The organism is Actinomadura rugatobispora (genome assembly GCF_042656285.1).
Lineage (GTDB): Bacteria > Actinomycetota > Actinomycetes > Streptosporangiales > Streptosporangiaceae > Spirillospora > Spirillospora rugatobispora.
Genome location: NZ_JBHSON010000008.1, coordinates 1 through 196,286, shown reverse-complemented (window position 1 = coordinate 196,286; position 196,286 = coordinate 1). Strand labels below are relative to the sequence as shown.

At 74.5% G+C, this 196,286-nt stretch carries 173 protein-coding genes and 3 riboswitches; of the genes, 102 read left to right on the top strand and 71 right to left on the bottom strand.

The features are described 5' to 3' along the window. From ACFPZN_RS08160 to ACFPZN_RS08135, 6 genes are all read left to right on the top strand, one after another. On the top strand, nt 1–1,071 hold a 1,071-nt coding region (locus ACFPZN_RS08160), incomplete at its 5' end, for a lyase family protein (protein WP_378281196.1). Continuing rightward, nucleotides 1,068–1,835 carry a 3-oxoadipate enol-lactonase gene (gene pcaD, locus ACFPZN_RS08155; protein ID WP_378281195.1) on the top strand — a complete coding sequence of 256 codons (768 nt, stop codon included), beginning with the start codon at nt 1,068–1,070 and terminating at the stop codon, nt 1,833–1,835. The genes ACFPZN_RS08160 and pcaD, both read left to right, overlap by 4 nt. Then, nucleotides 1,832–2,269 (top strand): 4-carboxymuconolactone decarboxylase, encoded by a 438-nt coding sequence (gene pcaC, locus ACFPZN_RS08150; RefSeq protein WP_378281194.1) that lies wholly within the window; start codon nt 1,832–1,834, stop codon nt 2,267–2,269. Before pcaD ends, pcaC begins: the two co-directional genes overlap by 4 nt. A 38-nt stretch (nt 2,270–2,307) precedes the next feature. Beyond that, a complete protein-coding gene (locus ACFPZN_RS08145) occupies nt 2,308–3,156 on the top strand; it encodes an IclR family transcriptional regulator (protein WP_378281193.1) in 849 nt (282 codons plus the stop codon). A 100-nt stretch (nt 3,157–3,256) separates the two neighbouring features. After that, entirely contained in the window at nt 3,257–4,417 is a 1,161-nt protein-coding gene (locus ACFPZN_RS08140) for a 4-hydroxybenzoate 3-monooxygenase (RefSeq protein ID WP_378281192.1), read from the top strand. 120 nt (nt 4,418–4,537) lie between these two features. Then, the gene (locus ACFPZN_RS08135; RefSeq protein ID WP_378281191.1) at nt 4,538–5,710 is read left to right on the top strand and encodes a serine/threonine-protein kinase; all 1,173 of its coding nucleotides are present in this window, start codon (nt 4,538–4,540) and stop codon (nt 5,708–5,710) included. Between the two features lie 52 nt (nt 5,711–5,762). Here ACFPZN_RS08135 and ACFPZN_RS08130 read toward each other — a convergent pair whose 3' ends face one another. Beyond that, the gene (locus tag ACFPZN_RS08130; protein WP_378281190.1) at nt 5,763–6,986 is read right to left on the bottom strand and encodes a PP2C family protein-serine/threonine phosphatase; all 1,224 of its coding nucleotides are present in this window, start codon (nt 6,984–6,986) and stop codon (nt 5,763–5,765) included. 203 nt (nt 6,987–7,189) lie between these two features. Between ACFPZN_RS08130 and ACFPZN_RS08125 the strand changes: the two genes are divergently transcribed. Next, nucleotides 7,190–8,221 carry an LCP family protein gene (locus ACFPZN_RS08125; protein WP_378281189.1) on the top strand — a complete coding sequence of 344 codons (1,032 nt, stop codon included), beginning with the start codon at nt 7,190–7,192 and terminating at the stop codon, nt 8,219–8,221. Nucleotides 8,222–8,365: 144 nt separating this feature from the next. Beyond that, nucleotides 8,366–9,055 (top strand): QsdR family transcriptional regulator, encoded by a 690-nt coding sequence (locus ACFPZN_RS08120; protein WP_378281188.1) that lies wholly within the window; start codon nt 8,366–8,368, stop codon nt 9,053–9,055. On the opposite strand, the gene ACFPZN_RS08115 is transcribed toward ACFPZN_RS08120, so the two are convergent. Beyond that, nucleotides 9,046–9,573: a PadR family transcriptional regulator gene (locus tag ACFPZN_RS08115; protein WP_378281187.1), complete on the bottom strand. Its 528-nt coding sequence runs from the start codon at nt 9,571–9,573 to the stop codon at nt 9,046–9,048. The genes ACFPZN_RS08120 and ACFPZN_RS08115 overlap by 10 nt on opposite strands. A 119-nt stretch (nt 9,574–9,692) precedes the next feature. Here ACFPZN_RS08115 and ACFPZN_RS08110 point away from each other — a divergent pair, with 119 nt between their 5' ends. Next, a complete protein-coding gene (locus ACFPZN_RS08110) occupies nt 9,693–11,102 on the top strand; it encodes an ABC1 kinase family protein (RefSeq protein WP_378281186.1) in 1,410 nt (469 codons plus the stop codon). A 46-nt stretch (nt 11,103–11,148) separates the two neighbouring features. Here the strand turns inward: ACFPZN_RS08110 and ACFPZN_RS08105 are convergent, their stop codons facing one another. From ACFPZN_RS08105 to ACFPZN_RS08070, 8 genes are all read right to left on the bottom strand, one after another. Beyond that, nucleotides 11,149–11,997 (bottom strand): siderophore-interacting protein, encoded by an 849-nt coding sequence (locus ACFPZN_RS08105; RefSeq protein ID WP_378281185.1) that lies wholly within the window; start codon nt 11,995–11,997, stop codon nt 11,149–11,151. Nucleotides 11,998–12,113: 116 nt separating this feature from the next. Then, nucleotides 12,114–13,238 (bottom strand): 5-methyltetrahydropteroyltriglutamate--homocysteine S-methyltransferase, encoded by a 1,125-nt coding sequence (locus ACFPZN_RS08100; protein ID WP_378281184.1) that lies wholly within the window; start codon nt 13,236–13,238, stop codon nt 12,114–12,116. A gap of 17 nt (nt 13,239–13,255) precedes the next feature. Then, nucleotides 13,256–14,266, bottom strand: coding sequence for a branched-chain amino acid ABC transporter permease (locus ACFPZN_RS08095; protein WP_378281183.1), 1,011 nt, complete (start codon nt 14,264–14,266; stop codon nt 13,256–13,258). 73 nt (nt 14,267–14,339) lie between these two features. Continuing rightward, the gene (locus ACFPZN_RS08090; protein ID WP_378281182.1) at nt 14,340–15,200 is read right to left on the bottom strand and encodes a branched-chain amino acid ABC transporter permease; all 861 of its coding nucleotides are present in this window, start codon (nt 15,198–15,200) and stop codon (nt 14,340–14,342) included. Further along, nucleotides 15,197–15,865 carry an ABC transporter ATP-binding protein gene (locus ACFPZN_RS08085; protein ID WP_378281181.1) on the bottom strand — a complete coding sequence of 223 codons (669 nt, stop codon included), beginning with the start codon at nt 15,863–15,865 and terminating at the stop codon, nt 15,197–15,199. Before ACFPZN_RS08085 ends, ACFPZN_RS08090 begins: the two co-directional genes overlap by 4 nt. Continuing rightward, complete coding sequence (locus tag ACFPZN_RS08080; RefSeq protein WP_378281180.1) at nt 15,862–16,623, bottom strand: ABC transporter ATP-binding protein; 762 nt, start codon at nt 16,621–16,623, stop codon at nt 15,862–15,864. The genes ACFPZN_RS08085 and ACFPZN_RS08080 overlap by 4 nt, the downstream gene beginning before the upstream one ends. A gap of 4 nt (nt 16,624–16,627) precedes the next feature. Continuing rightward, complete coding sequence (locus ACFPZN_RS08075; RefSeq protein ID WP_378281179.1) at nt 16,628–17,839, bottom strand: ABC transporter substrate-binding protein; 1,212 nt, start codon at nt 17,837–17,839, stop codon at nt 16,628–16,630. A 225-nt stretch (nt 17,840–18,064) separates the two neighbouring features. Further along, nucleotides 18,065–19,600 carry an acyl-CoA synthetase gene (locus ACFPZN_RS08070; RefSeq protein WP_378281178.1) on the bottom strand — a complete coding sequence of 512 codons (1,536 nt, stop codon included), beginning with the start codon at nt 19,598–19,600 and terminating at the stop codon, nt 18,065–18,067. A gap of 122 nt (nt 19,601–19,722) precedes the next feature. Here ACFPZN_RS08070 and ACFPZN_RS08065 point away from each other — a divergent pair, with 122 nt between their 5' ends. Then, the gene (locus tag ACFPZN_RS08065) at nt 19,723–20,592 is read left to right on the top strand and encodes a PaaX family transcriptional regulator (protein ID WP_378281177.1); all 870 of its coding nucleotides are present in this window, start codon (nt 19,723–19,725) and stop codon (nt 20,590–20,592) included. A 12-nt stretch (nt 20,593–20,604) separates the two neighbouring features. On the opposite strand, the gene ACFPZN_RS08060 is transcribed toward ACFPZN_RS08065, so the two are convergent. Then, entirely contained in the window at nt 20,605–22,122 is a 1,518-nt protein-coding gene (locus ACFPZN_RS08060; protein ID WP_378281176.1) for a carboxylesterase/lipase family protein, read from the bottom strand. A 46-nt stretch (nt 22,123–22,168) separates the two neighbouring features. Then, complete coding sequence (locus ACFPZN_RS08055) at nt 22,169–23,290, bottom strand: serine hydrolase domain-containing protein (protein WP_378281175.1); 1,122 nt, start codon at nt 23,288–23,290, stop codon at nt 22,169–22,171. A 229-nt stretch (nt 23,291–23,519) separates the two neighbouring features. Here ACFPZN_RS08055 and ACFPZN_RS08050 point away from each other — a divergent pair, with 229 nt between their 5' ends. Both ACFPZN_RS08050 and ACFPZN_RS08045 read left to right on the top strand, forming a co-directional pair. Further along, the gene (locus tag ACFPZN_RS08050) at nt 23,520–24,293 is read left to right on the top strand and encodes a cyclase family protein (protein WP_378281174.1); all 774 of its coding nucleotides are present in this window, start codon (nt 23,520–23,522) and stop codon (nt 24,291–24,293) included. After that, nucleotides 24,290–26,038: a thiamine pyrophosphate-binding protein gene (locus ACFPZN_RS08045; RefSeq protein WP_378281173.1), complete on the top strand. Its 1,749-nt coding sequence runs from the start codon at nt 24,290–24,292 to the stop codon at nt 26,036–26,038. The genes ACFPZN_RS08050 and ACFPZN_RS08045 overlap by 4 nt, the downstream gene beginning before the upstream one ends. Nucleotides 26,039–26,060: 22 nt before the next feature. Here the strand turns inward: ACFPZN_RS08045 and ACFPZN_RS08040 are convergent, their stop codons facing one another. Beyond that, nucleotides 26,061–27,266 (bottom strand): MFS transporter, encoded by a 1,206-nt coding sequence (locus ACFPZN_RS08040; protein ID WP_378281172.1) that lies wholly within the window; start codon nt 27,264–27,266, stop codon nt 26,061–26,063. Between the two features lie 257 nt (nt 27,267–27,523). On the opposite strand from ACFPZN_RS08040, the gene ACFPZN_RS08035 reads away from it, so the two are divergent. After that, a complete protein-coding gene (locus tag ACFPZN_RS08035) occupies nt 27,524–28,354 on the top strand; it encodes an MIP/aquaporin family protein (RefSeq protein WP_378281171.1) in 831 nt (276 codons plus the stop codon). 21 nt (nt 28,355–28,375) lie between these two features. Further along, a complete protein-coding gene (gene glpK / locus ACFPZN_RS08030) occupies nt 28,376–29,884 on the top strand; it encodes a glycerol kinase GlpK (RefSeq protein WP_378281200.1) in 1,509 nt (502 codons plus the stop codon). On the opposite strand, the gene ACFPZN_RS08025 is transcribed toward glpK, so the two are convergent. Beyond that, nucleotides 29,881–30,885 carry a Gfo/Idh/MocA family protein gene (locus ACFPZN_RS08025; protein WP_378281170.1) on the bottom strand — a complete coding sequence of 335 codons (1,005 nt, stop codon included), beginning with the start codon at nt 30,883–30,885 and terminating at the stop codon, nt 29,881–29,883. The genes glpK and ACFPZN_RS08025 overlap by 4 nt on opposite strands. 161 nt (nt 30,886–31,046) lie before the next feature. Here ACFPZN_RS08025 and ACFPZN_RS08020 point away from each other — a divergent pair, with 161 nt between their 5' ends. Next, nucleotides 31,047–31,889: a trypsin-like serine peptidase gene (locus ACFPZN_RS08020; RefSeq protein ID WP_378281169.1), complete on the top strand. Its 843-nt coding sequence runs from the start codon at nt 31,047–31,049 to the stop codon at nt 31,887–31,889. Nucleotides 31,890–31,955: 66 nt separating this feature from the next. Here ACFPZN_RS08020 and ACFPZN_RS08015 read toward each other — a convergent pair whose 3' ends face one another. Then, complete coding sequence (locus ACFPZN_RS08015; protein WP_378281168.1) at nt 31,956–33,374, bottom strand: MFS transporter; 1,419 nt, start codon at nt 33,372–33,374, stop codon at nt 31,956–31,958. A 182-nt stretch (nt 33,375–33,556) separates the two neighbouring features. Between ACFPZN_RS08015 and ACFPZN_RS08010 the strand changes: the two genes are divergently transcribed. After that, nucleotides 33,557–35,413 (top strand): transketolase, encoded by a 1,857-nt coding sequence (locus tag ACFPZN_RS08010; protein ID WP_378281167.1) that lies wholly within the window; start codon nt 33,557–33,559, stop codon nt 35,411–35,413. Nucleotides 35,414–35,426: 13 nt separating this feature from the next. Here ACFPZN_RS08010 and ACFPZN_RS08005 read toward each other — a convergent pair whose 3' ends face one another. Both ACFPZN_RS08005 and ACFPZN_RS08000 read right to left on the bottom strand, forming a co-directional pair. Continuing rightward, the gene (locus tag ACFPZN_RS08005) at nt 35,427–35,684 is read right to left on the bottom strand and encodes a DUF6343 family protein (RefSeq protein WP_378281166.1); all 258 of its coding nucleotides are present in this window, start codon (nt 35,682–35,684) and stop codon (nt 35,427–35,429) included. A gap of 2 nt (nt 35,685–35,686) precedes the next feature. Beyond that, nucleotides 35,687–36,130 carry a YbhB/YbcL family Raf kinase inhibitor-like protein gene (locus ACFPZN_RS08000; RefSeq protein WP_378281165.1) on the bottom strand — a complete coding sequence of 148 codons (444 nt, stop codon included), beginning with the start codon at nt 36,128–36,130 and terminating at the stop codon, nt 35,687–35,689. 299 nt (nt 36,131–36,429) lie between these two features. Between ACFPZN_RS08000 and ACFPZN_RS07995 the strand changes: the two genes are divergently transcribed. Together ACFPZN_RS07995 and paaZ are read left to right on the top strand one after the other, a co-directional pair. Beyond that, the gene (locus ACFPZN_RS07995) at nt 36,430–39,783 is read left to right on the top strand and encodes a hypothetical protein (RefSeq protein ID WP_378281164.1); all 3,354 of its coding nucleotides are present in this window, start codon (nt 36,430–36,432) and stop codon (nt 39,781–39,783) included. Nucleotides 39,784–39,943: 160 nt separating this feature from the next. Further along, complete coding sequence (gene paaZ, locus ACFPZN_RS07990; protein ID WP_378281163.1) at nt 39,944–41,980, top strand: phenylacetic acid degradation bifunctional protein PaaZ; 2,037 nt, start codon at nt 39,944–39,946, stop codon at nt 41,978–41,980. A gap of 65 nt (nt 41,981–42,045) precedes the next feature. On the opposite strand, the gene ACFPZN_RS07985 is transcribed toward paaZ, so the two are convergent. From ACFPZN_RS07985 to ACFPZN_RS07955, 7 genes are read right to left on the bottom strand one after another with little or no spacing between them, the layout of a single operon-like run. After that, entirely contained in the window at nt 42,046–42,969 is a 924-nt protein-coding gene (locus ACFPZN_RS07985; RefSeq protein WP_378281162.1) for an ABC transporter substrate-binding protein, read from the bottom strand. Continuing rightward, nucleotides 42,969–44,144 (bottom strand): LLM class flavin-dependent oxidoreductase, encoded by a 1,176-nt coding sequence (locus ACFPZN_RS07980; RefSeq protein ID WP_378281161.1) that lies wholly within the window; start codon nt 44,142–44,144, stop codon nt 42,969–42,971. Before ACFPZN_RS07980 ends, ACFPZN_RS07985 begins: the two co-directional genes overlap by 1 nt. Beyond that, nucleotides 44,134–45,111: an LLM class flavin-dependent oxidoreductase gene (locus ACFPZN_RS07975; RefSeq protein ID WP_378281160.1), complete on the bottom strand. Its 978-nt coding sequence runs from the start codon at nt 45,109–45,111 to the stop codon at nt 44,134–44,136. The genes ACFPZN_RS07980 and ACFPZN_RS07975 overlap by 11 nt, the downstream gene beginning before the upstream one ends. Then, nucleotides 45,108–46,148, bottom strand: coding sequence for an ABC transporter substrate-binding protein (locus tag ACFPZN_RS07970; RefSeq protein WP_378281159.1), 1,041 nt, complete (start codon nt 46,146–46,148; stop codon nt 45,108–45,110). Before ACFPZN_RS07970 ends, ACFPZN_RS07975 begins: the two co-directional genes overlap by 4 nt. Before the next feature lie 46 nt (nt 46,149–46,194). Beyond that, nucleotides 46,195–46,932: an ABC transporter ATP-binding protein gene (locus ACFPZN_RS07965; RefSeq protein ID WP_378281158.1), complete on the bottom strand. Its 738-nt coding sequence runs from the start codon at nt 46,930–46,932 to the stop codon at nt 46,195–46,197. Next, entirely contained in the window at nt 46,929–47,807 is an 879-nt protein-coding gene (locus ACFPZN_RS07960) for an ABC transporter permease (protein ID WP_378281157.1), read from the bottom strand. The genes ACFPZN_RS07965 and ACFPZN_RS07960 overlap by 4 nt, the downstream gene beginning before the upstream one ends. Then, nucleotides 47,804–48,925, bottom strand: a complete 1,122-nt coding sequence (locus ACFPZN_RS07955) for an NrtA/SsuA/CpmA family ABC transporter substrate-binding protein (RefSeq protein WP_378281156.1) — start codon at nt 48,923–48,925, stop codon at nt 47,804–47,806. The genes ACFPZN_RS07960 and ACFPZN_RS07955 overlap by 4 nt, the downstream gene beginning before the upstream one ends. A gap of 230 nt (nt 48,926–49,155) precedes the next feature. Here ACFPZN_RS07955 and ACFPZN_RS07950 point away from each other — a divergent pair, with 230 nt between their 5' ends. The 7 genes from ACFPZN_RS07950 (at nt 49,156) to ACFPZN_RS07920 (ending at nt 56,348) form a co-directional block, all read left to right on the top strand. Further along, nucleotides 49,156–49,824, top strand: a complete 669-nt coding sequence (locus ACFPZN_RS07950; RefSeq protein WP_378281155.1) for a helix-turn-helix domain-containing protein — start codon at nt 49,156–49,158, stop codon at nt 49,822–49,824. Nucleotides 49,825–49,926: 102 nt separating this feature from the next. Further along, a complete protein-coding gene (locus tag ACFPZN_RS07945; protein ID WP_378281154.1) occupies nt 49,927–51,144 on the top strand; it encodes an NAD(P)/FAD-dependent oxidoreductase in 1,218 nt (405 codons plus the stop codon). Further along, nucleotides 51,141–51,458: a (2Fe-2S)-binding protein gene (locus ACFPZN_RS07940; protein WP_378281153.1), complete on the top strand. Its 318-nt coding sequence runs from the start codon at nt 51,141–51,143 to the stop codon at nt 51,456–51,458. Before ACFPZN_RS07945 ends, ACFPZN_RS07940 begins: the two co-directional genes overlap by 4 nt. Next, nucleotides 51,455–52,936 carry an FAD/NAD(P)-dependent oxidoreductase gene (locus ACFPZN_RS07935; RefSeq protein WP_378281152.1) on the top strand — a complete coding sequence of 494 codons (1,482 nt, stop codon included), beginning with the start codon at nt 51,455–51,457 and terminating at the stop codon, nt 52,934–52,936. The genes ACFPZN_RS07940 and ACFPZN_RS07935 overlap by 4 nt, the downstream gene beginning before the upstream one ends. Further along, nucleotides 52,933–53,862, top strand: a complete 930-nt coding sequence (locus ACFPZN_RS07930) for a dihydrodipicolinate synthase family protein (protein WP_378281151.1) — start codon at nt 52,933–52,935, stop codon at nt 53,860–53,862. The genes ACFPZN_RS07935 and ACFPZN_RS07930 overlap by 4 nt, the downstream gene beginning before the upstream one ends. Continuing rightward, nucleotides 53,862–54,863, top strand: a complete 1,002-nt coding sequence (locus ACFPZN_RS07925) for a proline racemase family protein (protein WP_378281150.1) — start codon at nt 53,862–53,864, stop codon at nt 54,861–54,863. The genes ACFPZN_RS07930 and ACFPZN_RS07925 overlap by 1 nt, the downstream gene beginning before the upstream one ends. A 63-nt stretch (nt 54,864–54,926) precedes the next feature. Further along, nucleotides 54,927–56,348: an aldehyde dehydrogenase (NADP(+)) gene (locus tag ACFPZN_RS07920; RefSeq protein ID WP_378281149.1), complete on the top strand. Its 1,422-nt coding sequence runs from the start codon at nt 54,927–54,929 to the stop codon at nt 56,346–56,348. 42 nt (nt 56,349–56,390) lie between these two features. Here ACFPZN_RS07920 and ACFPZN_RS07915 read toward each other — a convergent pair whose 3' ends face one another. Next, entirely contained in the window at nt 56,391–57,221 is an 831-nt protein-coding gene (locus ACFPZN_RS07915; protein ID WP_378281148.1) for a helix-turn-helix transcriptional regulator, read from the bottom strand. 132 nt (nt 57,222–57,353) lie between these two features. Here ACFPZN_RS07915 and ACFPZN_RS07910 point away from each other — a divergent pair, with 132 nt between their 5' ends. From ACFPZN_RS07910 to ACFPZN_RS07890, 5 genes are all read left to right on the top strand, one after another. Continuing rightward, nucleotides 57,354–58,340 carry an aldo/keto reductase gene (locus ACFPZN_RS07910; protein WP_378281147.1) on the top strand — a complete coding sequence of 329 codons (987 nt, stop codon included), beginning with the start codon at nt 57,354–57,356 and terminating at the stop codon, nt 58,338–58,340. Nucleotides 58,341–58,410: 70 nt separating this feature from the next. Continuing rightward, on the top strand, nt 58,411–58,698 hold the full coding sequence (locus ACFPZN_RS07905; RefSeq protein WP_378281146.1) for a hypothetical protein: 288 nt from the start codon (nt 58,411–58,413) through the stop codon (nt 58,696–58,698). Continuing rightward, nucleotides 58,695–59,297: a hypothetical protein gene (locus tag ACFPZN_RS07900; RefSeq protein WP_378281145.1), complete on the top strand. Its 603-nt coding sequence runs from the start codon at nt 58,695–58,697 to the stop codon at nt 59,295–59,297. Before ACFPZN_RS07905 ends, ACFPZN_RS07900 begins: the two co-directional genes overlap by 4 nt. 99 nt (nt 59,298–59,396) lie before the next feature. Continuing rightward, nucleotides 59,397–60,518, top strand: coding sequence for a DUF6777 domain-containing protein (locus ACFPZN_RS07895; RefSeq protein WP_378281144.1), 1,122 nt, complete (start codon nt 59,397–59,399; stop codon nt 60,516–60,518). 108 nt (nt 60,519–60,626) lie between these two features. Further along, complete coding sequence (locus ACFPZN_RS07890) at nt 60,627–61,301, top strand: formylglycine-generating enzyme family protein (RefSeq protein WP_378281143.1); 675 nt, start codon at nt 60,627–60,629, stop codon at nt 61,299–61,301. A gap of 24 nt (nt 61,302–61,325) precedes the next feature. Here ACFPZN_RS07890 and ACFPZN_RS07885 read toward each other — a convergent pair whose 3' ends face one another. Beyond that, nucleotides 61,326–62,702, bottom strand: coding sequence for an NADP-dependent succinic semialdehyde dehydrogenase (locus tag ACFPZN_RS07885; protein WP_378281142.1), 1,377 nt, complete (start codon nt 62,700–62,702; stop codon nt 61,326–61,328). A 260-nt stretch (nt 62,703–62,962) separates the two neighbouring features. Between ACFPZN_RS07885 and pgi the strand changes: the two genes are divergently transcribed. Next, nucleotides 62,963–64,606, top strand: coding sequence for a glucose-6-phosphate isomerase (pgi, locus tag ACFPZN_RS07880; protein ID WP_378281141.1), 1,644 nt, complete (start codon nt 62,963–62,965; stop codon nt 64,604–64,606). Nucleotides 64,607–64,784: 178 nt separating this feature from the next. On the opposite strand, the gene ACFPZN_RS07875 is transcribed toward pgi, so the two are convergent. Then, nucleotides 64,785–65,042: an EF-hand domain-containing protein gene (locus ACFPZN_RS07875; protein WP_378281140.1), complete on the bottom strand. Its 258-nt coding sequence runs from the start codon at nt 65,040–65,042 to the stop codon at nt 64,785–64,787. Between the two features lie 414 nt (nt 65,043–65,456). On the opposite strand from ACFPZN_RS07875, the gene ACFPZN_RS07870 reads away from it, so the two are divergent. Next, on the top strand, nt 65,457–66,851 hold the full coding sequence (locus ACFPZN_RS07870; RefSeq protein ID WP_378281139.1) for a hypothetical protein: 1,395 nt from the start codon (nt 65,457–65,459) through the stop codon (nt 66,849–66,851). 16 nt (nt 66,852–66,867) lie between these two features. Here ACFPZN_RS07870 and ACFPZN_RS07865 read toward each other — a convergent pair whose 3' ends face one another. Next, nucleotides 66,868–67,803, bottom strand: coding sequence for an AraC family transcriptional regulator (locus ACFPZN_RS07865; RefSeq protein WP_378281138.1), 936 nt, complete (start codon nt 67,801–67,803; stop codon nt 66,868–66,870). Nucleotides 67,804–67,906: 103 nt separating this feature from the next. Here ACFPZN_RS07865 and ACFPZN_RS07860 point away from each other — a divergent pair, with 103 nt between their 5' ends. Both ACFPZN_RS07860 and ACFPZN_RS07855 read left to right on the top strand, forming a co-directional pair. Continuing rightward, nucleotides 67,907–68,749, top strand: coding sequence for a Rossmann-fold NAD(P)-binding domain-containing protein (locus ACFPZN_RS07860; RefSeq protein ID WP_378281137.1), 843 nt, complete (start codon nt 67,907–67,909; stop codon nt 68,747–68,749). Nucleotides 68,750–68,797: 48 nt separating this feature from the next. Further along, on the top strand, nt 68,798–69,301 hold the full coding sequence (locus tag ACFPZN_RS07855) for an anthrone oxygenase family protein (RefSeq protein WP_378281136.1): 504 nt from the start codon (nt 68,798–68,800) through the stop codon (nt 69,299–69,301). Nucleotides 69,302–69,318: 17 nt separating this feature from the next. Here the strand turns inward: ACFPZN_RS07855 and ACFPZN_RS07850 are convergent, their stop codons facing one another. From ACFPZN_RS07850 to thiC, 6 genes are all read right to left on the bottom strand, one after another. Further along, nucleotides 69,319–70,713, bottom strand: coding sequence for an urease accessory protein UreH domain-containing protein (locus tag ACFPZN_RS07850; protein ID WP_378281135.1), 1,395 nt, complete (start codon nt 70,711–70,713; stop codon nt 69,319–69,321). Next, nucleotides 70,710–72,059, bottom strand: coding sequence for a tetratricopeptide repeat protein (locus ACFPZN_RS07845; protein WP_378281134.1), 1,350 nt, complete (start codon nt 72,057–72,059; stop codon nt 70,710–70,712). The genes ACFPZN_RS07850 and ACFPZN_RS07845 overlap by 4 nt, the downstream gene beginning before the upstream one ends. Nucleotides 72,060–72,144: 85 nt before the next feature. Beyond that, nucleotides 72,145–73,656 (bottom strand): DUF4331 family protein, encoded by a 1,512-nt coding sequence (locus tag ACFPZN_RS07840; RefSeq protein ID WP_378281133.1) that lies wholly within the window; start codon nt 73,654–73,656, stop codon nt 72,145–72,147. Between the two features lie 137 nt (nt 73,657–73,793). Further along, the gene (locus ACFPZN_RS07835; RefSeq protein ID WP_378281132.1) at nt 73,794–74,798 is read right to left on the bottom strand and encodes a maleylpyruvate isomerase family mycothiol-dependent enzyme; all 1,005 of its coding nucleotides are present in this window, start codon (nt 74,796–74,798) and stop codon (nt 73,794–73,796) included. 91 nt (nt 74,799–74,889) lie between these two features. After that, nucleotides 74,890–75,459: an RNA polymerase sigma factor gene (locus ACFPZN_RS07830; protein WP_378281131.1), complete on the bottom strand. Its 570-nt coding sequence runs from the start codon at nt 75,457–75,459 to the stop codon at nt 74,890–74,892. A gap of 148 nt (nt 75,460–75,607) precedes the next feature. Then, on the bottom strand, nt 75,608–77,335 hold the full coding sequence (thiC, locus tag ACFPZN_RS07825; protein ID WP_378281130.1) for a phosphomethylpyrimidine synthase ThiC: 1,728 nt from the start codon (nt 77,333–77,335) through the stop codon (nt 75,608–75,610). Continuing rightward, nucleotides 77,330–77,441: riboswitch (TPP riboswitch) on the bottom strand. It overlaps the preceding gene by 6 nt. Nucleotides 77,442–77,523: 82 nt before the next feature. Here thiC and ACFPZN_RS07820 point away from each other — a divergent pair. From ACFPZN_RS07820 to ACFPZN_RS07810, 3 genes are all read left to right on the top strand, one after another. Further along, on the top strand, nt 77,524–78,774 hold the full coding sequence (locus ACFPZN_RS07820) for a sensor histidine kinase (RefSeq protein WP_378281129.1): 1,251 nt from the start codon (nt 77,524–77,526) through the stop codon (nt 78,772–78,774). A gap of 181 nt (nt 78,775–78,955) precedes the next feature. Further along, entirely contained in the window at nt 78,956–79,633 is a 678-nt protein-coding gene (locus ACFPZN_RS07815; protein ID WP_378281199.1) for a CDP-alcohol phosphatidyltransferase family protein, read from the top strand. Next, entirely contained in the window at nt 79,630–82,128 is a 2,499-nt protein-coding gene (locus tag ACFPZN_RS07810) for a sugar phosphate nucleotidyltransferase (RefSeq protein WP_378281128.1), read from the top strand. The genes ACFPZN_RS07815 and ACFPZN_RS07810 overlap by 4 nt, the downstream gene beginning before the upstream one ends. Before the next feature lie 2 nt (nt 82,129–82,130). Here ACFPZN_RS07810 and ACFPZN_RS07805 read toward each other — a convergent pair whose 3' ends face one another. Then, on the bottom strand, nt 82,131–83,468 hold the full coding sequence (locus ACFPZN_RS07805; protein ID WP_378281127.1) for an aminotransferase-like domain-containing protein: 1,338 nt from the start codon (nt 83,466–83,468) through the stop codon (nt 82,131–82,133). Between the two features lie 108 nt (nt 83,469–83,576). On the opposite strand from ACFPZN_RS07805, the gene ACFPZN_RS07800 reads away from it, so the two are divergent. Next, on the top strand, nt 83,577–84,230 hold the full coding sequence (locus ACFPZN_RS07800) for a LysE family translocator (protein ID WP_378281126.1): 654 nt from the start codon (nt 83,577–83,579) through the stop codon (nt 84,228–84,230). 370 nt (nt 84,231–84,600) lie between these two features. Here ACFPZN_RS07800 and ACFPZN_RS07795 read toward each other — a convergent pair whose 3' ends face one another. After that, nucleotides 84,601–86,130 (bottom strand): MMPL family transporter, encoded by a 1,530-nt coding sequence (locus tag ACFPZN_RS07795; RefSeq protein WP_378281125.1) that lies wholly within the window; start codon nt 86,128–86,130, stop codon nt 84,601–84,603. A gap of 155 nt (nt 86,131–86,285) precedes the next feature. Here ACFPZN_RS07795 and ACFPZN_RS07790 point away from each other — a divergent pair, with 155 nt between their 5' ends. From ACFPZN_RS07790 to ACFPZN_RS07750, 9 genes are all read left to right on the top strand, one after another. Beyond that, nucleotides 86,286–86,483, top strand: a complete 198-nt coding sequence (locus tag ACFPZN_RS07790; RefSeq protein WP_378281124.1) for a response regulator — start codon at nt 86,286–86,288, stop codon at nt 86,481–86,483. A gap of 14 nt (nt 86,484–86,497) precedes the next feature. Continuing rightward, nucleotides 86,498–87,853, top strand: coding sequence for an ATP-binding response regulator (locus ACFPZN_RS07785; RefSeq protein ID WP_378281198.1), 1,356 nt, complete (start codon nt 86,498–86,500; stop codon nt 87,851–87,853). Nucleotides 87,854–87,892: 39 nt separating this feature from the next. After that, nucleotides 87,893–88,846, top strand: coding sequence for a DUF881 domain-containing protein (locus ACFPZN_RS07780; RefSeq protein ID WP_378281123.1), 954 nt, complete (start codon nt 87,893–87,895; stop codon nt 88,844–88,846). A 38-nt stretch (nt 88,847–88,884) separates the two neighbouring features. Further along, nucleotides 88,885–89,217 (top strand): small basic family protein, encoded by a 333-nt coding sequence (locus tag ACFPZN_RS07775; protein WP_378281122.1) that lies wholly within the window; start codon nt 88,885–88,887, stop codon nt 89,215–89,217. Next, complete coding sequence (locus ACFPZN_RS07770) at nt 89,214–89,936, top strand: DUF881 domain-containing protein (protein ID WP_378281121.1); 723 nt, start codon at nt 89,214–89,216, stop codon at nt 89,934–89,936. Before ACFPZN_RS07775 ends, ACFPZN_RS07770 begins: the two co-directional genes overlap by 4 nt. A 367-nt stretch (nt 89,937–90,303) precedes the next feature. Next, entirely contained in the window at nt 90,304–90,843 is a 540-nt protein-coding gene (locus tag ACFPZN_RS07765) for an FHA domain-containing protein (protein ID WP_378281120.1), read from the top strand. A gap of 50 nt (nt 90,844–90,893) precedes the next feature. Next, a complete protein-coding gene (ftsR, locus tag ACFPZN_RS07760) occupies nt 90,894–91,673 on the top strand; it encodes a transcriptional regulator FtsR (protein ID WP_378281119.1) in 780 nt (259 codons plus the stop codon). A 138-nt stretch (nt 91,674–91,811) separates the two neighbouring features. Beyond that, nucleotides 91,812–92,282, top strand: a complete 471-nt coding sequence (locus tag ACFPZN_RS07755; RefSeq protein WP_378281118.1) for a bifunctional nuclease family protein — start codon at nt 91,812–91,814, stop codon at nt 92,280–92,282. 567 nt (nt 92,283–92,849) lie between these two features. Next, nucleotides 92,850–93,449, top strand: a complete 600-nt coding sequence (locus ACFPZN_RS07750) for a MerR family transcriptional regulator (protein WP_378281117.1) — start codon at nt 92,850–92,852, stop codon at nt 93,447–93,449. Here ACFPZN_RS07750 and ACFPZN_RS07745 read toward each other — a convergent pair whose 3' ends face one another. Beyond that, on the bottom strand, nt 93,450–95,942 hold the full coding sequence (locus ACFPZN_RS07745) for a lysylphosphatidylglycerol synthase domain-containing protein (protein WP_378281116.1): 2,493 nt from the start codon (nt 95,940–95,942) through the stop codon (nt 93,450–93,452). A 384-nt stretch (nt 95,943–96,326) separates the two neighbouring features. Then, nucleotides 96,327–96,422, top strand: a riboswitch (glycine riboswitch). Beyond that, nucleotides 96,423–96,534, top strand: a riboswitch (glycine riboswitch). It begins immediately after the preceding riboswitch. Between the two features lie 67 nt (nt 96,535–96,601). On the opposite strand from ACFPZN_RS07745, the gene gcvP reads away from it, so the two are divergent. Next, nucleotides 96,602–99,484: an aminomethyl-transferring glycine dehydrogenase gene (gene gcvP / locus ACFPZN_RS07740; protein ID WP_378281115.1), complete on the top strand. Its 2,883-nt coding sequence runs from the start codon at nt 96,602–96,604 to the stop codon at nt 99,482–99,484. 308 nt (nt 99,485–99,792) lie between these two features. After that, on the top strand, nt 99,793–100,986 hold the full coding sequence (locus tag ACFPZN_RS07735) for a tetratricopeptide repeat protein (protein ID WP_378281114.1): 1,194 nt from the start codon (nt 99,793–99,795) through the stop codon (nt 100,984–100,986). 21 nt (nt 100,987–101,007) lie between these two features. Here ACFPZN_RS07735 and ACFPZN_RS07730 read toward each other — a convergent pair whose 3' ends face one another. After that, on the bottom strand, nt 101,008–101,433 hold the full coding sequence (locus ACFPZN_RS07730; RefSeq protein ID WP_378281113.1) for a PPOX class F420-dependent oxidoreductase: 426 nt from the start codon (nt 101,431–101,433) through the stop codon (nt 101,008–101,010). A gap of 81 nt (nt 101,434–101,514) precedes the next feature. Between ACFPZN_RS07730 and ACFPZN_RS07725 the strand changes: the two genes are divergently transcribed. Further along, nucleotides 101,515–102,135, top strand: coding sequence for an alpha/beta hydrolase family protein (locus ACFPZN_RS07725; RefSeq protein ID WP_378281112.1), 621 nt, complete (start codon nt 101,515–101,517; stop codon nt 102,133–102,135). Between the two features lie 172 nt (nt 102,136–102,307). Here the strand turns inward: ACFPZN_RS07725 and ACFPZN_RS07720 are convergent, their stop codons facing one another. Further along, on the bottom strand, nt 102,308–102,511 hold the full coding sequence (locus ACFPZN_RS07720; RefSeq protein ID WP_378281111.1) for a DUF5999 family protein: 204 nt from the start codon (nt 102,509–102,511) through the stop codon (nt 102,308–102,310). A gap of 306 nt (nt 102,512–102,817) precedes the next feature. Here ACFPZN_RS07720 and ACFPZN_RS07715 point away from each other — a divergent pair, with 306 nt between their 5' ends. The 3 genes from ACFPZN_RS07715 to ACFPZN_RS07705 are packed head-to-tail and all read left to right on the top strand — an operon-like array spanning nt 102,818 to nt 105,767. Then, nucleotides 102,818–103,546, top strand: a complete 729-nt coding sequence (locus ACFPZN_RS07715; protein ID WP_378281110.1) for a (Fe-S)-binding protein — start codon at nt 102,818–102,820, stop codon at nt 103,544–103,546. Next, on the top strand, nt 103,543–105,129 hold the full coding sequence (locus ACFPZN_RS07710) for a lactate utilization protein B (RefSeq protein ID WP_378281109.1): 1,587 nt from the start codon (nt 103,543–103,545) through the stop codon (nt 105,127–105,129). The genes ACFPZN_RS07715 and ACFPZN_RS07710 overlap by 4 nt, the downstream gene beginning before the upstream one ends. After that, complete coding sequence (locus ACFPZN_RS07705; protein ID WP_378281108.1) at nt 105,126–105,767, top strand: LutC/YkgG family protein; 642 nt, start codon at nt 105,126–105,128, stop codon at nt 105,765–105,767. Before ACFPZN_RS07710 ends, ACFPZN_RS07705 begins: the two co-directional genes overlap by 4 nt. 14 nt (nt 105,768–105,781) lie before the next feature. Here the strand turns inward: ACFPZN_RS07705 and ACFPZN_RS07700 are convergent, their stop codons facing one another. Next, a complete protein-coding gene (locus tag ACFPZN_RS07700; RefSeq protein WP_378281107.1) occupies nt 105,782–106,399 on the bottom strand; it encodes a TetR/AcrR family transcriptional regulator in 618 nt (205 codons plus the stop codon). Nucleotides 106,400–106,564: 165 nt separating this feature from the next. On the opposite strand from ACFPZN_RS07700, the gene ACFPZN_RS07695 reads away from it, so the two are divergent. Beyond that, nucleotides 106,565–106,981, top strand: a complete 417-nt coding sequence (locus ACFPZN_RS07695) for a plectin (RefSeq protein WP_378281106.1) — start codon at nt 106,565–106,567, stop codon at nt 106,979–106,981. A gap of 210 nt (nt 106,982–107,191) precedes the next feature. Next, on the top strand, nt 107,192–107,809 hold the full coding sequence (locus tag ACFPZN_RS07690) for a maleylpyruvate isomerase N-terminal domain-containing protein (RefSeq protein ID WP_378281105.1): 618 nt from the start codon (nt 107,192–107,194) through the stop codon (nt 107,807–107,809). Between the two features lie 96 nt (nt 107,810–107,905). Here the strand turns inward: ACFPZN_RS07690 and ACFPZN_RS07685 are convergent, their stop codons facing one another. From ACFPZN_RS07685 to ACFPZN_RS07675, 3 genes are all read right to left on the bottom strand, one after another. Then, the gene (locus ACFPZN_RS07685) at nt 107,906–109,288 is read right to left on the bottom strand and encodes a nitrate/nitrite transporter (protein WP_378281104.1); all 1,383 of its coding nucleotides are present in this window, start codon (nt 109,286–109,288) and stop codon (nt 107,906–107,908) included. Between the two features lie 178 nt (nt 109,289–109,466). Continuing rightward, the gene (locus ACFPZN_RS07680) at nt 109,467–109,709 is read right to left on the bottom strand and encodes a hypothetical protein (protein WP_378281103.1); all 243 of its coding nucleotides are present in this window, start codon (nt 109,707–109,709) and stop codon (nt 109,467–109,469) included. Nucleotides 109,710–109,760: 51 nt separating this feature from the next. Beyond that, complete coding sequence (locus tag ACFPZN_RS07675; protein WP_378281102.1) at nt 109,761–110,264, bottom strand: NUDIX domain-containing protein; 504 nt, start codon at nt 110,262–110,264, stop codon at nt 109,761–109,763. Nucleotides 110,265–110,578: 314 nt separating this feature from the next. On the opposite strand from ACFPZN_RS07675, the gene ACFPZN_RS07670 reads away from it, so the two are divergent. The 9 genes from ACFPZN_RS07670 (at nt 110,579) to ACFPZN_RS07630 (ending at nt 122,332) form a co-directional block, all read left to right on the top strand. Further along, on the top strand, nt 110,579–112,813 hold the full coding sequence (locus ACFPZN_RS07670) for a molybdopterin oxidoreductase family protein (protein ID WP_378281101.1): 2,235 nt from the start codon (nt 110,579–110,581) through the stop codon (nt 112,811–112,813). Beyond that, nucleotides 112,810–114,321 carry an FAD-dependent oxidoreductase gene (locus ACFPZN_RS07665; RefSeq protein ID WP_378281100.1) on the top strand — a complete coding sequence of 504 codons (1,512 nt, stop codon included), beginning with the start codon at nt 112,810–112,812 and terminating at the stop codon, nt 114,319–114,321. Before ACFPZN_RS07670 ends, ACFPZN_RS07665 begins: the two co-directional genes overlap by 4 nt. A gap of 222 nt (nt 114,322–114,543) precedes the next feature. Further along, nucleotides 114,544–117,096 carry a nitrite reductase large subunit NirB gene (nirB, locus tag ACFPZN_RS07660; RefSeq protein ID WP_378281099.1) on the top strand — a complete coding sequence of 851 codons (2,553 nt, stop codon included), beginning with the start codon at nt 114,544–114,546 and terminating at the stop codon, nt 117,094–117,096. After that, complete coding sequence (gene nirD, locus ACFPZN_RS07655; protein WP_378281098.1) at nt 117,093–117,548, top strand: nitrite reductase small subunit NirD; 456 nt, start codon at nt 117,093–117,095, stop codon at nt 117,546–117,548. Before nirB ends, nirD begins: the two co-directional genes overlap by 4 nt. Next, the gene (locus tag ACFPZN_RS07650) at nt 117,532–118,722 is read left to right on the top strand and encodes a uroporphyrinogen-III synthase (protein ID WP_378281097.1); all 1,191 of its coding nucleotides are present in this window, start codon (nt 117,532–117,534) and stop codon (nt 118,720–118,722) included. The genes nirD and ACFPZN_RS07650 overlap by 17 nt, the downstream gene beginning before the upstream one ends. Continuing rightward, nucleotides 118,715–119,452, top strand: a complete 738-nt coding sequence (locus ACFPZN_RS07645) for a sirohydrochlorin chelatase (RefSeq protein ID WP_378281096.1) — start codon at nt 118,715–118,717, stop codon at nt 119,450–119,452. Before ACFPZN_RS07650 ends, ACFPZN_RS07645 begins: the two co-directional genes overlap by 8 nt. 123 nt (nt 119,453–119,575) lie before the next feature. Further along, complete coding sequence (locus ACFPZN_RS07640) at nt 119,576–120,358, top strand: VOC family protein (RefSeq protein ID WP_378281095.1); 783 nt, start codon at nt 119,576–119,578, stop codon at nt 120,356–120,358. Nucleotides 120,359–120,425: 67 nt separating this feature from the next. Continuing rightward, nucleotides 120,426–121,406, top strand: a complete 981-nt coding sequence (locus ACFPZN_RS07635; RefSeq protein ID WP_378281094.1) for an ATP-binding cassette domain-containing protein — start codon at nt 120,426–120,428, stop codon at nt 121,404–121,406. Between the two features lie 11 nt (nt 121,407–121,417). Further along, the gene (locus ACFPZN_RS07630) at nt 121,418–122,332 is read left to right on the top strand and encodes an ABC transporter permease (protein ID WP_378281093.1); all 915 of its coding nucleotides are present in this window, start codon (nt 121,418–121,420) and stop codon (nt 122,330–122,332) included. 45 nt (nt 122,333–122,377) lie between these two features. Here the strand turns inward: ACFPZN_RS07630 and ACFPZN_RS07625 are convergent, their stop codons facing one another. The 3 genes from ACFPZN_RS07625 to ACFPZN_RS07615 form a co-directional block, all read right to left on the bottom strand. Next, complete coding sequence (locus ACFPZN_RS07625) at nt 122,378–123,739, bottom strand: RNA polymerase sigma factor (protein ID WP_378281092.1); 1,362 nt, start codon at nt 123,737–123,739, stop codon at nt 122,378–122,380. Between the two features lie 179 nt (nt 123,740–123,918). After that, nucleotides 123,919–124,917, bottom strand: coding sequence for a cation diffusion facilitator family transporter (locus tag ACFPZN_RS07620; RefSeq protein ID WP_378281091.1), 999 nt, complete (start codon nt 124,915–124,917; stop codon nt 123,919–123,921). A 76-nt stretch (nt 124,918–124,993) separates the two neighbouring features. After that, nucleotides 124,994–126,154 (bottom strand): AMP-binding protein, encoded by a 1,161-nt coding sequence (locus ACFPZN_RS07615; protein ID WP_378281090.1) that lies wholly within the window; start codon nt 126,152–126,154, stop codon nt 124,994–124,996. Nucleotides 126,155–126,261: 107 nt separating this feature from the next. On the opposite strand from ACFPZN_RS07615, the gene ACFPZN_RS07610 reads away from it, so the two are divergent. The 3 genes from ACFPZN_RS07610 to menD all read left to right on the top strand — a co-directional run bounded on the left by ACFPZN_RS07610 (nt 126,262) and on the right by menD (nt 129,834). Further along, complete coding sequence (locus ACFPZN_RS07610) at nt 126,262–127,161, top strand: 1,4-dihydroxy-2-naphthoyl-CoA synthase (RefSeq protein WP_378281089.1); 900 nt, start codon at nt 126,262–126,264, stop codon at nt 127,159–127,161. A 67-nt stretch (nt 127,162–127,228) separates the two neighbouring features. Then, the gene (locus tag ACFPZN_RS07605; RefSeq protein ID WP_378281197.1) at nt 127,229–128,167 is read left to right on the top strand and encodes an o-succinylbenzoate synthase; all 939 of its coding nucleotides are present in this window, start codon (nt 127,229–127,231) and stop codon (nt 128,165–128,167) included. Then, complete coding sequence (gene menD, locus ACFPZN_RS07600; RefSeq protein WP_378281088.1) at nt 128,164–129,834, top strand: 2-succinyl-5-enolpyruvyl-6-hydroxy-3-cyclohexene-1-carboxylic-acid synthase; 1,671 nt, start codon at nt 128,164–128,166, stop codon at nt 129,832–129,834. Before ACFPZN_RS07605 ends, menD begins: the two co-directional genes overlap by 4 nt. A 14-nt stretch (nt 129,835–129,848) precedes the next feature. Here menD and ACFPZN_RS07595 read toward each other — a convergent pair whose 3' ends face one another. Next, a complete protein-coding gene (locus ACFPZN_RS07595) occupies nt 129,849–130,769 on the bottom strand; it encodes an LLM class flavin-dependent oxidoreductase (RefSeq protein WP_378281087.1) in 921 nt (306 codons plus the stop codon). Nucleotides 130,770–130,889: 120 nt separating this feature from the next. Between ACFPZN_RS07595 and ACFPZN_RS07590 the strand changes: the two genes are divergently transcribed. After that, complete coding sequence (locus ACFPZN_RS07590) at nt 130,890–131,423, top strand: MarR family winged helix-turn-helix transcriptional regulator (RefSeq protein WP_378281086.1); 534 nt, start codon at nt 130,890–130,892, stop codon at nt 131,421–131,423. Here the strand turns inward: ACFPZN_RS07590 and ACFPZN_RS07585 are convergent. Next, entirely contained in the window at nt 131,398–132,492 is a 1,095-nt protein-coding gene (locus ACFPZN_RS07585; protein WP_378281085.1) for an NAD(P)/FAD-dependent oxidoreductase, read from the bottom strand. The two genes, ACFPZN_RS07590 and ACFPZN_RS07585, sit on opposite strands and share 26 nt — an antisense overlap. Before the next feature lie 556 nt (nt 132,493–133,048). Between ACFPZN_RS07585 and ACFPZN_RS07580 the strand changes: the two genes are divergently transcribed. Then, on the top strand, nt 133,049–133,957 hold the full coding sequence (locus ACFPZN_RS07580) for a nitroreductase/quinone reductase family protein (RefSeq protein ID WP_378281084.1): 909 nt from the start codon (nt 133,049–133,051) through the stop codon (nt 133,955–133,957). 61 nt (nt 133,958–134,018) lie between these two features. On the opposite strand, the gene ACFPZN_RS07575 is transcribed toward ACFPZN_RS07580, so the two are convergent. From ACFPZN_RS07575 to ACFPZN_RS07560, 4 genes are all read right to left on the bottom strand, one after another. Further along, entirely contained in the window at nt 134,019–135,092 is a 1,074-nt protein-coding gene (locus ACFPZN_RS07575; RefSeq protein WP_378281083.1) for a DUF917 domain-containing protein, read from the bottom strand. Next, a complete protein-coding gene (locus ACFPZN_RS07570; RefSeq protein ID WP_378281082.1) occupies nt 135,085–136,683 on the bottom strand; it encodes a hydantoinase/oxoprolinase N-terminal domain-containing protein in 1,599 nt (532 codons plus the stop codon). The genes ACFPZN_RS07575 and ACFPZN_RS07570 overlap by 8 nt, the downstream gene beginning before the upstream one ends. Before the next feature lie 29 nt (nt 136,684–136,712). After that, nucleotides 136,713–138,080 (bottom strand): purine-cytosine permease family protein, encoded by a 1,368-nt coding sequence (locus ACFPZN_RS07565; RefSeq protein WP_378281081.1) that lies wholly within the window; start codon nt 138,078–138,080, stop codon nt 136,713–136,715. A gap of 479 nt (nt 138,081–138,559) precedes the next feature. Further along, a complete protein-coding gene (locus ACFPZN_RS07560) occupies nt 138,560–139,393 on the bottom strand; it encodes a tyrosine-protein phosphatase (protein WP_378281080.1) in 834 nt (277 codons plus the stop codon). A 263-nt stretch (nt 139,394–139,656) separates the two neighbouring features. Between ACFPZN_RS07560 and ACFPZN_RS07555 the strand changes: the two genes are divergently transcribed. Together ACFPZN_RS07555 and ACFPZN_RS07550 are read left to right on the top strand one after the other, a co-directional pair. Continuing rightward, the gene (locus tag ACFPZN_RS07555) at nt 139,657–140,688 is read left to right on the top strand and encodes a fatty acid desaturase family protein (protein ID WP_378281079.1); all 1,032 of its coding nucleotides are present in this window, start codon (nt 139,657–139,659) and stop codon (nt 140,686–140,688) included. Nucleotides 140,689–140,708: 20 nt separating this feature from the next. After that, nucleotides 140,709–141,518, top strand: coding sequence for an Fpg/Nei family DNA glycosylase (locus tag ACFPZN_RS07550; RefSeq protein WP_378281078.1), 810 nt, complete (start codon nt 140,709–140,711; stop codon nt 141,516–141,518). A 145-nt stretch (nt 141,519–141,663) separates the two neighbouring features. Here the strand turns inward: ACFPZN_RS07550 and ACFPZN_RS07545 are convergent, their stop codons facing one another. The 7 genes from ACFPZN_RS07545 to ACFPZN_RS07515 form a co-directional block, all read right to left on the bottom strand. Beyond that, a complete protein-coding gene (locus tag ACFPZN_RS07545) occupies nt 141,664–142,950 on the bottom strand; it encodes a cation:proton antiporter (protein ID WP_378281077.1) in 1,287 nt (428 codons plus the stop codon). An 88-nt stretch (nt 142,951–143,038) separates the two neighbouring features. Beyond that, nucleotides 143,039–143,521: a cation:proton antiporter regulatory subunit gene (locus ACFPZN_RS07540; protein WP_378281076.1), complete on the bottom strand. Its 483-nt coding sequence runs from the start codon at nt 143,519–143,521 to the stop codon at nt 143,039–143,041. A gap of 226 nt (nt 143,522–143,747) precedes the next feature. Further along, the gene (locus ACFPZN_RS07535; RefSeq protein ID WP_378281075.1) at nt 143,748–144,983 is read right to left on the bottom strand and encodes an isochorismate synthase; all 1,236 of its coding nucleotides are present in this window, start codon (nt 144,981–144,983) and stop codon (nt 143,748–143,750) included. A 154-nt stretch (nt 144,984–145,137) separates the two neighbouring features. Then, complete coding sequence (locus tag ACFPZN_RS07530; protein WP_378281074.1) at nt 145,138–145,737, bottom strand: biotin transporter BioY; 600 nt, start codon at nt 145,735–145,737, stop codon at nt 145,138–145,140. Nucleotides 145,738–145,864: 127 nt separating this feature from the next. After that, nucleotides 145,865–146,578 (bottom strand): spermidine synthase family protein, encoded by a 714-nt coding sequence (locus ACFPZN_RS07525; protein WP_378281073.1) that lies wholly within the window; start codon nt 146,576–146,578, stop codon nt 145,865–145,867. 63 nt (nt 146,579–146,641) lie between these two features. After that, a complete protein-coding gene (locus tag ACFPZN_RS07520; RefSeq protein ID WP_378281072.1) occupies nt 146,642–146,944 on the bottom strand; it encodes a hypothetical protein in 303 nt (100 codons plus the stop codon). 35 nt (nt 146,945–146,979) lie between these two features. Next, complete coding sequence (locus tag ACFPZN_RS07515) at nt 146,980–147,654, bottom strand: TetR/AcrR family transcriptional regulator (RefSeq protein WP_378281071.1); 675 nt, start codon at nt 147,652–147,654, stop codon at nt 146,980–146,982. Nucleotides 147,655–147,797: 143 nt separating this feature from the next. On the opposite strand from ACFPZN_RS07515, the gene ACFPZN_RS07510 reads away from it, so the two are divergent. From ACFPZN_RS07510 to ACFPZN_RS07495, 4 genes are all read left to right on the top strand, one after another. Continuing rightward, a complete protein-coding gene (locus tag ACFPZN_RS07510; RefSeq protein WP_378281070.1) occupies nt 147,798–148,853 on the top strand; it encodes a S1C family serine protease in 1,056 nt (351 codons plus the stop codon). A gap of 210 nt (nt 148,854–149,063) precedes the next feature. Further along, on the top strand, nt 149,064–149,528 hold the full coding sequence (locus ACFPZN_RS07505) for a hypothetical protein (RefSeq protein ID WP_378281069.1): 465 nt from the start codon (nt 149,064–149,066) through the stop codon (nt 149,526–149,528). 621 nt (nt 149,529–150,149) lie between these two features. Then, complete coding sequence (locus tag ACFPZN_RS07500) at nt 150,150–150,857, top strand: carbonic anhydrase (RefSeq protein WP_378281068.1); 708 nt, start codon at nt 150,150–150,152, stop codon at nt 150,855–150,857. 35 nt (nt 150,858–150,892) lie between these two features. After that, the gene (locus tag ACFPZN_RS07495) at nt 150,893–152,362 is read left to right on the top strand and encodes a SulP family inorganic anion transporter (protein ID WP_378281067.1); all 1,470 of its coding nucleotides are present in this window, start codon (nt 150,893–150,895) and stop codon (nt 152,360–152,362) included. A gap of 298 nt (nt 152,363–152,660) precedes the next feature. Here ACFPZN_RS07495 and ACFPZN_RS07490 read toward each other — a convergent pair whose 3' ends face one another. After that, on the bottom strand, nt 152,661–153,281 hold the full coding sequence (locus ACFPZN_RS07490; protein ID WP_378281066.1) for a TetR/AcrR family transcriptional regulator: 621 nt from the start codon (nt 153,279–153,281) through the stop codon (nt 152,661–152,663). Nucleotides 153,282–153,446: 165 nt separating this feature from the next. On the opposite strand from ACFPZN_RS07490, the gene ACFPZN_RS07485 reads away from it, so the two are divergent. Continuing rightward, the gene (locus ACFPZN_RS07485) at nt 153,447–155,741 is read left to right on the top strand and encodes an MMPL family transporter (RefSeq protein ID WP_378281065.1); all 2,295 of its coding nucleotides are present in this window, start codon (nt 153,447–153,449) and stop codon (nt 155,739–155,741) included. An 861-nt stretch (nt 155,742–156,602) separates the two neighbouring features. Here the strand turns inward: ACFPZN_RS07485 and ACFPZN_RS07480 are convergent. Next, complete coding sequence (locus ACFPZN_RS07480) at nt 156,603–157,211, bottom strand: TetR/AcrR family transcriptional regulator (protein ID WP_378281064.1); 609 nt, start codon at nt 157,209–157,211, stop codon at nt 156,603–156,605. A 72-nt stretch (nt 157,212–157,283) separates the two neighbouring features. Between ACFPZN_RS07480 and ACFPZN_RS07475 the strand changes: the two genes are divergently transcribed. Together ACFPZN_RS07475 and ACFPZN_RS07470 are read left to right on the top strand one after the other, a co-directional pair. Then, entirely contained in the window at nt 157,284–158,240 is a 957-nt protein-coding gene (locus tag ACFPZN_RS07475; protein WP_378281063.1) for an SDR family NAD(P)-dependent oxidoreductase, read from the top strand. Between the two features lie 310 nt (nt 158,241–158,550). Further along, nucleotides 158,551–158,841, top strand: coding sequence for a tyrosine-type recombinase/integrase (locus tag ACFPZN_RS07470; RefSeq protein ID WP_378281062.1), 291 nt, complete (start codon nt 158,551–158,553; stop codon nt 158,839–158,841). Nucleotides 158,842–158,951: 110 nt separating this feature from the next. On the opposite strand, the gene ACFPZN_RS07465 is transcribed toward ACFPZN_RS07470, so the two are convergent. Then, nucleotides 158,952–159,836 (bottom strand): helix-turn-helix transcriptional regulator, encoded by an 885-nt coding sequence (locus ACFPZN_RS07465; RefSeq protein ID WP_378281061.1) that lies wholly within the window; start codon nt 159,834–159,836, stop codon nt 158,952–158,954. A 161-nt stretch (nt 159,837–159,997) separates the two neighbouring features. Here ACFPZN_RS07465 and ACFPZN_RS07460 point away from each other — a divergent pair, with 161 nt between their 5' ends. The 6 genes from ACFPZN_RS07460 (at nt 159,998) to ACFPZN_RS07435 (ending at nt 164,338) form a co-directional block, all read left to right on the top strand. Then, nucleotides 159,998–161,407, top strand: a complete 1,410-nt coding sequence (locus tag ACFPZN_RS07460) for an MFS transporter (RefSeq protein WP_378281060.1) — start codon at nt 159,998–160,000, stop codon at nt 161,405–161,407. A 42-nt stretch (nt 161,408–161,449) separates the two neighbouring features. Beyond that, the gene (locus tag ACFPZN_RS07455) at nt 161,450–161,773 is read left to right on the top strand and encodes a carboxymuconolactone decarboxylase family protein (RefSeq protein WP_378281059.1); all 324 of its coding nucleotides are present in this window, start codon (nt 161,450–161,452) and stop codon (nt 161,771–161,773) included. Nucleotides 161,774–161,846: 73 nt separating this feature from the next. Further along, on the top strand, nt 161,847–162,077 hold the full coding sequence (locus ACFPZN_RS07450; protein ID WP_378281058.1) for a cupin domain-containing protein: 231 nt from the start codon (nt 161,847–161,849) through the stop codon (nt 162,075–162,077). 112 nt (nt 162,078–162,189) lie between these two features. Then, nucleotides 162,190–162,570, top strand: a complete 381-nt coding sequence (locus tag ACFPZN_RS07445) for a zinc-binding dehydrogenase (RefSeq protein ID WP_378281057.1) — start codon at nt 162,190–162,192, stop codon at nt 162,568–162,570. A 103-nt stretch (nt 162,571–162,673) separates the two neighbouring features. Continuing rightward, the gene (locus ACFPZN_RS07440; RefSeq protein WP_378281056.1) at nt 162,674–163,441 is read left to right on the top strand and encodes a glucose 1-dehydrogenase; all 768 of its coding nucleotides are present in this window, start codon (nt 162,674–162,676) and stop codon (nt 163,439–163,441) included. 387 nt (nt 163,442–163,828) lie between these two features. Next, the gene (locus ACFPZN_RS07435) at nt 163,829–164,338 is read left to right on the top strand and encodes a hypothetical protein (RefSeq protein WP_378281055.1); all 510 of its coding nucleotides are present in this window, start codon (nt 163,829–163,831) and stop codon (nt 164,336–164,338) included. A 1,024-nt stretch (nt 164,339–165,362) separates the two neighbouring features. Here ACFPZN_RS07435 and ACFPZN_RS07430 read toward each other — a convergent pair. Further along, the gene (locus ACFPZN_RS07430; protein WP_378281054.1) at nt 165,363–167,300 is read right to left on the bottom strand and encodes an intein-containing Rv2578c family radical SAM protein; all 1,938 of its coding nucleotides are present in this window, start codon (nt 167,298–167,300) and stop codon (nt 165,363–165,365) included. A gap of 201 nt (nt 167,301–167,501) precedes the next feature. On the opposite strand from ACFPZN_RS07430, the gene ACFPZN_RS07425 reads away from it, so the two are divergent. The 3 genes from ACFPZN_RS07425 to ACFPZN_RS07415 all read left to right on the top strand — a co-directional run bounded on the left by ACFPZN_RS07425 (nt 167,502) and on the right by ACFPZN_RS07415 (nt 170,459). After that, a complete protein-coding gene (locus ACFPZN_RS07425; protein WP_378281053.1) occupies nt 167,502–169,097 on the top strand; it encodes a glycoside hydrolase family 10-like protein in 1,596 nt (531 codons plus the stop codon). Between the two features lie 56 nt (nt 169,098–169,153). Continuing rightward, nucleotides 169,154–169,363: a DUF3040 domain-containing protein gene (locus ACFPZN_RS07420; RefSeq protein ID WP_378281052.1), complete on the top strand. Its 210-nt coding sequence runs from the start codon at nt 169,154–169,156 to the stop codon at nt 169,361–169,363. A 583-nt stretch (nt 169,364–169,946) separates the two neighbouring features. Continuing rightward, a complete protein-coding gene (locus tag ACFPZN_RS07415; RefSeq protein WP_378281051.1) occupies nt 169,947–170,459 on the top strand; it encodes an ATP-binding protein in 513 nt (170 codons plus the stop codon). A gap of 230 nt (nt 170,460–170,689) precedes the next feature. On the opposite strand, the gene ACFPZN_RS07410 is transcribed toward ACFPZN_RS07415, so the two are convergent. Both ACFPZN_RS07410 and ACFPZN_RS07405 read right to left on the bottom strand, forming a co-directional pair. Beyond that, a complete protein-coding gene (locus ACFPZN_RS07410) occupies nt 170,690–171,814 on the bottom strand; it encodes a helix-turn-helix transcriptional regulator (protein ID WP_378281050.1) in 1,125 nt (374 codons plus the stop codon). Nucleotides 171,815–172,049: 235 nt separating this feature from the next. Further along, on the bottom strand, nt 172,050–174,965 hold the full coding sequence (locus tag ACFPZN_RS07405) for a hypothetical protein (RefSeq protein WP_378281049.1): 2,916 nt from the start codon (nt 174,963–174,965) through the stop codon (nt 172,050–172,052). A gap of 268 nt (nt 174,966–175,233) precedes the next feature. Between ACFPZN_RS07405 and ACFPZN_RS07400 the strand changes: the two genes are divergently transcribed. Then, complete coding sequence (locus ACFPZN_RS07400) at nt 175,234–176,214, top strand: EamA family transporter (protein ID WP_378281048.1); 981 nt, start codon at nt 175,234–175,236, stop codon at nt 176,212–176,214. Nucleotides 176,215–176,324: 110 nt separating this feature from the next. On the opposite strand, the gene ACFPZN_RS07395 is transcribed toward ACFPZN_RS07400, so the two are convergent. Further along, on the bottom strand, nt 176,325–177,083 hold the full coding sequence (locus ACFPZN_RS07395; RefSeq protein WP_378281047.1) for an ABC transporter permease: 759 nt from the start codon (nt 177,081–177,083) through the stop codon (nt 176,325–176,327). A 56-nt stretch (nt 177,084–177,139) separates the two neighbouring features. After that, complete coding sequence (locus ACFPZN_RS07390) at nt 177,140–178,105, bottom strand: ATP-binding cassette domain-containing protein (RefSeq protein ID WP_378281046.1); 966 nt, start codon at nt 178,103–178,105, stop codon at nt 177,140–177,142. 91 nt (nt 178,106–178,196) lie between these two features. On the opposite strand from ACFPZN_RS07390, the gene ACFPZN_RS07385 reads away from it, so the two are divergent. The 7 genes from ACFPZN_RS07385 (at nt 178,197) to ACFPZN_RS07355 (ending at nt 187,068) form a co-directional block, all read left to right on the top strand. Further along, on the top strand, nt 178,197–178,895 hold the full coding sequence (locus ACFPZN_RS07385) for a TetR/AcrR family transcriptional regulator (RefSeq protein ID WP_378281045.1): 699 nt from the start codon (nt 178,197–178,199) through the stop codon (nt 178,893–178,895). Between the two features lie 56 nt (nt 178,896–178,951). Next, nucleotides 178,952–180,334, top strand: coding sequence for a vWA domain-containing protein (locus ACFPZN_RS07380; RefSeq protein ID WP_378281044.1), 1,383 nt, complete (start codon nt 178,952–178,954; stop codon nt 180,332–180,334). A gap of 80 nt (nt 180,335–180,414) precedes the next feature. Continuing rightward, nucleotides 180,415–181,410, top strand: coding sequence for an ARPP-1 family domain-containing protein (locus ACFPZN_RS07375; RefSeq protein ID WP_378281043.1), 996 nt, complete (start codon nt 180,415–180,417; stop codon nt 181,408–181,410). A 382-nt stretch (nt 181,411–181,792) separates the two neighbouring features. Continuing rightward, on the top strand, nt 181,793–182,743 hold the full coding sequence (locus tag ACFPZN_RS07370; RefSeq protein ID WP_378281042.1) for an acyl-CoA desaturase: 951 nt from the start codon (nt 181,793–181,795) through the stop codon (nt 182,741–182,743). Nucleotides 182,744–182,768: 25 nt separating this feature from the next. Next, entirely contained in the window at nt 182,769–184,325 is a 1,557-nt protein-coding gene (locus ACFPZN_RS07365) for an AMP-binding protein (RefSeq protein WP_378281041.1), read from the top strand. A gap of 116 nt (nt 184,326–184,441) precedes the next feature. Next, on the top strand, nt 184,442–185,662 hold the full coding sequence (locus ACFPZN_RS07360) for an LLM class flavin-dependent oxidoreductase (RefSeq protein WP_378281040.1): 1,221 nt from the start codon (nt 184,442–184,444) through the stop codon (nt 185,660–185,662). Nucleotides 185,663–185,778: 116 nt separating this feature from the next. Then, complete coding sequence (locus ACFPZN_RS07355) at nt 185,779–187,068, top strand: cytochrome P450 (RefSeq protein ID WP_378281039.1); 1,290 nt, start codon at nt 185,779–185,781, stop codon at nt 187,066–187,068. A 146-nt stretch (nt 187,069–187,214) separates the two neighbouring features. Here ACFPZN_RS07355 and ACFPZN_RS07350 read toward each other — a convergent pair whose 3' ends face one another. Next, a complete protein-coding gene (locus tag ACFPZN_RS07350; RefSeq protein ID WP_378281038.1) occupies nt 187,215–187,952 on the bottom strand; it encodes an alpha/beta fold hydrolase in 738 nt (245 codons plus the stop codon). A gap of 82 nt (nt 187,953–188,034) precedes the next feature. On the opposite strand from ACFPZN_RS07350, the gene ACFPZN_RS07345 reads away from it, so the two are divergent. Genes ACFPZN_RS07345 through ACFPZN_RS07335 form a run of 3 tightly spaced genes read left to right on the top strand, consistent with a single transcriptional unit; the run spans nt 188,035 to nt 190,253 of the window. Beyond that, a complete protein-coding gene (locus ACFPZN_RS07345; RefSeq protein ID WP_378281037.1) occupies nt 188,035–188,982 on the top strand; it encodes a helix-turn-helix transcriptional regulator in 948 nt (315 codons plus the stop codon). Between the two features lie 31 nt (nt 188,983–189,013). Next, nucleotides 189,014–189,517: an AAA family ATPase gene (locus ACFPZN_RS07340; RefSeq protein WP_378281036.1), complete on the top strand. Its 504-nt coding sequence runs from the start codon at nt 189,014–189,016 to the stop codon at nt 189,515–189,517. Continuing rightward, nucleotides 189,498–190,253, top strand: coding sequence for a tRNA(His) guanylyltransferase Thg1 family protein (locus ACFPZN_RS07335; RefSeq protein WP_378281035.1), 756 nt, complete (start codon nt 189,498–189,500; stop codon nt 190,251–190,253). Before ACFPZN_RS07340 ends, ACFPZN_RS07335 begins: the two co-directional genes overlap by 20 nt. 238 nt (nt 190,254–190,491) lie before the next feature. Here the strand turns inward: ACFPZN_RS07335 and ACFPZN_RS07330 are convergent, their stop codons facing one another. From ACFPZN_RS07330 to ACFPZN_RS07320, 3 genes are all read right to left on the bottom strand, one after another. Next, the gene (locus ACFPZN_RS07330; RefSeq protein ID WP_378281034.1) at nt 190,492–191,616 is read right to left on the bottom strand and encodes an amidase; all 1,125 of its coding nucleotides are present in this window, start codon (nt 191,614–191,616) and stop codon (nt 190,492–190,494) included. Nucleotides 191,617–191,825: 209 nt separating this feature from the next. Next, nucleotides 191,826–192,950 (bottom strand): AAA family ATPase, encoded by a 1,125-nt coding sequence (locus ACFPZN_RS07325; protein WP_378281033.1) that lies wholly within the window; start codon nt 192,948–192,950, stop codon nt 191,826–191,828. Then, on the bottom strand, nt 192,937–193,722 hold the full coding sequence (locus tag ACFPZN_RS07320) for an RNA ligase family protein (protein ID WP_378281032.1): 786 nt from the start codon (nt 193,720–193,722) through the stop codon (nt 192,937–192,939). Before ACFPZN_RS07320 ends, ACFPZN_RS07325 begins: the two co-directional genes overlap by 14 nt. 54 nt (nt 193,723–193,776) lie before the next feature. Here ACFPZN_RS07320 and ACFPZN_RS07315 point away from each other — a divergent pair, with 54 nt between their 5' ends. The 4 genes from ACFPZN_RS07315 to ACFPZN_RS07300 are packed head-to-tail and all read left to right on the top strand — an operon-like array spanning nt 193,777 to nt 196,124. Then, nucleotides 193,777–193,971, top strand: a complete 195-nt coding sequence (locus ACFPZN_RS07315) for a hypothetical protein (RefSeq protein WP_378281031.1) — start codon at nt 193,777–193,779, stop codon at nt 193,969–193,971. Beyond that, the gene (locus ACFPZN_RS07310) at nt 193,968–194,705 is read left to right on the top strand and encodes a MerR family transcriptional regulator (protein WP_378281030.1); all 738 of its coding nucleotides are present in this window, start codon (nt 193,968–193,970) and stop codon (nt 194,703–194,705) included. The genes ACFPZN_RS07315 and ACFPZN_RS07310 overlap by 4 nt, the downstream gene beginning before the upstream one ends. Nucleotides 194,706–194,737: 32 nt before the next feature. Continuing rightward, nucleotides 194,738–195,376 carry an ArsR/SmtB family transcription factor gene (locus ACFPZN_RS07305; protein ID WP_378281029.1) on the top strand — a complete coding sequence of 213 codons (639 nt, stop codon included), beginning with the start codon at nt 194,738–194,740 and terminating at the stop codon, nt 195,374–195,376. A 1-nt stretch (nt 195,377) separates the two neighbouring features. Continuing rightward, entirely contained in the window at nt 195,378–196,124 is a 747-nt protein-coding gene (locus ACFPZN_RS07300; RefSeq protein ID WP_378281028.1) for an SRPBCC family protein, read from the top strand. Nucleotides 196,125–196,286 lie beyond the last annotated feature (162 nt).

Genomic DNA, 196,286 nt, shown 5'->3' with positions numbered 1-196,286 from the left:
GTCGTGCCCGCCGAGGCGGCCGCGGCCATCACCGCGGCGGCGGGCGCCGACCGGTTCGACCTGGCCCGGCTGGCCCGCCGCGCGCGGGGCGCGGGCAATCCGGTGGTGCCGCTGGTCGCCGACCTGCGGCGGCTGGCGGGCGCCGCGGGCGAGCACGTCCACCGCGGGGCGACCAGCCAGGACATCGTCGACACCGCCGCCATGATCGTCGCGACCCGTACCAGGCGCGCCGTCCTGGCCCCGCTCGGGCGGGCACTGGGCGCGCTGGCCGGGATCGCGCACCGGTACCGCGACACCCCGATCGCGGGCCGCACGCTCGGCCGCCAGGCCCTCCCCACGACCTTCGGGGCGAAGGCGGGGGGCTGGCTGCTGGGCGTGCTGGAGGCCCGGGACCGGCTGGCCGCGCTGCCGCTGCCGGCGCAGCTGGGCGGCGCCGCCGGCACTCTCGGCGCGTACGGGGAGCGGGCCCTCGACCTGCCGGCGGTGTTCGCCGACGAGGCCGGGCTGGACCGTCCGGCCGCGCCCTGGCACACCCGGCGCACGCCGGTCGCCGAGCTGGGTTCGGCGCTGGCGCTGACCGCCGGGGCGCTCGGCAAGTTCGCCACCGACGTCGTGCTGCTCGCGCAGAGCGAGGTCGACGAGGTGGCCGAGCCCGCCGCGCCCGGACGGGGCGGCTCGTCGGCGATGCCGCACAAACGCAACCCGGCGATGGCCGCGCTGATCCGGTCGGCGGCGCTGCAGGTCCCCGCCTACGCGCAGGTCCTGATGGCGTCCCTGGCCGCCCCGCACGAGCGGCCCGCCGGGGAGTGGCACGCCGAGTGGCAGCCGCTGCGCGAGTGCCTGCGGCTGACCGGCGGCGCGGCGGAGACGGCGGCGGAGCTGGCCGAGGGCCTGGAGGTGCGGCCGGAGCGGATGGCCGCCAACCTGCGCGGTCTGCTGGAGATCCTGGAAGAGCAGGGTTCCGACGCCGGTACGGGCGCGGCCCCGAGGCTGGTGGACGTCGCGCTGGCCGCCTACCGGGCGAGCGCCGCGGGCCGTCCGGGAGGGCGCCCCCCGAACGGAGGAGCATGATCCTGCACCATCGTCTCGACGGCCCCGGCGACGCGCCCGTCGTGATCCTGGGCCCGTCCCTGGGCACCTCCATGGAGCTGTGGGCCCCGGTGCTGCCCGCGCTGACCGGGCGGTGGCGGGTGCTGCGGTTCGACCTGCCCGGCCACGGCGGATCGCCGGCCCCCGGCGGCGGGTTCAGCGTCGAGAACCTCGCCGCAGCGCTCGTGGACGTGCTCGACGACCTCGGGGTCCGGCAGGCCGCCTACGCCGGGGTGTCGCTGGGCGGCGCGGTCGGCACGGCCCTGGCGCTGACCGCCCCCGAACGCGTCGGCAGCCTCGTTCTGGTCTGCACCTCGCCGCGCTTCGGCCCGGCGGAGGCGTGGCGGGAGCGGGCCGCCCTGGTCCGCCGCGAAGGTGTGGGGCCGGTCGCCGACACGGCGGCGGCGCGCTGGTTCGCGCCCGGATTCAGCGGGCCAGAGCCGTACGTGGCGATGCTGCGCGCCACCGACCCCGGGGGCTACGCGGCCTGCTGCGACGCGCTGGCGCTGTTCGACGCCACCGCGCGGCTGCCCGAGATCTCCGCGCCGACCTTGGTGATCGCGGGCGCGGAGGACGTCCCCACCCCGCCCGCGGGGCACGCCGACCGGCTGGCCTCCGGCATCCCCGGGGCCGATCTGACCGTCGTCGACGGCGCCGGGCACCTGGCCGTGGTCGAACGGCCCGGCCCGGTCGCCGAGGCGATCACCACGCACCTGGACCGCACCTGGAAGGGAATCCCGCGATGAGCCCCGCGACCGATCCGGCGACCGACCCCGCGACGAACTCCGCGACGCCGGACGAGCGGCGGCGCGCCGCCGGCCTCCAGGTGCGCCGGGAGGTGCTCGGCGACGCCCACGTCGACCGCGCGCAGGCCCGCACCACCGAGTTCACCGCCGACTTCCAGGACATGATCACCCGGTACGCGTGGGGCGAGATCTGGACCCGCCCCGGGCTGGACCGCAGGACCCGCAGCTGCGTCACCCTCACCGCCCTGGTCGCCCGCGGCCACCTCGACGAGCTGGCGATGCACGTGCGCGCCGCGCTCCGCAACGGCCTCACCCGCGACGAGATCAAGGAGGTCCTGCTGCAGACGGCCGTCTATTGTGGAGTTCCCGCGGCCAATTCGGCCTTCGCCGTCGCGCAGCGGGTACTGGACGAGGAAGAGGACGCGGGGGAGTAGCCGGGGCCGACGGAGGCCGGGAGAGGATGTCGGATCGCGTGCCAGACCGTGCGCGGGAGCGCGCAGCGGAGCCGGCGCGCCCGCCCAGCGTGGCGCGCAAGGTGATGGCGATCCTGGACGCGTTCGCCCTCGGCGGCGTCCGCCTCAACCTCAGCGAGATCTGCCGGCGGGCCGGGCTGCCGCTGGCGACCGGCCACCGGCTGGTCGGCGAGCTGGTCGCCGGGGGCTTCCTGGAGCGGGTGCCCGACGGCACGTACCGCATCGGCACCCGGCTGTGGCGGATCGGCAGCCAGGCGCCCGCCGTCACCGGGCTGCGCGAGCTGGCCCTGCCGCACATGGAGGACCTGTACGAGGCCACGCACGACAACGTCCAGCTGGCCGTGCTGCGCGACGGCCGCGCGCTGTTCGTGGAGCGGCTGCGCGGCACCCGCTCGGTGCCGGTGGTCACGCAGGTCGGGGCCACGCTGCCGCTGCACACCACCGGCGTGGGCAAGGTGCTGCTGGCGTACGCGCCGGAGGAGGTCCGGGAGGAGATCCTGGCCGCCGGGCTGCCCCGCCACTCCGCCCGCACCATCACCGATCCCGACGAGCTGCGCCGCTGCCTGGAGCACGTGCGCCGCAACGGGTTCGCGCTGACCCGGGACGAGATGACGCTGGGCGCCGCGTCGGCGGCCGCGCCGGTCCGCGACGCGCGGGGGGCGGTGGTGGCGGCGCTGTCGCTGGTCGCCCGGACCCGCAGCGCCGACATGCGGCGGCTGCTGCCGCCGCTGACCACCGCGGCCCGCGCGCTGTCCCGCGACGTCGCCGTGCACTGGCGCGGGGGCGCGGCCGACGAGCCCGGGTTCTGGCCCGAAGAGTCTTCCGCTGAGCGGAAAATCAGCCGCTGATCCTGCGGCGACGCCCGCGAGGATCGCACTGGACGCCGCGCGCGGGACTGCACCCGAGGGCACGGCACGGCACGGCGCAGGACGAGGGCGAGGAGGCACCATGCGCACCCAGGTCGCGATCGTGGGCGGGGGACCCGCGGGACTGCTGCTCTCGCACCTCCTGCACCGGCAGGGCATCGCCTCGGTCGTCCTGGAGAGCCGCGACCGGGAGTACGTGGAGCAGCGCCAGCGCGCCGGGATGCTGGAGCAGGGCACCACCGACGTGCTGCGCGACAGCGGCGTGGGGGAGCGGCTCGACCGGGAGGGCCTGGTCCACCACGGGCTGGAGCTGCGGTTCGGCGGCGCCGCCCACCGGATCCCGCTCACCGAGCTGACCGGCCGCACGGTGACCGTCTACGCCCAGACAGAGATCGTCAAGGACCTGGTCGCGCGGCGGCTGGCCGACGGCGGCGACATCCGGTTCGAGGCGCGGGCCGTCGAGATCGACCCGGCCGCCGCGAGCGTCACCTACCGGCAGGGCGGCCGCACCTTCACCCTCGACTGCGACTACGTCGCCGGCTGCGACGGCTTCCACGGGGTGAGCCGCCCGGCCGTGCCCGGGCTGCGGACCTTCACCCGCGAGTACCCGTTCGCCTGGCTGGGCGTGCTGGCCGACGTGCCGCCGTCCACCGACGAGCTGATCTACGCCAACCACGACCGGGGCTTCGCCCTGCACAGCCTGCGCTCGCCCAAGGTCAGCCGGCTCTACCTCCAGGTCGCGCCGGACGAGGACCTGGCCGCCTGGCCGGACGAGCGGATCTGGAGCGAGCTGGCCGCCCGGTTCGCCACCGACGACGGCTGGGAGCTGCGCCGGGGCCCGATCACCGACCGGGCCGTCACCCCGATGCGCAGCTTCGTGGCCGAGCCGATGCGGCACGGCGGGCTGTTCCTGGCCGGGGACGCGGCGCACATCGTCCCGCCGACCGGCGCCAAGGGGCTCAATCTCGCGGTGTCGGACGTGACGATGCTGGCCCGGGCGTTCGCCGAGCGCTACGCCTCCGGATCCGAGACGCTGCTGGACGGCTACTCCGCGGCCTGCCTGCGCCGGGTGTGGCGGGCCGAGCACTTCTCGTACTGGATGACCACGCTGCTGCACACCGACCCGGCCGCCGACGACTTCGCCCGCCGGCTGCAGCGCTCGCACCTGGACTACGTGGCCTCCTCCGCGGCCGCCGCGACGTCGCTGGCGGAGAATTACGTGGGCCTTCCACTGGCTCCGTGACCTCGGGTTGACCCGATTCCCCTAATGTCGTGATCACAGGCCGTGCGCCCCCGCCGGGCACGCGCGGCCCTGCGCGCCGTGCCGCATGGGGGCACGCGATCACCATGGAGCGGGAGCGGGATGAGCGAGGACGGGGCGCCGCTCGGCAGCCGGTACCGCCTGGACGAGCCGATCGGCGAGGGCGGCATGGGCGTGGTGTGGCGCGGCCACGACCACGCGAGCGGGGCGGTGTACGCGATCAAGCTGCTGCGGCCGGAACTGGCCGGGGACCCGGCGGCGCTGACCCGGTTCGTCCGCGAGCGCAACGCGCTGATCCGGCTGCGCCATCCGGGGATCGTCGCGGTGCACGACATGATCGTCGAGGGCGACCGGCTGGCGCTGGTGATGGACCTGGTGCGCGGCGAGGATCTGCGCGCCTACCGGCTGCGCCGCGGCGGCACGCTGCCCCCGGCCGAGTCCGCCTGGCTGATGGCTCAGATCTGCGCGGCCCTGGCGGCGGTGCACGCCGGCGACATGGTGCACCGCGACCTCAAGCCCGCCAACGTGCTGCTGGACCACGCCCGGCCGTCCTGGCCGGTGCGGCTGGCCGACTTCGGCATCGCCCGGGTCTTCGACGACGCCACCGTGACCTCGGCGGGGCGGATCACCGGGACGCCCGCCTACCTGGCGCCCGAGCTGCTGGAGGGCAGCACGCCGGGCCCGCCCGCCGACGTGTACGCGGCCGGGATCACGCTGTACGAGCTGGTCGCGGGCCGGGTCCCGTTCCGCGGCGAGCACTTCGGCGCGGTGATGCACGCCCATCTGACGGCCAGTCCCGAGCCGGTCGCGGGCGTCCCGTCGGCCCTGTGGTCGGTGATCGAGAGCTGCCTGGCCAAGGATCCCGGCGGGCGCCCGGACGCCGAGACCCTCGGCCACCGGCTGCTCGACTTCACCGAGATCGCCCGTACCGGGCGGCTCCGGCTCTCCTTGCCCGACGGGGCGGGGAGCGGGGCGGGCGGGTCCTCGGTGTCGCCCTCGTCCCACCCCTCGCTGTCCCATCCCTCGCTGTCCCCGCCGTCCCGGGCCGCGGGCACGGGTCCGGGCACCGGTACGGGCACGGGCGGGGGCACGGGCGAGGGCACGGGTGAGGGGGCCGCGGGGACCGCCGGGCAGGGTACCGAGGACGGGCTCGGCGGGGCGAAGGACACCGTGGGGGCGTCCCGGCCGTCCCGGCGGAGGTGGATCGTGGTGACGGCCTCGGTCGCCGTCGCGCTGGCGGTGCTGGGCGCCGTCGCCGTCCTGGCGTTCGCCTAGCCGAGTGAGCCGGGCGGCCGGCGCCGGCCGGTGATGCGCTGAGACGGCGCGCTCACCCTTCGCCGCACGTGTCCCGGCGGAGCAGCAGCAGGGCGACGTCGTCCTGGGCCGGCCGGCGGCCGATGAGCGCCGCCATCACCGCCGCGCTGACCGCTTCGGGCGGACCGGCGAACACCGCCTCGCACAGGCGGTCGATGCCGTCGTTGATCGCACTGCCGCGCCGCTCCACCAGGCCGTCGGTGTAGAGGCACAGCAGGGAACCCGGTGGAAGCTCGACGGTCGTGGGCGGGAGCCGGTCCTCGACCCCCAGCCCGATCAGTACATCGGGTTTGATGTCGACACAGCGCGCCGGGAGACCAGGGGACGCCAGAACCGGAGGCAGGTGCCCGGCCGAGGCGACCTTGGCCCGCCGCAGGCTGGGATCGCACACCACGTACAGCACGGTCGCGGTGGCGTCGGGCTCGAAGTGCTGCATCTTGCGATCGAGCTTGCCCAGCACCTCGGAGGGATCGCCGCTCTCCAGCGCGTAGGCGCGCAGTGCGCTGCGCATCCGGCCCATCACCACCGCGGCGGGGAAGCCGTGCCCGGCCACATCGCCCATGACGATGCCGATCTCGCCGGAGGGCAGGGTGAACACGTCGTACCAGTCCCCGCCGACGCTGGCGTCGCCGGGACGGTAGCGCGCGGCCAGTTCGACGCCGGGGATGGCCGGGAGCGTGGCCGGCACCAGGCTGCGCTGCAGTTCCAGCGCCCCGGCGCGCTCGGCCTGGCTCATCAGGGACCGCACCGCCAGCGCCGCGCGTGCCGCGGCCGCCTGGAGGAACTCGACCTCCTCGGCGGTGAACCGGCGTGCGTCGAGCGTTCCCACGTGCATGACGCCCATCAGCGTGCCGCCGGCGACGAGCGGTACGCCGAGCAGCGAGCGCAGGCCGCGCCGGACCAGGAGGGGGTTGAACACGTTGGCGGTGGCGACGTCCTCGATGTAGACCGGGCGCCTTTCGGCCGCCACGCGTCCCGCGAAGCCTTGGCCGACGGGGACGTGTACGGCCTGCGGGACCTCTTCCTCGATGCCCCGTGCCGCGGTCGCCACCAGTTCGCGGGCCTGCCGGTCGAGGAGCAGGACGACGGCCGTGTCCACCTGCAGGATCCGGCGCACGCGCTCGAGCAGCGTGTCCAGGAGCTCATCGACGTTCATGTGGGCGAACGCCTCGTCGGTGATCGCCCGAAGGTTCTCCAGCGTGCGGGCGGCATCCGCCAAGCCACTCGCATGATCCACTTGACCACACTATGTGTTGTTTCGGGCGGCCCGCAACTGGGTGTCAGGGAAGAGTAAAGTCGACGGCCGTCATCGAGCGGGCCCGCAAGCGCCGGCCGTCGCCGCGGCGAGAGATCGGAACCGTCGCGAATCAAAGGTCGTTGTCAGGGAAAGAGGCACCAAAACTAGGCAAACCGCACAGGCAGTGCCGGAGGTGACGGGTCATGGGCCGGCCCGCGTTCCGCGGCGGGGGGTGGCGCCGCGGGGGCAGGGGCCTCCGGCTGCTGGCCGGGTTCGTGATCGCGGGCATGCTGCTGGGCGCGGCCGCGGTGGCCCTGACCGGCTGGCGGACCGGCACCTACGACCGCGACATCCAGCGGCTGCGCAACGCGCTGCCGCCCGACTCGCGGCAGCGCCCGCCCCCCGACCCCGGGCAGAACTGGCTGCTCATCGGCTCGGACCTGCGCGGCGTCCCGGCCGAGCGTAAGTGGCGGCCGGGCGGTGGCGCCCGGGCCGACACCATCATGCTGCTGCACATGCCCGAGACCGGCGGCCGGGCCTATGTGATCTCCATTCCCCGGGACCTGTGGACGGGGGTCCCCGGCCGCGACCGGTCCAAGATCAATGAAGCGTTCGCGCACGGCGGCTCCCGGCTGCTGGCCGAGACCGTGGAGTCCCTCGCCGGGGTGCGGATCGACCACGTCGCCGCCGTCGACTTCACCGGCTTCAAGACCATGACCGACGCGCTCGGCGGGGTGGAGATCCACCTCGACGCGCCGATCCACGACCCCAGCAACGGGTGGTCCTGGCCCGCGGGCCGCAACGAGCTGGACGGGGACGAGGCGCTGCGCTTCGTGCGCGAGCGCAAGGGCCTGTCCGGCAGCGACCTGGACCGGGTCCGGCGCCAGCACGCCTTCCTCATGGCGCTGGCCGAGAAGGCGGCCGGCTCCGGCACCCTCACCAGCCCGTTCAAGCTGGACGCGTTCCTGAGCGCGGCCAGCCGGTCGCTGGCGCTGGACTCGGGGACCGAGTTCGGCACGCTGCGGTCCCTGGCGGTGCGGCTGGCGCGGATCGGCCCCGAGCGGGTCTCCTTCGTGACCCTGCCCACCGGCGGCAGCGGCTGGATCGGCGACCAGAACGTCCTGCTGCCCGACGAGGAGGCGGCCGACGGCCTCTTCGACGCCCTCCGCGAGGGGCGGCTGGACGGTCACATCGACCGGCACGACCTGGAGACCGACATCGACCGGGTCAACTGAGCCCGGATCGACCGGGCCCGGATCCCTGACCGGGGCGCTGACCGCGTACTCCTCGGTCAACGCGGCGCGCACGCGGGGCGACCTTCGTGTTTCCCCTCCGCCGCTCCGCACCTTCCGGTGGCCGGACTGTGCCATGCTGTGCGGGTGAACCGGGTTCGACGCACCCCGATCGGGGGCGTCCGGAGTGCCGAGGACGGCCGGGCGGCGGGGCCGGAGGCGGCGGCCGCCGCGGCGACGGCGCACTACCTCAACGGCGACCCGATCGACATGTCGGCGCTGGCCGCCGAGCTCGGCGTCGGCCGTGCCACCCTCTACCGGTGGGTCGGCAGCCGCGAGCGGCTGCTCGGCACGATCCTGGCGGAGATGACCGAGCGCACCTACCAGGTCGCGCTGCGCGGGGTGGGCGGCAGCGGACCCGAGCGGCTGCTGACCATGCTCGACCGGTTCATGCGGGCGGTGGTGGACGCCGCGCCGCTCAAGGCGTTCACCGAGCGCGAGCCGCGGCTGTTCGTGCGGCTGGCCACCACGCCCGGGCCGATCGAGGAGCGCGCCATCGCGCTGCTCAGCCGCGAGCTGCAGCGCGAGATCGACCGGGGCGCCCTGCACGTGGCGCTGCCCACCCGCACGCTGGCCCAGGCGATCGTCCGGATCTCCGACTCCTTCATGTACGCGCACCACCTGGGCGGCAGCCGCCCGGAGATCGACACGGCGCTGGAGGTCATCGAGCTGCTGCTGCGCCCCTCCGGCGGCGCCCCCGCGGTCGCCCACGCGGTCGCCCACGCGGTCGCCCCCGAGGCCGACGGGACCGTGCCGGGCCGCGGCGTTCACCGCTGACGTTGCTCGATCTCCCGGATCGCCCACTCCAGCCATTCGCGGCGCATCTCGGTGCTGCGCTGGCCGTACTCGAGGGCGAGGCGGCCGTAGATCGACAGGTTGTCGTCGTCCCATGGCACGGTCCGCGCGAGCCCGGCCAGCTCGTCCTGCCATCCGGCCACCTGCTCGGCCTGGCCGCGCAGGTACGCCACGGCCTCCTCCGGCTTCACCTGGCCGAGGAAGAAGACGCGCAGCAGGGGCTCGTCGCGGCGGGCGTTGCGCGGCTCGGTCTCCAGCAGCCAATGGCGCAGCGCGGCGCGGCCGGCCTCGGTGATCCCGTACGCCTTGCGCCCCCGCGGCCCCTCCTCCAGCACCTCGATGAGGCCGTCGGCGGTCAGCTTGCCCAGCTCGCCGTAGATCTGGCTCTGGGTGCCCACCCAGACGTTGGCGAGGGAGATCTCGAACGTCTTCAGGAGGTCGTAGCCGCTGGCGCCGTCCAGTTCGGCCAGCAGTCCCAGTACGGCGTAGCGGAGGCTCATGTTCCGAAGTATATCCATCGACGTTGACATGTCGCGTTAGGAATGTCGGCCGCCGTATGCCGGGACGCCGCGCCAGGACGCACTTACCGTCGGCGTTGAAGACTGGTACTACTGAATGAGTGAGCGACATCCCCCGCCGCGCGGTGACGCGCAGCGCCAAGCTGGCCTCGCTGCCCCTGGGCTTCGCCGGCCGGACGGCGCTCGGACTGGGCAAACGCACCCTTGGCCGACCCGCCGAGACGGTCGCCTTGGAGGTCCAGCGGCGCACCGCCGACCAGCTCTTCCGGGTGCTCGGCGAGCTCAAGGGCGGCGCCATGAAGGTCGGCCAGCTGCTGTCGATCTTCGAGGCCGGGCTGCCCGAGGAGGTGGCCGGGCCGTTCCGCTCGAGTCTGACCAAATTGCAGGAGGCCGCGCCGCCGATGCCGGCGGCCACCGTGCACCGGGTCATGGCCGAGGGGCTGGGCGAGGACTGGCGCGACCGGTTCGCCGAGTTCGACGACCGGCCCGCCGCGGCCGCCTCGATCGGCCAGGTGCACCGGGCCGTCTGGCGCGACGGCCGCGCCGTCGCCGTCAAGGTCCAGTACCCGGGCGCCGGCAAGGCCCTGATGAGCGACTTCAACCAGATCTCCCGGCTCAGCCGGCTCATCACCCCGCTGTTCCCCGGCGTCGAGGTCAAGCCGGTCGTGGCCGACCTCAAGCGGCGGCTGGAGAAGGAGCTCGACTACGACGACGAGGCCCGCGCCCAGTCGGCCTTCCACGACGCCTACGACGGCGACCCCGACATCCTCGTCCCCGCCGTGGTGGCGCAGTCCGGGCACGTGCTGGTCACCGAGTGGCTGGACGGCACCCCGCTGGCCAAGGTCATCGCCGACGGGCCCCAGGAGCTGCGCGACCGGGCGGGGCTGCTGCTGTTCCGCTTCCTGCTGTCGGGCCCGGCCCGCTGCGAGATGATCCACATCGACCCGCACCCGGGCAACTTCCGGATGCTGGACGACGGGCGCCTCGGCGTCATGGACTTCGGCGGCGCCGCCCGCGTCCCGGCCGAGCTGCAGTGGTCGATCGGGCGGCTGCTGCGGATCGGCACGCTCGGCACGCCCGAGGAGATGGTCGAGGCCATGCGCGAGGAGGGCTTCCTCGCCCGCGAGGGCGACATCGACCCCGAGCAGCTGGCCGCGCTGGTGTCGGCGCACGCCTTCCCGTTCGCCACCGAGCGGTTCCGCTACACCCGCGAGTGGATGCGCCAGGAGACCGCACGCGGCTTCGGCATCGCCACCGACATGCGGCCCGGCGGCCTGGCGCGGCACCTGCGCCTCCCGCCGCAGTACATGGCCGTCACCCGCGCGCTGACCAGCTGCGGCGGCGTGCTGTGCCAGCTGGAGGCGGAGGGAGACTTCCGCGCCGAGGCCGAGCGCTGGCTGCCCGGCTTCGCCGCGGGCGACGCCCCCGACGGCGCCGAGGACGCCGAAGGCGGCGGCCTCACCGGCCCTCCCGGGGTGCCCGGGCTGGCCGAGGGCGAGGCCACCGCCTAGCGCGTCCTGCCAGCGTACGGGCGCCGACCGCGGGGCCGGCGCCGCGTCAGGAGGCGAGGGCCTTGGCCTCTTCCTCCTCGACCCGGCGGTTCCAGTCGCGCTTGGACGACTGCCAGCCGTCCTCGTCCCGGCCGGACCGCCAGTAACCGGAGATCGACAGCCGGTCCATCGGCAGGCCCCGCTCGACCCGCAGGTGGCGGCGGAGCCGCTTCACGAAGCCGGCCTCGCCGTGTACGAAGGCGTGCACGTCTCCCGCGGGGAACTGCAGGGCCTCCACCGCCGCCACGAGGGCGTCGCCGACCGGGCCCCCGTCGCGGTGCAGCCAGACGATCTGGGCGTCCCCGGGAGTGGTCAGCTCCTGCTGCTCCTCCGGGCCCGTGACCTCGAGGAACACCCGGGTGGGAGCGCCCTCGGGAACGCGTTCGAGCGAGGCGCTGATCGCCGGCAGCGCGCTCTCGTCGCCCACCAGCAGGTGCCAGCCGGCCTCGGTGCTGGGCGCGTACGCCCCTCCCGGCCCCTGGAACCGCAGCACGTCGCCGGGCTTCGCGGCCGCCGCCCAGGGTCCGGCGAGACCCTCGTCGCCGTGGTACACGAAGTCGATGGTCAGCTCCACTGCCTCCGGGTCCCAGGCGCGCACGGTGTAGGTGCGGGTGCCGGGCCACTGCTCGCGGGGCAGTTCCGCGCGGATCGTCTCCATGTCGAACGGCTCGGGATAGGTCACCCCCGGCTGCGGGAAGAGCAGCTTGACGTAGTGGTCGGTGTATTCGCCCGCGCCGAAGCCCGCCAGGCTCTCACCGCCGAGCACCACCCGGATCATGTGCGGGGTCAGCCGTTCGGTGCGCAGCACCGTGCCGGTGTTCAGTGGACGACGCTTGCGTGCCGGCTCGTTCGCCATAGGTCCCTCCGATCGCGCTTATTAGGTAAGCCTAACCTCTCTGTTCGGGTGAAGGGAGAGACCGGCGCGCGCTTCCGGGCGGAGGGACCCTTTTCAGGACGCCCGGCTCGGGCCGGTCAGCCCCAGACCTCCTCGGCGGTCTCCACGATCAGCGCCAGCTTGGCCATCTGCTGGTCGCGGGTGAGCTCGTTGCCCTCGACGGTGGAGGAGAAGCCGCACTGCGGCGACAGGCACAGCCGCTCGATCGGCACGTACCGGCTCGCCTCCTCGATGCGCCGCTTGAGGTCGTCCTTGCTCTCCAGCACGCTGCTCTTGGTCGTGACCAGCCCGAGCACGACCGTCTTCCCCTCCGGCACGTACCGCAGCGGCTCGAACCCGCCGGAGCGCTCGTCGTCGTACTCCAGGAAGAACCCGTCCACCTGCAGCTCGCCGAACAGCGCCTCGGCGACGAAGTCGTAGCCGCCCTCGGCCGTCCACGCCGACCGGAAGTTGCCCCGGCACATGTGGGTGGTGACCCGCATCCCCTCCGGCCGCCCGGCCAGCGCGCCGTTGAGCTGCTTGATGTAGCGCAGGTGCAGGTGGTCGGCGTCGTCCCCGCGCGCCTTGATCATCGCGCGCTGCTCGGGGTCGTTGAGGTAGGCCAGGCTGGTGTCGTCGAACTGCAGGTAGCGGCAGCCCAGCTCGCCGAGCCGGCGGACCTGCTCGGCGTACGCGGCGGCCAGGTCCGCCCAGAACTCGTCCACGTCGGGGTACACGGCGGGGTCGATCGAGGCCGGCCCGCCCCGGTAGTGGACCATGTTCGGGGACGGGATCGTCAGCTTCGGCGTGACGCCCGTGCCCTCGGTCAGGTCCCGCAGGTGGGCGAAGTCCGCGGCGAAGATCGTCTCGTTGAGCGCGATCCGGTCGTGCACCCGCAGCGCCGCGGTGGTGAACTCGATGTCGCCGTTGCGCCGGTGGAACTTCACCTTGATCTGCTCGTCGGCGGGGCTGATCCCGCCCAGCCGGTAGATGAAGTCCATGTGCCAGGAGGTCCGCCGGAACTCGCCGTCGGTCGCCGAGCGCAGCCCCGCCGCGCGCTGGGCGGCCACCACCGAGCGGATCGCCTCGTCCTCGGCGCGGCGCAGCTCCTCGTCCTTGATCCTTCCGGCCGCGTGGTCGGCGCGGGCTCCCAGCAGCTCCGCCGGCCGCAGCAGGCTGCCCACGTGGTCCGCCCGGAACGGCGGCTCGTCTCGAAGGGCCATGGCTCTCCCTCTCGTGCTCATGCGGCTCCCGATGCCCGGGAGGACAGACGGGCCCGCACGGCCGGCACCAGGCCGCCGGGCATGAACAGCACGGCGGCGATGAGCAGCACCGAGTACACCGCGTACGACAGCACGCTCGGCGCGTAGCCGGGCATGCCCTCCATCGTGCCGACGTTGTTGAGCAGCTGGATCAGCAGCGTGATCGCGGCGGCGCCGGCCAGCGCGCCCCAGACCGTGCCCAGGCCGCCGACCACCGCCATCACCACGTACTCGACGGACAGCAGGACCGGGAACGAGCCGGGCGCGATGTAGCCGACGTAGTAGGCGTAGATGCCCCCGGCCAGCCCGGCGAACGCGGCCGACAGCGCGAACACCGCCAGCTTCGCGCGGCCCACCGCCACGCCCGCCGACTCGGCCGCCACCTCGCTGGTCGCCAGCGCCCGCAGGCCCCGTCCCTGCCGGGACTCGATGACGTTGCGGGCCACCAGCACGACCACGGCCACCGCCGCCCAGGTGATGAACGCGTAACCGCGGTCGTCCTCCAGCTCCAACGGGCCCGCGCCCAGCCGCGGGATGCCCTGCAGCCCGATGCTGCCGCCGAGGAAGTCCAGCTCGCCCGCCAGCGACAGCAGGATCAGCTGCGTGGCCAGCGTCGCGAACGCCAGATGGTGGCCGCGCAGCCGCAGCAGCGGGATCCCGATGACCACCGCGAACGCGGCCGCCACCAGCGGCGCCGCCGCCAGCCCGAGCAGCCGCGGCAGGCCGTGCACGCTCATCAGCCCGGCGGTGTACCCGCCGATCGCGTAGAAGGCGGCCTGGCCGAGCGACACCTGCCCGGCGTACCCCATGAGGAGGGAGACCCCGACGGTGACCATCGCGGCCAGGCCGAGCAGGATGAACACCGACAGCTGCCCCTCGCCCAGCGTGGCCGACAGCACCATGGTCAGCGCGAACAGCGCCGCCAGATGCGGCAGCCGGACCCCGGCCGCCTCGCCCCGCCCGCGCAGCCGGGCCAGCAGCCCGATCATGCGTTTTCCTCGTGGGGGGACGACCCCCCACACCCCCCGGCAAGAGCTGCGCTCATGCCCTCGCTTCGCTCGGTCATGCCGCCTCCTCCTGCAGAGCGGGGGTGCGGACGGCCTGCCAGATCATCAGGGCGAGCATCAGGCCCAGCGCCACCTCGATCTGGTACGACGCCTTCCCGTACCCGGCCACCATCGCCTCCGCCACGCCCAGCACCAGCCCGCCGGCCAGCGCCGCGCCGGGGCGCAGCAGCCCGCCGAAGATGGCCGCGGCGAAGCCGTTGACGATCAGCGTCACGTCCGAGTCGAACGAGATCGGCTGCAGCGGCGTCACCAGCACCCCGGCGATCCCGCCCAGCGCGCCGCCGAGCCCGAAGGCCAGCAGCCCCATCCGCCGCACGTCGATCCCGACCACCCGGGCCGCGTACGGGTTGGACGCGCAGGCGGTCAGGCCCTTGCCCGCGTACGTGCGGCCGAAGAACAGCGCCAGCGCCGTGAACGTCACCGCCGTGACCGCGATGACCAGCAGGTACTGCTTCTGCACGGTCGCGCCCGCGAGGGTGAACGACCCGCCCAGCCCGGGGAACGAGCGCGGCTGGTCGCCCCAGATCATCACCTCCACCGCGTAGGCGAGGATGCCGATGCCGAGCGTGATGATCAGCGAGGACAGCGGGGAGGTGCCGGGCCGGCCGATCGCCAGCAGCCCGACCAGCAGCCCGGCGCCGACCGCGACGCCGACCGCCGCGACCTCGGCGACCCCGTGCGGCAGCCCCGCCGCCAGGAACGAGGCCGCGCTCAGCCCCGCGACGACGGCGAACATCGCCTGGGCGAAGTTGACCACCCGGGTCACCCGGTGGACGGCCACCAGGCCGCTGCCGATCAGCGCGAACCCGCAGCCGACCGCCAGCCCGTTGATCAGGTAGCTGAGGAAGTCGCTCACTTGGTCTCCTGGATGGGGCCGCCCAGGTAGGCGCCCTCGACCTCGGGGCTCCCGGCCAGCTCGTCCGACGGGCCCTCGGCGACGATCCGGCCGGCCTCCAGGACGTAGGCGCGCGAGCACAGGTCGAAGGCCAGCCGGGCGTTCTGCTCGATCAGCAGCACGGCGGTGCCGCGCTCGGCGTTCAGCTCGGCCAGGTGGCGGGCCAGGTCGGCGATGACCAGCGGCGCCAGGCCCAGCGACAGCTCGTCCACCGCGATCACCTCGGGACGGGCCATCAGCGCCCGGCCGACCGCGACCATCTGCTGCTCGCCGCCCGAGAGGGTGCCGCCGCGGCGGTCCCGCAGTCGCCGGAGGCCGGGCAGCAGCTCGTACACCGGCGCGGTGTCGCGGTCCCTGACCCGCCAGGCGCCCAGCCGCAGGTTGTCCTCCACGGTCAGGTCCGGGAACAGCTGCCGCCCCTCGGGCACGTGCGCGAACCGTCCGGTCACCCGGACCGTTCCCGAGGCGGGCGCCACGATCCCCGACAGCGTGTCGACCAGCGTGGACTTCCCGGCGCCGTTCGGGCCGACCAGGGCGACCATCTCGCCGTCGCCGACGGTGAGCGACACCCGGTCCAGCGCGGTCGCCGACCCGTACCGGACGGTCAGCTCCTCGACCTCGATCACGTGCCGACCTCTTCGCCCAGGTACGCCGCGATGACCCGCGGATCGGACCGGATCTCCTCGGGGGTGCCGTCGGCGATGACCCGGCCCAGGTCCAGCACCGTGATCCGGTCGGCCAGCCGGGTCACCATCCCCACGTCGTGCTCCACCAGCATGATCGTCAGCCCGTCGCGGCGCAGCTCGGCGATGAGGCCGGCCAGCGCCTCCCGCTCGGCGGCGCGCAGCCCGGAGGCGGGCTCGTCCAGGAGCAGCAGCGCGAGGCCGGCGCACAGCGCGCGGGCCAGCTGCATCGAGCGCTGCTGGCCCAGCGGCAGCGACTCGGCCGGGCGGCCCGCCCAGTCGGACAGGCCGACCCGCGCGAGCGCCGCGTCCGCCCTGGCGCGGATCAGCCGCTCCTCGCGGTGGTGCCGGGGCAGCCGGAGCGCGGCCGTCCAGAACCCGGCGCGGGTGCCGGCGTGCGCGCCGACCATCACGTTCTCCCGCACCGACATGCCGCGGAACACGCGGGCGGCCTGGAAGACGATCGCGACGCCCAGCGCCGCCCGGGAGTGCGCGGGCAGCCGTCCCAGCGGCCGGCCGCGCAGCGCGATCGTCCCCTCGTCGGGCCGCAGATGCCCGGCGATCAGGTTGAACAGGGTGGACTTGCCGGCGCCGTTGGGGCCGATGATGCCGCGCAGCTCGCCCTCGCCGACGGCCAGGTCGACGTCCCGCACCGCGTAGACCCCGCCGAAGTGCCGGGACACCCCTTCGATCCGGAGCACCCCCTCACCCGCCGGCGACGGTCTTGGCCAGCTGCTCCCTGGCCCAGTCGGTGGGGATGAACTGGCCGTTCTTGACGGTGTTGACCGAGATGTACTCCGGGCCCAGGCCCGAGTGGTCGGTCGCGGAGTAGCGGAACCGGCCGTTGGGCGTGATCAGGTCCATGGTCTCCAGCGCCTTCTGGACCTTCTCGCCGTCGGTGCCGCCCGCCTTCCTGAGCGCCTCGAACAGCAGCAGCGCGGCGCTGTAGCCGTCCTGCGCGAACTGCGGCGGCGCGTAGCCGTGCTTCTGCCTGAACGGCCCGGCGAGCTGGTCGATGATCTGCTTCTGCGGGCCCGCCGGGAGGTGGTCGCCGACCACGCCGATGGCGCTCTGCACGGTGATGCCCTCGGCCGCCGCGCCCACCGGCTTCAGCCAGAGCGTGCTGGCCTGGGACGCGGTCAGCATGAGCGGGATCCTGACGCCGGAGGCGACGTACTGCTTGGTGACCGTGACGCCGGGCGCGCCGGTGCCCCAGAACAGGAACGCCTGGGCGCCGGAGTCCTTGATCCGGGTGAAGATCGGGCTGAAGTCGCCGGTGGTGGTCTCGTACGACTCGTCCTTGACCACCTGGACGCCGTACTTGGCGGCCAGCCGCAGGGTGGACCTGTGCCCGGCGACCGCGTAGCCGCTCTTGCTGTCGTGCGCCACCGCGATCTTGGTGATCTTCTCGTGCTGGAAGTACTGCAGGTAGCGCTCGGCGTACATGGCCGACAGCGCCGGGGTCACGAACACGTAGGACTTGATCGGCTCGACCTGCTCGGTGGCCGGGGCCAGCGACAGGTAGGGGATCTTGTCGCGCTGCGCGATCGGCTCGGCGGCCAGCGCGGAGTTGGAGAACACCGGGCCGATCACCGCGTCCACGTCCCGCTTGATCGCGTTGAGCGCCAGGACGGCCTGGTCGGGCTGGGTCTTGTCGTCCCGGAACACGATCTCGATCTTCCGGCCGTGGATGCCGCCCTTGGCGTTGACCTGCTCGACGGCCAGCTCGACCGCCTTCTTGTCCTCGCTGCCCAGCGGGGCGTAGTTGCCGGTGAGCGAGGTGATCAGCCCGATCTTGATCGGGCCGGAGCCGCCGCCGGAGGAGTCCCCGCAGGCGGCGGTGAGCGGGAGGAGGAGGGCCAGCGCGGTCAGCGCGGCCAGGCGGCGGGAGGAGCGGCGGGGGGAGGGACGTCGCACGGCTACCTCCAGGGAGGTGGGGCGGCTCACCGGGCGCCTCTCGAATCTAGGCACCCTCCCTACCCCGGTCAAGAATCTGCCCACGGTGCTCTGCACCTTCTCTCGGTCGGTTCGGACGTGGTGTCGGGGGTGGTTCCGAACTGCGCGGGGGCTTGCTGGTGGGGCTCGCTCTCGAGATGTCTCGCTCTTCAGATGTGCCGTGCTCGGGGCCGGGGCCGGGGCCGGCTAGGGGCTGCCGAAGTCGGCGCGCAGCGGCTGCTTGAGCAGCTTGCCCGCGCCGTTGCGCGGCAGGGCGCCGGTGAACACCACCGACTTGGGGATCTTGTACGGGGCCAGCCGGCCGGCGAGCGCGGCCAGCACGTCCTCGGCGGTCAGCCCGGAGCCGTCCCGGGCCACCACGACGGCGCGGCCGACCTCGCCCCACTTGTCGTCGGGCACCCCGATGACCGCGCACTCCAGCACGTCGGGATGGGCGAGGACGGCGTGCTCCACCTCGGCCGGGTAGATGTTCTCCCCGCCCGAGATGATCATGTCCTTGATCCGGTCGACGATGTAGGCGTAGCCGTCCTCGTCGACCCGGGCGGCGTCGCCGCTGCGGAACCAGCCGTCGGTGAACGCCGCGGCGCTCTCCTCCGGCAGCCCCCAGTAGCCGCGGAAGACGTGCGGCCCGCGCACCACGACCTCGCCGGTCTCGCCGGGCGCGGCGGGGCGCAGCCCCGGCTCGCCGGCCGCCACCACGCGCACGTCGCTGAAGAAGTGCTGCACGCCCGCCGACCCGGCCTTGCTCTCGGCGTGCTCGGCGTCCAGGAACAGCACGCCGGGCGCGGCCTCGGTCATGCCGTATCCCTGCAGGAACGTCAGCCCGCGCTCGCCGTAGGCGGCGATGAGCGTGGGCGGCACCGGGGCGCCGCCGCAGGTGAGGATGCGCAGCGAGGACAGGTCGGCGCCGTCCCAGCGCGGCGAGCGGGCGACCGCCTGGAACATCGCGGGCACCCCGAACATGAATGTGACCCGGTGCTCCTCGATCAGGTCGAAGGTGGCGCCGGGGTCGAACCGGGGCACCAGCACGCACCGGCCGCCCTTGAGCAGCACCGGCAGGGTGAGCATGTTCAGGCCCGCGGTGTGGAACAGCGGCGCCGACACCAGGGCCACCTCGTCGGCGGTGAGGTCGTGGTCGATCAGCACGTTGACCGCGTTCCAGGTGAGGTTGCCGTGCGTGAGCATGGCGCCCTTGGCCCGCCCGGTGGTGCCGGAGGTGTACATGATCATGCACAGGTCGTCCGGGCCGACCGCCTCGTCGACGCGGTCGGCGGCGGCCCCGGCCAGCAGCGCCTCGTAGTCGTGCGCGCCGCCGCCCGCCTCGGCGCCCTCGAGCGCGATGTGGGCGCGGACGTGCGCCGCGCCGCGGACCTCCTCGACCAGCGAAGCGTGCGACGGCCCGTACACGAGCACGGAGGTGCCCGAGTCGGCGAGCTGGTAGGCGATCTCCGGTGCGGCCAGGCGGGTGTTGAGCGGGACGAACACCGCGCCCAGCGTCCCGGCGGCGAACAGCGTCTCCAGGAAGGAGGGGTGGTTGGCGCCGAGGTAGGCGACCCGGTCGCCGCGCCGGACCCCCAGGGAGCGCAGGCCGTGCGCCAGCCGGGTCGAGCGCTCGTCGAGCTCGGCGTAGGTCAGGGTCCGGCCGTCGTGGACGAGGGCGGCGCGGCGGGGGGTCTTCCGGGCCCGGCGGGCGGGCCAGGAACCGAGTCCCTCGTTGTGCATCGATGCTCCCTGGATCATCGGATCAGGAGTCGGGGCGGGCTGGAGTAGTGCGAAGATAGGCGGATCCATTGCGGCAGTCAACAATCTGCCGAACATCGTTGCCGGGCCCTTACCCTGACCGCATGGGAGCCGAATCCTTGGACCGTACCGACCCGACCCCGCGGCCCCAGTCGCTGATGCTGACCTTCCTGGGAAACTACGTCGTGCGGCGCGACATCGCGGTGTTCTCCGGCAGTTTCATCGAGGTGTTCGGCCGGCTCGGGGTCGGGGAGCACGCCATCCGCTCCACCCTCACGCGGATGGCCGGCCGCGGGCTGCTGGCGCGGCACCGGCGGGGCCGGCGGATGCACTTCGGGCTCACCGGGCGCTCGGAGCGGATCCTGCTGGACGGCGAGGCCCGGGTGTGGCGGCGCGGCGCCGTCAACGCAGACTGGGACGGCCGCTGGACCGTGCTGTCGTTCACCATGCCGGAGTCGTGGCAGCGGCAGCGGCACGACCTGCGCTCCCGGCTGGTGTGGGCGGGGTTCGGGCCGCTGGGCAACGGCATCTGGATCGCCCCCTCGCGGGTCGACGTAAGCGAGGTGGTCGCGCCCGGCGGGCGCGACAGCGGCTTCGCCGAGCGGGTCAAGGTCTTCCACGGCACGGCCGAGGAGCCGACCGACGTGGGCCGGATGATCCGGGACGCGTTCGACCTCGACGGGCTGGCCGCCGGGTACCGGGCTTTCCTGGAGCGCTGGGACCGTCCCGAGCCGCTGCCGGCCGCCCCCGACGACCTGGCCCGCTTCCTCTGGATGATGACCGAGTGGCTGGGCCTGGTGCGGGTGGACCCGCGGCTGCCCGTCCAGCACCTGCCGCCCGAGTGGCCCGCGGTGCGCGCCCAGGAGGTGCTGCACGAGCTGCGCGCGCGGTACGAGAGCGGGGCCCGCGCCATCGCCGACGAGCTCATCGAGTTCGTCCCGGTGCCCTGCCCCGGGCTCGCGTCCCCGGCGTGACGGGGGCCACGCTCAGTCGAGCGGGTCGAAGCGGTGGGCGGCCCAGAGGCGGCGGGAGAACGACTCCGCGCCGGTGACGTCGTGCGGCGCCACGTCGAGCACGTGCGTGGTCGCGGTCTCCGGGTCGGGGCCGTGCGTCGGCCAGCCGGGGTCCCCGGTGGCGGCGAACGCGGTCCACGCCCGGCGGATCCGCTCCGACAGCGCCGCGGCCTCCTCCGGCGGGGGCGATCCGATGGCCAGCGCGGCGATCCCGGCGTCGAGGTTGCCGAAGGTGAGCGGGACGTCCAGCCCGTGGCAGGCGCCCAGGGCACCGTCCATGGCGGGGGAGGGCCAGGTCAGCTCGTAGGCGAACGCGGTGCCTCCGGCCTCGGCCTGCGCGGTCGCCAGGTGGGCGCTGGGCATGCGGAACAGCCAGTCCGAGCAGATCAGCGCGTACAGGTCGTCGGCGCCCGCGCCGGGGTGGGCGGAGCGGTAGGCCGCGGCGGCGCCGGCGGGCGCGATCGCCTCCGCCGTCACCGCCAGGCGCTCGCCGGTGATCTTCCCGAACAGCCCGCCCATGACCATGAACAGCCGGTACTCGTCGCGGTTGAAGCCGGCGATCAGGTCGATGTCGCGCGCGGCGCCCGCGGCGACGGCCCGCCACGGCGTCTCCGGCAGCGTCTCGCCGTCGACCACGGGGGAGAACGCGACGGCGGTGGACGCGACCGGCCCCCAGGTGTCGAAGTCGTCGCGCATGGTGGCCGAGAACGCGTCGGCCGCGCCCAGCAGGTCCTCGGGCGGCGTCCCCTCGAGGTCGTCCAGCGTCGCGGCCCTGCCCAACTCGCCGGCGATCCCGGCGCCGAGCCGCGCGGCGAGGCCGGCGGAGAAGAACGTGCCCGGCACGCTCTGCGCGACGGCCCGCCGGAACAGCCCGCGGGCGGACGGCATCGCCAGCAGCGAGGCGATCGAGCCCGCGCCCGCCGACTCGCCGAACACCGTCACCGCGTCCGGGTCGCCGCCGAACGCGGCGATGTTGTCGCGCACCCAGCGCAGGGCGGCGACCTGGTCGAGCAGCCCCCGGTTGGCGGGCGCCCCGGCCAGTGTCCCGAACCCCTCGAAGCCGACGCGGTAGTTGAAGGTCACCACGACGACGCCCGCGCCGGCCAGCAGGGCGCCGTCGTAGTCGGCCTGGCCCGAGAACCCGGCCATGTACGCGCCGCCGTGCAGCCACACCATCACCGGCAGGCCCGAGCCGCCCGGGTCCGGGGTCCACACGTTGACGGTGAGGCAGTCCAGGCCCTCGTCCGCCGTCCAGGACGGCATGCCGAAGACGGCGCCGGACTGCGGGGGACGGGGGCCGAACGCGACGGCGTCGCGGACGCCGTCCCAGGGCTCGGGCGGCAGGGGCGCGCGCAACCGGCCCGCGCCGAACGGGGGCGCGGCGAACGGGACGCCCTTGAACACCGCCGCCGTCCCGTCGATCCCTCCGCGCACGGTGCCGGACGCGGTCTTCACGACGGGGGCGGGGGTGCCGTCCAGGGTTCGGGTCACGGTCTCGGCCTCCTCGCGGGAGCCCCGGGCGGGGCGGAACTCCGTCTCAGGACGTGCGGGTCCTGGCCACTTCCGCGGCCACCGCGCGGAACGCGGTCTCGGTCTCATCCTGGCCGAGGATCGTCGCCAGCGTCGACTTCACGATGACCACCTTGTGTTCGGGCGAGACGTAGATGTGCTGCCCGGCCAGGCCGGTGGCCATGAAGTCGCCGTCCTCGCCGAGCCACCAGTGCAGGCCGTAGCCCTCGTTGAACGGCGCCGAGGGCCTGGTCGACTCCTTCACCCACGCCTCGGGCACGACCTGGCGCCCGTTGGCCCGGCCGCCGCGCAGGTACAGCAGGCCGAAGCGGGCGAAGTCGCGGTCGGTGGCGTAGTAGCAGCAGTAGCCCATGCTGTTGCCGTTGGAGTCGTTGCCGAGGTGGACGCTCGACGCCATGCCGCCGGGCCGCCACAGCTTCCGCTCGACGTAGCGGTGGTAGGGGACGCCGGTGGCGCGGCCGACCAGCCAGGCCAGCACGAAGGAGTTCATGGACGTGTACTCGAACCGGCTGCCCGGCTCCCACCCCCGTTTGCGCTGCCTGGCCATGGCCGGGAGCGGGGAGCCGAGGCTGGCGGCGACGTGCACGGGCGGCACGTCGAGGGCCTCCTCCCAGGCGATGCCCGACGACATGCGCAGCAGATCGCGGATCGACACGCCGTCGTAGCCGGAACCGGCCAGGTCCGGGAGGTACTCGGTGACCGCGTCGTCGATGGAGCCGATGGCGCCCTCGTCCAGCGCGATGCCGACCGCGGCGGAGGTGAAGGACTTGGCCATCGACCAGGACTGGAAGCGGGTGTCGCGGGTGGCGAACGAGTAGCGCTCGAAGACCACGTCCTGGCCGTCGGCGGCGTCCAGGACGACGAACCCCTGGGTGCCGGTCGTGGCCAGATACTGGTCGAGGGTGCGCCGCCGCCCGTCGTGGGTGTAGGTGACGTCGAGCCTGCGGGGCGCGTCGCGCAGCACGACCGGGTCACCGGAGGGCCGGAGCACGTCGAAGCCGCGGGTCGCCTCCCTGGCGGCGGCGGGCGGCGGGGCCGGGCGCGGATCGGCCTGGACGGCGGGTGCGGTGCCGATGACCAGGACCGCCGCCGCGGCGGCGGCACCGGCGGCAAGGGTTCTGCTGCGCAACGCGGACCTCCCTGGGTGGGATCATCGAGCCGATGATCATCATGATGATGATCAAGGGATGCCCAGATCGTCCACGTCCGACGCCGGAGAGTAAATGTGCGTGTGCAACGAACCGCGGGGCCGGCCCTGTGGCCGGGCACACCGTTCGCCGGTACGTTCGGGACACCGCAGCCCCGCACCTCAGCCCGCACCTCAGCCCGCACCGCCGCGCACCCGTGGAGGAACACCGATGCCCGTGCTCGCCGAACTGATCGCCGCCCTCGCCGACGGATCGGTGGAGGTGGTCGACCTCACCGCGCCGCTGTCGGAGTCGACGCCGATCCTGCGGCTCCCCGAGCCGTTCGCCAACACCGTCCCGTTCGCGCTCGAGGAGATCAGCCGGTACGACGACCGCGGCCCCGCCTGGTACTGGAACGACATCCGCACCGGCGAGCACGTCGGCACCCACTTCGACGCGCCCGTCCACTGGGTCACCGGCCGCGACGGCGAGGACGTCTCCCAGGTCCGTCCGGGACGCCTGGTCGCCCCCGCCGTGGTGCTGGACGCCTCGGCGCACGCGGCCGCCGACGACGACTTCCTGCTCCAGATCGACCACGTGCGGGAGTGGGAGAAGCGGCACGGCCCGCTGCCCGAGGGCGGCTGGCTGCTCTACCGCACCGGATGGGACGCCCGCGCCGGGGACCAGGACACCTTCCTCAACGCCGACGAGAACGGCCCGCACACGCCGGGGATCTCCGCCGAGTGCGCCCGCTGGCTGGCGGAGGAGACGCCGATCCTCGGGCTGGGGGTGGAGACCGTCGGCACCGACGCGGGCGCCGCGCACGGCTTCGAGCCGCCCTTCCCCTGCCACTCCTACTTCCTGGGCGCGGGCAAGTACGGCCTCACCCAGCTGCGCAACGTGGACGCGCTGCCGGTGCGCGGCGCGGTCCTGGTCGCCACCCCGCTGCCGATCGTCGGCGGCTCCGGCAGTCCCGCCCGCGTGCTGGCCCTGGTCGAACGGTGAGCGCGGGACCGCCGGACGTCGCCGCGGCGGTGGGCGACGCGCTCGTACGGCTCGGCGCCGGAACCGTCTTCGGCGTGGTCGGCAGCGGCAACTTCCACGTCACCAACGCCCTGGTCGCGGGCGGCGCGCGGTTCGTCGCGGCCCGGCACGAGGGCGGCGCGGCCACGATGGCCGACGCGTTCGCGCGGGTCTCCGGCGGGCTGGGCGTGCTGTCGGTGCACCAGGGCCCGGGGCTGACCAACGCGCTCACCGGGATCACCGAGGCCGCCAAGAGCCGCACCCCGCTGCTGGTGCTGACCGGCGAGGCGGCGGCGGGCGCGGTGCGCTCCAACTTCCGGATCGACCAGGCGGCGCTGGCCGCGGCGGGCGGCGCGGTGCCCGAGCGGGTGCACTCGCCGCGCACCGCGCTGGCCGACGTCGCCCGCGCCTGCCGCACCGCCGTGGCCGAGCGCCGCACCGTCGTCCTGGGGCTGCCGCTGGACGTGCAGGCCGCCGAGTACAGCGGCGCGGAGGGGCTGGGCCGTCCCGTGGCCCGTCCCGCGCTCCGGCCGCCGGCACGCTCCACGCCCGGCGCCGGGACGCCGTTGCGCGATGTCTTCGCGCGGCCCGCGCTGGTGGCGTTCCTGGCGGTGGCGCCGCCGGCCGGGGTCGCGCGGCTGGCCGACGCGCTGGCGGCCGCCCGGCGGCCGGTGTTCATCGCCGGGCGCGGCGCCCGGCTGTCGGGCGCCCGCGAGCCGCTGCGCGCCCTGGCCGCGCGCTGCGGCGCGCTGCTGGCCACCTCGGCGGTCGCCCGCGGGCTGTTCCTGGGCGACCCGTACGACCTGGACGTCAGCGGCGGGTTCGCCACCCCGGCCGCCGCCGAGCTGATCGCCGGGGCGGATCTGCTGGTCGGCTGGGGCGCGTCGCTGAACATGTGGACGCTGCGCCACGGCGGCCTGGTCGGGAAGGGCGCCGCGGTCGTCCAGGTCGACCTGGACCCGCAGGCCCTCGGCGCGCATCATCCGGTCGACCTCAGCCTGATCGGGGACGCGGCGGAGACCGCCCGCGCCGCCGAGGCCGAGCTCGCCGCCCGCGACCACTCCTCGCCCGGGTACCGCTCGGCCGGGCTGGAGGAACGGCTGTCGCGCGAGCGGCGCTGGCGGGACCACCCGTACGACGACGACTCCGACGGCTCCCGGATCGACCCGCGCACGCTGTCGATCGCCCTGGACGACCTGCTGCCCGCCGAGCGCACCGTAGCCGTCGACTCCGGCAACTTCATGGGCTACCCGGCGATGTTCCTGGACGTCCCGGACGCCGACGGGCTGGTGTTCACCCAGGCGTTCCAGTCGGTCGGGCTGGGCCTGGCCACCGCGATCGGCGCCGCCGTGGCCCGTCCCGACCGCCTCACCGTGGCCGCGCTCGGCGACGGCGGCGCGCTGATGTCGGTCGCCGAGCTGGAGACCGCGGTGCGGCTGGGCCTGGGCCTGCTGGTGGTGGTGTACGACGACGAGGCCTACGGCGCGGAGGTGCACCACTTCGGCCCGGACGGCCATCCGCTGGACACCGTCACCTTCCCGCCCGCCGATCTGGCCGCGATCGGGCAGGGCTTCGGCTGCCGGGCCGTCACGGTGCGCAAGCGCGAGGACCTGGGCGCGGTGGCCGACTGGCTGGCGGGGCCGCGGGACCGGCCGATGGTGGTGGACGCCAAGGTGACCGCGAACGCCCCGTCCTGGTGGCTCGAGGAGGCGTTCCGGGGCCACTAGGGGCGTTCGGGGCGGGCGGCGGTCACCGGCGCAGGGCGATGGCCGCGTGGAGCACCCCGGCCAGCGCGGCGCAGGCGAGGAGCAGCAGGCCGATCACGTACGACCCGGTGATCGCGTGCGCGGCGCCCAGCAGCAGCGCCGGGACGAACGCGGCCGGCACGCCCACCGCCCAGGCCAGGCCCGTCACCGCGCCCGTCCGGGACGGCTCCGTGCACCGGGCGACCAGCGCGAACACACCCCCGGCCGCCACCCCCAGCGCGAACGCCAGCAGTGTGAACGACACCGCCTCGGCGATCCCGGCCGCCGGCCCCGCCGTGATCACCAGCGTCAGCGCGGCGGCGAGCCCGAGCGCGTCGACCAGCAGCCGGCGGGGCCCGATCCGGTCCGCCAGGAACCCGCCCGCCGGCCACGCCACGACCGCCCCGAGGGCGAACGCGGCCGCCTGCGCGGCGGCGGCGCCGGGATCGGTGCCGTACACCTCGCGCAGGTAGGTCGGCAGGTAGAGCGGCATGGCCAGGAAGCCGCCGAAGGCCAGCGCGTACGGCGGCCACGCCCGCCGGACGACCGGCAGCCGCCGGGCGGCCCGCACCCGCGGCCCCACCAGGTCCTCGGAGGTCTGCCAGCCGGGCGCGTCCCGGGTGAACAGCAGCATCGCGGCGGCGGTCAGCCCCACCACCGCGGCGGTCGCCAGGTAGGTGGCGGTGCGGCCCGCGGCGTCCGCCAGCCACGGGACGAGCAGCGCCGACAGTGCTATGCCGGCCGAGGCCGCCGCCCCGACCACCCCGGCCACCAGGCCCCGCCGGGCGGGTTCGTACCAGGCGTTGCAGAACGGGACGCCGACCGCGAAGGCGGTCCCGGCCACGCCCAGCGCGAGCGCGCCCGCGACCATGAACGTGAACGAGGTGTCCATGAACGCCAGGTACAGCACCGGGAAGAAGGCCAGGAAGCCGACCACGGCGAGCATCACCTGGCCGCCGTACCGGTCGGTGAGCGCGCCGACCGGGACGCCGCCGAGCGCGCCGGCGACCAGCGGCACCGCCGACAGCAGCGAGACCTCGGCGGTCGACAGCCCGAGATCGGCGGCGTAGCCGGGCGCCAGCGGGCCGATCATCGTCCACGCCCAGCAGTCGACCAGCACCGCCCAGGCCGCCAGCGCGAGGTAGGCGTGCCGGCCGCGCGGCGAGGTGTCCGCCGCGGTGGCCCCGGCTATGGCGTCCATGGCCGCCATCCGGCCCCCTAAAAGATCGTCACGGTCCGCTATGAACGCTTGCCCGCTGGGCATGGTCTCGGTCGTGAGCGCGCCGCCGCGGGGGCCGGGGCCGCCACGCTGCACCCGTACCCGCATCGGCGGGCTCCGACGCCTCCCGGCCGGTCCAGGGGCATCGGCCGGGTCCCGCCGGCGATCGCCGACCGGCCGGCACTGACCGGCTCCTCGCGGTCGCGCTCAGACATAGGTCTCACGTCACACCGCCCCGAGGAGGAGACATGGCGGAACGACTGGGATTCCCTCCGCTGGCCCGCGAGATGGCCGCGGAGTTCGCCGGCACGATGATCCTCATCCTGTTCGGCGTCGGAGTGGTGGCGCAGGTGGTGGCGGGCGGCCTCGGCAACCACGACAGCATCGCCTGGGCCTGGGGCATCGGCGTCACGATGGGCGTGTACGTCGCCGCCCGGCTCAGCGGCGGCCACATCAACCCGGCGGTGACCCTCGCGCTGGCGGTGTTCAGGCGGCTGCCGTGGATCAAGGTGGCCCCCTACATCCTGGCGCAGTTCGCGGGGGCGTTCGTCGCCGCGCTGATCGTCCGGTGGAACTACACCGAGGTGCTGGCCGCGTTCGACCCGGGCCACACGGTCAAGACCCAGTTCGTGTTCAGCACCCTGCCCGGCAACGGCACCCTGCCGGTGGACCTGTGGGGCGGCTTCCGCGACCAGGTGATCGGCACCGCGATCCTGCTGTTCGTCGTGATGGCCCTCACCGACCTGCGCAACAACCCGCCGCTGGCCAACCTCACCCCGGTCGTGATCGGCCTGCTGGTGGTGGGGATCGGGATGGCGTGGGGGACCAACGCCGGATACGCGATCAACCCGGCCCGCGACCTCGGCCCGCGGCTGGCGCAGTACCTCACCGGATACAGCGGCGCGTGGCGCGACCAGCACGGTGATCTCTACTTCTGGGTGCCGATCGTCGGTCCCCTGATCGGCGGCGTGATCGGCGCGGGCCTGTACCTGCTCCTCGTCGGCCGCAACCTGCCGCCCGAGGATGAGGCGGTCCCCGAGGACGAGCTCAAGCCGGAGTACGACCCGGAGAACTCCTGACCCGTCCATGCAACCGCGCCGATCCCGGCGCCCGACCCGGCAGAAAGGACCAGCACCCGGTTCATGATCTTCGATCACGGCGGCAACGAGATCGCCCGCCACCAGCTCGAGCACGAGCAGATCCTGCCCCGGGCCGGCTGGGTGGAGCACAACCCCACCGAGATCTGGGAACGCACCCGCGCCGTCATCGAGACCACCCGCAACACCGCGAACCTGCGCCACACCGACCTGGCGGCGCTGGGCGTCACCAACCAGCGCGAGACCACGGTCGTGTGGAACCGGCGCACCGGGCGCCCGTACTACAACGCCATCGTCTGGCAGGACACCCGCACCGACCGGATCGCGGCCGCACTGGAACGCGACGGGCGCGGCGACACCATCCGGCACCGGGCCGGGCTGCCGCCCGCCACCTACTTCTCCGGCGGCAAGATCCAGTGGATCCTGGAGAACGTCGAGGGCGTGCGCGAGGACGCCGAGCGCGGTGAGGCGGTCTTCGGCAACATCGACACCTGGGTGCTGTGGAACCTCACCGGCGGCATCGACGGCGGGGTGCACGTCACCGACGTCACCAACGCCAGCCGCACCATGCTGATGGACCTGGAGACCCTCGACTGGGACGACCAGCTGCTGTCGTTCTTCGGCGTGCCGCGCGCCATGCTCCCGGAGATCAGGCCGTCGTCGGCGCCCGACCCGTACGGGGCGACCCGGGCGTCCGGGCCGCTGCGCGGCGAGGTGCCGCTGTCCGGCGACCTCGGCGACCAGCAGGCCGCCACCGTGGGCCAGGTCTGCTTCGCGCCAGGCGAGGCCAAGAACACCTACGGGACGGGCAACTTCCTGCTCCTCAACACCGGCGGCGAGCTGGTGCGCTCCAAGGCCGGGATGCTCACCACGGTCTGCTACCAGCTGGGCCACGAGGCCCCGGTGTACGCGCTGGAGGGCTCGATCGCGGTGACCGGGTCGGCGGTGCAGTGGCTGCGCGACCAGCTCGGGATCATCTCCGGCGCCGCGCAGAGCGAGTCGCTGGCCCGGCAGGTCGACGACAACGGCGGCGTGTACTTCGTGCCCGCGTTCTCGGGGCTGTTCGCCCCGTACTGGCGCAGCGACGCGCGCGGCGCCATCGTCGGCCTGTCCCGCTTCAACAACAACGCCCATCTCGCGCGGGCCACCCTCGAGGCCATCTGCTACCAGTCCCGCGACGTGGTCGAGGCGATGCGGGCGGACTCGGGCGTCTCCCTGGACGTGCTGAAGGTCGACGGCGGGGTCACCGCCAACGAGCTGTGCATGCAGCTGCAGGCCGACGTCCTGGGCGTGCCGGTGTCGCGTCCGGTCGTCGCCGAGACCACCGCGCTGGGCGCCGCGTACGCCGCGGGCCTGGCCGTCGGGTTCTGGCGCACGACCGACGAGCTGCGGCAGAACTGGAACGAGGACCGCCGCTGGGAGCCCGAGTGGGACGAGGAGCAGCGGGAGAAGGGGTACGCGGGCTGGCGCAAGGCCGTCGAGCGCACCTTCGGCTGGGTCGAGGTCGACTAGCCGCGCGCCGATCCGTCGCGGCCGGGGGCCTGGCGGCGGAAGGAGGCGGCGATCTCGTCGACGACGCGGAGCACGGCCACCGACTCGTCCAGGGGCAGCAGCGGCGACTCGGTCAGGCCGAGCCGCAGGCACCGCGCGACCTCCTCGGCCTGGTAGGTGTAGCCGTTGCCCGCCAGGTCCACCGTGAAGACCTCGGTCTCCCCGCCCGCGCGGGTCAGCGTCAGGGACTCGGGCCGGTAGAACGGTGAGGCCAGCTCGATGCGGCCCCTGGTCCCGACGACGGTGGCGGTGTGCGGCGACTCGCCCATGAGCCCGCAGTGCAGCAGCGCCACCGCGCCCGAGCCGTACCCGAGCAGGATCCCGGTGTTGGCGTCCACGCCCGTCGGTGCCGGTGACGCGGTGGCCTGCACGCTGTCGGGCGGGCCCAGCAGCGGCCAGGTCACCGACAGGACGTAGCAGCCCAGGTCCAGCAGCGCGCCCCCGGCCAGGTCCGCCGACCACAGCCGGTGCTCGGGATCGAACGGCGGCGCCGTGGCGAAGTCGGCGTACACGGCCGAGACGTCCCCGATCGCGCCCTCGCCGACCAGCGCGTGCAGCCGCCGGGTCAGCGGGCTGAAGCGCGTCCACATCGCCTCCATGGCGAACACGCCGCGGTCGCGGGCGATCGCGGCGAGCCGCTCTGCGTCGGCCGCCGATGTGGTGAGCGGCTTCTCCACCAGCACCGCCCGGCCCGCCTCCAGGCACAGCCGGGCGGGCTCGAAGTGCACGGGGTGGGGCGTGGCGACGTAGACGACGTCCACCTCGCCGTCGGCCGCCAGGTCGGCGTACGAGCCGTGGGCCCGGCCGATGCCGTGGCGGGCGGCGAAGGTCGCGGCGGTCGCGGCGGAGCGGGACCCGACGGCGGCGACCTCGTGCCCGTCGAGGCGGAGCAGGTCGGCGGTGAAGACCTCCGCGATCCCGCCCGTGCCCAGGATTCCCCAGCGAATCGGTTCGTCGGCCATGCGGTACATCGTACGGGTTTGGATGATCTTCGGATTCCCGCCGCGGCAAGGGATTCGCGGCTTCACGGCCATTGGCCTTGCCCGCCGCCGGACCGCCGGACATCATCGATCGGCATGCCCGGCGGCCGTGACCGTGCGCCGCCCTCGCAGAGAGGACACCCATGATCAGACCCTTGGCCGGAGCGGCCCTCGCCCTGGCGGCGGGCGGCGCCGCGCTGACCGCCGTGGGCGGCCCCGCACAGGCGGCCGCGCCCGCCGGGAAGGTCGACTTCGCCGGGACCGTGGCGCTCGACAACTGCTCCGGCTCCCTGGTGCGCGGGCCGCGCACCGCCGACCGCGACAAGGCGCTGGTCCTGACCAACGGGCACTGCCTGGAGACCGGCATGCCGGGCGCCGGCGAGGTGATCGTCGACCGGCCGTCCACCAGGACGTTCACGCTGCTCGACCCGTCCGGGCGCAGGCAGCTGGGCACGCTCCGCGCCACCCGGATCGAGTACGCGACCATGACCGACACCGACGTGACGGTGTACCGGCTGAGCAGCACCTACGCCGACATCCGCCGCAAGTACGGGATCTCCGCCCTCCGCCTCTCCCCGGCCCGCCCCAAGGCCGGGACCCAGATCCGGGTGGTCTCCGGCTACTGGAAGAAGATCTACTCCTGCAAGATCGACGGTTTCGTGCACCGGATGCGCGAGGCGGACTGGACCTGGAAGGACTCCATCCGCTACACGCCCGAGTGCGAGACGATCGGCGGCACCTCCGGGTCGCCGATCGTGGACGCCCGCTCCCGCCAGGTCGTCGGCGTCAACAACACCGGCAACGAGAGCGGCGAGCGCTGCACCCTGAACAACCCGTGCGAGGTCGGCAGGGACGGCAGGGTCACCGTCCGCAAGGGCACCAACTACGGGCAGCAGACCTACCTGCTGGCCCGCTGCCTGGGCGCGCGCAGCGACGTCGTCCTGGACGCCAGGTGCGCCCTGCCCCGCCCCGCCGCCACGCGATAGCCGGCGTTTCACAGCCCTGCCCGGCCCCGCGCCATGGGGCCGGGCGGGCGGCCGGCCCGGCGGCCCCTAACGTGTACGGCGCGCCAGTGCCAGGGCCGGCACGGCGGCGATCAGGGCGCTCGCGGCCAGCGCCCACCCGGTGGCGTACTCGGCGTGCCGGGTGGAGCCTCCGTCGCGGGCCAGCGTGAGGAACAGCGTCCCGATGGTGGCGATCCCGACGACCTGGCCCAGCTGCATCATCGTCAGCAGCAGCCCGCTGGCGTCGGCCGCCGCGTCCGCCGGCACGTGCCGCAGCGCCGCGGTCATCACGATCGGCAGGACGCCCAGGCCGAGCCCGATCACGCCGGTGAGGACCTCGTAGGGCACGCCGCCGCCCGCCAGCGGCCCGAGGACGGCGTAGCCCGCGGCGGCCAGCAGGAACCCGGCGGCGATCGTCCAGCCGTGCCACCGTTCCGGGAGCCGCGACCAGGTCAGCCCCACCAGGGCGAAGGTGGCGACGCACGGCACGAAGGCCAGCCCCGACTGCAGCGGCGTCAGCTCCAGGTCGCCCTGCAGGTGCAGGGTCGTGGTGAACAGGAACGACCCCCACGAGCCCGGCCCGAACACCAGGACGGCCAGGGCGAGGGGCAGGCCGGGGGCGCGCAGCACCCGGCCGGAGATGAGGGGGCGGCCGCCGCGGGCCGCGACGCCGCGTTCGACGGCGACGAAGGCGGGCAGGAGCACCGCGGCGGCGGCCAGCGAGACCCAGCCCCACGCAGGCCAGCCCAGGTCGTGGCCGAGGATCAGCGGGACGGCGAACAGCAGCACCGCCGGGGTGAGCACCAGCAGGCCGGGCAGGTCGAGGCCGCCGTCGCGGCTGCCCTCGTCCCGGGGCAGCACGCGCGGCCCGGCGGCCAGCAGCAGCGCGCCGATCGGCACGTTCACCAGGAAGACGGTGCGCCATCCGGCGCCGAACAGGTCGGCGCTCACCAGCAGGCCCCCGGCGATCTGCCCGGCGACGACGCCTCCGGAGGTCACCGCGGCGTACAGGCCCAGCGCCCGCCCCCGCGCGGCGCCGGTGAAGGTGCGCTGCAGCAGGCTCATCACCTGCGGCGACATCAGGGCGGCGCCCGCGCCCTGCAGGAACCGGAAGGCGACCAGCCACCAGGTCCCGGGGGCCAGCCCGCAGGCCAGTGAGGCGAGCGTGAAGACGGCCAGGCCGGCGTGGAAGGCGCGGCGGTGGCCGTGCAGGCGGCCCAGCCGCGCGCCGGTGATCAGCAGCACCGCGAACGCGATGACGTAGCCCGCGACCACCAGCTGCAGCCCGGAGCCGGAGGCGCCCAGGTCGGCGCGCAGCGTCGGCAGGGCGACGTTGACGATGTTGACGTCCAGGATCGCCATGAAGTGCCCCAGCAGGAGCAGCGCGAGCACCCGGCCGCCGTGCGGCCCGCTCGACCGCTCCGCCGGGGGCGCGCTCCCTGGGGGGACGGTGGTTGCCTCTGTCATGACCATCAGCGTGCCTGGAATCGGGTACCGGTAGAAGAGCGCGCCGATACCGGTACTGACGCCACTGGCTGCACGCCCATCCGGAGGCGGCCGTCCCCGCCACGCGCACTGACCCCGCACCGGACCACGGCCGGGGGCCCGCGGCCCGCATTGCCGTGCCCATGCCGGGTAAGGGGCCCGGCATGGACCAACACGAGCTGCGCGAACTCGGGCAGAGGCTGCGCGTGGACGCGGTCCGCGCGTCCGGCGCCGCCGGGTCGGGCCACCCGACCTCCTCCATGTCGGCGGCGGACCTGATGGCGGTGCTGCTGGCCCACCATCTGCGCTGCGACTTCGAGGCGCCCTCCAATCCCTGCAACGACCACCTGATCTTCTCCAAGGGGCACGCGTCCCCGCTGCTGTACGCCCTGTACGCCGCGGCCGGGGCGATCTCCGACGAGGAGCTGCTGACGTTCCGCTCCCTCGGCAGCCGGCTGGAGGGGCATCCCACCCCCCGCCTGCCGTGGGTGGACGTGGCCACCGGCTCGCTGGGCCAGGGGCTGCCCGTCGGGGTCGGGATGGCCCTGGCGGGCAAGCGCCTGGACCGGCTGCCGTACCGCGTGTACGTGCTGTGCGGCGACAGCGAGATGGCCGAGGGGTCGATCTGGGAGGCCGCGGAGCACGCCGGGTACGAGGGCCTGGACAACCTCACGGCCATCCTCGACGTCAACCGCCTGGGGCAGCGCGGGCCCACCCGGCACGGCTGGGACACCGGCGCCTACGCCCGCAGGCTGGGCGCGTTCGGCTGGCACACGATCGAGATCGACGGCCATGACGTGGCCGCGATCGACGCCGCCTACCGCGAGGCCCGCGCCACCACCGGCCGCCCGACGGCGATCATCGCCCGTACCGAGAAGGGGCACGGCGTCGCCGCGGTCGCCGACAAGGAGGGCGCGCACGGCAAGCCGCTGCCCGACACCGAGGAGGCGGTCGCCGAGCTGGGCGGCCGCCGCGACCTGACGGTGGCGACCCGGCATCCGGAGGCCGAGCACTGCGCCCGGCCGCTGGACCACGGCCCGGTCACCCTGCCCCGGTACGAGGTCGGCGACGAGGTCGCCACCCGCGACGCCTTCGGGGCGGCGCTGGCCGCGGTCGGCTCCGGGTACGGCGAGGTCGTCGCGCTGGACGGCGAGGTCGGTGACTCCACCCGGTCGGGGATCTTCGCCAAGGAGCATCCGGAGCGGTTCTTCGAGGTCTACATCGCCGAGCAGCAGCTGGTCGCGGCGGCGGTGGGGATGCAGGCCCGCGGCTGGGTGCCGTTCGCCGCGACGTTCGCGGCGTTCCTGACCCGCGCGTACGACTTCGTGCGGATGGCCGCCGTCAGCCGCGCCGACGTCAACCTGGTCGGCTCCCACGCCGGGGTGGCGATCGGCAAGGACGGGCCGTCCCAGATGGGCCTGGAGGACCTGGCGGCGTTCCGCGCCGTGCACGGCAGCGCCGTCCTGTACCCGTGCGACGCCAACCAGACCGCCCGGCTGGTGGACGCGATGGCCGCCGCGAGCCGGTCCGACCGGCGGATCAGGTACCTGCGGACGAGCCGCGGCGAGACCCCGGTGATCTACGGGCCGGACGAGGAGTTCGCCATCGGCGGCAGCCGGGTGCTGCGCGCGAGCGACCGCGACGAGGTGACGCTGGTCGGCGCCGGGATCACGGTGCACGAGGCGCTGGAGGCCGCCGACCGGCTGGCCGCCGCCGGGATCGCGGCCCGCGTCGTCGACCTGTACTCGGTGAAGCCGGTGGACGCGGTGACGCTGCGCGAGGCGGCGGACGCGACCGGGCGGCTGGTGACCGTGGAGGACCACTGGCCGGAGGGCGGCCTGGCCGACGCCGTGGCCGAGGCCTTCGGCGACGGCCGCCCGGTGCCGCGGATGGCCCGGCTCGCCGTGCGGAACATGCCCGCCTCGGCGACCCCGGAGGAGCAGCTGGAGGCGGCGGGGATCGACGCGGACGCGATCGTGGCCGCCGCGCGCGACCTGATCGACCTGGCCGCGCACGCCTGAGGGCCGGTGCGGCTCAGTCGCGGGCGCGGCGGGCGATCACCACTATGTCGATCAGGGCGACCAGCGCGATGACCGCGCAGATCGCCGCGGCCGTCCAGGCGCCGGGGCCGCCGCCGTGCGAGCCGGCCACCGCGAAGAGGACCGCGGCGACCGCGCCCGCGAGGAGCGCGACCGTCGACAGGACCGCGCGCAGCCGCAGCGGGCTGCGGGCCGTCAGCGGCTCGTCCCCGGCCGGCTGCCGGTGGTGCCCGGGCGCGCCGGGCCCGTCCATGGTCACCTCCCGAACGTGCCGACGAGGGTGCCCGAGGCCACGACCTTCTCCTGCTCGGCGACCCGGAGGTCCTCGGCGGAGAACCCCTCGGGCAGCCCGGACGGCTCGGACAGCCCGTACAGGTGGAAGATGTAGTGGTGCGCCTGGTCGCCCCGGGGCGGGTGCGGGCCGCCGTATCCGCGCGTCCCGTAGTCGTTGCGCCCGGAGACGGCCCCGGCGGGCGGCTCGCCCGGCTCCAGCTCGGTGGTGTCGGGCGGTATCCCCGCCAGCAGCCAGTGGACGAACGTGCCGCTCGGCGCGTCGGGATCCTCGCAGACCAGCGCGATCTCCACGACGTCCTCGGGCGCCTGCGACCACTGCAACGGGGGCGAGACGTCGCCTCCGGCGTGCGAGTAGTCGGCCGGGATCCGCGCGTTGTCGTCGAACGCGGGGCTGTGCAGTGTCATCTCGTTCATATCCTTCCCGTGCCCGGTCGGGCGGGCGGCGATGCAGGTCACCGGGCGGGAACGCGGGCCGGGCGCCCGGGTGGGGCCCGGCACGCTCCTCCTCGTCGACCGCCTGTCCGCCAATGCGGTTGCCGGAACCGGGGCCGATGCGCCATCATCGTCACCATGATCAAGAGGAAGGGCGGTCTCCGCCCGGGCCGTTGAGCCCCAGCCGGCCGGTCGGTGAACCGGCTGAACACCCCGCCGGAGCCGCCGATGAGCTGCTGACCGGCGTCGAACCCCTCCCGTACCCGGGGCGCATGCGCGCGCTGGCCCTGCACGCCCGGCGCCTGGCCGGGACACCCGAACTGCCCGCACTTCTGGCCGAGCTGTCCGCGCGCGGCCCGTACGAACGCCGCACCGCGCTGCACATGGCCATGGCCGCGCGCGACCTCGGCCACATCGCCGCCGTCCTGGCCGGGCCCGACCTGGACCTGCGCCGCGCCGCGCTGCGCGCCGTCCGGACCCTCCCCGTACCGGACGAGGCAGCCGAGGCCGTGCTGCGCGACGCCCCGACCGAGCTGCGCCGGGCGTTCTACCGGACGCTCCTGCACGCGCGGCGCGGCGCGCTGGCCGACCGGCTGCTCCCGCAGGTCCGGGAACGCTGGGGCGACCGCGAGGCCGCCGCCCTGCTGCCCGCGTGCAGCGGGCCCGTGGTGGCCGAAGCCCTCTCCGGGCTCGAGCACGCCGTGGTCGCCTGGCGGGCCCTGGGCAGGCGGCATCCGGGCCCGGTCCTGGACACCGCCGAGGCCGAGACCCGCGGGATCACCTACGCGTGGTACTGGTGGCGTACCCGCGGAGCGGGCATCGAGGCCGCGGCCGAACATGCGCCCGAGCGCGTGCTGTCCCTGCTGGAGCACATGGAGCGGCGCACCCGGACCTCCCTGCTCCCGGCCCTGTCGCCGGCGGCGGCCACGGCGCTGTCCAAGGCCGACCCCGCCCGCACGGCGCGACTGCTGCTGCGCGGGTCGTGGCGGCGCTACCCGGGCGTGCGGCCCGGCCTGCTCACCCACCTGCGCGCCGTCCCCGCCGAGGAGATCGTCAGGCGGGCCCCGGCCACGTCGTACCGGCTCGGGACCTTCCTGGAGGCGCTCCCGCCCGGAGTGCGCGAGCCCGCCTTCGACGCCGCCGTCGAGCGCGGCGACGACGTCCTGACCGGGCTGCGGGCGCTGCCGTTCCTGCCGCTGCTGCCCCCGGCGCGCGCGGCGGCCGAGGCCCGCCGGATGCTCGACTGGCACGGCTCGGCGTGGCACTCCTCCCGCTCGCATTCCGACGACCCGGACCTGCCGCTGAAGCTCCAGGCGTTCCTGCCGTACGAGGAGGCCGCCGGGCCGCTGGGCGAGGCCGCGTTCTCCGGGGACGCGCACCGGCGGAGCCTGGCCAGGACGCTCCTGCTGGAGTGCGCCGCCCGCACCGGGGACGGGGATGTACTCGTGGAGGTCGTCGCCAAACTCGCGCTGCGCAGCGTGAACGAGCAGGACCCGGTGCGGGGATCGCTGCTGGAGGCGCTGGCCGCGCTGCGCCCCCGCCACCTCGACGACGCCCTCGCCGAACCCCTCGGCCGGCTCGCCACCGCCGCCATTGAGTCCCGCGACTCCTCGCCCCGCACCCGGCGGGCCCTGCGCGCGCTGGCCGCCCGCGTCCTCCGGCACGCCGGGGGACCCGCGCTGAACGAGTGGGCCATGGACGTCTATGTGAGGCTCGTCGCCCACCATGCCGCGGACGGCCTCGCCGGCCCGCCCGAGACCGCCCCCGAGCCCCGCAGCCGGCGCCGCGTGCCGCGGCGCCGGCCCGTCGCCGACGATCACCGGCTGGACCGCGTGCTGCGCCGCGGCCGAGAGCACGACCTGCTGGACCGGCTGCGCCCGCACCTGCGGGCCGCGCGCGAGCGGGGCGACTTCTCCCTGGCCGTGGCGCTGGCCGCCGCCCTCCACCGCCGTGCCCACGGCCTGGAGGAGCTCCAGGACGAGCTGCGCGCGGCCGTCCGGCGGGCCCCTGACGCGCTCGCCCGCACCGCCGCGCACCTCTGGCTCGACGACCCCGCGACCCGCGAGGAACGCGCCGCCGAACTGCTGGGCGCGGGCGGGGACGCGATCGTGCACCCCCGGGCGTGGCAGGTGGCGGCGCGCCGCCGCACCGATCTGCTCGTCCCGTCCCTGGACGGCGGCCCGCCCGCCGACTGGGCACCAGAGGTCGCCGCGAGCGACGCGGGACGCTGGACCCCCGCCCAGCGCGACCGTGTCCGCGCCCTGCTCCTCGGCCGCGCCGCCGAGGAGTCGCTGCCGGTCGCCGCCCGGCTGGCGGCGGTCGGCTCCCTCGGCCGCCTGCCCGGGACGTTCGAGGACCTGGCGGCCTGGGCCGGGGAGAAGGAGAACGTCCTGGCCGAGGCCGCGCTGGAGGCCCTCGCGCACGGCGGAGAACCGGTCCGCGCCCTGGAGGCGCTGCTCACCGGGGGCCGCGGCCTGGCCTCCCCGGTGGCCGTCGCGGCGATGGGACGCTGCTGCGCGCGGGTCCCGCCCGGCCCGCTCGGCGACCTCCTGAACGCGGCGCTGACCGGCCCCGGCAGCAAGATCACCGTTCGGAAGCAGGCCGCGCGCCAGCTCGAGCGCCACCGGCCCCCGGGCGCCGCCGGCCTCCTGCTCGCCGCCTGGCGGGATCCCGGCCTGCACAGGGACGTGCGCGTCGCGGTCGCCGTCGCGCTCCGCCACATGCCCGAGGCGCCCGGGGCCCTGGACGCGCTCGACGACGCGGCCGGGCCGTACGCGGGCGAGATCATGCACCGGACCCTCTTCCAGGCCCAGCCGTGGGAGTACGCCCTCGAGCACCGGCCCCGCTACGCCGCCCTCGTCCGGCGCCTGCTGCAGGCCGCCGACGGACCGGGCGTGCGGTTCCGCGCCGCCCGCGCGTTCGGCGCCTGGGTGCACTGGTACGAGGGCGGACCCGGCGAGATCATCGCCGCGGTCGGCGACCCGGGCGACCCGGCCGGGCGGCGCGACCTCCCGGTGTTCCTGTCGCTCTTGGACACGGGCACGATCCGGGACGAGGTCGTGGACGTCCTCGACCGCCTCCTCGCCGCCGGCACGGACACCGAGGCGCGGTCCCGAGTGACGCGCATCGCCCAGGCCCTGTCCGGTGATCGGGTGCCGGAGCCCCTGGCCCGCCGCGCCGCCGACCGGATGGCGCGGCATCCGCTGTACCTGGCGGCGTCGGCTCGGCTGACCGTGTCCCGCCTGCCGGTGGCCGGGGGACGCGGCGGCACGGTCCCCGAACGGCTGGGCGAGGAGCTGGAGGCCGGGCTGCTGACGCTGGCCGGGCGGCTCCGCGACCGGCCCCTGGTCGCAGCGCGGCTGTGCGACCAGCAGCTGCGGCACCGCCTGCGCGGCTACAGCACGTCCAGGGTGCCGCCGCCGCTGCTGCTGCCGATCGTGCGGCGGCTGCTGGAGGAGGACCACGCCGCCGCCGGGCTGATGGCCATCGCGCTGGCCGCCATCGGCGGACCCGACGCCGGTTGGACGGACGACTGGCGCGCGGTGCTGGAGCGTCTGCGCGGGTCCGGGAACGTCGACATCGCCGCCGGGGCCTGGGAGATCGAGGCCGGCGTCCCGACCGGTTGATCCGCACGAAGAACCGGGCCGGGCGCTGTCACCTCTGCGAGGCGTGAAACGCCCGGATCGGTGAAAGGTTAAGAGGCGGGGAGGTCCTGCGGCCGCGCGCCGCACGGCCCGCGACGGAACGGGACGGAACGAACGAGCCGGTGTGGACGAGGAGGTCCCAGTGGTCGTGTTGCGAAGCTATGTGGCGGGTTCCTGGCGGGATCCGGACGGGGAGGGGACGCCGCTGCCGGACGCGGTGACCGGTGAGGAGGTGGCGCGGTTCTCCGCCGCGGGCATCGACCGCGCGGCCGCGCTGGAGCACGGCCGCCGGACCGGCGGACCCGCGCTGCGCGAGCTGACCTTCCACCAGCGGGCCTCGCTGCTGAAGGCGCTGGGCTCGTATCTGCGCGAGCACCGCGACGAGCTGTACGCGCTGTCGGCCCGCGCGGGCGCCACGCGCGCCGACGCGCGGTTCGACGTCGACGGCGGCATCGGCGTCCTGCTCGCCTACGCGAGCAAGGCCAAGCGGGAGCTGCCCAACGAGACCGTCCTGGTCGAGGGCGAGGTGGAGCCGCTGGCCAAGGGCGGCGGTTTCGTGGGCCAGCACCTGTGCACGCCGCTGCGCGGGGTCGCGATCCAGATCAACGCGTTCAACTTCCCGGTCTGGGGGCCGCTGGAGAAGCTGGCGCCCGCGTTCGTGGCGGGGATGCCGAGCCTGATCAAGCCCGCGGGCCAGACCGCCTACCTCACCGCCCGGCTGGTGGAGCTGATCGTGGAGTCCGGGCTGCTGCCGGAGGGGACCGTCCAGCTGCTGTGCGGGGAGGCGGGCGACCTGCTCGACCATGTGACCGAGCAGGACCTGGTCGCCTTCACCGGGTCGGCGGGCACCGCGCAGCGGCTGCGCACCCATCCCGCGCTGGTCGGGCGGTCGGTGCGCTTCAACGCCGAGGCCGACTCGCTGAACTGCTCGATCCTGGGCCCGGACGCCGTGCCCGGCACCGGGGAGTTCGGCCTGTACGTCGACCAGCTGGTCACCGAGATGACGATGAAGACGGGGCAGAAGTGCACCGCCATCCGCCGCGCCCTCGTCCCCGGCGAGCTGATGGACGAGGTGGCCGGGGCCGTGCGGGAGCGCCTGGCGGGGATCACGGTCGGCGACCCGGCCGACCCCGCCGTGACCATGGGCCCGCTGGTCGGGCTCGACCAGCGCGAGGAGGTGCGGCGCTCGCTCAAGGCGCTGCTGGACGCGGGACGCCTCGTCTTCGGCGATCCGGAGACCGTTCCGGTCGTGGGCGCCGACGCCGAACGGGGTGCGTTCCTGTCGCCGATCCTGCTGCGCGCCGACGACCCCTGGCGGGCCGAGCCGCACGAGGTGGAGGCCTTCGGCCCGGTCAGCACGCTGCTGCCCTACCGGGACGCCGCCGAGGTGGTGGAGCTGGCCGCGCGGGGCCGCGGCAGCCTGGCGGGCTCGGTCGTCACGGCCGACCCGGACTTCGCCCGCGAGGTCGTGCTGGGCACCGCGCCCTGGCACGGGCGGCTGCTCGTGCTCAACGGCGAGGACGCCGGAGAGTCCACGGGCCACGGTTCGGCGCTGCCCGCCCTCGTGCACGGCGGGCCGGGGCGCGCGGGCGGCGGCGAGGAGCTGGGCGGCATCCGCGGCGTCGTGCACCACATGCAGCGCACCGCCGTGCAGTCCGGGCCGGCCATGATGACCGCGCTGACGGGCCGCTGGGTGCCGGGCACCGACCGCACGGTCACCGACGCGCACCCGTTCCGCAAGCACCTGGAGGACCTGCGCGTCGGCGACACCGCCGTCGGCGGCCCCCGCACGGTCACCCTCGACGACGTGGAGCACTTCGCCGAGTTCACCGGGGACACCTTCTACGCCCACATGGACGACGAGTCGGCCAGGGCCAACCCGTTCTTCGGCGGGCGCGTCGCGCACGGCTACCTGGTGGTGTCGTTCGCGGCCGGCCTGTTCGTCGATCCGGAGCCGGGCCCCGTCCTGGCCAACTACGGCCTGGAGAACCTGCGCTTCCTCACGCCCGTCTACCCGGGGGACGAGCTGACGGTCACGCTCACCGCCAAGCAGATCTCCCCGCGGGAGGGCGCCGGGCACGGCGAGGTGCGGTGGGACACCGACGTGACCAACCAGGACGGCGCCTCGGTCGCCAAGTACGACGTCCTCACCCTGGTGGCCAAGCGCCCCTCCGCATAGGGGCGCCCGGCCCGCCGGGGAACCCCGCCGGCGCGCCCCGCGCGGCGCGCCGGCGGGGCGGCGGGTCAGCTCGCGGCGCGCTCGGCCGGTTCGAGCAGGTCGGACAGGCCGGTCAGCACCGCGTCGGCGACGGTGATCTTCCGGTCGACCAGCCCGGCGGCGTGGAAGAGGTCGGCGGCGCGCTGCTGCTCGGCCACGAACTCCGGCTCGAGCGGCCGCAGCCCGAACGGGCGGCGGCGCAGCGCGTTCTCCCAGGTCGCCACGTCGCCGCCGTCGTCGGCCGCGAACAGCTCGGCCGCCTCACGCGGGTTCTCCCGGATCCAGGCGTCCGACTCCTGGAGCGCGGCGACGATGGCGGCGAGCTCCTCCCGGTGCCCCTCGGCGAAGTCGCGCCGGGTGAACCACAGCGAGCGGTGGCTGAACAGCCCGTCGGTGTCCACCAGCGTGCGGATCGAGGCCTGCTCCTCGACCCGGGTCAGGGCCGGGTACGAGCCGACCCAGGCGTCCACCCCGCGGTCCAGGAACAGCTGCGCCGCGTCGGAGTAGGCGTCGACGGGCTCGATGTCGTTCCAGGTCAGCCCCGCGTCGTCGAGCGCGAACAGCAGCAGCGTGGTCTGCCACGAGCCGTGCCCGAGGGCGACCCGCTTCCCCTTCAGGTCGGCGGGGGAGGCGATGCCGGAGTCCTCGTGGGCGACCAGCCGGCCGTTCTCGTGCCGCGGGCCCGAGACGGCGACGTACACGATGTCGTGCCCCTTGGCCTGGGCGGTGACCGGCGGCGTGGAGCCGGTGCCGATGAAGTCGTACCCGCCGTCGAACAGGTGGTCGCCGTGCAGCGTGGGCAGGCCCTCGGTGGGCGCCGGGCGCCCACCCGCCGGGAGGGAGCGCAGGTCCACCCACTCCACCTCGGGCAGGGCGCGCTCCAGGATGCCGCGGTGGCGCAGCACCCACAGGGAGTTGTTGTTCGGGAAATAGCCGACCTTGGGGCTCATCAGAGGGTTCCTCTCGTTGCGGAAATCGGTGCGGGCGGGGTGGCGGCGGCGGTGGCGCCGCGCAGGAGGGGCAGGACGTTCTCGCCGACGCGGTAGGACTCCTCCAGGTGCGGGACACCGGCGAGGATGAACGCGTCCACGCCGAGGGCGACCAGCTCGTCCAGGCGGGCCGCGACCTGCTCGTAGGAGCCGACCAGGCCGAAGGCGGGGCCGCCGCGCAGCAGGTGGAAACCGCCCCACACGTTCGGGGACGCCTCCAGCTCGCGGAAGTCCCGCACCGGCCAGTCGATGAACGACGCGCTGCGCAGCCAGCCCACCGAGTCGCCCGAGGCCTCGGGGCCGCGCAGCGCGGCCGGGTCGACGTGCCGCCAGCCGCGGCGGATCTCGTCCCAGGCCTCCGCCTCGGTCTCGCGCGCCAGCACGTCGATCCGCACCGCGAACCGCGGCGCCCGCCCGATGGCGGCGCTCTCCGCGCGGACCTGGTCGAATTTGGCGGCCAGCGCGGGGAACGGCTCCAGCCACGACAGGTAGTAGTCGGCGTGCCGCCCGGCCGCCTGGATCGCGGCGGGCGAGGACCCCGAGAAGTAGATCTCCGGGAAGGGCTGCCCAGCCAGCGGCTCGGGCAGGCCGGCGCCCTCGACGCGGTAGAAGCGCCCCTCGTAGTCGAACGGGCCGCCGCCCCAGACGCCCTTCAGCACGTCCAGGAACTCCGAGGTGCGGGCGTAGCGGTCGTCGTGGTCGACCTTGTCGCCCCACCACAGCTGGGCCGGCCCGCCCCCGCCGGAGATGACGTTGTAGACGACCCGGCCGCCGGTGGCGCGCTGCAGGCTCGCCGACATCCGCGCCGCCTGCACCGGGTGCAGGAACCCGGGCTGGTAGGCGATCATGAACCGGTAGGTGGTGGTCTCCCGGGCCAGGCTCGCGGCGGCCGCCCACGGGTCGTCGGTGAACGGGAACGAGGGCAGCAGCCCGCCCACGAACCCGGCCAGTTCCGAGGAGCGCGCCACGTCCGCCATGTGGTCCAGATGGGTGTAGCCGTCGGGCCGCCCGTCCCGTACGCCCGGCGCGACCCGGCCGGGCGCGTCCGGCGCCCAGCCGCCGCGGCTGGCGATGCGGCGGCGCAGCGACGGCTGGTCGCCGTGGGTGCCGATGCGCCAGTAGATGTCAATCGGCATGCTCGATCTCCTTGCTCTCCGCGACCCCGGTGAGCAGGGGCAGCAGCTGCTCGCCGAGCCGGTAGGTCTCCTCGATCGAGGGCCTGGCCTCCAGGAAGAAGGCGGTGACGCCGCGGTCGGCGTAGGCCCGGATGGCCTCGGCCGTGCCGCCGAACGACCCGACCAGCCCGGCCGGCGGCGATCCGGCGGCGGTGCGGCGGCCGGCCTCGGCCCGCGCCTCCTCCTCGTCCTCGCGGGCCAGCACCGGCAGCCGCAGCCCGTACGCGACGGTGCGGCCGCGTGCGGCGGCCCGCCCGCCGAGGTCGGCGACCAGCGCGTCGAGGTCGTCGCCGAGGTCGAAGACGTGCAGGTCGGCGTGCCGGGCCGACAGGTCCAGGGCCTCCTCGGAGGTGCCCGACAGGTGCACGCGGGGGAAGGCGCTGCCCGCCAGCGGTCCGGCGAATCCGCCCGCGAGCACCTGGAAGAACCGGCCCTCGTAGGTGTAGTCCTCCTCGTGCCACACCCCCTTGGCCACGGTCAGGAACTCGTCGGCGCGCGCGTAGCGGTCCGGGCCGCGCAGGAAGTCGCCCTGCGCGCGCGCCGTGGCCGGGTCGAGGTCCACCTCGATCCGCCAGTCGAGCCTGTCCCCGGAGAAGCGCTGCACGGACGCCGACAGCTTCGCCGCGTACACCGGGGTGGCGATGCCCGGATGGAACCCGGCGACCGCGCGCAGCCACCGGTTCTGCCGCAGCACGCCCGCCGTCACGACCAGCGACTCCTCGCCCGCCGGGTCGAAGGGGGCCAGCACGCCGTGGAAGGTCGCGATCTCGGCGGCGCGGGCGATCTGCGCGAGATGGTCGAACGGGCCGTACCGTCCCGGCCGCAGGTCGGTGGCGACCGCGGACGCGGGCACCGGGGCCGGTCCCCGCCCGCCGCGCGCACCGTCCCCGCGGGTGGGGAGGGTGATGTAGAACCTCGGCTCGGTCATGCCGCCTCCCCCTCCCCCTTCTCCTTCTTCTCGTTCGCCTCGCGGGCGAGGCGGAGCGGCTCGGGCGCGACCCAGGCGTCCAGGTCGACGTCGGCGTCCAGGAAGCCGTGCACCAGCAGGAAGTCCTTCTGGATCCGCAGCAGGCCGAGCCGCTCCTCCGTCAGCGCGGGGTGCAGGGAGCGGTGGAAGCCGCCCCGGTACGCGGTCGCGACGCCCTCGGCGCCGGACCGGGTCTCCCGCGCGAGGATCTCCCGGACGCCGCCGAGGTCCTCCGCGGCCCAGTCGGCGGCCCGCAGCGACTCCCGCAGGAACGTCACGACCAGGTCGGGACGCTCCTCCAGCAGCCGCTCGTGGACGGTGATCGGCCGCGGCGTGCCGTTGTTCACGCGGGTGCGCGGATCGGGGTGGGCGTCCAGGTCGACGGCGACGGCCAGACCCAGCTCGCGGGCCTGGTCGGCGGCCCGCGCGCCCTTGACGTAGACCGCGTCCACCTCGCCGCGCGCCAGCTCCCGCAGGCCGGGCCAGGAGATCGTCCGGTCGCCCGCGTCGCGCCCGACCGAGGGCGACAGGTCGGCCTCGACCTCGACGAACGTCACGTCGTCCAGGACCAGGCCGCCCTGCGCGAGGGCGCCCTTGACGCCGTGCAGGGCCATCGCCCGGGGGAAGCTCTTGGCGCGGCTCTCCGCCCAGGCGGGCAGGGCGACCCGGGCGCCGCGCAGGTCCGCGGCCCGTTCGATGCCCGAGCCCGGCCTGACCAGGATCGACTGCCACTCCTCGATCCAGGTCAGGCCGATCAGCCGGGTCGGCGCCCCCGCCGACCGGGCGGCCAGCGCGGGCACGTTGCCGCCCTCGCGGAACAGCCCGGTCAGGCCGTGGTCGAAGTGGTGGCGGGCCAGTTCGGGCCCCGCGTCCTGCAGGACGCCGACCTCCACGCCGAGCCCGGCGAACGCCTCCGTCAGCCGGCCCCGGCCGTGCGCCAGGCCGCTGGCCGTGGGGACAGGGCAGCGGGTGAACCAGATCTTGTCTACCGCGGGCACATGACCTCCTCAGATCGTGGGACGGAAAGGAAGGGAAGGAAGGGGTTCAGGGCGCGGCCGGGGCGGCGACGCCGAGGTGGGACAGGAACGAGCGGCGATGCTCGACCTGGGCGGGGTCGTCGCGGTCGCGCGGCTGCGGCAGGTCGATGACGCGGTCGGCGGCGAACGCGCCGTCGCGCAGCACCGCGACCCGGTCGGCCAGCCGCAGCGCCTCGTCGACGTCGTGGGTGACCAGCACCACCGCGGGGCGGTGCCGCGCGCACAGCTCGGCCACCAGGTCCTGCATGCGCAGCCGGGTCAGGGCGTCCAGGGCGGCGAACGGCTCGTCCAGCAGCAGCACCTGCGGGTCGCGGACCAGCGCCCGCGCCAGCGCGACCCGCTGGGCCTCGCCGCCCGACAGCGTCGCCGGCCAGGCCCGCTCGTACCCCGCCAGCCCCACCTCGCGCAGCGCCCGCCGGCCCGCCTGGCGCGACGAGCGCGGCAGGCCCAGCGTCACGTTGGCCAGCACCCGCCGGGCCTGCACGAGCCGCGGCTCCTGGTACACGGTGGTGCGGCGCGGGGCGGTCAGCACCGTGCCTGAGTCGGAACGTTCCAGCCCGGCCAGCACGCGCAGCAGCGTCGTCTTGCCGGTGCCGCTGGGGCCCAGCAGCGCGAAGAACTCGCCGCGGCGGATGTCCAGGTCGACGCCGTCCAGGACGGTCCTGTCGCCGAACGCCTTGCGCAGCCCGCGCACCCGCACGGCCAGGTCCCCGTCCCGGACGGGCCCGGCGGTCGTGCCGCTCATCGGGCCGCCACCTGCCCGCGCCAGGGCATCGCCAGCCGTTCCAGGCCGCGGATCGCCAGGTCGATGACCAGCCCGAGCAGCGCGTAGATCAGGATGCACAGGACCATGTAGTCGTTGCGGTAGTACTGCTGCGCCAGCGTCACCAGGTAGCCGATCCCCTCGGTGGCGCCGATCTGCTCGGCGGCGATCAGCCCGGTGAGCGAGACCGACAGCCCGATCCGCAGCGCCATCAGGATGCTGGGCAGCGCGGACGGGACGACCACCGCCGCGGCCAGCCGGAGCCCGCGCAGCCCGAACCCGCGGGCCGCCTCGACCACCTTGCGGTCCACGCTCCGCACGCCGAGGTAGGTGTAGGCGTACACGGGGGCGAGCGTCGCCACCGCGATCAGCACGATCTTGAACGTCTCGCCGACCCCGAACCAGGAGATGAACAGCGGGACCAGGGCCAGGAACGGCACCGCCCGCTTCATCTGCAGGGTCGGGTCGATCAGCTCCTCGCCGAGCGCGGACAGCCCCGCCGCCACCCCCAGCACCAGGCCCAGCCCGGCCCCGGCCAGCACGCCGAGCGCCGCGCGGCGCGCCGAGGCCACGAGGAAGTCGGCCAGCTGCCCGGTGGACACCAGTTCCCCGAACGCCCCGGCCACCGCGCCGGGCCCGGCGAGCACGTCGGCGGGGATGCGCCCGGACGACGACCCGTACCACCACGCGGCCAGGAGCAGCAGCGGCACGCTCGCGCGCACGGCCAGCGACAGCGCCGGGTGGCGCCGCCGAGTGCCGAGCCGCGGCGGGGTCTCCAGCCCCGCCTCCGGCCGGGCGTCCGCCCTGGCCGCGCGCTTCCCGGCGGCGGAGACCGCCTCGATCCGGTCGACGGTCATGACGCCGTTCCCGGGGAGCCCGAGGCGGGGGAGCGGGCGGGGACGGCCCGCAGATCGAAGATCACCTGGTCGGGGCGGACCTCGGTGGAGATCACCCCGTACTTGCGGAACAGGTCGCCGACCGCCTTCACGTAGGGGCCGTCGGCGCTGCCGGCGTAGCGCGGGACGTTGCCGTGCCGCGCCTTCTCGATGTCCTCGGCCAGCCGTGCCCCGGTGACCGCGGTCGGGCCCTTCTTGAGGAAGACGTTCTGGAACTTCTCCGGCTCGCGCTTCTCCTGCTCGCCCAGCTCGCGCAGCACGTCGAGGAAGGTCTGCACGACCTTGGGGTGCTGCTCGAGCAGTTCGGTGCGGGCCGCCCAGATGTTGAGGTCCTTGTCGGGCAGGCTTCGGCCGTTCACCAGGACGCGGGCGCCCTTGGCGACGACCTCGGGGTAGGCGCGGACGATCGCCCACCAGGCGTCGACCTTGCCGGTGGCGAACGCCGAGGCGCCCTGGTCGGGGTTCAGGTAGACCCGCTGGACCTTGTCGACGGGGATCCCTGCCTGTTCGAGGGCGAGCAGCAGCAGGTACTCCCCGCGCCCGCCCTTGTTGACCGCGACCTTCTTGCCGACCAGGTCGCGGATGTTCTTCAGCGGGCTGTCGGGCGGCACGACCAGGCCGTCCTCGCGGGGCGCGGACGCGTGGGTGACCGGGTCGGTGAAGGCGAAGATCTTGATGTCGCGGCTGTTGGACAGGTAGCCGAGCGCGGGGGAGACGGCCCCTTCCAGGACGTTCACCGAACGGGACCGCACGGCGTCGATCGTCGCGGTGAACGAGGCGTAGGTGCCGCCCCACTGCACCTTGGCGCCCACGGCCTCGAGCCGCTTCTCCAAGATGCCCTCGCGCTTGGCGTAGGCGAGCACGCCCTCGTTGCCGGGGTCCTTGAGCTTGAGCACGGGCCCGCCGCCGGAGCCCGAACCGCCGGCCGTCGCGGATCCGCCGCAGGCGGAGGCGAGCGGGCCCAGCAGGAGGACGGCCGCGGCGGCGCAGGCGGCGAGGCGCGACCGGCGGGCGCGCGGCCCGCGGGAACGTGCCGGGAGAAGGCGTGCGGGCACGCCGGTGGACAGGGTGGTGGGCATGGTGGGCCTCTCGTCGGTATTTCCTATATTTCAGGTAGGTTTAGCATAAGTCAAGGTGGGACGGGGTACGGGGTCGCCGGTCTCCGGTCCGGACCGTGTGGACGGGGACGTGACGGGGGAGCGCGGCGGCGCGCGGACAGGGCTTGTATCCTCGTTCGGTAAAGCGAACAACAGCGAACATTCTCGAGCGAGCCGTAGGGTGAACCCGTCGGTGAGAGCGCGGAGGGCGCATGACTGAGGTCGGCGGCGGAGAGGGCGGCGGCACAGAGGCGGGCGCGGAGATCGCGACCGGCGCACCGGTCCCGTCCGTGCGCGACATGCTGGCCGCCAACCTGCGGCGCGCGCGGACCGAGCTGGGCCTGTCGCTGTCCGAGCTGTCCCGCCGCTCCAAGATCGGCAAGGCGACGCTGTCCCAGCTGGAGGCGGGTGCGGGCAACCCCACCATCGAGACGGTGTTCAGCCTGTCGCGCGCGCTGGAGGTGCCCATCTCCGACCTGCTGGACCACCGCCGCCCCGCCGGGCTGACCGTGGTGCGGGCGGCCGAGGTGGAGGTGCTGCGCGGTGAGGGCGTCGACCTGCGCCCGCTGCGCGGCATCGAGGCCGGCGACGGGATCGTCGACGTGTACGACCAGCGGGTCAGGGCCGGCTCCCGGCAGGACTCGCTGGGCCATGTCGGGATCGAGCACACGATCGTGCAGGCCGGGCGGCTGGGCGTTCGGGTGGACGACCGGGAGGTCGAGCTCGGCCCCGGCGACTACGTCGGCTTCGACGCCCGGCTGCCGCACGGCTACACCGCTCTGGAGGGGGCGGTCCGCTCGGTCCTGCTCCTGCAGTACCGTGCTGACCAGCGGCTTCACTCCTCGACCAGGCATCCTGCCTGCCTGACCGCCACGTCCTGAACGCCCGCCGCGGGGTGCCGGACCGGTCGCGTTGACAGGGCGCGGGACGTGCGCCTACCCTCGGCATCGTTCGCTTTAACGAACGATTTCGGGAGGCTTTCCGTGCGCGCGACGCGGGTCGTGGTGCTGGGCGCCGGGATCGTCGGCGCGGCCTGCGCCCGCGAGCTGGCGCTGGCCGGATGCGCCGTCACCGTCCTCGAGCGGGGCGGCCCGGCGGCGGCGACCACCGCGCACGGCGAGGGCAACGTCCTGGTCTCCGACAAGGGGCCGGGCCCGGAGCTGGAGCTGGCCCGGCTGTCGCGCCGCCTGTGGCCCGAGGTGCTCGCCGAGACGTCCGACCTGTCCGGCGCATCCGGCGCGCCCGAGGCGGCGCGGGCGGCCGAGTGGGACCCCAAGGGCGGCATCGTCGTCGCCACCACCGAGGACGGCGCCCGCGAGCTGGAGCGCTTCGCCGCCTCCCAGCGCGAGGCGGGCGTGCGGGCCGAGCCCCTGGACGCCGCCGCGCTGGCCGAGGCCGAGCCGCACCTGACCCGCGACGTCACCGCCGCCGTCGCCTACCCCGAGGACGCCCAGGTCCAGCCCACCGGCGCGGCGACCGTGCTGCTGGCGGACGCGCTGCGCGCCGGGGCCGTCCTCCGCACCGGCTGCGAGGTCCTGTCCGCCGTCGCGCGCGGCGGCCGGATCACCGGCGTGCGCACCTCGCTGGGCCTGGTCGAGGGCGAGGCGTTCGTCGACGCGGCGGGCCCGTGGGCCGGGGAGCTGTCGGCCCGCCTCGGCGCCCCCGTCGCGGTGCGGCCCCGGCGCGGCGAGGTGCTGGTCACCGCGCCGATGCCGCCGACGGTGTTCCACAAGGTCTACGACGCCGACTACGTGGGCGCGGTCGGCAGCGGCGCCGGCGACCTGCAGGCCTCGGCGGTGGTGGAGTCCGCCCGCGCCGGGACGATCCTGCTCGGCTCTTCCCGCCGCCGCGTCGGCTTCGACGACCGGCTGCGCCCCGAGGTCCTGTCGGTGGTCGCGCGCAAGGCGCTGCGGCTGTTCCCCGGGCTGTCGGGCGTGCCGGTCATGCGCGCCTACGGCGGCTTCCGCCCGTACGTCGACGACCACCTGCCCGTGATCGGCGCCGATCCGCGGCTGCCCGGCCTGTGGCACGCCACCGGTCACGAGGGCGCCGGGATCGGCCTGTCGGTGGGCACCGGGCGGCTGCTGGCCGACCTGTTTCTCGGCCGCGCCCCGGCGATGGATCCCGGGCCGTTCCGCGTCGACCGTCCCGCCGTCCTGGCCGCGAGCGGGCCCCGCGTGCCCGAAGGAGAGATCGGATGAGCCCCCGGCTGGTACGCGCCGAAGACGACGCCGTGGGACGCGGCGACACCCCCCTTCGCGTCACGGTCGACGGCCGTCCCGTGGACGGCGTGGAGGGCCAGACCATCGCCGGGGTCCTCCTGGCGGCGGGCCGCCGCTCCTGGCGGGAGGGGCCGTCGGGCACGCCGCGCGGGGTGTTCTGCGGCATCGGCGTGTGCTTCGACTGCCTGGTCACCGTGAACGGGCGGCGCGACGTGCGCGCCTGCCGCCGCCGCGCCCGCGACGGCGACGAGATCACCACCCAGACCCGCGCCGAACCGGGGGAGGGTCGATGACCAGGCACGTCGCCGTGATCGGGGCGGGGCCCGCCGGTCTGGCCGCAGCCGCCGCGGCCCTGCGCGCGGGTGCGCGGGTCACGCTGGTCGACGCGGCCGAGCAGCCCGGCGGCCAGTACCACCGGATGCTGCCGGACGCGTTCGGGGCCCGCCGCCCCGAACGGCTCCACCACGGCTGGCGCGAGTTCGACCGGCTGCGCCGCCACGTGCTCGGCCATCCGCGCTGCGCGTGGTGGGCGGAGACCGCGGTATGGGCGCTGGAACGGTCCGAGCCCGGCGCCGCCGAGGCGCCGCGCGTGCACGCCCTGCGCGGCCCGGCCGACGGCGACGGGCGCGAACGGCTCGTCCTGGCCCCCGACGCCCTGGTCCTGGGCCCCGGCGCGCACGACAGGGTGCTGCCGTTCCCCGGCTGGGAGCTGCCCGGCGTGTTCACCGCCGGAGCCGCCCAGGCCCTGGCCAAGGGCGAGCGGATCGCCGTCGGCGACCGGGTCGTGATCTCCGGTTCCGGGCCCTTCCTGCTGCCCGTGGCCGCCTCGCTGCTGGAGACCGGATCGCGCGTCCTGCAGGTGCTGGAGGCCAGCCCGGCGCCGACCGTCCTGCGCGGCTGGGCGCGGCGCCCCTGGGAGCTGGCCTCCCAGGGCGGGAAGGCGGCCGAGCTCGCCGAGTACACCGGCCTGCTCGCCCGGCACCGCGTCCCGTACCGGACGGGCCGCGCCGTCGTCGAGGCCAGGGGCGACGGCCGCGTCGAGGAGGTGGTCACCGCACGGCTGCGCGCCGACTGGTCGGTGGTCCCCGGCACCGAGCGGACCGTCCCGGCCGACGCCCTCTGCGTCTCCCACGGCTTCTCGCCCCAGCTCGAGCTGCCCGTCGCCGCGGGCTGCGCGCTGACCGAGGGCCCGGCCGCCGGCCGGTTCGTCCGGGTCGACGACGACCAGCTCACCAGCGTCCCCCGGGTGTACGCGGCGGGCGAGATCACCGGCATCGCCGGGGCACCGGCCGCCCGCGCCGAGGGCCTGCTGGCCGGATGGCTCGCCGCCGGCGGCACGCCCGCCGCTCCCGAGAGCCACCGCGCCCGCCGCCGCCGCGACCAGGGCCGCGCCTTCGCCGCACGCCTCGCCGCCGCCCACCCGATCGGCGACGCCTGGCCCGGTTGGCTGCGCGCCGACACGGTCGTGTGCCGGTGCGAGGAGACCTCCTACGGCGCCCTCCGCGACGCGGCGGGACAGCCCGCCGGAAGCGCGGCCCGCACGGTCAAGCTCGGCACCCGGGCCGGTCTCGGCCCCTGCCAGGCGCGGGTGTGCGGGCCCACCGTCGCCGAGCTTCTGGCCCGCCTGGGCGCCGGCGCCACCGGCGGCCCCGCCGCCGGGCTGGCCGCCGCGGACCCCCACCACCGGCCCGTCGCCCCGCCGATCCGGCTCGGCGAGCTTGCGGCCCCCGCCACCGTCCCCGACGAGCAACAGGAAGAGAGCGCAGAATGAGCGGCGACAAGAAGGCCGGCGGCCTCGGCGGCGTCATCGTGGCCACCGCCCTGCCCTACCGCGAGGACGCCTCCGCCCCCGCCGGGCTCGCGGTCGACTACGACCGGTACGCCGAGCACTGCCGCTGGCTCGTCGACAACGGCTGCCGCGGCGTCGGCCCCAACGGCTCCCTCGGCGAGTACTCCTCCCTCACCGACGAGGAGCGCCGCCGGGTCGCCCGCACCGCGGTCGAGACCGTCGGAGCCGACGGCGTCGTGGTCGTCGGCGTGCACGGCCCCGGCTCCCACCAGGCCAAGCACTGGGCGGAGCTGGCCGCCGAGGACGGCGCGGACGGCGTGCTGTGCCTGCCGCCCACCATGTACCGGGCCAACCCCGGCGAGGTCATCGCCCACTACGAGGCGGTCGCCTCGGCCGGGCTGCCGGTCATGGTCTACAACAACCCGATCGACACCAAGGTCGACCTCACCCCCGGCCTGCTCGCCGAGATCGCGCAGATCGACGGCATCGTCGCGGTGAAGGAGTTCTCCGGCGACGTGCGGCGCGTCCTGGAGATCCGCGAGAAGGCCCCCGGCCTGGAGGTGGTGGCCGGCGCCGACGACGTGACCCTGGAGGCGCTGCTGATGGGCGCCACCGGCTGGTTCGCCGGATTCCCCAACGTCTTCCCGGCCGAGTCCGCCGAACTGTACGACCTGGCCGTCAAGGGCAGGCTGGAGGAGGCCAGGGCGCTGTACGAGCCGCTGGTGGCCGCGTTCCGCTGGGACTCGCGCACCGAGTTCGTCCAGGCCATCAAGCTCGGCATGGACCAGGTCGGCCGGTACGGCGGCCCCTGCCGCCCGCCCCGCGGCCCGCTCACCGCCGCCCACCGCGAGGGCGTCACCGCCGACATGGCCCGCGCGATCGAGGCCCTCCAGCGGCGGGCCGCCTGATGCGCTCGGCCCGTGCGATCAGCGCGGTCGACTCCCACACCGAGGGGATGCCGACCCGCGTGGTCACCGGCGGGGTGGCGGCGATCCCCGGCGCCACCGCGGCCGAGCGGCGGCGGTACGCGATGGAGCACCTGGACGGCCTGCGCCGCTTCCTGGTGGACGAGCCGCGCGGCCACGGCGCGATGAGCGGCGCGATCCTGCAGCCCCCGCTGCGCCCCGACGCCGACTGGGGCGTGCTCTACATCGAGGTCAGCGGGTTCCTGCCGATGTGCGGCCACGGCACGATCGGGGTCGCGACCGTCCTGGTGGAGACCGGGCTGGTCGAGGTCACCGAGCCGGAGACGCTCGTCCGGCTGGACACCCCCGCCGGCCTGGTGGAGGCCCGCGTGGCGGTGCGCGACGGGGTGGCCGAGAACGTCACCCTGCGCAACGTCCCCTCGTTCGCCGTCGAGCAGGACGCGGTGGTCGCCGTGCCCGGCCTCGGCGAGGTGCGCTACGACATGGCCTACGGCGGCAACTTCTACGCCGTCACCGAGCTGGAGCGGCTCGGGCTGCCGTTCGACCGGGCCCGCAAGGACGACATCCTGCGGGCGGGCCTGGACATCATGGCCGCGATCAACGAGCGGAACCGGCCGCGCCACCCCGAGGACCCGGGGATCGGCGGCTGCAAGCACGTGCAGTTCCTGGCGCCCGGATCGGACGCCCGGCACTCCCGCAACGCCATGGCGATCCACCCGGGCTGGTTCGACCGCTCGCCCTGCGGCACCGGCACGTCCGCGCGGATGGCGCAGCTGCACGCCCGCGGCGAGCTGCCGCTGCACACCGAGTTCGTGAACGAGTCGTTCATCGGCACCCGCTTCACCGGGCGGCTGGTCGGCACCACGACGGTCGGCGGGCTGCCCGCGGTGGTGCCCGAGTTCACCGGGCGCGCCTGGATCACGGGCACGGCGAACTACCTGCTCGACCCCGCCGACCCCTTCCCCGAGGGCTTCGTCCTGTGAGCTGGGTATCGTGGCACTGGTGATCATCAAGGCGGCGACCACGTTCGACGAAGGGAGCAATCCATGAGCGAGGCGGACGCGGCGGTGTCCGCCCTCGCCACGGCGGCGGAGGACTGGGCGGCGGCCCCGCCGCGGGACAGGGCCCGGGCGCTGAACGCGGTCGCGGACGCCCTGGAGGCGGCCCGCGCCGAACTGGTGGCGCTCGCCGACTCCGAGTCCCGCCTCGGGGAGACCCGGCTGAACGGCGAGCTGACCCGCACCACCTTCCAGCTGCGGCTGTTCGCCCGGCAGGTCGAGGAGGCCGGCTTCTACGACGCCCGCATCGACCGCCCCGACCCCGGCTGGCCCACCGGGCCGCGGCCCGACCTGCGGCGCTACCGCGCCGCGGTGGGGCCGGTGCTGGTGTTCGCGGCCAGCAACTTCCCGTTCGCCTTCAGTGTCGCGGGCGGTGACACGGCCTCGGCGCTGGCGGCCGGCTGCCCGGTCGTGCTGAAGGCCCACCCGGGCCACCCGCGGCTGTCGCGCCGCACCGGCGAGATCGTCGCCGGCGCGCTCAAGGACGCCGGCGCCCCGGACGGCACGTTCGGCCTCATCGAGGGCGAGCAGCAGGGCGTGGACGCGCTGCGCCACCCGGGGATCGCCGCCGCGGCCTTCACCGGTTCCGAGCGCGGCGGGCTGGCCCTGGCCAGGATCGCGGCGGAGCGCCCGACGCCGATCCCCTTCTACGGCGAGCTGGGCAGCACCAACCCGGTCGTGGTCACGGCCGGGGCCGCCAAGAGCCGCGGCGAGGAGATCGCCCAGGGCTACGTCGGATCGGTGACGCAGGGCGCGGGCCAGTTCTGCACGAACCCGGGGCTGCTGTTCGCGCCCGCCGGCGGCGGCATCGTCGACCGCGTCGCCGGGCTGCTGAAGGACGTCGCGGCGGCGCCGATGCTGAACGACCGGATCGAGTCGGGGTTCCTGGACGCCGCCGGGCGCCTGGCGGAGCGTCCCGGGGTCGACCGCGTGGTCTGGCCGGACGACACCGCCTCCGCCGCGCCCCGGCTGCTGACCATGGACCTGGCCGCGTTCGCCGCCGACGCCGAGGCCGCCGGGCAGGAGTGCTTCGGCCCGCTCGGCCTGGTGGTGACCTACGAGAGCCTGCGCGACGTGGCCGAGGTGATCGCCAAGCTCCCCGGCCAGCTCACCGCGTCCCTGCACGCCGAGCCGGAGGAGTCCGCCGAACTGGGCGCCCTGGCCGGGGTGCTGGCCGACCGCAGCGGCCGGGTCCTGTGGAACCAGTGGCCCACCGGGGTGTCGGTCACGCACGCGATGCAGCACGGCGGCCCGTTCCCGGCGACCACCACGCCGTCCACCACCTCGGTCGGCACGGCCGCGATCGAGCGGTTCCTGCGCCCCGTCACCTACCAGAACTGGCCGCAGGACCTGCTGCCCCCGCCGCTGCGCGACGACAACCCCTGGGACGTCCCGCAGCGGATCCACTGAACCGGCGCGGCGGGCGTCCCCGAGGAGGAGGGCGCCCTCCGCTCACCGGGCAGCCGGCACCTCGGCGAGCTTCTCCAGGGCGGTCTGGGACGCGCTGCCCTCCAGCGCCGTCAGCGTCACGAACTGGTGCTCCAGCGTGTTGGGGAGGACCATCCCGACGTAGTCCAGGGACAGCCGCCCCACGCGCGGGTGCCGGTACTCCTTGCGGCCCAGGCCCGGCCCCTTGACGTCCTGCCGCCGCCACCAGTCGCGGAACTGCGCGCTGCCCTCCGCCAGCTCACCGATCAGCGCCTCGTTCGCCGGGTCGCCGGGATCGATGCCGGTCGCGGTGCGCAGTTGCGCGATGCCGTGCCGGGCCACCTTCTCCCACTCCACGTAGAAGTCGCGGGCCCGCGGATCGCCGAAGACGTACCGGAGCATGTTGCGGCGCGGCGCGGGCAGCTCGGCCAGCTCGCACATCAGCGCCGCCGCCGTCGGGTTCCAGGCCAGCACGTCCAGCCTGCAGTTGAGCACGTACGCCGGGACGGGATCGATCGCCTCCAGCAGCCGCCGAACCCCGGCCTCAACCGGCCCGTCGGCCGGGAGACGCGCCGGCGACGGCGCCGAGCGCGCCAGCCGGTAGAGGTGGTCGCGCTCGTCGGCGTCCAGGCCCAGGGCGCGCGCGAGCCCCTCCAGCACCGAGGGGGAGGGGCGGATGCCGCGGCCCTGTTCGAGCCGCATGTAGTAGTCCGGGCTGATCCCGGCCAGCAAAGCCACCTCCGCGCGCCGCAGCCCCGGCGCCCGCCTGCGCCCGCCGCCGGGCAGGCCCACCGCCGTCGGCTTGATCCGGTCGCGCCGGGAGCGCAGGAAGTCGGCCAGTTCACGCGTCGCCATGATCCCAGTCTGCCGTGCCCTGCCTAGCCCTGCGGATCCTAGCCATCGGCGGCCCCTGTCCGGCCCGCGCGCTCCCGGGCAGGGTGGAGGCACACCGAGCAAGAGAACCCACAAGGGAGAGGTGACCTTTTCGTGCGCTATCGCAGTCTTGGAACGGACGGGCCGCGGGCGTCGGTCCTGGGTTTCGGCGCGATGACCCTGGCGCCCGGCATCTACGGGAGCGTGACCGGGGACGAGGCCGCCGCCACCCTCCTCGCGGCGGTGGACGCGGGCGTCACGTTCGTCGACACCGCCGACATCTACGGGGACGGCACCAGCGAGAGCCTGATCGGACGGGTGCTGGGCGGGCGCCGGGACGAGATCGTCCTGGCCACCAAGTTCGGCGGGGACGAGGACGGGAACGGGATGCTGGTCCCGGGGCTGGGCCGTCCCGAGTACGTCCGCCGCGCCCTGGAGGCCAGCCTGACCCGGCTCCGGACCGACCACGTCGACCTGTACTACCTGCACCGGCTCGACCCCACCACCCCGATCGAGGAGACCGCCGGGGCGCTCGCCGAGCTGGTGCGGGAGGGCAAGATCGGCGGGTACGGCCTGTCGGAGGTCTCGGCGGCCAGCCTCCGCCGGGCCCACGCCGTCCACCCCGTGCGAGCCCTGCAGACCGAGTACTCGCCGTTCCAGCGCGCCCCCGAGAAGGAGCTGCTGCCGGTCTGCGAGGAACTGGGCGTCGCGTTCGTCGCCTACAGCCCGCTCGGCCGGGGCATCCTCGGCGGCCGGGTCCGCGGGGCGGGCGACCTCGAAGGGACCGACTGGCGGCGCGGCAACCCGCGCTTCCAGGGCGGCAACCTGGCCCGCAACGTCGCGCTCGCCGACGCCGTCGCCGGGCTGGCCGCCGAGCACGGGGCCACGACCGCCCAGCTCGCCCTGGCATGGCTGATCGACCGCGGCACGTTCCCGATCCCCGGCACCCGCAGGGCCGCCAACGCCCGCTCCAACGCCGGGGCCGCCGACCTGACCCTGGACGCGTCGGTCTTCAGGCGCCTGGAGCAGCTCGTCCCGCCCGGCGCCGCCGCGGGTGCCCAGGCGAACGAGGCGTACCTGGCCAACATCGACGCCCCCTGACGCCCCGGCGGCGCGAGCGGGTGTCAAGGAAGTGTTGACATGGTGCTGGTGTCAAGGAATCCTTGACGTCATGATCCGTGACACCTCCCGCGCCCCCGTCCCCGGGCTGCTGGCCCTGACCCTCCTGACGCCGCTGGTGGGATTCCTGCTCGTGGCGCAGGCCATGTCCGGCAGTACCGTGCTGTGGGTCCTGTTCGTCGTCGTCGCGTTCGCGGTCTTCGTCGTGGGGGTGGCGACGGCGGCCGCCGCGGCGCGCCGTGCCGGGGGCGTGTCCGCCGCCGACTCCGCCCGCCTGGACGAGTTGGAGCCGCTCCCGCCCACCGCCGACGGCGGCGATGGCGACGTGGAGCGCCGGTGAGCGAGTCCCGTGGCCGCCTTCCCGAGGAGCGGGCGAGCGCCATCCGCGAGGCCGTCGCCGAGGCCGTGCTGACCGCGTCCGACCAGGGACGCGAGGGCCTCGACAGCGACCCGGACGCCCATCTGCTCATGGTCGCCGCGTCGAGCGTCGCCGCGGAGGAGACCAGCAGGCTGCTGCGCCAGTCGATCACCGGCGCCCGCACCGCCGGGCACAGCTGGGAGACCCTCGGACGGCTGCTCGGCATCAGCCGCCAGGCCGCCCAGCAGCGCTTCGGCACCCCGGCCGCCGGCCGCGACGGCTCCGCACCGGACGACGCCCCCGCCCGGAGGGTGCTCAAGCCGCTGAACGCCTTCAACGAGATGGACGCGCTGGCGAGGGAGGGCGCCCGCGGATGGCACGCCGTCGACTACGGCTACCTCTTCCACCTCGTCGAGGCGTCGGCCCACCGGTGGGAGCACCGGCGGCTGTGGTGGCCCTCGCGCCGCCGCAGGCGCCTCTTGGAGGAACAGGGCTGGGTTCTTGTCGTCCCCTCCGACTTCGACTCGCCCTGGGCCTACTACAAGCGCCGCCTGGACGAACCCGCCGAACTGCCGGACTGACCTGGAATTTGCCGGTATATGGGCTGCTGAATACGCACAAATCGGGCTGAGGCGACATCGAAACGGGTGTCCAGCAAGCCAGGCCCGAAGGGAATCACAGTGCCCACGGCCCGTCCTCGGAATGTCGCCCAGAAATTCGGTATCGGCTCGGCCGCCGCACTCGTCGCGGTCGGTGCGGTCGGCGTCGCCTGGAACGTCATGAGCGGGGACGCCAGCGCGGAGACCATCACCCGCATGACGGTGGGCACTCCCGGCTCCGACCCGTACACCCACGTTGCCGGCACCGACAAGAAGGCCGCCCCCGCACCCGGAAAACCCGCAGCCCCGCAGCCCCAGCCTCAAAGCCAGGGCCAGCCTCAGGGCCAGAGCCAGCCTCAGGGCCAGAGCCAGGGGCAGGGTGCCACCGGTTCCGACGGCGGATCCGGGCAGGCGGCCACATGCGATCCCGGCAAGCTGGCGAGATTCCTGAGCGCGAACCCCGACAAGGCACGGGCCTGGGCCGGCGCGCAGCACATCAAGCCGGGGGAGGTCCGCGGATTCCTTTCGGGCCTGACCCCGACCCACCTGCAGAGCGACACGCTGATCACCAACCACTCCTACAAGGACGGAAAGGACTCCGGCGGCCCGGCGGTCCTGCAGGCGGGAATGGGCGTGCTGGTCGACGGAAACGGAGCCCCGGTGGTGAAGTGCAACTGCGGCAATCCGCTGACGCCGCCGGACAAGGACGTCTCCACCAAGAACGCGATCTACACCGGCCCGACGTGGACCTGGTTCAGGAAGCAGAACGTGGCCAAGGCCGTGGTTCCCCGCGACCCGCACGACACGATGCAGGCGGACCCGCGCAAGCCCATATCGCCCGGGTACCCCGCGCCGCAGAACTCGGCGAAGCCCGGCCCGTCCGATCCGAACGGGGCCGTGCCCCGCACGTCCGTGGACCCGCACGGGCAGGTCGATCCCAACGCGCCGGCGGGGCCTATGCCCAATGGCGCCCAGCCGGGCGGAGAAACGCAGCCCGGCCCTGCCCAGCCGGGCAACGGCACCCAACCCGATGGCGGCGTCCAGCCGGGGGGCGGTGCTCAGCCGGTGGAGCCCGAGGCTCCGCGGCCCGCCCAGCCGGACACGTCCGCGCCGGCGCAACCGGCTCAGCCGGCTCCACCGGTGAATCCGGGCCCACCAGGGCAATCAGGTCAGGAGGGGAACGGGGGTGGTGCCGGAGGGTGACCCCGAATCGGTGATGGTTCGAAGGAGCGCGGAAGTCCCGGAGACGAGGTCTCCGGGACTTCCCGCGCGCACGGGGACAGGGAGGGACGCAGGTAGGATCGTCCGCCGATGGACGCGGACACGGGAATCGAGATGGTCGCCGTTCCGCCGGGGCGCGTGACGTTGTCGGACCGGCGGACGCGGACCAGCTGGCAGGTCGAGCTCGCGCCCTACCGGCTGGCCGCCGTCCCGGTCACCCAGGCCGGGTACGCGCGGGTCACCGGCCGGCGGCCGAGCGCCGCGCGGGGGGATCTGCTGCCGGTCGAGAGCGTCTCCTGGCTGGACGCCGTCCGGTTCTGCAACGACCTGTCCCGGCGCGAGGGGCTGGCGCCCGCGTACCGCCTGGGCGGCGGCGCCGAGGACGTCGAGTGGGACGCCTCCTCCGGCGGCTACCGGCTTCCGACCGAGGCCGAGTGGGAGCACGCCTGCCGTGCCGGTACGACCGGCGCCCGGTACGGGCCGCTGGACGAGATCGCCTGGCACCGCGGCAACTCCGGCGAGGCGATCCGGGACGTGGGAGGCAGGCGGCCCAACGCGTGGGGCCTGCACGACATGCTGGGCGACGTCTGGGAGTGGTGCTGGGACCTCTACGACGCCGAGGTCTACGGCTCCTACCGGGTGCTGCGCGGCGGCGGGTGGTTCGACGAGCACTGGAGCTGCCGGGCCTCGGTGCGCCGCCGCAGCCATCCCACGTTCCAGACCGACGACGTGGGCTTCCGCGTCGCACGCTCCGTCACCGGTTGACCAACGCCCGCCGCGGGCCGTCCGCTAGGCGCCCGCCCAGATGGTCTTGACGTTGCAGAACGCGTGCATGCCGTGCGCGGACAGCTCGCGGCCGTAGCCGGAGTGCTTCACGCCGCCGAACGGCAGTTCGGGATAGGACGTCACCATGCCGTTGATGAACACCTGGCCGGCGTCCAGTTCGTTCGCGAAGCGCTCGCGCTCGGCGGGGTCGCGCGTCCAGGCGTTGGAGCCGAGGCCGTAGTCGGTGGCGTTGGCCAGCTCGATCGCCTCGTCGATGCCGGAGACCCGGAAGAGGGAGGCGACAGGCCCGAAGACCTCCTCGTCGAACATCCGCATCCCGCGGGTCACGCCGGTGATCACCGTCGGCGGGTAGTACCAGCCGGGGCCGCCGGGGCGCTCCCCGCCGCACAGGGCGGTGGCGCCCGCGCCGAGCGCGTCGGCGACCTGCGACTCGACGTCGGCGCGGCCCCGCTCGGTGGCCAGCGGGCCGATGTCGGTGGACTCGTCCATCGGGTCGCCGACCCGCTGCGCCCGCATCCGCTCCACGAACCGGCGCTCGAAGTCGTCGTGGACGTCGGCGTGCACGATGAACCGCTTGGCGGAGATGCAGCTCTGCCCGTTGTTGAGGCACCGGGAGGTGGCGGCGACCTCGGCGGCCTGGGCGATGTCGGCCGACGGCATGACCACGAACGGGTCGCTGCCGCCCAGCTCCAGCACGCTCGGCTTGATCTCGGCGCCGGCCGCCGCGCCCACCGCGCGCCCGGCCGGTTCGCTGCCGGTGAGGGTGGCGCCCTTCACCCGCGGGTCCCGGATCACCCGTTCGACCTGGTCCGAGCCGATGAGCAGGGCCTGGAACGCGTCGTCGGCGAACCCGGCGCGGTGGAAGAGTTCCTCCAGGAACAGCGCGGTCTGTGGCACGTTCGAGGCGTGCTTGAGCAGCCCGACGTTGCCCGCCATCAGCGCCGGTGCGGCGAACCTGATCACCTGCCAGAGCGGGAAGTTCCACGGCATCACCGCCAGCACCGGGCCGAGCGGCAGGTAGCGGGTCCAGGCGCGCTGGGCGTCCACGGCCGCGGCGTCGGCGGGCCGGTCGGCCAGGAAGTCCTCGGCGTGCCGGGCGTAGAAGCGGCACGCCTTGGCGCACTTGCGCGCCTCCGCCCGGGCCGCCGTGATCGTCTTGCCCATCTCGGTGGTCATCAGGGCCGCGATCCGGTCGGTCTCCGCCTCCAGGATGCCGGCGGCGGCCTCCATCCGGGTCGCGCGCTCGGCGACCGGGAGGGCCCGGTGCCGGTCGAAGGCCTCCAGCGCCCGCTCCAGGCGCTCCTCGATCTCCTTCTCGGCCAGCGCGTCGAAGGTCCGCTCCACCTCGCCGGTCGCCGGATTGGTCGTGGCGATGCTCATTGCCCGATGTCCCCCCGTGCCGGACGGCCGTCCGCGGGCCGCCCGCCGATCCGTATCGGCTCATCTCGCCGGGGTGGTGCCCGGTGCGACCGGAGGGAAACCCGTGCCCCGCCAGCGGCGCGACGCGGCCCGACCCTCTGTTCCGCGGGTACCTGCCGCGGTGCCGCGGGCGCCGCACCTATGATCGCCTCTGGTGCGGGACCGGCGGCGCCGGCAAGGAACAGGGGAGCCGCGCCGGGGCGGCGAAGAGATGAGGGGCGATGGCCGACATAACCGAGACCTCAGAGTGGACGGCGCTGGCCGATCACCACGCGGCCCTGGCCGGGCGGCACCTGCGCGAGCTGTTCGCCGAGGACCCGGGACGGGCCGAGCGGATGACCGCGACCGCCGGCGACCTCCTCCTGGACTACTCCAAGCACCGGGCGACCGGTGACACGCTGCGGCTGCTGGTCGCGCTGGCCGAGCGGGCCGGGCTGCGCGAGCGGATCGACGCGATGTTCTCCGGCGAGCGCATCAACGTCAGCGAGGACCGCGCCGTCCTGCACACGGCGCTGCGCCTGCCGCGCGACGCGGAACTGCGCGTCGGCGGCCGGGACGCGGTCGCCGACGTGCACGCCGTCCTGGACAGGATGGCCGGTTTCAGCGACCGGGTCCGGTCGGGGGAGTGGACCGGCTTCACGGGCAAGCCCATCCGCACGGTGGTCAACATCGGGATCGGCGGCTCCGACCTCGGCCCCGCCATGGCCTACGAGGCGCTGCGCGACCACGCCCGCGCCGGCATCACCTGCCGGTTCGTCTCCAACATCGACCCGGCCGACATCACCGGCACCCTGGCCGACCTCGACCCCGAGCAGACGCTGTTCATCGTCGCCTCCAAGACGTTCGGCACGCTGGAGACGCTGACCAACGCCCGCGCCGCCCGCGCCTGGCTGGTCGGCCGCCTGGGCGACGAGAAGGCGGTGGCCCGCCACTTCGTCGCGGTCTCCACCAACGCCGAGCGGGTCGCCGCGTTCGGCATCGACACCGACAACATGTTCGGGTTCTGGGACTGGGTCGGCGGCCGCTACTCCATGGACAGCGCCATCGGGCTGTCCCTGATGATCGCGATCGGGGATGGGGCGTTCCGGGAGATGCTCGCCGGGTTCCACACCGTCGACGAGCACTTCCGCACCGCCCCGTTCGAGGCCAACCTGCCCGTGCTGATGGCGCTGCTGGGCGTCTGGTACACTGACTTCTTCGGCGCCCAGACCCGCGCCGTGCTGCCCTACAGCCAGCGGCTCTCCCGCTTCCCCGCCTACCTGCAGCAGCTCACCATGGAGTCCAACGGCAAGTCGGTGCGGGCCGACGGCGCGCCCGTCGTCGCCCAGACCGGCGAGATCTTCTGGGGCGAGCCCGGCACCAACGGCCAGCACGCCTTCTACCAGCTGCTGCACCAGGGCACCCGGCTGGTCCCGGCCGACTTCATCGGGTTCGCCGAGCCGTTCGAGGACGTCCAGGCCGACGGCGGCGGCATGCACGACCTGCTGGTCGCCAACCTGCTCGCCCAGACCTCGGCGCTCGCGTTCGGCAAGACCGCGGAGGAGATCGCCGCCGAGGGCACGCCCGCCGAGCTCGTCCCGCACAAGGTGATGCCGGGCAACCGGCCCACCAGCACGATCCTGGTCCCCAAGCTGACCCCCTCCACCCTCGGCCAGCTCGTCGCGCTGTACGAGCACGTCGTGTTCGTCGAGGGCACGATCTGGGGGATCGACTCCTTCGACCAGTGGGGCGTCGAGCTCGGCAAGGTCATGGCGCAGGACCTCGCGCCCGCGCTGACGTCCGCGGAGCCGCCCACCGGGCTGCCGGACCCGTCCACGGCCGCGCTCGTCCGCACGTACCGGCGGCTGCGCGGCCGCGCGGTCTGACCGCACCGTCTGTCTGACCGCACCGTCCGACCGCGGGAACGGACGGACCCCGGACGGAACGGGCCCCGCCCGAGATGCGCGCCTTGCGCGGATCGGGCGGGGCCCTCTTCGTCGTGCTTCGTCGTGCCGTTACCGTCGGCCGCTCGCTGTGTCGGAGAACGCGGTCCCGGCCGCGCGGTCAGCCGCGGGCGGAGCGGACGCCGCCCTCCGACCAGCCCTGCGCCTCGAGCAGGATCCGGAGCTCGGGGAGGGAGATGAAACCGTCGCGGTTGGTGTCGGCGCGCTCGAACCGGTCCTGGACCTCGGCGCGGGTCCACGACAGCCCGATGCTGTCGAGCACCATGCCGAACTCCATCAGATCGAGCCGGTCATCACCGCCGAGGTCCGACCGCGCGAACACGGCAAGGAGATCGTCCCCGGTCGGTTTGGTGGTCATATCACTCCTCGTATCGGTCCGATGTGCCCCGCATCATGTCATATCGATGGGGTCCGTCTAGCTGAGAAACGCCGCCGTGCGGGCGCCGGTTCCCGGCCTTCCCGAACGTGCGCCTCACCGGTCCCGCGGCGCGCCCTCCTCGTGCCGCCGCTCCCCGTCCCGCTCGTTCTCGGTCATGCGGGACGGCGGCCCGCGCGCTCGTCGTGCGATCAACTGGTAAATACCTATCTGAGGGGACCAGTGCTCGTCAGGGCGCATTGACCAGGATTCCGGGCCTGAATTGGGCGCTCGGTCAAAGTGGTCAATACCAGTCTTGTTGAGGTTTGCCGTGGCGTACCGAGGTGGATCGGTCTAATCTCTCGCTGCTATCGACAGCGGCGCGCGCGGCGAGGCGCGCGGGACGGAGACGGCGACATGAGCAGATGGTCGAGGGGAACGCGATGGGCCAGGGGAGCGGCGGCGCTGGCCGTACCGGTGACACTGGCCCTTCCGGCGGCCCTCGTGGTGGCACCGGCCCTCCCGGCCACGGCACGGGCGGACGCCCCGTCCGGCCCCGCCGACCAGGCGCAGGGCCGCGCGGGTGACTGGCGGCTGATCGGCGCGGAGACCTTCAACCGCTCCCTGGACGACGCCAGGGCGCCGTGGGTCCGTGACGACGACGGCCCTGGCAGCCCCTACAACGTGGACGTGTACGACAACGACGGGGCCTTCTTCGAGACCGTGGGCGGCCCCGCGTTCCGGCAGCAGCTCTCGACCTTCGACACCTACCGCAAGTCGTTCCGCTTCGGCGCCAGGGGCTGGCTGACCGCCGAGCTCGCCGCCCGCGACACCGACAAGGACGGCACCCCCGACGCGCCGCCGACCCTGACCACGCGCAAGGGCGTCGCGCACCTGGACGAGCCGAGCCACCACGGCGGGGTGGTCATCCGCTCCACCAACGCGCTGCCCGCCGAGTACCGGGTGGAGATGACGCTGCGCGGCCTGGACTTCGGCGGCCAGCGCGACGGGTCGTGGGACTATCCGGACGGGCGGATCAACGGCTACTCGCCGGAGGGCTGCAAGACGAACTTCCCCTGGGCCGCCGGCGGCGACTTCTCCCGTCCCGAGTGCTCGTGGGCGGACGTCCGCACCGACTCCAACGGGTTCTACTACCTGGGCATCATGGACTACGGCCGGGTCGCCCCGCACAACAACGTCTTCATCCACACCCACCGCAAGGTGGCGATGGACTCCTACAACCGCTACAAGTACACCAGCGCGGGCCTGCGCTACTGCAACCCCGCCACCAAGCAGTACGAGCCCTACCCCTCGGGCACGGGCAACGGCGTCAACGCCATCTTCATGACCGACGACCGGCGGTACGCGAACCAGCCGGGCACCGAGTACCTGATGCACAGCGAGTGCGGCCTCGCCAAGGGCGGCGCCATCGTCTCCCAGGTCGACCTGCGGCCCGAGCTGCTGCCCGAGAAGAGCTACCGGTTCGCCATCGAACGCCGCGGCGGCGCGTACACGATGGAGATGTCGGGGGTGTTCGCGCACGTCGGGCAGGCGACCTACCGCTACACGCGCGCGTTCGTCCAGGACGGCGAGCCGATCTGGCACTACAACCAGAAGCCCGAGGAGTACGACGGGCGCTTCAACGCCGACTGGACCTGGAACGGCCCCGGCGGGACCCTCGTCGACCGCGACACCTGGCCGGCCGGGTCCGCCTACCCCGACCACTTCATGATCGGTGACCCGCACATGAACTTCTACGAGGGCGGCGCCCGGGTGGACGACGTGCGGCTCTACGTTCCGGAGTCCCGCTAGAACCCGGACGGGAGGGTCAGCCGGAGCGGGCCCGGTAGTCCTGCGGGCTGACGCCGCGTTCGCGCTTGAACGCCGTGCTGAGCGCGAACGCGGTGCCGTAGCCGACCTGCCGGGCCACCGCCTCCAGCGTCGCGTCGGTCTCCCGGAGCAGGTCGGCCGCCTGCGCCAGCCGGAGCCCGGTCAGGTAGGCCATCGGGGTCTCGCCGACCAGCCGGCCGAACCGCTGCGCCAGCGCCGCGCGCGAGGCGCCGACCTTGGCGGCCAGCTCGGCGACCGTCCACGGGTGGGCGAGGTTCTCGTGAAGCAGCCGCAGCGCCGGGCCGACGACCGGATCGCCGTGCGCCCGGTACCAGCCGGGCGCCTCCGCCTCCGGGCGGGAGAACCAGGTGCGCAGCGCGGCGATCAGCAGCAGGTCCAGCAGCCGGTCAAGGACGATCTCCTGCCCCGGCTCGTCCTTGACGATCTCCTGGCGGAGCAGCCCGACCAGCGGCGAGTCCCAGGAGCCGGCGGTGAGCACCAGCAGCCCCGGCAGCGCCGCCAGCAGCCGCCGCGTGACCGCGCCGCGCATCTGGTACGTGCCGATCAGCATCTCCATGGGGCCGTCGGGGTCGTTGCCCCAGCTCCGCATGCCGAGGTCCATCTCCTCGCTCAGGCTGCGCCCGTCCGGGGCGGTGCACAGCTGACCGGGCTTGATGATCACCTGGACGGGGGTGTCCGGGGCGCCGGCGACGGTGTAGACGTCGGGGCCGAGGGCGATCGCGATGTCGCCCGGTTCGATCCGCACCGGGTCGCCGCCCTCGGCCCATACGTAGGCGTGGTCGCGCACCATGGCCACCAGGCTGAGCGGCGCGCGGTCCTCGCACCGGATCGACCACGGGGGGCTCATCGTCGCGCGCAGCATGAACGCTCCGCGGGCGCGCGGCCCGTCGAGGAGGTCGGTCAGCGCGTCCATGCGACCAGGGTAGACCGCGCGCCCGCCGGCGGTGGACGCTCGCGTATGCGACCCGGCCTCTCAACGATGGGCGCCCGGGGCTTCCACCGGTTGACTTGGGGACATGGCAGAGAACACGCGGAACGCGAACGGGACGACGCTGGTGCTGGGCGGCCGGGGCAAGACGGGCCGCCGGGTGGTGGAGAGGCTGGAGGCGCTCGGGCTGCCGGTCCGGGTGGGGTCCCGCGCGGGCACCCCGCCCTTCGAGTGGAAGGACCGTTCGACGTGGGGGCCGGTGCTGGAGGGCGTCGGCGCGGTGTACCTGGCGTACTACCCCGACCTGACCGTCCCCGGTGCCGTCGAGGACGTCGGGGCGCTCTCCGCGGCCGCCCTCGAGGCGGGGGCTGGACGGATCGTGCTGTTGTCCGGGCGGGGCGAGGAGGAGGCCGCCGTCGCCGAGCGGGCGCTGATCGAGTCGGGCGCCGAGTGGACGGTGCTGCGGGCCAGCTGGTTCGCGCAGAACTTCAGCGAGGACTACCTCCTGGACGCGGTCCGGGAGGGCGTGATCGCGGTCCCGGCGGGGGACGTGCCCGAGCCGTTCGCCGACGCCGACGACATCGCCGACGTCGCGGTCGCCGCCCTGACCGGGGACGGGCACGCCGGCCGGATCTACGAGATCACCGGGCGGCGGGCGCTGACCTTCGCCGAGGCCGCCGCGGAGATCGGCACGGCGGCCGGGCGCGAGGTGGCGTTCGTGCCGGTGCCCGTGGACCGGTACGCCGCCGAGCTCAAGGAGCACGGCGTGCCGGACGAGGTCGCGGACCTGCTGACCTACCTGTTCGGCACCGTGCTGGACGGCCGGAACTCCCTCCCGGCCGACGGGGTGCGGCAGGCCCTGGGGCGCGAGCCCCGCGACTTCGCCGACTTCGCCCGCGACACCGCCGCCACCGGCGTGTGGGACGCCTGAGCCGGCCGGCGGCCGGCACCACCGGGACGACCGAGAGGAACGACGACAGTGAAGACCACCCTCGCCGCCGCGGCGGCGACGATCGCGGTACTGCTGACCGGCGGGATGGCGGGGCTCTTCTTCGCCTTCTCGGTCTCGGTGATGCCGGGCCTGAACGCGGCCAGGGCGTCCTCGGCGATCGCGGTGATGCAGCAGATCAACCAGAAGATCATCAATCCCGTCTTCCTCGTCCACTTCATGGGCGCCCCGGTGGCCGGGGCGGCCGCGGGCGTCCTGCTGCTGGTGGCCGGGCAGCGCCAGGCGGCGCTGCTGTTCCTGGCGGCGGCGGCCCTCTACCTGCTCGGCTCGATCCTGCCGACCGCGGTGGTCAACGTGCCGATGAACAACGCGCTGGACGCCGTGGAGATCCCGGCCGACACCGCGGAGGCGGCGCGGATCTGGAACGACCACTCCTCCCGCTGGACCGCCTGGAACACGCTGCGCGCGGTGGCCTGCACGGTCAGCCTCCTGGTGATGGCGCTCGGGCTGTACGTGTGGGGAAAGAACGCGTGACCGGCGCGGGCGGGCCGTCACGCGGTGAGGGAGGCCAGGCTGCGGGCGGTCAGGCCGACCCCGAGCAGGATGACCATCGCGGCCGTGCCGGTGGGCAGGAGGGCGGGCGCGGCGCGGATCCGGTCCCCGAGCGCGGGCAGGCGGCGGGCCAGCAGGCGGCCGGTGCCGGTGACGAGCATGCCGATCGTCACCAGGGTGAGCGCCAGGCCCGCCCCGTACGCCAGGACCAGCAGGACACCGAACCAGGCGTGCCCAAGGGCGCTCGCCCCCAGCAGCACGACGACGGCCGACGGGCTCGGCATCAGGCCGCCCGCGAAGCCCATCAGGAGCACGTTCCGCCGCCGCCGCTCCTTCGAGGCGTGGTGATGGTGATGCCCGTGCCCGTGCCCGTGGTGGTGATGGGGAGGGTGGTCGCGGCGGTTGCGGAGGGCGCGGCGGAGCAGGGTGAGACCGGCCACGGCGACGATCGCCCCGCAGGCCGCGCCCAGCCAGGGGAACAGCGCGGGGGAGGCCACCGCGGAACCGCTCGCGACCAGCAGCCCGAGCGCCAGCACCCCGGCGGTGTGCGTCGCGGTGACCGTCACGCCGAGCGCGAGGGCCTCCCGCCTGGACCGGCGGGCCTGCCCGGCCGCCTGGGCGGCCATGATCGTCTTTCCGTGGCCGGGAGCGAGGGCGTGCAGGGCGCCCAGCCCCAGCGCCACGAGCAGGGCCAGGACGGCGAATCCGGGCGTGAGCGCGTGCCGGCTGACCAGGTCCGTGAAGTACGCGTCGCGCGGGAGGATCCGGTCCTCGCGCCCGCCGCCGGACGCGGCCAGGGGAGGCCCGCCCTCCCGTACCGCCAGGACGGCGCCGCGCTGGTCGGGCGGCGAGTCGAGCAGGTCCTCGGGGTAGGTGGTGAGACGGGCGCTGCGCGAGGCGCGGGGGACGTCGGAGGAGACGAGCGTCATCCGGTCGCCCGCCGCCGTGACCTCGTGCCAGCCGATCCTGCCCGCGGCCCCCGTGTCCTGGAAGGTGAGGCGGTGCGAGCCGTCCCCGTACGGGACGGCCATCCCGCATTCCAGCCGGAGCGTCGGCAGGCCCGCCTGCCCCGCCTGCCGGCGTGCCGACGCGGTCCGGACGGTCGCGGCGACCGGCCGGCCGTCCACCGTCACCCGGAACGACGCGACCGCCCCGGCGCACTCGCGCGCTGCCCAGCGCGGCAGGTCGGAGGTGCTCCGCAGCACCTGCGCCGCCGGGATCTCGGCGTGGTCCTGGACGTGGTCGATCCGCAGCTCGTGCGGCGCGGCCACCAGGCCGTCGTACCGGCTGACGGTGAAGGTGCCGAGCGGGTGCGCGACCGGCTGCCCCAGGGGCGGGCCGAGCGCGAGCGCGCCCGCCGCCCCGGCCGCCGCCATTGCCGTCGCGCCGATCACCGGCCGCCCCCGTTCCCGCGTCCGAGCTCGTCGAGCGCCCTGCGTGCCGCCGGGGCGTGGTGCACGGAGAAGCGCGGGTTGAGGCGGAGCGCCGCCGCCAGGTCCCGGCGGGCCTCCGCGCGCATCCCCAGCGACTTCTCGATCATGCCGAGGTGGTAGCGGAAGGCGGCGTCGCGGTAGCCGTGCCGGAGCGCCTGCCGGGCGTGGGGGAGGGCCTCCTCGTCCCTGCCGTTGACGTGCAGCGCCCAGGCGAGGGCGTCGGCGACGTGCACGCTGCGGCGCCGCGCCCACTCGGCCCGCGCCGCGCGCAGCGCGACCGCCTTGTCCCCGTGGTCGGCCGCGTACAGCGCCGTCTCCAGATCGGCCGCCACCCCGTTGGCCTGGGCGAGGGTCGCCCATGTCCCCGCCACTGCGTACTGCTGCCGGGCCTTGTTCTCTTGGCCCTGCGCCTCGTACAGCTCTCCGAGCGCGGTCACGTACCCGGGCAGCGGGGCTCGGGACACGACGGTCTCCTGATCGCGCACCCCGCCCGGCAGGTCCCCGGACGCGGCCCGCACGCGGGCGCGCCCGGCCAGCGCGGCCAGGTCGGCGGGGTCGGCCTTCAACGCCGCCGCGAACTCCCGGCCCGCCGTCCGGAGATCGCCCTCCGCCCAGGCCAGCTCGCCCAGCCGGGTCCGCGCGTAGGCGATGTCGCCGCGGTCGGTCGCGGACGCGGCGGCCAGCGTCAGGATCCGCCTGGCCTCCCCGTTACGGCCGTGCAGTTCATGCACGTACGCCAGCCGCGTGAAGACCGGGATGCCGGGCGCGACGGAGTCGGCCTTGCGCGCCGCCGCCATCGCCTCCTCGTAACGGCCCAGCTCGACCAGCGCGTCGATCCGCGACGCGTGGGCGCGCGCGCCGTAGGCGTTGATGCGCAGCGCCGTGTCGGCATGCCCCAGAGCCTTGGTGAAGTCGTGCCGTGCCGCGGCGAGCGCGGCCAGGCCCGCGTGGGCGGCGTCATTGCCGTCCGGGGTCGTCCGCAGCGACCGCTGGAGGGCGCCCTCGGCCTTGGGGTAGTACGAGGAGTCGCCCGTGAGCCGGGCCCGCTCCACGTAGGCGAGCCCCAGCGCCGCCCAGCCGCGCCCGTCACGGGGCTGGGCGCGCAGGTGCCGTTGCAGCCGGTCGATGCCCGCGCTCAGCGTCGAAGCCGAGACCTGCTCGACGGCCACCGCGGTCGCGGGCGGTGCCGGTGCGGCGCCGTCGCCGCCCGGCTTGATGGCGGCCGCCAGCGTCAGGCCGACCACCATCGCCAGGATGAAGCCGCCCGCCAGCACACGCGCCAGGACGACCAGGACAGGACGAATCATGAGGAGTCCCTCCGTGCGGACCGGGCCGGGCCGCGCCGTACGGCCCGGCCGGCCCGCGTCCACGGGTTCGGTCGTGGGGGTGGCCTCAGCCGACGGCCCCGCGGCGGCGCAGCCACAGCAGACCGCCCCCGGTGAGGAAGGCCGCGCCCGCGCCGATCGCCAGCAGCGGGATCGCCGGTGAGCCGCCGGTGGACTCGTTGCTGGAGACCGGGCCGCCGTTGATCCGGCCGGACCCGTCGCCGCCGCGCGGCGCGCCCGCGCCCGTGACCCGCCCCTTCACGGTGGAGCCGGACGCCGGCAGCGCGACGTAGGGGAAGCTCTTCTCCAGCGGCACGTCGTTGCCGTCGACCGCGTCGCCCAGGTCGTTCTTCTTGCCGAGCAGCTCGCCCTCGACGACCTGCAGCGAGATGTCCACGGTGTCGTCGGTCAGCCGCCGCCCGTTGGGGTAGCCGGCGTTGTCCCCGTCCAGCACGCCCAGCCGCTTGGGCGCGCGGGACGGCGGGATCGAGGTGTTGAGCCGCATCAGCTCCGCCGGGCGCACCCCGGGCGGCTGGTTGAGGTTCGGCACGCCGGTCAGGAAGACCTGCACCAGGTCGTTCCGCGGCGCCGCCGGCGCGGGGATCTTGTAGATCTGCTGGATCAGCCGCGGCAGCTCCGGGTCGGTGACATACCGGGCGAACTGGCCGTCGTTCCACGGCACCGAGGCGTTGAACCTGTCCTTGTCCTTGACCGGGACGACCACCTCGTTCACCAGCGGCATGCCGAGCCGCGAGACCTGCGCGTACTCACCGGAGGCGGTGCGGCGCTGCACCGCCGAGTACACGCCGATCGTCGGCTGCCCCTGCTTGACCAGCCCCTGCGTGGGGACCTGCACGGCGATGGTCTGCACGTTGTAGCCGCGCAGCGTGTCGTTGCCGACCTCCTTGAGGTTCCCGCCGTACAGCAGGTCGAAGACCCGCAGGTCCAGGAAGAACGGGTCGTCGGCCTGCCCGGCGAACACCTTCGCCCCGCTGGGCAGCGTCCTGATCGCCTGCTGCCGCAGCGTCCGGTAGTCGGGCATCGAGGCGCGGCCCACGTTGGACGGCGCCACCGGCACGCCGGACGCCAGCGTCCGCGTGCTGTGCACCGCGCCGCCCTGCCGCTGGATCAGCGTCAGGTCGTAGGTCTGGCGGAAATTGAGGTTGGGGTCGTCCAGGCTCCGCACCGGCCCGGTGTTGTACAGGAAGGTGTCACCGTTGCGGAAGGCGTCCTTGAAGGTGAACCGGTAGGTCCACTCCGGCAGGGAGTCGCCGTCGTTGTCGACGTTGATCTCGTACCGCGCGTCGTGGGCGAACTTATTGAAGTTCGGCCCGCCCGCGGGCTCCTGGAACGGGAGGAAGTTGGCGACCAGCGTGGTGGTGTCGGGCCGGTCCGGGCTGACGAAGGCGTACACGTCGGTGTTGTCGTACTGCGGCTGCCCGGAGATCAGCGGCGCCTCGCGGTGGCTGGAGGCGGTGGCCGCGCCGGGCTGCAGGCCCGCGAGTCCGCTCGCCGCGAGGGCCGCGCCCGCGGCCAGCAGGGCGGCGGTCCGGAACCGGGCCGTGTGGGGTCGTGACATCGCTGCGTCCTTTGCGCGTGTCCGGCGGCGCCCTGCGCGGCACCGCATCCGACCCGCCTTTCGGAACGCGGGGCCGTCCCGGATGGCCCGATGGCCGCATGGGGCCAGATCCCAACCCGGCCCGCCGGACGGGCGTCTCAGTCGCAGCCGAGCGTGGCGGCGGCGTGCAGCAGGTCGGCCGCCAGCGCGGTGTCACCGTCCGCGACGTGCGGGAACGTCTCCGGTCGGCGGCGGTTGGCCACCAGCCGGCAGAAATCCTCCGCGCCGGCCGTGACGGTCACGTCCACGGCGGCCGCCGTGCCGGGCCCGCCCGGCGGGGGAAGGGCCCCGGGGGCCAGCGGGGCGACCCATGCGCCGCCGCCCGGCCCGGTCAGCCTCAGCCGCGCCGTACGGCCCGGACGCGCCCGCCCCGACGCGCGCATCGCCTGCGGCAGCATCGGCACCGCCATCTCGACGATGAGCCGCAGATGCCCGCCCGGCGGCGGCTCGGCGGGGCGGCCCACGACGGCGCGGATGTCGTCGGCGTGCGTCCAGGTCTCGAACGTCCGCTGCACCAGCCCGGTGCGCGCCGGAGCGCGGACCGGCCGGGCCCCGGCCAGCGACGCCTCGCGCTCCAGTAGGCGCACGTCGGCGCCGAAGCCCCGCACGACGGCGTCGGCCTGCGCCCGCCACACCCCGCGCGGGCCGGGGGCCGCGCGCGCCGGGACGAGCCCGAGATCGCCCGCGAACGCCGCGTCGTTCCCGATCAGATGGTCGACCAGGCGCCGGACTGAGCCGTACCCGGGCAACTCGGGCAGCGGCGCCCGCCAGTCGGCGGCCGTCAGCGAGGCCAGCAGCGCGTCCATGCGCGCCACCTGCCGCGCGTACGCGCCCGCCAGTTCCTCGGACACGCCTACCGCGACGCCCGCGCGGCGTCTGCTCAGCGCGGCCGACAGCACCGTCGCGCGCAGTTCCGCCGGCGGCGCGGCCGATGTGACCGCCGCCAGCAGCCCAGCGGTGTCGCGGAGCCGGACGGCCTCCTCGGAGCAGCCCGCGCAGGAGGCGACGTGCTCGGCGATCCGGGCGGCCTCTTCGGGCGGGCAGGAGTCCAGTGCCCAGGCGGCGAGAGCCCCGTCCACGTCAGGATGTCCTTCCTCGCTCAAGCCCGGCCTCCTTCCGAAAGTACGCCGCCCCCGCCCGTTCCACCAGTCGCCGGTACGTGCGCGGGCACCGCGCCCGCGGCCGCGCGGGCGCTCACGAGGTGAGCCCTTCGCTTTCCAGTTCGCGCGCCAGCCGCGCGAGCGCGCTGCGGATCCGCGACTTGGCCGTCCCCTCCGGGATCCCCAGCCGTGCCGCAACCTCGCGGTAGGTCAGGCCGTGGTAGTAGGCCAGTTCCAGGACCTCGCGCAGATTCGGCGGAAGGCCCTGTAACCCGCGCCGCACCCCGGCCGCCAGCTCCCCTTCGAGGACTTCCTCCTCCACGCCGGGCCGCCCGTTGCCGTCCGGGGCCGTGACCGGAGGCGGCCGCCGGTGGCGGCTCTCACGGCGCACCCAGTCGACCGCGCGGCGGTGCGCCAGCGTCGCCAGCCACGTGCGCAGCGACCCCTTGGCCGGGTCGAACGCCAGCGGACGCTCCCACAGCCCGACGAACACCTCCTGGGTCACGTCCCCGGCCGCGTCCGCGTCCGCCGTCACCCGCCGGGCCAGCCCGAACACCAGCGGAGAGAACAGGTCGTACACCTCGGCCAGCGCCGTCTCGTCCCCGGCGGCGAGGCGCGCGCGCAGTTCCTCGTCGCGGGCCACCGCGGGTCCAGGCGCGTCCACCGGCTCCACCACCCGTCCTGACCGACCACAGGTCCGCGCACGCCGCGGCGGGCGGCGCCGCCCCATCCTCTCCCGATCCCGCCCGTTCGCGCAGCGGTGATCCGCCGGACGCGCGCGGACCCGCGCGGACCCGTGGCCGTCCGGCCGCTCAGTCGGCGATCGGGAGATAGATCCGGTTGCCGGCGGAGGTGAACTCCGCCGCCTTGTCGCGCAGCCCGGCCTCCAGCGCCTCGTCCTCCGGCAGCCCGTGCTCCCCGGCGTACCGGCGCACATCCTGAGTGATCTTCATCGCGCAGAAGTGCGGGCCGCACATCGAGCAGAAGTGCGCCGTCTTGGCCGGGGCCGCCGGCAGCGTCTCGTCATGGAACGCGCGCGCCGTGTCCGGGTCGAGGGCCAGGTTGAACTGGTCCTCCCAGCGGAACTCGAACCGGGCGTCCGACAGCGCGTCGTCCCAGGCCTGCGCGCCCGGATGGCCCTTGGCCAGGTCGGCGGCGTGCGCGGCGATCTTGTAGGCGATCATGCCCGCCTTCACGTCGTCGCGGTCGGGCAGCCCCAGATGCTCCTTGGGCGTCACGTAGCACAGCATCGCGGTGCCGTGCCAGCCGATCATCGCGGCGCCGATCGCCGAGGTGATGTGGTCGTACCCGGGCGCGATGTCGGTCGTCAGCGGGCCCAGCGTGTAGAACGGCGCGTCGTCGCACCACTCCCGCTGCCGGTCCACGTTCTCCTTGATCTTGTGCATCGGGACGTGGCCGGGGCCCTCGTTCATCACCTGGTTGCCGAACTCCGCCGCGATCCGGGTGAGCTCGCCCTGCGTGCGCAGCTCGGCGAACTGCGCCTCGTCGTTGGCGTCGGCGACGCAGCCCGGCCGCAGCCCGTCGCCCAGCGACCAGGTGATGTCGTAGGCCGCGAAGATCTCGCACAGCTCCCGGAAGCGGGTGTAGAGGAAGTTCTCCTCGTGGTGCGCCAGGCACCAGGCCGCCATGATCGACCCGCCCCGGGACACGATGCCCGTCCTGCGCCGCGCGGTCAGCGGCACGTACCGCAGCAGCACGCCCGCGTGCACGGTCATGTAGTCCACGCCCTGCTCGGCCTGCTCGATCACGGTGTCGCGGAAGACCTCGTAGGTGAGCGCGGCCGGATCGCCGCCGACCTTCTCCAGCGCCTGGTACAGCGGCACCGTGCCGACCGGCACCGGCGAGTTGCGCAGGATCCACTCCCGGGTGGTGTGGATGTCCCGGCCGGTCGACAGGTCCATGATCGTGTCGGCGCCCCAGCGGGTCGCCCAGGTCATCTTCTCGACCTCCTCCTCGACGGAGGACGCCACCGCGCTGTTGCCGATGTTGGCGTTGACCTTCACCAGGAAGTTCCGCCCGATGATCATCGGTTCGATCTCGGGGTGGTTGACGTTGGCGGGCAGCACGGCCCGTCCCGCCGCCAGCTCCGCCCGCACGAACTCCGGCTCGACGCCCTCGCGCAGCGCGACGAACTCCATCTCCGGGGTGATCTCGCCGCGCCGCGCGTAGGCCCGCTGCGTCACCGCCTCCCCGGTCGCCCGCCGCGGCCGTCGCGGCGGGAAGGCCGCGGCGTCGCGCAGCGGATCGCCGGAGCGCCGCCCGTCGTCCTCCGGGCGGGCCGCCCGCCCCTCGTAGGCGGCGGTGTCGCCGCGTCCGGCGATCCACGCCTCGCGCAGCGGCGGGAGCCCGCGCCGCACGTCGGCCTCGTAGGCGGGATCGGTGTACGGGCCGGAGGTGTCGTACAGCACCACCGAGGCCCCGTTGGTCAGCGGCACCTCCCGCATCGGCACGCGCAGACCCTCGCGCGAGCCGGTCAGGTACGTCTTGCGGGCAGGCCGAACCGAGCCGTCCTTGGTCATGACTGGATCTCTCCCTACGCCGGCATTACCCGGTCAGGTTCCAGCGGTCAGCGGCCGTGCCAGCCGCAATCTCAGCCCGGTTCGCCGGGCCCCCGCGATCTGTCGGGCACGACGTTAACCTTTCGCCCGCGCCGGCGTCCACCGGGGGCGGTTTGGGGGAGCGGGCCGGGTCGGGCAGGATTGCTGGTGTGTTGATCAAAGCCCGGGTGCGGGATGTGACGCTGGACACCCTGCTCGCCGGGGTCCTGGCGGCGGGGGCGCTGGCCGCCGCGGTGGCCTGGCCGGGCGTGCGGTCCCTGGACCCGCTCGGCGCGCTGCTGCTGGCCGGGGCGCACGTGCCGCTGGCCTGGCGGCGCCGCCGGCCCGGGCTCGCGCTGGCCCTGGTCGTCGCGGTGGCGCTGCCGTACCACCTGCTGCAGTACCAGCACCACGCCGCCGCCCCCGCCGAGGTGTTCGCGCTGTTCACCTTCGCGGTGATGGGACGCCGCGTGCGCACGGTGCTGTTCGGCACGGCCGCGCTGCTGCTGGTCTGCGCGGTGCTGTTCTCCATGGGCGCCAGCGGGCGCAGCGGGCTCGAGCAGATCGGCGTGATCGAGGCCATCGTCGGAGTGGTCGTCGGCGTGCAGACCTGGCGGGTTCACCGGGCCCGGCTGGCCGCGGCCACCGAGCGGGCCGAGCGCGCCGAGCGGACCCGCGAGGAGGAGGCCCGGCGGCGGGTCGCCGAGGAGCGCCTGCGCATCGCCCGGGACCTGCACGACCTGCTCGCCCACAGCATCACCGTGATCGGCGTCCGGGCCGGGGCCGCGGCGCACCTGGTGGCCTCCGGCCGTCCCCTGGACCGCGCCGAGATCGCCGGATGCCTCAACGAGATCGCCGCGACCTGCCGCGACACCCGCACCGAGCTGAGGGCCACCCTCCAGGTGCTGCGCGAGGCCGGGGACGGCGCGCCGGGGGCGGTGCCGCCCGGCGCGGCCGGCATCGCCGAACTGGTGGACGCCGCGCGGGAATCCGGGCTCGCCGCCGTCCTGGAGGAGCGCGGCGCCGAACGGGAGGCGCCCGAGGTCGGGATCGTGGCCTACCGGATCGTCCAGGAGGCGCTGACCAACGTGGTCAAGCACGCCCGGGCCGGCTCGGTCGAGGTCCTGCTGGAACGCGCCGCCGGGAACCTGCGGATCACCGTCGCCGACGACGGCCGCGGACCCGCCGCGCCGGGCGGTGCAGGTGCCGGGGCCGACGCGGGCGCCGGGACGGGCGCGGGCTTCGGGATCGTCGGGATGACCGAGCGCGCCCGCAGCGTCGGCGGAACGGTCGAGGCCGGACCCGGCCCCGCGGGCGGGTTCGTCGTGGCGGCCGTGCTCCCGCTCGGCGCCGGCGACGGCACGGGCGGTGACCGGCACGCCCGTGACCAGGGCGCCGGCCGCCCCGCCGACGCCCGGTAGGCCGGGGCCGCCGGCCCCGGAGGGGGGCCGGGGCGCCGAGGGCCTCGCCCACCCTGACGATAAGGTCGGGGCATTGGGGGATAGGGGAGGCGACGCGTCAGTGAGCCCTGATGTCGACAGGCCACCGGAGCCGGGCGGGGGCCCGGTCCCCGAGACCGGGTCGGCCGCTGCGGCGGAGGCGGTGTCGGGACGGATCTGGACGGTGCCGAACGCGCTGAGTTTCGCCCGGCTGCTGGGCGTGCCGCTGTTCCTGTGGCTGGTCCTGATCGAGGCCGACTGGTGGGCCCTGGGCGTGCTGGTGTTCGCCGGCCTGTCGGACTGGCTGGACGGCAAGCTGGCCCGCGCGCTGGAGCAGACCAGCAAGCTGGGCACCGTGCTCGACCCGGCCGCCGACCGGCTCTACATCCTGGCGACCCTGGCCGGGCTGACGGTCCGCGACATCATCCCGCTGTGGCTGGTGGCCGTGCTGGTCGCCCGGGAGGCGGCGATCGTCCCGATCGCGCCGATCACCCGCAGACTGGGGTACTCGGGCACGCTGCCGGTGCACTTCGCGGGCAAGGCCGCGACGCTGTGCCTGCTGTACGCCTTCCCGCTGCTGCTGCTCGGCGACCACGAGGGCTGGGCGGCCACCGCCGCGAAGGTCATCGGCTGGTCGTTCGCGATCTGGGGGACGTTCCTGTACTGGTGGGCGGCCCTTCTCTACTGGGAGCAGACGCGGCGACTGGTGCTGGCCGGCCGCGCCGGCCCCCCGGGGCCCCCGCCGCGCCCGCCCGGAGAGAGCGACCCGGGCCGCCCGCCCGGCGAGACCGATCCGGGACCTCCGGCCGGCGACCCGAAGGGAGCGCGGACACCGCGATGAAGGCCGTTGTGATGGCGGGCGGCGAGGGGACCCGGCTGCGCCCGATGACCGCCAACCAGCCCAAGCCCCTGCTCCCTCTCGTCAACCGGCCGATCATGGAACATGTGCTGCGCCTGCTCAGGCGGCACGGGTTCGGCGAGACCGTGGTGACCGTCCAGTTCCTGGCCGCGCTGATCCGCAACTACTTCGGCGACGGCGAGGAGCTCGGCATGGCGCTGAGCTACGCCACCGAGGAGATCCCGCTCGGCACCGCCGGCAGCGTCCGGAACGCCGCCGAGGCGCTGCGCGACGACCGCTTCCTGGTCATCTCCGGGGACGCCCTGACCGACATCGACCTGACCGACATGATGCGCTTCCACCGCGACAACGGCGCGCTGGTCACCATCGGGCTCAAGCGCGTCCCCGACCCGCTGGAGTTCGGCATCATCATCGTCGACGACGCGGGCCGCGTCCAGCGCTTCCTGGAGAAGCCGACCTGGGGCCAGGTGTTCTCCGACACCGTCAACACCGGCATCTACGTCATGGAACCCGAGGTGCTCGACCACGTCGCCGACGGCACGGCCGTCGACTGGTCCGGCGACGTGTTCCCCGCGCTGCTGGCCGCGGGCGCCCCGCTCTACGGCTACGTCGCCGACGGCTACTGGGAGGACGTCGGCACCCACGCCAGCTACATGAAGGCCCAGGCCGACATGCTCTCCGGCCTGGTCGACGTCGACATCGACGGCTTCGAGCTGTCCCCCGGCGTGTGGGTCGGCGAGGGCGCCGAGGTCGACGCCGAGGCCGTGCTCAAGGGCCCGCTGTACATCGGCGACTACGCCAAGGTCGAGGCGGGCGTGGAACTGCGCGAGTTCACCGTCCTCGGCAGCAACGTCGTCGTCAAGGAGGGCGCCTTCCTGCACCGCGCCGTCGTCCACGACAACGTCTTCATCGCCCCCTCCACCAACCTGCGCGGCTGCGTGATCGGCAAGAACACCGACATCATGTCCGGCGCCCGCGTGGAGGAGGGCGCGATCGTCGGCGACGAGTGCGTCATCGAGGCCGAGGCCTACGTCTCCAGCCAGGTCAAGGTGTACCCGTTCAAGACGATCGAGGCCGGCGCGGTCGTCAACACCAGCGTCATCTGGGAGTCCCGGGGGCAGCGCAGCCTGTTCGGCCCGCGCGGGGTGTCCGGCCTGATCAACGTGGAGATCACCCCGGAGCTGGCGGTCCGGCTGGCCGGCGCGTACGCCACCACCCTGAGGAAGGGCACCGCGGTCATCACCGGCCGGGACGCCTCGCGCGCCGCCCGCACCCTCAAGCGCGCGATGATCAGCGCGCTGACCTCCACCGCGATCGACGTCCAGGACCTGGAGGCGTGCGCGCTGCCGGTGGCGCGGTTCGCGACCGCCCGGGAGGACTGCGCCGGCGGCCTCTACATCCGCACCACGCCCGGCGACCCCCAGGGCGTCGACATCATGTTCCTGGACCCCGACGGAGCCGACCTGTCCCAGGCCGCGCAGCGCAAGCTGGAGCGGGTCTTCGGGCGGCAGGAGTACCGCCGGGCGTTCCCCGGCGAGATCGCCGAGCTCACCTACCCGGCGCGCACCATCGAGACCTACACCCGCGACCTGCTGCGCCGCGTCGACATGACCGGCGTCCGCGAGGCCGGGCTGAAGATCGTCCTGGACTGCGCGGGCGGCACCGCGTCCCTCGTGCTGCCCACCCTGCTCGGCCGCGTCGGCGTGGAGGTGCTCACCCGCAACAACCGGCTGGACGAGGCGAACCCCACCGAGACCCTCGCCGAGCGGATGCGCGACCTGCAGCGCCTGGGCGAACTGGTGTCGTCCTCGCGGGCCGCGTTCGGCGTGCGGTTCGACCCGGTGGGGGAGCGGATCTCCCTGGTCGACGAGAGCGGCGAACTGATCGGCGACGACCGCGCCCTGCTCGTCATGCTGGACCTGGTCGCCGCCGAACGCCGCGGCGGCCGCGTCGCCCTCCCGGTGACCACGACCCGCGTCGCCGAACAGGTCTGCCGCTTCCACGGCGTCCAGGTGGAATGGACCTCCACCTCCCAGGACGTGCTCACCAAGGCCGCCACCCGCCCCGACGTCGTGTTCGCCGGCGACGGCCGGGGCGGGTTCCTGATGCCGGAGTTCTCCACGACCGTGGACGGCATCGCCGCGTTCGTCCGGCTCGTCGGTCTCGTCGCCCGCACCCGGCTGACCCTGTCGCAGATCGACCGGCGCATCCCCGAGGCCCACCTGCTGCGCCGCTCCATCCCCACCCCGTGGGCGGCCAAGGGCGGCGTGATGCGGCACGTCGTCGAGGCCGCCGGCGACCGCGGCATCGACACCACCGACGGCGTCCGCGTCGTGGAGGAGGACGGCCGGTGGGCCCTGGTCCTCCCCGACCCCTCCGAGGCCGTCACCCACCTCTGGGCCGAGGGCCCCGACGCCGACGCCGCCCAGGAGACCCTGGAGGAATGGGCGGCGGTGGTGGAGGAGGCGGGGGCTTGAGATCACGAGGTTCCAGGCGGGGAGTGGGCGATCTTCGTGAGGGTGGTCAGGGCTTCTTCCAGGACTTCGGGGGGCGGGGAGGCCAGGCCGAGGCGGACGGCGTTGGGAACGGGGGAGCGGCCCGCCCCGACCATGAACGCGGCGCCCGGGGTGACGGCGATGCCCTCGCGGGCGGCCGCGGCCACGAACGTCTCGGCGCGCCACGGCGCGGGCAGATCCCACCAGCGGAAGTAGGAGCAGGGGGCGCCGCGTACCCCGGCTCCGGGCAGGTTCGACGCGGCGATGCGCCCGCGGGCCAGGGCGTCGGCGCGCTTGGCGGCGCCGATCGCGGCGACCGTGCCGTCGGAGATCCAGCCGGTCACGGCTTCCAGCGCGTAGCCGCTGGGGGTCCACGCGCCTGAGCGCAGGGCGGTGGTCAGGGGCTCCGGCAGCGCGGGGGGCGTGACGGCGATGCCGACGGTCAGGCCCGGGGCGAGGCGCTTGGAGAGGCTGTCGATGAGGATCGTGCGGTCGGGGGCGTGGGCGGCCAGGGGCGGGGGAGCGTGCTCGTCCAGGAAGGCCCAGACCGCGTCCTCGATCGCGTGCACGCCGAGGTCGTCGAGGGCGGCGGCCAGGTCGGCGCGGCGTTGGGCGGGCATCGTGGTGCCGTACGGGTTGTGCAGCGTCGGCTGCACGTAGAGGGCCTGGAACGGGGCGCGGCGGTGCGCCGCGGCCAGTGCCTCCGGGCACAGCCCGTGCCGGTCGGTGGGGATGGGCGTGAGGGTGACGCCCAGGCGGGCCGCGATCGCCTTGATGACCGGATAGGTGAGGTCCTCTACGGCGAGCCGGCCTCCGGTGGGCACGAGCGCGGAGACGGCTCCGGCGATGGCCTGGCGGCCGTTTCCTGTGAAGAGGATCTGCTCAGGGGCGGGGCGCCAGCCGGAGTGTGCGAGCAGGTCGGCCGTTACGGCGCGCGCGGCGGGAGTGCCGGTCGGGCCCACGGGACGCAGCGCCGCCTCCAGGACGTCAGGGCGCTGCAGCCGTTCCAGGCTCGAGGCGAGCCGCCCGGCCTGGCCCGGTACTGAGGGGTGGTTGAGCTCGAGGTCGACCCGTGCGGCGGACGGCTCGGTCAGGGGAGGGGAGGGGGCGGGCTCGGCGGCCCGGACGAACGTGCCGCGCCCCACCTCGCCGACGACGAGGCCGCGCCTGCCCAGCTCGGCGTAGACGCGGGCGGCGGTGGAGGCCGCGATGCCGTTGCGGCGGGCGAACGTCCGCTGCGGCGGGAGGCGGTCGCCGGGGCGGAGCCGCCCCGTCGCGATCGCGGCCGCGATCCGGTCGGCCACGTGCCGGTAGTCGTCCATGGGTCCGTTCTTCTTCGCTCCGAAAGTCTCTTTGCTCCGAGTGCAATTCCCATTATTGCTCCGAGATCGTCCGGGGTCCTAGGGTCGTCCCGGAACGAAGGGGGTGCCATGGTCACGTCGACCGCGCTGGCCGGGATCGTCGTCGTGGGGCTCGGGCTGGTCCTCACACCCGGGCCGAACATGATCTATCTGGTGTCGCGGTCGGTGACCCAGGGGCGGCGGGCCGGGCTGATCTCCCTGGGCGGGGTCGCGACCGGGTTCGTGGCCTACGTGCTGGCCGCCACCGCCGGGCTGACCGCGATCTTCACGCTGGTCCCGGCGATCTACACTGGCATCAAGGTCGCGGGGGCCGCGTACCTGCTGTGGCTGGCCTGGCAGGCGGTCCGGCCGGGCGGCGCCTCCGCGTTCGCGCCCAAGGAGCTGCCCCCCGACCCGCCGCGCCGGCTGTTCACGATGGGCCTGGTCACCAACCTGCTCAACCCCAAGATCGCCATCCTGTACGTGTCGCTGCTGCCCCAGTTCGTCGACCCCGAGCGCGGCGGCGTCGCGCTGCAGAGCCTGCTGCTCGGCCTCGCCCACATCACGGTGGCGATCGGCGTGAACGGCCTCATCGTCCTCGGCGCCGGGTCGATCGCGGCCTTCCTGGCGCGGCGGCCGTTGTGGCAGCGCGCCCAGCGGTACCTGATGGGGTCGGTCCTGGCCGGGATGGCCCTGCACCTCGGCCTCGACCGCTCCCGCGCCGCCGCCTCGGTCGCTCCGTGACGGCGGAGCGGGGGAGCCTCACGGGATGAGTGCGGAGGCGCGTCGACGGTCGCCGGCGACGGCGGGACGCGCAGCAGCCGCGCCGCCCACCCCGGCAGCCACCAGTTCCACCCGCCGAACAGCGACACCAGGGCCGGCACCAGCAGCGCCCGCACCACCGTGGCGTCCAGCAGGATGCCCAGCCCCAGCCCGGTCGCGAAGATCTTCACCTCCACGATCGGCGCGGCGGCCAGCGAGGCGAAGGCCAGGAGAGGATCAGCCCGGCGCCGGTGACCAGCCGCCCGGTCCGGCACCGCCTTCAGCGGCAGCAGCAGCGAGCGGAACGTCCGGGCCAGCAGCACGAACGTCAGCAGCCCGACCACCGCCAGGATCAGCGGGAACATGCCGTACACCGTGTCGGTGAAGTCCAGGTCGGCGGCACGGCCGCGCGGATCGCGCCCACGGTGTCCTTGCCCGCGCCGGTGCCGCCCTCCGCGACCGGGACCACGGTGATCAGGGCGGTGCCGTCCCGCCGCCACTCCGGCCCGGCGGAGGCGGCGACGGCGTGCACGCCCGGCAGCGCGCGCAGGCGGCCGGCCACGGCGGCGGGGCCTGCCGAGTCCGGGACGACCACGTCCACGGGCGTGAGGACGCCCGTGCGGATCCGCGCGGCGCGGAGGGAGGTCAGCCCCTCATAGGCGGGCCCGGACTTCGCCAGCGCCCCGCTGTGCGCCTCGCCGAGGTTCATGCCGAGCGCGGCGAAGGCCGGCCCGCCCAGCAGCGCGGCCGAGGCGAGCACGGCCGGGACGCGGAACCTGATCACCGTGCGGGTCCACGCCGTCCACGCCCGCCCGGCGCCGTCCCGGTCCCCGCGCGCGCCGCGGCGGCCGAGGCGGCGGCGGTCCAGCCGGGGACCGGCGGCGGCCAGCACGACCGGCAGCAGCGTCAGCGCGGCCAGCGCGCTCACCGCCGGAATGATCATCCCGCCGTAGCCCACGCCGCGCAGGAACTCCAGCGGCACGACCAGCATCACGATCAGCCCGATCGCGACCGCGACGGCGCTGGACACGATCGCGTGCCCGGCGGTCGCCATCGCCCGGCGCACCGCCTCCTCGCCCTCGTGCCCGGCGGCCCGCTCCTCCCGCCACCGCGTGACCAGCAGCAGCGAGTAGTCGACGGCCACCCCGAGCCCGATCAGCGCCACCACGGACTGCACCATGAAGTTGACGTCGGTCACGCCGGTGATCCCGTACACGACCAGGAACGACGCCAGGATCGACACGATCGCGACGACCAGCGGCACGAGCGCAAGCAGCGAGCCGAACACGAAGGCCAGCACCACCAGCGCGCCCAGGCCGCCCACGACCGTCTCCACCAGCACGCTGGGCCCCTCGCCGCCCGCGCCCTCCTCCAGCGCCTCGATGCCCGTGACGCGGATCGAGGCGCCCGGCGGCAGGTGCGGCCGCATCACCTCGGAGAGGACACCGGTCAGGTCGGGCCCCTCGGCCATGCGGTCCCCGCCGCCCGGACCGCCCGCCTCCTGGCGGAGGAAGACCAGGCCGGCGGTCGTCCGGCCGTCCGCGCCCACCAGGCGCCGGTCGCCGCCGTCGGCGTAGGAGACCGTCCGCGCCCCGAGGCGCTCCTCGGCCGCCGCGAACGGCCGCCGGACCCCGGGTGCGTCCACGTCCCCGCCCGCCGGGAGCGTGATCACCGGGACGAGCGGCTTCTCGGCGCCGCCCGTCCCGTACGTCCGCGCGATCGCCGCGTTGGCGTCGCGGGCCGCCGACCCCGGCGGCGTGAACTCCTCCTTGAGCCGGTCGGTGACCTGCACGGCGGCCAGGGCGCCCGCGCAGGCGACCACCAGCCACAGCAGGCCGATCAAGAGCTTGTGCCGCAGCACGAAACCGAACAATCCGTTCATGCCGACCAGTGCAGCGGCCCGCTCTTCGAGAGCCGTGCGAGCGTTCCTAAGGACCGCTGTGAATCCCGCCCGGGGCGCCCCTTCACAGCGATCTCACAGGGATCTCACAGAAAGCCGGCACCGCGCGCACGGACGAGCCGGGCGAGACTGGCGGCGTGACGACCACTCCTCCCACGGCGGCAGCGCCCGCGCCGCCCCCCTCCCGCCCGACCCGCGTCCTCGTCGCCGACGACGAGGGCTACCTGGCCGACCTGGTCTCGACCGCGCTGCGCTACGAGGGGTTCGAGACGGCCGTGGCCAGCACCGGGGGCCGAGGCCGTACGCCGAGGTCGCCTCGTTCGGGCCCGACCTGATCGTGCTGGACGTGATGCTCCCCGACGGGTCGGGCGTGGACGCCTGCGCCCGGCTGCGCCGCGACGGCCACCGGGTCCCCGTGGTGTTCCTCACCGCCCGCGACGCCACCGAGGACAAGATCAGGGGGCTGACCGCCGGCGGCGACGACTACGTCACCAAGCCGTTCAGCCTGGAGGAGCTGATCGCGCGGATCCGCGCCGTGCTCCGCCGCGTCCGCCCGCCGGAACGGGAGGCGCGGCCGGCGTTCGCCGACACCCCCCGCCTGCCCGCCGACCTGCGGCCCGCCCGGATCACCCCGGACAACCCCGACGGCGAGCGGTTCACCCGGATCGAGGCCCGGGTGCGGCCCGGCGGCGGCGACGAGGAAGAAGGGCCGTTCGGCCGCGGCGTGCCCGACTGGCGGATCCGCACCGCCTGGCTCCCCGAGGGCCGCGGCACCCTCGTCATGGCGATGCGCACCACCGAGCAGGACGAGCTCCTCGGCCGCACCCTCGGCATCCAGGTGACGGTCACCGCGGCCGTCCTGGCCGGGGTCGGCCTGCTCGCCTGGCGCGCGGTCCGCCGCGCCACCCGCCCGCTGGAGGAGATCGCCGAGACGGCCGGGGCGATCGGGGACGGCGACCTGTCCCGCCGCGTCCCCGCCTCCGGGCCCCGGACCGAGGTGGGACGCCTCGGCACGGCCCTCAACGCCATGCTCGCCCAGATCGAGTCGGCCTTCCGCAAACGGGAGTCCTCGGAGGAGCGCCTGCGCCGGTTCGTCGCCGACGCCTCCCACGAGCTGCGCACGCCGGTGGCGACCGTCCGCGGGTACGCCGAACTGTTCCGGCGCGGCGCCGCCGACCGCCCGGGAGACCTGGCCAAGGCGCGCCTCGACCAGGGCCGCCCCCTGGAGAACGCGCCCGTCGACCTGGCCGCGCTCGCCGCCGACGCGGTCGCCGACGCCTCCGCCGTCGAGCCGGACCGCCCCCTCGCCCTCGAGGCCGCGGGGCCGGTCATCGTGCGCGGCGACGCCGAACGGCTCCGCCAGGTCCTCGGCAACCTCCTCGCCAACGTCCGGCGGCACACGCTTCCCGGCACGCCCGCGACCGTCCGGGCCGAGGCCGGCGAGGACGGCGCCGTCCTCGAAGTGACCGACGAAGGCCCCGGCCTGGACCCCGCCGACCGCGCCCGGGTCTTCGAACGCTTCTACCGCGCCGCCGGACGCACCGGACGCACCCCCGACCACGGCGGCGCCGGCCTCGGCCTCTCGATCGTCGCGGCGGTCGCCGAGGCCCACGGCGGCCGGGCCCAGGCCGCCTCCGCGCCCGGCGGCGGCGCCGCCTTCCGCGTCGTCCTCCCGCCCCTCTCACCGCCCGACGCGCCGCCCTGACCTGCGCGCGGATTTGGCGGCGCTTGCCATGATGGGGCGGTGCAACGGCGACGGGAGGACCCCGGGGAGCGGCAGGGATGGCGGCGTCCCGACGCCTCCATGTCCCTGCTCGCGGACCTGTTCGCGGGCAGGGCGCTCGATCCCGGCTACGCCGAGGCGGCCGCACGGCGCCAGGCCGCCGAGGGCGAGGACGGCGCACCGGACCCTGGACACGGGCCCGGAAAGGACCGCTCCAGACGGCGCGGCCGCCTCTTCCGGGCGGGCGTCCCCGCCGTGCTGGCCGCCATCGGCCTGCTGGCGGCCGTCGCCGCCGCCGAGGTGCGCCGCAGCGAGCCCGTGGCGGCCTCACAGCGCTCCCGGCTGGTCGCCGAGATCCGTGACCGCACCGCCCGCACCGACGACCTCCAGCGCCGCGTGGACGCGCTCCGGGAGCAGACCCAGCGGCAGCGGGCCTCCGCGCTGGCGCGCAGCGCCGCCGGGCGGCAGGCCCGCGAGGACGTGGCCGCCGCGGGGAACGCCGCGGCCGCCACCGCCGTGACCGGCCCCGCCCTGGTCCTCGTCGTGGACGACGCGCCGCGCGAGGACGCCGCGGAGCGCCGGGACCGTCCCGACGAGGGGCGCGTCTATGATCAGGACCTCCAGATCCTGGTGAACGGGCTCTGGGCGGCCGGGGCCGCGGCCGTCGGCGTCAACGGGCAGCGGCTCACCCCCACCACGGCGATCCGCACCGCGGGGGAGGCCGTCCTGGTCGACTACCGGCCGCTGAGCGCCCCGTACGAGGTGACCGCGATCAGCGGCGCCGCGGGCGGCCCGGAGGCCCTGGAGCGGGCGTTCCGGGACTCGGCCGCCGGCCGCCGCGCCCGGCTCCTGGAGGAGCGCTACGGGATCCGGGTCGAGATCGGCGTCCGCGACCGCGTGCGCCTGCCGGGCGCCGGCGCGCTGCGGCTGCGGTACGCGCGGCCGCCCGCGACCGGGCCGGGGGAGGACCCGTGAGCGGCGCCGCCGCGCGACGGGGGAGAGGGGAACCGACGGTGATCGCCCTGATCGGGCTGGTGATCGGGATCGTGCTGGGCCTGGTGCTGGACCCGGCCGTGCCGCTGTGGCTGCAGCCGTACCTGCCGATCGCGATCGTGGCCGCGCTGGACGCGATGTTCGGCGGCGTCCGCGCGCGGCTGGAGGGGATCTTCGACGAGAAGGTCTTCGTCGTCTCCTTCGTCGCCAACACCGTGATCGCCGCGCTGATCGTCTTCCTGGGCGACCAGCTCGGCGTGGGCTCGCAGCTGTCCACCGGCGTCGTGGTGGTCCTCGGCATCCGGATCTTCTCCAACGTGGCCGCGATCCGCCGGAAGCTGTTCGGCGCATGAGCGATGAACCCGAGGACACCGAGAAGACCGAGGAACGAGGCGCGGGCGCGCGGCTGCTCGGGCTGCTGCGTCCCCGCCGGACCTGGGGCCAGCTCGTCGCCGGACTCCTGTGCCTGCTGGTCGGCTTCGCCGCGGTCGCGCAGGTGAGGTCCAACCAGCGGGACACCACGTTCGCCAACGCCCGCCAGGACGAGCTGGTCGGCGTCCTGTCAGATCTGTCACAGCGCTCCGAACGGCTCCGCGGCGACCTGCGCGAGCTGGAGGAGACCAAGGCGGGCCTGGAACGCGACGCCGAGGGCGAGACCGCGCTGCGCGAGGCGCGGGAGCGCGCCACGACCTACGGGCTGCTGGCCGGCACCCTGCCCGCCGAGGGCCCCGGCATCGAGCTGGTGATCGCCGACCCGGCCCGCCGGGTGCGCGCCGTCAACCTGCTGGACGCCCTGCAGGAACTGCGCGACGCGGGCGCCGAGGTGATCCAGGTCAACCAGGTCCGGGCCGGCACCGCCACGTACTTCCTCGACACGCCCGGCGGCGGGATCCAGGCCGACGGCGCGCAGCTCACGGCCCCGTACCGCTTCCTGGTGATCGGGGACGCCCACACCATGACCACCGCCCTCAACATCCCGGGCGGCGTCGTGCGGACCCTCCAGGGGGTCGGCGCCACGACCGCCGTCACCCCCCGTACCGAGATCGAGATCCGTGTCACCCGGCCGGGCTGACGCGCGCTCCCGGGGCGTGATGTTGATCATGCCGCCGCAGGTCGGCGGCCCCGCGGACCCGCCGTCGGCCCTCCGGGCCGCACCGCGCGACGCCCGGGAGATCGGCACGCGTCCGCGCGGCGCCGTAGACCTGCGATCATTGACGGCGGTAGCTTGGGGGGCAGCCGGCTCACCGTTCCAGTTGACCCCTCGGGCCTCACCCGCGTAAGTTGCGGCAACCGTCGTGTTGGTGGGCGGCGGGAAGGACCGTGGTCGGGGGCGGGTCCCCGGCGTGGGTTGGTACAGGATGCGCGTGGCGCAGGACGGGGCATCGCGAGAGCGGGCCGGCGGCCGGCGGCACGCCGATGGTAGGAGGCCGAGCCGATCGATGCCGAGCGTCTACTGCACGCAGTGCGGTCACGCCAACCCGGATGATGCCCGCTTCTGCTCGAACTGCGGCTCTCCGCTGACGCGGAGCGCCCCCTCGCCCACGCCGTACCGGGAGTCGCCGGGGGAGTCCACCTCCACCATCTCCATCGGCGGGCTCGAGGCACTGGAGGCCGATCAGGGAGCCGCCGAGGAGACCGCGGGGCCCGACCAGATCGCCGTGGAGGCGCTGCCGCCCGGCACCGCCCTGCTGGTCGTCAGGCGCGGCCCCAACGCCGGCAGCCGGTTCCTGCTCGACAAGGACCGCACGTCGGCCGGCCGGCACCCGGAGAGCGAGATCTTCCTCGACGATGTCACCGTGTCGCGGCGGCACGCGGAGTTCGCCCGGGAGGGCGGCGCGTTCTACGTCCGCGACGTGGGGAGCCTCAACGGGACCTATGTCAACCGGCAGCGGATCGACCAGGCCGGGCTGTCCGGCGGCGACGAGGTCCAGATCGGCAAGTTCCGGATGGTCTTCCTGACCAACCCGCAGCACGGCTGACCGCCCGGCCCAGCCGCAGGGACGATGGGGACGCGACGAGGGGAGGGGCCATGAGCGCGCAGCCGGCGCGGGCCCTCATGACGATCGGGGACGTACTGGGACGGCTGCGGCCCGAGTTCCCCGACATCACCATCTCCAAGATCCGTTTCCTGGAGGCGGAGGGGCTGATCGAGCCGCAGCGCAGCCCCTCCGGCTACCGCAAGTTCGCGGACGCCGACGTGGAGCGGCTGCGGTTCATCCTGACCTCCCAGCGCGACCACTACCTGCCGCTGCGGGTCATCCGCCAGCACCTGGAGGCCCGGGACCGCGGCGAGCCGGTGCCGCCGCCCGCCCCCAGGGCCGGGCCCGAGCCCGGCCGTCCCGTCGTCCCGCCCCCCGCACGGCCGCTCGACGGCGCCCCCCGGCGGCCCCGCACCCTCGTCGCGGCCGACGCCACCGCCGAGGAGCGCGCGCCCGTCCGGCTCACCCGCCGCCAGCTGCTCGACGGCGCCGGGATCGACGCCGTCCTGCTCGCCCGGCTCGAGGAGTACGGCCTGGTCCGCCGCACCGCCGGCACCAACGGCCACTACGAGGGCGAGGCCCTCACCGTCGCGCGCACCGCCGCCGCCCTGGGCGAGTTCGGCTTCGAGGTCCGGCACCTGCGCGCCCTCAAGGCCGCCGCCGACCGCCAGGTCGGGCTCATCGACCAGGTCGTCGCGCCGCAGCTGCGCCGCCGCGACCCGGGCGCCCACGAACGGGCCACCGAGACCGCCCGGGAGATCGCCGCGCTGGCCGTCCGACTGCACGCCGCCCTGGTCTCCACCGGCCTCAGGGAAAGTCTCGACCCTTGATTCTCGCATTTCGCAGGATTTTCCCCGGCGGTCGGCGCGACGCGTGGTCCGACCCTGGGTGTACGTTGGCTAGAGGGTTCGGTCAAGGATCGGTCCGGGCACGGTGATCGAGACAGCGAGGACCAGCAGGGAGCCGCAGTGAAGCAGATGGAGGTCGTCGGCGTCCGGGTCGAGATGCCCTCCAATCAGCCCATCGTCCTGTTGAAGGAGACGGAGGGCGACCGCTACCTCCCGATCTGGATCGGGGCGGTCGAGGCGACCGCGATCGCCTTCGCCCAGCAGGGGGTGCTACCGGCCCGTCCGCTCACCCACGACCTGTTCCGCGACGTGCTGGAGTCCCTCAGCGTGCAGTTGCGCACGGTCAACATCACCGCGCTGCGCGAAGGGATCTTCTTCGCCGACCTGGTGTTCTCCAACGGCGTCGAGGTCAGCGCGCGGCCGTCCGACTCGATCGCGCTCGCGCTCCGCACCGGCGCCACCATCTTCGCCAGCGACGACGTCCTGGAGGAGGCCGGGGTGGCGATCCCCGACGAGCAGGAGGACGAGGTCGAGAAGTTCCGCGAGTTCCTCGACACGATCTCCCCGGAGGACTTCGGCCGCGCCGGCTGAGGCGGGTCATCGTGGGGGACGACCCCCCACACCCCCCCCGGTACGGCGCGAAGCGCCTCCTCCGCTCGCCTGGGGGCTCGCGGCGGACCCGCTCCTCGCTGCCTGCCCGTCCCTCCGCTCCGCTGGCGCTCCGCTCCGGGCCGGACAGTTTTCGCGGTCGCCGTTGCGGTTGCTGCGGGGTGAGCGAGTCATTGTGGAGGGGCGGTCCTCCATCATGAATAGAAGCGGGAATCCGGGGAACGGTCGAGGCTGCGATCGCGTCTTAGGGCTTGTGGTTCGGGCGGCCGGTTGCGGCCGAGCGGGACTCAGCTGCAAGTTCATGCGGTGCTGTGCGTGATCTTGCGTGGGGCCGGTTCCAGCGCGGGCTGAACGGGGTAGGAGTCCCGTTGGGACCGCAGGTGCGCAGTTTGCCCACGTGAAGCCGGTTCATCCGGGCATGCGACGCGCCGACGGCGAACGTTGACCACACCCTGACCGGCACCTACCGTGCTGGTGGAACACCCGTGGCGTCAATTCGTCAAACCCCCTTGACGAAGCCCCATGGGCTGATAGAAGCCGGAGGTCCGCGTGGCGGTGAGCAGCGGCGAGGGCAAGGCGACCCCCGACAGGCAGATGGCGTCTCGGCGCGCCGGAGAGCAGGGCCTGCTCTTCGACACCGAGGTGTCCGCGCCGCCCGAGGACGTGGGCTACCGCGGGCCCACGGCGTGCGCCGCCGCCGGGATCACCTACCGGCAGCTGGACTACTGGGCGCGGACCGCGCTGGTCGAGCCGAGCGTGCGGGCCGCGCACGGGTCGGGCAGCCAGCGGCTCTACAGCTTCCGCGACATCCTGGTCCTGAAGGTCGTCAAGCGGCTGCTGGACACCGGGGTCTCGTTGCAGCAGATCCGGACGGCGGTGACGCATCTGCGCGACCGCGGCGTCCGGGATCTGGCGCAGATCACGCTGATGAGCGACGGCGTGAGCGTGTACGAGTGCACCTCGGCCGACGAGGTGGTGGATCTCCTCCAGGGCGGCCAGGGGGTCTTCGGGATCGCGCTCGGGCGTGTCTGGCAGGAGGTGGAGGGGAGCCTGGCCGAGCTCCCCGCCGAACGCGCCGCCACCGACGACCCCGACGAGCACCCGCACGACGAACTGGCCCACCGGCGGCGCGCCCGCAAGACGGGCTGACTAGATCGCCTCTTTGCGCTGGAGGTAGGTGAAGGCCGCCCACCCCGGCAGCACCGGCAGCCACAGCGTCAGCAGCCGGAAGAGCAGCACCGCCGAGGTCGCCGTCTCCGCCGTGAGCCCGGAGATCGTCAGCGCCACCGTGAGGGCCGTCTCCACCGCACCCAGGCCGCCGGGGGTGGGCGCGGCCGACCCGACCGCGTTGGCGGTCAGGAAGACGACCACCACCGCCGTCCAGGGCAGCGACCCGCCGAACGCGCGGATCGAGGCGTCCAGGCACACCACGAACGCGACGGTCAGCAGCAGGCTCCCGCCCAGCCCGGTGATGATCTTCTTCGGCGACTGCAGCACGTCGACCAGCCGGGGGACGACGCCGGAGAACATGCTCTTCAGCCGTCCCGCCGCGAACCGCCGCACCCGCGGGATGGTCAGCGCGACCCCGGCCAGCACGGCCAGCGCCAGCAGCACGATCACGATCGTCCGGGACGGCGCGAGGTCGCGGGTGGCGGTGTTGACCGAGCCGGTGACGAACCCGAACACGATCAGCAGCAGGATGTGCATGACCATGCCCATGAGCTGGGACGCGCCGACGCTGGCGACCGCCGGCCCCGGCCGCACCCCCGAACGCTGCAGGTAGCGGGTGTTGAGCGCGACGCCGCTGACCGCGGCCGGGGCCACCAGCTTCACGAACGACGCCGCGACCTGCGCCAGCACGGTCTGGCCGAGCGGCAGCTTCTCGGGGACGAAGCCCATCAGCATGAACGCGGCGGCCAGGTAGGTGAGCGCGGCGGCGGCCAGGGCCACCCCCATCCACCACCACTCGGCGCCCGCCACCAGCCGGACCGGGTCGACGCTGCTGAGCTGCGGGACGACGATGTAGGCCGCGACCGTCAGCGCCACGATGCTGAAGATGGTGCGGGGCCGGAAGCGCTCGAGCCGGATCGGCGGCGCCTCGCTCTCCGGCTTCAGCCGCACGATCTGCTCGCGGATCCGGGTGAGCAGCTCGCGGTCGTGCCGCAGCGCCGCGCGGGTGTCGCGGGACAGCGCCACCCGCTGCAGCAGCGGCACCGCGGCGGCCAGCGCCTGCTCGCCCAGCACCTCGACGGCGGTGCGGACCGCCCGCTCGGGCCCTGCCCGCAGCGCCAGGGTGGTCAGCAGCTGCGCCAGGTCCAGGCGCAGCGCCAGGTCGCCGGCGGCGATCTCGCCCGAGCGCAGGTCGGTGAGGTACGCGTGGCCCCGGTCGGAGATCAGGATGGCGCCGCCCTCCAGCCGGCGGTGCGCCAGCCGGGCCGACTGCAGCCGTTTGAACTGCCCCCAGACGTCGGTGAGGACCGCGTCGGTGAGGTCGTCGTCGGGGACGGCGTCGAGCGGCGCGCCGGGCACGTACTCGTAGGCCATCAGGGCCGCCTCGGTGCCGACCTCGCAGGTGCCCACCAGCCGGGGCGTGCGGGCCCCGGCGGCGTCGACCGCGTAGGCCATCAGCGACTCCTGCTCCAGCGAGCGGCGCAGCGAGCGCACCGGGCGGCGGGGGGCCGCCTCGCGCAGCCGGACCAGCCGCCACACCCGGTACAGCACGCCGGCGGTCTGCTGGTCGCGGTCCAGGACGCGGACCTCCAGCTGCCAGTCGCCGCGCGGCAGCGCGACCCCGGAGGTGTCGGTGGGGACGGCGCCGGGGGCGTGCGCGACGCTGACCCCGTAGCGGCGGACCTCGGGCAGGTCGTCCGGCTGGAACCTCTGGGCCCGGACGGTGCGCAGCCCGAGGCGTTCGAGGGCGGCGACGACCGCGAGGCCGGGCGGGCGCGGGTTGGGGGTGCCGACGGCGTAGAGCGTGCCGTGGCCGATGGCGTTGCCCAGGAAGTAGGTGGCGGCCAGCGCGGCCACCGAGGCGTAGGCGGCGGTCAGGCCGGTGAGCGCGGCCAGCCCGATCATCGACCAGGTGGCGGCCTGCCAGCGGGTGCGGCCGGCCATCCCCACCGCGCTGACGAACGCGATCACCGGGGCGATGTCGGTGTGCACCGGGGCGGTGTCGGTGCCGCCCCAGATGAGGGAGTCCAGGACCCCGCCGGGCGCGGAGGTGATCACCAGGTCGTCCAGCAGGATGGTGACGGCGAACGCGATCACCGCGGCCAGCAGCGCGATCGCGACCCGCGTCCCGTCCTTGTGGAACAGCCGCTCCACCGCGAAGGCCACCGGCACCGCCAGCACCCCGAAGCTGGAGGCGATGGTGGCCAGCGTGAGCAGGAAGAGCGGGGCGTGCGCGGTGGTCTCGGAGATGTCGGTCTGCAGGCCGTGCGTGGCCTGCGGGGCGAACGACACCAGCAGCATGACCGCGCCCAGCCCCGCGAGCGAGGCGGCGAAGCGGATGGCGTCCGAGGGCCTGCGGATCCGGTCGGGCCGCGGCGGCTCGTCGACGGGCACGGCCGTGGCGGCCTGGCCGGGCCGCGCCGCCGCGTCCTCGCGCTCGTCCTCGTGCTCTTGCCGGTGGGTCTGTGTCACGCCCACACCGCCGTCCGGACCCTTCACTGTGATCAGCGTCCCGGGAGGGGCGTCGCGCCGTCGGGCGCGGCGCCCGCTCCGACCGCTCGCACGTTCAAGGTGATTCGTACCCTCCTGGCCCCCGCGGCCCCCATTTTTCGGGGCCGTCGCCGGACCCCGCGGAGAAAGGGCGCCGCCCGCGCCCCGACCCGCCGTTCGACCAAGCGCTCGTACGGCAGGTCCCTTCCCCGTGAGCTGTGGGCAATCGTACTGGTCCGTAGCCACCCGAGATCAACGGTTCGGGGCCGGTGGCGGACGTCCGCGGCACCTCCGCCGCCCGTGACCGGGGCCCGTCACGATCGTTCCGCCCGGAGGTTGGATAGGCTTTCGGGGGAAAGATGCCGTCGACCCTGTGCGGGAGAGACTCCACGCAGCCAGCGTGGGGCGCCGAAGGGGCAACCCTCCCCGGAACCTCTCAGGCAAAAGGACCGCTCGGGCGAGGCACCTCTGGAAAGCAGGCGTGGCCCCCATCGCAGGGGGAACGGGCCTCACCGAAGGGGCAAATCCCGTACCGCGGGCGAATCTCTCAGGTGCCGATGACAGAGGGGGAGACCGCCGCCGGCCCGGCAGGGCGCGGTGGCGGCCCTGAGCGACCGCAGAAGCCCAGGAGGCTCCCCACGATGACCGACCAGTACTTCGCCCCCGTGGCCTCGCCGCAGCAGCACCGCTCGGCGTTCGCCGACCGGCACATCGGGCCCGCGCCGGCCGACCAGGACCGGATGCTGGCGGCCATCGGCTACTCCGGAGCCGAGGCCCTGATCGACGGCGCGGTGCCCGCCGCGATCCGCACCGGCCGGCCCCTCGACCTGCCGCCCGCGCTGAGCGAGACCGCCGCGCTGGACCGGCTGCGCGAGCTGGCGTCCCGCAACACCGTGCTGACCTCGATGATCGGGCTGGGGTACCACGGCACGATCACCCCCGGCGTCATCCTCCGCAACGTCCTGGAGAACCCCGGCTGGTACACCGCCTACACCCCGTACCAGCCGGAGATCTCCCAGGGCCGGCTCGAGGCGCTGCTGAACTTCCAGACCGTGGTGAGCGACCTCACCGGGCTGCCGGTGTCCAACGCGTCCATGCTGGACGAGGGCACCGCCGCCGCCGAGGCGATGGCGCTGGCGCACCGCGTCTCCAAGCGCAAGGAGCCGGGCACGTTCCTGGTGGACGCCGACGCGCTCCCGCAGACGATCGAGGTCGTGCGCACCCGCGCCGTCCCGCTGGGCATCGAGGTCGTCACCGCCGACCTGGCCGGGGGCCTGCCCGAGGGCGACTTCTTCGGCGTGCTGCTGCAGTACCCGGGGGCCTCCGGCGCGGTCCGCGACCTGGCCCCGGTGAGCGCGCAGGCGCACGAGCGCGGCGCCCAGGTCGTCGTGGCCGCCGACCTGCTGGCCCTCACCCTGCTGCGGCCGCCCGGCGAGTCGGGCGCCGACATCGCCGTGGGCTCGGCGCAGCGGTTCGGCGTCCCGTACGGGTTCGGCGGCCCGCACGCCGGCTACATGGCGGTGCGCGAGGGCATCCAGCGGCAGCTCCCCGGACGCCTGGTCGGGGTGTCGGTCGACGCCGACGGCGCCGCCGCCTACCGGCTGGCGCTGCAGACCCGCGAGCAGCACATCCGCCGCGAGAAGGCCACCAGCAACATCTGCACCGCCCAGGTCCTGCTGGCGGTCATGGCGAGCATGTACGCCGTCTACCACGGGCCCGAGGGGCTGGCGGCGATCGCCCAGCGCGTCCACCGGCACGCGCGGACGCTGGCCGCCGGGCTGCGCGGGCCGCTGGGCGTCGAGGTCGTGCACGACCGCTTCTTCGACACCGTCCTGGCCCGGGTCCCGGGCCGCGCCGCCGAGGTCGTGGAGCGCGCCCGCGAGGGCGGGGTCAACCTGCGCCCGGTGGACGCCGACCACGTCGCGATCGCCTGCGACGAGACCACCACCGGCGAGCACCTCGGCGTCGTCTGGCGCGCGTTCGGGCTGGAGGGCGCGATGTCGGGCGGGGCGGAGGGCGACGGCCTGGGCGGGCTGCGGCGCGAGAGCCCGTACCTCACCCACCCGGTCTTCCACCAGCACCGCTCCGAGACGGCCATGCTGCGCTACCTGCGCAGGCTGCAGGACAAGGACATCGCGCTGGACCGGTCGATGATCCCGCTCGGATCCTGCACGATGAAGCTCAACGCCACGGCCGAGATGGAGCCGATCACCTGGCCGGAGTTCGCGAACATCCACCCGTTCGCCCCGGTCGACCAGGCCCGCGGCTACCTGGAGCTGATCGGCGAGCTGGAGGACCGGCTGGCGGAGATCACCGGCTACGCCAGGGTGTCGGTGCAGCCCAACGCGGGCTCGCAGGGGGAGCTGGCCGGGCTGCTGGCCATCCGCGGCTACCACGCCTCGCGCGGCGAGGAGCACCGGAACATCTGCCTGATCCCGTCGTCGGCGCACGGCACCAACGCCGCCAGCGCGGTGATGGCCGGGATGAAGGTCGTGGTCGTCACGTGCGACGACGGCGGGAACATCGACCTGGACGACCTGCACGCCAAGATCGGCAAGCACGGCGAGCGGCTGTCGGCGATCATGGTGACCTACCCGTCCACGCACGGCGTGTTCGAGGAGACCATCACCGACGTGTGCGCGGCCGTGCACGCGGCCGGCGGCCAGGTCTACGTCGACGGAGCCAACCTCAACGCGCTGGTCGGGCTGGCCCGTCCCGGCGAGTTCGGCTCCGACGTCTCCCACCTCAACCTGCACAAGACCTTCTGCATCCCGCACGGCGGCGGCGGCCCCGGCGTCGGCCCGATCGGCGTCCGCGAGCACCTGGCGCCGTTCCTGCCGAGCCACCCGCTGCGCGACGAGGCCGGGCCGCGCGACACGGGCGTGGGGCCGATCTCGGCGGCGCCGTGGGGCTCGGCGGGCATCCTCCCGATCTCCTGGGCCTACATCGCGATGATGGGCCCGGACGGGCTGCGCGCCGCCACCGAGAGCGCGATCATCGCCGCCAACTACCTGGCCGCCCGGCTGGGCCCGCACTACCCGATCCTCTACACCGGTCGCGACGGGCTGGTCGCGCACGAGTGCATCGCCGACCTCCGCAGGATCACCAAGGAGACCGGGATCACCGCCGAGGACGTGGCCAAGCGGCTGATCGACTACGGCTTCCACGCCCCCACCCTGTCGTTCCCGGTGGCCGGCACGCTGATGATCGAGCCCACCGAGAGCGAGGACCTGGCCGAGCTCGACCGGTTCTGCGACGCCATGATCGAGATCCGGCGGGAGATCCAGCGGGTCGCCGACGGCGCCCTCGACCGCGACGACAATCCCCTCAAGAACGCCCCGCACACCGCCGCGAGCCTGGTCACCGAGGACTGGAAGCACCCCTACACCCGCGAGGAGGCGGCCTACCCGCTGCCCGCTCTCCGGGACGGGAAGTACTGGCCCCCGGTGCGCCGCATCGACCAGGCCTACGGCGACCGCAACCTGGTCTGCTCCTGCCCGCCGCCGGAGGCGTTCGAGGACTGACAGTGTTCATTGCATGCGCGAGCTGCGCTCCTCGCCTGGGGGCTCGTCGCTTGTCGCGCCTGCGGCGATCGCTGCATCGCTCCGAACTCGCCTGGCGGCTCACTCCGCGATCAGGTTCTCGCTCCGCTCGCACCTGCCTTCGGACGCGATCGCAGCGCCTGAGCGACCGTTCGGGGCTGGACTGAGGGGCTGAGCTCGTCACTCGGGCGATTTCGTCGATCATGCCCGCGGATCCGGGTGTCGTCCCGGCGCGGGCGGCCCCGCCGTCGGTAGGCTCGGGACACCGACCCGACCCCCAGAGGCGGAGCATGAGCGACACCCCGGACCCGGCCGACCCGGCGCGGCTGTGCGAGGAGGCCAGGCGGCTGGCCGAGACGGGCGAGCCCGGCCGGGCCGCCGCCCTGTTCGAGAGGGTGCTCGCCCTGGGCGACACCCCGTTCCGGGCCCAGGCGGCCCTCGGCCTGGCCGTCGTCCTGGACGACGGCGGCGACGTCGAGGGCGCCCGGGAGGCCGACCGGGAGGCCATCGCGACCGGCGACCCGGAGTACGGGCCGCGCGCCGCGTACCACCTGGCGCTCACCCACGAGCGCGCGGGCGAGCACGAGCAGGCCGGGCCGGCCTGGCGGGCCGTGGTCGACTTCGGCAACCCGGCCTACCTGCCGCCGGCGCTGCTGGCCCTGGCCCGGCTCGCCGACGACCAGGGCGACTTCGAGACCGCCCGCGGCCGCTGGGAGGACGCGGTCGGCACCGGCGACGCCGAGTACGGCCCGGTCGCCGCGCACGACCTGGCGCAGCGGCTGCTGGAGCGCGGCGAGCCGTCCCGCGCCCTGCGGATCCTCACCGCCGGGCTCAGGCTGATCGACCGGGAGACCGCCCCCTACGCCTACACGCGGCTGGCCGTCGCGACGGGCATCGCCCACCTCGACCAGGCGATCGGCGCGTTCTCGGCGGCGCTCGGCGAGCCCGGCGCGGCCGCCGACGGCGAGGTCGGGCCGCTGGCGGTCGAACTGCTGGCGCGGACGCTGCCGCTGCGCGGCCGCGGCGCCGAGGCCCGCGAGGTGTGGCGGCGCGGGCTGGCCGATCCCGGCGTCGCCGGCCAGGTCCGGGCCCGGCTGCGCCGCGACTTCGCCCCCGACGACGAGGACGCGGCGGACGCCGATCCCGCCGACCTGTGGTGGGAGCCGGTGGTCGAGCAGTCCGTGTCCGAGGGGACGCTGCCCGCGCTGGCGGGCGAGGCGTTCGGCGCGCTCGACCACATGTACGCGCTGCTGGCGGTCCGGTACGCCCGGCGTCCCGAGCCGCGCGCGGGCGAGGCCGGCGAGGCGCAGGAGGTGCGCGAGGCGCAGGAGGTCATGGGCCAGGCGGTCCGGGTGCCCAGCGACTACGCCTGGGGTCCGCTCCTGCACGAGAGCTTCGCCGAGCGGCTGCGGCTGGCGATGGGCGACCCCGAGCCGGCGCTGCCGCCGGGCTGGCCCGACGTCGAGCCCGTCCCCGAGACCTGAGTCGAGGCGTCGCCGCCGGGGCTATCCGGCGACGGCGGCCTGCGCGATCACCTTGGTGATCCGCACCCGGACCAGGTACTCGCCCGGGACGGCGTTGCGCGTCCCGAACTCCTCGGCCCGGTCGGCGCCCATGTACCGGGCGCCGAGGGCCGTGGACCAGCGGCGCAGCTCGTCCGGGTCCTCCGAGACGCTCGCCTCGCCCAGGATCGTCACGAACGAGTAGGGCGGGGTCTGGTCGTCCACGGCGACCGACATGCGCGGGTCGCGGCGGACCGCCTTGCCCTTGACCCCCGTTCCGTGCGTGGTGAACACCAGGTCGTCGCCGTCGAGCACGAACCAGACCGGGGTCACGTGCGGGCTTCCGTCGGCCCGCGTCACCGCGAGCTTCCCCGTGCGGGTGCCCTCGGACACGAAGGCGCGCCATTCGCTGTCGGTCATCTTCCCCATGCGGCCAGTCTGCCGTACGCGATCACGCGCGGGCGGGGCCCGGCGCCGGCGTGTCGCCCCGCACCGGCTACCGTGAGTGACATGGAGATCGTGACGGGGCGGGGGCCCGCCGAGCTGACGCTGGACGAGCCGGACGGCCCGGAGGGCGCGGCGTTCCTGCTGGTCCTGACGCACGGTTCGAACGGCGGCGTCGACGCCCCCGACCTGCTGGCCGTGCGGGAGGAGGCGCTCGGCCTCGGCGGGGCGGTGGCGCGGGTGCTGCAGCCGTTCCGCGCGGCCGGGCGGCGGGCGCCCGGCTCGGCGGTCCGCCAGGACGAGGACTGGCTCCAGGTGATCAAGGTCCTCCGGGACCGGTACGGCGAGGTGCCGCTGGTGCAGGGCGGCCGCAGCAACGGGGCGCGGGTGGCCTGCCGGACGGCCGGGGCGGCCGGGGCGAGCGGCGTGGTGGCGCTGGCGTTCCCGCTGCACCCGCCGGGGAAGCCGGACCGGTCGCGGGCCGGCGAGCTGCGCGAGGCGCGCGACGCGGGCGTGGAGGCGCTGGTGGTGAACGGGGACCGGGACCCCTTCGGGATCCCGGATCCGGCGGACGCCGCCGAGGTCGTCGTGCTGCCCGGCGAGCGTCACGAGCTGGCGAAGGACCCCGCGGCGGTGGGCGCCGCGGTCGCGCCGTGGCTGCGCCGCTGGTGCGCCGCGGCCGGATGACCGCGCGGCGGTGCTCGATGGGGAGGCGGGTCGGAGGAGTGAGGGTCGAGACGAAGGACCCGTGCTCCCTCCGGGCCCTGGACGGGCCCAGAGGTTCCGGGCGGGCGGGCTGGCCCCCGAGGAAGATCACCCAGTTGGACTAGTCCCGGCCCGTCAGGGCCGGTCCCCCTGGTCAGGCGGCGGACGGCTCCGGGAGGTCCGTCGGCCGGTGCGGTGCGATGATTCCCCCGTCGGGCAGCAGCTCACCGGTGTCCTCGAAGAGCACGACGCCGTTGCACAGCAGGCTCCACCCCTGCTCGGGGTGGGTGGCCAGGGTGCGGGCGGCCTCGCGGTTCGGGCCGTCGGCCGTGGGACAGGGCGGCTGGTGCGGGCACATCGGCGTGCCTCCGGTCTGGTACTCGGTTGCGGTCGTCTGTTCTGACGCACCTCAGTGTGGAACGGTTCGCCGCCCCCGGCCATAGCCCGTTGGGACGGTTGTCCCGTGGTACCGAAGTACCGCGCGGCTGTGACCCGTCTCACCCTGCGGTGCCAGGCCCAGCGTCCCCCGCTTCGGAGAACGGCCGGAGACCGACACGCCGACCGGACGAGAAACGTTTCCCCAGAATCCGTGTGAGGGCCGGGCGGCGTCCCCCGCCGCTCTACGATGACCCACGGGGGTCGGCCTTGGGGGAGGTGAACCGTGATGCGCGTCGCGCTGTTCGTCGCGTGCTTCAACGACGCGATGTTCCCCGGCACCGGCCGCGCCGTCACCGTCCTGCTCGAACGGCTCGGGCACGAGGTGACGTTCCCGCCGGGCCAGACCTGCTGCGGTCAGGCCCACTGGAGCACCGGCTACCACCGGGAGGCCGCCGACCTGGCGCGCGGGTTCGCCGCGGCGTTCGGCGACGGCGATGTGATCGTGACCCCGTCGGCGTCGTGCGCGGCGACCGTGCGGCACGCCTATCCGCGCATGGCCAGGGCGGCCGGTGACACGGGGCTGGCCCGCGCCGCCGAGGACCTGGCCGTGTACGAGCTGTCGGAGTTCCTGGTCGACGTGCTGGGGGTGACCGACGTCGGGGCGGCCTTCCCGCACCGGGTCGCCTACCACCCGACCTGCCACTCGCTGCGGACGCTGCGGGTGGGCGACCGGCCGCTGCGGCTGCTGCGCGAGGTCAAGGGGCTGGAGCTGGTCGACCTGCCGGCGGCCGAGGAGTGCTGCGGGTTCGGCGGGGCGTTCGCGATGAAGAACGCGGACGTGTCGGTGGCGATGGTGGCCGACAAGGTGCGGCGCATCCAGGAGACCTCCGCCGACGTGCTCTGCGCCGTCGACAACTCGTGCCTGGCCCACATCGGCGGGGCGCTGTCGCGCCTGCGCGGCGGCGTGCGCGTCCTGCATCTGGCGGAGATACTCGCCGGAACGGAGGTCACATGACGGTGCCCTCCGACGACTCATCCGGCAGAACGATGACCTCCTCCTCAAGCATGGGTCCGGGCTCCGGCGCGGGTTCCGGCGGGGGCGCGGGCGGCGGATCCGCGCGGCCCGCGGCGCCCAGGTTCGCCGACGCCGCCCGTACCGCGCTGGCCGATCCCGGGCTGCGCCGCAACCTGGCGGCCGCCGCCGCCGCGATGCGGGCGCGCCGCGCCGCAGCCACCGCGGCCACCGCCGACTGGGACGAGCTGCGCGAGGCCGGGCGCGCGATCAAGGACCAGACCCTGCTCAACCTCGACTCCTACCTGGAGGAGCTGGAGCGCTCGGTCACCGAGGCGGGCGGCGTGGTGCACTGGGCCGCCGACGCCGCCGAGGCCAGGCGGATCGTCACCCGGCTGGTCCGCGGCACCGGGGAGGGCGAGGTGCTCAAGGTCCGCTCGTCGGTGCTGGGGGAGATCCGGCTGGACGACGCGCTGGACCGCGCCGGGATCACCGTCCACGAGACCGGCCTGGGCGAGCTGATCGTGGGCCTGGACGAGGACGACGCCCCGTCCCATCCGCTGTTCCCGGCCCTGCACAGGAACCGGGCCCAGATCGGCGAGCTGTTCGCCCGCGGGCTGCCCGGCGCGCCCGCCGACCTGGGGGCCGATCCGGCGGCGCTGGCCGAGGCCGCGCGCGCCCGGCTGCGCGGGCGCATGCTGCCGGCGCGGGTCGCGGTCTCCGGCGCCAACTTCCTGGTCGCCGAGACCGGCACGGCGGTGCTGGTGGAGTCGGAGGGCAACGGCCGGATGTGCCTGACGCTGCCCGACACGCTGATCACGGTCGCGGGCATCGAGAAGGTCGTGCCGGCCTGGGCCGACCTGGAGGTCTTCCTGCAGCTGCTGCCGCGTTCGGCGACGGGGGAGCGGATGAACGCCGCGACCTCCACCTGGACGGGCGTCACCCCGGGCGACGGGCCGGGCGCCTTCCACCTGGTGCTGCTGGACAACGGCCGCACCTCCGTGCTGGCCGACGAGGCGGGCCGGGCCGCGCTGCGCTGCATCCGGTGCTCGGCGTGCCTGGACGTGTGCCCGGTGTACGAGCGGACCGGCGGGCACCCCTACGACGCGGTCGCGGGCGGCTCACCGGGGAGGGGGCAGGGTGCCGTCTACCCGGGGCCGATCGGGGCGGTGCTGACGCCGCACATGCGGGGCGTGGAGAGCGCGGCCAACGCCTCGCTGACCTACGCGTCCACGCTCTGCGGGGCCTGCTCCGACGTCTGCCCGGTCAAGATCGACATCCCGGATCTGCTGGTCCGGCTGCGCGGGCAGGTGATCGAGTCGCGCCGGCGGCGGCCGGTGCCGACCCCCGAGCTGGCCCTGATGCGCACGCTGGCCTGGACGATGGGCGACCGCCGCCGGTACGAGGCGGCGCTGCGCCGCGGCACCCGCTGGGCGCGGCTGCTGTCGCGCGGCGGCCGGATCCGCCGGCTGCCGGGGCTGCTCGGCAAGTGGACCGACGCGCGGGACGTGCCCGCGCCGCCCCGGCAGAGCTTCCGCGCCTGGTGGGCGTCCCGTCCCGGCGGCGCGGCGGGGGAGCGGCGATGAGCTCCCGCGACACGGTGCTGGGCCGGGTCCGCGACGCGCTGGGCGCGGCGCGCGGCACGCGGGTGCCGATCCCGCGCGGCTACCGGCGCCGGCTGACCGGCGCGGAGGCGCCCACCCGCGCCGACGTGCTCGCGCTGTTCACCGAGCGGGTCGCCGAGCAGCGCGCCTCGGTGCGGCACGTGAGCGCCGACGAGCTGCCCACCGCGATCGCCGCGGCGCTGTGGGGCCGGGAGGCCAAGCGCATCATCGCGCCCGCCGACCTGCCGTTCGGCTGGCTGGCCGGGCTGGAGGGCGTGCAGGCGCAGGCCGACTCGCCGGTGGTGGACCCGGGCACCCTGGACGGCCTGGACGGCGTGGTCACCGGCTGCGCGGTGGCGATCGCGCAGACCGGCACGATCGTGCTGGACGGCGGGCGGGCGCAGGGCCGCCGGGCGCTGACGCTCGTCCCGCCGTACCACCTGTGCGTGGTGCACGCCGACCAGATCGTCGGCACGGTGCCCGAGGCGGTCGCCCGGCTCGACCCGGCGCGGCCCCTGACCTGGATCAGCGGCCCCGCCACGACCGGCGAGATCGAGCTGGAGCGCACCGAGGGGCTGCACGGCCCGCGCGTCCTGGACGTCTTCGTCGTCGAGGACTGACCGCCGCCGGGCTTTCAGGGGTTGAGCCCGGCCAGGACGAGGTCGAGGCCGGCCAGGAACCGCGCGTCCCAGTCGACGGGGCCCTCGGGCACGGCGGCCGTGCCGGCGGGCTCGGGACCCTCCGGGCCGCCCGGTGTCGTGCCGCGCACCTCCATCGCGGCGTGCCCGATGACGTAGGACAGCAGCGTGTGGGCGGCGACGGCGGCCGTCCGCTCGGGGATGCCGCCCTGCCGGAGGATCTCCCTGAGCGAGGCGGTGGTGCCGGCGAGCGCGGCCGGGTTGCGGCGGGTGACCAGCAGCGGCAGTACCCCGGCGTGGGTGAGGAGGCGCTCGCGGTAGGCGCGGGCCCAGCCGCGCAGCGCCTCCCTCCAGCGGGTGGCGCCGCGCCCGGTGGCCGGCGCGTCGGCGGGGACGGCGGCCACGTGCGTGACCAGGGCGTCCAGGAGCTGTTCCTTGCCTCGGGGGAGGTGGTGGTAGATCGCCATCGCCTCGACCTCGAGCGCGTCGCCGAGCCGGCGCATGGTGAGACGGCCGAGCCCCTGGCCGTCGATGATCTGGAGCGCGGCCTCGATGATGCGCTCGGTGGACAGCGGGGCGCGGTGCTTGGCGTTGAGCGCCGGTTGCCGGACCATGCCGCAACCTTACTGCGTAAAGGACGCGAGTTGGGTGTCCCCCCGCGCAACACGCCGGGCCCGAGCGTACGCTGTCACCGACCGGATGGGAAGACACGCCGGGTGCGCCCGGCCGTCGCGAGCGGCCGGGGGAGCGCCGGCCGCAGGATCGTGAGGAGCACCGCTATGCCGCTGGGCCGCCGGATGAGCAAGGACGTCGCGGAACTTTTGGAGGCCGACCGGGTGCTCGCCGAGACCTACCGCGAGCGGCTGGCCGGGGCCACCGAGGCCGAGGCCGCGCTGCGCGCCGCCCAGGGCGCCGACTCCACCGACACCGGCGCGCGCGCCGAGGCGGTCGCGTTCGACCAGGCGCTGACGGCCGTGCTGCAGGCGGCCGAGGCCGCCGAGCGGGTGGCGGCGGGGCCGAAGGTGTACGCCGCCGAGGGGGCCGACGCCAAGACGCGCCGCGCCGCCGAGATCGCGCTCCGGCGCTCCAAGGCGAAGACGGCCGTCCGGCCCTGGACCGACGAGGTCGACCGCCTGCGCACCGCCCGCGAGGCGCACCGGCTGAGCTACCGTGACGTCCCCGCCGCGGCCGTCTGAGCGCGGCCCGGCGGCCCGGCGACGCGGTGACACGGCGTCACCGGGTGGCACCGGCCGCCGAACTCTGAGAATCTACCCACCCGGGGGGATCGGGGAGGCCCCGGGGAGGGTCACACGTACGGGATGGGCCGGGGGCCGGCCGCCATCGTCCGGACGTCGTCGCGATCGCGGGGGGAAACTGTGGAGCGCACGCCGCCTGACCGGCATCGCGTGCTCGAGTCCTACGAGGACGGGGTGCGGGCCGTCCGCGCGCTGGCGGCCCGGGTTCAGGACTGGGAGGCGCCCACCCCCTGCGCCGACTGGCTGGCGATCGACCTGGCCGGCCATCTGCGCTGCGTGGCGGAGAACTTCCTGGAGTACCTGCAGGACGCGCCCGACAGCAGGCTGGCCAAGCTGTTCGCCCGGGACGCCGTCGCGGCCGTGCTGATCCGCCAGCAGGCCCGGCAGAACGCCGCCGAGCTGGCGGTGCTGCCGCCGGAGCCGGGGCCCGAGCGGATCATGGCGTTCACCGTGTCGGCGGGCGCGTACGCCGACCTGATGCCCGACATGTGGGACCGCACCCACCTGATCTACCGGGGCACCAAGTACACGGTCGGCGACCACGCGGGGGCGGCGTGCGTGGAGTGGCACCTGCACGCCTGGGACCTGGCCCGCGCCATCGGGGCCGACTACCGCCCGGCCGACCCGGGCCTGCTGGTGTCGGCGTGGCACTGGGGCGTCCCGCACCTGCCGCTGGCCTCGGGCGACGCGTGGGAGTCGGTGCTGCGGGCCTCGGGCCGCTCGCCGAACTGGCCCGACGGGGCGTCCGAGCAGGAGGGGTCGTCCTAGCCGGCGGACCGGCCGGACTCTGAAAAGGCCGAGGGCGCCTTCCCTGGAGGCTGGGAAGACGCCCTCGGCGCGGGCCGGGCCGATACGGGTGGGGGATCAGACTCCGGCCAGCTTCCGCGGGTGCGTGCGCAGGTAGACCAGCCAGGTCAGCGCGAAGCACAGCGCGTAGAAGGCGATGAAGGCGATGTAGGCGCCGTCCCCGGTCTTGTAGGTCAGGAACGACTGCCGGAAGGCGATGTTGACCAGTACGCCGCCGAACGCGCCGATCGCGCCCGCGATGCCGATCAGCGCGCCGGCCAGCCGCCGCGCCTCGTGCTCGGCCGCCTCCGGGTCGCCGCCGTTGGCCACGCCGAGCTGCGCCTTGGCGCGGAAGATCGCGGGGATCATCTTGTAGGTCGACCCGTTGCCGACCCCGCTGAACACGAACAGCAGGATGAACCCGGTCAGGAACAGCGGGAGCGACGCCTGCGCGGAGGCCAGCAGCACCACCCCGGCCGCGGCGGCCATGGCCACGAAGTTCCAGAACGTCACCTTCGCCCCGCCGATCCTGTCGGCCAGCAGGCCGCCGACCGGGCGGATCAGGGAGCCGAGCAGCGGGCCGAGGAAGGTCAGGTAGGCGGCCTCGATCGGAGTGTCGAAGTCGGCCTTGAACTGCACCTGGAGCACCTGGCCGAAGGCGAAGCCGAACCCGATGAACGAGCCGAACGTGCCGATGTACAGCACCGACATGATCCAGGTGTGGGGGTCCCTGCACACGTCCCGCATCGCCCGCTTGTCGTTGCGGGCCTGGGACAGGTTGTCCATGTAGAGCGCGGAGCCGAGCGCGGCCAGCACGATGAACGGGATGTAGATCCCCGCGACCAGGCCGGGGCTGCCGTTGCCCACGGTGGCCAGCACCAGCAGGCCGACCAGCTGGACGACGGCGACGCCGAGGTTGCCGCCGCCGGCGTTGATGCCCAGCGCCCAGCCCTTGAGCCGCTGCGGGTAGAAGGCGTTGATGTTGGCCATCGAGGAGGCGAAGTTGCCGCCGCCGACGCCGGCGACGGCCGCCAGGAGCACCAGCGTGGTGTAGGAGACGCCGGGCTCGATGAGGAAGGCGGCCAGCGCCGAGGGCACCAGCAGCAGCGCCGCGCTGAAGATCGTCCAGTTGCGCCCGCCGAACCGGGCGACGGCGAAGGTGTAGGGGATCCGCAGTGTCGCGCCGACGAGCGCCGGGACGGCGGTCAGCGTGAACTTGCCCGCGGGGTCGATGCCGTAGGCGGGGCCCAGGAACAGGACCAGCACGGACCACAGCGTCCATACCGAGAACCCGATGTGCTCGGAGAAGATCGAGAAGATCAGGTTGCGCCGGGCCGTCCTCGCCCCGCCGCCCTGCCAGAAGTCGGGCTCCTCGGGCCGCCAGTCATCGATCCAGCGGCCCTTGAGGCGGGTCAGCGGATAGCCGCGGCCTCTGGGTTTGACGTCGGTGGTGACGGTCATCGGGGACTCCTCGTGGTCGATGTGCCGCCACCGAAGTTAGGAGCCCCGGATTTCGCAGGTGTGTGTCATGTAATGCGGCAGTGATAATTCCACTGCACCGCGTGCCCGCCCGCGCTGTGAGGTCGTGCGCGGCGGCCGGCCCTGGTTCTCGCCTGGTCAGGGCCTGGTCAGGGCACGCTCAGGCGCGGTCTGCCACCAGGTCGGCGGCCCGCGGCTGGGAGGCGCGGGCGCAGTGGGCGCAGCAGTACCAGTGCCCGTCGACGTCGACGCCGTGGCCCAGGATCCGGCACTGGCAGTGCTCGCAGATCGGCGCCATCCGGGTGATCGCGCATTCGAACGAGTCGAAGGTGTGCACGGCGCCCTGGGCGTGCACCTCGAAGCTCATCGCGTAGTCGTTGCCGCAGACCTCGCAGGCAGCCATGTGGACGGTCCTCCCCCTGGAACGTGGTCCTCTGCTGCCGCACCTACCCGTTCAGGGCGAGGCTACCCCGGCGGCGGCGCCGAACGAGGGCGTGCGGCCGTCCTCGAGGTAGACGGCGCGGCCCTCGGCCATCCCGCGCAGGCTGGGCGGCATCCGCCGGGCGATGTGCGGCGGCGCCAGCTCGGCCACCTTCTCGGGGGAGACCAGGACGTGGTCGGACAACTCGTCGGGCGGCAGCCGGATCGCGCCGATCTGCGCGGCGGTGATGGCCCCGGCGAAGACGAAGACGTTGACCGCGTCCACGCCGTCGCGGGGCGGCCCCCAGTCCACGCAGACCAGTCCGTCCAGGCGGGGGACCAGGCCGAGCTCCTCCTCGCATTCGCGCACGCAGGCGGCCAGCGGGGACTCGCCCGCCTCGATGACCCCGCCGGGCAGGAACCAGCCCTCCTTGTAGGTGGGCTTGACCAGCAGCACCCGCCCGAGATCGTCGAGGAGCAGGGCCGCGGCGGCGCCGCGGGTGCGCGGCAGCGAGGCGTAATAAGCAGCGTCGGGCATGAGTCGAGATTAGGCCGCGCGGGCCCGCCCGTCCGTGCGTTCGGCGGTGGTCGGGGCCGGTTCGCGCGCCGGTCCGGCGGGCCGCCGCCGATCCGTTCGGTTACCGGGCGGGGAGCGCCGAATGGGCATTGACAATGGTCGACAACGCTTGACACGTGATCGTCAACGTGCCGCGGCACGTGCTCCGGCCTGGCCGGGGACCGTTCCCGCGCACCGGTCTTGACCTTGGTGAACGGCGTCGCGTGAGCGGCTTTTAACACCCGGGTCACATAGGGGACCCAGACGCGAAACGGGGCCCGCACACTCTCGGGGCCATGACCGATACTCCGACGCACTGTCCCTACTGCGCGTTGCAGTGCGGCATGTCGCTGGTCGACGACGGAGCGGAGGCGCCCGCCGCCGGCGGTGCGGGCGGTGCCAACGGCGTCGGCGGTGCCAACGGCGTCCACGGCGGCGCGCGGTCGCTGCCGCCGCGCACGGTGCCGTTGCGCGTGGTGCCGCGCGAGGACGTGCCGGCCAACCGCGGCGGGCTGTGCCAGAAGGGCTGGACGTCCACCGAGATGCTGGCCGTCCCGGACCGGCTGACCTCCCCGCTGATGCGCGCCTCGCGGGACGCCCCGCTCGAGCCGGTCACGTGGGACCGGGCGCTGGACCGGATCGTGTCGGAGATCACACGGGTGCAGGGCGCGCACGGCCCGGACGCCGTCGCGGTGTTCGGCGGCGGCGGCCTGACCAACGAGAAGGCCTACCAGCTGGGGAAGTTCGCCCGGATCGCGCTGCGCACCTCGCAGATCGACTACAACGGCAGGTTCTGCATGTCGTCGGCCGCGGCGGCCTCGGGCCGCGCGTTCGGGATGGACCGCGGGCTGCCGGGGCCGATCACCGACCTGGGCCGGGCCGGGGCGATCCTGCTGGCCGGCGGGAACGTGGCCGAGACGATGCCGCCGTTCATGCGGCACCTCACCGACGCGCAGAAGGCGGGCGGGGCGCTGATCGTGGTCGATCCGCGCCGTACGGCCACGGCGCGGCAGGCCAACCTGCACCTGCAGCCGACGCCGGGCACCGACCTGGCGCTGGCCAACGGCCTGCTGCACCTGGCGATCGTGGAGGGGCTCCTGGACGAGGCGTACCTGGCGGCGCGCACCTCGGGATTCGAGGCCGTCCGCAGGGTGGTCAACGCCTACATGCCGGAGCGGGTCGAGCGGATCACCGGGGTGCCGGTGCCGTACATGCGCGAGGCCGTGCGGCTGCTGGCGCGGGGCGAGCGCTCCTACGTCCTGACCGCGCGCGGCACCGAGCAGCACGCGCGGGGCACCGACATGGTGACCGCGTTCATCAACCTGGCGCTGGCGCTGGGCCTGCCGGGCCGGGAGGGCTCGGGGTACGGCTGCCTGACCGGGCAGGGCAACGGCCAGGGCGGCCGGGAGCACGGGCAGAAGGCCGACCAGCTCCCCGGCTACCGCAAGATCGACGATCCGGAGGCCCGCGCGCACGTGGCGGCGGTGTGGGGGGTGGACCCCGCGGACCTGCCCGGTCCGGGGCGTTCGGCCTACGAGCTGCTGTCGGCGCTGGGCACCGACGGCGGGCCCAAGGCGATGCTGCTGTTCGGCTCCAATCCCGTGGTGTCGGCGCCGCGGGCGTCGCAGGTGGAGGAGCGGCTGGACGCGCTGGACTTCCTGGCCGTCGCCGACTTCGTGCCCTCCGAGACCGCGCGCCGCGCCGACGTGGTGCTGCCCACCGCCCAGTGGGCGGAGGAGGGCGGCACGATGACGAACCTGGAGGGCCGCGTCCTGCGGCGCAAGCGGGCGCAGCGGCCGCCGGAGGGGGTGCGGACCGATCTGGAGATCCTGGCCGTGCTCGCCGACCGGCTGCACGCCCCCGGCACCTGGAGCGAGGAGCCCGCGGAGGTGTTCGAGGAGCTGCGCGAGGCCAGCGCGGGCGGTCTCGCCGACTACTCGGGGATCACCTACGAGCGGATCGAGAAGGAGGGCGGCGTTTTCTGGCCGTGCCCTTCCGAGGAGCATCCGGGCACGCCGCGGCCGTTCCTCGACCGGTTCGCCACGCCCGACGGCCGCGCCCGGATGACCCCGGTCGAGCACGGCGGCGCCGCCGAGGACGTCGACGCCGACTACCCGGTGTACCTGACCACGGGCCGGGTGCTCGCCCAGTACCAGAGCGGCGCCCAGACCCGCCGGGTGCGGCCGCTGGCGGAGGCGGCGCCCGAGGCGTTCGTGGAGCTGCACCCCGATCTGGCCGGGCGGCTGGGCATCGCCGAGGGCGCGGACGTGCGGGTGGCCAGCCGCCGCGGCGCCGCCACCGTGCGGGCGCGGCTGAGCGACGCGATCCGTCACGACACCGTCTTCATCCCCTTCCACTGGGCGGGCGAGGGCAGGGCCAACCTGCTCACCAATCCGGCGCTGGACCCGATGTCGCGGATGCCGGAGTTCAAGGTCTGCGCCGTCCGCCTCGAGCCGCTGGGGTCCCCGGACGCCGGAGCGGCGGAGCCCCGGGCCGTCCCCACCCCGATCGACGAAGGAGCCGGTACGTGATCAGCGAAGCCGACGGGCCGGCGGCCCGGTCCCGCGGGATCGTGGTCGTGGGCAACGGGATGGCCGGGTCCAGGCTGGTGTCGGAGATCCGCGCGCGGGACCCGCGGGTGCCGCTGACGGTGTTCGGCGCCGAGCCGCGGCAGCCCTACAACCGGGTGCTGCTGTCCAACGTGCTGGCCGGCGTGACCGGTCCGGACCAGATCGGCCTGGTCGATCCGGCCTGGTACGAGGCGAGCGGCGTGGACGCGCGGCTGGGCGTGGAGGTGGTCGGCATCGACCGCCGGGCCAGGGTCGTGCACGGCTCGGACGGCAGCGCGGTGCCGTACGGGACGCTGGTGATGGCGACCGGGAGCAGCTCGCTGGTGCCGCCGATCCCGGGCACCGAGGACGGGCTGCCCGGCGGCGCGGTGACGTTCCGGACCCTGGACGACTGCAGCGCGATCATCGACGCGGCGGCGGGAGCGCGGCGGGCCGTGGTGATCGGCGGCGGGCTGCTGGGCATCGAGGCCGCGCGCGGGCTGGTGGGCCGCGGCCTGGAGGTGACGGTGGTGCACCTGGCCGGGCACCTGATGGAGCGCCAGCTCGATCCCGGGGCCGGGAAGGTGCTGGCCCGCACGCTGAGCAGGCTGGGGATCCGGGCCCGCGTCGAGGTCAACGTGACCGCGCTGCGCGTGGTGCGGGAGGCGTCCGGGCCGCGCGTGACGGGGGTGGAGCTGGCCGCGCCGGGCGGCGGCGGGGACGGGCCCGAGGCCCTGGACGCCGATCTGGTCGTGCTGGCGTGCGGAGTGCGGCCCGAGGTTGGGATGGCGCGTGCGGCCGGGCTGGAGGTCGACCGGGGGATCGTGGTGGACGAGATGCTGCGGTCGGTGTCGGATCCGTCGGTGCGCGCGATCGGCGAGTGCTCGCAGTACGGCGGCACGGTCTACGGGCTGGTGGCGCCGGCGTGGGAGCAGGCGACGGTGCTGGCCGACCTGCTGACCGGCGCTGACGCGCGGGCCCGTTTCACCGGGGCCCGGCAGATCACCCGGCTGAAGGCGGCCAGCGTGGACCTGGTGGCGATGGGGGAGACCCACCACGGCGACGACGATCCCGGCGTGGAGGTGATCCAGTTCGCCGACGCCAGCCGCGGGACGTACAAGAAGGTGACGATCCGCGAGGACCGGGTGATCGGGGCGATCCTGCTGGGGGAGACGAGCACGGCGGGGACTCTGACCCAGCTGTACGACCGGGCGGCGCCGCTGCCGGCCGATCGGCTCAGCCTGTTCTTCCCGGGGATCGGCGGTGCGCAGCCCGCCGATTCGCCGGTGCGGATGCCGGACGCGGCGACGGTCTGCCAGTGCAACAACGTCACCAAGGGACAGATCCGGGCGTGCTGGGAGAAAGGCGCACGAACGGCGGACGAGGTGGCGGCGCGGACCCGGGCGAGCACCGGCTGCGGCGGCTGCCGGGACGCCCTGGAGGGCATCGTGGCCTGGCTGGGGGAGCAGGACTCCGTTCCCGCCGGGTGAGCCCGCGGGGCGCGGGGAATCGGGACGAGGGCCCGTCGCGGGCCCGGTCGAGAAGTTCGGCCGGGCATCGCGGCGGGTTTTCGCCTATTCGGAAAGATGCGCGGAAATTTTGCCGTGTTGATTGCGGGATGACCACGATTCGATTTCGAGGTGAGCGTCTTTTAACACGCCGGTGACAAAGGGGACGCAACCGCGAAACGGCTCCTGCTGAGGATCGGGCCCATGAACGACGGAGGGGACGAACCCATGGAGCTGGTCGTGGTCGGCCACGGGCCGACCGGGCACCGGCTCGTCGAGGCGCTGCGCGAGCGCGACACGGCCCGTTCCTGGCGCGTCACGGTGATCGGGGAGGAGACCCGCCCGGCCTACGACCGGGTGGCGCTGACCTCCTACCTGACCGAGGACGCGGATCTGGCCTGCGCGCCGCACGACGCCGGCGTGGAGCTGCTGACCGGCGACCCGGTGGTGGCGATCGACCGCGCGGCCCGCACGGTCCGGACCGCGTCGGGGCGCGAGGCGCCCTACGACGCGCTGGTGCTGGCGACGGGTTCGGCGCCGTTCGTGCCGCCGGTCCCGGGCCACGACCTCCCCGGCGTGTTCGTCTACCGCACCATCGACGACCTGGACGCGCTCCGCGACCACTGCGCGAACCTTACAACGTCAAGCCCCGGGACCGGCGGCGTCGTGGTCGGCGGCGGGCTCCTCGGGCTCGAGGCCGCCAGGGCGATGCAGGGCCTGGGCGTGGACACCCACGTCGTCGAGGTCGCGCCGTGGCTGATGCCGCGCCAGCTCGACGAGGGCGGCGGCGCCATGCTGCGCCGCCACATCGAGGCCCTGGACATGAAGGTGCACGCCGGGACCCCGATGGAGGGCCTGGAGGCCGGCGACGACGGCTCCGTGGCGCGGGTCGCGCTGTCCGGCGGCACCGCGATCGAGGCCGGCGTGGTGGTCTTCTCGGCCGGGATCCGCCCCCGCGACGCGCTGGCCCGCGAGTGCGGCCTGCCGGTGGGCGAGCGGGGCGGCATCGTGGTGGACGGCTCGTGCCGCACCGAGGACCCGGCGATCTACGCGATCGGGGAGTGCGCCCTGGTCGACGGCCAGGTGTACGGCCTGGTCGCGCCCTGCTTCAGCATGGCCGAGGTGGTCGCCGACCGGCTGCTGGCGCTGGCGTCCGGGGGCGAGAGCCCGGCCCGCTTCGACGGCGCCGACCTGTCCACCAAGCTCAAGCTGATGGGCGTCGACGTGGCCAGCTTCGGCGACCCGTTCGCCGGGCCCGACCAGGGCGCCCTGGACGTCACCTACACCGACCCGGTCGCCGGCGTCTACAAGAAGCTGATCGTCAGCGACGACGCGCGGACGCTGCTGGGCGGGGTGCTGGTCGGCGACGCCGAGTCGTACCCGACGCTGCGCGCCTACATCGGCGCCGAGCTGCCGGGCTCGCCCGAGCAGGCGCTGTTCGGCGGCACCGAGGCGGCCGGCGGCGACCTGCCCGGCGCCACCGTGATCTGCAGCTGCAACAACGTCAGCGCCGAGACGATCCGCTGCGCGATCCGCGACGAGGGCCTGACCGACGTCCCCGGCATCAAGGCGTGCACCAGGGCGGGCAGCACCTGCGGCAGCTGCGTGCCGCTGGCCAAGAAGATCCTGGACGCGGAGCTGACCGCCGCCGGGATCGAGGTCAGCCGGGCGCTGTGCGAGCACTTCGAGTACAGCCGCGCCGAGCTGTTCGACATCGTGCGGGTGCGCGGCATCGGCACCTTCACCGACCTGATCGAGCAGCACGGCCGGGGCCGCGGCTGTGACATCTGCAAGCCGGTGGTGGCCTCGATCCTGGCCAGCCTGGGCAACGGGCACATCCTGGAGGGCGAGCAGGCGGCGCTGCAGGACACCAACGACCACTTCCTGGCCAACATGCAGAAGAACGGCACCTACTCGGTGGTGCCGCGGGTGCCGGGCGGCGAGATCACCCCCGAGAAGCTGATCGTGATCGGCGAGGTGGCCAGGGAGTTCGACCTCTACCTCAAGATCACCGGGGCGCAGCGGCTGGACCTGTTCGGCGCCCGCGTCGAGCAGCTCCCGCTGATCTGGAAGCGGCTGGTGGACGCCGGGTTCGAGTCCGGGCACGCCTACGGCAAGGCGCTGCGCACGGTGAAGTCGTGCGTGGGGTCGACCTGGTGCCGCTACGGCGTCCAGGACTCGGTCGGCATGGCCATCAAGCTGGAGCTGCGCTACCGGGGGCTGCGCGCCCCGCACAAGCTGAAGTCGGCGGTGTCGGGGTGCGCCCGCGAGTGCGCCGAGGCGCAGGGCAAGGACTTCGGGATCATCGCGACGGAGAAGGGCTGGAACCTCTACGTCGCCGGGAACGGCGGGATGCGCCCGCGGCACGCCGACCTGTTCGCCACCGACCTGGACGACGAGACCCTGGTCCGCTACATCGACCGGTTCCTGATGTTCTACATCCGCACGGCCGACCGGCTGCAGCGCACCGCCACCTGGCTGGAGGGCCTGGAGGGCGGCCTGGACTACCTCCGCGAGGTCGTCGTCGAGGACCGGCTGGGCATCTGCGCGGAGCTGGACGCCGCGATGGACCGGCACGTGGGCTCCTACTCCGACGAGTGGCGCGACACCCTCAACGACCCCGCGAAGCTCAGCCGCTTCGTCTCCTTCGTCAACGCACCCGACACACCCGATCCGAGCATCGTCTTCGAACCCGAGCGCGACCAGATCAAGCCGGTCCTGGTGACCGGTCCACGGCTGGAGGTGGCCGCACCATGACCACGACGCCCGAACTCGCTCCCGTCCTCGCCCTCGCCGGGCTCCCACCCGCCGAGCGGGCCGGCTGGCACGACATCTGCTCCTACTCCGACCTGACCGCCGAACGCGGCGCCTGCGCGATGGTCGAGGGCGTCCAGGTGGCGGTGTTCCGGACCTTCGACGGCGACCTGTACGCCCTGTCCAACCTCGATCCGTTCAGCGGCGCCTACGTGATCTCGCGCGGGATCCTGGGCACCCGCGGCGGCGCTCCCACCGTCGCCTCGCCCATGTTCAAGCAGGTCTTCGACCTGCGCACCGGATCCTGCCTGGACGATCCGCAGGTGGCGCTCCCCACCTTCGCGATCCGCCGCGTGCCCGCCGGGGACCGCGTGGAGGTGGCGCTGCAGGCGCCGCGGCAGGCGGTTTCGGAGGTGCCCGTGGAGGTGACCGGCCCCGATGAACACCGAGAGTGAGCCCCTCGCCGGATTCGCCGTCGGGGTGACCGCAGCCCGGCGGCACGAGGAACTGGCCACGCTGCTGGAGCGGCGCGGCGCCCGGGTCGTCCACGCTCCCGCGATCCGTCTCATCCCGCTGTCCGACGACGCCGAGCTGCTGCACGCCACGCACGAGTGCATCGAACGTCCCCTGGACCACGTGGTGGTCACCACCGGCATCGGCTTCCGGGCCTGGCTGGAGACCGCCGACGGGTGGGGCCTGCGCGACGGCCTGATCGAGCGGCTGGGGCAGGTGGACATCCTGGCGCGCGGCCCCAAGGCGCGCGGCGCGATCCGGCAGGCCGGGCTTCAGGAGCGCTGGTCGCCGGACTCGGAGAGCTGCGCGGAGGTGCTCAACCACCTGCTGGAGAAGGATGTCAGGGGCGCCCGGATCGCGGTGCAGCTGTACGGCGAGCAGCTCCCGGAGTTCACCGACGCGCTGCGCGAGGCGGGCGCCGAGGTGATCGAGATCCCGGTGTACCGGTGGTCGCGGACCGACGACTCGACGCCGCTGCGCCGGCTGGTCGGGCAGGCGGTGGCGGGGACGGTCGACGCGATCGCGTTCACCTCCTCGCCGGCGGTGGCCGCGACGCTGGCGGTGGCGGCGGAGGACGGGCTGGAGGAGCCGCTGCTGGAGGCGCTGCGCACCCACGTGGTGGCCGCGTGCGTGGGCCCGGTGACCGCGCAGCCGCTGGCCGAGCGGGGCGTGCCGACCGTGCAGCCGGAACGGGCGCGGATCGGGGCGCTGGTGCGGGCGCTGGTGTCGGACCTGCCGCGCCGCCGGTCGCGGCTGCTGCAGGTGCGCGGGGTGTCGCTGGAGCTGCGCGGGCACGCGGTCGTCCTGGACGGCCAGCTGCGGCCGATCGCGCCGGCGCCGATGGCGATCTTGCGGGCGCTGGCGCGGCGTCCCGGGCACGTGGTGTCGCGCGCCGAGCTGTGCGGGGTGCTGCCGAGCCGGCTGATCGTGGGCGGGACGCCCTGGTCGCGGGAGGGCCGTCCGCAGGCCGACGAGCACGCGGTGGAGATGGCCGTGGCGCGGCTGCGCCGCGGGCTGGGGCGGTCGGGGATCGTGGAGACCGTGGTCAAGCGCGGCTACCGGCTGGCGTGCGACCCGAGGCTGGTGGAGCCGATCAGAGCGGAGACCAGTGGCTGAGCGTTCGAGGTGGGGGGCGGGGGAGGGCGTTCCGACGCTGCTGGCGGTGGCGCACGGCACCCGTGATCCGGGCGGGCCCGCGGTGGTGCGGGCGCTGCTGGAGCGGGTGCGGGCGGCGCGGCCGTGGCTGCCGGTCGCCGAGGCGTACGCCGAGCTGGCCGAGCCGTCGCTGGAGGCGGCGGCGCGGCGGATCGAGGGGCCGGTGGTGGCGGTCCCGCTGATGCTGGCGCGCGGCTACCACGCGCTGATCGACATTCCGGGGCGGGTGGAGCGGCTGTGCCCCGAGGTGGTGATGGCCGGTCCGCTGGGGCCGCACCCGCTCCTGGCGGCCGCGACGGCCGACCGGCTGCTGCGGGGCGTGCGCCCGCGCCCGTCGGACGCGGTGGTGCTGGGCGCGGCGGGGTCGTCGGACCCGGGGGGCGTCGAGGACGTGCGCGCGGCGGCGCGGCTGCTGTCGCGGCGGCTGCGGCGGCCGGTGCCCTACGGGTTCGTGGCCGCCGGCGGCCCGGCGCTGGCCGACGTCGTCGCCGAGCAGCGGGCGCGCGGAGCCGACCGGGTGCTGGTGGCCGCGCATCTGCTGGCGCCGGGGTTCTTCCACGGCCGGATGGCGGCGGCCGGCGCCGACCACCTCAGCGCCCCGATGGGCGCCCACGACGCGCTGGCCCGGCTGGTGCTGCGCCGCTTCGACGAGGCCCGCCTCCACGCGGCGGCGGCCGTCCCGGTGGCCTGAGCGCCGCCGCGCCGTCCTTGGGGCTGCGCTGCCTGGCCGCGGCCGGAGTCTTTACCGGGGCCGCCCTAGGCTGCAAATGAGCCGCCGCGGGCGGGGGAGCCGAGGTGAGGACGGAGTCGGCCCATGCCGGACAGAACCTCCTACGAGCCGGGGACGCCCTGCTGGGTGGACCTGGGCACGCCCGGCATCGAGTCCTCCAAGGCGTTCTACGGCGGGCTGTTCGGCTGGCACGCCCGGCCGTCCGACGACCCGGCGGCCGGCGGCTACACGATCATGACGCTGGGCGGGGAGGACCCGCGCCCGGTGGCCGCGCTGATGCCGCAGACGGTCGAGGGCCAGCCGGTCGCGTGGTGCACCTACGTGAGCGTCACCGACCTGGACGCGACCGTGGACGCGGTGCGCGGGGCGGGCGGCCAGGTGCTGATGGAGCCGATGGACGTCCTGGACCAGGGCCGGATGGCGATCTTCGCCGACGCCGTGGGCGCCGTGGTGGGCGCCTGGCAGCCGCTGGAGTTCCAGGGCGCGGGCGTGGTGAACGAGCCGGGCGCCTACTGCTGGAGCGAGCTGGCGTGCCGCGACACCGAGACGGCCGAGGAGTTCTACCGGGCGGTGTTCGGCTGGGAGGCCGAGACCAGCCCGTTCGGCACCACGATCTACACCGAGTGGAGCAACCCCGGCGGCGCGGAGACCGCCGGGATGCTCCTCATGGACGACCAGTGGCCGCGGGAGATCCCGCCGCACTGGATGGTGTACTTCGCCGTCGCCGACTGCGACGCGGCGGCGGCGCTGGCCGGCGAGCTGGGCGGGGCGGTCCCGGTGCCGCCCGCCGACCTGCCGATCGGCCGGTTCGCGGTGCTCAGCGACCCGCAGGGCGGCCACTTCTCGGTCATCCGCCTCAACGCCTGACGGCGATTCCGCGCGGGGCTCGGGCGCCGGGCTACGTTGGTGGTAGGTGGTTCAGCGAGGGAGGCCCATGCCCAGCGGGGAACCGGCCGTGGCCGTCGAGGGGTTGGTGAAGAGCTTCGGGGACGTCGAGGCGGTCCGGGGCATCGAGTTCGAGGTCGAGCCCGGGGAGGTGTTCGGGTTCCTCGGCCCCAACGGCGCGGGCAAGTCCACCACGATCAACATGCTCTGCACGCTGCTGCGGCCCACCGCCGGGGCGGCCCGGGTCGCCGGGCACGACGTGGTGGCCGAGCGCGACGACGTGCGCCGCAACATCGGCCTGGTCTTCCAGGACCCCACCCTGGACGGCTACCTCAGCGGCGAGCAGAACCTGCGCTTCCACGCCGAGCTGTACGGCGTGCCGCGGTCGCTGACCGGGCCGCGCATCCGCCAGGTGCTGGAGATGGTGGGGCTGTGGGAGCGGCGCCGCGACCTGGTGCGGCTCTACTCCGGCGGCATGAAGCGGCGGCTGGAGATCGCCCGGGGGCTGCTGCACTCGCCGCGGGTGCTGTTCCTGGACGAGCCCACCGTCGGCCTGGACCCGCAGACCCGCACCTCGATCTGGGAGTACATCCGGGAGCTGCGCCGCGCCGAGCAGATCACGATCTTCCTCACCACCCACTACATGGACGAGGCGGAGAACTGCGACCGCATCGCGATCATGGATCGCGGGCAGATCGTGGCGCTGGACACGCCCGAGGCGCTCAAGGCGGGGGTGGGCAAGGACCGCGTGCAGATCCGCACGGCCGACGACTCCGCCGCGATCGCCGCGCTGGCCGGGCGGTTCGGGCTGGAGGCGCGGCTCGCCGAGGGCCTGGTGACCTTCGCGGTCGCCTCGGGCGAGGCGTTCGTGCCCCGGCTGTTCGCGGAGCTGGGGGTGCCGATCCGCTCGGTGAACGTGTCCCGGCCGTCGCTGGACGATGTGTTCATGTCGTTCACCGGCACCACGATCCGGGACGCCGAGGGATCGTCCAAGGACTGGATGCGCCTGGCGATGCGCCAGCGCGGATGACGGGGGCGGCGATGGCCGAGATGGACACGCGGGAGCCCGCCCGCTCCGGCGGAGACCTGACCGCGGACGGCGCCGTGGCGCGGGTGGCCGTTCCGCCGCGCAGCGTCCGGCACGACCTGCGCGCGGTGAAGGTGGTCCTGCACCGGGAGCTGATCCGGTTCTGGCGGGACCGGATGCGGATGATCTCCAACCTGGTCCAGCCGGTGCTGTGGCTGCTGGTCATGGGCACCGGCCTGAGCACCCTGATGGCCCGCGGCTCCGGCCCGGCCGGTCACGTCGACCTGAAGACCTTCATCTTTCCGGGCGTGTGCGCGATGTCGGTGATGTTCACCGCGATGTTCTCGGCCGGGTCGATCGTGTGGGACCGGGAGTTCGGCTTCCTGCGCGAGATGCTGGTCGCGCCGGTCAGCCGTTCCGCGCTGGTGGTCGGCAAGTGCTTCGGCGGGGCCCTGGTGGCGACGCTGCAGGGCACGGTGATCCTGGCGCTGGCCGGCCTCGCGGGCATCCCCTACGACCCGCTGCTGCTCGCCCAGCTGCTGGGAATGATGTTCCTGAGCGCCTTCGCGCTCACCGGGTTCGGGGTGATGCTGGCGGCGCGGATCCAGAGCATGCAGGCGTTCTTCGGCGTCATGCAGATGGCCATGATGCCGATGATGTTCCTGTCGGGCGCCCTGTATCCGCTGAGCGGCCTGCCGGTGTGGCTGAGCGTCCTGACCCGCCTCAACCCGCTGACCTACGCCGTCGACCCCCTCCGCCAGGCCGTCTTCGCCCACCTGCAGGTCTCCCCGGCCCTGGAACGCACCTTCAATCCCGGCGTCACCTGGAACGGCTGGCAGGTCCCGGTGGCCCTGGAACTCCTCCTGGTCCTCACCATGGGCCTGGCCCTCATGGCCGTGGCCGTATGGGAGTTCCGCCGAACCGAATGACCCGGAGGGACGGGCAGGGGGTGTGGGGGGTCGCCCCCCCACAGGTCACACCGCGAAGTCCAGGAGGGGGCGGGCGTTGCTGGGGTGGCGGAGCTTGGAGAGGGACTCCTTCTCCAGCTGGCGGATGCGTTCGCGGGTCAGGCCCAGCGCCTTGCCGATCTCGTCGAGGGTGCGGGGCGTGCCGTCGTACAGGCCGAACCGCATCGCCATGATCTTGGCCTCGCGCGGGGACAGGATGTCGAGGGTGCGGCGCAGCTGGTCGGCCATCAGCTGGCGGTCGACCAGCTCGGAGGCCTCGGGGCTGTCGGTGTCCTCGATCAGGTCGCCGATCCGGGTCTCGCCGTCCTCGCCGATGGTGGAGTCGAGGCTGATCGGCTGCCGGCTGGTGCGCAGCAGCTCGCGGACCTGCTCAGGGCTCTTGTCCAGCTCGGTGGCCAGCTCCTCGGGGGTGGGCTCGCGGCCCAGCCGCTGGTGCATGTCCCGTTCCACGCGGCTGAGCTTGCTCAGCATCTCCAGCACGTGGACGGGGAGCCGGATGGTGCGGGCCGAGTCGGCGAAGCCGCGCTGGATGGCCTGGCGGATCCACCACATGGCGTAGGTGGAGAACTTGTAGCCCTTGGAGTAGTCGAACTTCTCGACCGCGCGGATCAGGCCGAGGTTGCCCTCCTGGACGACGTCCAGCAGCGACAGGCCGCGGTCGGAGTACTTCTTGGCGACCGAGACCACCAGGCGGAGGTTGGCCTCCAGCATGTGGGCCTTGGCGCGGCGGCCGTCGGCGGCGACCCACTCCAGGTCGGCGCGCAGCTCGGGGGCCGGCTGCTCGTTCTCCAGCTTGTACTCGGCGTAGAGCCCGACCTCGATGCGCTTGGCCAGGTCGACCTCCTGCTCGGCGGTGAGCAGCTGGCGGCGGCCGATGGCCTTGAGGTAGGTGTGGACGGAGTCGCCCATGGTGGTGGACTGGTCGTCCAGGTCGGCGGCGGGCTCTTCGGCCTCGACCTCGGTGACCTCGAACGAGCCGTCCTCGGCGGTGGTCCCGGCCGTGGCCGCGTCACCGGACGTGGGCGCGGCGGGCTTGGCGGCTACCTTCGCGGCGGCCTTGGCGGCGCGCCGGGGCCTGCGGGCCGGTGCTGGGGCGTCCTTGCCCTGGTCCGCCGTCGCCGCGGGCTGGGCGGCCGCCTTGCGGGCCGGCTCGTCCTCGCTGGCCAGCCGGATGCCCGCCTCGGAGAGCTCGCGCAGGATGGAACGGCCCTGCGACGGGCTGATCCCGGCGGCCTCGAAGGCCAGGCGCACCTCGGCGAGCGAGAGGCGCCCTTGGGCGCGGCCACGGTCGAGGAGGGCGTCGAGCGCGGGGCTCGTACCCTCGGTCGGCGGGGTCTCGGCGCTGGTCGGCATGGCGGTTCGCGGCATGGGGACACCCCCTCCCTTCGGTGGTGTGGTGCGGCGCGGAGATTGTGTGCGGTGGTTTCGCGCGCATTATTCGGAACGCCGGGCGGCGGGGTCCTTGTTCCCAACGGGCGGTATCAAGCGTCCCACAGCTCTCCTTCAAGTCGGTCATAGGCCCTCAGGGCACGGTATTTCCGGATAGTTCACGAAGATTCCGTCGGAGGCGGGGCGATTCGGCCGTACCGCTCGATCACCCGGGCGCGCAGCTCGGGATCGTCGCGGGGGACCGGTTCCAGGAAGACCTCGTCGATCTCCGCGTGCGCCGCCCGCAGCTCCCGCGCCATCCGCACGCACGCGCGCTCGACCTCCCCGGCGGTCAGCGTGTCGCGGAAGTCCAGCCGGGCGCACACCAGCACCGTGTCGGCGCCGAAGGTCACCGTCACGATGTCGGCCACCCACTCGATCTCCTCCGCCTCGCCCAGCCGCCGCCGGATGTCGCGGACCATCCGCGGATCGGCCTGCCGGCCCACCAGCAGGTTGAGGTTGATCCGCCCCAGCACCAGGGCCACCGCCGTCAGCAGCACGCCGATCAGGATGGAGCCGACCCCGTCCCACACCGCCGCCCCGGTCAGCTGGTGCAGCCCCAGCCCGGCGAAGGCCAGCAGCAGCCCGACGAGGGCGGCCGAGTCCTCCAGGAGCACGCTGATCGAGGTGGGCTCGTCGGTGCGGCGGATGAAGTCGGGCACGGACAGGTCCTCCGCCCGGGCGTCGGCCCGGACCTGCCGCAGCGCCCGCCGCCAGGAGATCCCCTCCAGCACGAAGGAGACCGCCAGCACGAGGTAGCCGGCCAGCGGGTCGGCCTCGCCGGCGTGGTGGCCCAGCAGCGTCTCCACGCCCTGGTAGAACGCGAACAGCGCGCCCATGCCGAAGATCGCGACGGCGACCAGGAGCGTCCAGATGTAGCGCTCCTTGCCGTGCCCCAGCGGGTGCCGCCGGTCGGCCGGGCGGCCGCTGCGGCGCAGCCCCACCCACAGCAGCACCTCGTTGAAGGTGTCGGCGACCGAGTGCGCGGCCTCGGCGGCCAGCGACGCCGAGCCGGTCAGCACGGCCGCGATGATCTTGGCGATGGCGATCCCGAAATTGGCGGCCAGCGCCACCAGGACCGTCAGCGCGCTCTCCTGCTCCTGCTGCCGTCGAGCCATGGATGCCCCCGGAGAACCAGACTGCCACGTGCGGGAGGTCCGCCGGTGCGGGCCCCGCCGTGACCGGGCACGAAGATCAGCCGCGGGCGCGGCGCAGGCGTTCCCGGTCCGGCTTGCCGGAGGGCAGCAGCGGGATCGCCGCCACCACCTCCAACTCGTGCGGCGCCGCGTGGGCGGGCAGCGTCTCGCGGACCCAGGCGCGCAGCTCGGCCAGGCCGGGCGCGGCCGGGGAGCCGGGCACCAGGACGGCGGTGACCCGCTCGCCCCACTCGGCGTCGGGCCGGCCGACCACCACCACGTCCCGCACGCCCGGATGGCGCGAGATCACGGCCGCGACCTCGCCCGCCACGACCTTCTCGCCACCGGTGTTGATCACATCGTCGACCCGCCCGCGGACCCGCAGCCGCCCCTCGCCGTCGAAGGCGCCCAGGTCCTGTGTGACGAACCACTCGTCCTCGCGCGCCGCCGCGGTCAGGTCGGGGCGCAGCCGGTAGCCGGAGAACAGCACCGGCCCGGCCAGGCGGATCCGGCCGTCCTCGCCGACGGCCGCGCGCACGCCGTCCAGCGGCACGCCGTCGTAGGCGCACCCCCCGCAGGTCTCGCTCATGCCGTAGGTGGTGAACACCCGGGCGCCGCGCCGCCGCGCCTCCTCCAGCAGATCCGGCGGGGCGGCCGCGCCGCCCAGCAGGATCGAGCGGAACTTGCCCAGATCCGCCCCCGCGTCCAGGAGCCGCCGCAGCTGGGTCGGGACGCACGACAGGTGCGCGGCGTCGGCGGTGGCCACCGCCGTGGGGTCGAAGCGGGGCTGGATCACCGGCTCGGTGCCGCCCACCAGCGCCCGCACCAGCACCTGGATCCCGGAGATGTGGCTGGTGGGCAGGCAGCACAGCCACCGCTCGCCGGGCTCGGCGCCCACCCGGGCCAGCGTCGCGGCGGCGGAGTGGCGCAGCGCCGCCGCCGGCAGCTCTACGATCTTGGGTGTGCCGGTCGAGCCGGAGGTGGCGACCAGCACGGCCGTGCCCTCGGTCACCGGGACGCCCCCGGCACGGGGGCGCACACCCCCGGTGGTCTCCACGGCCCCGGGCGCCAGCGCCTCCAGCAGGCGCTCCAGCGCGGGGCCCGGCAGGCCGGGCGCGATCGGGCACAGGGCGGGGCCGGTTCCCTCCAGGGCCGCGGCCAGCGCCTCGAACTGGCGCGGGCCCGGTGGCAGAACGCTCGCATGCGGGGACTGTGACATGACAGGGGCCAGCGTAGACGACCCCACTGAACGCGTTCGAAACCGGGAGGCGGTTGAATGTCCCCGGCGGCCCCAACGGATCCCCGACGGAGAGGAACCCCCACGACATGGTCTCGGAGCTGTTCGACCCCGGAGCCTGGAAGGAAGTCGAGGGCTTCGACTTCACCGACGTCACCTACCACAGGGCCGTCGACCAGGGCACGGTGCGCATCGCCTTCGACCGTCCCGAAATCCGCAACGCCTTCCGCCCCCACACCGTCGACGAGCTCTACCGCGCCCTGGACCACGCGCGGATGTCGAGCGACATCGGCTGCGTCCTGCTGACCGGCAACGGGCCCTCGCCCAGGGACGGCGGCTGGGCCTTCTGCTCGGGCGGCGACCAGCGGATCCGCGGCAAGGACGGCTACAAGTACGCCGAGGGGGAGACCTCCGAGACCATCGACCCGGCCAGGGCGGGGCGGCTGCACATCCTGGAGGTGCAGCGCCTCATCCGGTTCATGGGCAAGGTCGTGATCTGCGTGGTGCCCGGCTGGGCCGCCGGCGGCGGGCACAGCCTGCACGTCACCTGCGACCTGACGCTGGCCAGCCGCGAGCACGCCCGGTTCAAGCAGACCGACGCCGACGTGGCCAGCTTCGACGGCGGGTTCGGCTCGGCCTACCTGGCCCGCCAGGTCGGCCAGAAGTTCGCCCGCGAGATCTTCTTCCTCGGCGACACCTACGACGCCGAGGCCGCGCACCGCATGGGGATGGTCAACGCCGTCGTCCCGCACGCCGAGCTGGAGCGCACCGCGCTGGAGTGGGCCCGCAAGGTCAACGGCAAGAGCCCCACCGCGCAGCGGATGCTCAAGTACGCCTTCAACGCGATCGACGACGGCCTGGTCGGGCAGCAGATCTTCGCGGGGGAGACGACCCGTCTGGCCTACGGCACCGACGAGGCCGCCGAGGGGCGGGATTCGTTCCTTGAGAAGCGTGACCCTGATTGGTCGCGTTTCCCCTGGTATTACTAACCGGGTACCACTCATCGTTCAGGTGCGACGGCAGGGGGTTCAGCGGGTGCGGGTCTACTCCATCCCGATGCGGACGCGGTTCCGGGGCATCACGCAGCGGGAGGGGGTGCTCATCCAGGGCCCGGCGGGCTGGGGGGAGTTCTCCCCGTTCGCCGAGTACGGCCCGGCGGAGTGCGCCCGCTGGCTCGCCGCCGCGCGGGAGGCCGCCTTCGACGGCTGGCCGGAGCCGCGGCGCGACCGGATCCCGGTGAACGTGACGATCCCGGCGGTCGGCCCGGAGAAGGCGCACGCCATGACGGCCGCGTCCGGGTGCCGCACGGCCAAGGTCAAGGTCGCCGAGCGCGGCCAGGACGAGGCCGACGACCTGGCCCGCGTGGAGGCCGTCCGCGACGCGCTGGGGCCCGCGGGCCGCGTCCGGATCGACGTCAACGGCGGCTGGGACGTCGACACCGCCGCCCGGATGATCCGCTCCCTGGACCGCTTCGACCTCGAGTACGCCGAGCAGCCGTGCGCGACGCTGGAGGAGCTGGCCCGGGTCCGGCTGCGGGTGGACGTCCCGGTGGCCGCCGACGAGTCGATCCGCCGCGCCGAGGACCCGCTGAAGGTCCGCGCCGCCGAGGCCGCCGACATCGCGGTGGTCAAGGTGCAGCCGCTGGGCGGGGTGCGGGCGGCGCTGGAGGTGGCCGAGGCGTGCGGCCTGCCGGTCGTGGTCTCCAGCGCCGTGGAGACCTCGGTGGGCCTGGCCGCCGGGCTGGCGCTGGCCGCCGCGCTGCCCGAGCTGCCCTTCGCGTGCGGGCTGGCCACCCTCTCGCTGCTGGAGGACGACGTCGCCGCCGATCCGCTGCGGCCCGTGGACGGCGCGATCCCGGTGCGCCGTCCCGACGTGGACGAGGACGCGCTGCTCCGCGTGGAGGCCGGTGAGGAGACCGCCGGGCGGTGGCGGCGGGGCCTCGCCCGCGCCGCCGAGGTCCTCGAGGCCGCGGCGATCGGCGCGGTGGGCCGATGAACCCCGCCACCGCGCTGGCCACCGTGCTGGTCGACGAGCTGCTGCGCTGCGGCATGACCGAGGTCGTGCTGGCCCCCGGCTCCCGCTCGGCGCCCCTCGCGCTGGCCCTGCACGCCGCCGAGACCGCCGGGCGGGTCCGCATGCACGTGCGGATCGACGAGCGGTCGGCCTCGTTCCTGGCGCTGGGCATGGCCAAGCGCTCGGGCCGCCCGGTCGCGCTGGTGTGCACCTCCGGCACCGCCGCCGCCAACTTCCACCCGGCCGTGATCGAGGCGCACGAGTCGGGCGTCCCGCTGATCCTGCTCACCGCCGACCGGCCGCCCGAACTGCGCGACACCGGCGCCAACCAGACCATCGACCAGGTTAAGCTGTACGGGACGGCGGTCCGCTGGAGCTGCGAGATCGGCGTCCCGGAGAACCGCCCCGGCATGGTCGCCTACTGGCGGTCGCTGACCAGCCGGGCGTGGGGGCTGGCGCAGGCGCCCGAGCCGGGCCCGGTGCACCTGAACGCCGCGTTCCGCGAGCCCCTGGTCCCCGACGGCGACGAGAGCTGGTGCGAGCCGCTGGACGGCGACGCCACCGGCGCCTGGACCAAGATCCGCGCCGCCACGCCCGGCTCGGTGCTGCACGTCCCGCCGACCCGCCGCGGGGTCCTGGTGGTGGGCGACGGGGCCAGCAACGTCAAGCGGTACGTGGCGGCGGCGTCGATGGCGGGCTGGCCCGTGCTGGCCGAGCCCAACGGCAACGCCCGCTACGGCGACCACGCCCTGTCCTCCCACCACTTCCTGCTGGGCGTCCCTGAGTTCGTCGAACACCACCGTCCCGAGGTGGTGGTGACCCTCGGCAAGCCCGGCCTGTCCCGGCCGCTGCTGTCGCTGCTCAGGCGCGCCGAGGAGCACATCGTGCTGTCGCCGGCCCTGGCCCGCTGGCCCGACCCCGTCCGCTCGGCGACCCAGGTCGCCCAGGACGTGGAGATCCCGGTGGTGTCGGGCGACGACGGCTGGCTGAAGTCGTGGCGGGCCGCCGACCGGGCCGCCGCCGCGGCCGTCGACGCGGTGCTGGACGCCGTCCCCGAGGTGACCGAGCCGCGCCTGGCCCGCGACCTGGTCGCCGGGCTGCCCGGCGGATCGCTGCTGTTCAGCGCCGCCAGCATGCCGATCCGCGACCTGGACCAGGTGATGCGGCCGCGCCGCGGCATCCGGATCATGGCCAACCGCGGCGCCAGCGGCATCGACGGCCTGGTCTCCACCGCGATCGGCGCCGCCCTGGCCCACAGCGGCCGCTCCTACGCGCTGCTGGGCGACCTGGCGTTCCTGCACGACCAGAACGGCCTGGTCATCGGCCCCGGCGACCACCGTCCCGACCTGGCCCTGGTCGTGGTCAACAACCAGGGCGGCGGGATCTTCTCGCTGCTGCCGCAGGCGGCGCTGCGCGACCCGTTCGAGCGCGTCTTCGGCACCCCGCACCAGGTCGACCTGGCCGCGGTGGCGGCGGCGCACGGCGTCCCGTACCGGTCCCTGGAGGCGGCCGCCGACCTGCCCAAGGCGATCGCGGGGGAGGGGCTGCGGATCATCGAGGCCCGCACCGACCGCGACGCCAACGCCGTCCTGCACGCCGACCTGCGCAACGCCGCCCACCAGGCCGTCCGCGAGTTCCTCTCCGCCTGACCCGGCCCCGCGGGTCAGGCGTCGGCGGCGACGGCCTCCCGCACCGCCGGGACGACCTCCTGCGCCCACCGGCCGAGGACCGTGTCGGCGGGCTCGGCGCCGACCGGGAAGTGGACGAACCCCGACGCGCCGTACTCCAGGACCGCTCCGGCGAGTTCCTCGGCCCACTGCGCCGGCGAGCCGCCCGTCCAGCGCCCCTCGCGGTCCCGGGTGGCCGCGCGCGGCGCGGAGGTGATCGTCCCGGGCAGGTTGAACACGGTGGCGACCTCGGCGGGATCGCGTCCCGCGGCCACCGCGGCCTCGTCCACGAGCGGCCGCGACTCCCGGTAGCGCGCGCTCAGCCAGTCCGCCGCGCGCCCCGGGATCCACCCGTCGGCCCGCCTGCCCGTGACGGCCAGCGACCGGGGGCCCACCGACCCCGTCCACACCGGCGGGGCCGGGACCGCCGCGGGCTCCAGCGCCGTGACCCGGTAGAACTCGCCCTCGAAGGTCACCGGGGAGCCGCCGCCCGACAGCGCCCGGACCAGCGTGATCGCCTCCTCGAACGCGCGGACGGCCGCCCCCGGGTCCAGCCGCGGCACGCCCAGCCTGGCGATGTCGTCCCAGGAGCCGCCCGCGCCCATGCCCAGCACCACCCGCCCGCCCGACAGGGCCGACAGCGAGGTGACCGTGCGGGCCAGCACGGGGGCGGGGCGGGCGGGCAGGTTGGTCACGTTCACCAGCCCCGCGACGCGCTCGGTCGCGCCCAGCGCCACGCCCACGATCGCGTAGGCGTCCAGCCGGCCGCCGGAGTAGGGGTGGTCGGAGACGCTGAACAGGTCCAGTCCCTGGCGGTCGGCCTGGATCGCCTGCCGCAGCGCCGGCGGTCCCGCGGCGGCCGCGGAGTCGATGCCGGCGCCGAACCAGAGCCTGCGTCCCCTCGATGTCCCGGTCATTGTGCGCAATCCTTTCCAGTGGCGTCCGGTGCCATGCAGTGGCACGGGCCTTGAAAATCAGTTCGCGGTGCGAACGGCAGCGGCGGGGCGGCTGGGGCGCGCCTGCCGTATTCTGTCCGCATGGCGAAGGTCGTGGGTGAGCGGATGGGGGTCGTCACCGCGCTGGTGCGCTCGGCGTTCCTGGTGAACGCGGTGTACGCGGGCTCCAGCCGCGAGTACGGGCTGACCCCCCAGCAGGGCGAGCTGCTGTGCGTGCTGATGGCGCGCCCGTACGGCATGAGCGAGCTGGGCAGGACGCTGGGCCTGGCCAAGTCGAGCCTCACCGGCCTGGTCGACCGGACCGTCCAGCGCGGCCTGGTGCGCCGCGAGCCGGTGCCCGGCGACGGCCGCGCCGTGCGGGTCGCGCTGACCGACGAGGGCGCCGCGCTCGCCGACTGCTTCTACGCCGAGACCTGCCGCCGGGTCGAGGTGCTGCCCGAGGGGCTGGACGACGACGAGCGCGCCCAGCTGGCCGCCCTGCTCAGCCGCGTGGTGCTCGACAACGAGGTGCCGGTGGTCTTCATGGAGCTCGACGAGGAGGCCGGCGCCCCCAGGGCCGCTGACGCCGCGGGCGCCGGCGGCTCCGCCGTCAGGTCAGGCCGAACAGTTCGCTGAACCGTCCGACGAACAGGTCGGCGCCCTTGTACTCGGCGACCGTCTCCGCGGGCAGGACGGCCGCGCCCTCGCCGTCCGGCGCGGGCGTCTGGCCGACGCCCCCGCCCGGGCCCAGCGGGAGGAGCACCGACGGGACGGGGGAGGGCCGGTAGGTCGCGGTGGGGCGCTCGCCCCGCGTCGCGGCGATGATGTTCTCCGCCACGACCTCGGCGTGCCGCATCGCGTACCCGGCCATCTTCGCCTCCGCGAGATCGGTGATGTCGCCGAGCGCGTAGACGTTGTCGTGGCCCTGGACACTGAGCGTCTCGGTCACCCTCACCAGGCCCTGGGGCGTGCGGGACGCGGCCAGTTCCTCGCCCAGGTAGTCGCTGTGCACGCGCACGCCGTGGCAGCGGAACCAGATGCCGGCCGAGACGTTCCCGCCGGTGGTGGCCACGGTGAAGTCCTTGGCGGTCCCGGGCGCGACCGGCGGCTCGCCGGCCAGTGCCGTGCCCAGCCGCAGCTCCACGCCCAGCCCGTCCAGCTGGCGGTGCAGGTCGGCGCGCATCTCCGGCTGGAAGCCGGGCACCAGCCGCTCGGCCGGGTCGATGATGACCACCTGCTTGTCCGGCCAGACCGCCTTGATCTCGCCCGCGAGCTCCAGCCCGACCGGCCCGGCCCCGGCGATCAGCACCCGCCCGGCGCCGGAGAGCTCCTCATGGGCGGCCCGGAGCCGCTCCAGCGCCTCACTCGTGGAGTCGGTGTCGGTCTTGGCCGGGAAGGGGTACCCGGAACCTGAGGCCAGGACGACGTAGTCGGCCCGGATCCGGTCGCCCGAGCCCAGGGTGACGCCGCCCGGATCCGCCGAGACGGCGCGTTCGCGCACGACCCTGCCGCGCTTCAGCAGCCGGTCGTACGGGAAGAACATGTTGCCCGCCCAGTCCGGCCGCACCAGCGCGCGCAGCGCCCCGGCGGAGTGCACGAACGCGTCCTTGGGCTCGACGAGCACGACGTCGGTCTCCGGATCCAGCGCCTTGGCCACCGCCGAACCGCCATAACCGCCACCGACGACCGCGACGACTCGTCCCATGCTTCCTCATTTCCATGCAAGGCGATAAATTCGCTTCGCGAACCATACTCGTTCGTGAAACGAACTACAACCGAAGAAGATGGAATCTGGTGGTCGCCCGCAGGTAGGCCGCGAGCGCGCAGGACGGATTGCTTCAATGCTCAACTTACTATGTAAAGGCGCCGGGCTCGTCACCGCCGTCGCGTTGACAACCGGGAAGCGGCCAGGCTCTAATGAGCGGCGGTGTACGCGTGGCGCTACCAGAGACAGGGGCGCTCAGGCCTGCACCCTGACCGCAAGGGGATGATGTCGTGAGCATTTACATCACGGACCGCGCCTGATCGCAGCGATCGCGCGTCGTCGTCCCCACGCGTGGCGGTGCCGGACACCGCTGTTCTCCCGAGTCCTCCGCCGGGCCGTCGTGCCCGTGTGACTCTCCGCGTTCCCCCCCCCCCCCGCCGCCGCGGGGCGGGCCGGCGTGCGTCAGCTCACATCGTTCGCAGCGCCTGACTTCACCGCGCCTGACTTCACCGCGCCCCCGGCGCGTTCCACATCCACGCAAGGAGAGCACTTCGGCATGCCCCATGACTTCAACAAGCAGATCATCCAGGAGTTCCGCGCCAACGGCGGGAGGGTCGGCGGCCCCTTCGAGGGAGCCGTGCTGGCCCTGCTGACCACCACGGGCGCCCGCACCGGCGCGCGGCGGACGTCCCCCGTCGGGTTCGTCACCGAGGGCGGCCGGTACCTGGTGGTGGCCTCGGCCGCGGGCGCGCCCCGGCATCCCGCCTGGTACCACAACCTGCTGGCGGAGCCCCGCGTCACGCTGGAGATCGGCGACGGCGAGCGGATCCGCACGATCACCGCGATCGCCGCGCCCGCCGAAGGGCGGGAGCGCGAGCGGCTGTTCGCGCGGATCCTGCGGGAGGCGCCCGGTTTCGCCGACTACCAGAAGCGGACCTCGCGGGTGCTGCCCGTGGTCGTCCTGGACCCGGTCGGTTCCCCGGACGGCGGCGCGCGGGCGCGTGCGGCCGGTGACGAGCTGGTCGAGCTGCACAACGCCTTCCGCCACGAGCTGGCCGCGCTCCGGTCCGGGATCGGGGCGACGCTGGACGGCGGGGGTGCGGTGCCCGCCGCCGGTCCGCCGGCGTTCACGGCCGAGCTGCGCGAGCACTGCCTGTGGTTCTGCACGTCGCTGGAGCGGCACCACACCGGCGAGGACATGGTGGTGTTCGAGGTGCTGCTGAGGCGGTTCCCGGAGCTGGGCCCCGTCCTGGAGTCGCTGCGCGACGAGCACGCCCGGGTCGCGGAGATCAGGAAGGAGCTGGCGGGGCTGGCCGGTGAGGCCGGCGCGGGCGATCCGGCGCGGATCCGCGCCGAGCTGGAACGGCTCGGCGGCGTGCTGGAGGCCCACCTGGACCGGGAGGAGACGCAGCTGGTGCCGCTGCTGAACCGGCTGGACGAGGTGCCCTGGCCGCGGATCACCTGAGCCCTGGCTCCCCTGCCTGCCTGTCTGCCTGCCGGCTGCCCGGTCGGTGGGCAGGCAGGGGTCAGGCCGTCGGCAGCGGGACGTGGTCGCAGTCGTAGCCGAAGTAGCGCGGCCCCGCCAGCTCGAGCCCGCCCGGGGTGAGCCAGCGCGGGTCGCAGGGCGCGCCGAGGACGGTGACGCGCAGCCCGTAGCGCAGGCCCTCGGTGGTGACCGGTTCGCCGGTGTCGGTGTCCAGCACGCAGATCAGGTCGGGCGTGGTGGCGATGACCGCGCCGTCGCGGCGGGCGAGCAGGTGCTCGTTCTGGAACGACAGCTCCAGCGCGCGGCCGCGGTCCCCGCCGGTGCCCTCCAGGACGGCGCGGCCGCGGGCGAAGCCGCCGGAGGTCCGGCGCCGCACGTCGACGACCTTGCCGGTCAGCAGCCGCACTCCGCCCAGCAGGCGGGCGGCGGACGCGACGGGGTCGGCGTGGGCGGCGCGGGCCTCGCGGACGGTGCGGCCGAGGTCTTCGGCGAGGGTGAGGGTGGCGGGGACGAGCCCGGCGGCGAGCTGGTCGCCGCGCATGACGGTGTCGGCGCAGGAGACCGAGCAGCCCATCTCGACGCAGGCGGTGCGGGCGAGGCGTTCGGACCACAGGTCGGAGACGCCGTCGATGACCAGGGTGTTGCCCTTGTCGTCGGCGACGGCCATGGGCGCGACGGTGACGCCGATGAGGCCGGGCAGGATCATCTGGGCCTCGGGGAAGGCGCGTCCCATGCCGTCGCCGTCGACGACGGGCAGGCCGGTGCGGGCGGCGGCGACGAAGGGGGCCATGGAGTTGAGGCCGCCGACCTCGATGGGGACCAGGTGGGTCGCGGCGCGGCCGAGGTGGCGCTCCAGGGCGCGCAGCGCGGTGACCTCCTCGGTGCAGGCCGGGAGCTTCTCCACGGAGACGGTGGGGGCGCCCATGCCGGAGATGGCCACGACGGTGGCGTCGGCGGGGACCTCGTCGATGCCGACGACGGTGACGGGGCCGTGCTCGCGGATGGCGCGCTGGGCGAGCAGCTTGCCGGTGTAGGGGTCTCCGCCGCCGCCGGTGCCGAGGATGCCGGCGCCGCGGGCGAGGTCGTCGAGGTCGCCGGGGTGGATCTCACGCATGGCGGGCGGCCTCCAGGCGGGCGGGGTCGAGGTCGCCGACGGCCTTGACCCGGAGGCGGGTGGTGCCGCCGGGGAGGTAGGCCAGGGGGATTTCGTCGATGTCGACGACGGTGACGGTGCCGGGGCGGGCCCCGGCGTTCTCGGCGTTGCGGACGGCCTCGTCCCTGGCCTCGTCCAAGACGGCGTCGCGGCGTCCCGGAGGGATTCGGTAGACGCGGTCGATCTCCCCGCCGACCTGGGCGATGGCGGCGCCGATGGCGTTGGCGACGGCGAAGTGGGCGGGGCGGCGGACGTCGGGGAGGCCGGGCAGGCCGCCGGGGGCCAGCAGGACGCTGCCGCCGCCGACGGCGACGACGGGCAGGGGCGCGGGGGAGGTGCGCATGCGGTCGACGGTGTCGGCGATGCGGGCGGCGATGTGGTCGAGCGCGGCCCGGACGGCGGCGCGGTCGAGGTGGGCGACGAGGGCGGGGTCGCCGATGGCGGCGTGGCCGGCGGCGACGGCCAGGTCGGTGGCGGTGAGGACGGTGCCGCCGAAGACCAGGGCGTCGTCGGTGAGGCGGTAGCCGACGCTGCGCGCGCCGCCGGTGGGCGCGCCGGGGCCGGTGAGGCCGACCAGGGAGCCGCCGCCGAGGCCCAGGGAGAGCACGTCGGGGATGCGGAAGTTGGTGCGGACGCCCGCGGTCTCGGACTCGCCGGTGGCCTCGCGAGGGAAGCCGCCGGTGAGGATGCCGGCGTCGGTGGTGGTGCCGCCGATGTCGACGACGGCGCAGTCGGTGAGTCCGGACAGGCGGGCGGCGCCGCGCATGGAGTTGGTGGGGCCGGAGGCGAAGGTGGCGACGGGGTGGCGGCGGGCGTACTCGGCGTCCATGAGGGTGCCGTCGTTCTGGGACAGGAACAGCGGGGCGGTGATGCCGGCCCGGGCGAGGGCCTGGCCGAGGGCGGCGACGATCGTGTCGGCCAGGTCGCGCAGGGCGGCGTTGACGATGGTGGCGTTCTCGCGGGGGAGCAGGCCGACGCGGCCGATCTCGTGGGAGAGGGAGAGATGGACGCCGGCGCCGAGTTCGGCGGCGAGGATCTCGGCGGCGCGGGTCTCGTCCTCGGCGGTGACGGGGGAGAAGACGGCGGAGACGGCGACCGAGCCGATGCCGCGGGCGGCGATGTCGGCGGCGACGGCGCGCAGTTCGGCGGGGTCGAGAGGGGAGATGGGGCGGCCGTCGTATTCGTGGCCGCCGTGGCAGAGGTAGACGGCGGGCCCGTCCCGGTCGCCGCCGGTGAGGGCGGCGCGCAGGCGCGGGGGCCAGTCGGCCATGGGCGGCAGGGCGGCGGTGGCGGGCAGGCCGAGGCGGACGGCGGCGGTGGGGGCGAGCCGGGCGCCCTCCACCAGGGCGTTGACGAAGTGGGTGGTGCCGATCATGACGGCGGTGACGGTGCCGGGTGCGGCGCCCGGGGCGTCCAGCACCGCGGTGACGGCCCGGACGACACCGGTGGTGACGTCCGTGGTGGTGGGCGACTTGACCGTCGCCAGGACGGTGTCCCCGTCCAGCAGGACCGCGTCGGTGTTGGTGCCTCCGACGTCGATGCCGATGCGCACGGGTCCTCCTTGCCGTGGTTGGGGGCGGGTCAGCGCGGGGTGGCGGCGTTCTCGATCTCCAGGGCCGCGGCGGGGTGCTCGGGCTGCTCGACGGGCAACTCGCCGGTGCCGCGGACCAGGCCGAGGCGGGCGGCCAGGAGGTAGCCGGCGCCGGCCAGCAGCAGCGAGTTGACCGCGGGTATGCCCGGCCACTGGTAGTGCTCGCCGGCCCAGCCGGCGGAGGCGGCGATCGCCCAGGCGACGAGGGCGGCGGGGACCCAGCCGGGTTCGGTCTCCGGGAGCCGGCCGGTGGCGCGGGAGGCGTCGAGGACGGGGCGCCAGCGGCGGGCCAGGAAGTACTCGGCGACCATGATCCCGGCGATGGGCGGGGTGAGGACGCCCAGCAGGGTGAGGAAGTCGGCGAAGCGGTCGAGGATGCCCGCGGCGGCCAGCCCGCTGCCCAGCAGCCCGATCCCGACGGTGACCGCGACGCGGGGCAGCCGCACGCCGGTGAGCGTCTCCACGGAGTTGATCAGGCCGAGGGTGGCGGAGTACAGGTTCCAGTTGTTGATCTTCACGGTGGCGGAGATCAGGATGATGACGCCGGCGACGCCGGAGGAGGCGGTGATGATGGCGACCACGTCGGAGGTCTTGACCGCGTAGGCGAGCAGCACCCCGGCCAGGCCCAGCACGTACTCGCCGAGCGAGATGCCCAGCACGGTCTGCTTGACCACGTCCGCGGTGCCGCGGTTGAAGCGGGTCATGTCGGGGGTGGTGACCGCGCCGACGATGTAGGAGCCGGCGACGAGGGTGGCGCCGGTCGCGATCGACATCGCCTCGCCGAAGGGCGGGGAGGCGATCAGGTCGCCGATGCCGTACTTGGAGAGCTGGACGCTCATCGCCCATCCGGCCAGGCCGAGGAAGGCCGGGACGGTGACGAACGCCGTCCAGCCCATGGCCCTGAAGCCCTTGAGGACCAGCAGCGTCACGCCCAGCCCGGTGATCAGCGCCCAGACCCACAGCGGCGGCCCGCCCACCAGGGACCGCAGGCCCTCGGCGAACACGGCGGTCTGGACGCCGAACCACCCGAAGAGGCTGACGGTGATGACCAGGCCGATCAGGGTGGAGCCGTACCGGCCGAACCCGGTCCAGCGGGCCAGCACGGAGGTGGACAGGCCCTCGCGCATCCCGGCGATCCCGACGAAGACGCACACCACTTCCAGGATCACCGAGCCGAGGGTGAGGGCCCAGAACGCGCCCCAGAACGACAGCCCGGCGCCCAAGGTCGCGCCCAGCAGGAACTGGGTGAGGTCGGACAGCTGACCGAAGCGCTGCACGGCCACGTTGAACCAGGGGTAGCGGGCTGAACGCGGCACCCGCTCCAGGGGGAAGTCCTCGTCCGTGCGACCGGTGGTCATGGCGGGCCTTTGAGGCGTGGCTCGGTGGTTGCCGGTCCGGGCCGCCACCGGGCACGGCCCAGCCCCGCCCGAGGCCGGGAAGGGCGGTCCTGTCGAGTGGCCGCACGGTCACAGCCCAGAACCACCCGCACGGACCGCACGGGTGGTCGCCGACGGTGGTGGCCTGGTCGGCCCTGCTGCGCGCCCACACCCTCGGCGTCCCCCCTCCGGGGGAGGGCGTACCGTCCCTGCGCGCTATCCAGAGGGGGAGACCCGCATGTCGGGGGAGCGGGGCCGCTCTGGCGCCGCTCGGGCCTAGGCGCTGGAGACGCGCCGCTGCCGGGGGCCTTTCAGGGTGCGCCTGGGCTGCAAGGGGTTCGTGGCCGGCCTGTCGGACGCTGCCCGGCCCGCCGGCCTCTTTAATCCAATATTCAACTTACAACGTAAAGGCCGGGGGTTGGTGGAGCGCTCCACCAACCCCCGGCCCAAAAACAAAAACCTCAATCGAGGAGACGGCCCCGGAGGATGTCGGTGTCCTCGTCGGTCCAGCCGTGGGAGGCCAGCCACGGCTGGACTCCGCCGTGCTCCTCGTCCACCCTGGCCAGGAACTTCTCCATGGTCGCCGCCTGCGGCACGTGCGTGTCGGCCGGGCGGGAGTCGAGGTCGGCGGCGTAGGTGTCGCTGGCGCGCAGCCGGGCCAGGATGGACTCGATGCGCTCGGCGGTCTGGGCGTAGTCGGCCACGATGGCCTCCCGGGTGACGCCGGCGATGTCCAGCGCCATCGCGCACACCACGCCCGTGCGGTCCTTGCCCGCCGCGCAGTGCACCAGCGACGCGCCGTCGGTGCGGGTCATCACCCGCAGCGACGCCACGATGGAGTCGGCGCGGTCGCGCAGGTAGCCCTGGTAGTGGCCGATCGAGCGGTCGCTCTCGGGGCCGTCCTCGGTCCGCTGCTGCCAGGGGAGGACCTTGTCGAGGTCCACCTCGCCGGAGCCCCGGCCGCCGTTGCGCGCTCCGCCGGTGTCGGCGGCGACGTCGGTGTGCCGGCCGCCTTCGGAGAACAGGGAGAGGTGGTGCACGGTGACCGAGGGCGTGCGGGTCAGCGGGCCGGGGCCCTCCAGGCGCACCTCGGCGTCGCTGCGCAGGTCGATGACGTTCTTGAGTTCGTAGTCGTCGAGCAGGATCCGGATGTCGGAGACGGACAGGTCCTGCAGGTTGTCGGAGCGCAGCACCCGGCCGCGCCGTGTCGTCCGGCCGTCGGCCGTGGGGAGGCCGCCGAGGTCGCGGACGTTGACCGCCCCGTCCAGATCGATCCACCGTGAGCGCGCGTTCATGGCTTCTGAGCCTATATGCCGGGAGCGACGGGATGTTCACCCGGCCCGGGGACCACGGGGCGGGGCGGAATCCCCCCTTGGGGGGTGATGCGCCGGGGCCGGACATGAGACCTGTGAGCCAGGGGGGAGATGGCTCTGCGGCGGGGTGACCGCGCGATCTTGGGCTCCGTAGCGTTCGGGTCACGCCGTTGCGCGTGCGTTCATCCGGGTGTCTCGCCGGGGTGGGCGGCCCCACCGTACCCCCTCGGAGAGAGAGGCCCCGCATGACCGTCACCCTGGAATCCCGGCCGGATCGCGGTTCGGTCGCGAGCGACTTCGGCCCGTTGGCGCGGCGGGTGCGTGAGGCGGGGTTGCTGGAGCGGCGGCGGGGCTACTACGCGTGGGCGATCGGGGCGAACCTGGCCGCGACCGCGGGGGCGTGGGCGGCCGTCGGCTGGCTGGGCGGGTCGTGGTGGGTGCTGGTGATGACGTTGCCGCTGGCGGTGCTGTCGGCGCGGACGGGGTTCCTGGGGCATGACGCGGGGCACCGGCAGATCGCCGCGTCGCATCGGGTGAACCGGTGGCTGGGGTATCTGCTGGGGAACCTGATGCTGGGCATGGGGTACGGGTGGTGGAACGACAAGCACAACCGGCATCACGCCAATCCCAATCATGTGGAGAAGGACCCGGATGTCGGGGAGGGGGTGCTGGTGTGGACGCGGGAGCAGGCCGCGAAGCGGCACAGCGGGCTTGCGGGGTGGATGGCGCGGCGGCAGGCGTGGTTGTTCTTCCCGTTGCTGCTGCTGGAGGGGTTGAACCTGCAGGTGAACAGCGCGCTTGATCTGCGGCGGCTGCCGGTGCGGGATCGTGTGCTGGAGGGGGCGTTGCTGGCGGCGCACGCGGTCGGGTATGTGGCGCTGGCGTTCACGTTGCTGTCGCCCGGGAAGGCGGTGGCGTTGATGTTGCTGCACCAGGCGCTGTTCGGGGTGCATCTGGGGAGCGCGTTCGCGCCCAACCACAAGGGCATGGCGATGCCGGGGCCGGGTGAGCGGTGGGATCATCTGCGGCGGCAGGTGCTGACGTCGCGGAACGTGCGCGGCGGTGCGGTGAACGACTACCTGCTGGGCGGGTTGAACTACCAGGTCGAGCACCATCTGTTCCCGAGCGTGGCGCGGCCGAATCTGCGGCGTCTGCAGCTGCTGGTGCGCGAGCACTGCGAGCGGGTGGGGCTGCCGTATGTGGAGACGGGTCTGCTGGACTCCTACGGTCAGGCGCTGCGGCATATGCATGATGTCGGGGAGCCGCTTCGGTCGTGACGGTCCTATGCTGATCGGTCATGCCTGAAGGTCATACGATCCACCGTCTGGCCGCCGAGCATCAGCGGATGTTCGGCGGCCGGCGCGTGCGCGCGACGAGTCCGCAGGGGCGGTTCGGTGAGGGGGCTCGTCTGCTGGACGGGCTGGTCCTGCGGGAGGCCGACGCTCATGGCAAGCATCTGCTGCTGGGGTTCGGTGAGGACGGGGAGCGGGTGCTGCATGTGCATCTGGGGATCTACGGCAAGTACTTCTTCGGTGAGGCTCCGGCGCCGGTGGGTGCGGTGCGGTTGCGGTTGTCGGGTGGGGCGGGGTACGCCGATCTGCGCGGGCCGAACGCGTGCGAGGTGCTGGATCGGGGTGAGGTGAAGGTGCTGCGGGATCGGCTGGGGGCCGATCCGTTGCGGGCCGATGCGGATCCGGAGGTGGCGTGGCGGCGGATCTCGCGGACGCGGACGAGTGTGGCGGTGTTGTTGATGGATCAGTCGGTGGTGGCGGGGCCGGGGAACATCTATCGGGCGGAGGTGCTGTTCCGGCAGGGGGTGCATCCGCTGGTGGCGGGTCGTGCGCTGGGGCGGGAGCGGTGGATGGGGCTCTGGGAGGACCTGCGGGTGCTGATGGCGGAGGGTGTGCGGGTGGGGCGGATCGACACGGTGCGTCCTGAGCACACGCCGGAGGCGATGGGGCGTCCGCCTCGGGTGGATGAGCATGGTGGCGAGGTGTATGTGTACCGGCGGGCGGGGTTGCCGTGTCTGGTGTGCGGTACGGCGGTGTGCGCCGATGTGCTGGCGGGGCGGAATCTGTTCTGGTGCCCGGCGTGCCAGCCGTCCTGAGGCGTCCCTGAGGCGTCCCTGAGGGGTCGAGGGCGGTTCTGAAGGCGCGCTGAGGGCGGCTTTGCGGTGATGATCGTGCGGTGGACCGGCGTGGCGGGGCCGGTCCACCGGGGTGCCGGTGGGGGTGCCCGGGAGGGGCGGGCGGTCAGCGGTTGGCTTCGGCGGTGTCTTCCAGGCCGGTGATGTCGGTGTCGCCGGCGGGCTGGGCGGTGGCCGCCGCCGGGGCGGGGTCGGGGATCTCGTCGGGGTCCTCGTCGACGCGGCGGAGGTTGTGGGTGTGTTTGCCGCGGAGGGCGTGGGCGAGGGGTTCGGCGGTGCGGGCGAGCAGGGGGCCGGCGACGGCGAGGATGAGGACGTAGGCGGCGGCCAGGGGGCCGAGCTGGGCGTTGGTGCCGGCGGAGACGGCCAGGCCGGCGATGACGATGTTGAACTCGCCGCGGGGGGTGAGGGCTGCGCCGGCGCGCAGTCGTCCGGTGAGGGCGACGCCGGCGCGGCGGGCGGCCATCCAGCCGGTGCCGAGTTTGGTGGCGATGCCGGCCAGGGCGAGGAGCGCGGCGATGCCCAGGACGGGGGGCAGGTCGCCGGGGTCGGTGTGGAGGCCGAAGAAGACGAAGAAGACGGCGGCGAACAGGTCGCGGAGGGGGGAGAGGATCTTCTGGGCGGTGTGGGCGAGGGGGCCGGACAGGGCGATGCCGACGAGGAAGGCGCCGACGGCGGCGGAGACCTGGAGCTGCTGGGCGATGCCGGCGACCAGGAGGGTGAGGCCGAGGACTTTGAGGAGGAGGACTTCTTCGCTGGGGCTGGCGACGAAGCGTTCGACGAGTTTTCCGTGGCGGAGGGCGACGTAGAGGATGACGGTGATGGTGAGGGCGGCGATGCCGAGGGCGGTGGCGCCGCCGATGAGGCCGGCTCCGGCGAGGAGGGCGGTGAGGATGGGCAGGTAGGCGGCCATGGCGAGGTCTTCGAAGACCAGGACCGACAGGACGGCGGGGGTTTCGCGGTTGCCGAGCCAGCCGAGGTCGCCGATGACTTTGGCGGTGATGCCGGAGGAGGTGACGTAGGTGATGCCGCCCATGGCGACGGCGGCGACGGGGCCCCAGCCGAGCAGGAGTGCGGCGATGACGCCGGGTGCGGCGTTGAGGACGAGGTCGATGAGGCCGACGGGTGCGGAGGTGCGCAGGGTGCCGACGAGTTCGTCGGCGGTGTATTCCAGGCCGAGGGTGAACAGCAGGAGGATGACGCCGACCTCGGCGCCGATGGCGACGAAGTCCTCGCTGGCTCCGAGGGGGAGGATGCCGCCTGAGCCGAAGGCGAGTCCGGCCAGGAGGTAGAGGGGGATGGGGGAGATCGAGAAGCGGGTCGAGACCGCGCCCAGGAGTCCGAGGGCGAGGATGATGGCGCCGAGTTCGATCAGTTGTACGGCGGTGTGCATGGTTCTCTATCCGTCGGCGGGGTCGGCGGCGGCCGGCCCGCCGGGGGCGCGGCCGGTGGGCTGGTCGGCGGGCTGTGCCCGGTGGGGGTCACCCCTGGGTGAAGATGGCGGTGACCGCGGAGACGCCTTCGTCGGTGCCGACGACCACGACGATGTCGCTCGCCTCGATGGTGAAGTCGGGGCGGGGGCTGGCGATGACCTGGCCGTCGCGGACGATGGCGACGATGGAGGCGCCGGTGCGGGTGCGGACGCGGGCGTCGGCGAGGGGGCGTCCGGCGTAGGGGGAGCCGGGGGCGATGGGGATCTGTTCGGTGATGAGGCCTTCGACCTGGCGGTGCAGGTCGGCGAGGCGTTCCACGACGCGGCCGGTGCCGAGGAGTTCGGCGATGGCGTTGGCCTCTTCGGTGGTGAGTTTGACGGTGACGACGCAGCTGTCGGGGTCGTCCTTGTCGTAGATCACCAGGTCTTTGCGTCCGGTGCGGTGGGAGACGACCCCGATCTGGCGGCCGCGCCCGGTGGTGAGGACATGCTGCAGGCCGATGCCGGGCAGTGCGGTCCGTTCGACGTCCACGTTCTTTCTCTTTCCTTCGCGTGGGTGGTGCGTCTTGGGGTGGCCGGGGGGCGTCGCCCGCGGTGCGCCGGTCGCGGCCTTCCCCTGGTCACGGTCGGCCATGATCGCAGATGGGGTGGCGTGCTGCCGAATTCGGGGCGTCCCGGACGCAGGGGTGTCCGTTCGGGTGGTGCCGCCGTGGCCCGGGGGGTGTCCACGGGGTGTGCGGGGTGCCGTTGGTGCGGGGTCAGCCCTCAAGGGCGTCCTGCATGACGCGGAACTTGTTCTGGGCTTCGGCGAGTTCGGCGGCGGGGTCGGAGTCGGCGACGATGCCGCAGCCGGCGAACAGGCGGGCGTGGGTGCCTTGGATCTGGGCGCAGCGCAGTGCGATGCCCCATTCGCCGTCGCCGCGGGAGTCGACCCAGCCGACGGGGCCGGCGTAGCGGCCGCGGTCCATGCCCTCGAGTTCGCGGATGAGGTGCAGGGCGGTGTCGGTGGGGGTGCCGCAGACGGCGGGGGTGGGGTGGAGGGCGGCCAGGACGTCCAGGACGGAGCGGTCGCTGTCGAGGCGGCCGTGGACGGCGGAGGCCAGGTGCATGACGTTGGCGAGGGTGAGCAGTTCGGGCCGGTCGGGGACGGTGAGTTCGGCGCACAGCGGGGCGAGTGCGTCGCGGACCATCTCGGCGGCGTAGGCGTGTTCCTGGCGGTCCTTGGCGGAGGCAAAGAGGCGGGCGGCGCGGGCGGCGTCGTCGTGGGGGGTGGTGCCGCGGGCGGTGGTGCCGGCCAGGACGAGGGAGTCCAGGGTGCCGCCGGTGCGGCGGATGAGGAGTTCGGGGGTGGCGCCGACCATGCCGGCGCAGGAGAAGGTGTAGCAGCCGGGGTAGCGGTCGGCGAGGCGGCGCAGCAGGACGCGGGCGTCGATGGGTTCGGCGGCGTGCGCGTGCAGGTCGCGGGCCAGGACGACCTTGCCGAGGCGTCCGGCGCGGATGCGGTCGACGGCGGTGCCGACGGCGCGTTGCCAGGCGGGGGCGGTGAGGGCGCCGTCGCTCCAGGTGAGCCGGGTGGTGGGGCGGGGCCGGTGGAGGAGGGCGAGGGGGTCGGCGTCGGCGCCGATGGTGGTGAGCCAGGCGTGGCCGTCGCGGCGGCCCAGGATCCAGCGGGGGACGATGAGGACCGAGTCGGCCGATTTGGGGTCGAAGCCGAAGCCGCCGAAGGCGACGGGCCCGGTGCCGGGGATCTGGAGGGGGTCGTCGATGGAGGCGGTGGTGAACAGTTCGCGCAGCCATCGGTCGGCGTCGGCGAAGCGGTCGGGGCCTCCGGGGAGGTCGAGGCGTGCGGCCTGGCCCCAGCCGACGATGCCTTCGCCGTGCCTGATCCAGGCCAGTGCGGCCGGGTGGGGGAGGCGGGCGATGAGGTCGCCTGGGTCGGGGATGTGGACGGTGCGGACGACCAGGCGGTCGGGTGCGCTCACGGCCAGGTTCACGGGTGCCACTCTACGACAGAGTTGAACCCGTTCAAACCTGCGTGCCGGGCGGTCTGGTTGAGGTGTGCGCCACATCCGGCCGGGCTCTGGGCGGAGGGCGGTGCGGACCCGCCGCGGGGTGCGCACCGCCCTCGTCTCTGCCCTGTGCGGGTGGTTACCGCTCGGCGGTGCCGGCGCGGCGGCCGACCAGTTTCCAGGCGGCCGGGAGCAGGCCCGCCGCCAGCAGCACCTTCAGCGCGTCGCCGGCCAGGAACGGTGTGAGGCCCAGGTCCAGCGCCTTGCCCAGGTCGACGCCCAGGGAGGCCATCAGGTACGGCACTCCGGCGGCGTACATGATCGTGGTGCCCAGCGCCATGGTGCCGACGGTGCGCAGCGGGGTGCGGTCGCCGCCGCGCTCGGCCAGGCGGCCCACGACCGCGGCGGCCACCACGAACCCGATCACGTAGCCGAGGGTGGGGAGGCCGGTGCCCGACTGCCCGTCGACGAACCAGGGCACGCCGGCCATCCCGGCGGCCAGGTAGAGCGCCATGCCCAGTGCGGCGCGGCCCCAGCCGAGCGCGGCGCCGGCCAGCAGCACGGCGAAGGTCTGCCCGGTGACCGGGACGGGGGTGCCCGGCAGCGGTACGGCGATCTGGGCGGCCAGGCCGACGAAGAGGGCCGAGCCGGCGACCAGCGCGATGTCGCGGGCCAGGGATCCGGGCAGCAGGTCGCCCAGGACGGCGTCGCGCCGCCGGGCTGCGTGAACGGTAGCCACAAGTCCCTCCAAATAGGTTGTGTCTGGCCGAAACCTAGCGAACCGGGTGTTGGCCGGACATGCGCGGGTCGCCACATCCGGTCCCGGCGGTGCGCCGCGCGCGGTGATCAGGCGGGGTCGGGCGGGGTCAGACGGGGGGAGCGGGCTCGTCGCGGGCCAGGTAGACCACGTCGGGCTCGCCGCGCGGCACCGGCACCGGGAGGGCCTGCACGTGCGCGAACCGTTCCCGCAGCAGGCCCTCGAAGGCGGGCGCGGCGCCCGCGCTCCACACCGCCAGCACGCCGCGCGCGGTCAGCCTGCCGCGCAGCGACTCCAGCCCCTGCGGCCCGTACAGGCGGGCGTTGCCGGGCGTGACCGTCCACTCGGGGCCGTTGTCGATGTCCAGGCACGCCACGTCGAACCGCTCGGGCGCGCCGCGTCCCGCCCCGGGGGGCGGTGCCAGCCAGCCGACCAGGTCGCCGAGCTCGACCCGCACGCGCGGATCGTCCAGGGCGCCGCCGGAGCAGGGCGCCAGCGGCCCGCCGCGATGCCAGGCGACCACGGCGGGCTCGCGTTCCACCACCCGCACGTGCGACACCTGCGGCAGCCGCAGCGCCTCCCGCAGGGAGAACCCCACGCCCAGCCCGCCGATCAGGACCCGCGCCGGCGCCGCCAGCCCCCGGACGGCCTCGCGCACCAGCAGCCGCTCGGACTCGCCGTTGCGGGTGTCCATCAGGAACACCCCGTTGCTGATGATCTCGTGGTGGCCGTCGGCGGCGCGGCGCAGCACCAGCTCGCCGCCGTGCCCCTCGGCGCGCTCGACGACCACCGGCTCCTGCGACGACGTTCCGGGAATCCCCATGCCCCGAGCCTAATGATCTCCGGCTCCCGGCGGGGCCGGACGGGCCGCGCCGGGAGCCGCCCGTCACGCGGGGCGTTCCCCGCGAGCGGGTCTCCCGAACGCCCCCGGCCCCGCGTGGAACAGCCCGATCAGCAGCACCCCCGCCGCCGCCGCGCCCAGGGCCCAGCCGTCATGGCCCGCGGTGTCCGCCCAGTGCCACAGCAGCCCGGTCGCCACCAGGCCCACCCAGCCGCTCACCAGATTGGGCACCGGCCCGTTGCCCATCAGGTTCGGGTACGAGCGGCGCGTGATGCCCGCCACGAAGTGGGGGACGGCGTTGCCGCCCAGCACCCCCGCCACCAGACCCAGCACGATCGCCTGCCACATGACCGTCCTCACTTCCTGGTCACCGGTATCGGTGTTCACCCCGGGGCGTCCGCTCCGCCACCGGTCGTCTCGTCGGCCTCGTCGGTCTCACCGGCCGCTGTCGCCGCGGGGGGCCGGCGCAGGAGAAGGGGGAGCAGCACCTGGTCGACCAGCCGGCACAGGAACGCCTCGTCCAGCGGCTCTGCGGTGACCATCACCCGCGACAGCAGCATCGCCGAGGCCACCTCCGCCGACATCGCCACCGCCGGCGGCGCCGCGGCGGCCGGCAGCTCGCCGCGCTCCACCGCCCGCCCGGCCACGACGCCGAACAGCTCCCGCTTGTCGCCGACCACCTGCGCCCGCACGGTGCGCGCCAGCTCCTCGTCCCGCCGCATCGCGATCATCAGCCCGAGCAGCAGCGCCGCGTCCTGTCCGGTCAGGCCCTCGCGCATGATCCCCAGCACCGCCAGCAGGTCCGCGCGCAGCTCCCCGGTGTCGGGCACCGCCGCGGCCGGCCCGCCCGCGTGCCGCCGCACCGCCGCCACCACCAGCTCGGCCTTGCCCGGCCACCGCCGGTAGATGGTGGCCTTGCTGGCACGGGCCCGCACCGCGACCGCGTCCATCGTCATCTGGTCGTAGCCGACCTCGGCCAGCAGCTCCAGCGTCGCCAGCAGGATCGCCTCCTCCCGCGCCCGGCCGCGCCCCACCGCCATGACCCCGCCCCCGTACATCGAAACGAAACCGTTCCGTACACTAGCCGCACGCCGATGTGTACGCAACCGTTTCGATGCGCCCCCGCGACGCCGAAGGGGGGCGGGAAGCCTTCTTCACCTTTCGGTGTTGCCGTGTAACCATGTAATCATCGGGAGGTGCGATGAGCCCCCAACCACAGGACCCGGGCCGCGACCCGCGCCGCGACGGCCCCGGACACGACGAGTTCTCCCACGACGAGCCGCCGCACGGCCCGCCGCCCCGGGACGAGCCGGGGCGGGACGGCGGCGAGGCCCCGCTGGACGCCTACTCCCGCGTCGTCTCCGACGTGGCCCGCCTGATCACCCCGCGCGTGGCCGCCCTGCGCGTGCGGCACGGCGGCCGCGAGGGGGCCGGCTCGGCGGTCACCTTCACCGGCGACGGATTCCTGCTCACCAACGCCCACGTCGTCGGACGCGCCCGCGAAGGCCAGGCCGCCTTCTCCGACGGCACCACCGCCTCCTTCGCCGTTGTGGGCACCGACCCCCTGTCCGACCTGGCCGTGATCCGCGCCGACGGCCCCACCCCCGGCCCCGTCACCCTCGGCGACAGCGACCGGCTGGTCACCGGGCAGCTGGTCGTCGCCGTCGGCAACCCCCTCGGCCTGGCCGGCTCGGTCACCGCCGGCGTCGTCAGCGGCCTGGGCCGCTCCCTGCCCGCCCGCAGCGGCACCGCCGCCCGCGTCATCGAGGACGTCATCCAGACCGACGCCGCCCTCAACCCCGGCAACTCCGGCGGCGCGCTGGCCGACTCCTCCGGCCGCGTCGTCGGCGTCAACACCGCCGTCGCCGGGATCGGCCTGGGCCTGGCCGTCCCCATCAACGCCACCACCCGCCGCATCATCGGATCCCTGATGCGCGACGGGCGCGTCCGCCGCGCCTTCCTCGGCCTGGTCGCCGCGCCCGTCCCCGTCCCGGCCTCCCTGCGCCCCCGGCTCGGCCAGGACCAGGCGCTGCGGGTCGCCGAGGTCGTCGCCGGCAGCCCCGCCGCCCGCGCCGGGCTACGCCCCGGCGACCTGGTCCTCACCGCCGGCGGCGCGCCCGTCAGCCAGGCCCAGAGCCTGCAGCGCCTGATGTTCGCCGAGGCGATCGGACGGCCCCTGCAGATCACCGTCCTGCGCAACGGCGCCATGGTCGACGTCATCGCCGAACCCGTCGAACTCGACCCCGAACACGCCTGACCCGCGCCCGGCGACGGCCCCCGCCCGCCCGCCGCACCGGGCGGCCGCCGGCGGCCGCGATCATGCCGGACGGTGAAGGTTAATTCGCGTGTCGTTGTACGCAAAGCGATACCGTGGTGACACGCTGCCGTCTATCCTCGTGCAGAGAAGATCAACAGGGGCGTCGCCGTCGTGCGCCCTCCGGCGTGACCGCAGTGGGGGGAGGTGCGCGTGACCCGGTGCGCGGGGCTCCGGCCCACCGCCGCGATCACCCGGAGGGCGCTGGTCCTGCTGCTGGGCGCCTGCATGCTGCTGACGCTCGGCGCGGCCGTGCCCGGCGGCGCCGACACCGGACCCGCCCTCCCCGCGCCCGCCACCGCCACCCCGCTGACGGCCGGCACCGCCGGGCCTCCGCCCGGCAGCCCCGCCGGCGCCGCCACCGCCTTCGCCGAGACCTGCGAGGAACGCGAACGGCCCAGCGAACGCGAAGGCGTCGGGCACTCCCACGTCCGCCTGCGCTGCACCGTCTCCGACACCCGGATCCTCAAGACCCCCGACGACCTCTCCAAGCCCTACCTCGACGACCACCGCGCCGGCGCCGCCTTCCACCCCCGCGACCACGACGGACGCCCCCGCGGCCTGCGCACCCGCACGGCCAGGGACACGCGCGCCCTCCTCCAGGTGTTCCGCTGCTGATCCGCGCCCGCTCGAGGCGACCCGCCCGCCCGGCACCACGCCGCGCGCCGAGCCCGGCGCCGCACCGGACGCCCGCTCGCACGTTCCGGCCGAACCCCCGCCGCACCCGCCACTGATCGCCCACAGCCGATCAGGCGGCCGCGCCTGACACCGACCCCGCGCTCGGACACCGTCCGTGGGGCACGCGTCACCACACGTGACCAAGGCGCGGCCGGGCACCCGGCGGCGACACGGCCCAGGCACCGCGAGCACGCCGCACCCGTCCCGCCGGCCACGGCCACCAGGCCGCCAGGCCAACGGCGACGACGGAACGCGGCAGGCGACCACCGGCGGCGACCGGCGACGCGTCCATGCCGCCATCCCGGCACCTCCCACCCGGCCCAGCCACGAGCACGCCGGGCACACCGGGCACGCCGTGCCACACCGCGGCACGACAGGGCGCCCACGGCCACCGCGCCCCGCCTCACACCCGCCTTCTCCGCGCCGGCCACCGCACGGACGCGCGCCGCCCCACCACACCGCGGCCGCCACCACGCCACGGCGCGATCACCGCAGCACGACCGATGTCCGCTCCATCGACGTGCCCGCCACGACGGCGGCGCACCCCTGGGGGAATTCCGCATGCGCTCCTTCGTCGACAACGCCCGCTCCTTCCGCGACCGCATGGCCGCCGACGGCCGCTCCCTGGCCCCGCTGGCCGACGGCCAGCAGCCGCTGGCCCTGTTCATCACCTGCTCCGACTCCCGCGTCATCCCCTCGCTGATCACCGGCGCCGCACCCGGGGAACTGTTCGAACTGCGCACCGCCGGCGGCATCGTGCCGCGCTACGACCTGGCCCGCCCCAGCGGCGAGACCGCCACCATCGAATTCGCCGTCCAGGTCCTGGGCGTCGCCGACATCGTGGTCTGCGGCCACTCCCAGTGCGCCGCCGTCGCCGCCCGCGTCCGCGGCGACGACCTCTCCCACGTCCCCGCCATGAACGGCTGGCTCACCCACCACGCCGCCCGGCCGGCCGAGGCCCAGCTCGCCGACGCCGTCCGCCACCACGTCCTGGCCCAGCTCGACCGGCTGCGCGGCTACCCCTGCGTCGCCGAACGCCTGCGCGAAGGCCGCATCGGCCTGCACGGCTGGTACTACGAAGTCCACACCGGCACCGTCCTGGCCCACCAGCCCGCACCCGCCCCCCGCCCCACCGCGGGCCACACCACCGACGGCCCCACCGCCGACGCCGCCGAGGGCCGGGAGCACACCCGCGAGCACGCCGCCGACCACACCCGCGACCCCGAACCCCGACCCGGCCACGGCCCCGGCGCCTTCCGGCCGCTCTGACCGACCGCTCCGCTCCCAGCCGATTCGGGGAACCCATGACCGCCATCACCTGGCGGCGCGACATCGCCGCCTCCCTCGTCGTCTTCCTGGTCGCCCTCCCGCTGTGCGCGGGCGTGGCCGTCGCCTCCGGAGTGCCCGCCGAACTCGGCCTGATCACCGGCATCGTCGGCGGCCTGGTCGCCGGGCTGCTGCCCGGCAGCAGCCTGCAGGTCTCCGGGCCCGCCGCCGGCATGACCGTGCTGGTGTTCGAGGCCGTCCACCGCTACGGCGTCGCCGCCCTGGGCACCCTGGTCCTGGCCGCCGGGCTCATCCAGCTGCTGCTGGGCGCCCTGCGCATGGGCCGCTGGTTCCGCGCCATCTCCGTCGCCGTCGTCGAGGGCATGCTCGCGGGGATCGGGCTGACCATCATCGCCGGGCAGCTGTACGCCATGGCCGGCGTCACCGCCCCCGGCTCCGGCCCCGCCAAACTCGCCGGACTGCCCGCCCTGCTCACCGACGCCCTGGCCACCCCCGCCGCCGCGGCATCCCTGGGCCTGGGCGCCGCCACCATCGCCGTGCTGGTCCTGTGGCCCCGCCTGCCCGCACGCGTGCGCGCCGTCCCCGGCCCCCTGGCCGCCGTCGCCCTGGCCACCGCCGCCGTCCCCGTCCTGGACCTGCCCGTCGACCGGCTCCAGGTCCAGGGCCTGCTCAATGCCGTCCAGCCGCCCGGCCTGGACGACCTGGCCCCGCTCACCGAACTGGCCGGGCTGGGCACCATCGCCGCCTTCGCCCTCATCGCCTCCGCCGAAAGCCTGTTCAGCGCCGCCGCCGTCGACCGCATGCACGACGGCCCCCGCACCGACTACGACAAGGAGCTCATGGCCCAGGGCGCCGGCAACACCGTCTGCGGCGCCCTGGGCGCCCTGCCCATGACCGCCGTCATCGTCCGCAGCGCCACCAACGTCCAGGCCGGCGCCCGCACCAAGGCCGCACGCGTCCTGCACGGCGTGTGGCTGCTGCTGTTCGCCGCGCTGCTGCCCGCCGCGCTCGGCCTCATCCCGCTGGCCGCCCTGGCCGGCGTCCTGGTCCACGCCGGCTGGAAACTGCTGCCCACCGCCCAGCTGCGCCCGCTGTGGCGGCGCCACCGCGGCGAGGCGATCATCCTGATCTGCACCGCCGTCGCCGTCGTCGCCCTCAACCTGTTCGAGGGCGTCCTGCTGGGCCTGCTGCTGGCCGTCCTCAAAACCGCCTGGGAGACCTCCCACATCCACCTGGAGGTCACCGACGACGGCGACGGCCCCGTCCACGTCGCCCTCACCGGCAACGCCACCTTCCTGCGCCTGCCCAAGATGCTCGACACCCTGGAGGCCCTGCCCCGCGACCGGCCCATCGAACTGGACCTGGCGGGACTGCGCCACCTCGACCACGCCTGCCGCACCGCCCTGACCGCCTGGGCCGACCGCCACAACGACGCCGGAACCCCCGCCGTCTCCCTCCCACCCGACCCCGTCGGCGCCGGCACCTGACCCCCGCAAGCACGGGTTCCGCCGGGCCCGGGACGAGCCCGGCCCGGCGGAACCGCCGCCCTCCCCACCCGCTGCTGCACGGCACCCTGTGCTACACGGGCATGTCCCTGCTGCGGCCCCTGACCGTCCCCGGCGCCGACCGGATGACCTGCGACGGGTTCACCCGCGCGGCCTGCCCGTCCGGGCGCCCATCGCCTACCGCCGCGAACTCGGCGGCGACCACGACGAGAACCTGCTCCTGCGCTCCACCTGGCCCCCGGCCGCACCGCGTGACCCGCGGGCCCCGGCGGGGCCGGGGTCAGCGGCCGTCCAGCGGCTCCAGGTAGCCGCGCAGCACCTTCTTCACCTCGGCGATCATCGCCTCGCGCTCGTCCTCGCGCGCCGAGGTCACCAGCGGCACCATCGCCTGGAAGATCTGGATCAGCACCCTGGCCCGGCGGCTCCGCTCGGCCTCCGGCTCGCCCGGCGCCCGCGCCGCCAGCACCGCCTCCACCCGTCCCGCCAGCGCCGCCTGGATCGGACGCGCCGCCGCGGCCAGACCGGCCGGCATGTCCGGACGCGCGAACAGCGCCTTGAACCCGGGATTGGCGATGTTGAACGCCAGGATCGGATCCAGCATCCGGTCGATCATCTCCGGCAGCGGCAGCGCGCCCAGATCATCGCCCGACTCGAACGCCTCCCGGTGCGCCCGGCCCATCTGCTCCACGAACCGGTCGGCCAGCGCCTGCGCGACGGCCTCCTTGTTGGAGAAGAACTGGTAGAGCGAACCGGGGGAGATCCCGGCCGCCGCCGCGATCCGGTTGGTCGTGGCGGCCTCGTACCCGACCTCGGCGAACACCCCCGCCGCCGCGTCCAGGATCTCCTGGATCCTCCGCTCGCCGCGCGCCTGCCGCCGCGGCGTCCGCGCCTGCTGGGCCATCAGTCCCGATCCCCCTCCACGGCTCCTGCGCCACTCCTGCTCGGCCCCGCGCGGCGCGCTCGCGCACCACCGGCCGGCCCGAGGAGTATTGCAAATACGAGTGTTTGCTCGTATTCTCCCCCTTCGAATACGAGTCGATACTCGCATACTTGTTCAGGGGGAAGCATGCCCGCAAGCCACGGCCCGCCCGCACCGCCGCCCGGCGCCTCACGCCCGGCCCGGCTGCTCATCGGCCGCGCCCGCTGGATCGTCACCGCCGGACTGGCCCTGATGATCCTGGCCGGAGCCGTCGGCGCCGGCACCATCGACGCACTCTCCCTCAACCGCTTCGAAGCCCCCGGGTCGGAATCCATGGCCGCCCGCCACGCCCTGGCCCGCACCCACTCCACCGGCGCCCCCAACCTCGCGCTGCTGGTCACCGCCCGCACCGGCACCGTCGACCGGCCCCGCGTCGCCGACGCCGGCAAGGCCCTCACCCGCGAACTGGCCGCCCGCCCCGGAGTCGGCGACGCCTGGTCCTACTGGACCCGCGGCAACCCCGCCACCCTGCGCAGCGACGACGCCCGCCACGCTCTGGTCCTGGCCTGGATCCCCGGCGACGCCGACCGCGTCCGCCGCGACATCCTCCCCGCGCTCGCCCCCCACTTCACCCGGACCGACGCCGAGGTCACCGTCCGCGTCGGCGGCGGCGACGAGGTCTTCCGCCAGGTCATGCAACAGGCCCGCCAGGACTTCCTGCGCGCCGAGGCGATCGTGCTGCCGATGGTGCTGCTCCTGCTCTGGGCGGTCTACCGCCGGCTCGCCGCCGCCCTGGTCACCGTCGGCGTCGGCCTGTTCGCCGTGCTGGGCTCACTGGCCCTGCTGCGCGGCGTCATCGCCTTCACCGAGATCTCCACCTTCGCCTCCAACATCGCCCTGGTCATGGGCATCGGCCTCGGCGTCGACTACGGCCTGTTCGTCATCTTCCGCTTCCGCGAGGAACTGCGCCGCGGCGCACCCGTCCCCGACGCCCTCGCCCGCACCGTCCGCGGCGCCGGCCGCACCGTGATCTTCAGCGGCATCACCGTCGCCGCCTCCCTGCTGGTGCTGCTGGCCTTCCCCTTCCCCTTCCTGGCCTCCTTCGCCTACGCCGGCGTCGCCGTCGTCCTGGCCGCCGTCCTGGGCGCCACCGTCCTGCTGCCCGCCGCCCTGGCGCTCCTCGGCCACCGCGTCGAACGCCGCAACCCCCCGCCACCGCCCGCCCGCGCCGGAACCGCGGGCCTGTGGCACCGCACCGCCGCCCGCGTCATGCGCCGCCCCCTCCTGCTGGGCGGAACCGCCCTGGGCATCGTCCTCATCCTGGGCGCCCCCTTCCTGGGCGTACGGTTCGGGCTGCCCGACGACCGTGTCCTGAACTCCTCGGCCCCCGTCCGCCAGGTGTACGACCAGATCCGCACCTCCTTCACCGTCGAGGAGGCCGACGCCCTCCAGATCGTCGCCCCCGAGGCCACCGCCGGCACCGCCGCCGACCCCGCCACCACCGGCGCCTACGCCGCACGCCTCTCCCGCGTCGAGGGCATCGTCCGCGTCGACTCGGCCGCCGGCTCCTACACCCGCGGACGACCCGTGACCGCCCCCATCGGCGCCCGCCACACGGCCCCCTCGGGCACCGGGACCTGGCTGTCGGTCGTCCCCGCCTCCCAGCGCCTCGACGCCGACGCCGTCGGGCTCGTGCGCCAGATCCGCTCCGTCCCCGCCCCCTACACCGTCCAGGTCGGCGGCTACCCCGCCGAACTCGCCGACTACCGCGACGGCGTCACCGCCCGCCTCCCACTGGTCGCCGCCCTCATCGTCGCGGTCACCTTCGTGGTGCTGTTCCTGATGACCGGCAGCCTGATCGCCCCGCTCAAGGCCACCGTCCTCAACATGCTCAGCCTCTCGGTCATGTTCGGCGCCCTGGTCTGGGTCTTCCAGGACGGCAACCTGTCCGGCCTGCTCGGCTTCACCCCCACCGGAACGATCGAACCCAGCATCCCCATCCTGATGTTCTGCATCGCCTACGGCCTGTCCATGGACTACGAGGTGTTCCTGCTGTCCAGGATCAAGGAGGAGTACGACCGCACCGGCGACCCCGCCGGATCGGTACCCCTCGGCATCGCCCGCAGCGCCCCGCTGGTCACCGCCGCCGCCCTCATCCTGGCCGCCTCCTTCGCCGCCTACGCCACCGGCCGCGTGGTCTTCCTCCAGCAGCTCGGCATCGGCATGGCCCTGGCCGTCATCGTCGACGCCACCCTCATCCGCGGCGTCCTGGTCCCCGCCTTCATGAGCCTGGCCGGCCACGCCAACTGGTGGGCACCCGCACCCCTGCGCCGCCTCCACCGGCGCATCGGCCTCACCGAATCCCCGCCCCCCGTCGACCACACAGGCAGCGTCCCAACCGCGGACACGGCCACCAGCCCGCCCCAGAACGCCCGCACCTGACCCCGCCGACGGGCCGCACGACACCCGGCAGAACCTCCACGCGCTCACCGCTGACCGCCATGGAAACCCACGGCGGTCAGCGGCCCCACCACCGTCCAAACGGCAGCCGCGGCCGCCCGGCCGACGGCGCGGGCACCACCCCCGACGATGGTGAAGGACATGTGGGCATGCCTTCGGCGGCTGCACATCCCCTTGCGGAGGAAGGCCCCACACGCAATCCCGCACATGAACCGCGAAGCCAGAGGGCTGCCGCCCGGCCTTCCGACAGGGCTGCGCCATCGCACCCCATTCGGCTCTCCGACGGCAACGGCAGGGCCTTCATCCACGCCTCGCCCGCCGGTCGCCAGCAGCATGGCCGCGGCGTCATCCACAGCCGCAGCGGCAACGAGGCCGAGCGGCGGCGCCGGGCCATCGCCTGCCAGCACGGCCACGCCCGCCGACCGGCAGGTCTCCGCCCCCCACCCGACCGGGCAGGCCTTCCTTGCCGGGCCACACCGGGGCCGTCGACGCGGTTCGAATCGAGGGGTGGCCGCCGCCACCCCACGGCCCTCAACCCGGCGGACAAATGCCACCGCAGCCGAGCAGCACGGCCGGCACGCCAGCCCATTCGCCGACGCCGCCGTGCAGGCCCGTAGCCGGGGCGCCGACCACGGTGATCACGGCAGCGAGCACGCTGGCCCCAGTACCGTCAGTACGTCCACGCCGCTCGGTCCTCCGGTCCCGGCCCGGCGACCGGACGGTGCGCCGTAGGTGGCCGGCCCTTCGCTCGCAAGAGGGCCACAACCGAGATCAACGGGAAGCGAACGTCCGTGGATGGGAAGGACGGATCCGGGTCCCGGGCGGGCCGGCGGTGCTCAGGGCTCAGAGCGCGGCAGCTGGGGGCGGAGCCGGGGCCAGCATCGCGAAGGCCCGCTCCACCAGCGCGGCCCTGTCGGCAGTCCCGTCCGACCGCAACCACTCGCGGGAAGCGGCGTCCAACGCCGCACCCGCGGCCGCCACCAGCAGGTCCGCGGTGAAGGCGTCCAGGCCCGAGCCGGGCCGATCCCGCAACGCGTCCGCGACCCGATCCCGCAGCTCATCGCGCTTGTAGTGCAGCCTCGCCCGCAGCACCGGGGTCGCCTCCACCAGCCGCAGCCCCGCCAACTCCCGCTGCGAGGCATGGATCCGCCCCTCCCACGCGCCCAGCACCACCCGCAGGCTCTCCCACGGCTCCTCCCGCTCGGGCCGCGCCGTGATCTCGGCGGCGATCTGTTCGGCGATCTCCTCCACATCACCGAACAGCACATCCTCCTTCACCGCGAAGTAGCGGAAGAAGCTGCGCTTGGACATCCCCACCGCCGCCGCGATGTCCTCCACCGTCGTGGCCTCGTACCCGCGCTCGACGAACAGCTCCATCGCCTGCTCCGCCAGCTCCGCGCGCACCGCTCGCCGCGTCCGCTCACGCAGCCCGGCCCTCTCCCCACCGACCATGCACCGAGGATAGCTTGCGACATCACATGATAAACATGTCATCAAGTGCCATACTCGTCCACAGGAGACAGAATGAACGCTCCGCTGCGCTCCAAGACCGTCCTGATCACCGGCGGCACCGCCGGGATCGGCCGTGAGACCGCGCGCGGCCTCGCCCGCCTCGGCGCCCACGTCATCGTGGTCGGGCGCGACCCCGACCGCGCCCGCGCCACCGCCGCCGAACTCACCCGCGACGCACACCGCACCGACGGCGCGCGGACGGGCCACCCGCCCACCGGCCGCCGTCCCCACAACGCCGCCGCCCGGGCGACCGCCCTCACCGCCGACGTCTCCAGCTCCGCCGACCTGCGCCGCCTCGCCGAAGAGGTCGCCCGCCGCCACGACCGCATCGACGTACTGATCAACAACGCCGGCGGCATGAACAGTCACCGGCGCCTGACCGCCGACGGCGTCGAGGCCACCTTCGCCGTCAACGTCCTGGCCCCCTACACCCTCACCGGCCTCCTGCTGCCCCTCCTGACCGCCGCCGCCGAACATGGAGGCGCCCGCGTGGTCAACCTCACCGGCGGCATGCCCGACGGCCCCATCGACCCGGACAACCTGCAAGGCGAGAAGACCTACCTCGGCTGGACCTTCTCCCAGTACAACCACGCCAAGACCGCCCTGATGGCCATGAGCCTGCAGGCCGCCCGGCGCCTCCAGGGCACCGCGATCACCGTCAACGTCGCCTACCCCGGCCACGCCCACACCCCCGGCAACCGGGCCCTGGCGATGCGCGCCTTCCCCTACGCCTACCGGCCCGCCGTGCCCCTCCTGCGCCTGCTGGGACCGCTCCTGCTCGCCGACCTCGCCAAAGCGGCCCGCTCCAGCGTCCACCTGGCCTCCAGCCCCGACCTCGAGAACGTCACCGGCACCTACGTCAACGCCAAGGCCCAATACGCCCACTGGCCCGCCAGCGTCCTGGACCAGCACAACCGCGACGCCGTCTGGACCCTCTGCGAACGCCTCAGCCGCCTCACCATCCCCTGACCCAGCACCCCGGCGACCGCCGCCCGGTTCCAACCCGTCCGGCGCCCGCACCCTCGCGTCCGCCGTCGACCGCTACTTGGACTCCATTCCGGCCGCCACCACCCGCACCAGGTCTGGCGCCTGAAGACTTCGCCGCGGTGACGGAGCGGTCGAACACCGCGGCGGCCGCGACCTGGAACCGGCACCTGTCCGCGCTCGCCTCGTTCACCACCTGGGCGCAACGTCAGGAACTCCTGGCCACCAACCCTGCCCGGCGGCTGACCCGCCACAAGCCCGCCGCCGCGGCGATCACCCCATCCCCGCACCCGCCTTGGCCGACGACGCCCACGGGCTGCGTGAGCGGCTGCTGTGGCGGATGCTGTACGAAACCGCCGCCCGCGCCGAAGAGATCCTCACCCTCGACATCGAAGACCTCGACCTCGAGTTCCGCCGGGCCCGCGTGACTTCCAAGTGCGGCGCGGTCGAGTACGTGCACTGGGCCACCGGCCGCGGCCGACTGTCCTACCCGCGCGCGGAGTACCTGTTCCAGAGCGCCACTGCCGAGCTTGACCCGCACGGCTGCGCCATTGGCCGGCCTCGGCGCCCATGTTCGTCTCGGTGAACGGACTTCAGCGAAGGTCACCGCTGACGCCGGCCCCGCCGCCCGACGCCGCCCCGTTGACCGGCGGCCTCGCCCTTCCTGACCTCATTGGCCGTTGCGAGCGCGGGCTTTTACGGCGGTGGGAGGTGTTGGTGGAGCCGTGTGAAGGCGGCGGTGTGGGGTGAGGTGGCGGCGAGGGTGTAGGTGACGATGGTCAGCCCGGGGTCGGCGGGGATTTCGAGGGCGTCGTAGTCGAGGTCGAGGTCGCCGACATGTGGGTGGTGGAAGGGTTGCCGGCCGCTGCGGTAGTACTCGACGTCGTGGGCGTCCCAGCGGCGGCGGAAGTCGCTGCTGCCGGCGGCGAGTTCGTCGATGAGGTCGGCCAGTTCGGTGTCGGCAGGGGTGCGGGCTGCTTCGGTGCGCAGACTGCCGACGGCGTCGTGGGCGATGCCGTCCCAGTCGCGGTAGAAGCGCCGGGCGCGGGGGTCGGTGAAGACGAAGCGGGCCAGGTTCGGCGGCTGTTCGGGGGTGTCGAGCGCTTCCTGGTAGAGGGCCCGGGCGAGCTCGTTGGTGGCCAGGACGTCCAGGTGGGCGTTGCGGACGAACGCGGCGGCACCGGTCATGGCGTCGAGGATCTGCTGCACGCTGGCGCGCACGTGTGAGGCTCCGCCATCGCGGTCCGGGCCGCGGTGCGGGTTGCTGGCGGCGCGGACCAGGGTGTCGAGGTGGGCGCGTTCGACGTCGTCCAGGTGCAGTGCGGCGGCGAGGCTGTCGAGGACCTCGTCGGACACACCGCGGACGTTCCCGCGTTCCAGGCGGGTGTAGTACTCGACGCTGATGTTGGCCAGCTGCGCGACCTCTGCGCGGCGCAGGCCCGCCACCCGCCGCTGCCCGCCGATGTCGGGCAGGCCCGCCTGCCGCGGGGTCAGACGGGCGCGGCGGCCGGTGAGGAACCGGCGAATGTCCTCACGCAGCTGATCACGGCGCTGATCTCGGTGTTGATCGCGGTCGGGCACTGCCCAAGATTACCGGTGCGACACCGGCCCAGGGGGTCCCTGACGGTACCCCTCACAACGGAGACTCCCAGGTCAGGTGGGGTAGGTGCTTGCCTGGGATGCGTGGCCGGGCCGCGTGGGCCGGCGGGCACACCCATCTTTTGAAGGATCACTCCACCGCCATGACTTTCACCGACTTGTTGCGCCCTGCGGCGGCCGGGGCTCCCTGCGCTGGTGACCAGCACGCCGGTGACCGGCATGCGGGGGCGACGCTGGCGGCCGCGGTGCTGGGATTCTTCGTCATCACCCTGGACGCGACGATCGTGAACGTCGCGCTGCCCTCGATTCGTTCCGCGCTGGGCGGGGGGATCACCGGTCTGCAGTGGGTGGTGGACGGCTACACGCTGATGTTCGCCGCGCTGCTGCTGTCGGCGGGGGCGCTGTCGGACAGGATCGGTGCGCGCCGTGCGTTCGGTGCCGGTCTGGTGGTGTTCGTGGTCGCCTCGCCGGCGTGCGGGCTGGCGCCCTCGCCGGGGGTGCTGGTGGCGGCGCGGTTCGTGCAGGGCGTCGGTGCGGCGGTGATGATGCCGGCGTCGATGGCGCTGGTGCGGCACGCCTACCCTGACGCGGGGCGCCGTGCCCGCGCGGTGGGGGTGTGGGCGATGGGCGGGGCGGTGGCCGCCGCAGCGGGCCCGGTGCTGGGCGGGCTGCTGAGTCTGGCGTCCTGGCGGATGATCTTCTGGATCAACCTGCCGGTCGGGGCGGTCACGCTGCTGCTGCTCGCCCGGGCCCCGCATCCGCCGACCCGGGCGGCACCGTTCGACTGGATCGGGCAGGTCACCGGCATAGCGGCGATGGGCGGGCTGACCTACGGTGCGATCGAGGCCGGGCAGGCCGGGTTCACCGCCCCGCAGGTGGTGATCGCGCTGGCGGTGGCAGTGGTGTCGTTCGCCGCGTTCGTGCTGGCGCAGGCGCGGGTGGCGCACCCGATGGTCCCGCTGGAGCTGTTCCGCTCGGCGACCGTGACGATCGCGGTGGCGATCGGGTTCGCGTTCATGGTCGGGTTCTACGGCCTGCCGTTCCTGTTCTCCCTGTACTTCCAGCAGCAGCACGGCCTGTCGCCGCTGGGCGCCGGAGTGGCGTTCCTGCCGATGATGGCGCTCAGCGCGTGCCTCACCCCGTTCTCGGCGCGGATCACCCAGCGCACCGGCCCCCGCGTCCCGGTCGTGGCCGGCCTGTGCTTGATCGCGGCCGGATCGATCGCCCTGGCGGTGGCGCCCGCCTCGATACCGGTGTGGGTGAGCGCACTGCTGCTGATCCCAGTCGGGCTGGCCGGGCCGCTGGTCATGCCGCCCACCACCGCCGTGCTGCTGGACCACGTCCCCGCCCACCGGACCGGGACCGCCGGCGGTGTGTTCAACACCAGCCGCCAGATCGGCGGCGCGCTGGCCGTCGCCGTCTTCGGCGCGCTGCTGTCGGGCTCGGGCGGGTTCGAGCACGGCCTGCGCCTGAGCCTCGCACTGGCCGCCGTCATCGCACTGGCCGCCGCAGCGGCCGGTGCCCGCCTCGCCGTCACCCGCCCTCAGCCATAACCCCAGAGCACCGTCGATCACCGACAAGAAGGGACACAGCCGATGACTCACAACGATCAGCCCTCGGGGGCGCAGAAGATGTTCGGTGACTTCGCGCCGCAGCTGGTGCACTTCACCGACGACGTGCTGTTCGGCGAGGTCTGGGAACGCCCCCAACTGCCGCTCCGGGACCGCTCGCTGATCACCGTGGCGAGCCTGGTCACCAGCGGCAGCACCGAGCAGCTGCGCCACCACCTGGGCCGGGCCAAGGACAACGGGGTCAGCGAGGCCGAGCTGATCGAGGCCATCACCCACCTGGCCTTCTACACCGGCTGGCCCCGGGCCATGTCGGCGATGTCGGTCGCCAAGGACCTCTTCGGCAGCTGACCCGCCCGGCCGGCCCCTGCCGGTCAACCGGTCGCGCACACCCGTGCGGCCTCGACTTCAGGGAGAGATCATCATGGAACCGCTCCAACGGCCCGCGACCACCGAGCTGCCGGAGAAGATGCTCAGCGGGGACGCCTGGGCCGATGTGGTGTACCGCGGCGAGGATCCCTCCCGGGCCCGGGCGAACGTGGTGCGTTTCGCGCCGGGTGCCCGTACCACGTGGCACTCCCACGGCCTGGGACAAAGGGCGGCGCGGACACCGCGTCCCGCTGGCAGCGCCGACAGGGCCGTTCTTCGCCAGTGACGGCACTTGCACCAACTGCCGCAACGGGTATCCCAGCAACTGCCTCAACCGCGAGTACGTCGGCGGCTGCCAAGCCGACCTCGCAGGCCAGCAGGTGCGGAACATCATCGCGATGAGCCGCCACTACACCCGCCAGGACCTGGCCCGCACGTTCGGCGCCACCGACGTCGTCACCGAACGCGGCGACGAAGGCGCCGCGGCCGTCAAGGACCTCACCGGCGGCATCGGCGCCGACCGCGTCGTGAAATGCGTCGGCACCGACCAGGCGCTGCAGCAGGCGCTGCACTCGGCCCGCCCCGGCGGCGGCATCGCCGACGTCCCGCACGGCGTCACCATCGACGGCCGAGCCATGTTCTACTCCCACGCCGCCGTCCAAGGCGGCCGCGTCCACCCCGGCAAGGTCTTCGACCTCACCCTGCCGCTGGACCAAGCCGCCGAAGGCTACAAGGCCATGGACGAGCGCCGCGCCATCAAGACCCTGCTGCGCCCCTGACCAGCCCGCCAAGGCGCCGAAGAGACCACCGCGGTGCTGCTGCCGACCGCGGTGCCCGCAAGCCGCAAGCCCATATCCGCCAGCAGATGAGGAGCCTGCACTCGTGAATCCCGCCTACGACTTCACCGGCCAGGTCGCCCTGGTCACCGGCGCCTCGTCCGGCATGGGCCTGGCCACCGCCCGCGCGTTCGCGCAGGCTGGCGCCGCCGTGGTGCTGGCCGACATCAACGAGCCCGCGCTGCGCGAGGCCGCCGGCGAACTGGAGTCAGCCGGGCACCGGGCACTCGCGGTCGCCTGCGACGTCACCGACGAGGACCAGGTCGCCGCGCTCGTCGACCAGGCCGTCGCCGCCTTCGGACGGCTGGACATGGCCTTCAACAACGCCGGTATTCAGATCCCGTCCAGCGACGCCGCCGACGAGGACGCCGGGGTGTTCGACAAGGTCAACGCCATCAACCTGCGCGGCGTGTGGGCGTGCATGAAGCACGAGCTGCGGCAGATGCGCACCCAGGGCAGTGGCGCGATCGTCAACTGCTCCTCGCTGGGCGGCCTGGTCGGCATCCCCGGACGCGCGTCCTACCACGCGTCCAAACACGGCGTCATCGGCCTGACCGGCAGCGCCGCGCTGGAGTACGCGCCGCGCGGCGTTCGCATCAACGCGGTGTGCCCCGGCACCATCGACACCCCGATGGTCGCCGACATGATCGCCAAGGGGGAGCTGGACCGCGCCGAGGCCGCGGCCGGCCAGCCCATCGGCCGGCTCGGGCACGCCGACGAGATCGCGCAGGCCGTGCTGTGGCTGTGCAGCGACGGCGCGAGCTTCGTCGTCGGCGTCGCGCTGCCCGTCGATGGCGGCTACACCGCGCAATGACCCGTACCGCTCAGCGAACGGGCACCGCTCAGCGAACGAGCATGGGGGGACGGATGGACCAGCCGACCGGCTGGCGCGTCACGGGCAAGGCCGCGCTGGCGACGGGCGCGGGCAGGGGCATCGGCCGCGCGAGGGCACCGCCGTGCAGTCGCCGACACCGACGCCAACGCGGTGCGGGCCGATGCCTGCTGAAGGCCGAGGCTGCTGACGAAGGAGAGGCGGTGGCGGTCTTGAACCGGTGGTGGTCTTCGGGCCGGTGATGCTGGTGTGCGGCATCGCCAGCAGGAGGCTGGGTGTCGCGCCGCCGGTGCTGCTGGCCGCCGGGACGACGCTGGGCTTCATAACTGCCCTGCGCCGCGTTCATCTGCCGCCCGAGGTGGCGCGCTGTTGTACTGGGAGAGTCTGACCACCTCGCTGCGCGAGGTCCGCCGCAACCTGCGCGGCATCGTGATGCTCAGCACCGTCCTGGTCATCGCCACCGCCACGGCCGTGGCCGCCGTCGCGCACGCCTTTCACCTGGGCTGGGGCCTGACGTGGGTGCTCGGCGCGGCGCTGGCCCCCACCGACGCCACCGCGGTCGGCGTGCTCGCCGCCGCGCTCCCGCGCCGCGACGTCACCGCACTGGTGGACCACAGGCTGGCCGTCGGCGCCACCACCAGCTCGCAGCACCTGACCAGGCCGCGCATCACCTGGCTGTTCCTGCTCGCCTACGCCGGCGGTGCCGCGCTCGGCGCCGCCGTCGCCGCCGCCGGGACTGCGCCGACGCCTGACCGACCCGTCCCAGCGTGGCCAGGAACCGGCGCCGCTCCGCCGGTAGCGCCGACAGATCCAGGCTGCCCCGGCTCCCGGACGCGCTGTCCGCCGCCCTTGGGAGTCAGGTACAGCGCGGCTCGGTGACGGCGGGTCCCGTGACCACCGACGCGGCGGCCGTCATCGGCCCCGGGGGGAATGTCCCCAACGCCGCGGCCCCCCTTCTCCTCGCCGACGGCCCGGCCTCGTCTCCGCTCACCGCCACCACTGACTCACAGGTCGCCGGGACCGCCGACAGAGGGCCGCGCGGGACGCGACGCGCGGCAACACCTCGGCCCCGGCCGTCCGGGCTCCGCGTCCCGGCGAGCATCGAGGCGCGCAGCAGGCGGTCGCGAGCCCTGGCCGGGTCAGCGGCGGGAGCAGGCCCGCGGCCTCCGGCGCCATTCGCGCAAACCCGATGCCTCGCCGTGCCTGATCCAGGCCAGTATCGGCGGGTGGGGCAGGGCGGGCGAGGAGGTCGCCTGAGGGCGGGGATGGCCGTCCGCCACGAAGGCTTCCGCAGGAGGCGCTGGCGGTGAGGGGAGAGCGGGCTTACCAGCCGGGTCCTGCCGCGCCCGGGCTGGTAGGCCGCCCGGACGTGCGCGGCGGCAGGAGTAGATCCGAGATTCCTCGGCGGCATTCGCCGAAGCCGTCGCCATGGATGGCTTCCGCGAGAGACGGCGGTAGGCGCCTAACCACAGCACCGCGGGTCGCGCCGATCCGCGCTGCACAGATCAGCGCGCCGCCATGGCCCGCCAGCTTCTCGGCGCCCCGGCGCCCATCCCGCTACAGGACGGCAGCCAGCGCGAGGTGGCGGCGGGGCGTGCTGGGGCCCGGGGCTGGCAAGCAGGGCAGAGCGAGCCCGCCCGCCGGGTCGTGTCGCACCTGGCCCGATGGGCAGTTCGTCCAGTGCGGCGGCAGGCCGCAGGGTGAAGTTCTGCTCGTCCTTGAGCGAGGCGAAGACCGGAACACCCGCCGACGCGAGTACGGCCACCGCCTCCTCGGAACGACTCCCGCAAGGACGACTCCCGCAAGGACGACGTGCAGGAGCTGCTCACAGGAACTGCTCACAACGATGACGCACAAGGACGACACGCAGGGAGGACGCACAAGGACGACACGAAAGTGCGGGTTAGGGGGTGGGGAGGGTTAGTTGCTCGGGTTCGGGGGGTGGGGGCGGGTGGGTGCCGCGGGGTGGGGACGGTGTCGGCGGTGATGGCCGCCTGCCTATGCCGTGGCGCTCGGCCAGGTCCCGGACGCGCGCGGAGATCCGCTCCTGGAACTCCCGCGGCGCGTAGGCGCGGTTGCCGTACAGCCGCGCGTACGGGACCACCAGTTCGGGATGGTGCTCGCGCAGCCAGGCCAGGAACCACTCCCGCGCCCCCGGCCGCAGATGCAGCGTGATCGCCGACACCGACGTCGCTCCCGCCTCGGCGATCTGCCGCACCGCCGCCTCCAGCTGCCGCGGCGAATCGGTCAGATACGGCAGCACCGGACCCATCAGCACGCCGCACCCGATCCCCGCCTCGTTGAGGGCCGCGCACACCTCCAGCCGCCTGGCCGGCGCCGGCGCGCCCGGCTCCACCAGGCGCCCCAGCGCACGGTCGACGAACCCCACCGACACCGCCGTGCCCACCTCGGTGCGCTCCCGCGCCTCCAGCAGCAGCGGCAGATCCCGCAGGATCAGCGCCCCCTTGGTCAGGATCGAGAACGGATTGGCCGCGTCCCGCAACGCCTCCAAGATCCCCGGCATCAGCCGGTAACGGCCCTCGGCCCGCTGATAGCAGTCCACATTGGTGCCCATCGCGATGTGCTCGCCCCGCCACCGCGGCGCAGCGAGCTCGCGCCGCACCCGCTCGGCGGCGTTGACCTTCACCACGATCTTGGAGTCGAAATCGGCACCCGAGTCCAGATCCAGATACTCGTGCGTCTTGCGCGCGAAACAGTTGTGCGACACCACCCCCGAGGCGACGAAGTCACCCGTCCCGGTGGTGATGTCGTACAGAGGTGTCTCCACGCCCAGCGCCTCCACCGACACCACCCGCGTCGCCTCGGCCGGCCCCAGCCGCATGCCCTCCGGTGTACGCGCGCACGCGGGATCGACGGCCACCGCCAGCCGCAGGCGCATGCTCACGTGCGCCGTCAGGCCCAGGTGCTCCAGGCCCAGCCGGATGTGGGCCCTCACCGCGGGGGACAGGTCGCCGGCCGCCCCGCCCGGCTCGGGCGAGCCGCCCAGAGCGCCGGTGTCCAGAGCGCCGGTGTCCAGAGCGCCGGCCACAAAGCCCTTGAGCCAGGAGCCCGACGGCGACCGCGGCCAGCGGGCGGCCTCGCCGGCCGGGGCCCCGCCCAGGTCGGTGAGGTAGGCCAGGGTCCGCTCCCGCACCGGCTCCTGGCAGGCCGCCACCCTGTGCAGGACATGACCGCGGCCCGCGCCGCAGCGCACCATCGCGCACAGGTAACCGCGCCGGTAGTCGGCGTCGTCCTTGGGCGGCTCGGCGAAACCGCCGCCCACGCCCATCAGCCGGTCGCCGGCCTCCAGCGCCCGGCCCGGGGCGGGGCGGCCGCCGGCGTGCGCGGCGACATGCCGCCAGCCCCGCTCGGTCAGGAAACGGTGGTCGCCGCTGGCGACCAGTTCGGTGCCGTCGCCCAGCACCACACGGTAGGCGGGCTTGAACGTCCGCCAGTGATCCAGGACCTCGGTCACCACCAGCCGCCGCCCCGCCCCGGCCGCCGAGGCATCGGCGCGGCCGGTGCCGCAGACGCGGTCGCCGGGCCGCAGATCCTGCAGCGGCCTGGTGCGGCCGTCGGCCATCAGGATCGGCGTCTCGCCCGCCAGGCAGTAAGAGCACGCGTGCGAGCACCCGCGATAGGGATTGACCGTCCACCGGAACGGCACCCGCGAGGCCGCGGGCACCCGGTTGATGACCGTCCTGGCATGGACCTCGTAGAACGTCATGCCGCGGAACTCGGGGGTGTCGAACGTGCGCGCCACCGCGCCCCGCTCGATCAGCGGCGCCGGACCCGCCCCGCCCTCGCCCTCCGCGACCAGCCGCAGATGATCCCAGCGCACGACCACACCCCCTCACTTTCACTCGAACACCTGAACGATAGAACTGGTGTTCGATGATCGCAAATCGGGGGAGTGGGCCGCCGACCTGCCCGGACGCGGCCCGGACCGGACCGCGGGCGGGCCGGCCGAACGTGCGATCACCGGTGCGCCCGGCGCGTTCCGGCCCGAGCACCGCAACGGATGCGTGACAATGGCTCGTCTATGACAAGGCGACCCGGGATCCTCACCAAGACCGCCGCCGCGGCGTTCACCGCGGGCACGATGACGGCCTGCCTGTCCGCCAGCGGCGAAGGCGAACGGGCGCCGGTGCCGCCCGGCGCCAAGGCCGAATGCGCGGCGGTCAAACCGCCCGGCGACTCCCGCTCCCGCCAGCTGCGCGGCATGTGGATCGCCACCGTCGCCGGCATCGACTGGCCCAAGGACGCCGCCCGCGCGAGCACCGAGCGCCAGCAGGCCGACTTCCGCAAACTGCTCGACACCGCCCAGGCGATGAACCTCAACGCCGTGTTCGTGCAGATCCGCCCCAACTCCGACGCCTTCTACCCCTCCCCGCACGAGCCCTGGTCGCAGTGGATCACCGGGACCCCCGGCAAGGACCCCGGCTACGACGTGCTGGACTTCATGCTCAAAGAGGCCCACAAGCGCAACCTGGAGTTCCACGCCTGGTTCAACCCCTACCGCATCAGCCGCCAGGACGACCTGAACAAGCTCGCCGCCGGCAGCCCCGCCCGCCAGCACCCCGACTGGGTCCGCAAGTACGGCAAGGGCCTGTGGTACGACCCGGGCCTGCCGCAGGTCCGCGACCTGGCCACCAAGGCCGTCATGGACGTCGTCCGCAAGTACGACATCGACGCCGTCCACTTCGACGACTACTTCTACCCCTATCCCGAGGGCGGCGCCGACTACCCCGACCAGGCCGCCTACAAGGCCTACGGCAACGGCATGAACAAGGCCGACTGGCGCCGCCAGAACGTCGACACCCTCGTGCGGAGCCTCTCGGAGAAGATCCACGAGGCCAAGCCGTGGGTGCGGTTCGGCATCAGCCCCTTCGGCGTGTGGCGCAACAAGACCACCGACCCCGCCGGATCGCCCACCAAGGCGCTGCAGAGCTACGACGCCCAGTACGCCGACACCCGCAAATGGATCAGGCAGGGGTGGGTCGACTACATCACCCCCCAGCTGTACTGGGCCGTGGGCGACGCGCGCGCCGACTACGCCGGCCTGGTCGACTGGTGGGCCAGGCAGGTCGAGGGCACCGACGTGGAGCTGACCATCGGGCAGGCCGCCTACCGGGTCGGCGAGCCCGGCCCCTGGCGCAAGCCCGGCGAACTGTCCCGCCACCTCACCCTCAACCGCAGCCACCCGGCCGTGCGCGGCGACGTCTACTTCAGCGCCTCCAGCCTGGCCGGCGACAAGCTCGGCTTCGCCCAGCGGCTGCGCGCCGACCACTACGCGCGGCCCGCCGTCCCGCCCCAGGTCAAGGTCCGGGGAGGACGCGCCCCCGCACCCGTCCAGGAGGTCCGCGCCACCACCGAGAGCGGCGGCAAGGGCGTGCGCGTGCAGTGGCGCCCCTCGCGCGACGCCCGCGCCTACGCGGTCTACCGGATGGAGGGCGGCAAGCCCGGATGCGCGCCCGTCGACCCGGCCGCGCTCGTGGCCGCCGTGCGCGGCGGCGGCATCATCGACCCCGGCGCCAAGGCCGGCAAAACCTACACCTACTACGTCACCGCGCTGGACCGGCTCCACCACGAGAGCGCCCCGGCACGGGGCGCGACGGTTACCGCCGCCGGGGGATAATGATCTTGAAGCCGGGGGAGGAACCAGTCACGTTAAACGCCCCCGGAGGTATGAGCATGGCGCTGTCGATGGAGGAGCGGCGAATCCTCGCGCAGATCGAGGTCCGACTCAGCGAGGACGACCCGCGGCTGGCCCATCGTTTCGCGGAACTCGGCACATCCCCGCCCCGCCGGCGGCGCCGCCGCATCCGGATCATCGCCGCCGTCGGCATCGCCCTGGCCGTCCTGGCCGCGACCGTCGCCGCGATCGCCACCGCCATCACCTGACCCGCCGCGCCGGGAGCCCGGAGCGGCCCCCGGCGACCGCCGAGGCCCCGGCGAGATCGAGATCTCGCCCGGGCCTCGAACGTTCAGGCCGGTGTGGTGGTCGCCTCACGGCGAAAGGCACAACGAAGCTCCGGCCCGGACCTCGCGGTCCGGCGGTATTCCTCGAAGGCACAGGGTAGAGCCCGGGGGACACATGCCACACCGACACCAACCACCATAACGGGTGCCAGGGGGTGCGCATTCCCGATCTAGCCGTGTGTCTCTGATCACCTGTCCCCGGAGTGAGTCCCGCCTGGGCCCGTGCACCACCTTCCCGGGGGATGCGTCCAGATTGGTGATGGACGCGGGGAAAAGGCAAGGCCCCGCTCCAGATCCGGTCCGGGCACGCCCGCCCCGCGCGGGCGCGCCCACCGGCCGCGGAGAGCCGTTGCGGCGGGGTGCGAGCACCCTCACCCGCACCGGCACGGGGAACTCCCGGTCCGGCCAGATCTGCGAGCGCGGCCCTATCGCGCGACGCTGGCCGGGAACATCCCAGGTAGCCGCGCTGACCTGCGGGAACGGGAACAGGTAAGGAGACGGGGCATTGAGCGCGAACGGACTCGGAGTCGAAGGACGGGGGCGCCAGGACCAGCGGGTCGCCCGCTGGAACCTGGCCGCCGAAGCGGGCAGCGCCGCCGCGGCGCGCGCCCTCACCGGGCAGGCCCTGCGCGAATGGCAGGTCAACGACCAGGACGACCGCGACGACATCGTCCTCATGGTCGACGAACTGGTCACCAACGCGGTCGTGCACGGGGAGGGCACCGTCCGGCTGCGGCTGCGCCTCAACGGCGCCCACCTGATCGCCGAGGTCGGCGACGACAACCCCGCCGCCCCCGCCCCGCCCGGCCCCGGCGGCGAACCCGACGTGCTGCGGTGGGCCGAGGACGGCCGCGGCCTGCTCCTGGTGGGCGCCCTGGCCACCGCCTACGGCACCCGCCCCGAGAACCGCGGCAAGACCGTCTGGTTCTCCCGCGCCCTGCGCGCCGTCAACGGCCGCGGCCACGCCGCCGCCGCCGACATCCCGCCCGCCGGCACCGCGCCCCTCGCCTCCCCCTGAACCCCCGACCCCTGAAACCCCCACCCCTGACCGACCCTGGCCAGCCGCCGCCCTGTCCACCCCGCCCCCCGGCCCCGCCGGCACCCCACCCCGCACGACGGGCCCGCCCGCACTTCACGGCCCAGCAGGCGCCTCGCCAGACCGCACAGGCTCCGCGAGACGCCGCGCGGGACGCCCCGCGCTGTGCGGGCGGGAACACGCCCTCCGGGACGACCGCAGGAACATGCCGCTCACACCTGCAGCGGGCACCGGTCGGTCAGCCAGACCTCCTCGTCATCGCCCTGCACCACCGGCAGCGACGGCGGCTCATCGGTCAGCCGGTCCAGATGCCACTCGACATGGGCCAGCGGCCCCCGCCACCCCGCCAGCAGATCCGCCAGCGGACGCGCCGGGCCCGCCGCCCCCGACGGACGCGGCTCGGGGAACTCCCCCTCCCACAGCGCGTCGTCGGACTCCGCGCACCAGTGCCCCGCCGCCTCCAGCACCTCCCGCAGATCGCGCGCCAGCTCGCCCAGCGACCGCAACGCCATCGCGTCCTGGATCATCCGCTCCCGCGCGTCATAGGGCAGATCGCCCTCGAACTCCGGCGGGAACCGCGGACGGCGCCCCTCGTACACCCGCGCCCCGCCGGTCGCCGACGCCCGCACCGCCGCCACCTGCCACCGCGTCCACTCGGCCAGATGACCCAGCACCCCGCGCAGCGCCGCCGCGCCCTCCTGCCCGTCCCGCACCTCCGCGGTCGCCTCGCGCAACCGGCCCCGCACATGGTCGAGCCGATCCAGCGTCCACGCCCGCGCCCGCGCCGCCCCCGCCGGACCCCGCGGCGCCGCGTCGGCCGGCGGGCGCGGCACCGGCACCCGCAGCGCCGCCAGCAGATCGTCCAGATCCCGCATGCCCGCCGCACGCCCCGACAGGTAGGCCGCGCCGATCCGGTCCAGCCGGAACATCCGCGGCCCGTCCCGCATCCGGCACCACCCCACCAGGTACTCCGCGTACGGCGCCACCACCAGCCCGTGCGCCTCCACGTCACGGAAACTGCGGCTGCCCGACTGGTCGGTGTAGGCCAGCCGCACGATCCGGCGCGTGCGGACCGCCTCGGCGAGGGTGTCGTGCACCGGCCCCATCAGCGAGGCCACCTCCGACAGCGGCGGCGCCGCCGCACCGGCCTCCAGGACATGGCCGCGGCCCCGCTCCAGCCGCACCGGAAGCCCGCCGTGGATCAGCAGCTCCAGATCACGGCGGACGGTGCGCCCGCTGACCTCCAGCCGGTCGGCAAGCGCGTCGGCCGTCAGCGGTTCGGGGGAGGCGGCGCGCAGTTCGGCGACGAGGGCGAGCAACCGGTCCACGCGATTCACGCCCCCATGGTGACCCGCGCCGCCGACATTCTTCAGGCCCCGGCAACCCTGACCTCACCGCCCCGCAACCGCCCCGCGACCATCGCGCGGGCGCGCCGCGCCGCGCCCTCCGCCGCCTTCGCGCAGGTCAGCACGGAGACGGCGGACGCCCGGCAGCCCGGCGCGCCGGAACCAGGCGACACCGGAAAACGCGGTGCCGGAAGAACCGGCACCGCGAAGAACCGGCGGCGCGGCGTCAGGACAGTTCGGCGGCGACGCCCTCGAAGTCCTCGGCGGTGAGCGAGAGCATCGCGGCGTTCCCGATCGCCTGGGTCGCCTCCGCACGTCCCAGATGACGGGTCGCGGCGCGGTCCAGGTAGGCCTCCACCAGGCGCGCGCCGGTCAGCCGCCCCAGCGGCCGCAGCACCGCCAGATCACGGTCGACCACGCGCCACGCGCCCGCGTCCAGCCGCAGCCGCCGCTCCTCGGCCAGCAGGTCCAGCAGCGCGCGCCGCACCCGCGGCTCGCTCAGATCGGGCAGCCGCACCGCCCGCAGGTCGGTCACCAGCTCCGGCGAGGCCGCCGACAGCTCCCCGACCCGCTCGGGCTCGCACGTACCCAGCAGCGCGGTGTCGCTGACCCCCTCCAGCCGCGCCCGGTACAGCGCCGAGGCGAACCCCGCGCCCTGCGGATGGTCCAGGATCAGCGTCTCCAGCCCCTCCAGCAGCAGCACGTGCCCGGCGTGCTCGTCCAGCGCCGCGCGCAGCCCGTCGGGCCCCCGCTCGCGCAGCTCGTCGGCGTGCATGCCGCGCACCTCGCCGCTGGAGACCTCCACCTCCGCCAGCGCCCGCGCCACCATGCGGGCCAGTCGGCGCTGCCCCGAGGACGGGCCGCCGATCAGCAGCAGCGCCGGCACCGAGGCGCTGGACACCTCCTGACCGCGCAGCCGCTGCGCCCACTTGCCGCGGCGCCGCACCTCGGTGACCACCCGCTCGATGTCGTCGCCGCCGCACAGGAACCGGATCCCGTACGCCTCGGCCACCTGCGGGCTCGGCCCCGGATCGGGCGCGGCCGGGACGGGCGGCGGCGGCTCGGGCACCGGCGCCGGCGGTGGCGGCAGCGATGGCTCGGCCACCGCGCCCGCGCCCGGCACCGCACCCGCGGCCCCGGGAGCGTCGGCGCTCGGCCACACGGGCCGTCCCGAAGCGCCCGCCGGGTCCAGCTGCGTCGCCAGCGGATCAGGGTCCATGTGCGTGACGGACGGATCGGACGGCCAGACCGGCTCGCCCGCCGGGTGGGGAACCCCGCCGGCCGCGGACGCCCTCGGATCGTCGGCCGACGGCCACACCGGCGCCGTGGGCGGGGCCGGAGGCACCACCGGCGGCGACGGCGGCACCGGCAGGCCGGGCGAACCGGGAGGCGCGGGCTGGTGGGGATCGGCGCCACCGGGCAGAGGCGGCGGCGGTGGCGGCGGGATCCGCGGCGGCGCCGCGTCCGACCCCAGCGGCCCCAGCCCGCCACCGGGCACGGGCGCGCCACCCGGCACGCCACCGGGCACACCGCCCGGTGCGGGCGCCTGCTCCTGCCCCGGCACCCCGCCGTCCAGCATGCCCTGCGGCGGCGGCGACGGCGCGGCCGCCGCCGCGGGAGAGGGCACCCCGGCCCCAGGCGGGGGCGGGGGCGGAGGCTCGGGGACCGGGGCCACCGGCGCGTCCGGCTGGGCCGGCGGGGGTGACTGCGTCTCCCGCTCGGAGGCCAGGTGCGCCCGCGCCGCCTTGATGATGTCCCAGGCGCTCAGCTCGTCGGTGGAGGGCGGCGTGTGCATCGCCGGGCTGGTCAGCTCCGCCGCCAGCGCCTGCGGCAGCGCGAACCCCGTCGCCGGAGGCGGCACCTGCGCCAGCCGGCACCAGGTCAGCCCCAGCGTGTAGGTGGTGGCCAGCAGCGCCGCCAGCGCGTCGGCGTCGCTGGTGCGCAGCGCCTCCGGCAGCCGCCCCTCGCGCGGCCACAGATCGCGCAGCGGATGGGACGCGTCGGTCAGCACCGCCTGCAGCGTGCGCGCGCTGTCGGGATCCAGCCAGCGCTGCAGCGCCGGCATCGCGTTCGGCGCGGACTGCAGGTCGGCGGCCAGCACCGCCACCCCCGCCCGGCGCACCTCGTCGTGCGGACGGCCCCCGGTCACCTGCCGCGGCCCGGTCAGCCCCGCCACCATTTGCTGCAGGTCGTACAGCGCCAGGCGCAGGTACTCGCCGGGCGCGGCGTCGCGCACCATCGGCGTGGCGTACTCGGCCGGGCAGCGGCGCCGCCACTCCTGCAGCACCGCCGCAGGGCCGTAGCGCGCGGTGGCGATGTCCTGCTGCACCAACCGCAGCGACGAGGCCGTCACCGCCGCCAGCGCGTCGGCGCCCGGCCGGAACCGCGCGTCGCCCTGCAGCCCCGCCGCGACCTCGTACATCACCCGCGCGATGTGCGCCGCGCCGCCGCCGTCGCCGGCCAGCAGCCGGTTGATGTAGTACCCCGCCAGCGTGCTGAAGTCGGGCGGCATCATCCAGTGCAGCCGCTCGGCCGGCGTGGTCAGGAACGGGATGAACGACTCGATCAGCGGATGCTCGATCAGCACCACCGGCGACCCCGCGCACCACAGCAGCGCGCCCCACGCCGCCGCCACCGTGCTGGGCGTGCCGGGCTGGAACATCGGGTCCTGCTGGGCGAACTGCGCCGGGTTCACCGCCCACGCCGTCGTCAGCGCCTGCTGGATGCGCGCCACCACCGCCGTCTCGGGCACCGGGCCCAGGAACCCCAGCGAGGCCACCCGCCCCGCCGCCAGGTCAGGACCGGTGGGGAACATCTGCGGCGGCACCGGCGGCGTGCCCGCCCCACGCGGCGCCGGCACCACGGCGGCGCGGTCGGCCGGATCGGCAGGGGGAGGGCAGGGATGCCAGTTGCCGTCCAGGCCGCAGCGGTACCAGCGGCCCCACGCCCCGTACAGCCACCACTCGCTGGAGCCCCACAGCATCCGCGCGACCACCTGCTCGGCGCGCTGCTGCGGCGGGGCGGTGCGCCACCACGCCGAGGCCACCAGCTCCCGGACGTTGCCCTCCACCGCGGTGAAGAGGTCACCGGCCGTCCCGCCCCCGCTTCCGCCGGGTGCCGCCCCGGCCGCCTGCCAGTTCACCTGGCGAATGGTAGTCCTTCACGGGCCCGGGTCCCGCATCGATCCGGCAACACGCGAACGCCTTCCGCGCCGGGTCGGCGGGACCTCCGCGCCCTCTGCCCCAGGGGTTTGCGGACGTTCCCCAGGGCCGCTGAAGGACGCCCGCATTCCACCCGCACCCGCCCGTGCCTTGGCCGGAGGCGTGCGCGAGCCGGGAGGAACCGCCCGCCCATCGACCTGTAATGAGCGTTATGCCAAGATGCTCCTTAACTTCATGGAAGGGGCCGGCATGGACCAGGCGGCGCGCACCAGGACCACCGGGCTGGCGTTCGCGGTGCTCTCCTCGATCTGCTTCGGCGCCTCCGGACCGTTCGGCAAGGCCCTCATCAACGCCGGCATGAGCCCCCTGCAGGCCACCTGGCTGCGCGTCGCCGGCGCCGCGCTGGTGCTGGTGCCGCTGGTGCTGCTCCTGCGCGGCCCCGCCGCCCTGCGCGCCCTGCGCGCCCTGCGCCCGCACCTGCCCCGGCTGGCGCTCTACGGCGTCACCGGCCTGGCCGGCTGCCAGGCCCTCTACTTCGTCGCCGCCTCCCGGCTGCCGGTCGGCATCGCGATCCTGCTGGAGTTCACCGGCCCGGTGATGGTGCTGGCCTGGCTGCGGCTGGTGCGGCGCGTCCCGGTGCACCGCACCGCCGCGCTGGGCGTCGCCGTCGCCGTCACCGGGCTGGCCCTGGTCGTGCAGGTCTGGGACGGGCTGCGGCTGGACGCCGTCGGACTGGCCGCCGGGCTGGGCGCCGCCGCCTGCCAGGCCGCCTACTTCCTCATCATCGACCGGCTCACCGGCGACGTCGACCCGCTGGCCATGACCGCCGTCGGCAGCGTCGTCGGCGCCGCCGTCCTCACCCTCCTGGCCGTCCCCTGGACGCTGCCCTGGGAGGTGCTGCCGGCCGCCGTCCCCGTCGGCGGCCACACCGCGCCCGGCTGGGTCCTGGCCGCCTGGATCATCCTGGTCAGCACCGTCGTCGCCTACCTCACCGGCGTCGCGGGCGTGCAGCGGCTCTCGGCCCAGGTCGCCGGCGCCATCTGCTACACCGAGGCGGTCGCGGCCACCCTCATCGCCTGGGCCGCGCTCGGCGAACGGCTCACGCCCGTGCAGACCGTGGGCGGGGTGGTGGTGCTGGCCGGGGCGTTCATCGCCCAGCGCGCCGTCATCGACCGCACCCCGGCCGTCGCCTCACCCGAGACCCCCGCGCCCGCCCTCAACGCCCGCTGACCCCGGCGCCGCACCGCCGCGAGCCCAAGAGCCCGGGCGGTCCGGGCGGTCAGGGCCGGGGGGCCTGGACGGACGCCTCCGGCCTGGGGACGCGAGCCGACCCGGGGCCCTCAGGCGTTCTCGCGGCGGAAGCGGCGCGCGCCCAGCGCGACCGACACCGCCAGCAGCGCCACCGTCACCGCCGCCCCCCGCAGCACCGCCGCACCCGCGTAGTCGCCGCCGAACGCCGCCCGCACCGCGTCCACCACGTACCGGAACGGCGTCAGCCGCGACACCGCCTCCAGCCACCCCGGCGCCATCGTCATCGGCAGCAGCACCCCCGACAGCAGCATCAGCGGGAGCGTCACCGTCGACAGCAGCGGCGCGAAGGCGTCCTCGCTGCGCGTCGCCATCGCCAGCACGTACGACAGCGAGGCGACGCTCAGCGCCAGCCCCACCACGAACGCCAGCCCGATCAGCAGCCCGGCCGCCGGCGCCCGCAGCCCCAGCGCGAGCCCGGCCGCCAGCAGCATCACCGCCTGCACCGCCAGCACGACCGTGTCGCGCATGACCCGGCCCAGCAGCAGCGCCGTCCGGCTGACCGGGGTCACCCGCAGCCGCTCCACCACCCCCGAACGCAGGTCGGCGATGAGCCCGAACCCGGCGAAGCCCGCGCCGAACAGCGCCAGCTGGACCAGGATGCCCGGCACCAGCACCCGCCACGGATCGCCGCCGAAACCGCGCACCCCCGTCAACGGAGTCAGCAACGGCCCGAACAGCACCAGGTACAGCAGCGGCTGCAGCACCCCGAAGACGACCACGACCTTGCTGCGCAGCGTCTGCCGCAGATACCGGCCGAAGATCAGGTACGAGTCGCGCACGGTGCGCACGGAGGACCTCCCAGAGGACGAAGGGGACGAGGGGATGAGGGCAGGGCCGGGGACGGTCAGGCGGCGGGCTCATCGCGCAGCGAGCGGCCCGTGACGGTGAGGAAGACATCGTCGAGCGAGGGACGCGCCAGGCGCACCGAGGCCAGCTCGATCCCCGCCGCGTCCAGCGCCCGCACCAGCTCCACCAGCGCCCTGTCGCCGTCCTCCACCCTCAGCCGGACCACCGGGCCCGCCGCCCGCGCCTCCCGCACGCCGGGCCGCCCGGACAGCACCTCGCGGGCCCGGCCGGCCGCGGCCTCGCCGCCCGCCGGCTCGAGGGTGACCACGTCACCCGACACGCGCCGCTTCAGCTCCGACGGCGTCCCCTCGGCCACGATCCGCCCCCGGTCGATGATGAGGACGCGGTCGCACAGCGCGTCCGCCTCCTCCAGATAGTGCGTGGTCAGGAAGACGGTGGTGCCGTCCTGGTCGCGCAGCCGCGCGATGTGCTCCCACAGGTTGCCGCGGCTGTGCGGGTCCAGGCCCGTGGCGGGCTCGTCCAGGAACACCAGCGGCGGACGGTGCACCAGTCCCAGCGCGATGTCCAGCCGGCGGCGCTGCCCGCCCGACAGCGACCCCGACGGGCGCTCCTGCAGCCCCTCCAGGTCCAGGCGGGCGCACAGCTCGGCGATCCGCCCGCCCGCCCCGCGCGCCCCCGCCACCCCGTACAGGTCGGCCTGCAGCCGCAGCTCCTCACCGGCCGGGACGCCCGGATCGGTGCCCCCGGCCTGCCCGACGTAGCCGATGCGGCGCCGCACGCCGGCCGGATCGGAGCGCAGGTCGCGCCCCGCCACCCGCGCCGTGCCCGCCGTCGGCGCCAGCAGCGTGGTGAGCATGCGCAGCGTGGTGCTCTTGCCCGCGCCGTTGGGGCCCAGGAACCCCACGATCTCGCCCGGCGCGACGGCCAGGTCGACGCACCGCACCGCCTCGACCGGCCCGCCGCGGGTGCCGAAGGTGCGGGCCAGCCCGTGTGCCTCGATCACAGTCGCCTCCTCGAATCGGAAGTTAGAGTAACCCAAATTTTTAAGTGACACCAAAATTTAAGCGACACCAGGGGACGTTAGGATCGTTCCCATGACCGAACGGATGGGCCTGCGCGAGCGCAAGAAGCTGGAGACGCGGCGGCGGCTGTCCGACATCGCCACCGGGCTGTTCCTCGCGCGCGGCTTCGACAACGTCACCATCGCCGACGTCGCCCGCGCCGCCGACGTGTCGGTCAACACCGTCTTCAACTACTTCAAGACCAAGGAGGACCTGTTCTTCGACCGCCAGGACGAGATCGTCGGCCAGGCCGCCCGCGCCTTCCGCGACCGCCGCCCGGGCGAATCGGCCGTGGCGGCCTTCCACCGCGAGTTCCTGCGGGGCCTGGACGAGCACGCCCCGCAGACCTCCTTCCACGAGGGCGCCGAGACCTGGACCAAGACCGTCATGGACAGCCCCGCGCTCACCGCGCGCCAGCGCGAGATCGGCCAGCGCGCCCAGGACGAGCTGGCCGCCGCGCTCGCCGAGGACACCGGCGCCGGACCCGACGACCTCGGCCCCCGCATCGCCGCCGCCATGATCTTCTCCGCCCAGCAGGTGCTCAGCGGCGAGATCGTCCAGCGCAAGCTGGCGGGGGAGTCCCTGGAGGAGATGCGCGCCGACGTCTACGCCGCCGTCGAGCGCGTCTACGGCCTGCTGGAGGACGGCATCGGCCGCTACGCCGTCAAACCCCCCGCGCCCGCCGCGCCCGCCGCGCCCGGCGGCGATGGGAGCGCGCCCGCCGGAAAATGAGTGTCGGGGCACTCGCGGAGATTCCTAGACTCCATGATTGCGGAGGCGAAACAATCATGGACACCCCCACGCTCCTCACCCATCTGGAAACGCGCACCCCGCCCCTCGCGCTGCCCCGGGGCGGCACCCTGTGCTGGGACGACGCCGACTTCCACCGCGCCGCCTACACCGACGACCCCGAGGGCTACGCGCTGCTGGGCCTGGCCCCCGGAGTCGGCTCCTGGCAGCGCGCCCGGGTGCTGCTGCAGATCCTGGCCGCCTCCCAGGCCGGACTGGACGACGCCACCCGCGCCACCCTGGCCAAGACCGCCCGCGTGCTGACCCTCGCGCTGCCTCCCGCGCACGTCATCACCGTCCTGCTCGCGCTGCGGCGGCTGCGCGCCAACCACAAGCACACCACCCGCGCCGCGCTGCGGTTCGTCCTGGAACACCCCCACGCCGACGCCCTCATCGCCGCCCGCCGCCCCGCCCTGCTCGACTGCTTCGAGCACGCCCTCGGCAAGGCCACCGCCCGCGGCTGCGCCCGCCGCATCGCCGAGGGCGACACCGGCTCGGACTACCTCCAGCGCCGCCTGCTGCGCTTCCTCACCGCACCCCGCGCCGCCCTTCCCCGCGTCGGCGCCCTCTACCAGGCCGCGGCGGCCGGGCTCGCGGCCACCCGCGGCATCCACGGCCCGCACGAACCACACGGCCCGCACGGCGCGCACGACCGGTACGACCCGCACCAGCCGCCGCTGGCGATCGACGCCGTCCGCGAACGCCCCCAGACCGTCACCCCCACCAACCGCGGCGACATCGCCGCCACCCTCGTCCACCTCTACCGCGGCGGCCCCGCCGAGGACCTGTACGTGGCGCTGGGCGGCCAGATCGGCGCGGTCGCCGCCACCTTCCCCCGCTTCGAGGGCACCCTCGCCCTGGTCCTGGACGCCTCGGCCTCCATGCGCGGCCACGGCGACCGCGAATGGGCGATCCTGTCCCAGGCCGCCGCGCTGCGCATGGTGCTGTCGCAGGTGTGCGCCCGCCTGGAGGTCGTCGAGGTCGGCGGCGACGAACGCACCCCGCGCGGCGCCACCGACCTGGCCATGGGCGTCCTGGACGCCCTGTCCACCGGCCCCGACCTGGTCGCCGTCGTCTCCGACGGCTACGAGAACCTCTTCCCCGGCGACCTGGCCCGCGTCGTGGCCACCCTGCCGCGCGCCGGCATCACCACCCCCGTGGTGTTCTGCCACGCCCTGTTCACCGGCAGCGACGACCTGACGCTGCGCCGCCCGGCCCCGGCACTGCCCCAGCGCGGATTCTGGCACCAGGACGACTTCGCCGAACTCCTGCCCTGGATGTTCGGGCACTGCGAGGCAGGCGAACCCTGGCTGCGCGACACCCTGCACGCCCGCCTGGACCTGCTCGACCGCCGGGCCACCGACCTGGCCCGCGCCGCCTGAACGCCCCGCACCCGACACGCGCACCCGAGACCGCGCCCCCGCCCGGACCGTGCCCGACCACACGAGGAGGACCCTCGCCGATGAGCGACCTCACCACGCTCGACACCCTCGTGCCGGGCCCGCTCAGCCTGGCCGGGCACCGCCTGGGCACACCCCAGCGCGCCGGCGCGCTCACCATGGTCCCCATCAGCGGCCCCGCCTACCCCGGCATCGTCCCGCCCCGCACCGGCCTCAAACTCACCCGCGTCGCCGGGTACGGGAGCGTCGAACTGCGCAACGGCGCACCGCAGGGCGTGGCGATCGTGCCACTGCACATGGGCCACGTCCAGGACGCCGCACAGAACCACGCGCTGTGCCGCTCGGCGTTCCTGGCCGCCGGGCAGACGCTGATGTTCGAGGACGCCTGCTGCGTCCAGGAGAGCCAGGGCGGCTACCTCGCCGAACGCGACCAGTGGTTCTTCATCCTGCCCCTGGAACTGCGCGCCCGCGCCCTGGAACTGCGCGGCGCCCGCGACCACGCCAAGCTCTGGAACGACATCGCCGCCCTCAACCGCCGCTACGGCCTGCCCCGCCGCGGCCACCTCGAGCAGATCCTCTCCCGCCGCCGCGCCGTCCTCACCCAGTACCAGAGCCGCCTGGAACTGCAGCCCGGCCAGCTGGGCGCGCTGTTCTTCCTCGACGGCCGCTTCGCCGGCCTCGAACTGGCCCCCGACCCCCGCTACTTCGCCGAGATCTGGACGCCCCTGGTCTCCTTCGCCTACGGCGTCGCCGCCTGGTACGCCACCCCCGGCGCACACCACCCCGCAAGCGCCGACGCCTCCGGACACGGACCCGAGCCCGAGCCGTTCGACGCCCGCGACCTGGGCGAGCTGCGCGCCGCCCTCGACCACGACCGCGCCACCCGCATCGCCGAGATCGCCGACTGGCTCGCCGCCACCCCCACCGGCCCGGTCACCACCCTCGAAGAGGAGCGGTACCTGGACCTGAGGCTGTCGACCGTCACCGGCGCGCACCTGGCTGGGCAGATCGTCACCGACGGCGCCCGCGCCGTGTACGCCTCCCTGTTCGCCACCTGAAGCCTCCCACCTGGAACGCGCCACCCGAAGGCCCCCCGTCACCTGAACAACTGGGAAAAGGGGTTGCCCCGGCGGCCGCCGGACCACTTCAATCGGACTGCGCGGGAACTGTGCCGGGCGCGTCAGGATCACACCTGATACCAGATCAGTCGCATCGTGCTCGAACACGAACCGAACCTGACGAAGCGCCGGCCGCCCGTCCCGCCCGCCCTCTCCCCTCGCGCCGCCCTGACCACGGGCTCCCGCACGGCCCCTCGGCGTTCTTGTCAATCACCCGCACAACGGGCCGCGCAACAGTTGAGGTCACAGAGAAGCCCCGCCCGCCGACGCGGTCGTACGGTCGTCCCCATCCAACCGTGCCCGACCTGCGAAGGAGCCTTCCGTGACGGCGGGCGTCGCCGATGCGGGCACCCGAGCCCCGCAACCCGACATCTCACCCAAACCCGTCCCGCTCATCGAGCGGATCAGCGTCGTGGTCTTCGTGGTCGCCCCGATCTTGGGGGTGCTCGCGGCCGTCCCGTTCTTCTGGGGCTGGGGACTGGGCTGGACGGACGTGGCCATCTTCGCCCTCCTCTACCCCTTCAACGCCCTGGGCGTCACCATCGGCTACCACCGCCACTTCACCCACGGCGGCTTCAAGGCCAAGCGGTGGCTGCGCATCGCGCTGGCCGTCCTGGGAGGGCAGGCCTGGCAGGGCTCGGTCATCTTCTGGGTCGCCGACCACCGCCGCCACCACAAGTACGCCGACCAGGAGGGCGACCCCCACTCGCCCTGGGCCCACGGCCCCGGCGTCCGGGGCCTCACCCAAGGCCTCTACCACGCCCACATGGGCTGGCTGTTCCGCAAGCACCGCACCTCACGCAGCAAGTACGCCCCCGACCTGCTGGCCGACAGGGACCTGCGGTTCATGGGCCGCAACGACGTCTACGTCCTCATCGCCGCCTCCACCGTGCTGATCCCCATGGGGCTGGGCGCGCTGCTCACCTGGTCCTGGCACGGCGCCGTCACCGCCCTGTTCTGGGCCGGGCTGCTGCGCGTGTTCGCCGGCGACCACATCACCTTCTCCATCAACTCCATCTGCCACGTCTTCGGCAAGCGGCACTTCAGGACCCGCGACCGGTCCCGCAACGTGTGGTGGCTGGCCCTCCCCTCCTTCGGGGAGTCCTGGCACAACCTGCACCACGCCGACCCCACCTGCGCACGGCACGGCGTCCTCAAGGGGCAGATCGACATCAGCGCCCGCGTCATCTGGCTGCTGGAGAAGCTCGGCTGGGTGTGGGACGTGCGCTGGCCCGACGACCAACGGCTCGCCGCCCGCCGCCTCGCCCCCTGACCACCCCACCAGGAGCGACCACCCCATGACCAGCCCGGCCCCAGCCCAAGCCCCCGGACCGCTGCCCGACCTGGACCGCACCCCGCTCGTCCAGCGGTTGGCACGCTGGGCCCGGCAGTACCCCGACGACCGCGCCTACACCTACGTCGACTACAGCGGCGACGTCGAAGGCGTCCACGTCGACATCACCTGGGCCGAACTTGACGCCCGCTCCCGCGCCGTCGCCGCCGCCCTCCGCCGCACCACCCACGCCGGGCGGCGCGCCGCCATCCTCGCCCCGCAGAACCTCGACTACGTCATCGCCTTCCTCGGCGCCATGTACGCCCGCGTCATCGCCGTGCCGCTGTTCTCCCCGGACCTGCCCGGCCACGCCGACCGCCTCACCGCCGTCTACGGCGACGCCGAACCCGAGTGCGTCCTCACCACCACCGAGGCCCTCCCGCACGTGGAGGCCTTCTTCGACGGCACCACCCTGCCCCGCCCCAAAGCCGTCCTCAACGTCGACGAGGTCGACCGCTCCCTCAGCTTCGAACCCGAGCCCATCGCCCCCGACGACCTGGCCTACCTGCAGTACGTGGCTGGAACTGCTCAGCGAGCAGAGCCACGCCTTCACCTGCGCCCCCAACTTCGCCTACGAGTACCTGGCCACCAAGGTCGAGGACGAGGAGAAGGCCGCCCTCGACCTCAGCGGCGTCCAGGTCTTCATGAACGGCGCCGAGACCATCCGCGAAGGCACCCTCACCCGCTTCCTGGACGCCTACCGCGACCACGGACTGCGCCCCGAGGTCCAGGTGCCCGCCTACGGGCTGGCCGAGGCGACGGTGTACGTGTCCTCTTCCTCCCGCTACCGCCCGCCCACCGTCAGGGCCTTCGACCGCGACGCCCTCAACCGCGGCGTCCTGCGGCCCTGCGACCGCGACGGCGAACGCGCCTCGGTCATGGCCGGCTGCGGCACCCCTACGGCCAGTACGTCGCCATCGCCGACCCCGCCACCGGCGAACGCCGGCCCGACGGGCGGGTCGGCGAGATCTGGGTGCACGGGCCCAACATCACCGCCGGCTACTGGGGCCGCCCCGAGGCCACCGCCGAGACCTTCCAGGCCGTCCTGGCCGGCGACCGCGGCGGCCTGCCCGAACGCCCCTGGCTGCGCACCGGCGACCTGGGCGTCTGGTACGAGGGCGAGCTGTACGTCACCGGGCGCATCAAGGACCTGGTCATCATCGACGGCCGCAACCACTACCCGCACGACATCGAGCACACCGCCTACAACGCCCACGAGGGCGTGCGCCGCGAATACGCCGCCGCGTTCGCCGTCGCCGGCCGCGACACCGAGAACCTGGTCGTGGTCGCCGAACGCAACCGCCGCGTCCCCGTCCGCCGCCTCGACCCCCGCGAGGTCACCGACGCCGTCCGCGCCGCCGTCAAGCACCACCACGACGTGCGCGTCCACGAACTGGTCCTCATCGAGCCGGGCGGGCTGCCCCGCACCAGCAGCGGCAAGGTCTCCCGCACCGCCTGCCGCAGGGCCTACCTGGACGGGACGCTCCCGCTCACCCGCACCGGCCCGCACCCCGCCGCCTGACCCGCCCCCGAACATCCACCGCCCGCCGCCGTCGGGGGGCCGCCGACGGGATCCTGTGATAGGGACGGACTAGAACGTGTTCTAGTCCGATGTTCCCTCCAGGACAAGGGGTCCCGATGAGCACCTCCACCCCCGGCGGCCCGCGGCGCTTCGGCGTCTTCCTCGCCCCCTTCCACCCCTGCGGCCAGAACCCCACCCTCGCCCTCGAACGCGACCTGGACCTGCTGGTCCACCTGGACCGGCTCGGCTTCGACGAGGCCTGGATCGGCGAGCACCACTCCGCCGGCCACGAGATCATCGCCTCGCCCGAGGTGTTCATCGCCGTCGCCGCCGAACGCACCCGCCACCTGCGGCTGGGCACCGGCGTCTCCTCCCTGCCCTACCACCAGCCGCTCATGCTGGCCGACCGCATGGTGCTGCTGTCCCACCTCACCCGCGGACGGGTGATGCTCGGCGTCGGCCCCGGCGCGCTGCCCTCCGACGCGTACATGATGGGCATCGAGGTCGCCCGCCAGCGCGACATGATGGAGGAGGCCCTGGAGGCGATCCTGGCGCTGCTGCGCGGCACCGAACCCGTCACCCGCAAGACCGACTGGTTCGAGCTGCGCGACGCCCGCCTCCAGCTGCGCCCCTACGGCGGCGACCTGGAGGTCGCGGTCGCCGCGATGGTCTCACCCTCGGGCCCGCGCGCCGCCGGCCGCCACGGCTGCGGCCTGCTGTCGCTGGGCGCCACCCAGACCGCCGGGTTCGACGCCCTCGGCTACCACTGGGGCGTGATGCGGGAACGCGCCGCCAAGTACGGCAACACCGCCGAACGCCGCGACTGGCGCCTGGTCGGCCCCATGCACCTGGCCGAGACCCGCGAGCAGGCCGCCCGCGACGTGGCCTTCGGCCTGGCCGACTGGGTCGCCTACTTCCAGAAGGTCGCCGCGCTGCCCATCGCCCCCGACGCCGACGACCCCGCCGCGCTGGTGGAGGCCGTCAACGCCACCGGGATGGGCGTGATCGGCACCCCCGACGACGCGATCGCGCAGATCCGCCGCCTGGCCGAGCAGTCCGGCGGGTTCGGCACCTACCTGCTCATGGCCCACGACTGGGCCGACACCGAACGCACCCGCCACTCCTACGAGCTGTTCGCCCGCTACGTCGCCCCGCTCTTCCAGGGCTCGGCCGACCCCCTGGCCGCCAGCCGCGACTGGGCCGCCGCCAACCGCGAGACCTTCATCGGCGCCACCACCCAGGCGATCATGTCCAAGGTCCAGGAGCAGGAGGAGGAGCGCCGCCGCGACGCCCGGACCGCCCCCGGGGAGGGCGCCGGACAGGCCACCGACGCCTGACACCGCGCCGGCCGGGCGAGGTGTGTGCTGGCTCACAGGATCCGCCGCGCCATTGACCGTAACCGGGCACTTATCCAAGCTATGGGTGCGTAGGGACGACGGAAGGTGACGCGGCGGTGACCAGCCAGCGGACGAACACGACCACGGACGACCTCGACCTGAGCGACCTGCGGTTCTGGAGCCGCCCCCTGGACGAGCGCGCCGACGCCTTCGCCCGGCTGCGCGCCGAGGGCGCCCCCCGCTTCTACCCCGACCCGCCGGTGCCGTTCGCCAAGCGCGGCCCCGGCTACTGGGCCCTGGTCCGGCACGCCGACGTGCTGGAGGCCAGCCGCAGCCCGCAGATCTTCAGCAGCGAGCCCAACGCCACCAGCGTCATCGACGCCCCCGGCTGGCTGCAGCGCTACGTCGACTCGATGATCAACATGGACGACCCGCGGCACGCCAAGATCCGCCGCATCGTCTCGCGCGCGTTCAGCCCCAAGATGCTGGCCCGGACCGAGGACGACGTGCAGGCCCGCGCCACCCGGATCGTGGACGAGCTGATCGCCTCCGGCCCCGGCGACTTCGTGGCCGAGGTCGCCGTCCGGCTGCCCGTCGAGATCATCTGCGACATGCTCGGCATCCCCGACGAGCTCTACCCGCGGGTGCTGCGGCTGACCAACATCGTGCTGGGCAACTCCGACCCCGAGTACACCGGCATCACCCCCGACATGGGCCGCCTGCGCACCGGGCTGGGCCTGGCCAAGGTCGCCCTGGCCAGCCGCGAGCTGCACCGCCTGGCCGCACGACTGGGCCGCGAACGCGTCGGCGCCCCCACCGGCGACCTCACCTCCGCCCTGGTCAACGCGAACGTCGACGGCGAGAAGCTCAGCGCGCAGGAGTTCGGCACCTTCTTCCTGCTGCTGGTGGTGGCCGGGAACGAGACCACCCGCACCGCCATCGCGCACGGCCTCAAGCTGTTCACCGACAACCCCCGCCAGCGCGAACTGCTCCTGGAGGACTTCGACGGCCGCGTCGGCGGCGCCGTCGAGGAGATCGTCCGGCTCTCCACCCCCGTCATCTGCTTCCGCCGCAACCTCACCCGCGACCACGAGATGAACGGCCACACCTTCCGCCAGGGCGACAAGGTGATGCTGTTCTACAACTCCGCCAACCGCGACGAGAGCGTGTTCAAGGACCCCGACGCCTTCGACATCACCCGCTCGCCCAACCCCCACGTCGGGTTCGGCGGGCCCGGCCCCCACTTCTGCCTGGGCGCCAACCTCGCCCGCCGCGAGATCACCGTGATGTTCCGGGAACTGTTCACCCGGCTGCCCGACCTGCGCGCCGACGGCGAGCCCGACCGGCTGCTGTCCAGCTTCATCAACGGCTACAAGCGGCTGCCCTGCACCTTCACCGCCCCCTGACGTCCCGCCCGGACACCCGGCGGCGCCCCCTCAACGCCCCCCGGACCGCCGCCCGCCCGCCGCCCCGGGCGGACGGCGCGCCGGGACCAGCGGCCCGGGACGGCAAGGCCCGCAACGCCGCGGCGCGGAACGGCACCGCGCCCCGCTCACAGGCCGCCCAGCAGCGCCGCCAGCTCGGCGGGCCGCGACAGCATCGGCCAGTGCCCGGTGGGCAGCTCGTGGAAGGTCCACTCCGGGCCCGCCAGCATCGCGAACACCGGAGCGCCGCCGTCGACCATCTGCCGCACCGCCGCCAGCGGGACGGTGCAGGCAATCATCGTCTTGGGCGTGGCCGGAACCCTCTCCGGCCGCACCAGCGGCCACGTCGCCGCGCCCAGCGGCTCGGGCGTCGCCCGCTCGCGCAACCGCGCCAACATCGCCTCGTCCAGCCCCGCCAGCGCCTCCGGCTCGGCGGCCGGGTCGAACGGCGGCGGCGGGATCCGCCACCCCTCGCCCTCCTCGGCCACCCGCTTCTCCACCTCCGTGCGCTCGCCCGGATCGTTGAAGTCGATCTGCGCCATGCCCGAGGGCAGCGGCCCCGAGTCCACGTACACCACCCGGGCCAGCCGCCCGGGGATCCGGTCGGCCGCGCCCGTCACCGGCATGTTCGCGCCGCTGTGCCCGACCAGGACCACCTCCCGCAGGTCCTCGCCCTCGATCAGCCCGACGATGTCGTCGACGTGGGTCCGCACGTCCACCTCCGGCGAGGCCTCACCCGCCCGCTCGGCCAGGCCCGTCAGCGTCACCGCGTACACCCGGTGGCCCGCCTCCCGCAGCGCCGCGGCCACCTCGTCCCACGCCCAGCCGCCGAGCCAGAAACCGGGGACCAGCACGAACGTCGTCATCACGCACTCCCTCTCTCACCTGCGATGACAACACCGTAGAATCAATACCGGACAGAAACCGCCCGGATTAAGAGCGTGACCCGTGTCACATCCCACCACCCGCATCCTGACCATGCTCGAACTGCTCCAGGCCAACCAGCGGATGGGCGGCGCCGAACTGGCCCGCCGCCTGGAGGTCGACGAGCGCACCGTCCGCCGCTACGCCGCCCGCCTGGAGGACCTCGGCGTCCCCGTCGTCGCCGAACGCGGCCGCCACGGCGGCTACCGCCTCATGCCCGGCTACAAGCTGCCGCCGCTCATGCTCACCGACGACGAGGCCACCGCCGTCGTCCTGGGCCTGCTGGCCGGACGGCGCCTGGGCCTGCCCGCCCGCGCCACCGAAAGCGCCCTGGCCAAGGTCCGGCGCGTGCTGCCCGCCGCCCTGGCCGGACGCGTCCAGGCCCTGGAGGAGACCCTCGGCTTCACCCTCGCCGCACGCGACGGCACCGCCCCCGCCACCGCCGCCCTCCTCACCCTCGCCGAGGCCGCCCGCGCCCGGCGGCGCGTGCGGATCGGCTACCGCTCCTGGCGCGAGTCCACCAGCGAACGCGACCTGGACCCCTACGGCCTGGTCTTCCACTCCGGCCGCTGGTACGTCACCGGCCACGACCACGCCAGCGGCCAGGTCCGCACCTTCCGCGTCGACCGCGTACGGTCCGCCGAACTCGGCCGCGACACCTACCGGATGCCCGAGGACATCGACCCCGTCCAGCACGTGACCCGCTCGCTGGCCGCCGTCCCCTACACCCACGAGGTCGAGGTGTGGGTGGAGGCCACCCTCGCCCAGGCCCGGCGCGCCCTGCCCGCCTCGGCCGCCACGCTGCGCGAGAGCGAGGGCGGCGTGCTGGTGACCGCGCGCGCCGACAGCCTGCGCGGCATGGCGCAGATGCTCGCCGGGCTCGGCCGCCCCTTCACCGTCCACCGCCCCGACGAACTGCGCGAGGCCGTCCGCGACCTGGCCGACTCCCTGCGCGCCAGCGCCGACCGCTGAGACCGGGCAGGGAAGGGAACGGGGGAGAGGGATGGAACTGGCGATCCTGATCGGCCTGCAGGCCTCGGGGAAGACCACCTTCTACCGGCGGCACCTGTCGGACACGCACGTCCACGTCAGCAAGGACCTGTTCGGCCGCTCCTCGCGCCGCAAGCAGGCCCGCCAGCTGCGCCAGATCGCCGAGGCGCTGGAGGCGGGCCGGAACGTGGCCGTCGACAACACCAACCCCTCGCCCGAGGAGTGGCGCCCCCTCATCGAGACCGGCCGCCGCCACGGCGCCCGGATCACCGGCTACTGGTTCCCGCCGGACGTGCCCGCCGCCGTCGCGCGCAACGCCGCCCGCCCGCGCGAAAACCGCGTGCCCGACGTCGGCATCTATGCCACCCTCAAGCGACTGCGCGAGCCGCGGCACGCCGACGGGTTCGACGCGCTGCGCTCCGTGCGGCTCGACGGAACGGGGGGCTTCGACGTCACGGCCGTCGACCGCGCCCCCGCCAGAGAGGAAGGGACCGGACGTGCGGCTGAGGGACCTTGAGTCGCGGATGCGCGAGCGGGAGTGGTTCCACTCCCAGACGCTCCTGCCGGGCGCGTGGGCGATCGTGCGCGTGGACGGCCGCGGCTTCTCCCGCTACACCGAGCGGCGCTTCGACAAGCCCTTCGACCGGCGCTTCTCGGAACTGATGGCCACCGCCGCGCAGGCCCTGCTCACCGAGCTGTCCGGCCGCTACGCCTACACCGAGAGCGACGAGATCTCCGTCGTCCTGGACCCCTCCTTCGACCTGTTCGGCCGCGAGGTGGAGAAGCTGGTCTCGCTGTCGGCCGGGATCGCCTCGGCCGCCTTCACCCACGCCGCCGGCGAGCCCGCCGTCTTCGACGCCCGCGTCTGGATGGGCGCCGGCACGGCCGACGTCGTCGACTACCTGTCCTGGCGCCAGGCCGACGCCGCCCGCTGCGCGCTCAACGGCTGGTGCTACTGGACGCTGCGGCACGAGGGCAGCACCGCCCGGCAGGCCACGCGCCGCCTCGAACGCACCGGCGTCGCCGCCAAGAACGAACTGCTCTACGCGCGCGGCGTCAACTTCAACGAACTGCCCGCCTGGCAGCGCCGCGGCGTCGGCCTGTGGTGGGAGACCTACGAGAAGACCGGCCACGACCCCAAGCGCGGAGTCGACGTCACCACCACTCGCCGCCGCGTCCGCGTCGAACGCGAACTGCCCATGAAGGACGAGTACCGCTCCCTCGTCCACGACCTCGTCACCGACCCCACCTGACCGCCCGCACCGAGGTCTCAGACGCCGTCCGCGCTGCACCTGATCGGCGACATGCCCAGCCCGCCGATGGAGGTCGCGGCTGTGACTTGCGGTGCCCGGCCCGTCATCAACGGGGTCGCGCTCCCGGTGGCCTGGAGCCAGCCGGCGCGGGCCGTCCACCAAGGCAAGGCGCTCACCCCCATGAGGGAGGCGGGCGGTCGAGGAACGGCTCGGACGCCTGCGGGCGTCCGGGCCGCGGTCACAGCGGCGGGCGCGGCGCGGGCGCCACCGCCTCCAGGGCGGCGGCCACCCGCAGCAGCAGCGCCTCGCCGCCGTGCGCGGCCACGGCCTGCAGCCCCACCGGCAGCCCGGCGGCGCTCAGGCCCGCCGGGACGCTGACGGCCGGATGCCCGCTGACGTTGAACGCCCACGTCAGGTCCACCGTCATCGCCTCGCCCGGGCCCTGGTGACCGTGCGGAGGCGTCGGCGTGGCCGGCGTCAGCAGCACCTCCGCCTCCCCGAACAGTGCCGCCAGCCCCTCGTCGTTGGCTTCCCGGACGCTCCGCGCGTCGGGATCCGCCTCGCCCGCCCGCAGCGACCGCCACACCGGCTCGGGGTTCAGCAGCCGCACATCCCGCGGCCGCAGTGTGATCGCCCCTGCCTCCTCCAGCCGCCCCACCGCGGCACGGGCGATCGCCGCCTGCTCCGCGTCCACCCCGGCGAATCCCAGCGACGCCGACCAGACGGCGCGCACCGGACGCCCGCCGCCGGGAACCCCGAAATCCTCGTCGAGCATCACCGACAGGTGCAGCGCCGCGTCCCGCACGGTGCCGGTCACCGCGCCCAGGGCCGCCAGGCCCGCGCGGTCCGCGGCGGGCAGCCGCCGGTTGGTGGGCTTGAGCCCGACCACCCCGCACCACGCCGCCGGGATCCGCAGCGAGCCGGCACCGTCGCTGCCCGTGGCCAGCGGCACGATTCCCGCCGCCACCGCGGCGGCCGAGCCCGCCGACGACCCGCCGGGCGTGCGGTCGGACCGCCAGGGGTTGACCGTCGGGCCGCGGTCGGTATGACCCCAGGTCTGCCAGTCGGTGTGCCCGAGCGGCACGGACGTCGACCCCAGCACGACGCAGCCCGCCCGCTCGAGCCGCCCCGTCTGCGCGGCCTGCGAACGCGCCCAGGCCTTCACACCGATCGGCACCCCGGCCAGCGGCGGCCGCGCGCCGCGCGCCACCGAACGGTCGACCGCCCGCGCCGACTCCAGGGCCCGCTCCGGCCACGTCCGGGTGAAGGCGCGCAGCCGCGCGTCGACCGCCTCCAGCCGTGCCAGAGCGGCGGTCACCAGCTCCACGGCCGACACCTCGCGCCGCAGCACGAGCGCCGCCATGGCGGTTGCGTCCAGGCGCGCGGGCCCGGGAGCCACGGCCGACGCGCGCGGCTCAGGCCGCGTCGCCATGGCGATCAGCCCGCCAGGACGGCTGCGCGGGGCAGGACCGCCAAGGGGGTACTCATCCACATCAGCCTAGCCTCGGGGCCGCCTGCGCCGGCACGATGTCGCGGCCGAGGCCATCGTCCCCGACCCGGTCAGCGCGCCGGTCAGGCGGTGGACAGCCACCGCACCTGGTGCCCCTCGGTCGGGTCCGGGGTCTCCCAGCGCCGCACCAGACGGTCGATCACCGCGTCCGGGACGGGGGAGGGACGCGCCCGGTTGCGCCGCGCGATCACCTCCGGCGGGGCCTCCAGCGCCACCAGCTCCACCCGGCCCCGGTAGTCGGCGACCAGCCCGGTGCACTGCTCGCGCAGCATCCTGGAGACGTTGGTGGCGTTCCACACGAACGAGCGTCCCGCCCGCAGATGTTCGCGCGCCCGCTCGTGCGCGGCCGCCGCCACCGGACGCTGGTCGCCCGACGGCGCCACCCCCAGCTCCTCGCGGATCCCGTCCAGGCTCACCACCGGCAGATCCGGCCGGTGCTCGGCGATCCAGTGGTCCTTGCCCACCCCCGGCAGGCCCGACAGCACCGTGACCGTCAGCCGCGTGTCGTCATGGGCGGCATAGTCCGGATCACGTCCCGGCCTGCGGAAATACCAGAACCTTGCGTGGTCGGAGGGGAACCGGCGCGGCGCGTCCAGGCAGTCCATCTCGGCGCAGTACTCCCCGTACAGCGCCACGTTCTCCAGCAGCTCCGCGGCGTCGCCGCAGACCCGCCCCAAGATGTCGGCGCCCGCCAGCATCACCAGGTCGTCGTTGCGCGCCAGCAGGCTCACCCGGAACGCGATCCGCTCCAGGTCGGGACGCTCCAGCGCCCAGAACGGCACCTGGTGGTGGCGCACCAGCGCGGCCACGTGCTCGCGCCAGGCGACCGGCGCGCCCAGCTCCCACAGGATCCGCCGCACCATCAGATCGCCGCGGCGGGAATGGCCGTGCGCGGTGATCCGGCCGTCGTCCTCCACCTTCGTGCAGTACGGCTTGGCGATGTCGTGCATCAGCACGGTCGTGAACAGCCGCACCCGCTCATCGGCCGGACGCTCCCGCCAGCGCCGCATCCCGGCCAGCGCCTCGCACGCCATCCGCGTGTGCACCTCGGCGTCGCCCTCGGCATGGTGCACCGCGTCCTGCGGCACGCCCGCCAGCGCCCGCACCCACGCGAACGCCTCGCGGATCTCCGGCCACGGCACCCGCCAGTGCGGCGGCGCCGGGCACAGCTCCTCAAACACCCGCATACAGCACCTCCGGGTCGGCCAGGCCGTTGGCGACGATCGGCCGGTCCAGCCAATGCGTGCCCGAGTCGAGGATCGCGTTCAGGAAACTCGGCCGCACCCACTTGAGCCGGTCCACCGTCAGCCCGCCCTCCTCGACCTTGATGTAGAGGCCCTCCATCTCCTCGGCACGGTCGGTCTCGGCGGCCACCCGATCGGGATCGGCGCCGCCCCCGGCCGCCGCCTCGCGCAGCGCCTCACGCCAGCGCGCGGTACGGCACGTGGACGGCCCCGCCAGTGCGGTGAGCGCCCCCAGGCCGTCCAATTCCCCCTCGTACAGGACCGGGACCGGTACCACCGGCGCCCCCTCCAGCAGGTCGCGGCGCCGCCGGGTGGACAGGAACGTCCCCTCCCGCCGGTCGAGCACGTCGAACTCGCAGAAGTAGTGGGGGAGGGCGTCGTAGAACATCGTGTGCTTGGCGTACAGCCACTCGCCGTACATCACGTAGCGGTCGCCCAACCGCGGCCACAGCACGTGCTGGACGGCCGCCGCCCACGCCTTGAGCGGCGCGAAATGCCGCTCGCGGGGCCCGCCGGTGAGGAAGTGGCCGCGGCTCTGCAGCCGCAGTTCCCCGGCCGAGGTGAAGCTGATGCCGCAGTTGGCGCCGTCCAGCTTCTCCTCCACCACCAGGTACCGCCCGGCGATCTCCCGGAAGGGAACCGCGGACAGGTCGTGGTCGCCGGCCTGCAGCCGGGAACCCTCGACATGCCGGGTCCGGGGGTACTTGCGCAACATGCCGACCGTTGTAACGGTCCGCGTCCGGAGGCGGCAACCGAATATCGTCTGGGCGTGACCACTTCGGAAACCGACGCACCCAAAGCCAGAGCCGCGATCCTGGACGAGCCGGCCGAGCACGGTTTCCGCGTCGCCGCCCGCTCGGGCGCACACAAGACGACCGTCCACCGGCGCCGGGGCGGCCCCGACGGGCTCGACACCGACGCCCTGGAACTGGCCGCCGCTGCGGGCGTCTTCGTCCTGCGATGACCGGCCGCAAGGACAGGGGCCGCAGGGCGCTCCGCCCCGTCGACCTGGCCCGCACGGCCGGCGTCTCCACCCAGCAGATCCGCAACTACCTCGACGAGGGGATCCTGCCCCCGGCCCCGCGCACCCCCTCCGGATACCGCACGTTCGACGAGCGGCACCGGCACGCCCTGATCACCTTCCGCGCCCTGGAGCGGGGCTACGGCCGGACGGCCTCGGCAGAGATCATGCGGGCCGCGCACGCCGGCGACGCGCCGCAGGCCCTGGCCCTGGTGGACGCGGCCCACGCCGCCCTGCACGAGCAGCGGCTCGCCCTCCGGTCGATGGGCGAGGCGCTGGAGGCGGTCGCCCGGCAGGACCCCGGCCCGCCCGGTCCCGCGCGCTCGGACCTGCGCATCGGCGAGGTCGCGGCCCGGCTGGGCGTGCGCACCTCGGCGCTGCGGGTGTGGGAGTCGGCCGGGCTGCTGACCCCCAGGCGGGAGCCGGTCACCGGCTACCGGGTCTTCGGCCCGGCCGAGATCCGCGACGCGCAGATGATCCACCTGCTGCGCCAGGGCCGCTACCCGCTGGAGCGGATCGGCGCCGTGCTGGACGGCCTGCGCCGCACCGGCGGCAGCGAGGCCCTGCGCGCCGCCATCGCCGAGCGCCGGGAGGCGATCACCCACCGCGCCACCCAGATGCTCGACGGCTCCGGCCACCTGTACCGCTACCTCGCCGGCGCCCCCGACCGCCCTTGACTAGAAAAGTTGTCGGCGAGGAGGATGGCGTCATGATCGAGGTAGCGGTGATCGAGGACCCGGCCGCCGCCGAGGCGACGCTGGACCCGGTCCGGGCCCGGCTGCTGGCCGAGCTGTCGGCCGGGCCCGCCTCGGCCGCCATGCTCGCCGGCCGGGTCGGCCTGGCCCGCCAGAAGGTGAACTACCACCTCAAGACGCTGGAACGGCACGGACTGGTCGAACTGGTCGAGGAGCGCCGCAAGGGCAACGTCAACGAGCGGATGATGCGCGCCACCGCCGCATCCTTCGTGATCTCGCCCACCGCGCTGGGCGCCGTGCAGCCCGACCCCGGCCGCTCGCCCGACCGGCTGTCGGCCCGCTGGCTGCTCGCCCTGGCCGCCCGGCTCGTCCGCGACGTCGGCGCGCTCATCACCGGCGCCGACCGCGCCGGCAAGCCCCTGGCCACCTTCGCCATCGAGGGCGAGGTGCGGTTCGCCTCCGCCGCCGACCGCGCCGCCTTCGCCGAGGAACTGGCCTCCTCCGTCACCGCCCTGGTCGCCAAGTACCACGACGAGACCGCCGAACGCGGCCGCCCCCACCGCGTGGTCGTCGCCGTCCACCCCAGCCTCCGCCCCCCGCCCGAACCGGAACCGCGACCGGCGCCCGAGCCCGCCGCCGGCGAGGAGCGCTGACTTGACGCACGAGTTCGAGGTGCGCGAGTCGATCGAGATCGACGCCACCCCCGAGCAGGTGTGGGAGGCCATCTCCACCGGCCCCGGCATCGACTCCTGGTTCATGGGCCGCAACGAGATCGAGGGCCGCGAGGGCGGACGGACCCGCATGACCATGGGCGGCCTCGCCCACCTCGGCACCGTCACCGCCTACGAGCCGGGACGGCGCTTCGGCTATGCCTCCGACCAGAACCCCGACGGCACGTTCATGGCCTTCGAGTACCTCATCGAGGGGCGCGAGGGCGGCAGCACCGTGCTGCGCCTGGTCCACAACGGCTTCCTGGGCGACGACTGGGAGGCCGAGTACGACGCCCTCAGCGTCGGCGACCGCATGTACCTGCGCAAACTCGCCGCCTACCTCGAGCACTTCCCGGGCCGCACCTCCACCTACAACCTGTTCGCCCCCGGGTCCCGGGTCACCGGCCCCGCACGGGCGTGGGCGGCGTTCAAGGACGCGTTCGGCCTGCGGGGCGAGATCAGCCCGGGCGACCCCGTCCGCGTCTCGATCGAGGGGCTGCCGCCGTCCGAGGGCGTCCTGGAATGGGCCGACCACGGCTTCATGGGCGCACGCACCGGCGCCGGCCTCTACATGCTCCTCCTCGGCCACCTCGGCCACGTCGTCGTCGAGTACCACGACTACACCGACGACGTGGACGGCGAACGGCTCGAGACCGCCTGGCAGGCGTGGCTGGAGGCCACGTTCGCCTGAACCCGCCCCAGACCTCGTCCGCCTTGGCCTCAGCGGACGTGGTCGGCCTTCGCCTCAGCGAACATGGTCGGCCTTCGCCTCAGCGAACATGGTCGGCCTTCGCCTCAGCGAACATGGTCGGCCTTCGCCTCAGCGAACATGGTCGGCCTTCGCCTCAGCGAA

What these genes read in the sequence shown, in the direction of transcription:
- pcaD (WP_378281195.1), top strand. Translation starts at nt 1,068, where the DNA reads ATGATCCTGCACCATCGTCTCGACGGCCCCGGCGACGCGCCCGTCGTG.
- pcaC (WP_378281194.1), top strand. Translation starts at nt 1,832, where the DNA reads ATGAGCCCCGCGACCGATCCGGCGACCGACCCCGCGACGAACTCCGCG.
- ACFPZN_RS08140 (WP_378281192.1), top strand. Translation starts at nt 3,257, where the DNA reads ATGCGCACCCAGGTCGCGATCGTGGGCGGGGGACCCGCGGGACTGCTG.
- ACFPZN_RS08135 (WP_378281191.1), top strand. Translation starts at nt 4,538, where the DNA reads ATGAGCGAGGACGGGGCGCCGCTCGGCAGCCGGTACCGCCTGGACGAG.
- ACFPZN_RS08125 (WP_378281189.1), top strand. Translation starts at nt 7,190, where the DNA reads ATGGGCCGGCCCGCGTTCCGCGGCGGGGGGTGGCGCCGCGGGGGCAGG.
- ACFPZN_RS08115 (WP_378281187.1), bottom strand. Translation starts at nt 9,573, where the DNA reads ATGAGCCTCCGCTACGCCGTACTGGGACTGCTGGCCGAACTGGACGGC.
- ACFPZN_RS08105 (WP_378281185.1), bottom strand. Translation starts at nt 11,997, where the DNA reads ATGGCGAACGAGCCGGCACGCAAGCGTCGTCCACTGAACACCGGCACG.
- ACFPZN_RS08100 (WP_378281184.1), bottom strand. Translation starts at nt 13,238, where the DNA reads ATGGCCCTTCGAGACGAGCCGCCGTTCCGGGCGGACCACGTGGGCAGC.
- ACFPZN_RS08095 (WP_378281183.1), bottom strand. Translation starts at nt 14,266, where the DNA reads ATGATCGGGCTGCTGGCCCGGCTGCGCGGGCGGGGCGAGGCGGCCGGG.
- ACFPZN_RS08070 (WP_378281178.1), bottom strand. Translation starts at nt 19,600, where the DNA reads ATGCACAACGAGGGACTCGGTTCCTGGCCCGCCCGCCGGGCCCGGAAG.
- ACFPZN_RS08065 (WP_378281177.1), top strand. Translation starts at nt 19,723, where the DNA reads ATGGGAGCCGAATCCTTGGACCGTACCGACCCGACCCCGCGGCCCCAG.
- ACFPZN_RS08050 (WP_378281174.1), top strand. Translation starts at nt 23,520, where the DNA reads ATGCCCGTGCTCGCCGAACTGATCGCCGCCCTCGCCGACGGATCGGTG.
- ACFPZN_RS08040 (WP_378281172.1), bottom strand. Translation starts at nt 27,266, where the DNA reads ATGGCGGCCATGGACGCCATAGCCGGGGCCACCGCGGCGGACACCTCG.
- ACFPZN_RS08035 (WP_378281171.1), top strand. Translation starts at nt 27,524, where the DNA reads ATGGCGGAACGACTGGGATTCCCTCCGCTGGCCCGCGAGATGGCCGCG.
- ACFPZN_RS08025 (WP_378281170.1), bottom strand. Translation starts at nt 30,885, where the DNA reads ATGGCCGACGAACCGATTCGCTGGGGAATCCTGGGCACGGGCGGGATC.
- ACFPZN_RS08020 (WP_378281169.1), top strand. Translation starts at nt 31,047, where the DNA reads ATGATCAGACCCTTGGCCGGAGCGGCCCTCGCCCTGGCGGCGGGCGGC.
- ACFPZN_RS08015 (WP_378281168.1), bottom strand. Translation starts at nt 33,374, where the DNA reads ATGACAGAGGCAACCACCGTCCCCCCAGGGAGCGCGCCCCCGGCGGAG.
- ACFPZN_RS08010 (WP_378281167.1), top strand. Translation starts at nt 33,557, where the DNA reads ATGGACCAACACGAGCTGCGCGAACTCGGGCAGAGGCTGCGCGTGGAC.
- ACFPZN_RS08005 (WP_378281166.1), bottom strand. Translation starts at nt 35,684, where the DNA reads ATGGACGGGCCCGGCGCGCCCGGGCACCACCGGCAGCCGGCCGGGGAC.
- ACFPZN_RS08000 (WP_378281165.1), bottom strand. Translation starts at nt 36,130, where the DNA reads ATGACACTGCACAGCCCCGCGTTCGACGACAACGCGCGGATCCCGGCC.
- ACFPZN_RS07995 (WP_378281164.1), top strand. Translation starts at nt 36,430, where the DNA reads ATGCGCGCGCTGGCCCTGCACGCCCGGCGCCTGGCCGGGACACCCGAA.
- ACFPZN_RS07985 (WP_378281162.1), bottom strand. Translation starts at nt 42,969, where the DNA reads ATGAGCCCCAAGGTCGGCTATTTCCCGAACAACAACTCCCTGTGGGTG.
- ACFPZN_RS07980 (WP_378281161.1), bottom strand. Translation starts at nt 44,144, where the DNA reads ATGCCGATTGACATCTACTGGCGCATCGGCACCCACGGCGACCAGCCG.
- ACFPZN_RS07975 (WP_378281160.1), bottom strand. Translation starts at nt 45,111, where the DNA reads ATGACCGAGCCGAGGTTCTACATCACCCTCCCCACCCGCGGGGACGGT.
- ACFPZN_RS07965 (WP_378281158.1), bottom strand. Translation starts at nt 46,932, where the DNA reads ATGAGCGGCACGACCGCCGGGCCCGTCCGGGACGGGGACCTGGCCGTG.
- ACFPZN_RS07960 (WP_378281157.1), bottom strand. Translation starts at nt 47,807, where the DNA reads ATGACCGTCGACCGGATCGAGGCGGTCTCCGCCGCCGGGAAGCGCGCG.
- ACFPZN_RS07955 (WP_378281156.1), bottom strand. Translation starts at nt 48,925, where the DNA reads ATGCCCACCACCCTGTCCACCGGCGTGCCCGCACGCCTTCTCCCGGCA.
- ACFPZN_RS07950 (WP_378281155.1), top strand. Translation starts at nt 49,156, where the DNA reads ATGACTGAGGTCGGCGGCGGAGAGGGCGGCGGCACAGAGGCGGGCGCG.
- ACFPZN_RS07940 (WP_378281153.1), top strand. Translation starts at nt 51,141, where the DNA reads ATGAGCCCCCGGCTGGTACGCGCCGAAGACGACGCCGTGGGACGCGGC.
- ACFPZN_RS07935 (WP_378281152.1), top strand. Translation starts at nt 51,455, where the DNA reads ATGACCAGGCACGTCGCCGTGATCGGGGCGGGGCCCGCCGGTCTGGCC.
- ACFPZN_RS07930 (WP_378281151.1), top strand. Translation starts at nt 52,933, where the DNA reads ATGAGCGGCGACAAGAAGGCCGGCGGCCTCGGCGGCGTCATCGTGGCC.
- ACFPZN_RS07925 (WP_378281150.1), top strand. Translation starts at nt 53,862, where the DNA reads ATGCGCTCGGCCCGTGCGATCAGCGCGGTCGACTCCCACACCGAGGGG.
- ACFPZN_RS07920 (WP_378281149.1), top strand. Translation starts at nt 54,927, where the DNA reads ATGAGCGAGGCGGACGCGGCGGTGTCCGCCCTCGCCACGGCGGCGGAG.
- ACFPZN_RS07915 (WP_378281148.1), bottom strand. Translation starts at nt 57,221, where the DNA reads ATGGCGACGCGTGAACTGGCCGACTTCCTGCGCTCCCGGCGCGACCGG.
- ACFPZN_RS07905 (WP_378281146.1), top strand. Translation starts at nt 58,411, where the DNA reads ATGATCCGTGACACCTCCCGCGCCCCCGTCCCCGGGCTGCTGGCCCTG.
- ACFPZN_RS07890 (WP_378281143.1), top strand. Translation starts at nt 60,627, where the DNA reads ATGGACGCGGACACGGGAATCGAGATGGTCGCCGTTCCGCCGGGGCGC.
- ACFPZN_RS07885 (WP_378281142.1), bottom strand. Translation starts at nt 62,702, where the DNA reads ATGAGCATCGCCACGACCAATCCGGCGACCGGCGAGGTGGAGCGGACC.
- pgi (WP_378281141.1), top strand. Translation starts at nt 62,963, where the DNA reads ATGGCCGACATAACCGAGACCTCAGAGTGGACGGCGCTGGCCGATCAC.
- ACFPZN_RS07875 (WP_378281140.1), bottom strand. Translation starts at nt 65,042, where the DNA reads ATGACCACCAAACCGACCGGGGACGATCTCCTTGCCGTGTTCGCGCGG.
- ACFPZN_RS07870 (WP_378281139.1), top strand. Translation starts at nt 65,457, where the DNA reads ATGAGCAGATGGTCGAGGGGAACGCGATGGGCCAGGGGAGCGGCGGCG.
- ACFPZN_RS07865 (WP_378281138.1), bottom strand. Translation starts at nt 67,803, where the DNA reads ATGGACGCGCTGACCGACCTCCTCGACGGGCCGCGCGCCCGCGGAGCG.
- ACFPZN_RS07860 (WP_378281137.1), top strand. Translation starts at nt 67,907, where the DNA reads ATGGCAGAGAACACGCGGAACGCGAACGGGACGACGCTGGTGCTGGGC.
- ACFPZN_RS07845 (WP_378281134.1), bottom strand. Translation starts at nt 72,059, where the DNA reads ATGATTCGTCCTGTCCTGGTCGTCCTGGCGCGTGTGCTGGCGGGCGGC.
- ACFPZN_RS07840 (WP_378281133.1), bottom strand. Translation starts at nt 73,656, where the DNA reads ATGTCACGACCCCACACGGCCCGGTTCCGGACCGCCGCCCTGCTGGCC.
- thiC (WP_378281130.1), bottom strand. Translation starts at nt 77,335, where the DNA reads ATGACCAAGGACGGCTCGGTTCGGCCTGCCCGCAAGACGTACCTGACC.
- ACFPZN_RS07810 (WP_378281128.1), top strand. Translation starts at nt 79,630, where the DNA reads ATGAAGGCCGTTGTGATGGCGGGCGGCGAGGGGACCCGGCTGCGCCCG.
- ACFPZN_RS07805 (WP_378281127.1), bottom strand. Translation starts at nt 83,468, where the DNA reads ATGGACGACTACCGGCACGTGGCCGACCGGATCGCGGCCGCGATCGCG.
- ACFPZN_RS07800 (WP_378281126.1), top strand. Translation starts at nt 83,577, where the DNA reads ATGGTCACGTCGACCGCGCTGGCCGGGATCGTCGTCGTGGGGCTCGGG.
- ACFPZN_RS07795 (WP_378281125.1), bottom strand. Translation starts at nt 86,130, where the DNA reads ATGAACGGATTGTTCGGTTTCGTGCTGCGGCACAAGCTCTTGATCGGC.
- ACFPZN_RS07785 (WP_378281198.1), top strand. Translation starts at nt 86,498, where the DNA reads ATGCTCCCCGACGGGTCGGGCGTGGACGCCTGCGCCCGGCTGCGCCGC.
- ACFPZN_RS07770 (WP_378281121.1), top strand. Translation starts at nt 89,214, where the DNA reads ATGAGCGATGAACCCGAGGACACCGAGAAGACCGAGGAACGAGGCGCG.
- ACFPZN_RS07765 (WP_378281120.1), top strand. Translation starts at nt 90,304, where the DNA reads ATGCCGAGCGTCTACTGCACGCAGTGCGGTCACGCCAACCCGGATGAT.
- ftsR (WP_378281119.1), top strand. Translation starts at nt 90,894, where the DNA reads ATGAGCGCGCAGCCGGCGCGGGCCCTCATGACGATCGGGGACGTACTG.
- gcvP (WP_378281115.1), top strand. Translation starts at nt 96,602, where the DNA reads ATGACCGACCAGTACTTCGCCCCCGTGGCCTCGCCGCAGCAGCACCGC.
- ACFPZN_RS07735 (WP_378281114.1), top strand. Translation starts at nt 99,793, where the DNA reads ATGAGCGACACCCCGGACCCGGCCGACCCGGCGCGGCTGTGCGAGGAG.
- ACFPZN_RS07730 (WP_378281113.1), bottom strand. Translation starts at nt 101,433, where the DNA reads ATGGGGAAGATGACCGACAGCGAATGGCGCGCCTTCGTGTCCGAGGGC.
- ACFPZN_RS07725 (WP_378281112.1), top strand. Translation starts at nt 101,515, where the DNA reads ATGGAGATCGTGACGGGGCGGGGGCCCGCCGAGCTGACGCTGGACGAG.
- ACFPZN_RS07720 (WP_378281111.1), bottom strand. Translation starts at nt 102,511, where the DNA reads ATGTGCCCGCACCAGCCGCCCTGTCCCACGGCCGACGGCCCGAACCGC.
- ACFPZN_RS07715 (WP_378281110.1), top strand. Translation starts at nt 102,818, where the DNA reads ATGCGCGTCGCGCTGTTCGTCGCGTGCTTCAACGACGCGATGTTCCCC.
- ACFPZN_RS07710 (WP_378281109.1), top strand. Translation starts at nt 103,543, where the DNA reads ATGACGGTGCCCTCCGACGACTCATCCGGCAGAACGATGACCTCCTCC.
- ACFPZN_RS07705 (WP_378281108.1), top strand. Translation starts at nt 105,126, where the DNA reads ATGAGCTCCCGCGACACGGTGCTGGGCCGGGTCCGCGACGCGCTGGGC.
- ACFPZN_RS07700 (WP_378281107.1), bottom strand. Translation starts at nt 106,399, where the DNA reads ATGGTCCGGCAACCGGCGCTCAACGCCAAGCACCGCGCCCCGCTGTCC.
- ACFPZN_RS07695 (WP_378281106.1), top strand. Translation starts at nt 106,565, where the DNA reads ATGCCGCTGGGCCGCCGGATGAGCAAGGACGTCGCGGAACTTTTGGAG.
- ACFPZN_RS07685 (WP_378281104.1), bottom strand. Translation starts at nt 109,288, where the DNA reads ATGACCGTCACCACCGACGTCAAACCCAGAGGCCGCGGCTATCCGCTG.
- ACFPZN_RS07680 (WP_378281103.1), bottom strand. Translation starts at nt 109,709, where the DNA reads ATGGCTGCCTGCGAGGTCTGCGGCAACGACTACGCGATGAGCTTCGAG.
- ACFPZN_RS07675 (WP_378281102.1), bottom strand. Translation starts at nt 110,264, where the DNA reads ATGCCCGACGCTGCTTATTACGCCTCGCTGCCGCGCACCCGCGGCGCC.
- ACFPZN_RS07670 (WP_378281101.1), top strand. Translation starts at nt 110,579, where the DNA reads ATGACCGATACTCCGACGCACTGTCCCTACTGCGCGTTGCAGTGCGGC.
- nirB (WP_378281099.1), top strand. Translation starts at nt 114,544, where the DNA reads ATGAACGACGGAGGGGACGAACCCATGGAGCTGGTCGTGGTCGGCCAC.
- nirD (WP_378281098.1), top strand. Translation starts at nt 117,093, where the DNA reads ATGACCACGACGCCCGAACTCGCTCCCGTCCTCGCCCTCGCCGGGCTC.
- ACFPZN_RS07650 (WP_378281097.1), top strand. Translation starts at nt 117,532, where the DNA reads ATGAACACCGAGAGTGAGCCCCTCGCCGGATTCGCCGTCGGGGTGACC.
- ACFPZN_RS07640 (WP_378281095.1), top strand. Translation starts at nt 119,576, where the DNA reads ATGCCGGACAGAACCTCCTACGAGCCGGGGACGCCCTGCTGGGTGGAC.
- ACFPZN_RS07635 (WP_378281094.1), top strand. Translation starts at nt 120,426, where the DNA reads ATGCCCAGCGGGGAACCGGCCGTGGCCGTCGAGGGGTTGGTGAAGAGC.
- ACFPZN_RS07630 (WP_378281093.1), top strand. Translation starts at nt 121,418, where the DNA reads ATGGCCGAGATGGACACGCGGGAGCCCGCCCGCTCCGGCGGAGACCTG.
- ACFPZN_RS07625 (WP_378281092.1), bottom strand. Translation starts at nt 123,739, where the DNA reads ATGCCGCGAACCGCCATGCCGACCAGCGCCGAGACCCCGCCGACCGAG.
- ACFPZN_RS07620 (WP_378281091.1), bottom strand. Translation starts at nt 124,917, where the DNA reads ATGGCTCGACGGCAGCAGGAGCAGGAGAGCGCGCTGACGGTCCTGGTG.
- ACFPZN_RS07615 (WP_378281090.1), bottom strand. Translation starts at nt 126,154, where the DNA reads ATGTCACAGTCCCCGCATGCGAGCGTTCTGCCACCGGGCCCGCGCCAG.
- ACFPZN_RS07610 (WP_378281089.1), top strand. Translation starts at nt 126,262, where the DNA reads ATGGTCTCGGAGCTGTTCGACCCCGGAGCCTGGAAGGAAGTCGAGGGC.
- ACFPZN_RS07605 (WP_378281197.1), top strand. Translation starts at nt 127,229, where the DNA reads ATGCGGACGCGGTTCCGGGGCATCACGCAGCGGGAGGGGGTGCTCATC.
- menD (WP_378281088.1), top strand. Translation starts at nt 128,164, where the DNA reads ATGAACCCCGCCACCGCGCTGGCCACCGTGCTGGTCGACGAGCTGCTG.
- ACFPZN_RS07595 (WP_378281087.1), bottom strand. Translation starts at nt 130,769, where the DNA reads ATGACCGGGACATCGAGGGGACGCAGGCTCTGGTTCGGCGCCGGCATC.
- ACFPZN_RS07590 (WP_378281086.1), top strand. Translation starts at nt 130,890, where the DNA reads ATGGCGAAGGTCGTGGGTGAGCGGATGGGGGTCGTCACCGCGCTGGTG.
- ACFPZN_RS07585 (WP_378281085.1), bottom strand. Translation starts at nt 132,492, where the DNA reads ATGGGACGAGTCGTCGCGGTCGTCGGTGGCGGTTATGGCGGTTCGGCG.
- ACFPZN_RS07580 (WP_378281084.1), top strand. Translation starts at nt 133,049, where the DNA reads ATGCCCCATGACTTCAACAAGCAGATCATCCAGGAGTTCCGCGCCAAC.
- ACFPZN_RS07575 (WP_378281083.1), bottom strand. Translation starts at nt 135,092, where the DNA reads ATGCGTGAGATCCACCCCGGCGACCTCGACGACCTCGCCCGCGGCGCC.
- ACFPZN_RS07565 (WP_378281081.1), bottom strand. Translation starts at nt 138,080, where the DNA reads ATGACCACCGGTCGCACGGACGAGGACTTCCCCCTGGAGCGGGTGCCG.
- ACFPZN_RS07560 (WP_378281080.1), bottom strand. Translation starts at nt 139,393, where the DNA reads ATGAACGCGCGCTCACGGTGGATCGATCTGGACGGGGCGGTCAACGTC.
- ACFPZN_RS07555 (WP_378281079.1), top strand. Translation starts at nt 139,657, where the DNA reads ATGACCGTCACCCTGGAATCCCGGCCGGATCGCGGTTCGGTCGCGAGC.
- ACFPZN_RS07550 (WP_378281078.1), top strand. Translation starts at nt 140,709, where the DNA reads ATGCCTGAAGGTCATACGATCCACCGTCTGGCCGCCGAGCATCAGCGG.
- ACFPZN_RS07545 (WP_378281077.1), bottom strand. Translation starts at nt 142,950, where the DNA reads ATGCACACCGCCGTACAACTGATCGAACTCGGCGCCATCATCCTCGCC.
- ACFPZN_RS07525 (WP_378281073.1), bottom strand. Translation starts at nt 146,578, where the DNA reads ATGGGGATTCCCGGAACGTCGTCGCAGGAGCCGGTGGTCGTCGAGCGC.
- ACFPZN_RS07520 (WP_378281072.1), bottom strand. Translation starts at nt 146,944, where the DNA reads ATGTGGCAGGCGATCGTGCTGGGTCTGGTGGCGGGGGTGCTGGGCGGC.
- ACFPZN_RS07515 (WP_378281071.1), bottom strand. Translation starts at nt 147,654, where the DNA reads ATGTACGGGGGCGGGGTCATGGCGGTGGGGCGCGGCCGGGCGCGGGAG.
- ACFPZN_RS07510 (WP_378281070.1), top strand. Translation starts at nt 147,798, where the DNA reads ATGAGCCCCCAACCACAGGACCCGGGCCGCGACCCGCGCCGCGACGGC.
- ACFPZN_RS07500 (WP_378281068.1), top strand. Translation starts at nt 150,150, where the DNA reads ATGCGCTCCTTCGTCGACAACGCCCGCTCCTTCCGCGACCGCATGGCC.
- ACFPZN_RS07495 (WP_378281067.1), top strand. Translation starts at nt 150,893, where the DNA reads ATGACCGCCATCACCTGGCGGCGCGACATCGCCGCCTCCCTCGTCGTC.
- ACFPZN_RS07490 (WP_378281066.1), bottom strand. Translation starts at nt 153,281, where the DNA reads ATGGCCCAGCAGGCGCGGACGCCGCGGCGGCAGGCGCGCGGCGAGCGG.
- ACFPZN_RS07485 (WP_378281065.1), top strand. Translation starts at nt 153,447, where the DNA reads ATGCCCGCAAGCCACGGCCCGCCCGCACCGCCGCCCGGCGCCTCACGC.
- ACFPZN_RS07480 (WP_378281064.1), bottom strand. Translation starts at nt 157,211, where the DNA reads ATGGTCGGTGGGGAGAGGGCCGGGCTGCGTGAGCGGACGCGGCGAGCG.
- ACFPZN_RS07475 (WP_378281063.1), top strand. Translation starts at nt 157,284, where the DNA reads ATGAACGCTCCGCTGCGCTCCAAGACCGTCCTGATCACCGGCGGCACC.
- ACFPZN_RS07460 (WP_378281060.1), top strand. Translation starts at nt 159,998, where the DNA reads ATGACTTTCACCGACTTGTTGCGCCCTGCGGCGGCCGGGGCTCCCTGC.
- ACFPZN_RS07455 (WP_378281059.1), top strand. Translation starts at nt 161,450, where the DNA reads ATGACTCACAACGATCAGCCCTCGGGGGCGCAGAAGATGTTCGGTGAC.
- ACFPZN_RS07450 (WP_378281058.1), top strand. Translation starts at nt 161,847, where the DNA reads ATGGAACCGCTCCAACGGCCCGCGACCACCGAGCTGCCGGAGAAGATG.
- ACFPZN_RS07445 (WP_378281057.1), top strand. Translation starts at nt 162,190, where the DNA reads ATGAGCCGCCACTACACCCGCCAGGACCTGGCCCGCACGTTCGGCGCC.
- ACFPZN_RS07425 (WP_378281053.1), top strand. Translation starts at nt 167,502, where the DNA reads ATGACAAGGCGACCCGGGATCCTCACCAAGACCGCCGCCGCGGCGTTC.
- ACFPZN_RS07420 (WP_378281052.1), top strand. Translation starts at nt 169,154, where the DNA reads ATGGCGCTGTCGATGGAGGAGCGGCGAATCCTCGCGCAGATCGAGGTC.
- ACFPZN_RS07400 (WP_378281048.1), top strand. Translation starts at nt 175,234, where the DNA reads ATGGACCAGGCGGCGCGCACCAGGACCACCGGGCTGGCGTTCGCGGTG.
- ACFPZN_RS07385 (WP_378281045.1), top strand. Translation starts at nt 178,197, where the DNA reads ATGACCGAACGGATGGGCCTGCGCGAGCGCAAGAAGCTGGAGACGCGG.
- ACFPZN_RS07380 (WP_378281044.1), top strand. Translation starts at nt 178,952, where the DNA reads ATGGACACCCCCACGCTCCTCACCCATCTGGAAACGCGCACCCCGCCC.
- ACFPZN_RS07375 (WP_378281043.1), top strand. Translation starts at nt 180,415, where the DNA reads ATGAGCGACCTCACCACGCTCGACACCCTCGTGCCGGGCCCGCTCAGC.
- ACFPZN_RS07365 (WP_378281041.1), top strand. Translation starts at nt 182,769, where the DNA reads ATGACCAGCCCGGCCCCAGCCCAAGCCCCCGGACCGCTGCCCGACCTG.
- ACFPZN_RS07360 (WP_378281040.1), top strand. Translation starts at nt 184,442, where the DNA reads ATGAGCACCTCCACCCCCGGCGGCCCGCGGCGCTTCGGCGTCTTCCTC.
- ACFPZN_RS07350 (WP_378281038.1), bottom strand. Translation starts at nt 187,952, where the DNA reads ATGACGACGTTCGTGCTGGTCCCCGGTTTCTGGCTCGGCGGCTGGGCG.
- ACFPZN_RS07340 (WP_378281036.1), top strand. Translation starts at nt 189,014, where the DNA reads ATGGAACTGGCGATCCTGATCGGCCTGCAGGCCTCGGGGAAGACCACC.
- ACFPZN_RS07330 (WP_378281034.1), bottom strand. Translation starts at nt 191,616, where the DNA reads ATGGCGGCGCTCGTGCTGCGGCGCGAGGTGTCGGCCGTGGAGCTGGTG.
- ACFPZN_RS07325 (WP_378281033.1), bottom strand. Translation starts at nt 192,950, where the DNA reads ATGCGGGTGTTTGAGGAGCTGTGCCCGGCGCCGCCGCACTGGCGGGTG.
- ACFPZN_RS07320 (WP_378281032.1), bottom strand. Translation starts at nt 193,722, where the DNA reads ATGTTGCGCAAGTACCCCCGGACCCGGCATGTCGAGGGTTCCCGGCTG.
- ACFPZN_RS07310 (WP_378281030.1), top strand. Translation starts at nt 193,968, where the DNA reads ATGACCGGCCGCAAGGACAGGGGCCGCAGGGCGCTCCGCCCCGTCGAC.
- ACFPZN_RS07305 (WP_378281029.1), top strand. Translation starts at nt 194,738, where the DNA reads ATGATCGAGGTAGCGGTGATCGAGGACCCGGCCGCCGCCGAGGCGACG.